At 60.9% G+C, this 174,946-nt stretch carries 167 protein-coding genes and 1 other RNA gene (1 of these 168 running past the window's edge); 105 read left to right on the forward strand and 63 right to left on the reverse strand.

Annotated features, from left to right (window positions below):
- The 6 genes from dadA to J1G35_RS05680 form a co-directional block, all read left to right on the forward strand.
- Positions 1-372 carry the 3' end of a D-amino acid dehydrogenase gene (gene dadA / locus J1G35_RS05655; RefSeq protein ID WP_053127678.1) on the forward strand. 930 nt of this gene lie to the left of the window's left edge, so only the last 372 of its 1,302 coding nucleotides appear in the window; its start codon lies beyond the left edge, outside the window; it ends in the stop codon at positions 370-372.
- The gene (locus J1G35_RS05660; protein WP_223014006.1) at positions 344-697 is read left to right on the forward strand and encodes a RidA family protein; all 354 of its coding nucleotides are present in this window, start codon (positions 344-346) and stop codon (positions 695-697) included. Before dadA ends, J1G35_RS05660 begins: the two co-directional genes overlap by 29 nt.
- Before the next feature lie 80 nt (positions 698-777).
- A complete protein-coding gene (gene alr / locus J1G35_RS05665) occupies positions 778-1,851 on the forward strand; it encodes an alanine racemase (protein ID WP_223014008.1) in 1,074 nt (357 codons plus the stop codon).
- A 116-nt stretch (positions 1,852-1,967) separates the two neighbouring features.
- Positions 1,968-2,516, forward strand: coding sequence for a cupin domain-containing protein (locus J1G35_RS05670; protein WP_003176893.1), 549 nt, complete (start codon positions 1,968-1,970; stop codon positions 2,514-2,516).
- A gap of 181 nt (positions 2,517-2,697) precedes the next feature.
- Positions 2,698-3,111, forward strand: coding sequence for a c-type cytochrome (locus J1G35_RS05675; protein WP_347709451.1), 414 nt, complete (start codon positions 2,698-2,700; stop codon positions 3,109-3,111).
- 136 nt (positions 3,112-3,247) lie between these two features.
- Positions 3,248-5,170: an acetyl-CoA hydrolase/transferase C-terminal domain-containing protein gene (locus J1G35_RS05680; RefSeq protein WP_223014010.1), complete on the forward strand. Its 1,923-nt coding sequence runs from the start codon at positions 3,248-3,250 to the stop codon at positions 5,168-5,170.
- Positions 5,171-5,240: 70 nt separating this feature from the next.
- Here the strand turns inward: J1G35_RS05680 and J1G35_RS05685 are convergent, their stop codons facing one another.
- Together J1G35_RS05685 and rep are read right to left on the reverse strand one after the other, a co-directional pair.
- A complete protein-coding gene (locus J1G35_RS05685) occupies positions 5,241-5,813 on the reverse strand; it encodes a xanthine phosphoribosyltransferase (RefSeq protein WP_003195447.1) in 573 nt (190 codons plus the stop codon).
- A gap of 58 nt (positions 5,814-5,871) precedes the next feature.
- Entirely contained in the window at positions 5,872-7,881 is a 2,010-nt protein-coding gene (gene rep, locus J1G35_RS05690) for a DNA helicase Rep (protein ID WP_027608306.1), read from the reverse strand.
- Positions 7,882-8,148: 267 nt separating this feature from the next.
- Between rep and J1G35_RS05695 the strand changes: the two genes are divergently transcribed.
- Positions 8,149-9,822 carry a bifunctional diguanylate cyclase/phosphodiesterase gene (locus J1G35_RS05695; RefSeq protein WP_053127689.1) on the forward strand — a complete coding sequence of 558 codons (1,674 nt, stop codon included), beginning with the start codon at positions 8,149-8,151 and terminating at the stop codon, positions 9,820-9,822.
- Here the strand turns inward: J1G35_RS05695 and J1G35_RS05700 are convergent.
- Complete coding sequence (locus tag J1G35_RS05700) at positions 9,819-11,231, reverse strand: NorM family multidrug efflux MATE transporter (protein WP_053127691.1); 1,413 nt, start codon at positions 11,229-11,231, stop codon at positions 9,819-9,821. The two genes, J1G35_RS05695 and J1G35_RS05700, sit on opposite strands and share 4 nt — an antisense overlap.
- Before the next feature lie 152 nt (positions 11,232-11,383).
- Here J1G35_RS05700 and J1G35_RS05705 point away from each other — a divergent pair, with 152 nt between their 5' ends.
- Together J1G35_RS05705 and J1G35_RS05710 are read left to right on the forward strand one after the other, a co-directional pair.
- Positions 11,384-12,304, forward strand: a complete 921-nt coding sequence (locus J1G35_RS05705) for a LysR substrate-binding domain-containing protein (RefSeq protein ID WP_223014012.1) — start codon at positions 11,384-11,386, stop codon at positions 12,302-12,304.
- 177 nt (positions 12,305-12,481) lie between these two features.
- Complete coding sequence (locus tag J1G35_RS05710; RefSeq protein ID WP_053127695.1) at positions 12,482-14,458, forward strand: methyl-accepting chemotaxis protein; 1,977 nt, start codon at positions 12,482-12,484, stop codon at positions 14,456-14,458.
- 63 nt (positions 14,459-14,521) lie between these two features.
- Here J1G35_RS05710 and J1G35_RS05715 read toward each other — a convergent pair whose 3' ends face one another.
- Together J1G35_RS05715 and J1G35_RS05720 are read right to left on the reverse strand one after the other, a co-directional pair.
- Positions 14,522-16,018, reverse strand: coding sequence for a YifB family Mg chelatase-like AAA ATPase (locus tag J1G35_RS05715; RefSeq protein WP_053127697.1), 1,497 nt, complete (start codon positions 16,016-16,018; stop codon positions 14,522-14,524).
- A gap of 154 nt (positions 16,019-16,172) precedes the next feature.
- Positions 16,173-16,433: an accessory factor UbiK family protein gene (locus J1G35_RS05720; RefSeq protein WP_027608312.1), complete on the reverse strand. Its 261-nt coding sequence runs from the start codon at positions 16,431-16,433 to the stop codon at positions 16,173-16,175.
- A 422-nt stretch (positions 16,434-16,855) separates the two neighbouring features.
- Between J1G35_RS05720 and glnK the strand changes: the two genes are divergently transcribed.
- The 4 genes from glnK (at position 16,856) to sutA (ending at position 19,641) form a co-directional block, all read left to right on the forward strand.
- On the forward strand, positions 16,856-17,194 hold the full coding sequence (glnK, locus tag J1G35_RS05725) for a P-II family nitrogen regulator (protein ID WP_002555808.1): 339 nt from the start codon (positions 16,856-16,858) through the stop codon (positions 17,192-17,194).
- 34 nt (positions 17,195-17,228) lie between these two features.
- A complete protein-coding gene (locus J1G35_RS05730; protein WP_223014014.1) occupies positions 17,229-18,566 on the forward strand; it encodes an ammonium transporter in 1,338 nt (445 codons plus the stop codon).
- Between the two features lie 211 nt (positions 18,567-18,777).
- Positions 18,778-19,203: a secondary thiamine-phosphate synthase enzyme YjbQ gene (locus J1G35_RS05735; protein WP_223014016.1), complete on the forward strand. Its 426-nt coding sequence runs from the start codon at positions 18,778-18,780 to the stop codon at positions 19,201-19,203.
- 102 nt (positions 19,204-19,305) lie between these two features.
- Positions 19,306-19,641 carry a transcriptional regulator SutA gene (gene sutA / locus J1G35_RS05740; protein ID WP_053127703.1) on the forward strand — a complete coding sequence of 112 codons (336 nt, stop codon included), beginning with the start codon at positions 19,306-19,308 and terminating at the stop codon, positions 19,639-19,641.
- Positions 19,642-19,758: 117 nt separating this feature from the next.
- On the opposite strand, the gene J1G35_RS05745 is transcribed toward sutA, so the two are convergent.
- From J1G35_RS05745 to J1G35_RS05770, 6 genes are read right to left on the reverse strand one after another with little or no spacing between them, the layout of a single operon-like run.
- Positions 19,759-20,454: an HAD family hydrolase gene (locus tag J1G35_RS05745; RefSeq protein ID WP_223014018.1), complete on the reverse strand. Its 696-nt coding sequence runs from the start codon at positions 20,452-20,454 to the stop codon at positions 19,759-19,761.
- Positions 20,451-21,350 (reverse strand): tyrosine recombinase XerC, encoded by a 900-nt coding sequence (gene xerC / locus J1G35_RS05750; RefSeq protein ID WP_053127707.1) that lies wholly within the window; start codon positions 21,348-21,350, stop codon positions 20,451-20,453. The genes J1G35_RS05745 and xerC overlap by 4 nt, the downstream gene beginning before the upstream one ends.
- Positions 21,351-21,352: 2 nt before the next feature.
- A complete protein-coding gene (locus tag J1G35_RS05755; protein WP_053127709.1) occupies positions 21,353-22,069 on the reverse strand; it encodes a DUF484 family protein in 717 nt (238 codons plus the stop codon).
- 13 nt (positions 22,070-22,082) lie between these two features.
- Positions 22,083-22,913 carry a diaminopimelate epimerase gene (gene dapF / locus J1G35_RS05760; protein ID WP_223014020.1) on the reverse strand — a complete coding sequence of 277 codons (831 nt, stop codon included), beginning with the start codon at positions 22,911-22,913 and terminating at the stop codon, positions 22,083-22,085.
- A gap of 3 nt (positions 22,914-22,916) precedes the next feature.
- On the reverse strand, positions 22,917-24,164 hold the full coding sequence (gene lysA, locus J1G35_RS05765) for a diaminopimelate decarboxylase (RefSeq protein ID WP_053127711.1): 1,248 nt from the start codon (positions 24,162-24,164) through the stop codon (positions 22,917-22,919).
- A gap of 9 nt (positions 24,165-24,173) precedes the next feature.
- A complete protein-coding gene (locus tag J1G35_RS05770) occupies positions 24,174-24,344 on the reverse strand; it encodes a lipoprotein (protein WP_010207449.1) in 171 nt (56 codons plus the stop codon).
- Between the two features lie 238 nt (positions 24,345-24,582).
- On the opposite strand from J1G35_RS05770, the gene cyaY reads away from it, so the two are divergent.
- The 3 genes from cyaY to rnk all read left to right on the forward strand — a co-directional run bounded on the left by cyaY (position 24,583) and on the right by rnk (position 25,678).
- The gene (gene cyaY / locus J1G35_RS05775) at positions 24,583-24,915 is read left to right on the forward strand and encodes an iron donor protein CyaY (RefSeq protein WP_223014022.1); all 333 of its coding nucleotides are present in this window, start codon (positions 24,583-24,585) and stop codon (positions 24,913-24,915) included.
- 2 nt (positions 24,916-24,917) lie between these two features.
- A complete protein-coding gene (locus J1G35_RS05780) occupies positions 24,918-25,136 on the forward strand; it encodes a DUF1289 domain-containing protein (protein WP_223014024.1) in 219 nt (72 codons plus the stop codon).
- Between the two features lie 131 nt (positions 25,137-25,267).
- A complete protein-coding gene (gene rnk / locus J1G35_RS05785; RefSeq protein WP_053127715.1) occupies positions 25,268-25,678 on the forward strand; it encodes a nucleoside diphosphate kinase regulator in 411 nt (136 codons plus the stop codon).
- On the opposite strand, the gene J1G35_RS05790 is transcribed toward rnk, so the two are convergent.
- From J1G35_RS05790 to J1G35_RS05800, 3 genes are all read right to left on the reverse strand, one after another.
- Positions 25,675-28,515, reverse strand: coding sequence for a class I adenylate cyclase (locus J1G35_RS05790; protein WP_223014027.1), 2,841 nt, complete (start codon positions 28,513-28,515; stop codon positions 25,675-25,677). The genes rnk and J1G35_RS05790 overlap by 4 nt on opposite strands.
- Positions 28,516-28,683: 168 nt before the next feature.
- On the reverse strand, positions 28,684-28,938 hold the full coding sequence (locus J1G35_RS05795) for a TIGR02647 family protein (protein ID WP_053127719.1): 255 nt from the start codon (positions 28,936-28,938) through the stop codon (positions 28,684-28,686).
- Positions 28,939-29,033: 95 nt separating this feature from the next.
- The gene (locus J1G35_RS05800) at positions 29,034-29,318 is read right to left on the reverse strand and encodes a hypothetical protein (RefSeq protein ID WP_053127722.1); all 285 of its coding nucleotides are present in this window, start codon (positions 29,316-29,318) and stop codon (positions 29,034-29,036) included.
- A gap of 125 nt (positions 29,319-29,443) precedes the next feature.
- Between J1G35_RS05800 and J1G35_RS05805 the strand changes: the two genes are divergently transcribed.
- A complete protein-coding gene (locus J1G35_RS05805; protein WP_223014029.1) occupies positions 29,444-30,103 on the forward strand; it encodes a glutathione S-transferase in 660 nt (219 codons plus the stop codon).
- Between the two features lie 63 nt (positions 30,104-30,166).
- On the opposite strand, the gene argH is transcribed toward J1G35_RS05805, so the two are convergent.
- A complete protein-coding gene (argH, locus tag J1G35_RS05810; protein WP_053127726.1) occupies positions 30,167-31,561 on the reverse strand; it encodes an argininosuccinate lyase in 1,395 nt (464 codons plus the stop codon).
- Between the two features lie 502 nt (positions 31,562-32,063).
- Here argH and J1G35_RS05815 point away from each other — a divergent pair.
- From J1G35_RS05815 to rsd, 7 genes are all read left to right on the forward strand, one after another.
- Complete coding sequence (locus J1G35_RS05815) at positions 32,064-32,810, forward strand: LytTR family DNA-binding domain-containing protein (protein WP_053127728.1); 747 nt, start codon at positions 32,064-32,066, stop codon at positions 32,808-32,810.
- Between the two features lie 137 nt (positions 32,811-32,947).
- Positions 32,948-33,889 (forward strand): hydroxymethylbilane synthase, encoded by a 942-nt coding sequence (gene hemC, locus J1G35_RS05820; RefSeq protein WP_223014030.1) that lies wholly within the window; start codon positions 32,948-32,950, stop codon positions 33,887-33,889.
- Positions 33,886-34,635: a uroporphyrinogen-III synthase gene (locus J1G35_RS05825; protein ID WP_223014031.1), complete on the forward strand. Its 750-nt coding sequence runs from the start codon at positions 33,886-33,888 to the stop codon at positions 34,633-34,635. Before hemC ends, J1G35_RS05825 begins: the two co-directional genes overlap by 4 nt.
- A gap of 41 nt (positions 34,636-34,676) precedes the next feature.
- On the forward strand, positions 34,677-35,789 hold the full coding sequence (locus tag J1G35_RS05830) for a uroporphyrinogen-III C-methyltransferase (protein WP_223014032.1): 1,113 nt from the start codon (positions 34,677-34,679) through the stop codon (positions 35,787-35,789).
- Positions 35,790-35,794: 5 nt separating this feature from the next.
- Positions 35,795-37,036, forward strand: a complete 1,242-nt coding sequence (locus J1G35_RS05835) for a heme biosynthesis protein HemY (protein WP_053127736.1) — start codon at positions 35,795-35,797, stop codon at positions 37,034-37,036.
- A gap of 237 nt (positions 37,037-37,273) precedes the next feature.
- A complete protein-coding gene (locus J1G35_RS05840; RefSeq protein WP_053127738.1) occupies positions 37,274-37,825 on the forward strand; it encodes a disulfide bond formation protein B in 552 nt (183 codons plus the stop codon).
- Positions 37,826-38,003: 178 nt separating this feature from the next.
- A complete protein-coding gene (gene rsd / locus J1G35_RS05845; RefSeq protein WP_223014033.1) occupies positions 38,004-38,462 on the forward strand; it encodes a sigma D regulator in 459 nt (152 codons plus the stop codon).
- A gap of 52 nt (positions 38,463-38,514) precedes the next feature.
- Here rsd and J1G35_RS05850 read toward each other — a convergent pair whose 3' ends face one another.
- Positions 38,515-39,192: an FKBP-type peptidyl-prolyl cis-trans isomerase gene (locus J1G35_RS05850; protein WP_223014034.1), complete on the reverse strand. Its 678-nt coding sequence runs from the start codon at positions 39,190-39,192 to the stop codon at positions 38,515-38,517.
- 192 nt (positions 39,193-39,384) lie between these two features.
- Between J1G35_RS05850 and J1G35_RS05855 the strand changes: the two genes are divergently transcribed.
- Entirely contained in the window at positions 39,385-40,518 is a 1,134-nt protein-coding gene (locus tag J1G35_RS05855; RefSeq protein WP_223014035.1) for an AlgP family protein, read from the forward strand.
- Here the strand turns inward: J1G35_RS05855 and J1G35_RS05860 are convergent.
- On the reverse strand, positions 40,515-40,979 hold the full coding sequence (locus J1G35_RS05860; RefSeq protein ID WP_223014036.1) for a TIGR02444 family protein: 465 nt from the start codon (positions 40,977-40,979) through the stop codon (positions 40,515-40,517). The genes J1G35_RS05855 and J1G35_RS05860 overlap by 4 nt on opposite strands.
- A 50-nt stretch (positions 40,980-41,029) precedes the next feature.
- On the opposite strand from J1G35_RS05860, the gene J1G35_RS05865 reads away from it, so the two are divergent.
- The 3 genes from J1G35_RS05865 (at position 41,030) to J1G35_RS05875 (ending at position 44,236) form a co-directional block, all read left to right on the forward strand.
- On the forward strand, positions 41,030-42,940 hold the full coding sequence (locus J1G35_RS05865; RefSeq protein ID WP_032884341.1) for an ATP-binding cassette domain-containing protein: 1,911 nt from the start codon (positions 41,030-41,032) through the stop codon (positions 42,938-42,940).
- Positions 42,940-43,512 carry a mechanosensitive ion channel family protein gene (locus J1G35_RS05870; protein ID WP_027608339.1) on the forward strand — a complete coding sequence of 191 codons (573 nt, stop codon included), beginning with the start codon at positions 42,940-42,942 and terminating at the stop codon, positions 43,510-43,512. Before J1G35_RS05865 ends, J1G35_RS05870 begins: the two co-directional genes overlap by 1 nt.
- A gap of 91 nt (positions 43,513-43,603) precedes the next feature.
- Positions 43,604-44,236 carry a LysE family transporter gene (locus J1G35_RS05875; RefSeq protein WP_053127748.1) on the forward strand — a complete coding sequence of 211 codons (633 nt, stop codon included), beginning with the start codon at positions 43,604-43,606 and terminating at the stop codon, positions 44,234-44,236.
- 151 nt (positions 44,237-44,387) lie between these two features.
- Here J1G35_RS05875 and J1G35_RS05880 read toward each other — a convergent pair whose 3' ends face one another.
- From J1G35_RS05880 to J1G35_RS05895, 4 genes are read right to left on the reverse strand one after another with little or no spacing between them, the layout of a single operon-like run.
- A complete protein-coding gene (locus J1G35_RS05880; protein WP_223014039.1) occupies positions 44,388-45,128 on the reverse strand; it encodes a penicillin-binding protein activator LpoB in 741 nt (246 codons plus the stop codon).
- Positions 45,129-45,131: 3 nt separating this feature from the next.
- Positions 45,132-45,719, reverse strand: coding sequence for a penicillin-binding protein activator LpoB (lpoB, locus tag J1G35_RS05885; protein WP_053127752.1), 588 nt, complete (start codon positions 45,717-45,719; stop codon positions 45,132-45,134).
- Positions 45,720-45,754: 35 nt separating this feature from the next.
- On the reverse strand, positions 45,755-46,126 hold the full coding sequence (locus J1G35_RS05890) for a YcfL family protein (RefSeq protein ID WP_008439304.1): 372 nt from the start codon (positions 46,124-46,126) through the stop codon (positions 45,755-45,757).
- A 10-nt stretch (positions 46,127-46,136) separates the two neighbouring features.
- A complete protein-coding gene (locus J1G35_RS05895; protein WP_223014041.1) occupies positions 46,137-47,534 on the reverse strand; it encodes a hypothetical protein in 1,398 nt (465 codons plus the stop codon).
- Between the two features lie 268 nt (positions 47,535-47,802).
- On the opposite strand from J1G35_RS05895, the gene J1G35_RS05900 reads away from it, so the two are divergent.
- Together J1G35_RS05900 and J1G35_RS05905 are read left to right on the forward strand one after the other, a co-directional pair.
- Positions 47,803-49,698 carry a cytochrome c/FTR1 family iron permease gene (locus J1G35_RS05900; protein ID WP_053127756.1) on the forward strand — a complete coding sequence of 632 codons (1,896 nt, stop codon included), beginning with the start codon at positions 47,803-47,805 and terminating at the stop codon, positions 49,696-49,698.
- 2 nt (positions 49,699-49,700) lie between these two features.
- A complete protein-coding gene (locus J1G35_RS05905) occupies positions 49,701-50,156 on the forward strand; it encodes a YaiI/YqxD family protein (protein ID WP_223014042.1) in 456 nt (151 codons plus the stop codon).
- A gap of 9 nt (positions 50,157-50,165) precedes the next feature.
- On the opposite strand, the gene elbB is transcribed toward J1G35_RS05905, so the two are convergent.
- The gene (gene elbB / locus J1G35_RS05910) at positions 50,166-50,831 is read right to left on the reverse strand and encodes an isoprenoid biosynthesis glyoxalase ElbB (RefSeq protein ID WP_053127760.1); all 666 of its coding nucleotides are present in this window, start codon (positions 50,829-50,831) and stop codon (positions 50,166-50,168) included.
- A gap of 116 nt (positions 50,832-50,947) precedes the next feature.
- Between elbB and J1G35_RS05915 the strand changes: the two genes are divergently transcribed.
- Complete coding sequence (locus J1G35_RS05915) at positions 50,948-52,183, forward strand: sterol desaturase family protein (RefSeq protein ID WP_223014045.1); 1,236 nt, start codon at positions 50,948-50,950, stop codon at positions 52,181-52,183.
- On the opposite strand, the gene J1G35_RS05920 is transcribed toward J1G35_RS05915, so the two are convergent.
- Positions 52,164-52,802 (reverse strand): DedA family protein, encoded by a 639-nt coding sequence (locus J1G35_RS05920; protein WP_223014046.1) that lies wholly within the window; start codon positions 52,800-52,802, stop codon positions 52,164-52,166. The two genes, J1G35_RS05915 and J1G35_RS05920, sit on opposite strands and share 20 nt — an antisense overlap.
- Positions 52,803-53,009: 207 nt before the next feature.
- On the opposite strand from J1G35_RS05920, the gene hemB reads away from it, so the two are divergent.
- Complete coding sequence (hemB, locus tag J1G35_RS05925; RefSeq protein WP_053127766.1) at positions 53,010-54,023, forward strand: porphobilinogen synthase; 1,014 nt, start codon at positions 53,010-53,012, stop codon at positions 54,021-54,023.
- Positions 54,024-54,041: 18 nt separating this feature from the next.
- Entirely contained in the window at positions 54,042-56,267 is a 2,226-nt protein-coding gene (gene ppk1, locus J1G35_RS05930) for a polyphosphate kinase 1 (RefSeq protein ID WP_053127768.1), read from the forward strand.
- A gap of 137 nt (positions 56,268-56,404) precedes the next feature.
- Here the strand turns inward: ppk1 and ppx are convergent, their stop codons facing one another.
- Positions 56,405-57,907, reverse strand: a complete 1,503-nt coding sequence (gene ppx, locus J1G35_RS05935; RefSeq protein ID WP_223014047.1) for an exopolyphosphatase — start codon at positions 57,905-57,907, stop codon at positions 56,405-56,407.
- 499 nt (positions 57,908-58,406) lie between these two features.
- On the opposite strand from ppx, the gene J1G35_RS05940 reads away from it, so the two are divergent.
- The 5 genes from J1G35_RS05940 (at position 58,407) to J1G35_RS05960 (ending at position 63,710) form a co-directional block, all read left to right on the forward strand.
- Positions 58,407-59,057, forward strand: a complete 651-nt coding sequence (locus J1G35_RS05940) for a DUF1120 domain-containing protein (RefSeq protein ID WP_082340885.1) — start codon at positions 58,407-58,409, stop codon at positions 59,055-59,057.
- Positions 59,058-59,204: 147 nt separating this feature from the next.
- Positions 59,205-59,855 carry a DUF1120 domain-containing protein gene (locus tag J1G35_RS05945; RefSeq protein ID WP_223014049.1) on the forward strand — a complete coding sequence of 217 codons (651 nt, stop codon included), beginning with the start codon at positions 59,205-59,207 and terminating at the stop codon, positions 59,853-59,855.
- Positions 59,856-59,953: 98 nt separating this feature from the next.
- Complete coding sequence (locus J1G35_RS05950; protein ID WP_223014050.1) at positions 59,954-60,670, forward strand: fimbria/pilus chaperone family protein; 717 nt, start codon at positions 59,954-59,956, stop codon at positions 60,668-60,670.
- 6 nt (positions 60,671-60,676) lie between these two features.
- Complete coding sequence (locus J1G35_RS05955) at positions 60,677-63,181, forward strand: fimbria/pilus outer membrane usher protein (protein ID WP_223014052.1); 2,505 nt, start codon at positions 60,677-60,679, stop codon at positions 63,179-63,181.
- 166 nt (positions 63,182-63,347) lie between these two features.
- Entirely contained in the window at positions 63,348-63,710 is a 363-nt protein-coding gene (locus J1G35_RS05960; protein WP_156338055.1) for a hypothetical protein, read from the forward strand.
- A 4-nt stretch (positions 63,711-63,714) separates the two neighbouring features.
- Here the strand turns inward: J1G35_RS05960 and J1G35_RS05965 are convergent, their stop codons facing one another.
- From J1G35_RS05965 to J1G35_RS05980, 4 genes are read right to left on the reverse strand one after another with little or no spacing between them, the layout of a single operon-like run.
- Positions 63,715-64,452, reverse strand: coding sequence for an amino acid ABC transporter ATP-binding protein (locus J1G35_RS05965; RefSeq protein WP_027608358.1), 738 nt, complete (start codon positions 64,450-64,452; stop codon positions 63,715-63,717).
- Positions 64,439-65,089 (reverse strand): amino acid ABC transporter permease, encoded by a 651-nt coding sequence (locus J1G35_RS05970; protein WP_223014055.1) that lies wholly within the window; start codon positions 65,087-65,089, stop codon positions 64,439-64,441. The genes J1G35_RS05965 and J1G35_RS05970 overlap by 14 nt, the downstream gene beginning before the upstream one ends.
- Positions 65,086-65,754: an amino acid ABC transporter permease gene (locus tag J1G35_RS05975; protein ID WP_053127786.1), complete on the reverse strand. Its 669-nt coding sequence runs from the start codon at positions 65,752-65,754 to the stop codon at positions 65,086-65,088. The genes J1G35_RS05970 and J1G35_RS05975 overlap by 4 nt, the downstream gene beginning before the upstream one ends.
- Positions 65,755-65,771: 17 nt before the next feature.
- Entirely contained in the window at positions 65,772-66,557 is a 786-nt protein-coding gene (locus J1G35_RS05980) for a transporter substrate-binding domain-containing protein (RefSeq protein WP_223014057.1), read from the reverse strand.
- Between the two features lie 255 nt (positions 66,558-66,812).
- On the opposite strand from J1G35_RS05980, the gene J1G35_RS05985 reads away from it, so the two are divergent.
- The 5 genes from J1G35_RS05985 (at position 66,813) to J1G35_RS06005 (ending at position 72,044) form a co-directional block, all read left to right on the forward strand.
- Positions 66,813-67,508: an FCD domain-containing protein gene (locus J1G35_RS05985; protein ID WP_223014058.1), complete on the forward strand. Its 696-nt coding sequence runs from the start codon at positions 66,813-66,815 to the stop codon at positions 67,506-67,508.
- Positions 67,509-67,629: 121 nt separating this feature from the next.
- On the forward strand, positions 67,630-67,959 hold the full coding sequence (trxA, locus tag J1G35_RS05990; RefSeq protein ID WP_053127790.1) for a thioredoxin TrxA: 330 nt from the start codon (positions 67,630-67,632) through the stop codon (positions 67,957-67,959).
- Positions 67,960-68,193: 234 nt separating this feature from the next.
- Complete coding sequence (gene rho, locus J1G35_RS05995) at positions 68,194-69,453, forward strand: transcription termination factor Rho (protein ID WP_003176825.1); 1,260 nt, start codon at positions 68,194-68,196, stop codon at positions 69,451-69,453.
- Between the two features lie 156 nt (positions 69,454-69,609).
- The gene (gene ubiD / locus J1G35_RS06000; RefSeq protein WP_053127792.1) at positions 69,610-71,076 is read left to right on the forward strand and encodes a 4-hydroxy-3-polyprenylbenzoate decarboxylase; all 1,467 of its coding nucleotides are present in this window, start codon (positions 69,610-69,612) and stop codon (positions 71,074-71,076) included.
- Positions 71,076-72,044, forward strand: coding sequence for a CDP-6-deoxy-delta-3,4-glucoseen reductase (locus J1G35_RS06005; RefSeq protein WP_223014060.1), 969 nt, complete (start codon positions 71,076-71,078; stop codon positions 72,042-72,044). Before ubiD ends, J1G35_RS06005 begins: the two co-directional genes overlap by 1 nt.
- A gap of 37 nt (positions 72,045-72,081) precedes the next feature.
- On the opposite strand, the gene J1G35_RS06010 is transcribed toward J1G35_RS06005, so the two are convergent.
- A complete protein-coding gene (locus tag J1G35_RS06010; protein WP_223014063.1) occupies positions 72,082-72,564 on the reverse strand; it encodes a sn-glycerol-3-phosphate transporter in 483 nt (160 codons plus the stop codon).
- A 330-nt stretch (positions 72,565-72,894) separates the two neighbouring features.
- Between J1G35_RS06010 and J1G35_RS06015 the strand changes: the two genes are divergently transcribed.
- Both J1G35_RS06015 and J1G35_RS06020 read left to right on the forward strand, forming a co-directional pair.
- Positions 72,895-75,282 carry a TonB-dependent receptor gene (locus J1G35_RS06015; RefSeq protein ID WP_223014065.1) on the forward strand — a complete coding sequence of 796 codons (2,388 nt, stop codon included), beginning with the start codon at positions 72,895-72,897 and terminating at the stop codon, positions 75,280-75,282.
- A gap of 27 nt (positions 75,283-75,309) precedes the next feature.
- Entirely contained in the window at positions 75,310-75,963 is a 654-nt protein-coding gene (locus tag J1G35_RS06020; protein WP_053127800.1) for a gamma-glutamylcyclotransferase, read from the forward strand.
- On the opposite strand, the gene glpT is transcribed toward J1G35_RS06020, so the two are convergent.
- Both glpT and J1G35_RS06030 read right to left on the reverse strand, forming a co-directional pair.
- Positions 75,960-77,297, reverse strand: coding sequence for a glycerol-3-phosphate transporter (glpT, locus tag J1G35_RS06025; RefSeq protein ID WP_223014067.1), 1,338 nt, complete (start codon positions 77,295-77,297; stop codon positions 75,960-75,962). The two genes, J1G35_RS06020 and glpT, sit on opposite strands and share 4 nt — an antisense overlap.
- Positions 77,298-77,527: 230 nt before the next feature.
- Positions 77,528-78,505 carry an NADPH:quinone oxidoreductase family protein gene (locus J1G35_RS06030; protein ID WP_053127804.1) on the reverse strand — a complete coding sequence of 326 codons (978 nt, stop codon included), beginning with the start codon at positions 78,503-78,505 and terminating at the stop codon, positions 77,528-77,530.
- 150 nt (positions 78,506-78,655) lie between these two features.
- On the opposite strand from J1G35_RS06030, the gene J1G35_RS06035 reads away from it, so the two are divergent.
- Complete coding sequence (locus J1G35_RS06035) at positions 78,656-79,063, forward strand: flagellar basal body-associated protein FliL (protein WP_053127806.1); 408 nt, start codon at positions 78,656-78,658, stop codon at positions 79,061-79,063.
- A gap of 90 nt (positions 79,064-79,153) precedes the next feature.
- Here J1G35_RS06035 and J1G35_RS06040 read toward each other — a convergent pair whose 3' ends face one another.
- The 4 genes from J1G35_RS06040 to J1G35_RS06055 all read right to left on the reverse strand — a co-directional run bounded on the left by J1G35_RS06040 (position 79,154) and on the right by J1G35_RS06055 (position 84,538).
- Positions 79,154-80,272, reverse strand: coding sequence for an ABC transporter permease (locus J1G35_RS06040; protein WP_223014069.1), 1,119 nt, complete (start codon positions 80,270-80,272; stop codon positions 79,154-79,156).
- Positions 80,272-82,989 (reverse strand): ribosome-associated ATPase/putative transporter RbbA, encoded by a 2,718-nt coding sequence (gene rbbA / locus J1G35_RS06045; RefSeq protein ID WP_223014071.1) that lies wholly within the window; start codon positions 82,987-82,989, stop codon positions 80,272-80,274. The genes J1G35_RS06040 and rbbA overlap by 1 nt, the downstream gene beginning before the upstream one ends.
- On the reverse strand, positions 82,986-83,951 hold the full coding sequence (locus tag J1G35_RS06050; protein WP_053127813.1) for a biotin/lipoyl-binding protein: 966 nt from the start codon (positions 83,949-83,951) through the stop codon (positions 82,986-82,988). Before J1G35_RS06050 ends, rbbA begins: the two co-directional genes overlap by 4 nt.
- A gap of 137 nt (positions 83,952-84,088) precedes the next feature.
- The gene (locus J1G35_RS06055; RefSeq protein WP_223014073.1) at positions 84,089-84,538 is read right to left on the reverse strand and encodes an EVE domain-containing protein; all 450 of its coding nucleotides are present in this window, start codon (positions 84,536-84,538) and stop codon (positions 84,089-84,091) included.
- 194 nt (positions 84,539-84,732) lie between these two features.
- Here J1G35_RS06055 and J1G35_RS06060 point away from each other — a divergent pair, with 194 nt between their 5' ends.
- On the forward strand, positions 84,733-84,882 hold the full coding sequence (locus tag J1G35_RS06060; protein WP_010207387.1) for a hypothetical protein: 150 nt from the start codon (positions 84,733-84,735) through the stop codon (positions 84,880-84,882).
- Positions 84,883-84,888: 6 nt separating this feature from the next.
- Here J1G35_RS06060 and J1G35_RS06065 read toward each other — a convergent pair whose 3' ends face one another.
- The 4 genes from J1G35_RS06065 to J1G35_RS06080 all read right to left on the reverse strand — a co-directional run bounded on the left by J1G35_RS06065 (position 84,889) and on the right by J1G35_RS06080 (position 86,308).
- A complete protein-coding gene (locus J1G35_RS06065) occupies positions 84,889-85,518 on the reverse strand; it encodes a 5-formyltetrahydrofolate cyclo-ligase (RefSeq protein ID WP_065926647.1) in 630 nt (209 codons plus the stop codon).
- Positions 85,519-85,575: 57 nt separating this feature from the next.
- Positions 85,576-85,754, reverse strand: a non-coding RNA gene (gene ssrS, locus J1G35_RS06070) — 6S RNA.
- Positions 85,755-85,784: 30 nt separating this feature from the next.
- Positions 85,785-86,102 (reverse strand): cell division protein ZapA, encoded by a 318-nt coding sequence (locus J1G35_RS06075; RefSeq protein ID WP_003176812.1) that lies wholly within the window; start codon positions 86,100-86,102, stop codon positions 85,785-85,787.
- Complete coding sequence (locus J1G35_RS06080; protein WP_007982902.1) at positions 86,099-86,308, reverse strand: TIGR02449 family protein; 210 nt, start codon at positions 86,306-86,308, stop codon at positions 86,099-86,101. The genes J1G35_RS06075 and J1G35_RS06080 overlap by 4 nt, the downstream gene beginning before the upstream one ends.
- A gap of 139 nt (positions 86,309-86,447) precedes the next feature.
- Here J1G35_RS06080 and J1G35_RS06085 point away from each other — a divergent pair, with 139 nt between their 5' ends.
- From J1G35_RS06085 to gcvH, 9 genes are all read left to right on the forward strand, one after another.
- Positions 86,448-87,005 carry a YecA family protein gene (locus J1G35_RS06085; RefSeq protein ID WP_053127821.1) on the forward strand — a complete coding sequence of 186 codons (558 nt, stop codon included), beginning with the start codon at positions 86,448-86,450 and terminating at the stop codon, positions 87,003-87,005.
- Positions 87,006-87,029: 24 nt separating this feature from the next.
- Positions 87,030-88,352 carry a Xaa-Pro aminopeptidase gene (pepP, locus tag J1G35_RS06090; protein WP_223014075.1) on the forward strand — a complete coding sequence of 441 codons (1,323 nt, stop codon included), beginning with the start codon at positions 87,030-87,032 and terminating at the stop codon, positions 88,350-88,352.
- Entirely contained in the window at positions 88,349-89,536 is a 1,188-nt protein-coding gene (ubiH, locus tag J1G35_RS06095) for a 2-octaprenyl-6-methoxyphenyl hydroxylase (RefSeq protein WP_131697574.1), read from the forward strand. Before pepP ends, ubiH begins: the two co-directional genes overlap by 4 nt.
- Positions 89,529-90,014 (forward strand): DUF4442 domain-containing protein, encoded by a 486-nt coding sequence (locus J1G35_RS06100; RefSeq protein ID WP_223014080.1) that lies wholly within the window; start codon positions 89,529-89,531, stop codon positions 90,012-90,014. The genes ubiH and J1G35_RS06100 overlap by 8 nt, the downstream gene beginning before the upstream one ends.
- A 9-nt stretch (positions 90,015-90,023) precedes the next feature.
- The gene (locus J1G35_RS06105) at positions 90,024-91,241 is read left to right on the forward strand and encodes a 2-octaprenyl-3-methyl-6-methoxy-1,4-benzoquinol hydroxylase (RefSeq protein WP_223014151.1); all 1,218 of its coding nucleotides are present in this window, start codon (positions 90,024-90,026) and stop codon (positions 91,239-91,241) included.
- Between the two features lie 95 nt (positions 91,242-91,336).
- On the forward strand, positions 91,337-92,341 hold the full coding sequence (locus tag J1G35_RS06110) for an extracellular solute-binding protein (protein WP_053127831.1): 1,005 nt from the start codon (positions 91,337-91,339) through the stop codon (positions 92,339-92,341).
- 269 nt (positions 92,342-92,610) lie between these two features.
- A complete protein-coding gene (locus tag J1G35_RS06115; protein ID WP_223014081.1) occupies positions 92,611-94,227 on the forward strand; it encodes an iron ABC transporter permease in 1,617 nt (538 codons plus the stop codon).
- Positions 94,228-94,383: 156 nt separating this feature from the next.
- Complete coding sequence (gene gcvT / locus J1G35_RS06120) at positions 94,384-95,466, forward strand: glycine cleavage system aminomethyltransferase GcvT (protein WP_223014084.1); 1,083 nt, start codon at positions 94,384-94,386, stop codon at positions 95,464-95,466.
- 52 nt (positions 95,467-95,518) lie between these two features.
- Positions 95,519-95,902, forward strand: coding sequence for a glycine cleavage system protein GcvH (gene gcvH, locus J1G35_RS06125; RefSeq protein ID WP_223014086.1), 384 nt, complete (start codon positions 95,519-95,521; stop codon positions 95,900-95,902).
- A 65-nt stretch (positions 95,903-95,967) separates the two neighbouring features.
- Here gcvH and J1G35_RS06130 read toward each other — a convergent pair whose 3' ends face one another.
- From J1G35_RS06130 to J1G35_RS06155, 6 genes are all read right to left on the reverse strand, one after another.
- Positions 95,968-97,110, reverse strand: coding sequence for a DegT/DnrJ/EryC1/StrS aminotransferase family protein (locus J1G35_RS06130; RefSeq protein ID WP_223014088.1), 1,143 nt, complete (start codon positions 97,108-97,110; stop codon positions 95,968-95,970).
- A gap of 163 nt (positions 97,111-97,273) precedes the next feature.
- Positions 97,274-97,588 carry a DUF2388 domain-containing protein gene (locus J1G35_RS06135; protein WP_003176799.1) on the reverse strand — a complete coding sequence of 105 codons (315 nt, stop codon included), beginning with the start codon at positions 97,586-97,588 and terminating at the stop codon, positions 97,274-97,276.
- Between the two features lie 69 nt (positions 97,589-97,657).
- Positions 97,658-98,104, reverse strand: coding sequence for an NfeD family protein (locus J1G35_RS06140; RefSeq protein WP_053127841.1), 447 nt, complete (start codon positions 98,102-98,104; stop codon positions 97,658-97,660).
- 10 nt (positions 98,105-98,114) lie between these two features.
- Complete coding sequence (locus J1G35_RS06145; protein ID WP_053127843.1) at positions 98,115-99,035, reverse strand: SPFH domain-containing protein; 921 nt, start codon at positions 99,033-99,035, stop codon at positions 98,115-98,117.
- 78 nt (positions 99,036-99,113) lie between these two features.
- The gene (locus J1G35_RS06150; protein ID WP_223014090.1) at positions 99,114-100,793 is read right to left on the reverse strand and encodes a GspE/PulE family protein; all 1,680 of its coding nucleotides are present in this window, start codon (positions 100,791-100,793) and stop codon (positions 99,114-99,116) included.
- An 83-nt stretch (positions 100,794-100,876) separates the two neighbouring features.
- Positions 100,877-101,215 (reverse strand): hypothetical protein, encoded by a 339-nt coding sequence (locus J1G35_RS06155; RefSeq protein WP_053127847.1) that lies wholly within the window; start codon positions 101,213-101,215, stop codon positions 100,877-100,879.
- Positions 101,216-101,342: 127 nt separating this feature from the next.
- Between J1G35_RS06155 and J1G35_RS06160 the strand changes: the two genes are divergently transcribed.
- The gene (locus tag J1G35_RS06160; protein ID WP_003195279.1) at positions 101,343-101,813 is read left to right on the forward strand and encodes an Lrp/AsnC family transcriptional regulator; all 471 of its coding nucleotides are present in this window, start codon (positions 101,343-101,345) and stop codon (positions 101,811-101,813) included.
- Positions 101,814-101,866: 53 nt separating this feature from the next.
- Here the strand turns inward: J1G35_RS06160 and J1G35_RS06165 are convergent, their stop codons facing one another.
- The gene (locus J1G35_RS06165) at positions 101,867-103,234 is read right to left on the reverse strand and encodes a CYTH domain-containing protein (protein ID WP_223014091.1); all 1,368 of its coding nucleotides are present in this window, start codon (positions 103,232-103,234) and stop codon (positions 101,867-101,869) included.
- 158 nt (positions 103,235-103,392) lie between these two features.
- Between J1G35_RS06165 and argE the strand changes: the two genes are divergently transcribed.
- The 10 genes from argE (at position 103,393) to J1G35_RS06215 (ending at position 113,765) form a co-directional block, all read left to right on the forward strand.
- On the forward strand, positions 103,393-104,541 hold the full coding sequence (argE, locus tag J1G35_RS06170) for an acetylornithine deacetylase (protein ID WP_223014093.1): 1,149 nt from the start codon (positions 103,393-103,395) through the stop codon (positions 104,539-104,541).
- 133 nt (positions 104,542-104,674) lie between these two features.
- Complete coding sequence (argA, locus tag J1G35_RS06175; RefSeq protein ID WP_053127853.1) at positions 104,675-105,976, forward strand: amino-acid N-acetyltransferase; 1,302 nt, start codon at positions 104,675-104,677, stop codon at positions 105,974-105,976.
- Positions 105,977-106,600: 624 nt separating this feature from the next.
- Positions 106,601-107,971 (forward strand): OprD family porin, encoded by a 1,371-nt coding sequence (locus J1G35_RS06180; RefSeq protein ID WP_053127855.1) that lies wholly within the window; start codon positions 106,601-106,603, stop codon positions 107,969-107,971.
- Positions 107,972-108,244: 273 nt separating this feature from the next.
- A complete protein-coding gene (locus tag J1G35_RS06185; protein WP_053127857.1) occupies positions 108,245-108,883 on the forward strand; it encodes a peroxiredoxin in 639 nt (212 codons plus the stop codon).
- A gap of 201 nt (positions 108,884-109,084) precedes the next feature.
- Positions 109,085-109,678, forward strand: a complete 594-nt coding sequence (ssuE, locus tag J1G35_RS06190) for an NADPH-dependent FMN reductase (RefSeq protein WP_053127859.1) — start codon at positions 109,085-109,087, stop codon at positions 109,676-109,678.
- Between the two features lie 99 nt (positions 109,679-109,777).
- Positions 109,778-110,746, forward strand: coding sequence for a sulfonate ABC transporter substrate-binding protein (locus J1G35_RS06195; protein ID WP_053127861.1), 969 nt, complete (start codon positions 109,778-109,780; stop codon positions 110,744-110,746).
- A 25-nt stretch (positions 110,747-110,771) separates the two neighbouring features.
- The gene (ssuD, locus tag J1G35_RS06200; protein ID WP_025857377.1) at positions 110,772-111,920 is read left to right on the forward strand and encodes an FMNH2-dependent alkanesulfonate monooxygenase; all 1,149 of its coding nucleotides are present in this window, start codon (positions 110,772-110,774) and stop codon (positions 111,918-111,920) included.
- Between the two features lie 9 nt (positions 111,921-111,929).
- On the forward strand, positions 111,930-112,718 hold the full coding sequence (ssuC, locus tag J1G35_RS06205; protein WP_223014095.1) for an aliphatic sulfonate ABC transporter permease SsuC: 789 nt from the start codon (positions 111,930-111,932) through the stop codon (positions 112,716-112,718).
- Entirely contained in the window at positions 112,715-113,521 is an 807-nt protein-coding gene (ssuB, locus tag J1G35_RS06210; RefSeq protein ID WP_053127864.1) for an aliphatic sulfonates ABC transporter ATP-binding protein, read from the forward strand. Before ssuC ends, ssuB begins: the two co-directional genes overlap by 4 nt.
- Positions 113,522-113,549: 28 nt before the next feature.
- Positions 113,550-113,765, forward strand: a complete 216-nt coding sequence (locus tag J1G35_RS06215; RefSeq protein ID WP_003176783.1) for a TOBE domain-containing protein — start codon at positions 113,550-113,552, stop codon at positions 113,763-113,765.
- Positions 113,766-113,833: 68 nt separating this feature from the next.
- Here J1G35_RS06215 and J1G35_RS06220 read toward each other — a convergent pair whose 3' ends face one another.
- On the reverse strand, positions 113,834-114,463 hold the full coding sequence (locus tag J1G35_RS06220; RefSeq protein WP_223014097.1) for a TetR/AcrR family transcriptional regulator: 630 nt from the start codon (positions 114,461-114,463) through the stop codon (positions 113,834-113,836).
- Between the two features lie 203 nt (positions 114,464-114,666).
- A complete protein-coding gene (locus tag J1G35_RS06225) occupies positions 114,667-116,043 on the reverse strand; it encodes a glutamine synthetase family protein (RefSeq protein WP_003213894.1) in 1,377 nt (458 codons plus the stop codon).
- A 597-nt stretch (positions 116,044-116,640) separates the two neighbouring features.
- Between J1G35_RS06225 and J1G35_RS06230 the strand changes: the two genes are divergently transcribed.
- The 7 genes from J1G35_RS06230 (at position 116,641) to J1G35_RS06260 (ending at position 124,956) form a co-directional block, all read left to right on the forward strand.
- Positions 116,641-117,999: a glutamine synthetase family protein gene (locus J1G35_RS06230; RefSeq protein ID WP_015886417.1), complete on the forward strand. Its 1,359-nt coding sequence runs from the start codon at positions 116,641-116,643 to the stop codon at positions 117,997-117,999.
- Positions 118,000-118,057: 58 nt separating this feature from the next.
- Positions 118,058-119,422, forward strand: a complete 1,365-nt coding sequence (locus J1G35_RS06235) for an aspartate aminotransferase family protein (RefSeq protein WP_053127867.1) — start codon at positions 118,058-118,060, stop codon at positions 119,420-119,422.
- Positions 119,423-119,605: 183 nt separating this feature from the next.
- Positions 119,606-120,700 (forward strand): polyamine ABC transporter substrate-binding protein, encoded by a 1,095-nt coding sequence (locus J1G35_RS06240; protein WP_053128159.1) that lies wholly within the window; start codon positions 119,606-119,608, stop codon positions 120,698-120,700.
- A gap of 155 nt (positions 120,701-120,855) precedes the next feature.
- Positions 120,856-121,950, forward strand: coding sequence for a polyamine ABC transporter substrate-binding protein (locus J1G35_RS06245; RefSeq protein ID WP_053127869.1), 1,095 nt, complete (start codon positions 120,856-120,858; stop codon positions 121,948-121,950).
- A gap of 65 nt (positions 121,951-122,015) precedes the next feature.
- Positions 122,016-123,158: a polyamine ABC transporter ATP-binding protein gene (gene potA / locus J1G35_RS06250; protein WP_027608405.1), complete on the forward strand. Its 1,143-nt coding sequence runs from the start codon at positions 122,016-122,018 to the stop codon at positions 123,156-123,158.
- Positions 123,155-124,075, forward strand: a complete 921-nt coding sequence (locus J1G35_RS06255; protein WP_053127871.1) for an ABC transporter permease subunit — start codon at positions 123,155-123,157, stop codon at positions 124,073-124,075. Before potA ends, J1G35_RS06255 begins: the two co-directional genes overlap by 4 nt.
- Positions 124,072-124,956 (forward strand): ABC transporter permease subunit, encoded by an 885-nt coding sequence (locus J1G35_RS06260; protein ID WP_053127873.1) that lies wholly within the window; start codon positions 124,072-124,074, stop codon positions 124,954-124,956. The genes J1G35_RS06255 and J1G35_RS06260 overlap by 4 nt, the downstream gene beginning before the upstream one ends.
- Positions 124,957-125,068: 112 nt before the next feature.
- Here J1G35_RS06260 and J1G35_RS06265 read toward each other — a convergent pair whose 3' ends face one another.
- The gene (locus J1G35_RS06265) at positions 125,069-125,710 is read right to left on the reverse strand and encodes an HD domain-containing protein (protein WP_053127875.1); all 642 of its coding nucleotides are present in this window, start codon (positions 125,708-125,710) and stop codon (positions 125,069-125,071) included.
- 290 nt (positions 125,711-126,000) lie between these two features.
- On the opposite strand from J1G35_RS06265, the gene J1G35_RS06270 reads away from it, so the two are divergent.
- Positions 126,001-126,990 carry a GlxA family transcriptional regulator gene (locus J1G35_RS06270; RefSeq protein ID WP_223014101.1) on the forward strand — a complete coding sequence of 330 codons (990 nt, stop codon included), beginning with the start codon at positions 126,001-126,003 and terminating at the stop codon, positions 126,988-126,990.
- Positions 126,991-127,092: 102 nt separating this feature from the next.
- Here J1G35_RS06270 and J1G35_RS06275 read toward each other — a convergent pair whose 3' ends face one another.
- The gene (locus J1G35_RS06275) at positions 127,093-129,456 is read right to left on the reverse strand and encodes a penicillin acylase family protein (protein WP_223014103.1); all 2,364 of its coding nucleotides are present in this window, start codon (positions 129,454-129,456) and stop codon (positions 127,093-127,095) included.
- A gap of 29 nt (positions 129,457-129,485) precedes the next feature.
- Positions 129,486-130,061: a DUF6436 domain-containing protein gene (locus J1G35_RS06280; protein WP_223014106.1), complete on the reverse strand. Its 576-nt coding sequence runs from the start codon at positions 130,059-130,061 to the stop codon at positions 129,486-129,488.
- A 99-nt stretch (positions 130,062-130,160) separates the two neighbouring features.
- On the opposite strand from J1G35_RS06280, the gene J1G35_RS06285 reads away from it, so the two are divergent.
- Complete coding sequence (locus J1G35_RS06285; RefSeq protein WP_223014108.1) at positions 130,161-131,102, forward strand: alpha/beta hydrolase; 942 nt, start codon at positions 130,161-130,163, stop codon at positions 131,100-131,102.
- A gap of 43 nt (positions 131,103-131,145) precedes the next feature.
- Here J1G35_RS06285 and J1G35_RS06290 read toward each other — a convergent pair whose 3' ends face one another.
- The gene (locus tag J1G35_RS06290) at positions 131,146-131,898 is read right to left on the reverse strand and encodes a DUF2059 domain-containing protein (protein WP_053127884.1); all 753 of its coding nucleotides are present in this window, start codon (positions 131,896-131,898) and stop codon (positions 131,146-131,148) included.
- Between the two features lie 131 nt (positions 131,899-132,029).
- Here J1G35_RS06290 and J1G35_RS06295 point away from each other — a divergent pair, with 131 nt between their 5' ends.
- Positions 132,030-132,662, forward strand: coding sequence for a 2OG-Fe(II) oxygenase (locus J1G35_RS06295; RefSeq protein WP_223014153.1), 633 nt, complete (start codon positions 132,030-132,032; stop codon positions 132,660-132,662).
- Positions 132,663-132,664: 2 nt separating this feature from the next.
- Positions 132,665-133,147 (forward strand): DUF523 domain-containing protein, encoded by a 483-nt coding sequence (locus tag J1G35_RS06300; protein ID WP_223014110.1) that lies wholly within the window; start codon positions 132,665-132,667, stop codon positions 133,145-133,147.
- Here J1G35_RS06300 and J1G35_RS06305 read toward each other — a convergent pair.
- Positions 133,098-133,622: a transporter substrate-binding domain-containing protein gene (locus J1G35_RS06305; RefSeq protein ID WP_053127890.1), complete on the reverse strand. Its 525-nt coding sequence runs from the start codon at positions 133,620-133,622 to the stop codon at positions 133,098-133,100. The two genes, J1G35_RS06300 and J1G35_RS06305, sit on opposite strands and share 50 nt — an antisense overlap.
- Before the next feature lie 134 nt (positions 133,623-133,756).
- Here J1G35_RS06305 and J1G35_RS06310 point away from each other — a divergent pair, with 134 nt between their 5' ends.
- A complete protein-coding gene (locus tag J1G35_RS06310) occupies positions 133,757-134,197 on the forward strand; it encodes a DUF4399 domain-containing protein (protein WP_053127892.1) in 441 nt (146 codons plus the stop codon).
- Positions 134,198-134,264: 67 nt separating this feature from the next.
- On the opposite strand, the gene serA is transcribed toward J1G35_RS06310, so the two are convergent.
- Positions 134,265-135,494, reverse strand: coding sequence for a phosphoglycerate dehydrogenase (serA, locus tag J1G35_RS06315; RefSeq protein ID WP_003176761.1), 1,230 nt, complete (start codon positions 135,492-135,494; stop codon positions 134,265-134,267).
- Positions 135,495-135,699: 205 nt separating this feature from the next.
- On the opposite strand from serA, the gene J1G35_RS06320 reads away from it, so the two are divergent.
- The 4 genes from J1G35_RS06320 to J1G35_RS06335 all read left to right on the forward strand — a co-directional run bounded on the left by J1G35_RS06320 (position 135,700) and on the right by J1G35_RS06335 (position 139,915).
- Positions 135,700-137,094: an FAD-binding oxidoreductase gene (locus J1G35_RS06320; RefSeq protein ID WP_053127893.1), complete on the forward strand. Its 1,395-nt coding sequence runs from the start codon at positions 135,700-135,702 to the stop codon at positions 137,092-137,094.
- A gap of 22 nt (positions 137,095-137,116) precedes the next feature.
- Complete coding sequence (locus J1G35_RS06325; RefSeq protein ID WP_053127896.1) at positions 137,117-137,782, forward strand: fumarylacetoacetate hydrolase family protein; 666 nt, start codon at positions 137,117-137,119, stop codon at positions 137,780-137,782.
- Positions 137,783-137,953: 171 nt separating this feature from the next.
- Positions 137,954-138,880, forward strand: a complete 927-nt coding sequence (locus tag J1G35_RS06330; RefSeq protein ID WP_223014111.1) for an SdiA-regulated domain-containing protein — start codon at positions 137,954-137,956, stop codon at positions 138,878-138,880.
- Positions 138,881-139,000: 120 nt separating this feature from the next.
- Entirely contained in the window at positions 139,001-139,915 is a 915-nt protein-coding gene (locus J1G35_RS06335) for an SdiA-regulated domain-containing protein (protein ID WP_053127900.1), read from the forward strand.
- Positions 139,916-139,945: 30 nt separating this feature from the next.
- On the opposite strand, the gene rpiA is transcribed toward J1G35_RS06335, so the two are convergent.
- Entirely contained in the window at positions 139,946-140,617 is a 672-nt protein-coding gene (rpiA, locus tag J1G35_RS06340; RefSeq protein WP_053127902.1) for a ribose-5-phosphate isomerase RpiA, read from the reverse strand.
- 136 nt (positions 140,618-140,753) lie between these two features.
- Here rpiA and ilvA point away from each other — a divergent pair, with 136 nt between their 5' ends.
- Positions 140,754-142,268, forward strand: a complete 1,515-nt coding sequence (ilvA, locus tag J1G35_RS06345; RefSeq protein WP_223014113.1) for a threonine ammonia-lyase, biosynthetic — start codon at positions 140,754-140,756, stop codon at positions 142,266-142,268.
- Positions 142,269-142,309: 41 nt separating this feature from the next.
- Positions 142,310-142,723 carry a DUF2269 family protein gene (locus tag J1G35_RS06350; protein ID WP_223014115.1) on the forward strand — a complete coding sequence of 138 codons (414 nt, stop codon included), beginning with the start codon at positions 142,310-142,312 and terminating at the stop codon, positions 142,721-142,723.
- Between the two features lie 102 nt (positions 142,724-142,825).
- Here J1G35_RS06350 and J1G35_RS06355 read toward each other — a convergent pair whose 3' ends face one another.
- Positions 142,826-143,482, reverse strand: coding sequence for an HAD family hydrolase (locus J1G35_RS06355; RefSeq protein WP_053127908.1), 657 nt, complete (start codon positions 143,480-143,482; stop codon positions 142,826-142,828).
- 143 nt (positions 143,483-143,625) lie between these two features.
- On the opposite strand from J1G35_RS06355, the gene J1G35_RS06360 reads away from it, so the two are divergent.
- Entirely contained in the window at positions 143,626-144,105 is a 480-nt protein-coding gene (locus tag J1G35_RS06360; protein WP_053128161.1) for an RNA pyrophosphohydrolase, read from the forward strand.
- A gap of 22 nt (positions 144,106-144,127) precedes the next feature.
- Positions 144,128-146,407, forward strand: coding sequence for a phosphoenolpyruvate--protein phosphotransferase (gene ptsP / locus J1G35_RS06365; protein ID WP_053127910.1), 2,280 nt, complete (start codon positions 144,128-144,130; stop codon positions 146,405-146,407).
- A 104-nt stretch (positions 146,408-146,511) separates the two neighbouring features.
- Here ptsP and J1G35_RS06370 read toward each other — a convergent pair whose 3' ends face one another.
- Positions 146,512-147,258, reverse strand: a complete 747-nt coding sequence (locus tag J1G35_RS06370; protein WP_053127911.1) for an NRDE family protein — start codon at positions 147,256-147,258, stop codon at positions 146,512-146,514.
- A gap of 121 nt (positions 147,259-147,379) precedes the next feature.
- Between J1G35_RS06370 and J1G35_RS06375 the strand changes: the two genes are divergently transcribed.
- The 3 genes from J1G35_RS06375 to J1G35_RS06385 all read left to right on the forward strand — a co-directional run bounded on the left by J1G35_RS06375 (position 147,380) and on the right by J1G35_RS06385 (position 149,926).
- Complete coding sequence (locus tag J1G35_RS06375; protein WP_053127913.1) at positions 147,380-148,162, forward strand: sulfite exporter TauE/SafE family protein; 783 nt, start codon at positions 147,380-147,382, stop codon at positions 148,160-148,162.
- A 65-nt stretch (positions 148,163-148,227) separates the two neighbouring features.
- On the forward strand, positions 148,228-149,040 hold the full coding sequence (lgt, locus tag J1G35_RS06380) for a prolipoprotein diacylglyceryl transferase (RefSeq protein ID WP_223014117.1): 813 nt from the start codon (positions 148,228-148,230) through the stop codon (positions 149,038-149,040).
- 52 nt (positions 149,041-149,092) lie between these two features.
- Entirely contained in the window at positions 149,093-149,926 is an 834-nt protein-coding gene (locus J1G35_RS06385; RefSeq protein WP_223014119.1) for a thymidylate synthase, read from the forward strand.
- A 51-nt stretch (positions 149,927-149,977) separates the two neighbouring features.
- On the opposite strand, the gene cadR is transcribed toward J1G35_RS06385, so the two are convergent.
- The gene (cadR, locus tag J1G35_RS06390) at positions 149,978-150,418 is read right to left on the reverse strand and encodes a Cd(II)/Pb(II)-responsive transcriptional regulator (protein ID WP_053127918.1); all 441 of its coding nucleotides are present in this window, start codon (positions 150,416-150,418) and stop codon (positions 149,978-149,980) included.
- 84 nt (positions 150,419-150,502) lie between these two features.
- Between cadR and J1G35_RS06395 the strand changes: the two genes are divergently transcribed.
- From J1G35_RS06395 to J1G35_RS06425, 7 genes are all read left to right on the forward strand, one after another.
- A complete protein-coding gene (locus J1G35_RS06395) occupies positions 150,503-152,755 on the forward strand; it encodes a heavy metal translocating P-type ATPase (RefSeq protein ID WP_223014121.1) in 2,253 nt (750 codons plus the stop codon).
- A gap of 16 nt (positions 152,756-152,771) precedes the next feature.
- Entirely contained in the window at positions 152,772-153,635 is an 864-nt protein-coding gene (locus tag J1G35_RS06400) for a LysR family transcriptional regulator (RefSeq protein WP_065938087.1), read from the forward strand.
- A gap of 246 nt (positions 153,636-153,881) precedes the next feature.
- The gene (locus J1G35_RS06405) at positions 153,882-154,946 is read left to right on the forward strand and encodes a putative 2-aminoethylphosphonate ABC transporter ATP-binding protein (RefSeq protein ID WP_053127924.1); all 1,065 of its coding nucleotides are present in this window, start codon (positions 153,882-153,884) and stop codon (positions 154,944-154,946) included.
- A gap of 1 nt (position 154,947) precedes the next feature.
- Positions 154,948-156,654 (forward strand): putative 2-aminoethylphosphonate ABC transporter permease subunit, encoded by a 1,707-nt coding sequence (locus J1G35_RS06410; protein WP_223014123.1) that lies wholly within the window; start codon positions 154,948-154,950, stop codon positions 156,652-156,654.
- A 22-nt stretch (positions 156,655-156,676) separates the two neighbouring features.
- Positions 156,677-157,690 carry a putative 2-aminoethylphosphonate ABC transporter substrate-binding protein gene (locus J1G35_RS06415; protein ID WP_223014125.1) on the forward strand — a complete coding sequence of 338 codons (1,014 nt, stop codon included), beginning with the start codon at positions 156,677-156,679 and terminating at the stop codon, positions 157,688-157,690.
- A gap of 130 nt (positions 157,691-157,820) precedes the next feature.
- Positions 157,821-158,945: a TIGR03364 family FAD-dependent oxidoreductase gene (locus J1G35_RS06420; RefSeq protein WP_223014127.1), complete on the forward strand. Its 1,125-nt coding sequence runs from the start codon at positions 157,821-157,823 to the stop codon at positions 158,943-158,945.
- Positions 158,945-159,499 (forward strand): phosphonate degradation HD-domain oxygenase, encoded by a 555-nt coding sequence (locus J1G35_RS06425; RefSeq protein WP_053127932.1) that lies wholly within the window; start codon positions 158,945-158,947, stop codon positions 159,497-159,499. The genes J1G35_RS06420 and J1G35_RS06425 overlap by 1 nt, the downstream gene beginning before the upstream one ends.
- Here the strand turns inward: J1G35_RS06425 and J1G35_RS06430 are convergent.
- Both J1G35_RS06430 and J1G35_RS06435 read right to left on the reverse strand, forming a co-directional pair.
- The gene (locus J1G35_RS06430; protein ID WP_223014129.1) at positions 159,496-160,863 is read right to left on the reverse strand and encodes a DUF3482 domain-containing protein; all 1,368 of its coding nucleotides are present in this window, start codon (positions 160,861-160,863) and stop codon (positions 159,496-159,498) included. The genes J1G35_RS06425 and J1G35_RS06430 overlap by 4 nt on opposite strands.
- On the reverse strand, positions 160,856-162,235 hold the full coding sequence (locus J1G35_RS06435) for a DUF2868 domain-containing protein (protein ID WP_223014131.1): 1,380 nt from the start codon (positions 162,233-162,235) through the stop codon (positions 160,856-160,858). Before J1G35_RS06435 ends, J1G35_RS06430 begins: the two co-directional genes overlap by 8 nt.
- A 69-nt stretch (positions 162,236-162,304) precedes the next feature.
- Here J1G35_RS06435 and J1G35_RS06440 point away from each other — a divergent pair, with 69 nt between their 5' ends.
- From J1G35_RS06440 to J1G35_RS06450, 3 genes are all read left to right on the forward strand, one after another.
- Entirely contained in the window at positions 162,305-162,817 is a 513-nt protein-coding gene (locus tag J1G35_RS06440; protein WP_223014133.1) for a dihydrofolate reductase, read from the forward strand.
- A gap of 83 nt (positions 162,818-162,900) precedes the next feature.
- Positions 162,901-163,140, forward strand: a complete 240-nt coding sequence (locus J1G35_RS06445; protein ID WP_065938253.1) for a type II toxin-antitoxin system RelB/DinJ family antitoxin — start codon at positions 162,901-162,903, stop codon at positions 163,138-163,140.
- Positions 163,130-163,417, forward strand: coding sequence for a type II toxin-antitoxin system RelE/ParE family toxin (locus J1G35_RS06450; protein WP_223014135.1), 288 nt, complete (start codon positions 163,130-163,132; stop codon positions 163,415-163,417). Before J1G35_RS06445 ends, J1G35_RS06450 begins: the two co-directional genes overlap by 11 nt.
- 31 nt (positions 163,418-163,448) lie before the next feature.
- Here the strand turns inward: J1G35_RS06450 and J1G35_RS06455 are convergent, their stop codons facing one another.
- Entirely contained in the window at positions 163,449-164,840 is a 1,392-nt protein-coding gene (locus J1G35_RS06455; protein WP_223014137.1) for an L-cystine transporter, read from the reverse strand.
- A 242-nt stretch (positions 164,841-165,082) separates the two neighbouring features.
- Between J1G35_RS06455 and J1G35_RS06460 the strand changes: the two genes are divergently transcribed.
- The 4 genes from J1G35_RS06460 to J1G35_RS06475 all read left to right on the forward strand — a co-directional run bounded on the left by J1G35_RS06460 (position 165,083) and on the right by J1G35_RS06475 (position 170,402).
- Positions 165,083-166,141: a hypothetical protein gene (locus tag J1G35_RS06460; RefSeq protein ID WP_053127943.1), complete on the forward strand. Its 1,059-nt coding sequence runs from the start codon at positions 165,083-165,085 to the stop codon at positions 166,139-166,141.
- A gap of 204 nt (positions 166,142-166,345) precedes the next feature.
- Positions 166,346-166,879: an RNA polymerase sigma factor gene (locus tag J1G35_RS06465; RefSeq protein WP_223014139.1), complete on the forward strand. Its 534-nt coding sequence runs from the start codon at positions 166,346-166,348 to the stop codon at positions 166,877-166,879.
- Positions 166,876-167,823 carry a FecR family protein gene (locus J1G35_RS06470; protein ID WP_223014141.1) on the forward strand — a complete coding sequence of 316 codons (948 nt, stop codon included), beginning with the start codon at positions 166,876-166,878 and terminating at the stop codon, positions 167,821-167,823. Before J1G35_RS06465 ends, J1G35_RS06470 begins: the two co-directional genes overlap by 4 nt.
- Before the next feature lie 131 nt (positions 167,824-167,954).
- Positions 167,955-170,402 (forward strand): TonB-dependent receptor, encoded by a 2,448-nt coding sequence (locus J1G35_RS06475; RefSeq protein WP_223014143.1) that lies wholly within the window; start codon positions 167,955-167,957, stop codon positions 170,400-170,402.
- Between the two features lie 92 nt (positions 170,403-170,494).
- Here the strand turns inward: J1G35_RS06475 and J1G35_RS06480 are convergent, their stop codons facing one another.
- Positions 170,495-171,931 (reverse strand): hypothetical protein, encoded by a 1,437-nt coding sequence (locus J1G35_RS06480; protein ID WP_223014145.1) that lies wholly within the window; start codon positions 171,929-171,931, stop codon positions 170,495-170,497.
- A gap of 124 nt (positions 171,932-172,055) precedes the next feature.
- A complete protein-coding gene (ilvD, locus tag J1G35_RS06485) occupies positions 172,056-173,897 on the reverse strand; it encodes a dihydroxy-acid dehydratase (RefSeq protein WP_053127945.1) in 1,842 nt (613 codons plus the stop codon).
- Between the two features lie 414 nt (positions 173,898-174,311).
- On the opposite strand from ilvD, the gene J1G35_RS06490 reads away from it, so the two are divergent.
- The gene (locus J1G35_RS06490) at positions 174,312-174,770 is read left to right on the forward strand and encodes a transposase (protein ID WP_053127946.1); all 459 of its coding nucleotides are present in this window, start codon (positions 174,312-174,314) and stop codon (positions 174,768-174,770) included.
- The last annotated feature ends 176 nt before the right edge of the window (positions 174,771-174,946 follow it).

Raw genomic sequence — 174,946 nt, forward strand, 5'->3', positions numbered from 1 at the left:
GTCGGCGGCATGGCTGAAATAGCCGGTTTTGACCTGTCGCTTAACCCGCGTCGGCGTGAAACCCTGGAGATGATCGTCAACGACCTTTATCCTCAGGGCGGCGATCTGGCCGAAGCCACGTTCTGGACCGGCCTGCGTCCGACCACACCCGACGGCACGCCGATTGTCGGTGCCACGCCATTCAAGAACCTGTTCCTGAACACCGGCCATGGCACCCTCGGTTGGACCATGGCGTGCGGCTCCGGGCGCTTGCTGGCTGATCTGATGGCGAAGAAAACGCCGCAGATCAGCGCCGAAGGCCTCGATATTTCCCGTTATGGCAACCACCAGGAGTCTGCAAAACATGTCAATCCAGCGCCAGCTCACCAATGAGCGCATGAGCCAGATCGTTGTTCACAGCGGTACCGTGTATCTGGCCGGGCAAGTCGGTGACGACATGAACGCCGGGATCGAACAGCAGACCCGTGAAACCCTGGTCAATATCGAGCGTTTGCTGGACTTGGCCGGCACCGACAAAACCAAGCTGCTGTCGGTGACGATCTACCTGAAAGACATCGACGCCGACTTCGCCGGCATGAACGCGGTGTGGGACAAGTGGCTGCCCAAAGGCGTCGCCCCGGCCCGTGCCACGGTTGAAGCCAAGCTGTGCGAACCGCAAATCCTGGTAGAGCTGTCCGTCGTGGCTGCATTGCCTTAAACAACGATCCCTCTCCCGGTGCCGAAGCTGTTAGGCGGTGCCGGTTTTTTCATCATTTTGCCGCCTAGAAGCCTGCCGCCATGCGTCCTGCCCGTGCCCTGATCGACCTCCAAGCCCTGCGCCACAACTACCAATTGGCCCGTGAAGTCACGGGCGCCAAGGCCCTCGCGGTGGTCAAGGCCGACGCCTACGGCCATGGTGCCGTGCGCGTCGCCCAGGCGCTCGAAGCCGAGGCCGACGGGTTTGCCGTGGCGTGCATCGAAGAAGCGTTGGAGCTGCGCGCCGCCGGTATTCGCGCGCCAGTGCTGCTGCTGGAAGGCTTTTTCGAGGCCGATGAGCTGCCGTTGATCGTCGAGCATGACTTCTGGTGCGTGGTGCATTCGCTGTGGCAACTGGAGGCCATCGAACAGGCCAGCCTGCTCAAGCCGCTGACTATCTGGCTCAAGCTCGATTCGGGCATGCACCGCGTTGGCCTGCACCCCAAGGATTACCACGAGGCTTACCAGCGCCTGCTGGCCAGCGGTAAAGTCGCGAAGATTGTGTTGATGAGCCATTTTGCCCGCGCCGATGAACTCGATTGCGTCAGCAGCACCGAGCAAGTGGCGGTATTTGAGGCCGCGCGCCAAGGTCTGGTGGCTGAAGTCAGCCTGCGCAATTCGCCGTCGGTGCTGGGCTGGCCGAGCGTGTCCAGCGACTGGGTGCGTCCGGGCATCATGCTTTACGGTGCCACACCGTTTGGTGAGGACCAGGCCTTGGCTGCGCGCTTGCAGCCGGTGATGACCCTGGAATCGAAAGTGATCTGCGTGCGTGAACTGCCAGCCGGCGAGCCGGTGGGCTACGGCGCCCGGTTCATCACACCTAAACCGATGCGTATCGGCGTGGTTGCCATGGGTTATGCCGACGGCTACCCGCGCCATGCGCCCACCGGCACGCCGGTGCTGGTGGCGGGGCAGCGCAGCCAATTGCTGGGGCGCGTGTCCATGGACATGCTGTGCATCGATCTGACGGACGTGCCAGAGGCGGGTCTTGGCTCCACGGTAGAGCTGTGGGGCAAAAACATCCTCGCCAGTGACGTCGCCGTCGCCGCCGAGACCATTCCGTACCAGATCTTTTGCAACCTGCGTCGTGTGCCAAGGCTCTATTCCGGCGCTTGACCGTCAGGTACGAACACCGCTCCCTGGGATTTAGGCCCAAGTGTTGTAAATACTGAACGCTGTCGCCATGATAACGCTCAATTACAACAAAGCCTGAATCCTAGGAGGCACCTGCATTGGACGTCGGCGAACGACTGCAATCCATCCGTAAACTGAAGGGTCTTTCCCAGCGTGAGCTCGCCAAGCGCGCGGGTGTCACCAACAGCACCATTTCGATGATCGAAAAAAACAGTGTCAGCCCTTCCATCAGTTCCTTGCGCAAGGTGCTGGGCGGCATTCCCATGTCGATGGTCGAGTTCTTTTCCGAAGAGATCCTCCAGGAAATACCGACGCAGATCGTCTATAAAGCCAATGAGCTGATCGACATCTCTGACGGCGCCGTCACCATGAAACTGGTGGGCCGGGCGCACCCGAGCCGGGCAATTGCATTTCTCAACGAGATCTACCCGCCTGGCGCCGACACCGGCGAAGAAATGCTCACCCACGAGGGCGAAGAAACCGGGATTCTGGTGGAAGGCCGTTTGGAATTGGTGGTCGGTCTTGAAACTTTTGTGCTCGAAGCCGGCGATAGCTACTACTTTGAAAGCACCAAGCCTCATCGTTTCCGTAATCCGTTCGATGTGCCGGCGCGACTAATCAGCGCAGCCACACCCGCGAACTTTTAACAAAAGAGGCGTCCTGCCAGCGTTGCAGAGACACCCGAGCAGCATTCCGCGAGACTGAATCTCCCTTTGTTTAATAGGGTTGTTTCGGCCGGACGGGCTAACCGTTATACTTTCGCCGCCTGCGAAACCGTGGCCGCAGGCGTGAATAGCCACCATTGAGGGTGAACGCGTGAACCTAATTATGAAAATGCTGGCTGCACCAGCAACCGTACTGGCCCTATGGGCTGTCAGCGCTCAAGCTGCGACCAATGATGACATTGCCAAGCGCCTGGAGCCTGTGGGCCAGGTGTGCGTCCAGGGGCAAGAGTGCAAGGGGATGGAAGTGGCTGTGGCAGCGGGCGGCGGCGGTGGAGCGAAAACACCAGATGACGTGATTGCCAAACACTGCAACGCGTGCCACGGCACCGGTTTGCTGGGCGCGCCGAAAATCGGCGACACCGCTGCCTGGAAAGAACGCGCTGATCACCAAGGCGGTCTCGACGGCATCCTGGCCAAGGCGATCACCGGTATCAACGCCATGCCGCCAAAAGGCACCTGTGCTGATTGCTCGGATGATGAGCTTAAAGGTGCGATCAAGAAGATGTCCGGCCTGTAACCGTCGATCTTCGCCAAAAACGCCGCTTACGAGCGGCTTTTTTGTGCCCGCAATTTGTGTTTCGAAGCTGTTCTTTGCAGCAAAGACCCGCCACTCTCTGTCCAACCCCTAATCACGGAATGTTCAGGAGGGTCGGATGGTGCAGTTGTGTTCAATCGAGCAAGCAGTTGACGACGTACTGGCGCGGTTACCGGCGCATATCCACATGGGCATGCCCCTGGGCCTGGGTAAGCCGAACCTGTTCGCCAATGCACTGTACCGGCGTATCGCCAAGTTGCCGGATCGCGCGCTGACGATTTACACCGCGTTGAGCCTGGGTCGCCCGACCTTGGGCGATGGCTTGCAGAAGCGCTTTCTCGAACCCTTTATCGAGCGGGTGTTTGGCGACTATCCCGAGCTGGATTTCCTCGCTGACCTGCACAAGGACAGCCTGCCGAAGAATATCCATGTGCAGCAGTTCTTCATGCAGCCCGGCAGTCTGCTCCACAGCACGTCGGCCCAGCAGGACTACGTGAGCAGCAACTACAGCCATGCCGCCCGCGACATCAACGCCGCCGGCCTGAACCTGGTGGCGCAGTTGGTCGCGAGCAGCGCCGAACACCCGGATCGCCTGAGCCTGAGCTGCAACCCCGACATCACCCTCGACTTGCTGCCCATGATCGCCAAGCGACGTGAAGCGGGCGAAACCGTTTTGATCGTTGGCCAGGTTCACACTGACTTGCCCTACATGCCGGGCGACTCCGAGTTGGGCATGGACGCGTTCGACTACCTGATCGATGCAAAGGACAGCAGCACGTTGTTCTCCACGCCGAACATGCCGGTGGGGTTCCAGGACCATTTCATCGGCTTGCACGCCAGCACCCTGGTGCGCGATGGGGGCACCTTGCAGATAGGTATCGGTTCCATGGGCGACGCACTGACCGCCGCTTTGCTGGCGCGCCAGGCCGATAACGAAGCTTATCGCCTGCTACTGACTGACCTGGATGTGTACCAATGGGCCCCGCTGATCAGCCGTGAAGGCGGTGTCGATCCCTTCGCCCGTGGCCTCTACGGTTGCAGTGAAATGTTCGTCAACGGCCTGCTGGCGCTGGCGGATGCGGGGATTATCCGGCGCAAGGTCTACCCGGATGTGGCCACTCAGGAACAAGCCAACGCCGGTTTGCTGGACGATGCGGCGCAGCCCGATGGCGTTTCGATCCACGGCGGTTTCTTCCTGGGGCCGCGCAGTTTTTACCAGCGCTTGCAGGAGATGACCCACGCCAAGCGTCTGGAATTCAACATGACCCGTATCAGCTACATCAACGAGCTGTACGGCCAGGAAGAGCTCAAGCGCCTGCAGCGCCAGGATGCACGGTTTATCAACAGCGCGATCACGGTGACGTTGCTGGGCGCAGGCGTGGCCGACCAGTTGGAGGACGGCCGCGTGCTCAGCGGTGTGGGCGGGCAATACAACTTTGTGGCCCAGGGGCATGCGCTGGAGGGTGCGCGTTCGATCCTGATCCTGCGCAGCTGGCGCGAGTCGGCGGGTGAGGTCAGTTCCAATATCGTCTGGGAGTATGGGCATTGCACCATCCCCCGGCACCTGCGGGATATTGTCATCACCGAGTATGGAATTGCCGACTTGCGTGGTCAGACGGATGCCAAGGTGATCGAGGCGTTGCTCAACATTACCGACTCACGCTTCCAGGCCGACTTGATCGAGCAGGCGCAAAAAGCCGGCAAGTTATCCAAGGATTTCCAGCTGGATCCGCGCTTTGGCGACAACACGCCGGAGCGGCTCCAAGGTATCCAGGCGCGGCATCGGCGGCTGTTCCCGGAATATCCGCTGGGCAGCGACTTCACGGATGAAGAGCGGGACCTGTTGCGTGCATTGAACTGGCTCAAGAGCAAATTCAAGCTCACGGAGATTCTGGAGTTGGGCAAGGCGGCGTTGGATGCACCGGAGCCGCAGGCGTTTCCAGCGCATTTGAGGCGGATGCGGTTGGATAAACCGGAGGGGCTGAAAGAGGATCTTTATCAGCGCCTATTGCTCGCTGGCTTACAAGCAACCGCACACTAAAAACCAACACAAAGCCAAATGTGGGAGGGGGCTTGCCTCTCCCACATGTTTAACCGCGTGCAGGCAACGATTACTCGATGAAGGTGACGACGCCACCGGCCAGAGACTTCACCCGCGCCAGCGACTCAACCCGATAACCCTGCGCGTCCAACTCCGCACGGCCACCCTGGAACGACTTCTCGATCACAATCCCCAAACCGGCAACGGTCGCACCGGCCTGCTTGATGATCGAAATCAGCGCCTGGGACGCCTTGCCGTTGGCCAGGAAGTCATCGATCACCAGTACGCGGTCGCTGCTGGTCAGGTGACGCGGCGAGATCGCTACGGTGCTTTCGGTTTTCTTGGTGAAGGAATACACCGTTGCCGACAGCAGGTTTTCGGTCAGGGTCAGGGATTGTTGCTTGCGAGCGAAGATCACCGGCACGCCGAGGTTCAGGCCGGTCATGATCGCCGGCGCGATGCCCGAGGCTTCGATGGTGACGATCTTGGTGATGCCCGAATCCTTGAACAGCGCGGCGAATTCGTCGCCGATCAGTTTCATCAGCGCCGGGTCGATCTGGTGGTTCAGAAAGGCGTCGACCTTGAGTACCTGATCGGAAAGCACGATGCCTTCTTCGCGAATTTTCTTGTGCAGTGCTTCCACGGAAAGCTTCCTCTAATGGCGCGTTGTGCGCCGAAAGTAGATTAAAAAGTAGTCGATTCTAGCGCTTTAACATCGCGCGTATATCCGCCAGGGCGGTGTTGCCGCGAACGGCCTTCACTTCGGTCGGTGTGTCGTCATTGCCTTCCCAGGCCAGGTCATCCGGCGGCAATTCGTCCAGGAACCGGCTGGGGGCGCAATCGATGATTTCGCCGTATTGCTTGCGCTTGGCGGCAAAGGTGAAGGCCAGTGTCTGACGCGCGCGGGTAATACCCACGTAGGCCAGGCGCCGTTCTTCCTCAATGGTGTCGGCTTCGATGCTGGAGCGGTGCGGGAGGATTTCCTCTTCCATGCCCATGATGAACACGTAGGGAAATTCCAGGCCCTTGGACGCATGCAAGGTCATCATCTGTACACCTTCGGCGCCATCTTCCTCTTCCTGCTGGCGCTCGAGCATGTCGCGCAGCACCAGCTTGCCGATGGCGTCTTCGACGGTCATTTCGCCGTCTTCGTCTTTTTCCAGGGTGTTCTTCAGCGCTTCGATCAGGAACCAGACGTTGCCCATGCGGTAATCCGCGGCCTTGTCGCTGGAACTGTTGGTGCGCAGCCAGTTTTCATAGTCGATGTCCATGACCATGCTGCGCAGGGCGCTGATCGGGTCTTCGCCGGCGCACTGCTCACGTACCTTGTCCATAAAGCGCTTGAAACGTGACAGGCGATCGGTGAAGCGCGTGTCCAAGTGTTCGCCCAAGCCGATTTCGTCGGTGGCGGCATACATCGAGATCTTGCGTTCGGTGGCGTAGTTGCCGAGCTTTTCCAGGGTGGTGGAACCGATCTCGCGGCGCGGCACGTTGATCACGCGCAGGAAGGCGTTGTCGTCGTCCGGGTTCACGATCAGGCGGAAGTAGGCCATCAGGTCCTTCACTTCCTGGCGTCCGAAAAAGCTGTTGCCGCCCGACAGGCGATACGGCACCTGGTGGTGCTGCAACTTCAGTTCGATCAGCTTGGCCTGGTAGTTGCCGCGATAGAGGATTGCGAAGTCGCTGTAAGGGCGGTCGGTGCGCAGGTGCAGGCTGAGGATTTCGACGGCAACACGCTCAGCCTCGGCGTCTTCGTTACGGCAGCGGATCACGCGGATCTCATCGCCGTGGCCCATCTCGCTCCACAGTTGTTTTTCAAACTCGTGGGGGTTGTTCGAGATCAGCACGTTGGCGCAACGCAGGATGCGGCTGGTGGAGCGGTAGTTCTGCTCCAGCATCACCACTTTCAGGGACGGGTAGTCGTCCTTGAGCAGCATCAGGTTTTCCGGGCGGGCGCCGCGCCAGGCGTAGATCGACTGGTCGTCGTCGCCCACCACGGTGAACTGGTTGCGCGTACCGATCAGCAACTTTACCAGCAGGTATTGGCTGGCGTTGGTGTCCTGGTATTCGTCCACCAGCAGGTAGCGCACCTTGTTCTGCCACTTTTCGAGGATGTCGGCGTGTTCCTGGAACAGCTTCACCGGTAGCAGGATCAGGTCGTCGAAGTCCACCGCATTGAACGCCTTGAGCGTGCGCTGGTAGTGGGTGTAGACGATGGCGGCGGTCTGTTCCTTGGGGTTGCGCGCGTTTTCCAGGGCTTCGGGCGGCAGGATCAGGTCGTTTTTCCAGGCGCCGATCATGTTCTTGATCTCGTCGACGCCGTCATCGCCCGCGTATTCCTTCTGCATGATGTCGGTCATCAGGGCCTTGACGTCGGTCTCGTCGAAGATCGAGAAGCCCGGCTTGTAGCCCAGCCGCACATGCTCCTTGCGGATGATGTTCAGCCCCAGGTTGTGGAAGGTACACACCGTGAGGCCACGGCCTTCGCCACCCTTGAGCAGGGTGCCGACACGCTCTTTCATCTCGCGCGCGGCCTTGTTGGTAAAGGTCATGGCGACGATGTACTGGGCGCGGATGCCACAGTTCTGGATCAGGTGCGCGATCTTGCGGGTGATCACGCTGGTCTTGCCGGAGCCAGCACCGGCGAGCACCAATAGAGGGCCGCCGACGTAGTTCACGGCTTCTTGCTGCCGGGGATTGAGTCGGGACATACGGAATTCAGGGAGTCGTTGTTCAAAAGGGCGGGCATTTTAACAGGCTGGCAAGATTCTGCTGCGCTGGATCGACGGTGTGACGTACCACTCGATCTAAATTTGCCGGTTTTGTTACTTTGCCGCAGGATGTCGGGGCTTCTTGTGGTTAAAGCAGCGACAATTGCTTACACCTGCGTATTTGATAACCCCTATCATTGGTGATTATCAGGCCGCACGTCATAATGCCCTCCGCCAACGAAACTTTGCAGAGTCTAGGGAGCTAGCTTGTCTACGCCTGTCGAACCCTTGCGTTTGCTGCTACTGGCCGATGCGCCTGAGTGGGCAGCGTTGTTGCGCGAGTGCCTGGCGCCGATGGGCGATGGGGCTGTGCTGATCAGCGCCCCCAACTGGGACTCGGTGAGTCGTCTGTTCGATGACGACGACAGCGCCGTGCTGCTGACCACGCCCAGCCTGCAACCCGGCCCTGGCCGTTGCAGTTTGCCGTGCGTGTTGTTGCTGGAGCAGGAGCCGCTGGTTTCGCCGCTGGGCGTCAGTGACTGGCTGATCCGCGATGTTCTGGACGCCGACACATTGCGTCGCTGCCTGCGCCATGTGCGCGAGCGTGGTGTGTTGGAAACCACCCTGCAACGCCTGGCCGAGCAAGACCCGCTCACCGGCATCGCCAACCGCCAGGGCTTCCAGACCCTGCTGGCCGCGCGGCTGGCCGAGAATGAAGGTCGCGGCCTGGCCCTCGGTCACCTGGACCTCGATAACTTTCGCCATGCCAACGATGCCCTCGGTCACCAGGCCGGCGACCGCCTGATCCTGCAGGTGGTGTCGCGCCTCAAGAGCCAACTCGAAGCCGGCGATCAACTGGCGCGGCTGGGCAGCGACGAATTTGCCCTGCTGATCGATACCCGCCGCGCGCCGCAGCGTGCAGAGTGGATGGCCGAGCGCATCACCGAAGCGATGGCCGAGCCTTACTGGGTGGATGGCGAAAGCCTGCTGATCGGTTGCAGCCTGGGCGTGGCCCATGCCCGCGCCCGTGCCGGCGCCGACCCACTGATGTGGCACGCCCATATCGCCATGCAGCAAGCCAAGAGCACCCAGGGCTGCACCTTTCATATCTTCAACGAACGCATCAACCGCAACGCGCGCAGCCTGGCCGACCTGGAAAGCGAGCTGCGCCGTGCCTTGCGCCGCGATGAACTGGAACTGCATTACCAGCCGCGCCTGGACCTGGACGACGGGCATATCGTCGGCCTGGAAGCCCTCGTTCGCTGGCGTCACGGCGAGCGCGGCCTGTTGCCGCCGAGCGAATTCGTGCCCCTGGCCGAACAGAGTGGCCTGATTGTGCCCCTGGGTTACTGGGTGATTTCCCGGGCCCTGCGTGACATGCAAGACCTGCGCGAACGCGGCCTGCCGCCGCTGCATATGGCGGTCAACCTGTCGTTCCGTCAGTTCCAGGACAGCCAATTGCTGTCCACCCTCAGTCGGCTGATTGCCGAGCGTGGGGTAGAAGCCCAATGGTTGGAATTCGAACTGACCGAAACCGCCGTGATGCGCCGCAGTGACTTGGTCAAGCAGACCATGGACGCCCTTGGCCGCCTGGGTGTGCGGTTTTCCCTGGATGACTTCGGCACCGGTTTCTCGTCCTTCGTGCACCTCAACAGCCTGCCGATTGCGTTGCTGAAGATCGACAAGAGCTTTGTCGGCGGCATGGAAGAGCGCGAGGAAAACCGCAAGCTGGTGCACGCCATGATCAACCTGGCGCACAACCTCAATCTGGAAGTGGTGGCCGAAGGTGTTGAAACCCCCGAGCAACTGGCACTGTTGCGGCTGTTCGGCTGCGACCAGGCCCAGGGTTACCTGATCAGCAAGCCGCTGCCCTTGCCGGAGCTGGTGGAGTACCTGACCTTCGGCAACGGCCAGCACACCCGCGTGGGGGAGGGGCTCTAGTCGGTCTGTGCCGCCTGAAACCCGGTGTCGGCTTCGGGCTCTGAGCCTTCCCGCCGAATCATCCGCTTCATCTTTGCTTCAAACGCCCAGGTCAGGCTTATCGCCGCGCAGGCCAGGCCGAGTGCCAGGCCCCACCACACGCCGGTCGGCCCCCAGCCCAGGGTGAAAGCCATCAACCAGGCCGACGGAGCGCCAATCAACCAGTAGCAGCCCGCACCGATCAAGAAGGTGGTCTTGGCGTCTTTGAGCCCGCGAATGCAACCCATGGCGATGGTTTGCACGCCGTCGAACAGCTCGAACCAGGCGGCGACGGCGAGCAGGCTCACGGCCAGGACGATCACGTCGTGGAACGCCGGGTTGTTGTGGTCGATAAGCAGTCCTATGAGCGGATCGGAAAACAGCCACAACACCGCGGCAAATCCCAACATGATTGCCGCGCCAAAGCCTATGCCAACGCGCCCGGCCATGCGTGCCTGCAGCAATTGTCCGGCGCCGTAATGCTGGCCGATGCGCATGGTCACCGCGTAGGACATCCCCGCCGGCACCATAAAGGCTACCGACACGATTTGCAGGGCGACCTGATGTGCCGCCAATTGCGTGCTGCCCATGGTGCCCATGCACAGTGCCGCAAAGGCAAACAGCCCGACCTCCACCGCGTAGGTGCCACCAATCGGCAGGCCCAGGCGCCACAACTCACGCAGATAGTGGGTGTTGAGGCGCAGCAGCCCGGCGCTCAGCGGGTAGGCTGCATAGGCCCGGTTGCTGCGGATGTACCACATCAACGCCAGCGCCATGCTGTTGGCGACAATCGCCGTGACTAAACCAATGCCCATCAAGCCGAGTTTGGGCAGGCCGAACATGCCTTCGATCAGCGCGTGGTTGAGCAGATAGTTGACCACCGTGCCACCGACGCTGATCACCATCACCGGAGTGGCTTTGCCGATGGCGCTGGTAAAACCGCGCAGCGCCATGAAGCTCAGGTAGCCGGGCAGGGCGAACGGCAGCAGCGTCAGAAATTGCCCTGCCGAGTGCACGTTGGTGTCGGTCTGGCCGAACATCAGCAACACCGGCTTGAGGTTCCACAGCAGCAGGGCCGCCGCCAAGGCCATCAGCCAGGCCAGCCACAGCCCTGCCTGGGTCAGGCGGGTGGCGCCTTCGATATCGCCCGCGCCATGGCGGATGGCAACCAGGGTGCCCACGGCGGCAATCACGCCGATGCAGAAAATCGCGACGAACGAATAACTCGCCGCGCCCAGGCCGCCACCGGCCAGGGCTTCGGGGCTCAGGCGCGCCATCATCAGGGTGTCGGTCAACACCATCAGCATGTGCGCCAACTGCGAGGCAATCAACGGCCCTGACAGCCGCAGAATGGCCCAGAGCTCGGTACGTGCCGGATGCTGCATGATCATCACGCTCAAAAAGTCAGAGGGTTGGGGAGGGGTTGATTCTCGGCGCTCTCAGCCGATTGCACAAAGGGATAAATGCGATCGCTTGCATGATTAAAACTCATGCCTGATTGATTCTGGTAGGGTTTCGGTATTGCGCTGTCGGAGCTTTCCTCATGCATCGTCGTCTTCCTCCCCTTTATGCCTTGCGCGCATTTGAAGCGGCCTCCCGGCACAGCTCCTTCACCCGGGCAGCCGAGGAGTTGTCGATCACCCAAAGTGCGGTGAGCCGGCATATCCGCACACTTGAAGAGCACTTCGCCTGCCGCCTGTTCCAGCGCAGTGGCCGTACCCTGCAGCTCACTGAATCGGCGCGCCTGTTGTTGCCCGGCGTGCGCGAAGGGTTTGCGGCGCTGGAGCGGGCCTGTCACACCTTGAATGCTGAAGATGACATCCTGCGCATGAAGGCCCCCTCCACATTGACCATGCGCTGGCTGCTCGCGCGGCTCAGCCGCTTCCGGGCACTGCAGCCCGGCAATGAGGTGCAACTGACCAGCGCCTGGATGAACGTGGATGAGGTGGACTTCAATCAGGAGCCTTTCGACTGTGCGGTGCTGTTGAGCTACGGGCATTTTCCAGTGGACTGGGAGGCCAGCTACCTGTTCCCCGAACTGTTGATCCCCGTCGGTGCGCCGAACCTGTTGGAGGATGGGCCCTGGGATGCCTCGCGCCTGGCCACCACCGAGCTGCTGCATCCCACCCCCGACCGCAGGGACTGGCGCAAATGGCTGGAGCGCATGGGGCTGTCATCCCAGGTATCACTCAAGGGCGGGCAGGTGTTCGATACCCTGGAGCTGGGCATGATCGCCGCAGCGCGGGGGTATGGCGTGTCCATGGGCGACTTGTTGATGGTGGCCGAGGACGTGGCGCAGGGACGGCTGAGCCTGCCGTGGCCAACCGCAGTCGCCAGTGGGGAGAATTACTATCTGGTGTGGCCGAAAACCCGCCCCGGCGGTGAGCGTTTGCGGCGCCTGGCGGACTTCCTCCAGAGCGAAGTGCAGGCCATGGTTCTGCCCGGCGTCGAACGCCTCTATTGAGTGGTTCAGGCCTCAACGCGCAACCGTTTGCCTGGTACCCCTGCGATTCGCTCAAGTATTGTCGCCTGCCGCCGAAGTAGGTGTGTTGGAACCATCGTGCACCAACGTTTCCCACCAGATAATTTGCCGAGCAGCGCTATGAGATCAGGATGATCCTGGCCTCGGCCAGGAGCTGTCATGTCTCAACCTCGCGCCCGGATTGCCTCACAGTTAGGCCTCGCATTAGCCGTGATACTGGCTGTCGCTATTGGCGGCAGTACGGTGTTTGCCTTGCGCTCCCTCGACTCTGCCAACCTCGATACCCGCGAGGAACACCTGGCCAGCGAGGCGCGCCTGCTCGCCGACCAGCTCAACACTTTCCACAGCACCTTGCGCGAGAGCACTCAGCGCCTGACGGGGTTGTTCGAGAAGCGCTTCAGCGCCGGGTTGACGGTGCAGTCGGATCAGATGATCACTGTCGCCGGGGTTCAGACACCGAGTCTGCTGTTGGGCAGCGAAGTGCTCAACAACAACTTCAGCGAAGTTGACGAGTTCAAGCAGATGTCCGGCGGCGTGGCTACGGTATTCGTGCGCAGCGGTGACGACTTCATCCGCGTCAGCACCTCCCTGACCAAACAGGACGGCAGCCGTGCGATCGGCACCGTGCTTGATCGCCAGGGCCCGGCTTACCAGCGTGTACTGGGTGGCCAGGCCTATATCGGGCGCGCGGTATTGTTCGATCGGTCCTACATGACCCAGTACAGCCCCGTACGGGACTCCAGCGGCAAGGTAATTGCCGTGCTGTTCATCGGTTTTGACTACACCGATGCGCAAGCCGCGCAGTTCGAAAACCTCAAGCGCTTCCGCATTGGCCAAACGGGTTCCCTGGCGTTGCTGGATGAGCAGAAGCGTTGGCTGGTGCCGCCGGCGGGCGTGCAGGCGTTGGATCAGTCGGTTCCTGTGATGCTGGACCTGGCCAAGAGCCCAGGCAAAGGCCGCTTCTGGAGCGACAAGAACGAAGACTTCTACAGCGTTTCGGTGCCCTTCGAGGGTGGTCCTTGGGCCGTGGTCGCGAGCATGCCGAAAGCTGAAATCCGCGCAGTCACCTGGGCGGTGGGTACTCGCCTGGTGATCGGCAGCGTGCTAGCGATGTTGCTGGCGGTGGGCGCCACGGTCTGGCTGCTGCGCAGCAAGCTGCAACCCCTGAGTGACCTTGTGCGTCAGGCCGAAGCCTTGGGCGCGGGTGACTTGAGTGCACGCCTCAACGTGTCCAGCCATGACGAAATCGGCCAGTTGGCGCGTAGTTTCAACCAGATGGGCGAAGCGCTGTCGACCATGGTTTCGCATATCCGCAAGGCGGCCGAAGACGTCAACAGCCGCGCCCAGGCGTTGTCCGGCCTGTCCGGCGGTGCCTATGACGGCATGGAGCAACAGTCCGGTGAGATCACCAGCATGGCTGGCGCGGTCGAAGAATTCAGCGCCACTTCGCTGAACATCGCCGACAACATGGGCGCCACCGAGCGCCTCGCCCAGGAAAACGCCCAGCAAACCCGCATTGGCCGCAACTCGATGCAGGAAGCCTCGTCGTCTCTGGAACATATCGCCACGGCGCTGAACAGCACTGCCACCGTGATCAACACCTTGGGCCAGCGCTCCCAGGAAATCGGCGGGATCGTCGGCGTGATCACCTCGATCGCCGAACAGACCAACCTGCTGGCGCTCAACGCTGCCATCGAAGCCGCCCGCGCCGGTGAGCAGGGCCGTGGGTTTGCCGTGGTCGCCGATGAGGTACGTAACCTGGCGTCGCGTACACGCGAAGCCACCGATGAAATTTCCGGGATGATCCAGAGCATCCAGAAGGAAACCGGCAACGCCATCAGCACCATGGAGCACGGTAATGCGCTGATGCAGGAAGGCCTGTCGCGCAACGCCGACGTGGCCTCGGCCCTGGCGCGCATCGACGAGCAAAGCCGCTCGGCCGGTCAGCAGTTCGCCGCGATCACCACCGCCACCCAGGAGCAGAGCAGCACCGCGACCTTGCTCAGCAGCAACCTGCAGAGCATCGCGCTGGCCAACAGCGAGCAGCGTGAAGTGGTGTCCAACCTGGCAATTACCGCCAAGGAGCTGGAGACGCTGGCGGCGAGTTTGCGCCATGAGGTGGATCGCTTTCGCTGAGCCACCGCTGTACAAAATGTGGGAGGGACCCAGCCCTCTCCCACATTTGGATCTGCGCCACGCTTAAGTGATCGCCGCCGGGCGGTATTGCAGGGCCTCTTTCAGATGATCACGGGTGATGGCATCCACCTGATCCAGGTCCGCCAGGGTACGTGCCACTTTGAGCAGTCGATGGGCTGCGCGCAGCGATAGCGTCAGTCGTTCACAGGCCGTTTCCAGCCAGCCTTCATCCACCTTCGCGAGCTTGCAGTGCTCGCGCAGCCCTGGCAGATCAAGAAAGGCATTCGCACAACCCTGGCGCTTTTGTTGATGCTCGCGGGCCTGGGCGACCCGTGCTGATGCATGGGCGGTATCCTCGCCAGCCTGTTGGATCGGGTTCAGCGCAGTCGTTTCCCTTGCCACTGTCAGGTGCAGGTCGATTCGGTCCAGCAGCGGCCCGGAGAGCTTGTTGCGATACCGCTGAATCTGTTCCGGCGTACAGCGACAGCGCCCGCTGGGTTCTCCCATGTAGCCGCAGGGGCAGGGATTCATCGCGGCCACCAGCTGAAAGCGCGCGGGGAAGCTTACCCGGTCGCGGGCGCGGGAAATCACGATATGCCCCGATTCCAGCGGCTCGCGCAGCACCTCAAGCACCTTGCGATCAAACTCCGGCAGCTCATCGAGAAACAGCACCCCATGGTGAGCCAGGGTGATTTCTCCCGGCTGTGGTTTCGAGCCGCCGCCCACCAGTGCCGGGCCTGATGCCGAATGATGCGGTTGGCGGAACGGTCGATGGGGCCAATGGCTCAGCGGTGCCAGACTTACAACCGATTGAATCGCGGCAACTTCCAGCGCCTCCTGTTCGCTCAACGGGGGCAATAAACCTGGCAGGCGGCTGGCGAGCAAGGTCTTGCCGGTGCCGGGCGGTCCGCTGAACAGCAGGTTATGCGCGCCGGCCGCCGCAATCAGCAGCGCCCGCTTGGCCGCCAATTGGCCCTGCACTTCACTCAAGTCGGGGTAAGGCTTGTTCAAGTACATCAAGCCATCGGACTTGTAAGGCTCGATCGGCACGTGCCCATTCAGGTGCGCCACCACTTGCAGCAGGTGGTCCACTGCTATCACCTTCAACCCGGAAGCCAGGCACGCTTCCTCGGCATTCGCCCGTGGCACTATCACGGTGCGCCCGGCTTTGCGTGCCGCCAGGGCCGCCGGCAACACGCCTTTTACCGCACGCACCTCGCCAGACAGCGCCAACTCCCCCAGGCATTCCACGTCATCGAGCATCAACGCCGGCACCTGCACACTGGCTGCCAGGATCCCCAGGGCAATCGCCAGATCAAAACGCCCGCCGTCCTTGGGCAGGTCGGCGGGCGCGAGGTTGAGGGTGATGCGGCGGGCGGGATATTGCAGCGCGGAGTTGAGGATGGCGCTGCGTACGCGGTCCTTGCTTTCCTTGACCGCCGTTTCGGGCAAACCCACCAGTGTCAGGGACGGCAGACCATTGGCCATATGCACTTCGACGGTGACGGCAGGGGCTTCGACGCCGATCTGGGCGCGGCTGTGGACGATGGCGAGGGACATGCTCGTTCCTTGAAAGGGGGAGGCCGCTTTCTGCGGTTTTTCAAGGGTAGACGAGGTAGGGAAGAGCGAGGCGGGGAGGTTTTACAGAACGTATCCAGAGCAAAAGGTTGAGCAAATGTAGGAGGGGACTTGTTCCCTCCCACACTGATCGCATTTATTCAGCAGGAGGGGTCAACCGCGCTTCCAGCTCTGCAACTTTCGCCTCCAGGCTCTCCAATCGCGCACGGGTGCGGGCCAAAACCACCATCTGACTATCAAACTCTTCCCGGCTCACCAGGTCGAGCTTGCTGAAGCCGCTTTGCAGCAAGGCCTTGAACTGGCTTTCGATTTCATTGCGGGGCAGCGGGGTGTCGCCGCTGAACAGGCGAGAGGCGTGGCCGCTCAGGGCATCGAGGAGGTCTTTGGGCGCGAGCATGGGGAATATTCCGGAAAACTGTTGGCGGGCAGTGTATCACGCAGCGTCTATAGTCTTTTTCACGACCTCGGGCGCACGGTTTTCGCGCAGAGGGACGGGCGGAGGCGCACTGTTTTTGTGCGCATTGCCCTCGACGCAAAGCCCGGCAATTGGGCGTACGTGGCCAAAGGACTGATTTCAGTGATTTTTACGGAGCTAGCAAGGTTTCTGCTTAGACGATCATGACCCATGCACTGATGCAGTCGCTGTGACGAATGCAGTGCGCCGACGGATCAGGGGTACAGGTTTCGTCACCAGTGGTTCGCTGGCGTCGCAATGGCAACTGCCCTTGCGACGATGCGTTACAAAGCCAGGCACTGCGCTTAGACTTGAGACGGGTTTGTTTTCCTGGGGCAAGTCCACCAATTCGGGAGAGAGTTTTCATGAAGCTAGTCACTGCCATCATCAAGCCGTTCAAGTTGGACGATGTACGCGAGTCGTTGTCCGAGATCGGCGTGCAGGGCATTACCGTTACTGAGGTCAAGGGCTTCGGTCGGCAGAAGGGTCACACCGAGCTGTATCGCGGCGCGGAATACGTAGTCGATTTCCTGCCGAAGGTGAAGATTGATGTCGCCATTGACGACAAGGATCTTGACCGGGTTATCGAAGCGATAACCAAGGCCGCCAACACCGGCAAGATCGGTGACGGCAAGATCTTCGTGGTCAATCTGGAACAGGCTATTCGCATCCGTACCGGCGAAACCGATACCGACGCAATCTAAGCCGCCAAACCCCAACGCCCCAGGAGAAAACAATATGACTCTGCGTAAATTCGCAGGGCTCGGAGCCCTGTTGTCCATCGTAATGCCAAGCCTGGCCATGGCGGCAGACGAAGTGGCTGCTCCAGTCCTCAACTCCGGCGACACCGCCTGGATGCTGACCGCCACCGCACTGGTGCTGTTCATGACCATCCCCGGCCTGGCGCTGTTCTACGGCGGCATGGTCCGCTCCAAAAATATTCTGTCGGTGATGATGCAGTGCTTCGCCATCACTGGCCTTATCAGCATCCTGTGGGTCGTCTACGGCTATAGCATCGCGTTCGATACCACAGGTATGGAACAGGGTGTGGTCAACTTCAACTCCTTCTTCGGCGGCATGGGCAAGGCGTTCCTGGCGGGTGTGACCCCGGCCAGCATCACCGGGCCTGCGGCGCTGTTCCCTGAAGCAGTGTTCATCACCTTCCAGATGACTTTCGCGATCATCACCCCGGCGCTGATCGTCGGTGCTTTCGCCGAGCGCATGAAGTTTTCCGCGATGCTGATCTTCATGGCTATCTGGTTCACCCTGGTCTATGCACCCATCGCCCACATGGTGTGGAGCGGCAACGGTGGCCTGCTGTGGGACTGGGGCGTGCTGGACTTCGCTGGCGGCACCGTGGTGCATATCAACGCCGGTGTGGCTGGCCTGGTGGCGTGCATCGTGCTCGGCAAGCGCAAAGGCTTCCCGACTACCCCAATGGCACCGCATAACCTGGGTTACACCTTGGTAGGTGCGGCGATGCTGTGGATCGGCTGGTTCGGTTTCAACGCCGGTTCCGCTGCTGCGGCCAACGGCACTGCCGGCATGGCGATGCTGGTGACTCAGATTGCTACCGCTGCTGCAGCGCTGGGCTGGATGTTCGCCGAGTGGATCACTCACGGTAAGCCAAGCGCACTGGGCATCGCCTCGGGTGTAGTGGCCGGCCTGGTAGCCGTTACGCCGGCCGCCGGCACCGTTGGCCCGATGGGCGCCCTGGTGATCGGCCTGGTAGCGGGTGTGATCTGCTTCTTCTGCGCGACCAGCCTCAAGCGCAAGCTGGGCTATGACGACTCCCTGGACGCATTCGGCGTGCACGGTATCGGCGGTATCGTCGGCGCGATTCTCACGGGTGTGTTTGCAGCCCCTGCATTGGGCGGCTTCGGCACCGTGACAGATATCGCGGCTCAAGTCTGGATCCAGTGCAAAGGTGTCGGTTTCACCGTGATCTACACGGCCATCGTTACCTACGTCATCCTCAAGGTGCTGGACATGGTCATGGGCCTGCGCGTCACCGAGGAGGAAGAGGCTGTCGGCCTTGATCTGGCGCAACACAACGAACGCGGCTACAACCTGTAAGTACGCAAAAAAAAGATGCCCGGCTTGCCGGGCATTTTTTTGTCTGGTGTTTGTCAGTCTTAACAAGCTGTGTCGGTTTTTGCGTCGAGTTTGTGATGGTACGCATGCGGCACTTTCCTGCGTGCAAATGTCTTACAGGCATGTAGGCGTATTCGGCACTTTGTTTTTTCCCAGAGCGCGCTAGAATGCGCGCCGATGGGCGGAGAACTGTATGTGGCAACAGACCCTGATTACCCTGCGGGCCAAGCCTCGAGGCTTTCACCTGGTGACCGACGAGTTGCTTGCCGGCTTGCCTGAGTTGAAGGCCTGTCGCGTGGGCCTGTTGCATCTGTGGTTGCAGCACACCTCGGCCTCGTTGACCGTCAACGAGAATGCCGATCCGGCGGTTCGCCGTGACTTCGAACGGTTTTTCAACTCGCTGGTGCCGCAAGGCCGTGCCGGGTTTGAACATAACGACGAAGGTCCGGATGATCTGCCGGCGCACTTCAAGGCCAGTCTCCTGGGCTGCCAGCTGAGTTTGCCGGTCAAGGCCGGCCGCTTGGCGATGGGAACCTGGCAAGGTGTTTATCTGGGCGAGCACCGTGATCATGGCGGTGCTCGTAAAGTCCTCGCCACCTTGCACGGTGATGAGGCATAAGCCACTGGTTATCCGGTGGATGTTGATTTTTTCCCGGCGGCCTCGACAGAGGATGAAGCTGGGCTATAACTAATCTGCTTTTCGCAAGTCATGAGGTAGAACATGAGCGACGATGATCTGGAAAACGACGACCTTGAAGTAGGTGACGACGACGAGGCCGAAGATAATCTTGACGCGGCAGCAGTTGACGACGTTGCTGACGAGGCCGATGACGCTGGTGGCGATGACGCGGCTCCCAAAGCCAAGGGCAAAGCCAAGGCTGCGGTTTCGGTAGACGAATTGCCGAGCGTTGAAGCCAAGAACAAAGAGCGCGATGCGCTGGCCCGTGCGATGGAAGAGTTTCTTGCCAAAGGCGGCAAAGTGGTCGAAGTCGAGCCCAATGTGGTTGCAGACCCGCCCAAGAAGCCGGATAACAAGTACGGCAGCCGACCTATCTAAGGTCAGCCACCTGCTTGTAAGAAAAAACCCGCCGTCGCTGCGGGTTTTTTCATGCCTGATGATTTGTTTGAGCCTTGTGGTGATCCAAATGTGGGAGGAGGGCTTGGATCTCTGGTGCTACTGCCAACTGCGTAGCAACTCCGGTAGCTCAGTCAGGCTACGAATCTCCGCGTCGGGGTGCTTATCGGCTTCCCACACCTTGGCGGTGGGGTTGAACCACACCGCCCTCAGCCCCGCCTGCTGCGCCCCAGCAATGTCATCCCCAGGATGGTCGCCAACATGCACCGCCGCGCTGGCATCCACTCCGCCGCGTTGCAGCGCTTCCTGGAACAGTCGTGCGTCCGGCTTGGCGATGCCGATATCTTCAGCGCGCAAGGCAAAGTGAAAGTAGTCCGCCAGGCCCACACGCTGCACATCGGCATTGCCATTGGTGATCACACCCAGCAGGAAGTGCTGGCGCAGCGCTCGCAACATCGGCTCGGCCTCAGGGAATGGCGTGAGCTGATGGCGGGCGTGAATGAACGCTTCGAAACACACATCGGCCATTTCGGAGGCCTCAGGCTGTGGATAACCGGCCTCTTCAAACGCGTGCATCAACACCCGGTGGCGCAGGATACTGATGCGGTGCTTGAGTTCGGGATGGCGTTGCAGCACCTGCTGGCGAAGATTGGCGAAATGCTCCAGGGGCAGGTCGCCGACTTTGGCAGCGTGGGTGGCCAGCCATTCGCGCATCGACGCTTCGGCGCTGATGATGACGGGTACGTTGTCCCAGAGCGTGTCGTCCAGGTCGAAGGTGATCAGCTTGATACTCATGAGTCGCCGCCCTTGATGCGTTTGGCCCGTGGATGGGCACTGTCGTACACCGTTGCCAGGTGTTGGAAGTCCAGATGGGTATAGATCTGTGTGGTCTTGATGTCGGAGTGGCCGAGCAGTTCCTGCACCGCGCGCAGGTCCTGGGACGATTCCAGCATATGGCTGGCAAAGGAGTGGCGCAGCATATGCGGGTGCAGGTTCTGCCCCAGCTCGCGCTCGCCGGCGGCCTTGACCCGTATCTGGATGGCCCGTGGGCCCAGGCGCCGGCCTTGCTGGCTGATAAACACCGCGTCGTCCACCGGGTTGGCCAGGGCGCGCAGCGGCAGCCAGGTTTGCAGGGCTTCGCGGGCTTTCCTGCCGACCGGCAGCACTCGGGTCTTGCTGCCTTTGCCGAGCACTTGCACCAGGCCGTCCGCCAGGTCCAGTTGATCGAGGTTCAGGCCGGTCAGCTCCGACAGGCGCAGGCCTGATGAGTAAAACAGTTCGAGGATCGCCTGGTCGCGGTGGGCGAGGAAATCGTCCTCCACTGCACCATCGAGCAATTGCAGGGCACGGTCGGTATCCAGGGTCTTGGGCAGGCGTCGCTCGCCTTTCGGCGGGGACAGGCCATTGGCCGGGTCGTGGTCGCAGAGGCCTTCGCGATTGAGGTAGTGATAGAGACCGCGCACCGCCGACAGCAGCCGCGACAGGCTGCGCGAAGACTGGCCCGCCTGGTGCAGCCGCGCGATCAGGCTGCGCAGGTTCTGGATATCCAGGGTCTTCCAGCTGCTGATCTGCTGTTTTTCGCAGTAGGCCAGGACCTTGTTCAAGTCCCGCCGATAGGCTTCCAGCGTATGGGGTGACACCTGGCGCTCATTGCGCAGGTGAGCGCAATAAGCGTCCAGTTGTCGTTCCATGGTTAGCGCACCGCGCGCAGGGCGGTGGTGAAGCGTGGCAGGACGCGGCCCAGCACTTCGGCGATATAGGTCAGGAACAGCGTGCCCACCGAGCTCTTGTAGTGCGCGGGATCACGGCTGGCAATGGCCAGCACGCCATGCAGGCCTTGATGGCTGAGGGCGACTACGGCCGTAGAGCCGATCTGCTTGCGCTGTTCGGCGCCGAACAGGAAGTCCAGTTCATGCTCGCGTAGCGTGCCGCTGATGGTCTTGCCTTCGGAAAGCAGGCCGCCAATGGCCGTCTGTGCTTCGCTGCCGCTGACCCAGCGACCCACCGGCATCGGGTTGTCGCTGAACAGGATCAGGCTGACAAACGGCACCTGGAAGTCCTGGCGCAGGCTGTCTTCCACGGCGATCACGGTTTCTTCCAGACTGGTGGCGTCCATCAGCGTCAGAATCAGGCGGCGGGTCTTGTCGAACAGGCGATCGTTGTCGCGCGCGACGTCCATCAACTGCGAGAGTCGATGGCGCATTTCGATATTGCGCTCGCGCAGGATCTTCATCTGTCGCTCCACCAGCGACACGGTATCGCCGCGCTGGTGGGGGATGCGCAGGGCCGGCAGCAGTTCTTCGTGTTCGACGAAGAAGTCCGGATTAGCCTCAAGGTACGCCGCGACAGCAGCGGCCTCCAGACTATCGCTCGGGGTTGCGTGTGCGGGTACTTGAGGCTTATCGGTCATTCGCTTGGCTCACTCATAGACGGACCTGTCCTTCGTATACGCGCGAGGCCGGCCCGGTCATCATCACCGGGTGGCCAGGGCCTGCCCATTCGATGGACAAGCGTCCACCGGGCAGGTCGATCAGCAGTGGCGAATCCATCCACCCCTGGCTGATCGCGGCCACGGCAGCGGCGCAAGCACCGGTACCGCAGGCCTGGGTTTCGCCGGCGCCGCGTTCCCACACACGCAATTGCGCGCGGGAACGGTCGATCACCTGCAGGAAACCCACATTGACCCGCGCCGGAAAGCGCGGGTGGTGTTCGATTTTCGGCCCCAGTTCATGCACGGGGGCATTGTTGATGTCGTTGACCCGTAGCACCGCATGGGGGTTGCCCATGGACACGGCAGCGATGTCGACGGTCTGGCCGTCAACGTCCAGCGCGTAGCTGGCGGCCTGCTCGGTCGCCAGGAACGGAATATCCGCCGGGACCAGGCGTGGCGCACCCATGTTGACGCTGATCTGGCCGTCGCTGCGGATATCCAGCTCGATCACGCCGCTCTTGGTCTCGACGCGGATCTGCCGCTTGGCGGTCAGGCGCTTGTCCAGCACAAAGCGTGCAAAGCAGCGCGCGCCATTGCCGCACTGTTCCACTTCGGAGCCATCGGAGTTGAAGATCCGATAACGGAAATCCACCTCCGGGTTGCTTGGCGCCTCGACGATCAGTAACTGGTCGAAACCAATCCCGGTATGACGGTCGCCCCACTGTTTAGCGTGCTTGGGCAGGATGTGTGCGTGCTGGCTGACCAGGTCGAGGACCATGAAATCATTGCCCAGCCCGTGCATCTTGGTAAAACGCAGCAGCATGGCTTACTCCGGCAGCAGGCTTTCGCCAGCATACAACTCGGCTACCGTCTCGCGGCGACGCACTTCAAACGCTTGATCACCGTCCACCAGCACCTCGGCGGTACGCCCGCGGGTGTTGTAGTTGGAACTCATGACAAACCCGTAGGCACCGGCCGAATGCACGGCCAGCAGGTCGCCTTCTTCCAGGGCCAGTTGACGATCCTTGGCCAGGAAGTCACCGGTCTCACAGATCGGGCCGACAATGTCGTACGCGCGGGCTTGGGTGTCACGAGGCGTCACGGCGGTGACGTTCATCCAGGCCTGGTACAGCGCCGGGCGGATCAGGTCGTTCATCGCCGCATCGACGATGGCGAAATCCTTGTGCTCGGTGTGCTTGAGGTACTCGACCTGGGTCAGCAACACGCCAGCGTTGGCGACGATATAGCGGCCCGGCTCGAACATCAGCGTCAGGTCGCGGCCTTCGATGCGCTCGCGCACCGCCTGGATATAGTCGGCGATCGCCGGTGGCTCTTCATCGCGATAACGCACGCCCACGCCACCACCGAGGTCGATGTGGTGCAGGTAGATGCCGCATTCGCCCAAGCGGTCGATCAAAGCCAGCAGGCGGTCGAGGGCGTCCAGGAACGGCGGCAGTGTGGTCAGTTGCGAGCCGATATGACAGTCGACACCCAGCACTTCCAGGTTCGGCAGTTGGGCGGCGCGGATGTACACGTCTTCGGCGTCGGCAATGGCGATGCCGAACTTGTTCTCTTTGAGACCGGTGGAAATGTACGGGTGGGTGCCGGCATCGACGTCCGGGTTGACGCGCAGGGAGATCGGCGCACGAACGCCCATTTCGGCGGCAACGACTTGCAGGCGTTCCAGCTCGTCGGTGGATTCGACGTTGAAGCAATGCACGCCGACTTCCAGGGCGCGGCGCATGTCTTCGCGGCTCTTGCCGACGCCGGAGAAAACGATCTTGTCAGCCTGGCCGCCAGCGGCCAGTACCCGTTCTAGCTCGCCACGGGAGACGATGTCGAAACCGGCGCCCAGACGCGCCAGGACATTCAATACGCCCAGGTTGGAGTTGGCCTTGACCGCGTAGCACACCAGGTGCGGTACGCCATCGAGCGGGTCGGTGAACGAGCGGTACTGAGCCTCGATATGCGCACGGGAGTACACGTAGGTCGGGGTACCAAAGCGCTGGGCAATCGCGGACAACGCCACGCCCTCCGCGAACAGCTCGCCGTCCCGGTAGTTAAAAGCGTCCATGGAGCTCCCTTATTCGTAGGTGTCGTGCTTATGCGCTTTGGATGGCTTTTGCGACGATTGTGCCTGTTCGTTCGGGTCTTTGCTGTCATCGGGCAGGTACAGCGGGCCTTTTTGACCACAGGCACTAACGAGGCAAGCGACCGCGACGAGCGCAGCAAGGGAAGAGATCAGGCGCTTCATGGCGAAATCCTTGAATATGCATTAATTGCGCCCGAGTATACCGACCACCCGCCAGCTTGCCTATGCGCTGAAATACCCGTCCGGCGGGGGTTTGCCGAGATGCTCTGGAGGCGGACTACGCTGGTTGAGGATATTTCCCGCCGTCAATCGCGTTGAAATCGGTATCCTTTGCAATCGGCGAGGCTCGCCCGTATCGTGCGGCGCTTGAGCAAAACCAGACACTTTTGAGGTTGCCACAATGAGTTTGACCGAAGCCCGTTTTCACGACCTGGTGGATGCGACCCAGCAGGCACTGGAAGATATTTTCGACGACAGCGGCCTGGACGTGGACCTGGAAAACTCGGCCGGCGTGCTGACCGTCAAGTTCGAGAACGGCACCCAGTTGATCTTCAGTCGCCAGGAGCCATTGCGTCAGCTGTGGCTGGCTGCACGTTCCGGTGGTTTTCACTTCGACTACGACGAAGAAGAAAATCGTTGGGCACACGACACCACTGAGGAACTGCTGAGCGAAATGCTGGCTCGTCTCACGAAGGAACAGTCCGGCGCTGACCTGGACTTCGACGAGATTTGATCGTGACGCAACCTGCACCCGCACGCCCACCCAAGCCGCTGTTCAGTAATGTCAGCCCGGCGGTGCCGTCACCTTGTATCAGTTTGTGTCGCCTGGACGAGCAAAAAGTCTGCCTCGGCTGCTTCCGCCATGTGGAAGACATCCGTGAATGGCGCTCCGCCGATGATCAGCGGCGGCGAGTGATCGTGGCCCAGGCCGAGCAACGCAAAGCCACGCCTTGAGCCCATCTTGTTTATTTGCGGTGCTGTGGTAGTGTCCGGATACGCCTCAACTCATCGAGGCCCGTGAGAACCCCGCCTTTTCCTGGCGGGGTTTTGCTTTTTTGTGCAGAAAAAAGGAGTCTGCCTGAATCATGACCGCACCTTCCATCATCCTCACCCGTCTTGATGTGCAGCGTCTTGAGCAATTGATCGACCGTATGGACGAGACGCAGCCGGGCGTTATTGCATTGCAAGCCGAACTCGACCGCGCCGAAGAAGTGGTTGGCCACGATGAAGTGCCTGCAACGGTCGTGACCATGAATTCCAGCGTGCATTGCCGTGAGCAAGGCAGCGGTAAGGACTACCACCTGACCCTGGTCTATCCGAAGGATGCTAATGCCGATGAAGGCAAGATCTCGGTCCTGGCCCCGGTGGGCAGTGCCTTGCTTGGCTTGCAGGTAGGGCAGCACATCGATTGGCCGGCACCGGGTGGCAAGACCCTCAAGCTTGAGCTGCTCAGTGTTGACGGTCAGCCCAAGGACGGCGGTGCCTTCCCACTCTAAACCTGATTCAACGCTGCATTGAGTGACTGTTCCAGCTCGGCTTTGTAGCGCAGGTACAGGTTGCTCGGGCTTTGCACATCACCGAGCAGCCCCGACAGGTCGAGGTCGGTGATGTAGCAGCGGTAGCGCTCGGTTTCCCGGCGTTGCCCGACGATTTCCTGGGCGACCACCGCAAACAGTTGGTCGCCAAACTCCAGTTCGGAAAACTCCCGCTGATTGCAGTACAGGGTAATGCCCACCTGGCCTGGCGCTGCCTTGCCGATAATCGCCTGCACGTCGTAAAACGGTTTGTTCGCGGGGTTCTGCGGGGCCGGCCGAGGTTCGATACCGCGCGCGCGGCCGTTGCCTGTCGGCAATAGCTGGTAATACAAGGTCTGCACTGCGCCCAACGGTTCCTGCGGATCCAGCGGCGATAACGCATCCCGGCGATAAATGATCGATTGCAGGAAGCGCTGCAGCGGTGCCAACAGGCTCTGCTCATCGTGAAACGGCAAGCTCTGCTGCCAGAGCGCGTTGAACTCATCCAGCACATACAGCTCGGCGAAGCCTTCATTGACCCGGTAGAACACTTGCACGCAATCGGCCATACCCATGGGCAAAAGCAGCGCCAGGTCGTGGTCTTCCAGGGCCATCGCGTCCAGGTGCAGCGGGCTGTAGCTGGCCAGTTCTTCGCTGAGGTAGGCGATCAGCGCATCCTGGGTTGCCAGTGATACGTGGGTGGCCTGGCCCGGCATCAACTCCATCACGTGGTAGTGCTGCTGCACCTGGAGCAGGTAGCGGTGATTGCCTTGACTCAGTAGCAGGTTCTGCGCGGTGTCGAAGATTTCTTCTACGCGTTGGGCAATGAACTGCGCACGGTTATGGCAAAAGCAGCGCACCCGCAGGCGCGGCAAGTGATCCGAGGGCAGTTGATTGAGGTAGTCGCGCAGGCAATCGAGCAGGGCGTGCGGGCCGTCGTAGCGGCTGACCATCACCTCGTTCCAGCTGTTGAGCGTGACCTGGTCCAGGGTCAGTACCAGATTGTCGCGGACCCCTGCATAGCTCAGGGAGTCGGTGCGCTCGGTGGTCATCAGGATGTTCAGGTCGCGGTGATGCTTGAGCGGGTCGACGCCGACGTTGATCAGCAGCAACACCTCCTCGGGTACCGCCGAGCGCAACAGGCGCGTCTCATCGACGCTGGCCAAGGGCAGCGCGACAGTCTGTTGCAGGCTGCCCAGCAGGTTGAACAGCTCGAATTCGGTCATGTCGCTGGTGCCAGGGTGCAGAGCCAGGCGCGTGCTGCTGTCGATCACGCCGTTGCGATGGCACCAGGTGAGCATTTCCAGCAGGTCGCGGCTGCGCTTGATCGGCGCGAAATGCTCCCATTCCAGGGCCGTGAGGTTGCCGTTGTACAGGCCCCAGTGGTGCTGGCCGGGCTCCTTGCGGTTAGGCGATTGCACCAGTGTCAGGGTGTCTTCGGCCAGGTCGGGGGCGATCCCGGGGTTGATGAATTCGACTTTGCCGGCCTTGCGTTCAAAGGCGGCATACAGGCGCCGTCCCAGCACATTGAGGTCGCGCTTGTTGATCAGGCTGACGGTCTGTTCGGTCCGGGCGAACTGGGTCAGGAAGCGATAGCTGTAGTTCAGCTCGCTGACCAGGGCGCGGCGCTCGGAGGCCACCTGGCGGACTTTCCACTGGCTGCGGCTGTCCAGCAGCGCCAGTTGGCGTTGGTCCCAGCCCCACTCGTGGGCCAGGCGCTCCAGCAATAAGCGTTGCCAACTGCTGCTGCGCTGGCCGGCACTGAGCTTGCGGTTGACCTTCAGGTACAGCGCACGGCGCACCAGTTCCAGGCGCTCCGGCTCGTTGCGTGCCTGGAGGTATTCCTCGATGCGGCGGTACACCACGATGTACGGGTCCAGCTCATCCAAGTCCATCTGGTTGGCGAACACCGCACGCTTGAAGCGCAGGCTCAGGCAATGCACGTTCGGGTGCTCGCTGGCATAAACCTCGGTCAGCAGCAGCTTGAGTACCGACTTGTAGGGCGACTCGATGCCTTTGAACAGTTGCCACAGCCCGGCACCGATAAATTCGCCCGGGGGGATGTGCGCCAGGTGACCCAAATCGAGGGTTTCATCGGCACGGATAAACCGCTTGGAAATCAGCGCGTGGGTGAATTCTGCATAGCGGGTCTCTTCATACACCGGCACCAGCCACCAGATCGGCGTGCGCCCGGCCAGCCAGATGGCGGTGCGGTAGAACTCGTCCAGCAGCAGGTAATGCTGGGTGGTGCCGCAGTCGTCGGAGCTCAGTTGCGTGTCGCGCTCACCGAGCACGAAGCGCGTCGGCTCGATCAGGAAGAAGTGCGCCTCGGCGCCCATGGTCAGGGCCCAGGCTTCCAGCAGTTGGCATTTTTTGCGCAGTTCGACGAGCTCGTTGTCACCCAGGTCGGGGGCGTGGCATACCCACACATCCATGTCGCTCTGGTCGGCCTGGGCCAGGGTGCCGAGGCTGCCCATCAGGAACAGGCCGTGGATCGGTTTGGGTTGATTGACTGGACGCGGCTTGTAAGAGAACGAGCGGGTCAAGCGCTGGGCTTCGGTCAGGGCCTGGGCGTCGGGCTCGAAGTTCGATAGCCCGGCCGGCGTGCTGCCCGATACGTAGCCTGGCAACAGCGGATGATTAACGTGAAAAAACAGTGGCAGCAAGGTCAGCACGCTTTGCTGGCGCGGCGTCAGCCCTTCGATGGCACGAGCCATGCGACCTTCATTGAGGGCCATGAAGCGCGCACGCAATTGGGCCAGCACCTTGCGGTCGATGCCTTCGTCCAGGTCAGGGCGGATTTCATGGGTGCGGGTCATGTCGAACTCGGTGGCTCGCAGGGCCCGACGTGGGCGGCCGTGTAGGAGTTTACAGCCAGTCGCGTAGGAGGTTTAGAGGGAAATGATTGTTGACGTCAAAAATTGAGCCGTTGCGCAGCAATGCCCTCGGAGTCCGCAAGAGGCGGACTCCATGGGCGTTGTACGGTTTCAGGCTGCTTCTTTGGTGTTGGCGGTGGTCAAGATGGTCAGCAGGGTTTGTGCCTGCTCTGCAGCGTCCCGGCCAAGGCTGGTCAGGTAGCCCCCGTCCGCTTGGTCGATAAGTCCTTTCGCATGGAGGCGCTTGGCAGCGGCGATGGCAGTGGGAGCGGCGGTCTGATGGACTTTCAGACCTTCCTTGGTGCTGTCCAAGGGGAAGAGTACAAGGATTTCCAGTTCGGCAACCAACTCAGGGGTATACGACATAAGGACTCCAGACTTTCTAAAATTTATTAGAGGCTAGCAGGCCATAAGGTGAACGCACTTTGCCGAACTGTCCAGCGTGTTGCGGTGTGCCGGGATTATTCCTTTTCGGGCGGCAGCTCAGGCAGTGCCCGCAACGCGGTTTCATACCACTCGGTATTGAATGCGCGGTCTTCGTCCAGCATCGCGTCGATTTCGAAAGCGAGCACGTGAGCCATGAGATTCAGGATTTCGTCACGCTCATAGCCCACCAGCGTCAGCTTGTTGAAAGTGGCCTTTGCAGCAGGCGGGTTGTCACTTTCGATCTGGTTTTCGATCGCTTCGATCAAGGTGTTCTCGGTGAACTCTTCTTCGTCGTTGTCGATATCGGTCGGCTCGCTCATGGCAGGCTCCTCAAGGAAAGGGCGCCAGTCTACCCCCATTCAGGCAGGTGATGCTGCTGGTCAGGCCGGGCCCAGGGATCTATAACTCTTGCAGCCAACCCCGCACACGGCCTGGAGGCTTTGCGATGCTCAAGCTTTACGGATTTTCGGTCAGCAACTACTACAACATGGTGAAACTGGCATTGTTGGAGAAGGGTCTGCCCTTTGAGGAGGTGCCTTTTTATGCCGGGCAAACCCCCGAGGCCTTGGCGATCAGTCCGCGCGGCAAGGTCCCCGTTCTGCGCGTGAAGCAGGGATTTATCAATGAAACCAGCGTGATCCTCGAATACATAGAACAGACCCAGGAAGGCCGTTCGCTGCTGCCGGCCGATCCTTTCCAGCGGGCTCAGGTGCTGGCGCTGTGCAGGGAGATCGAGCTGTACATCGAATTGCCCGCCCGTGCGTGCTTTGCCGAGGCTTTTTTCGGCATGCCGGTACCGGAGGCGATCAAGGAGAAAACCAGGGCCGAGTTGTCGCTTGGGATCGCGTCTTTAGGGCGGCACGGGCGGTTCGCGCCGTATGTGGCGGGGGAGAGCTTCACGATTGCGGATCTGTATTTCATGTACAGCGTGAACCTCGCCTGTGCGGTGGGCGAGAAGCTGTTTGGGCTGGACCTGTTGGCTGAACTGCCGGCGGCCAAAGCGTTGCTGGAGCGACTGCATGCCATGCCTAATGCGCAGAAGGTGGCGGCGGACAGGGAGGCCGCGATGCCGGCGTTCATGGCGATGATTGCGGCCAAAAAGTGATCAAGTGTGAGAGGGGGCAAGCCCCTCCCACATTTTTGACCGAGTTGTCTGAGATAACTCGGATCAGCGACTGGCGAGCAGGGCCTGGCCGCGCACGACCGCAGCCTTCACCTGTGCCGGCGCGGTACCGCCGACGTGGTTGCGGGCATTCACCGAGCCTTCCAGCGTCAGCACGGCAAACACGTCCTGTTCGATCTGGTCACTGAACTGACGCAGTTCTTCCAGGCTCATTTCTGCCAGGTCCTTGCCGGTGTCGACGCCGTATTTCACCGCATGCCCGACGATCTCGTGGCAATCGCGGAACGGCAGGCCACGGCGCACCAGGTAGTCCGCCAGGTCTGTCGCCGTGGAGAAACCGCGCAAAGCCGCTTCCCGCATGATCGCGTGCTTGGGTTTGATCGCCGGGATCATGTCGGCAAACGCGCGCAGCGAGTCACGCAGGGTGTCGGCGGCGTCGAACAGCGGTTCCTTGTCTTCCTGGTTGTCCTTGTTGTAGGCCAGAGGCTGGCCTTTCATCAGGGTCAGCAGGCCCATCAGCGCGCCGAATACGCGACCGCTCTTGCCGCGCACCAACTCTGGCACGTCGGGGTTTTTCTTTTGCGGCATGATCGAGCTGCCGGTGCAGAAGCGATCAGGCAGGTCGATGAACTGGAATTGCGCGCTGGTCCACAGCACCAGCTCTTCGGAGAAGCGCGACAGGTGCATCATCGCGATGCTGGCGGCGGCGCAGAATTCGATGGCGAAGTCGCGGTCCGACACGCCGTCCAGGGAGTTGCCGCCGACGGCGTCGAAACCCAGCAGTTGTGCGGTGTACTCGCGGTCGATCGGGTAGGTGGTGCCGGCCAGGGCAGCGCTGCCGAGCGGCATGCGGTTGGCGCGCTTGCGGCAATCCACCAGGCGCTCGTAGTCGCGGCTGAGCATCTCGAACCAGGCCAGCAGGTGGTGGCCGAAGGTGACCGGCTGTGCGGTTTGCAGGTGTGTGAAGCCGGGCATGATGGTGCCCGATTCGCGCTCGGCCTGCTCCAGCAAACCTTTCTGCAAGCGGGTGATTTCGGCCAGGATCAGGTCGATTTCGTCACGCAGCCACAGGCGGATATCGGTAGCTACCTGGTCGTTACGGCTACGACCGGTGTGCAGCTTCTTGCCGGTCACACCGATACGGTCGGTGAGACGGGCCTCGATATTCATGTGCACGTCTTCCAGGTCGACACGCCAGTCGAACGTACCGGCTTCGATTTCACCGCGAATGGTGGTCAGGCCTTCGATGATGCTGTCGCGCTCGGCGTCGGTCAGCACGCCGACTTTGGCCAGCATCGTGGCGTGGGCAATCGAGCCCATGATGTCGTGGCGGTACAGGCGCTGGTCGAAGGTGACGGAGGCGGTGAAGCGGGCGACGAAGGCGTCGACGGGTTCACTGAAGCGGCCGCCCCAGGACTGGTTGGTCTTGTCGGTGCTCATGGATTCGCTCGTGGTCTGCTTATTAAGAGGCATGAAAGTGTGCCGGCGATAATAACAGGGTTGCCCGTGGAGGCGGTGCTGCGGGTCGTCGGCATTTTTATTTGTGCAAAGGATGGCTAAGTGCCTTGCTCCCGCTCGCGTCCGGGAAGAGACTGGAGACAGGTGCTTATTGATACGATATTTGACGATTGAGCAATATCGTCTCGGCGAGCGTCTACAGTTGGACTGAGAGTGTGTGAATGCACCAAAGTCGGGTAACGCGGTCAGAACCTGACTATCCATTTAAAAGGGGGATATTCGGATTGTGTATCAGCAAACCCTACGACGATGCCCGAAGGCAGCAGGTCTTGGGCGCTATTGAACAGGTCCGGGTAAATTTGGGTGCCGCTGCCGGGGCACTTTTTGCCGCTCGCGCTAGTCTTAGCGTGGATCGCTGTGACGCAAGTCACCGCACCTGTCTACGCTATCCTTGTGCGAGACTCACGCAGGAATCCAGCGCAATATGAATGTCCTGATCGTTGATGACGAACCCCAAGCCCGCGAGCGACTGAGCCGTTTGGTCAGTGAACTCGAGGGTTATACAGTCCTTGAGCCGAGCGCCACCAGCGGAGAGGAGGCGTTGACGTTGATCGACAGCCTCAAGCCGGACGTGGTGTTGCTCGATATCCGCATGCCGGGCCTTGATGGCCTGCAAGTTGCCGCCCGCCTGAGTGAGCGTGAATCGCCACCCGCCGTGGTGTTATTTGCTGCGCAGGAAGAGTTTGCCGCGCAGACACTCGAAGCCAGTGGTGTCAGCTTCGTGATCAAGCCAGTGACTGCCGAGGCCTTGCTCAGGGCCCTGAAGAAAGCTGAACGCCCCAATCGCACCCAGCTGGCAGCCTTGACCCAGCCGGCCGCCCAAAGTGGTAACGGGCCGCGCAGCCATATCAGCGCCCGCACACGCAAAGGGATCGAGCTGATTCCTTTGAACCAGGTGGTCTACTTCATTGCTGATCATAAATACGTGACCCTGCGGCATGAGGCTGGTGAAGTGTTGCTCGATGAGCCGCTCAAGGCCCTTGAGGATGAATTCGGTGACCGCTTCGTGCGTATCCACCGTAACGCGCTGGTGGCCCGCGAGCGAATCGAGCGCTTGCAGCGCACGCCTCTTGGACACTTTCAGTTATTTCTTAAAGGGCTCAACGGTGATGCGTTGATCGTCAGCCGGCGCCACGTCGCTGGCGTGCGCAAGATGATGCAGCAGCTTTAGACCGAGGTTTTTCGCGAGCCTGCATTCATTATCCCGGTGCGACGTGGCCAGGGAGGCCCCGCACTTGCTGATTCAAATCAAAGCGTATTTACCTGAGCTGTTATTATCTGCCGTATCTATTCAGTACGGATTGATCCATGTCCTCTCGCGAAATCCGCATCGCTACCCGTAAAAGCGCCCTGGCCTTGTGGCAGGCCGAATACGTCAAAGCACGCCTTGAACAGGCCCACCCCGGCCTCAAGGTGACCCTGGTGCCCATGGTCAGTCGCGGCGACAAGCTGCTCGACTCGCCGTTGTCGAAAATCGGCGGCAAGGGTTTGTTCGTCAAGGAACTGGAAACCGCGCTGCTGGAAAACGAAGCCGATATCGCCGTGCATTCGATGAAAGATGTGCCCATGGACTTCCCCGAAGGCCTGGGCCTGTTTTGCATCTGCGAGCGTGAAGACCCGCGCGACGCCTTCGTTTCCAACACGTATGCGTCCTTGGACGACCTGCCCCTGGGCAGCATTGTCGGCACCTCCAGTTTGCGTCGCCAGGCACAGTTGTTGACCCGTCGTCCGGACCTGCAGATTCGCTTCCTGCGCGGTAACGTCAACACCCGCCTGGCCAAGCTGGATGCCGGTGAGTATGACGCGATCATCCTTGCCGCCGCTGGCTTGATCCGCCTGGGCTTTGAAGACCGCATCACCTCCGCGATCAGCGTTGAAGACAGCTTGCCTGCCGGGGGGCAGGGCGCCGTGGGCATTGAATGCCGCACCGCTGACAGTGAAATCCACGCGCTGCTCAAACCCCTCGATCACCACGACACCGAAGTGCGTGTCACGGCCGAACGGGCCCTCAACAAGCACCTCAACGGTGGCTGCCAGGTACCGATCGCCTGCTACGCCGTGCTCGAAGGTGAAAACCTATGGCTGCGCGGCCTTGTCGGGGACCCGGAAGGGGGCACTCTGCTGACTGCCGAAATCCGTGGCCCGCAGCGTGACGCTACGGCCCTGGGTATCCAGGTGGCGGAAGCGCTGCTGGACAAGGGCGCCGGCGCCATCCTGCAGAAAGTCTACGGCGAGGCCGGCCCGCAGTGACCGACTGGCGAGTGCTGCTGACACGGCCTGCCGAGGAATCGGCGGCCCTGGCGGCGGCGTTGTCCGACGCCGGTATCTTCAGCAGCAGCTTGCCTTTGCTGGACATCGAGCCGTTACCGGTGACTGCCGAACAACAGGTCATCCTTGGCGATCTTGGCCGCTATTGCGCGGTGATCGTGGTGAGTAAGCCCGCCGCACGGCTTGCCCTGCATCGATTGAATCAAACCTGGTTGCAACTGCCGTGGTTCAGCGTCGGCGCGGCCACCGCGCAGGTGCTGGCTGATCACGGTCTCCAGGTTCACTTCCCCCAGACTGGCGACGACAGCGAGGCCTTGCTTCAATTGCCTGCGTTGCGCGAGGCTATTGCACGGCCCGGCGCGCGGGTGTTGATCCTGCGCGGCGAAGGTGGTCGCGAGCTGCTGGCTGAGCGTTTGCGCGAGCAAGGTGCTAGTGTCGACTACTTGGAGTTGTATCGCCGTTTCCTTCCGGCTTATGACCCCGGAGTGCTGAGCCAACGCATCCAGTTGGAACGCTTGAACGGCCTGGTGGTCAGCAGTGGGCAGGGTTTTTTGCACCTGCAAGCCTTGGCCGGAGCTGATTGGCCACAGGTGGCACAGCTGCCGTTGTTCGTGCCCAGCCCGCGAGTCGCCGAGATGGCGCGAGCCGCTGGCGCAGAAAAAGTTGTGGATTGTCGCGGCGCGAGTGCTGCGGCTTTGTTAGTGGCGTTACGCAGCTCTGCCCTATGAGGCACGCCGTAGCCACTCTCTGATACGCAAAGGACGAATACGTGAGCGAAACAGCCTTGCCTAAAGATGAAACCCAACCCGCACTTGATGCGCCGGTTGAGTCACCGGTCACCGCGCCGCGCCGTGGCAATGGCCTGGCAGTTGTCGCCCTGCTGCTTGGTGCCGCCGGGGTTGCCGCCGGTGGGTGGGGGATCTGGCAGGTCCGTGCCCTGCAAGCCAGCAGTCAGCAGCAGTTGGGCCAGGTACAGACCCTCGATGACCAATCCCAGTCCCTCAAGCAGAGTCAGCAGCAGTTGGCGGCGCGCTTGGCGCAGTTGCCGGGCGCGGATGAGCTGGAGGAGCGCCGTCGTCTGGTAGCCCAGTTGCAGGGTGATCAGCAGCATTTGAGCCAGCGTCTGGAAACCGTGCTGGGTGCCAGCCGCCAGGACTGGCGACTGGCCGAGGCTGAGCACTTGATCCGCCTCGCAAGCCTGCGGCTGTCAGCCCTGCAGGATATCAACAGTGCCCAGGCCCTGGTCCAGGGCGCCGATGAGATTCTTCGCGAGCAGAGCGACCCAGGTTCCTACGCCGCCCGTGAACAATTGGCCAAGAGCCTGGCCGCGCTGCGCAGTACCGAGCAGCCGGACCGGACTGGGCTGTACCTGCAATTGGCAGCCTTGCGCGACCAGGTTGTGCAGTTGGCGGCGATTGCTCCCGAGTATCAACTCACCGATCCCGCATCCGCGGGGCGCCCAAGCACCGATACGGATAGCCGCTGGAACCAGTGGTGGGAACAGATCTCCCGCTATTTCCGCATCGATTTCAACCCTGATGACAATATCCGGCCGTTGCTTGCCGGGCAGGGCTTGAACCAAGTACGCCTGGCCCTGAGCCTGGCCCTGGAGCAGGCTCAATGGGCGGCGCTCAATGGGGAGTCGGCGGTATACAGCCGTTCGTTGGGTGAAGCGCGCAGCGTGTTGCAGGATAACTTCAACCAGGACAACCCGCAGAGCAAGGCGATGCTGGCGCGTATCGCCGAGCTTGAGCCCAAGGCTGTCTCGGTGGTGACACCGGACCTGGCGGCGAGCCTGGCTGCGGTGCAGGCGTACCTTGAACGTCGTCACCTGTCTGCCGACGAAGCCAAGGCGGCGTCCACGCCAGCGAAGCAGGAGTAGAGCCGATGAAGCGTTTCTATGTGATCCTGGTGCTGGCGATTGCGATCGCCCTGGCACTGGCCGTGGGCATTTCGAAACACACCGGCTACGTGCTGATTACCTACCCTCATGTGCTGCATTACGAATCAAGCCTGTGGGCAACCGTGGTGGCAGTGTTTGTCTTCTGCCTGGCAATCTACTTGATCCGTGTATTGCTGAGCCTGGTCACTACCTCGGGCGGCGTGGTCAACCCGTGGTCGCGGCGTAACCGTAGTCGTCGCGTGCAGATCGCCATCGAACAGGGCCAGATGGACCTCGCCGAAGGCCGCTGGGCCAGTGCCGAACGTCACTTGCACCGTGCCGCCGAGGCCGAGCGCCAGCCATTGCTGTACTACCTGGGCGCGGCCCGGGCAGCGAATGAGCAGGGTCGTTATGAAGAGTCGGACGGTCTGCTCGAGCGCGCCTTGGAGCGTCAGCCCCAAGCCGAGCTGGCGGTTGCCTTGAGCCATGCGCAGTTGCAATTGGACCGTGGCGATACTGACGGCGCGCTTACCACCTTGCAGGCCATGCATGAGCGCCATCCCCATAACGCCCAGGTGCTGCGCCAATTGCAGCGCCTGCATCAGCAGCGAGGTGACTGGTCGTCAGTGATCCGTCTGCTGCCGGAGTTGCGCAAGGACAAGGTGCTGCCCGCCAGCGAATTGTCCGAGCTGGAGCGCCGCGCCTGGGGCGAAAACTTGAGCCTGGCAGCCCAGCGCGAAGAGCAGGGCGAAGCCGGCCTGCAATCTCTTGAGCGGGCCTGGCAACAACTCACTTCCGCCCAGCGCCAGGAGCCGCAACTGGTCTTGGCCTATGCCGAACAACTGCGCCAGTTGGGTGCCGATGCCAAGGCAGAGGAGGCGTTGCGCGGTGCTATCAAGCGCGGCTACGACAGCCACCTGATTCGTCTCTATGGCCTGCTGCGCGGTAGCGATCCGGGCAAGCAATTGAAGTTTGCCGAAGGTTGGCTCAAGGACCATCCAGGTGATGCCAGCCTGTTGCTGACGTTGGGTCGTCTGTGCCTGCAAAACAGCTTGTGGGGCAAGGCGCGGGATTACCTCGAAAGCAGCCTGCAGGTGCAGCGTAATCCCGAGGCCTGTGCCGAACTGGCGCGGCTGTTGGCCCAGTTGGGCGACACCGAGCGCAGCAACCAGCTGTTCCAGGAAGGCCTGGGACTCTTGGATAACCGCTTGCTGGCGTCTCCGCTGCCAGTTCCTGCCCGAGCTTGATGTAGGAACAAGGGTGAGGGTTGGCTCAGATCGGTCTGACAGCCAACCCTTCAATGCTACGCATATGACGGCCCTGAGGCGCTTTGACGCAAACTCCTACGCTCGTGCGTTTCAAGTCCTCCATGTTCTGACGGGATGTCCCTACGTTCTCACGGAATCGTCTGCTCCGGTGCGTATTGAAAGGGGTCAGGCCTTTCCTCTACCGTAACGACCTATCTCTCGCGATGCGGATAAAGCATGTCTTTGGCCCCTTCACGCTCCTTGTTTTTCCTTGCGTTCATGGCGGGTGCTCTGACGTTGGGTGCATCCTTCTATCTTGAGTTCGGTGCATCGTTACGGCCGTGTTTCCTGTGCCAGATGCAACGGGCCTTCCTGGCTGCATTTACACTGATCAACCTGGCCGCCGCTCTCCACAACCCTCGGCGTTCCACGTTTTACCTGTATGGGGTTGCGAGCATGGTCTGTGCGTTGCTGGGGGCCATCACAGCGGTGCGCCAGGTGCTGCTGCAAAATGCCGCAGCGGATCTGGCCACCGATTGTTGGCCCAGCCTGAGCCACATGCTCGAAAACCTGTCGCTGTGGCAGGCACTGCAATTGACGGTGAAAGGCACTGTCGACTGCGTGGACATACGCTGGACGCTGTTTGACTTAAGCCTTCCCGAATGGAGCCTGTTGTTCTTCCTGGGCATGTTGATCCTCGGTGCCATGCAGTTTTCACGGCTGTTTTTGAGCCGGCCATGTGCTCCGGGAGGCGCTGAACGAAGGTCGCAGTTTGTAGGAATGGATTAAACACTTGTATGAACTTTCTCTCCTGCGTACCTTGAAGGCATAGTCATGGGGGCATAATCTGGCCCGCACGCGTTATTGAAACCGTTTGTTCAGACGCGGCCTTGTCCCGCTGCTGTTTATCCTTGAAGTGTTGCGCGGGCATCAGGCGGCAGCGCCCCTATAGGGAAGAGAGATCATCATGCTGGAAAGTTGTCAGAATGCTCAGGAACGCTGGGGTGGGGTGCACAAGCTGATCGACAGCTGGTTGAAGGCACGTCACGAACTGGTTCGGGCCTTTGATGCTCTCGGCGCCAAGCCCGAGGCCCTGGCTGAGAATCGCAAGCCGTTGCAGGAATTCTGCGAAGTGTTGGTGGACTACGTGTCGGCTGGCCATTTTGGTGTCTATGAGCAACTGACCAAAGAAGCGGAAGCTTTCGATGATAAGCGGGGGCTGGAACTGGCCGAGACCCTCTATCCACGTATCGATGTCATCACTGAGAAACTGCTCGCGTTCACCGATCTGTGTGATGCCGGCCAATGCGTTGCTGAGAAATTCAAGGAGCTGGGTGGCCTGCTCCATGAGCGTTTCGAACTGGAAGATTGCCTGATCGAAGTGCTCCACAACGCCCATAAGGAAGAAGCCGCCACTCAGGCCTGACCTTTGCTGGCGAGATAAAAACGGTGCGCATGGCGCGCCGTTTTTTATTGGGTCAATGACGGGTGTCGAGCAATTCGATCTCGAATACCAGTGGCGTATAGGGCGGGATCAACTCTCCCGCACCGTCGGCACCATAGGCCTGGGCCGAAGGGATCACCAGACGCCATTTGGCCCCCACCGGCATCTGCTGCAACGCGCTGCTCCAGCCGCTGATTACACTGTCCAGGCGAAACCACTGGGGCTGTGTGCTCTGATCGAAGACCGTGCCATCGGGCAATCGTCCAACGTATTTCACTTGAACCTGATCATTCGCACCTGGCTTGGTATCGCTGCCGGGTGCCAGTTCCGTGAGCAGGATTCCATCGGGTAACTCGCGGACCCCTTTCGCGGCTTTTTCTTTGGCTAAAAACTGCTGTTCGACGGCGAGCGCCTTTTCACTTTTTGGGGCTTGGATGTCGGCCTCGGCCTGCGCTTCATGCTGGGCGAGAATCTGTTCGATGCGTGCGTTATCCAACGCCAGCGGCTTGCCTTGATAAGCCTGCTTGAGGCCGTCGATCAAGGCCTGGATCTGCAGGTCCGGGACTTCCTGGCGCAGACGCTCACCAAGGCTGGCGCCCAGGCTGTACGCGAGGTCGTGCTGGTCTTGGGGCGTGGTTTTTGACGGTGATTGCTCGCTCGCATTGGCCGCGGAAATCGCCAGGCCCAGCACAAGAAAAAGGTAACGCGACATGGGCATTCTCCTGCCGAAAGTGCGACGGATTATGCCAGTGCGTGAGTGCAAAAAGTGCCGCGTATTTTCGTTATATCGATAAGAATTTTCGCACGGTGCAACGCAACGCAAACGATACTGTCAACATGCCCTAGCGGCGGTAAGAGCAGAGGGCTAGTATGAGCCGCACCCACGTCAGCCAGGAGGTAAACCATGTCGGCCAAACAGAAGCCTGTAAATACCCCGTTGCATTTACTCCAACAACTTTCGGGCAGCTTGCTCGAACATCTGGAAAGCGCATGTTCCCAAGCGTTGGCCGATGCAGAAAAACTGCTCGCCAAGCTGGAAAAACAACGCGGTAAAGCGCAAGAAAAACTGCACAAATCCCGCACCAAACTGCAAGATGCCGCCACTGCTGGCAAGGCCAAGGCTCAAGCCAAAGCCAAAGACGCTGTCAAAGAACTTGAGGACCTGCTGGACGCCCTCAAGGATCGCCAAGCTGAAACCCGCACCTACATTTCCCAACTGAAAAAAGACGCCCAAGAAAGCCTGAAATTGGCCCAGGGTGTTGGTCGTGTTAAGGAAGCTGTAGCGAAAGTGCTGGGTGCTCGTGCACCTGCTAAAGCACCGGCCAAGCCAGCTGCCAAAACCGCTGCTGTAAAACCAGCCGCCAAGCCAGTTGCTAAAACCGCTGCTGCAAAACCAGCCGCCAAGCCAGCTGCCAAAACTGCTGCTGCAAAACCAGCCGCCAAGCCAGCTGCCAAAACTGCTGCTGCAAAACCAGCCGCCAAGCCAGTTGCTAAAACTGCTGCTGCAAAACCAGCCGCCAAGCCAGCTGCCAAAACTGCTGCTGCAAAACCAGCCGCCAAGCCAGCTGCTAAAACCGCTGCTGCAAAACCGGCCGCCAAGCCAGTTGCCAAAACTGCTGCTGCAAAACCAGCCGCGAAGCCAGTTGCTAAAACCGCTGCTGCAAAACCAGCCGCCAAGCCAGCTGCCAAAACTGCTGCTGCAAAACCAGCCGCGAAGCCAGTTGCTAAAACCGCTGCTGCAAAACCAGCCGCCAAGCCAGCTGCTAAAACTGCTGCTGCAAAACCAGCCGCGAAGCCAGTTGCTAAACCTGCTGCTGCAAAACCAGCCGCGAAGCAAGCCGCTAAAACTGCTGCCGCAAAACCAGCCGTAAAGCCTGCCGCTGCAAAGCCAGTCGTCAAGCCTGCTGCTGCAAAACCAGCACCGGCCAAGCCAGCAGCACCTGCTGCTACTCCGGCAGCGTCCACCGCTCCAACCGCATCGGCCAGCAGCACCCCTGCACCGGTAGCGCCAAGCACCACCCCAACCAGCGCTTCCTAAGTGCCGGTGACCATGACGCGCAGCTGCTGCAGCGCGTCATGGTCAAGGTTGGCGGCATCCTCAGCCGCCAGACCTTCCAGCCACGGCTGTTGAGTCAGTTCCCCTGTCGGCCATGCCCGCGTTAATGCTTCCAGGCGCGCCAGCAATTGCCGTTCGGCATCCAGTTCCAGGGTTTTGACCCGTTCGCGTAACGCCTTCAATTGCTCATCCTGCTGTGCCATTGCACGCCACTGCACACGCACTTGCCGCAATGGTTCGATCACCTGCGCCTGCCAAGGGCGCGCCAATTGTTGCAATGCATGCACGCGCTCGGGCACACACGCCACGCCCCGCTGTTCCAGCCACGCGCCGCAGAGCAGCAGGCACACATCCGCCCCTTGCTCCTGCAAGCGCAGGCAGGCGGCCTCGACGCCCGGGCGGGCGTAAGTCGAGAGGGCAAAGCTCCACAGGTCAGCGCACATATTCACACCCAAGCCAGCGGCCAACGAAGCTGGTAGACTCCGCCGCCATTATGATCCGACTTCAAAGCCTAACATTACAGCGTGGCCCGCAACGTCTTCTCGAAGACGCCGAGCTGACCCTGCACGCCGGTCACAAAGCCGGCCTGATCGGTGCCAACGGCGCCGGCAAATCCACGTTGTTCGCCCTGTTGCTGGGTGAGCTGACCCCGGATTCCGGGGACTGCTTGCTGCCGGCCGACTGGCGTATCGCCCATATGCGCCAGGAGATCGACACCCTGGACCGCATCGCGATCGACTACGTGCTCGATGGCGACCTGCGTCTGCGCCAGGTGCAACACGACCTGGCCGAGGCCGAGAAAGCCCAGGACGGCGCCGCCCAGGCCCGTCTGCACGCGGAACTCGACAGCGCCGACGGCTACACCGCCGACGCCCGCGCCCGCAAGATGCTAGCCGGCCTTGGCTTCACCAACGAACAGATGGACCGTCCGGTCGCGGACTTTTCCGGTGGCTGGCGCATGCGCCTGAATTTGGCCCAGGCGCTGATGTGCCCCTCGGACCTGCTGCTGCTCGACGAACCCACCAACCACTTGGACCTCGATGCGATCCTGTGGCTGGAAGACTTCCTCAAGAGCTATCAGGGCACTTTGCTGCTGATTTCCCACGACCGGGACTTCCTCGACGCCGTGGTCGACAACATCGCCCACGTCGAACAGAAGAAAATCACCCTCTACCGTGGCGGCTACACCGCGTTCGAACGTGCGCGTGCCGAGCGCCTGGCCCAGCAGCAGCAGGCGTTCGAGAAGCAGCAGGCGCAGCGTGCGCACATGGAAAGCTACATCGCCCGGTTCAAGGCCCAGGCCACCAAGGCCCGCCAGGCCCAGAGCCGGATCAAGGCCCTGGAGCGCATGGAAGAACTGTCGGCGGCCCACGTCGATTCACCGTTCGACTTTGTGTTCCGCGAGTCGGTGAAGATCTCCAGCCCGTTGCTGGATCTTTCGGATGCCCGCCTGGGTTATGGCGAGAAAACCATCCTGGAGAAGGTCAAGCTGCAACTCACTCCGGGTGCACGCATCGGTTTGCTCGGCCCTAACGGTGCGGGTAAGTCGACGCTGATCAAGAACCTGTCGGGCGAGCTGCAACCCCTGGCCGGTCGCCTGACCCGTGGTGAGAACCTGGTGGTGGGCTACTTTGCCCAGCATCAGTTGGACTCCCTCGACTCCAAGGCCAGTCCGTTGCTGCACCTGCAACGCCTGGCGCCGACCGAGCGCGAGCAGACCCTGCGCGACTTCCTCGGTGGCTTTGACTTCCGTGGCGCGCGCATCGATGAGCCGGTGCTGAATTTCTCCGGCGGCGAAAAAGCCCGCCTGGCCCTGGCGTTGATCGCCTGGGACCGCCCGAACCTGCTGCTGCTCGACGAACCGACCAACCACCTCGACCTGGAAATGCGCCTGGCGCTGACCATGGCCTTGCAGGAGTTCAGCGGTGCAGTATTGGTGGTGTCTCACGATCGCCACTTGCTCAAGAGCACCACCGACAACTTCCTGTTGGTGGCGGATGGCAAAGTCGAAGAGTTCGACGGTGACCTGGACGACTACGCCCGCTGGCTGACGGATTATCGTCTGCGCAACGCACCGGTCAGCAACACCCCGGTCAACCCGGACAAGACCGACAAGAAAGCCCAGCGCCAGGCCGCTGCCGCACTGCGCCAGCAGTTGGCGCCGCACAAGCGCGAAGCCGACAAGCTTGAGGCGGAGTTGGGCAAGGTGCACGAGCGTCTGGCCAAGATCGAAGCCAGCCTGGGCGACAGTGCCGTGTACGAGGCCGCACGCAAGGATGAGTTGCGCGACCTGCTGGCTGAACAGGCCAAGCTCAAGGTGCGCGAAGGGCAATTGGAGGAAACCTGGATGGAGGCCCTCGAACTGCTGGAAACCCTGCAAGCGGAGCTGGAGGCGCTGTCCTGATGGAAGCGTTGCAATTGCCGCTGCCGGCGCAATGGATCGAGCCTGTGTGGATCGGCGTGCAAATCCTGCTGATCCTGTTGGCCGGTTACGTTGCCCAGCGATTCGTCGCCAAAGGCCTGACCCGCCTGGGTGAGCGCTACCCGTTCCCGCCGCAACTGCTGATGCCGCTGCGCGGTGGTCTGCGCTGGTTGATCATGGGCAGTGCGCTGATCTTTGTGCTGGAACGCCTGGGCGTGTCCGCTACGGTGCTGTGGACGGCACTGTCGGGGTTTGTCGCGGTGGCGGCAGTGGCGTTCTTCGCCATGTGGTCGGTGTTGTCCAACCTGCTGTGCGCGATCCTGATCTTCACGGTGGGGCCGTTTCGCCTCGGTGACATCGTCGAGTTGGTCGATACCGTCGACAAGCCAGGCGTGAAGGGCAGGGTGGTGGCGATCAACTTGCTCTACACCACGCTGATCGAAGTGGAAGCAGCAGGCACCGACAGCGCCATCGTGCAGGTGCCTAACAGCCTGTTCTTCCAGCGCTCGGTACGGCGTTGGCCCGGCACCCATGTGTTCCCTGGCGACCGCTAGCGATTACATCCTGTAAAAACCTATAGCCAGCCTCTGGCCAGCGGAGTTAGCTTAAGGCACAACAACCGCTGACTCTTTACCGAGGTGTGCAATGGCACTCGACACTTGGCTGGCCTTTTTCCTGGCCAGTTGGATCATCTCCCTTTCCCCTGGTGCCGGCGCCATCGCGTCGATGTCCAGCGGCCTGCAATATGGTTTTGTACGTGGCTACTGGAACGCTATCGGCCTGCAACTGGGCCTGGCGATGCAGATTGCCGTGGTCGCGGGCGGCTTGGGCGCCATTCTGGCGGCATCGTCGACCGCGTTCTATGCGATCAAATGGTTTGGCGTGGCGTACCTGGTGTACCTGGCCATCAAGCAATGGCGCGCCTTGCCCATGGACCTGGCCGATGACGCGGCGATACGCCCGATCGGCAAGCCGCTGGCGATGATGTTCCGGGGTTTCCTGGTCAACGCCAGCAACCCCAAGGCCCTGGTGTTCATGCTCGCGGTGCTGCCGCAGTTCGTGAATCCGCAGGCGCCGTTGCTGGTCCAGTACCTGATCATCGGTGCGACGATGATCAGCGTCGATATGATCGTGATGGCGGGGTACACGGGGTTGGCGTCGAAAGTCTTGCGCCTGTTGCGCACGCCTAAGCAGCAGAAGCGTGTGAACCGCACGTTTGCCGGCTTGTTCGTGGGGGCTGCGGGTTTCCTGGCCAGCTTGCATCGCGCAACGGCGTAAACCTCGGTACCTCTGAAGAAACCGAGTTAAAAGTGTGGGAGGGGGCTTGCTCCCGATGGCGGTGTCTCAGTTACAGCTAAGCTGACTGACACCCTGCTATCGGGAGCAAGCCCCCTCCCACATAGGTTGTGTGTTTCCAAAGGATTACCCTTCAGCGCAGGATCTTCGGCGCTTCATCCCTTGGCAGGTTATTGCGCAACACCGGCTGGCCAGGCTCTTGATAGCCGCCGCCCAACTGTTCTGCCAGTTGCCGTGCCACGTCCTCACCCAGTGCCTTCGACACTTCCTTCACCACGCGCGGCCGGTTCAGGCTCACGCGCATGTCGCGGCTGTTCACCAGCTTGGTGTCCTGGCCTTCGCCCATGGCGGTGAACGCCGAGGTGATTTCGTAGGTGCGCGTATTGATCAGGCTGAAATCCGCCACCAGCGTCAGGCCCAGCACTGCCGAGTAGCTGTTGGTGTGGTCCAGGGCGTTGATGTCCTGGGTGAAGTCGATGTCTGACAGCGTGCCGAACAGCACGTAGTCCGCACCCTTGAAGTCACCGGCCTTGATGCGCTTGATCACGTCATAGACGTCACCCTTGGCATCGGCGGTGTAGGGCGTGCCCTGCACCAGTTGGAACTGGCGGGACTTGAGAATCTCCCCCTTGATATCACCGCTGAATTTGCGCAGCTCGATCTGCTCGATGTAGCTGCTACGGCTCTCGTACTCGCTGTAGTTCGATGCACCGCTGGCGTTATAAGCGCTGGCCTGGAAGTTGTTGCTGGCCGAAACCAGGTGGATGTACTCCTCGACCCGCGCCTGGTAGGCAAGGTCGGTCACCGCGATCTTCGGCGCGGCCGAGGCGCCAAAGGCGCACAGCAGGCCGATCAAACCAATCCATGCACGCATTGCTTAGCGCTCCGTGGTCTTGCGGATTTCTTTTTCGTCCATCCATTCAGCCAGGCCGCTCTCGACGTCGATCAGCTGCAGGCTGAACTTGTAGAACACGTCCTTGTAGTCCGAGCTGCGCTTGACGATGGAGCTGATGGAGCCTTCCAGGCGGTACTTGGCCGCGACCATGTTGCCGGTCTTGCTGACGGTGGACTTCTTGTACAAGCCGCTCTGGTTTTGCAGCTTGAGCTGGTCGACCTGGCTCTGCATGTCGGTGTTGTCGCTGGCGAAGCGGGCGGTGCCAGTCTTCATCAGCTGGGTCTTGATCGACGTGGTGATCTCGCGGGTGTCGATGTACTCGCTGGTCTTGTTCTTCACGTCATACACCTGCACCACCGGGCGGCCTTGCAGGATGCCGGACTGGGCCAGGGAGCGGGTCATGCTTTCGGCGATCATCTGCAGGTCGGTGGAGCCGAACTCGTTGGTCACCAACTCCACGGCCTTGGTGTCGCCGTAGCTGATGTTTTTACCGCCCAGTACCGGGGAGGTGTTCGCGCAACCGCTGGCCAGGACGGCCACCACGGCGAGAATCGAGAAGCGTGCAAGCATGGGGAAATCTCTCAGCAGCAAAAAGGATGAACGGCTCAAGGGGTTTTGACTTCAAGGCGGAAGTCCGCAGCCTGGGGCAAGTTGGCAATCGCCGGCAGGAAAGTCGCCTGGTTGGCGTACAGGTTCAGCACTTTCCAGGTCTCTTCATCGCCCACCGGGAATCCGTCGGCGCCCAGCCAGGCGAAGCGGTAATACATCATCTGGTTACTGCTGGTGATGTTGCTCAGTTGCACCTTGGCGGTGAGGAAGCCGTTCTCGCGGGCCACACGAATGGCACCCACGGCGATGCCCTTGAACTTGCCCATCACCACGATCTTGCTCGCGGCGCTGCCAGGCTCCGGCGGCGGTGGGGTGGCGCAGCCGGCGAGCAGGACCAGCGCCAGGGCGCCGAGGATGAAGTGACGCATAGCGTGCTCCTTAAGGTTGTTTGAGGGTGGCAATGGCCTGGGGCGGATAGCTCTGCACCACATGGGCGGCCAGACCGCCGGCGAACACCTGGTTGCCGACCACGCGCAGGGTGATCACCTGGTAGCGTTGATCGGCCTTGACCGTCACCAGCGTGCCGCCCAAGGCGTTGGGCAGGCTGACCTGGTGGTCGCCGTGCTTGAGGCGCAGGCGCGTGACCTGGGTCATGTCCGGCAGGGTGCGCCAGGTGCGGGTGTCGGCGCCTTCAGTCACGGCCGAGGCGATCCCCAGTACCAGGCCTGCCATGGGGTTGGTCTTGTTCAGGTTGTTCTGCGCCACACCACGGCTTACCGCGCGCACGGTGGTGCGCAGGATGATTCCTGGCATGTCGTCACGCAGGGCGCGGCGGGACATGGCCGTGGTGCTGTTGAGCGCAGTGAGGTTCTGTTGCTGGCCGTCGACACCGATCTGGGCGAAGGTCGCCGTGGAGGTGTCGGCCTTGATCACCGGGAACGACAGCGGGGTGATCACCAGGTTGCCATTGATCGGGATCGGCAGTGGCAGGCGGATCGAGTCGCGGGCGGGCGCAAGGCCACTCTGCACCACGATCAGCACGTCGGTTTCATCGGCGCCGACCTTGGATTTTTCCAGGTCGAGCAGCGCTTTTTCCAGCAATGGCGTGTTAGGACGCAGCTCAATGGCCTTGCGATAACCGGGGGCGGCCAGGTCTTTTTCGCCCAGGGCTTCGTAGACGAAGCCCGCCAGGTAATGGCTGAACGCACTCTGGTAGCTGTTTTTCAGGCCGACCACTTCCGGCGCGTCGAGGGCTTGCACCGGGTAGCCTTGCAGGTCCTTGATCTGGGTGGTCACGCCTTGGCGCTCGGCTTCGTCTTCGCGCTTGAGGTATTCCTTGTCGCGCAGGTCGGCGATCACCGCTTCGCGTTCGTGGGTCTTCTTGATTTCGGTACGGGCGCCGTCGAAGTCATTCAGGGCCAGCAGGTTCAGGGCCATCTGTGTGGTCAGCATGACTTTTTCGTAGTCATACCCTTCGTAGCGACGCACCTTGTCGTTGGCCAGGAAGCTGCCGAATTGGGACAGGTACTTTGCGCTGTCGAACTTGACCGACTCTTCCCACTTGTAGACTTGCAGGTCGGCGCTGCGCCAGGCGGTCTGGCTGCCGGTCAGGTCGCCCTTGGCCCGCAACAACTCACCCTTTTCGAAGAAATACAGCAGGTCTTTGTCTTCGCCGGTGTTGTTCTTTTCCAGCAGGGTCAAGGCGGCGTCGACATTGCCGCTGGCCAGCTGCTGGTTGGTGGCTTGCAGCTCGGTGTCGTAGCTGCGGAACATCGAGCAGCCGGACAGTAAGGTGACCGCCGTGAGCGCAAGCGGAGTTAAGGCGCGAAAAGCCATGTAACTTCTTCCCTGAAAGTGGTCGATCGACGTGGTAATTCCTCATAAAAACGAGAAACTAAATTCCCTTTCGCACTAACAGGGCGCGGCATTATAAGCACCGTTACTGGCAAAACAATGGCTTTTTGCTTTGATTGAGTTGACGTGGATGCCACTACTGCGCCGCTGAAATTTCCCGCCCTCGCAAACGACAAATCACTAACGCCTTGAGTCAAACCCTTTAAGGCTTAACAATGTGTTACTTCGTATTTCCACTTGAGATTCATTCATGATTGCCCCTTTCCGTTTTCTCGCCTGGCTGCTGTTGCCGGCATTGATGTCGTGCAGCGTCAATCTGTTGGCCGCGACTGCCGAGGGCGCCCCACAAGCCCTGCATTTGCTGGACTACATTGGCGCTGACTACCCACCGACGGTGGCGGCGGGCAAGGTTGTGGATGATGGGGAATACCGCGAGCAGGTGGAGTTTCTCGGGGTGTTGCAGGGGTTGGTGGCTGATTTACCGCAAAAGCCCGAGCGTGCGGAGCTGGTGAAGGGCGTCGACGAGCTGCTGGCGGCGGTTACCGCTCACGCAGACGGCGCCGGCGTTGCTCGCCAGGCCCGGCAACTGGGTGCCAAGCTGGCGGTCGCGTATGAAGTCAGCCAAGCCCCGGCCATCACGCCCGACCCAACGCGCGGCGCACCGCTGTACGCCCAGCATTGCTCGGTGTGCCACGGCACTGTCGGTGCCGGCGATGGCCCGGCCGGCGTGGGGATGACCCCGCCGCCGGCCAACTTGACGGATGCTGCGCGCCTGGATCGCCTGAGCCTCTACGCGATCTACAACACCCTGGGCCTGGGCGTCGAAGGCACCGATATGCCGTCCTTTGCCGACCAACTGGATGACCGCCAGCGCTGGGACCTGGCCACCTACATCGCCGGCTTCACCGCCGACCCGGCTGCGGCCAAGAGTGAACAGCCTTTCAACCTCGCCGACCTGGCCCGCCAGACGCCCAATGAAGTACTGGCCGCAAACGGCCCGGCAGCTGCCGCAACCTTCCGCGCCCAGCGTGCGCAACCGCCGCAGGTCAAGCGTGGCCCGGCGCAGCTGCTCGATTACACCGCGACCACCCTGGACAAAAGCCTCGCGGCGTTCCGTAACGGAGACCACGAACAAGCCTATGACTTGTCGGTAGCGGCCTACCTGGAAGGCTTCGAGCTGGTGGAAAGCTCACTGGATAACGTCGACGCCAACGTGCGCAAGGACACCGAGAAGGCGTTGATGGCTTATCGGCAGTCATTGCAGGACGGCCTGCCGATCGAGCAGGTGCAGCAACGCTTGGACGTGGCCAAGGGCAAGCTCACCGAATCCGCAGGCTTGCTGGGCAGCGATGGCCTGAGCTGGTCGTTGAGCTACATCTCCGGCCTGCTGATCCTGCTGCGCGAAGGCCTGGAAGCGATCCTGGTGCTGGCAGCGATCCTCGCGTTCCTGCGCAACACCGGCCAGCAATCGGCGGTGCGCAGCGTCAACGTCGGCTGGGGCCTGGCGCTATTGGCCGGCTTGGCCACCTGGGCGTTGGCGGCGTATGTGATTGACGTCAGCGGCGCCCAGCGCGAACTGCTCGAAGGCTGCACGGCGCTGTTCGCCAGCGTAATGGTGCTGTGGCTGGGTGTGTGGATGCACGACCGTCGCCATGCCGCGGCGTGGCAGGATTACATCAAGAGCAGCCTGGTGGGCGGCGGTGGGCGTTTCGGTTTTGCGATATTGGCGTTCTTCTCGGTCTACCGCGAGCTGTTCGAAGTGATCCTGTTCTACGAAACCCTGTGGCTGCAAGCCGGCCCGGCCGGGCACAACGCGGTGCTGGCGGGTGGTGCCACGGCGTTGGTGCTGCTGGTGGGCCTGGCCTGGGTGATCCTGCGCGGTTCGGCGAAACTGCCGCTGGCGCTGTTTTTCGGCATCAATGCGGCGCTGCTGTGTGCGCTGTCGGTGGTGTTTGCTGGTCATGGCGTCAAGGCGTTGCAGGAAGCCGGTATCTTCGGCACGCGGCCGGTGGCGTTCTTTGACTTCGACTGGCTGGGCATCCATGCCGATGCGTATTCGTTGAGTGCACAGGCCGTGGCGATCCTGGCGATTGTGGTGCTGTATGGCCGCAGTCGTCTGGCCGAAAAACGCCGTGTGGCGGCCTGACCATGCGGGTATGGATCGACGCCGACGCCTGCCCTCGGGCCGCCAAGGATCAGGTGGTGAAGTTTGCCCTCAAGCGCCAGTTTGAGGTCTTGCTGGTGGCCGGGCAGAGCCAGATCAAGCCGAGCTTCTCGTGTGTGAAGTTGATCGTGGTGCCCAGCGGCCCGGACGCAGCGGATGACTACCTGGTGGAACATGCAGTGCCCGGTGAATTGGTGATCTGCAGCGATGTGCCCCTGGCCGACCGGCTGGTGAAGAAGGGTGTCACTGCCCTCGACCCGCGTGGCAAGGAATTCAGCCCCGCGAACATGAGCGAGCGATTGGCGGTGCGTAACCTCTTCACCGATCTGCGTGAGCAAGGCCAGATGGGCGGTGGTCCACCGCCCCATGGGGAAAAGGACAAGCAGGCGTTTGCCAATGCGTTGGACCGGATCCTCACCCGTTTGATGAAGCCCGTGTAGGCGCGGGCTTCAGTCGTTCTCGTGAGTCAGTTCCAGCACCCGATCCACCAGCTTGTTGATACCGGAAGCCACCTCGCTGATGCTTTTACCGAGCATATAGGCCGGGGTGCTTACCAGTTTGCGGGCCTTGTCTTCTACGATGTCTTCAACCGTGCATTCCTGGTGGGTGGCGCCCATCTTGTCGAGGGCGGCGGCGGTATCGGTGTCGTTGCCGATGGTGCAGGTCACGCCCGGGCCGTAGATCTTCGCGGCCAGAGCCGGCGAAATGCAGATCAGGCCCACCGGCTTGCCAGCTTCGGCAAAGGCTTCAGCCAACGCCAGTACCTGCGGATTGACGCTGCAAGCAGCGCCCTCCAGCGCAAAGTCCGATAGGTTCTTCGCCGCACCAAACCCGCCGGGCACGATCAACGCATCGAAGTCTTCTGCATTCGCCTCGGCAATGTCCTGCACGGCGCCTCGGGCAATCCGCGCCGACTCCACCAGTACATTGCGCGACTCGGGCATTTCCTCGCCGGTGAGGTGGTTGATCACGTGCAACTGCGCAATGTTCGGTGCAAAGCATTGGACCTGAGCGCCGCGCTGATCCAGGCGCAGCAGGGTGATCACGCTTTCGTGGACTTCTGCGCCGTCGTACACGCCACAGCCGGAAAGGATCACTGCAATTTTTTTGCTCATGGGCATTTCTCCTGGGGTCTTGGCGTTAAATGTCTACTAATTTGTAACCTGTTGCCAATGGGATCTCACGCCGCTGCACCTAATCTTGATGTAACAAAAATAGACCGGACCAGACCATGGACTTCGTGCCTTACGCGGTACCGTTTTTCATTGCCTTGATTGTGGTGGAGCTGCTCGCGGACCGCTGGCGTGGTCAGCGCAACTACCGCGTGGCAGATGCCATCAACAGCCTCAGCACCGGCGTGCTGTCCACCACCACTGGCTTGTTGACCAAGGGCGTGGGGCTTTTGACCTATGCGTTCGCCCTCAAGCACCTGGCGTTGATCGAGCTGCCTGCCCAGAGTGTCTGGACCTGGGTGTTCGCATTTGTGTTCTACGACTTCTGTTATTACTGGCTCCACCGGATGGGGCACGAGCGCAACATCCTCTGGGCCGCGCATTCGGTGCATCACCAGAGCGAGGACTACAACCTCAGCACCGCCCTGCGCCAGACCAGCACCGGCTTCCTGCTGAGCTGGATTTTCTACCTGCCCCTGGCCGTGCTTGGCGTGCCGCTGGTGGTGTTTATCAGCGTGGCGTCCCTCAACCTGCTGTATCAATTCTGGGTGCATACCCGGCACGTGCCCAAGCTTGGCTGGTTCGAGTGGTTTTTCGTCACGCCATCCAATCATCGGGCCCACCATGCACAGAATGCTCTCTACATGGATCGCAACTACGGCGGGGTGTTCATTCTTTGGGACCGGCTGTTCGGTACCTTCCAGGAAGAAGACGACAACGAACCGGTGATTTTCGGCGTGACCACACCCTTGGCCAGCTGGAACCCGCTGTGGGCCAACCTGCAGTTTTATGCACAGCTTTGGAGTGATGCACGGCGTACCGAGAGTCGGTGGGACAAGCTGCGCATCTGGTTTATGCGCACCGGTTGGCGCCCGGCGGACGTGAAGGCCAAGTATCCATTGGCCAAGCCCGACTTGAGCCAGTTCCGCAAATTCGAAGTGCCGCTGGACACGCGCCAACAGGTCTATATCGCCCTGCAGTTCGCGGCGTATGTGGGGTTTGGCAGCTACTTGATGAATTTCGGCGAGGGGCTGCCCAGTGCAGCGCTGATTGTCGGCTGGAGTGCGATGGCGCTTGGGTTGTTTACCCTCGGCGTGGCCCTGGAGAATCGCCCATGGGCCTTAAAGGCCGAGCTGATGTGCCTGGCGCTGAATGTGCCGTTGGTGTGGCTGGCGCCGCTGGTCGGGCTGTGGCCGGCCAGCAACCTGGCCTGGCTGGGGCTGGCGAGCTACAGCCTGCTCAGCGGGATTGGCCTCTACTGCTGCAGAGGCCGGCTTACTCGACTGGTGTCTTAGGGGGTTCTGCCGGGGCCGGCTCGGCGGCTGCGAGCCGTGCCTTGGCATCGGCACAGGCCTGGCGGGCGATGCGTGCGTTCTTGAAGCGGCGGCGCAGCCACAGGCCAAAGCCCAGCAACAGCAAGGCGCCCAGTACCCACAGCTCGTATTTCTTGACGCTGCCAAGCATGCCTTCCAGCACCGCGCCAAAGTGATAAGCCGCAGCCCCCAACGCGGCAGCCCAGATCGCGGCGCCGATACCGTTGAGGATCAGGTAGCGCATCGGTGGGTAACCGGAAAGACCAATGGCCACCGGCATCACCGTGCGCAATCCGTAGACGAAGCGGAAGCTCAGCACCCAGATATCCGGGTGCTTGCGGATGTGCTCCAGGGCCTTGTCGCCCATCAATTGCCAGCGCGGCTTGCGCGCCAACAGTTTGCGGCCGTGCTTGCGCCCCATGTAGTACCAAAGCTGGTCGCCGGCGTAGCTGCCAAAGAAGGCAACGACCACCACCAGGTTGATATCCATGTATCCACGGAACGCCAGGAAGCCTGCGAGAACCAGGATGGTTTCGCCTTCGAAGAACGTGCCTAGGAAGAGGGCAAAGTAGCCGAAGTCATGCAGAAATTGTTGAAGCATGGTCTGGGTGCTGGCGAAATGAACGCGCAGCCTACGCCTTCATGAACATTCGTGAAAGTATCGAGATGTGTCACGAAGTGAACAATTCCTACATAAACGACGAATGCGGCTACAGGTCGCGTCGATAAGCACAACTGTCATACCTTCGTCATAATGCCCGCTTATAACTGCAACGCTCGCCCGTAAACCCGGGCTCAGGAGTCTGTCGTGAGCTTTACCCCTGCCAATCGCCTGTTCCCTGCTACTCGCCTGCGCCGTAATCGCCGTGATGATTTTTCTCGCCGCCTGGTTCGTGAAAACGTACTGACGACGAATGATCTGATCCTGCCGGTGTTTGTGCTCGACGGCGAAAATCGTCGGGAAGCGGTGGCATCTATGCCAGGTGTAGAGCGCTTGACCGTTGATCTGCTGCTTGAAGAAGCCGCTGGTTGGGTCGAGTTGGGGATTCCGGCGTTGGCGTTGTTTCCGGTCACGCCGTCTGAACTCAAGTCCCTTGACGCTGCCGAAGCCTGGAACCCGAATGGGATCGCCCAGCGCGCCACCCGCGCCCTGCGCGAGCGTTTCCCGGAGCTGGGGGTGATCACCGATGTGGCGCTGGACCCGTTCACCACCCACGGTCAGGATGGCATTCTGGACGAAGACGGCTATGTTCAGAACGACATTACCGTCGATGCGTTGGTCAAACAGGCTTTGTCCCACGCGGCGGCAGGCGCCCAGGTGGTTGCGCCGTCGGACATGATGGATGGCCGTATCCAGGCGATTCGCGAAGCCCTGGAGCTGGCAGGCCACGTCAATGTGCGGATCATGGCCTACTCGGCCAAGTACGCCAGCGCCTACTACGGGCCGTTCCGCGATGCGGTGGGCTCGGCGCTGAACCTGGGCAAGGCCAACAAGGCTTCGTACCAGATGGACCCGGCCAACAGCCATGAAGCGCTGCACGAAGTGGCCGCCGACCTGGCCGAAGGCGCCGACATGGTGATGGTCAAGCCCGGGATGCCGTACCTGGACATCCTTTACCGGGTCAAAGAGGAATTCAAAGTGCCGACCTTTGTGTATCAGGTCAGTGGCGAATACGCCATGCACATGGCTGCAATACAAAATGGCTGGTTGAGTGAAGGGGTGATCCTTGAATCCTTGACGGCCTTTAAACGTGCCGGGGCTGATGGCATCCTGACCTATTTCGCCGCCCGCGCCGCCCAATTGCTTAGAGAGCAACAATAGCCCTCACAGGAACACTCGATGAATACCGAAGGACTCTCCGAAGTTGCCGTAAAAGACGCTCACCCGGTGGTGGAACAAGTCACCGAGACGCCCCCGGAACATGAGCCGGCCCCGCCTGCCGTGGTAGCCGAAGCGCCAACCCCGGCCCCGGTGGCCGCGGTGGTGACCAACCTGGATGACAGCAGCCTGTACATCCACCGTGAGCTGTCACAACTGCAATTCAACATCCGCGTGCTTGAACAGGCGCTGGATGAGTCCTACCCGTTGCTGGAACGCCTGAAATTCCTGCTGATTTTCTCCAGCAACCTGGACGAGTTCTTCGAGATCCGTGTCGCCGGCCTCAAGAAACAGATCACCTTCGCCCGTGAACAAGCCGGCGCCGACGGCCTGCAGCCGCACCAGGCCCTGGCGCGCATCAGCGAGCTGGTGCATGGTCATGTGGACCGCCAATACGCGATCCTCAACGACATCCTGCTGCCGGAACTGGAAAAACATCAGGTCCGCTTCATTCGTCGCCGCCACTGGACCACCAAGATCAAAACCTGGGTGCGCCGGTACTTCCGTGACGAGATTTCACCGATCATCACCCCCATCGGCCTCGACCCGACGCACCCGTTCCCATTGCTGGTGAACAAGAGCCTCAACTTTATCGTCGAGCTGGAAGGCATCGATGCCTTCGGCCGCGATTCGGGCCTGGCGATCATCCCGGCACCGCGTCTGCTGCCACGGATCATCAAGGTACCGGAAGAGGTGGGGGGCGCTGGCGACAACTATGTATTCCTGTCGTCAATGATCCACGCTCACGCCGATGACCTGTTCCAAGGCATGAAGGTCAAGGGCTGCTACCAGTTCCGCCTGACCCGTAACGCCGACCTGGCGCTGGACTCCGAAGACGTCGAAGACTTGGCCCGTGCCCTGCGCGGCGAGCTGTTCTCGCGGCGCTACGGCGATGCGGTGCGCCTGGAAGTGGCCGATACCTGCCCGAAACATCTGTCGGACTACCTGCTCAAGCAGTTCAACCTGGCCGAATCCGAGCTGTACCAGGTCAACGGCCCGGTGAACCTCACACGCCTGTTCAGCATCACTGGCCTGGACAGTCATCCGGAACTGCAATACACGCCGTTCACCCCGCAGATCCCGAAACTGCTGCAAAACAGCGAGAACATCTTCAGCGTGGTGAGCAAGCAGGACATCCTCCTGCTGCACCCGTTCGAGTCCTTCACTCCGGTGGTCGACCTGCTGCGCCAGGCCGCCAAGGACCCGCATGTATTGGCCGTACGCCAGACCCTGTACCGCAGCGGCGCCAACTCGGAAATCGTCGATGCCCTGGTAGACGCCGCGCGTAACGGCAAGGAAGTCACGGCGGTGATTGAGTTGCGGGCGCGCTTTGACGAAGAGTCGAACCTGCAACTGGCCAGCCGTCTGCAAGCGGCCGGTGCGGTCGTGATCTACGGCGTGGTCGGCTTCAAGACCCACGCCAAGATGATGCTGATCCTGCGCCGCGAAGCCGGTGAAATCGTGCGCTACGCCCACCTCGGTACTGGCAACTACCACGCCGGCAACGCCAAGCTCTACACCGACTACAGCCTGCTGACCTCCGACGATGCCTTGTGCGAAGACGTCGGCAAGTTGTTCAGCCAGTTGATCGGCATGGGCAAGACCTTGCGCATGAAGAAGCTGCTGCACGCGCCGTTCACCCTCAAGAAGGGCATGCTCGACATGATTGCCCGCGAGACCCAGTTCGCCCTCGACGGCAAGCCGGCGCACATCATCGCCAAGTTCAACTCGCTGACCGATCCGAAGATCATCCGCGCGCTGTACAAGGCCAGCCAGTCCGGTGTGCGCATCGACCTGGTGGTGCGTGGCATGTGCTGCCTGCGTCCGGGCATTGTCGGTGTGTCGCATAACATCCATGTGCGCTCGATCATCGGCCGCTTCCTGGAGCACACCCGGGTGTTCTACTTCCTCAATGGGGGCGAAGAGCAGATGTTCCTCTCCAGCGCCGACTGGATGGAGCGCAACCTCGATAAGCGCGTGGAGACCTGCTTCCCGGTGGAAGGCAAGAAGCTGATCATGCGGGTCAAGAAGGAGCTGGAAAGCTACCTCACCGACAACACCCACAGCTGGAGCCTGCAGTCGGATGGCCGCTACGTGCGTAACACGCCGACCGGCAACCAGAACCCGCGCAGCGCCCAGGCGACGTTGCTGGAGAAGTTGGGTAGCCCGATTCTGTCGGTGAACTAACAGACAACACGCTCTGAAAATGTGGGAGGGGGCTTGCTCCCGATGGCGGTGGTTCAGTCAAAGTATTCGCGACTGACACACCGTAATCGGGGGCAAGCCCCCTCCCACATTTGTTTTGCAGTGTTCTTTAGATCGGGTCAGCGCAGGTTCAGGCTGAACCCCACCCGTGTCAGCCACTCCGCTTCCTGGGCGAAGTCCGCCTGGGTCAGTTGGTTCTCATCCAGCCAGCCTTTCGGGAACACCACATCCAGGCTGTCGCCGTTGGCGCGCAGTGTCACCTGGGGCATTTCCTGGGTGCCACGGATATGGTGGAACAGGATCGCAAAGCGCAGCAGCACGCACAGGCGGATCAGCTTGATGCCTTCATCGCCGAACTCGGCAAACTTGTCCTTGGGGATATTGCGACGATGGCCGCGCACCAGCAGCGCGAGCATCTGCTGGTCTTCCCGGGAGAAGCCGGCCAGGTCGGAGTGCTCGATCAGGTAGGCGCCGTGCTTGTGATAATGGTAGTGGGCGATATCCAGGCCCACTTCATGCACCTTGGCGGCCCAGCCCAGCAGTTCGCGCCATACGCCATCTTCCAGGTCCCAGTCCTCGGCCACCTGATCGAAGGCATGCAGGGCTTTGCGCTCCACACGGGCGGCCTGCTCAAGGTCGACGTGATAACGCTCCATCAGCGAGCTGAGCGTGCGCTCACGCACGTCCTCGTGGTGATGGCGACCGAGCAGGTCATACAGCACGCCTTCGCGCAGGGCGCCGTCACAGTGGTCCATGCGTTGCAGTTCGAGGGCGTCGAAGATCGCCTCAAGAATCGCCAGGCCGGCCGGGAAGATGGTGCGGCGGTCGGGCTTGATGCCGTCGAAGTCGATCTTTTCGGCATCCCCCAGCTTGAACAGCTTGCGTTTGAGCCACGCCAGGCCTTCGGCGTTGACCTCACCGGTGCCATGGCCGCCGGCTTTCAACGCCAGGCCGATGGCACGGATGGTGCCGGACGAGCCGATGGCTTCATCCCAGGTCAGGCGGTGCAGGGCGTGCTCGATACTCATGATCTCCAGCCGCGCTGCGGTGTAGGCCTGGGCATAGCGCGCCGTAGTGATCTTGCCGTCCTTGAAATAGCGTTGGGTATAGCTGACACAGCCCATCTGCAGGCTTTCACGCAGCAGCGGCTCAAAGCGCTGGCCGATGATGAACTCGGTACTGCCGCCACCGATATCCGCCACCAGGCGCTTGCCGGGGGTATCGGCCAGGGTGTGGGACACGCCGAGATAGATCAGGCGTGCTTCTTCACGGCCGGAGATGACTTCTACAGGGTGTCCGAGGATCTCTTCGGCGCGGCGGATGAATTCGCCACGGTTGCGGGCTTCGCGCAAGGCGTTGGTGCCGACGATTCGCACGGCGCCCAGGGGCATGCCGTTGATCAGTTGGGCAAAACGCTTGAGGCAATCGAGCCCGCGCTGCATGGATTCTTCATTGAGCTGGCGCTCATCGTCGATCCCGGCAGCCAGTTGCACTTTCTCTCCGAGCCGCTCAAGGATGCGGATTTCGCCGTTCTGGGCCTTGGCCACGACCATGTGAAAGCTGTTGGAGCCCAGGTCGATGGCGGCGATCAGGGACAGATTCTTGGCTTGGAATTGCGGCATGGTTAGGGGGTCTCGGTCGATAACCTTGCCATCGTGCCACGATCGACCGCTGACGCCAACGCGTAGCGCCAGAGGATTTCCAATCAGCGCCTCGCGGGTAATCGTCGAGGCGGGTTGTAGGAAATGTTTGTGACAGTTGTATTACAAGAGCGACCCATGCGTAGTCTTTGTTTTTAGAAACCTCTGTTTGCCGGAGGAGTAACTAATTCCTACGCGGTTTTTTATTAGTCCTCCTGATTGTTATTTCAATTCGTACAGTAATTGTGCCGGTGTGGGAGGGCGGCTGCCGATTGCTCTTACGATGATTGAGATTTCTCCTGTTTTACTGAAGGGGCGAAATGTTAATACTTTGGCTCGGCAATTGTGCCGTGGTGGTATTTGTTTATAGGTCGGGATCTCGGGTGGCGCTATGTTTTGAACGCCCGGAGTCTGTTTTTGCGGTTTTTGAAAGTTTAGCTGCGCACCTGTAAATGATTTCTGAGAGTGAGGTGATTGACAGATGATAAATAAAAGTACTCTGTTGGTGGGGATGATTCTTGCAGTTTCTGGCCTGAGTGCCCAAGCTGCGGATTTACGTGTCAAGGGCTCTATTGCCCCGGCCAGTTGTAGTTTTTCCATCACTCATTCGACCATTGATTATGGGCGAATCAATCCTGGTTCGTTGAGCGATACAAACTACACCAAGTTGGAAAAAAAAGGCACACCGTTTACTGTCAATTGCTCAGCGCCGATGATGGTTGGCATCAAGACGCTGGACAATCGTGCTTCCAGCAAAGTGCCTGGCATGATGCAGACCATGTATAACAAGACCTATCACGATGGGTTCAATTACGGGCTGGGTACTACGGCTAAAGGTGAAAACATCGGCGGTTATGTTGTTTTCATGGAAAATAACGTTGCCGATGGAAAAGCAGTTCTTCTTGCGCGATCCTTCAATAATGGCGGGGCGTGGCACTACACAGATCAAGTCCTGGGGCAACCGCCGGAGTTGGGCAGTTGGCGTTCAGGGTCCGCGTATACGCCTATAAGGTTGAAAGTTGTCTCGGGCAACCTGAGGGTGCAGCCAGTTATTAACAAGACCTCTGCGTTGACGATGAACAGCGAAATACGCCTGGATGGTCATACTACGCTGGAATTGGTCTATCTCTAAGAAACCTATCTGCGGTGTTCGCTGCAGTGAATCGACGCCATTGACGGCCTTGGGCATGTTTCCCTTGTGGCTGCGTTTTGAAAATCAATCGATCAAGGAAGATAAGTTGTTGGGCGTCATTGATGACGTTGAATGAGGGCTCGGTGGGTGATTAAAAAGAAAGTTTTTTTATTAATGGGGCTGTTTTTTGGCGTTGCTGGTATGAACGCCCACGCAGCTGATGTACGCGTTAAAGGCACTATTGCTCCTGCAAGTTGCAGCTTTACGATAACCAATTCGGTGTTTGACTACGGCATGATTCGGCCGAGCTCGCTGAGCGCCACCCATTACACCAGGCTGGATAAGAAAAGTACGCCTTTCATAGTCAGGTGTGACGCACCTACCTTGGTAAGCATCAGGACTCAGGACAATCGAGCAAGCAGTAAAGTGCCTGGGATGATGCAGAGTGCATTTAACGCAACCTATGTCGACGCCTTCAACTATGGCCTGGGTACTTCGTCCAAAGGTGAGAAGGTGGGCGGTTACGTCATGTTCATGGCGAATACCATTGCTGACGGCAAGTCTGTCAGGGTTAATGGGTCTAACAATAACGGTGCTACCTGGAGTTTCGGCGACGGAGCCCTGGCACAACCCCCGCATTTGACAAGTTGGGCCTCTGGCACCGCCACGCCGATTAGGTTGTCCGTTGTTTCTGGAAACCTGCAAGTTCAAGGCGTCATCAATAAGACCTCCGCTTTCTCCATCGGTGAAGGCCTCAGTCTGGATGGGCATGCCACATTAGAGTTGCGCTACTTGTAAACAAGGCTGGGTCGGCGAGCGCAGGTTGAAACTTCGACTGTTTGAAGTTTTAACCTGTGTTGGCTGTTTTGCTGTGCTCGAAGTAAAGGACAGAACGAATGGGTATCTTCTCGAAGTCAACGTTTTTTTCTGCGTTATGCGTGTGCTTTAGCTTTCTTTTATGCGGTGCAGCGCACGCCGATGGCATGGAGCCTGAAACCACTGTCATCGTGCTGAATGAAGCGGATGGTGAGGTCAGCATTAACGTCAAAAACACTGACGCCAAGCCTGCGCTGCTCCATGCGGCAATTGAAGATGTGCCTGAAGATCTTGAGCCGCTGGTGATTGTTACTCCGCCTGTTTCTCGGGTGGATGCTGGCGAATTACAAATGGTGAGGTTTCTGGCGGTCGGCAAGGAACCGCTCAAGACCCAGCGTTTGAAACGTGTGACCTTCGAGGGTATTCCACAAACCCAACCTGGGTCGGGGGCGACGATCGGTATCAGCCTGCGACAAAACCTGCCATTGATTCTCCACCCCAAAGGCCTGCCCCAGCACAATGCGCCTTGGGAGTTGCTGACCTGGAGTCTCCAGGGCAAAACCTTGAGCGTGCGTAACGACAGTCCCTATGTCGTTCGTCTGGCGGCTGAGGTGCAACTGAACCCGCAAAAAGCCAAAGCCTATCTTTCACGCACCTATGTCCTGCCGGGGGAGGTGCTGAGCACCGAGTTTTCGAGCCCCAGCCCTGATGCCACATCAGTCACCATCGCGCCTGCCACGGTCTATGGATTTACCGTAGATAACTACGATGCCCTGCTCGTAGCCAACACGCCGTGACTGCGTATGAGAAAAATAAACGAGGTCAACGGCGCAGTTCGTAACAACCGACGTAACGCGAAAAAGACCGAAGCGTCCTTTACGTTCCACCGAGTCAGTTTCTCTGTCTGCGTCGCAGTGTTCTCGGGCGTCGCTGGGCCTGTGTATGCCGGGCCTGGGGCGTCTACCCTGGGGTTCGATCTGGCGATCTTGGCGCATCGCGGGCTTGATCCATCGGTTGCCCGCTATTTTCAGAATGCACCCCGCTTCAGTGAAGGCGTTCGGGTCGTCGATCTGAGCGTTAATGGCGAGCGTATTGGATTGACCGATGCGCGGTTCAACCATGAGGGGGAGCTGTGCTTTACCCGTGGGTTGTTGGACCAAGCAGGCCTGCGTGTACCCGCCTCGGTGATAGACAAACAGGTTGCCGCTGATCAGGCCTGCCATGACTTTCTTGCCGAGTTTCCCAGCACGGTATTGAACCTGCGTCCAGGCAGCGAAGAAGTGTCGCTCGTGGTTCCAACCCAAGCGATGCGTGAGCCGCAACGAGGTACTGGGCATTTCGCCCGAGGAGGCACGGCCGGCCTGCTCAACTATGACTTGCAAGGGATCAACAGCCATTCGCGAGAGGCCAGGGGCCGTTTTCTGTCGGCGTCGACGGAGGTCGGATTCAACCTCGGCGATTGGATTGCCCGCAGCCGTCAGCTCTATATCTCTACCGATGGTCGCTCACAGACAGAGCATTTGTACGCTTATGCGCAACGAGACATTGCGTCGTTGGCGTCTACGTTTCAGGTGGGTCAGATATCGGGTAGCAGTTCGGTATTTGGTGGTGTGCAACTGACCGGTTTTCAGCTGTCTCCGGACGGTGTCGAAGGCGGTGGCGGCAGCAATGGCGTGGTGGTCGAAGGTCAGGCCCTGAGCCAATCGCGCGTAGAGGTGCGTCAGTCGGGGGCACTGATCTACACCACCGTCGTGCCGGAAGGGCCATTTGCGCTGAGCAACCTGCCGCTGCTCAACGGCACGAGCGACCTTGAAGTCCGGGTTATCGAAACCCGTGGCGGGCAGCGTAGCTTCGTCGTGCCAGCCGCTTCTTTTCGCGGTGCGGTGCCGGTGAAATCAGGGTATACCGCAGCCGTCGGCAAGGTTCGGGATGTGGACCGCAGCGGTGCCGATGAACCGCTGCTGGCCATGGGTACCGGGACCTGGGCCCTCACTGCCGATACCGCCCTCAGTTCGGGTGTTCAGCTGACCGATCATTACCATTCGGTGGGGTTGGCACTGGACAGTCATTTCGCCCAGCGATTCTCTGTTGGCCTGCGTAACAACGTTTCGCAGGACAGCAAGAACAACGTGCGGGGTGTGGGTAACAGCGTCTCCTTGGGCAGCGCCTTGCCGGGTGACGTGCACTTGACGTTGAGCGCTACGACCCAGACACCCGGTTATCGCGATGTGCTCGATACCTTGCGCAATGAGAGGGGCGACGGAACGGACTCGCGTTTCAAGCACCAATACACGGCGGGGTTGAACTGGGCGAACCCACAGTTTGGCGGATTCGCGGTCGGATACACCCGTGCTGCACATTTCAACAATCGCACCTCCCAGCATGTCCACGCCTCCTGGAACAAGCCTTTCAAGTACGCCAATGTCGGTGTGAGCGTGGATTCGCAGCTGGGCGCTTCCGGCGAAAACAAGGATGACAACGATGGGGTCGGCATTCGATTGCAGGTCAGTGCTCCGTTGGGGAGCGATCGCTCGCTGACTTCCACCGCCAGGCGCCAGGGAAGTCGATCGAGTATCGGTACAGCTTTCAGTGAGCGCGTCGACGACACGCTCAATTATGAACTGCGTGCCGACAGCGACCTGGGCGCGGCCGCCCGGCATGCGCTGGGCGGTACGCTCAACACGACGTCCCGTTATGCCCAACTGGGCCTGGGCGTTAACCGGGACTCGAGCAACACCAGCTATAGCGGGCAGTTGCAGGGCGCGATTGTGGCTCATGAGCGTGGGCTGACGCTCTCACCGTACAGGGTCGAGGACACGTTTGGGGTCGTGTCGGTTGGCGATGTTTCAGGCGCGCGCATCACCACGCCCCAGGGGCCTGTATGGACTGATCGCTGGGGCATGGCGGTGATCCCCGGTTTGCCTGCCTATCAGGCCAGTCTGGTCGAGGTGGAAGGCAAATCCCTGCCACGCCAGATCGATATCAAGAACGGCATCAAAAGCCTGGAGGCTGGGCGAGGCTCGTTCAGCACGGTCGACTTTGACGTGGTGAAGGTCCGACGGGTGCTGTTGCGTGCCGTTGACCCTGGTGGCCAACCGTTGGCCAAAGGCGCTTCGGTGCTGGCCGCAGACAATACCTTCCTGACCACAGTCGTCGGAGACGGCCTGATTTTCCTCAACAGCATCGATGCGCCACAAGCCCTGACCGTGTCATCGCCGAACGCGACGTCCTGCAAACTGCAACTCGACCTGTCGGAACAAAACGATGAGGGCCAACTTTATGAAAGCACAGTGGCGATCTGCAGCTAGCGGTGCCCTGGCGCCGGGAGCGCTTGGGGTTCTGGTAAGCCTGTTGGCGGTTTTTGAGGCCTCGGCCTCCGAGTGCCGCCTCTCAGTGAGCCAGCCACACATTGATTACGGGCTTCTGCGCCCCGCTACAACGCCCGAGCCGCGCGGGATTTTCCTGGGTAAACGCATGGTGCGTCTGAACGTGGTGTGCTCAGAGGCTACGGTGATTGCCGTGCGTTTTCTGGGACTGCCGGCCGACGCCCAGGGTTTCAGGTTCGGCCGGGAGGGGCGGTTTGACCTGACGCTGCAGCAGCCACTGCTGGATGGCCAGGCGATAGAGTTGGCACCGCTGCACAACCGCGCCGAGCGCAGTGGTCAGCTGCGGCCGGACCAGGCGCTGGTGGCGCTGAAGGCTGGACAGCCTGTCAGGGGGCGGGTTTTTTCTGCACAGGTGCAGGTTGACACCTTTCTATCGAACCCCGCGCCCTCAGTACGCGATAAAACGTTGCTGGAGGGTAGCGGGCGTTTTGAATGGGTGCCGGGTGGTTGAGCGATCAGGCGTGGGCTTCGGTCGTGCCGATGAAGTTCGCCAGTTCGGCGGTCTGCGGGTTGGCAAACAGTACCTTTGGATCACCGACTTCATGCACCTTGCCCTGGTGCATGAACACCAGCTTGTCGCCGACTTCCCGGGCAAAGCGCATTTCGTGGGTGACCATGATCAAGGTCATGCCGTCCTTGGCCAATTGGCGGACCACGCTGAGCACTTCATTGACCAGCTCCGGGTCCAGGGCCGAAGTGATTTCATCGCACAGCAGTACCTTGGGTGACATCGCCAGCGCACGGGCAATGGCAACGCGTTGCTGCTGGCCACCTGAGAGGCGATCGGGAAAGGCGTCGAACTTCTCGCCCAGGCCAACACGCTCCAGCATCTGCCGCGCCAATTGCGCCGCCTTGGCCTTAGGCACTTTTTGCACGACCTGCGGTGCGAGCATGACGTTTTCGCCGACGGTCAGGTGCGGGAACAGGTTGAATTGCTGGAACACCATGCCGACCTTCTGCCGCAGGCTGCGCAGGTCGGCGCGGGCGGCATCGAGGTATTCGCCATCGACCTCGATCACGCCGTCGTTGATGGATTCCAGGCCATTGAGGGTCCGCAGCAAGGTGGACTTGCCCGAGCCGCTGCGGCCGATGATTGCCACCACCTGGCCTTCTTCAACGGTCAGGTCGATGCCCTTGAGGACGTGGTGATCGCCGTAATACTTATGCAGGGCGGAAATTCTAAGCAGAGGCATGCAGTCTCCTTTCCAGGTAGCGCGCACTGAGGGACAAGGGGTAGCAGAGCAGGAAGTAACCGAGGGCCACCAGGCCGTAGACCATAAAGGGCTCGAAGGTGGCGTTGGCGAGCATGCCGCCGGTCTTGGTCAGTTCGGTGAAGCCGATGATCGAGGTCACGGCGGTGCCTTTGACCACCTGCACCGAGAAACCCACGGTGGGTGCCACGGCGATGCGCAGGGCTTGGGGCAGGATCACGTAGCGCAGTTGTTCAAGGGGGTTCAACGCCAGGCTGGCCGACGCTTCCCACTGCCCGTGGGCAATGGAGTCGACACAACCGCGCCAGATTTCGGCGAGGTAGGCGCTGGTAAACAACGTCAAGGCAATCGCCGCTGCCAGCCAGGGTGAAATATCCACCCCCAGCAGGGCGATGCCGAAGAACACCAGGAACAGCTGCATCAGCAGCGGCGTGCCCTGGAACAGCTCGATATAGGTACGCGCAAGATTGCGCGCGAATGCCTTGCTGCTGATGCGCAGGGTCATCACCAGCAAGCCGATCAGGCCGCCGCCGACAAACGCCACCAGCGACAGCAACAGCGTCCACTGCAGGCCCGTGAGCAGGTTGCGCACGATGTCCCAGAAGGAAAAATCACTCATCGGCTGTTCCTCATCACAAAGCGGCGGCCGATCCAGTTGAGCAACTGGCGAATCATCAACGCCATGCACAGGTACACCAGGGTGGTCAGGGCATAGGTTTCAAACGCACGGAAATTGCGCGACTGGATAAAGTTGGCGGCGAAGCTCAGTTCCTCGGTGGCGATCTGTGAACACACCGCCGAACCGAGCATCACGATGATGATCTGGCTGCTCAGGGCCGGCCACACCTTGCCCAGTGCCGGCAGCAGCACCACATGGCGGAACGCTTCGAAACGCGTCATCGCCAACGCGGCGGCGGCCTCCAGTTGTCCGCGTGGGATGGCCTGGATGCCGGCGCGGATGATCTCCGTGGAGTAGGCCCCCAGATTGATCACCATCGCCAGGATCGCCGCCTGCCACTCAGTGATTTTCAATCCCAGTGACGGCAGGCCGAAAAAAATGAAGAACAACTGCACGAGGAACGGCGTGTTGCGGATCAACTCGACATAGACGCCGAAGAACCAGGCAAATGGCTGGATTTTCCACGCCCGCACCACCGCGCCGACGGTGCCCAGGGCCACCCCCAGGATCGCACCGATGGCCGTCAGCTCAAGGGTGAACAACGCGCCGCGCAACAGCAGATCGGTATTGGCCAGCACCGGCACAAAGTCAAATTGATACGCCATGAGTCAGCTCCGTCGTCTCAAAGATCGGCGGGCAGCGGCTCTTTCAGCCATTGCATCGCGTTCTTTTCCAGGCTGCCGTCAGCTTTGGCCGCGACCAGGATCTGGTTGACCTTCTCCAGCAGCGCCGGCTCGTTCTTGTTCACGCCCACGTAGACCGGCGAGTCCTTGAGTTTCACTTTCAGTGCCGGCACGCGTTTCGGGTTGCGTTCGCTGATCGCCACCATCACCACGTTGCCGCTGGCGATCAGGTCGACCTGGCCGGCCAGGTAGGCAGCGATGGTGGAGTTGTTGTCTTCGAAGCGCTTGATGGTGGCTTCCTTGGGCGCTACGGCGGTCAGCTCGATGTCCTCGATGGCGCCACGGGTCACGCTGATGGTCTTGCCCTTGAGGTCGTCGGTGCTGCTGATGGCGGCGTCAGGCGGGCCGAATACGGCCAGGTAGAACGGTGCGTAGGCCTTGGAGAAATCGATGACCTTTTCGCGCTCGGGGTTCTTGCCCAGGCTGGAGATCACCAGGTCGACCTTGCCGGTGGTGAGGAAGGGGATGCGGTTGGTGCTGTTGACCGGGGTCAGCTCCAGCTTGACCTTGAGCTGGTCGGCCAGCAGCTTGGCGGTGTCGATGTCCAGGCCGCGGGGCTTCATGTCGGGGCCGACCGAGCCAAACGGCGGGAAGTCCTGGGGCACAGCGACCTTGAGGGTGCCACGGGCGACGATATCGTCCAGACCGTTGGCCTGGGCGGGTGCCTGGCTCAGCATCAGGCTGGCAAACACGGCAGTGAGCAGGGCGCTGTAGCGCTTGGTCATGGCAACTCTCCGAAAAGGGCGAAGGAATTTTCTGGATTTGCTCAGTGCATAGCCCATGCCAGTACGGCTTGGATGGTCTGCGGGGCCGGAGTTTGTTGAGCTGTAGTGGTCTTACTGGTCTGAACAGTGCTGGGAGTTTTCGCACCCTTTTCGAGCGTCGGTAAAACCCCGCGAGCCCCTTTGGGGCGTGGCTTGCCGTGGGCCACGAATAGCTTTACAACTGGCCGCTCTGTTGACGAGAACCTCGAGTTTTTTATGAATTCCATCGCCCAAGCCGTACCGGAAGCGGCCCTGCAGGCCATCCGCAAACTGATCAAGGAGCAGGGCTTTGGGCCAGGCGATGCACTGCCCTCCCAGCGCGACTTGGCGCTGCAGTTGGGCGTGAGCCGGGCGTCGTTGCGTGAGGCGCTGTCGTCCTTGAGCGCTTTGGGTGTGGTCAGTGTGCAGCCGGGCAAAGGCGTGTTCGTGCAGGCGGCGGATGACGCGCCGGGCTTTGCCTGGCCTTTCGCAGCCCAGGCCACGCCGCTGGATATCTTCCAGTTGCGCTATGCGCTGGAGGGATTTGCGGCGGGGTTGGCGGCGGTCACGCTGACGATCGATGAGCTGGACAGCCTGGAAGACAACGTCGAAGCGATGCGCAAGGTGCTCAAGGCCGGCGACTTCGAAGCGGCCGCACGGCTGGACTTCGAATTTCACCAGCGCATCCTGCTGGCCAGCGGCAACCAGGCGATGGTGAGCATCCTGAGTGCCAGTGCCGAGGTGTTTCTGGAAAGCCAGAAACTACCGTTCATCCGGCCGGAGCGGGCCATGGAAACCTGGCAGGAACATCGCAAGATCCTGCGCGCCCTCGCCCGGCGTGCCAGTGCGTCGGCGCAGAAAACCATGCAGGAGCATGTACGCAATGCGGCATTGCGCACGGGAATCGCCTTTGTGACTCCCGTTACGCCGTGAGTTGGGTTATACCCAAACTCATGCGCCATCATAGGAAGACTCAATCAGAGGCGGCTTCCTGAACGGGGGAAGGGCGGCTATGATGGGCAACGTTTTTTTTGCTTACAATCCGGAGACATCCATGAGCAACGATCTTATCAAGCACGTCACCGACGCGACCTTTGAGGCCGAAGTACTCAAGGCTGCTGGCCCGGTGCTGGTTGACTACTGGGCTGAATGGTGTGGCCCTTGCAAAATGATCGCTCCGGTCCTGGACGACATTGCAACCGCCTACGAAGGCAAACTGACCATTGCCAAGCTGAACATCGACGACAACCAGGAAACCCCGGCCAAGCATGGCGTGCGCGGTATTCCTACGTTGATGCTGTTCAAGAACGGCAACGTCGAAGCCACTAAGGTGGGCGCGCTGTCGAAGTCTCAGCTGCAAGCTTTCCTCGACGCGAACATCTAATCGTCGTCAAAAAGGCCCCGCAAATTGCGGGGCTTTTTCGTGAAACAGGGCTAGACGCTCCGAAACTCAGGTGGTACATTCGGCCCCGCACTGGTTTCTCCACTGCCCCCTGCAAGCCGTCGCCGACGCATTCCTTTTCGATTAGTACGCGATCCTGTCGCCTTCTCTGCGGCGCGGCCTCATTAAGCCAAAAGCTTAATTTCCCCCCTCCATAAATGATTACGTCATTCCTATATGAATCTGACTGAACTCAAGCAAAAGCCGATTACCGACCTGCTCCAACTGGCCGAAGAAATGGGCATAGAAAATATGGCCCGTTCGCGCAAGCAGGACGTGATTTTCTCCCTGCTGAAAAAGCACGCGAAAAGCGGCGAGGAAATCTCCGGTGATGGCGTGCTGGAGATTCTCCAGGACGGCTTCGGCTTCCTCCGCTCTGCAGACGCCTCCTATCTCGCCGGCCCAGACGATATCTATGTCTCGCCGAGCCAGATCCGTCGCTTCAACTTGCGCACCGGTGACACCATCGTTGGCAAGATCCGCCCACCGAAGGAAGGCGAGCGTTACTTCGCCCTGCTCAAGGTCGACACGATCAACTTCGATCGTCCCGAGAACGCGAAAAACAAGATTCTCTTCGAGAACCTGACGCCGCTGTTCCCGACCGTGCGCATGAAGATGGAAGCCGGTAACGGTTCCACCGAAGACCTGACCGGTCGCGTGATCGACCTGTGCGCCCCGATCGGCAAAGGCCAGCGTGGCCTGATCGTCGCCCCGCCGAAAGCCGGTAAGACCATCATGCTGCAGAACATTGCAGCGAACATCGCACGTAACAATCCTGAAGTTCACCTGATCGTATTGCTGATCGATGAGCGTCCGGAAGAAGTAACCGAAATGCAGCGCACTGTGCGCGGCGAAGTGGTTGCCTCGACGTTCGATGAGCCGCCGACCCGCCACGTGCAGGTTGCCGAAATGGTGATCGAGAAGGCCAAGCGCCTGGTCGAACACAAGAAGGACGTGGTGATCCTGCTCGACTCCATCACCCGTCTGGCCCGCGCCTACAACACCGTGATCCCGAGCTCCGGCAAGGTCCTCACCGGTGGTGTCGATGCCCACGCCCTGGAGAAACCGAAGCGTTTCTTCGGCGCCGCGCGGAACATCGAAGAAGGCGGCTCGCTGACCATTATCGCCACCGCACTGGTTGAAACCGGTTCGAAGATGGACGAAGTGATCTACGAAGAGTTCAAGGGTACCGGCAACATGGAACTGCCCCTGGACCGTCGCATCGCGGAAAAACGCGTGTTCCCGGCGATCAACATCAACCGCTCCGGCACCCGCCGCGAAGAGTTGCTGACCGCCGACGACGAACTGCAGCGCATGTGGATCCTGCGCAAGCTGCTGCACCCGATGGACGAAGTTGCGGCCATCGAGTTCCTGATCGACAAGTTGAAAACCACCAAGACCAACGACGAGTTCTTCCTGTCGATGAAACGTAAGTAATACGACGTTTCAGGTCCGAAAGAATGGCGCCTCCAGGGGCGCCATTTTTTTTTGCGCTTTTTTTAAGCCTGTTCCTGACCCAAATGCGCCGCGATAAGCTGCCAGCCGCCCTCAGAGCAGGTAGGATGTACGCCTATTTTACGGGTGGCATGGTTAATGAAATTCAAGGATCTTCGGGATTTCGTGCAGCAACTTGAGCAGCGCGGAGAGTTGAAACGTATCCAGATGCCGATCTCCCCGGTACTGGAAATGACTGAGATTTGCGACCGCACCTTGCGCAACAAGGGCCCGGCGCTGCTGTTCGAGAACCCGACCGGCTATGACATTCCGGTACTCGGCAACCTGTTCGGCACCCCCGAGCGCGTGGCCTTTGGCATGGGCGCCGAGGCGGTCAGCGAATTGCGCGAGATCGGCAAGCTGCTGGCGTTCCTCAAGGAGCCCGAGCCGCCCAAGGGCCTGAAGGATGCCTGGTCGAAGCTGCCGATCTTCCGCAAGATCATTGCCATGGCACCCAAGGTGGTCAAGGACGCGGTATGCCAGGAAGTGGTCATCGAAGGCGATGATGTCGATCTGGCCATGCTGCCGGTGCAGACCTGCTGGCCCGGCGATGTTGGTCCGCTGATCACCTGGGGCCTGACCGTCACCAAAGGCCCGAACAAAGACCGCCAGAACCTCGGTATCTACCGCCAGCAAGTGATCGGCCGCAACAAGGTGATCATGCGTTGGTTGAGCCACCGTGGCGGCGCCCTGGACTTCCGTGAATGGTGCGAGAAGCACCCCGGCAAGCCGTTCCCGGTGTCTGTGGCCCTGGGCGCCGACCCTGCGACCATCCTCGGCGCCGTTACCCCGGTGCCCGACAGCCTGTCCGAATACGCCTTCGCCGGCCTGTTGCGTGGCAACCGCACCGAACTGGTGAAGTGCCGTGGCAATGACCTGCAAGTGCCGGCCACCGCTGAAATCATCCTCGAAGGCGTGATTCACCCCGGCGAGATGGCCGATGAAGGCCCGTACGGCGACCACACCGGCTATTACAACGAAGTCGACAGCTTCCCGGTGTTCACCGTCGAGCGCATCACCCATCGGATCAAGCCGATCTACCACAGCACCTACACCGGCCGTCCGCCAGATGAGCCGGCGATTCTGGGTGTGGCGCTGAACGAAGTGTTCGTGCCGATCCTGCAAAAGCAATTCCCGGAAATCACCGACTTCTACCTGCCGCCGGAAGGCTGCTCGTATCGCATGGCTATCGTGACCATGAAGAAGTCGTACCCGGGCCATGCCAAGCGGGTCATGCTGGGTGTGTGGTCGTTTTTGCGACAGTTCATGTACACCAAGTTCGTTATCGTTACCGACGACGACATCAATGCCCGGGACTGGAACGACGTGATCTGGGCCATCACCACGCGTATGGACCCCAAGCGCGACACGGTGATGATCGACAACACGCCGATCGACTACCTCGACTTCGCGTCGCCGGTGTCGGGCCTGGGCTCGAAGATGGGCCTGGATGCCACCCACAAATGGCCGGGTGAAACGACCCGCGAGTGGGGCCGGGTGATCGTCAAGGATGAGGCCGTCACGGCACGTGTCGATGCGATCTGGAAAGAATTGGGAATAGATTGATGCGTGTAACCCTGCAACCTTCCGGCGCCGTGCTGGAGCTGGAACCCGGCGAGCGAATCCTCGAAGGCGCGCGCCGCCTGGGCTACGAGTGCCCCCAGGCGTGCCGCAATGGCGTGTGCCACGTGTGCGCCGCACTGCTGGTGGAAGGCCGGGTGCAGCAAGCCGGTGAAGTGCGCGATCACGGTGAGTTCTACACCTGCATCGCCGAGCCGCTGGAAGATTGCATCGTGTTGTGGGATGGCGTGCTGGCGCCGGGAGAGTTGCCGTTGCGCAAGTTGTCGTGCCAATTGAGTGAGTGCGTGGAAGTGGGCGGCGATGTGTGGCGCGTGCGCCTGCGGGCCCCGGCCGGCAAGGCGGTGCGTTACCACGCCGGGCAATACCTGATGATCGAGCGGGAGAATGGCGAGAAATCGGCGTTTTCCCTGGCCTCTGCGCCCCACGCCGGTCGCGAGTTGGAACTGCATGTACTGGCCCGCGAGGACAGCGCGCGCAACTTGCTCGAGCAATTGCAGCGCAACCAGATGGCGCGCATCGAGCTGCCATTTGGCGACACCCACCTGGCCGAGCTGCCGGACGGGCCATTGGTGCTGATCGCTGCCGGCACCGGCATGGCGCAGATGCACAGCCTGATCGAGCATTGCCGCGCTTCCGGCTTCAAGCACCCGGTGCACCTGTACTGGGGTGTGCGGCGCCCGGAAGATTTCTACGAGATCGAGCACTGGGACCAATGGCGGCAACTGCCCAACCTGTTCCTGCACAAGGTGGTCAGTGACCTGTGCGGCTGGGAAGGACGCTGCGGCCTGCTGCATGAAGCGGTGTGCGAAGACATTGCCGACCTCAAGGCGGTGCATGTCTACGCCAGCGGTTCACCGGCGATGATCTACGGCACGCTGGATGCGTTGGTCGACGCCGGCATGGACGCGCACCAGATGCGCGCCGACGTATTCGCCTACGCCCCGCGGCCCTAAAGCGATCAACGTGTGGGAGGGAGCTTGCTGCCCCTGCTCAGAATCGTACTCCGGTCGTCACCATCGCCGCATTGAACCCCAGCAGCACCAACTCCGCTGCAACCGGCCCGTAATGGGTGCCTACCGACGGAATGATCACCGGCGCCACGCCGAAACGGTTCAGGGGGATCTTGTCGCGGTATTTGCCGCGATAGCCCTGGATCGCGCCGCCTGTGACTTTCAGGTACACCGCAGAATCGTTCAGGTCATAGCGCTTGCCTGCATAGGCGTAGTACGAGCGCTGACGGAACGAGTTGCGAAATGTCGCTCCGCCATACACCAATCCTGACGCCTCATTGCGCTCCAGGCCGATCAGGTCCTGGTTGTTGTTGTGATCTTTATCCGGCGCGAAGTGCCGGGTATAGACGCTGGTCTGCGCGTACCAGAAGCCTTTTTCGTCATCGGCAGTTGGGGGCTCGCCAGCCAGTGCGGTGGTGGCCTGTGCCAGGAATAGCAGGCCCGGCAGTCGAAATTTCTTCATGGGTGCGACCTCGATAGTCGGTTTGATGGGCGGCTAGGTGGGTCGTGAATGTGCGCGCTATTTTGACGGCATGGCGTGCTCCCAGGCTGAACCGGGGCTGAAAGTAGCCGGATTGCCGTGTGCAATTCTGACGAAAGGGGTATCGGGCTTATGCATTCGCTTATGCTTTAAAGGTATTTAATTTGTTACGTAAATATCTTTAGGCTATATCTCAACGGACTACCGATTTTCTTCCAATAACCATTAACTGACCGCCACCGCCCGCCAGCCGGATCGATCTTACGCACTCAGAACACTGACGTTCTGATGTTTGATTCAAAGGGGAGCGGTATGGGGAGCTACACGCAACACGCGCTGTACACAGCGATTTTGTCGGCCAATTTGCTCGCCGCTGTGGGATTCAATCCAGTCTTTGCGGACGAAACGTCTGCCACCGATGCACCCAAACTCGACACCGTGATCGTCACCGGCACCCGCGCCCAGGAGCGTACCGCCAGTGCTTCACTGTCACCGATCGATGTGATTTCCGGCGAGAGCCTGCGCAGCACGGGCTCCGATGAGTTGGGGGCGGTGCTGGCGCGCCTGATTCCGTCGATCAACTTCCCGCGCCCAAGCCTGGTGGATGGCGCCGAGCTGGTGCGCCCTGCGCAGTTGCGCGGCCTGTCACCCGATCAGGTGCTGGTGCTGGTCAACGGCAAGCGCCGTCACACCAGTGCCTTCGTCAACCTGGGCGGCGCGGTGGGCCGTGGGTCGGCACCGGCGGACCTGAATGCGATCCCGCTGTCGGCGGTGGACCATATCGAAGTGCTGCGTGACGGTGCTTCCGCGCGCTACGGCTCGGATGCGATTGCCGGGGTGATCAACGTGATCCTCAAGCACGCCGACCATGGCGGATCGATCTCCACCAAGTTCGGCGAATACAAGAAAGGCGACGGTATCCAGCGCAACGTCAGCGGCAACACCGGCCTGGCATTGGGCGACAACGGCTTTATCAACCTGTCGGCCGAAGGAGCGGACAACGACTACACCAACCGCGCCGGGGATGACTACCGCACGGGCAGCATCGGCTCTACCACCTATGGCCAGCGCGTGTTCCGCCAGGGTGAGCCGGCCACCAATGAAGGCAAATTCCAATTCAACTCCGAATATGCCTTCAACGATGCGGCCGAGTTCTACACCTTCGGCGGCTACAGCAAGCGGCGCGGCGAGACGGCGGCGTTCTACCGGGCGAGCAATGCGTCCAACAACATCCCGGCGCTCAACCCCAACGGTTACCTGCCGCTGATCAAGGGCAACCTTGAAGATACGTCGTTGGTGGTGGGCCTGCGTGGTTTGCTCGCGTACGACTGGCATTACGACCTGTCGGCCAACTACGGCAAGAACCAGTACGCACTCAGCACCGAAACCATCAACACCTCCCTGGGCCTGGCCACGCCGCGCAAGTTCGACAACGGCACCCTGAGCAACGACCAGAAGCAAGTCAGCCTGGACCTGTCCCGCGAGTTCGATGTGGGTTGGCTGCCTTACCCGGTGTCCGTGGCGTTTGGCGGTGAATACCTGCACCAGGGGTATGAAATCGAGGCGGGCGAGCCGGCCTCCTACTTTCAGACCGGCAGTTCCGGACTGGGTGGTTTCCGTGATGCGGATGCTGGCACCAGCACACGGCACAACTGGGCCCAGTACCTGGACCTGGAAACCAACTTCACCGAAAAACTCAGTGCCTCGGCCGCCGTGCGCCATGAGGACTACAGCGATTTCGGCTCCAATGTCAGCGGCTCGCTGTCGGCCCGTTATGACTTCACCCCGCAGGTGGCCTTGCGCGGCAGCGTTTCCAACGGTTTCCGCGCACCGTCCCTGGCCCAGCAGAACTTCGCCTACACCTCATCGCAACTGATCGGCAGCACCATCCAGGAAGCTGGCACCTTCCCGGCCAACAGCCAGGTCGCGCGTTTGCTCGGTGCCGAAGACCTCAAGGCCGAAAAATCGCGCAATTACAGCCTTGGCCTGGTGCTGGAGCCGGCCGATGACCTGACAGTGACGGTGGACGTGTACCGCATCGACATCCGGGACCGTATCAGCCTGTCGTCCAACCTCGGCATAAACGCGGCGACGCGCGCCTATTTGCAGGCCAACGGGGTTGGCAATATCGACTACACCACCGCCCGCTACTTCACCAATGCCACCGATACCAGCACCGACGGCGTCGACCTGGTCGCCAACTATCGCTATCAGTTCGATAACGGCATCCGCTGGAACAGCACCGTGGGCTACAACTACAACCACACCAAGGTGACGGACGTGAAGGCCAACCCGGCCATCCTCGACAGCCTGGGCGCGAACCTGGTGCGCGTGGACCGCCGCGAGCGCATCGGTTTGCTGGGCGATACCACGCCGGAGCACAAGCTGAGCCTGGGTAACGACTTCACCTACGGCCATTGGGCGCTGCACAGCAACCTGGTGCGCTATGGTGAATTCACCAGTTACCAGGCGGACAAGGTCAATGACCAGACCTTCAAGGCCGCCTGGGTGCTGGACCTGTCGGCGGATTACAAGCTGAAGAACTGGACCTTCACCCTGGGCGGCGACAACGTCACCGATAAATACCCGGAGAAGGTCAACGCCTTCGCCAGCAGTGGTGGCAATTTGGCCTATAGCACTTTTTCGCCGTACGGTTACAGCGGCGCGTTTTATTACGGTAAAGTTGCTTACAACTGGTAACACACAGGAGGCGCACCGCTTTTCGCCATGACCGCCATTGAAACCGATCTTTTGCAATTGGCTTACCCTCCGCGGCTCGATCTTGGGCCGCAACTCACTCACGAACAGTTAATGAGCTCGATGCAGGCCACCATGGGCCGGCACAAGGGTGGGCCGGTCTGGCTATTTGCATATGGTTCGCTGATCTGGCGGCCGGAATGCTCGTCGACCGAACGGATGCGGGCACGGGTGCACGGTTATCACCGGGGCCTGTACCTGTGGTCCCACGAGCATCGGGGTACGCCGGAATTGCCGGGGCTGGTCTTTGGCCTGGATCGCGGAGGTTCGTGCAGCGGGTTCGCCTACCGCTTGCCGGAAGATCAACTGGAGGCCTCGCTTTACGCCTTGTGGCAGCGCGAGATGCCTTACCCGTCCTACCGGCCGCACTGGCTCAGTTGCCGTCTTGAAGATGGCAGTCAGGTACAGGCGTTGGGGTTTGTGTTGGAGCGGCACTTGCCCAGCTACGCCGGCAACTTGCCCGATATCGTGCTGAACCATGTGCTGCAAAGCGCTTGCGGGCGTTACGGCACTACTCGCGATTACGTCGAGCAGACCGTCAACGCCCTGCGTAGCCACGCCATGCCAGACAAGAATCTGGAGGCGCGGCTCAAGCGTTGTGCCAAGGATTGCTCAGGCGATTAACGCGCCGAGCTGACACTGTTGGTGTGCCACAGCGTTGGGATCAGGAACGCGATGGCCAGCAGGCACGCGCCGATCAGCAGCACGAAACCACCGTCCCAGCCGAAATGGTCCACGGTGTAGCCCATGGCCGCACTGGCTGCCACCGAACCGCCCAAATAGCCGAACAGGCCGGTGAAGCCCGCAGCCGTACCGGCGGCTTTCTTCGGTGCCAGTTCCAGCGCCTGCAGGCCGATCAGCATCACCGGGCCGTAGATCAAAAAGCCGATCGAGACTAGCGCGATCATGTCGACCACCGGGTTGCCCGGCGGGTTGAGCCAGTACACCAGGGTCGCCACGGTCACCAGCGCCATGAACACGATGCCGGTCAGGCCACGGTTGCCACGGAAGATCTTGTCTGACATCCAGCCGCACAGCAGCGTGCCCGGAATGCCTGCCCACTCGTAGAAGAAGTACGCCCAGGACGATTTATCGACCGTGAAGTGCTTGGCTTCCTTGAGGTAGGTCGGCGCCCAGTCCAGTACGCCGTAGCGCAGCAGGTAGACGAACACGTTGGCAAAGGCGATGTACCAGAGCATTTTGTTGCGCAGCACGTACTTGACGAAGATTTCCTTGGCGCTGAATTCGTCTTCGTGGCTGGCGTCGTAGCCTTCCGGGTAGTCGTTCTTGTATTTCTCAATCGGTGGCAGGCCGACCGATTGCGGGGTGTCGCGCATGGTAATGAAGGCAAATGCCGCCACGGCCAAGGCCACGGTGGCCGGTACGTAGAACGCCGCATGCCAGTCGTTGAACCAAGCCATACCCAGCAGGAACAGCGGGCCGATCAGGCCGCCGCCGACGTTGTGCGCCACGTTCCACACTGACACCACGCCGCCGCGTTCTTTCTGCGACCACCAGTGCACCATGGTCCGGCCACTTGGCGGCCAGCCCATGCCCTGGGCCCAGCCGTTGATGAACAGCAAAATGAACATCATGGTCACACTGGACGTTGCCCAAGGTGCGAAACCGAAAATGAACATCACCCCCGCTGAAACCAGCAGGCCGAAGGGCAGGAAGTAGCGCGGGTTGGAACGGTCGGACACCAGGCCCATGAGGAACTTGGACAGGCCGTAGGCGATCGCGATCGCCGACATCGCCAGGCCCAGCTCACCGCGGGTGTAACCCTCGTCGATCAGGTAGGGCATGGCCAGGGAGAAGTTTTTGCGCAGCAGGTAGTACCCGGCATAACCGAAGAAAATACCGGCGAAGATCTGCCAGCGCAGCCGTCGATAGGTACTGTCGATTTTTTCTTCAGGCAGGGGCGCCTGGTGTGCGGCAGGACGAAAGAAAGCAAACATTCAAGAGCTCCAGATTTCTTGTTTTGACTGCGGATGCGAATGTTACAGTTTCGTTACCGAAAATAGCATTGCCTCTTATGCGCAAACACAGGAAATGAGAGCAATTGCATGTTCTCTTATGAACATGTCGTAAATGGATAAGTGTGGGTCGTTATCGATTTTAAGACCGCAGGAGATCAAAGGTGGGAGGGGACAAGCCCCCTCCCACATTTGATTGCATTTCAGGTCGGTTAGCGGGTCTGGACGACGACCTTGCCTACCGCCCGGCGCTGGCCGAGGTCGTTGATCGCCTGGGCGGCCTGTTCGAGCGGATACACCTGCGACACCAATGGTTTGAGCTTGCCCTCACCGTACCAAGTGAACAGCTGCTGGAAGTTCGCTGCATTATCCTGCGGCTGGCGCTGGGCGAACGAGCCCCAGAACACCCCGACCACTGCCGCACCCTTGAGCAGCGCCAGGTTCACCGGCAGTTCCGGGATGCGCCCGCTGGCGAAGCCCACCACCAGCAGGCGGCCGTTCCAGGCGATGGCGCGGATGGCCTGGTCAAACAGATCGCCGCCCACCGGATCGTAGATCACATCGGCACCGTTGCCGTCGGTCAGGCGCTTGATCTCGTCCTTGAGGTTGGCTTCGCTGTAGTTGATCAACTCATCGGCGCCGGCGGCCTTGGCCACGGCGAGTTTGTCGGCGCTGCTCGCGGCGGCGATCACACGCGCGCCCATGGCCTTGCCGATTTCCACCGCAGCCAGGCCCACGCCACCGGACGCGCCGAGCACCAGCAGGGTTTCGCCGGGTTGCAGGTTGGCCCGTTGTTTCAGCGCGTGCATGGAGGTGCCGTAGGTCATGCTGAAGGCGGCGGCGGTGTTGAAGTCCATGCTTGGCGGGATCGGCAGCACGTTGTAGCCCGGCACCGCGACCTGCTCGGCAAAGCTGCCCCAGCCGGTGAGCGCCATGACCCGGTCGCCGACTTTCAAGTGGCTGACCTTTTCCCCGACTTCGCTGACCACGCCCGATGCCTCGCCACCCGGCGAGAACGGGAAGGGCGGCTTGAACTGGTATTTGCCCTCGATGATCAGGGTGTCGGGGAAGTTGACCCCGGCGGCGTGCACGTCCAGCAGGATTTCGTTCTTCTTGATCGCCGGGCTGGCGATTTCTTCCAGCACCAGGGTTTCGGCGGGGCCGAAGGCTTTGCACAGCACAGCTTTCATCGGGCTATTCCTTTTGGTGTCGTGGCCGATAAGTGTAGGAGGGTAGGCCTGTGGGTCAACGAGCATGCTCGGCCCTGATAAGTCGCCATAAGCTTGTGCTCTGCCTTGCTAGCGTTATGCTACCCGGCAACCGAATGTGAGGAATGAACTGTGAAAGCGTGGATCCTGTTGATGCTGGCCCTGACCTTGCCGATGGCAGCCCAGGCCGAAGAAGCCAAAGAAGGTGCGGCGCCGAAGGTCAGCTATATCAGCCTGAGCCCGCCGTTCGTGGGTAACTACGGCCTGGATGGCACGGCCAAGCTCAAAGTGTTCAAGGCCGATATCGCCCTGCGCGTGACCGGCGAAGAAGCAGCTAAAGCGGTCAAGGCCAACGACGCATTGATCCGTAACCAGTTGGTCGCGCTATTCACCCAGCAGACCAACGAGACCATGAGCACTGTCGACGGCAAGGAAAAGCTGCGTCAGGAAGCCCTGAAGCAAACCCAGCAAGTGATGAACGACGAGACTGGCAAGCCCATGGTGGAAGACCTGCTGTTCAATAACCTGATCATCCAGTAACGGTGGCGAGCGGCGTGTTGTGGCGAGCGGACTTGCCCCGCGTTGGGCTGCGCAGCAGCCCCCCCGCCACAACCAGCGGGCTCATCACGCTCAAGACGCCAAGCTCTTCCTGAACCGCGCCAACGCCACCGCAAAAAACAACAGCCCAATCCCCGCCAGCGCCAGCACGTCCGGCCACACCACGCTCAGCCCCGCATCACGAAACAGAATCGCCGCGCTCAAGCTCACAAAGTGCGTCGACGGCGAGCCCTGCATCACCCACTGCAACCACTCGGGCATGCTGTCCAGCGGCGTGCTGCCGCCTGACAGCAGCAGCATCGGGATAATCACCGGGATCGCCAGCAAGCCGAACTGCGGCGTCGAGCGGGCGAGGGTGGCGAGGAAGATCCCCAGTGCCGTACTGGCAAACAGGTACAGCGCGGTCACAAACAGGAACAGGCTCAGCGACCCGGCCAGCGGCACGCCGAGTAGCCCTTTGACCACCACCTCCAGCGATAGCCAGGTGCACAGCACCACCACCAGCATGTTGCTCCAGATTTTCGCCAGCATGATTTCCAGCGCCGTCAGCGGCAGCACCAGCAGATGGTCGAGGGTGCCGTGTTCGCGCTCGCGCAACAGCGCGGTGCCGGTGAGGATGATGGCCAGGATGGTGATGTTGTTGACGATCTGGATTACGGCCAGGAACCAGCCGCCCTCCAGGTTGGTGTTGAACAGTGCTCGGGTCGTGAGCCGTGCGGGCGCCTGGGTGGCGGCATCGGTTTGCCCGCTGTAGTTGAGCAACTCGCGCTGGAAGATCCGTCCGATGTAGCCCGCGCCCATGAACGCCTGGCTCATCGCCGTGGCATCGACGTTCACCTGCACGCCAGGCTGGCGACCGGCCAACAGGTCGGCCTGGAAGTTGGCTGGCACGTTGATCACGAAGGTGTACTGGCCGCTGTCCATCACCTTGTCCAACTGGTCATAGGCCAACGGCGCCGGTGGTTGAAACTCGGGCGGTTGCAGCGCCTCGGCCATCTGCCGTGAGAGCGCGCTGTGGTCTTCATCGACAAACGCCACGCTGGCGTTGTGCACACCGATCACCGAACCGGCGGCGGGCATGTAGATGGCGACGGTGAAGGCGTAGAACAGAAACAGCAGCAATACGCTGTCGTGACGCAGGCTGGTGAGTTCCTTGATGCCCAGCCGGAAGATGTGTGCGAGCTTGTGCATCACGCCTCCTGCTTCTTGAGCATGACCAGGCTCAACCCGGTGAACCCGATAAAGAAGCCGAACAGCGCCAGGCATTGTGGCCACAACTGGCGCAGGTCCAGGGCCTTGGTGAAGGTGCCCACGGCGATATCCAAAAAGTGCCCGGCCGGAAACAGTGCGCCCATCAAGGCGGCCGCGCCTTCCAGGGACGAGCGCGGCACGATCAGTCCGGACAACTGAATGGTTGGCAGGCTGGTGATGATCATGGTGCCGAGGATCGCCGCGATCTGGGTGCGGGTGAACGCGGAAATCAGCAGGCCCATGCTGGTCGTGGCCAGCACATACAGCAGCCCGCCAAACGCCAACGTCAGGCCGCTGCCCTTGAACGGCACACCGAACAGCCAGCGGTTCATCGCCACCAGAACCGCCAGGTTGACCAGGCTTACGGCCAGGTAGGGAGCCTGCTTGCCCAACAGGAACTCCAGGCGCGTCAGCGGTGTGGCGTAGAAGTTGGTGATCGAGCCCAATTCTTTCTCGCGCACGATGCCCAGGGCGGTGAGCATCGCCGGGATAAACGCGAGGATCAGTGCCATCACGCCCGGGCCGATGGCGTTCACGCTGACCACGTCTTGGTTGTAGCGGAAACGGGTTTCCAGTTTGGCGGCCGCCTGGGGGCTGCGGGGCAGGCTGCTCAGATCGGCCAGTTGTTGCAGGTTGCCTTGGTGCACCGCCTCCACATAGTTGCGGCTGGTTTCCGCACGAAACGGCATGCCGCCATCGAGCCACGCGGCCACGGTGGGTTGGCGACCGGCATAGAGATCGCGACCAAAGCCGGGTGGGATCTCCAGGGCCAGCTTGATTTCCGAGCGTTGCAGGCGCCGGTGCAATTCATTGGCATCCTGGATCGGCGCCTGTTCGGCGAAGTAGCGCGAGCTGCGGAAGGCTTCCAGATAGGCGCGGCTTTGTGGCGTCTGGTCCTGGTCGTAGACGGCGAAGGCGAGGTTTTCCACATCCAGGGAAATGCCGTAGCCGAAGATCACCATCATGAACATCGCGCCGAGCAGGGCGAAGGCCATGCGCACTTTGTCGCGCAGCAACTCCTTGCCTTCGCGGCTGGCCACGGCCAGCAGGCGAGACAGGCTGAAACCACGCTTGCTGGTGGGCGGTGCCTGGGTTTCGCTGACGGTTTTGGCGGACGTGGCGGGTTCGGCATCGCCTTGGGCGTGCTCCAGGCAGGTGACGAACGCGGCTTCCAGGGTGTCGCCGCTGAACTGCCGTTGCAGTGCGTCCGGCGTGTCGCAGGCGAGTACCTTGCCGGCATGCATCAGGGAGATGCGGTCGCAGCGCTGGGCTTCATTCATGAAGTGGGTAGACAGGAAGATCGTCACCCCTTGTTCGCGGGACAACTCGATCAACAGCCGCCAGAAATCATCCCGCGCCGCTGGGTCGACGCCCGAGGTGGGCTCATCGAGGATCAACACTTCCGGGCGATGCAGCACCGCCACGGCCAATGACAAGCGTTGGCGCAGGCCGAGGGGCAGCTCCCCGGACGGCTGCTCGGCCACTTCACCGAGGTCGAAACGCTGGATCAGCTCATCGATGCGCGGGCCGCTGTCGGCCTTGGGCAAATCGAACAGTTGTGCATGCAGCACCAGGTTCTGGCGCACGCTCAGTTCGCCATACAGCGAGAAGCTTTGCGACATGAAGCCCACGCGCTTGCGGGTGGCCAGGTCCTTGGCGTTCACCGGGTTGCCCAGCAACGTGGCGCTGCCTTCGGTGGCCGGCATCAGCCCGGTGAGGACTTTCATGGTGGTGGTCTTGCCGCAGCCGTTGGAGCCGAGGAAGCCGAAGATTTCGCCACGGCCGATGGCAAAGCTGACCTTGTTCACTGCCGTGAAGTCCCCGAAGCGCAGGGTCAGGTCGTGGGCTTCGATGGCGATATCGGTGTTGGCGTTTTCCCTGGGCGGGATCACCAGCGGTTGGTTGTCATGGGCGCTGTCGCCCTGGAAGTGGGTGAAGGCCTCATCCAGTTTGCCGCTGGGGGTCGCTGCCGCCAGTTCGCTGCTGAGCCCGTCGGCGATCAGCTTGCCACGGTCGAGCATCAGGCAATGTTCGAATTGCTCGGCCTCCTCCATATAGGCCGTGGCCACCAGCAGCGTCAGTTGCGGGCGCTCGCTGCGCACGGTCTCGACCAGTTCCCAGAAGCGGCGCCGCGACAGCGGGTCGACGCCGGTGGTGGGTTCGTCGAGGATCAACAAGTCCGGGTCGTGGATCAGCGCGCAGCACAGGCCGAGCTTCTGCTTCATGCCGCCGGAGAGCTTGCCGGCCGGGCGCTCGGCAAAGCGTGCAAGGTCGGTGGCCAACAGCAGGTTGTGCATGCGCTGGTCGCAGTCGGCTTTGGACAGGCCGAACAGCGTGGCAAAGAAGCGGATGTTTTCGCTGATGGACAGTTCGGGGTAGAGGTTGCCGCCCAGGCCCTGGGGCATGAAGGCGATGCGTGGGTACAGGCTGTTGCGGTGACGACGGTCGGCGATGGAGCCGCCGAGCACCTCCAGTTGGCCGTCCTGGAGCTTTTTAACCCCGGCGATCAATCCCAACAGGCTCGACTTGCCGGCCCCATCCGGGCCGATCAGACCGCAGCGCGTGCCGGTGGGCAGGCTGAAGGCAATGTCGATCAAGGCCTGCTGCTTGCCGTAACGGTGGTTGATGCCGGTGGCGTGCAGCGCCAGGCCGGTCATTGCAGGTTGGCCGGCCAGTCGATGTCAGCCATGCGCACGTAGCCGGCGCCGGGCATCCCCGGTTTGGCCTGGGGCACGGCGCTGGGTTGGGTCAGGCGCAGCTTGACGCGAAACACCAGTTTTTGGCGTTCGTCGCGGGTTTCGACTTCCTTGGGGGTAAACTGCGATTTGGCCGCGACAAAGCTGATCTTGGCCGGCAACGGTTGCTGGGGCAGGGCATCGAGCAGGATGCGTGCGTCGCTGCCAACCGTCAGGCGCCCGGTGACGGAGGCGGGCAGGTAGAGGTTCATGTACTGATCCTCGGGATCGATCAGCAACAGCACGCGTCCGCCGGCACCGAGGACCTCGCCGGGCTCGGCCAGGCGCAGCTGGATAATGCCGTCGATGGGCGCGCGCAGGCTGCTGTCGTCGATTTCGCTGGTCAACTGGGCGACCTGGGCCTGGGCGGCACCAATGGCGGCCTTTACCGAATTGACCTGGGCTTGCGCGGCGATCACGGCGGCGTTGCCGGTGTTCTGGCGGGCCTGCTGTTGGTCGATCAACTGGCTGCTGGCAAAGCCGCGCTTGTACAGCTCCTGGGTGCGCTTGAGCTCCTGGTTGGCCAGCAGTTGCTCGCTTTGGCGCAGTTGCACGTTGGCCTCGGCGGCAGCGAAGTTTTCCCTGGCGCGCAGCACTTCGGCTTCGGCCTGGGCGCGTTGGGCTTCCAGGGTGCGGGTGTCCATGCGCGCCAGCAGTTGGCCCTTGAGCACCTTGTCGCCTTCATCCACCCGCACCTCGGCCAGGCGTCCTGGGGTCTTGGCAGCGATCTGCACTTCGGTGGACTCCAGGCGGCCGTTGCCCATGCCCAAGCCTTCTGGCAGGCGGTCCTGGGTGGACTTCCAGTAACCGAAGCCGCCGGCGGCGAGCAGCAAGGCAATCAACAAAACGGCAAACAGGTGGGAGGAGCGGGGCGTGATCGACATGGGGGCATCCTGCAGCGTTAGCTTCCTAGTTTGACCGAGGCAGCCCGAGGGGGCGTTGATGCCGGTCAAATGAAGCGCAAGCCTAACCCTGTTCAGGTGCAGATGCATGCGCCGGGAGCGTGACCGCAGGGTTCTCGTCAGTGCAGTGCCAGCACCGCCGCCCATTGTTCTGCGGTGACCGGCATCACGGACAAGCGACTGCCTTTTTGTACCAGGGGCAATTCGGCGAGGGCGGTTTGCTGTTTCAGGTAGCCCAGGCCCAGCACCTTGGGAAAGGTCTGGACGTGCGCGACATTGATCGCGCTCCACGGGTTTTTCTCCGGGGTGGCCTTGGCGTCGAAGTAGTGGCTGTCCGGCTCCAGCGCGGTAGGGTCGGGGTAGGCGGCCTCGATGATTTTGCCGATGCCGGCAATCCCTGGCTCGGGGCAACTGGAGTGGTAGAAGAAAAATTGGTCACCCACCGCCATCGCCCGCAGGAAGTTGCGCGCCTGGTAGTTGCGCACCCCGTCCCAGCGCGCTTCGCCAAGCTTTTCCAGGCCGTTGATGGAGAGTTCGTCGGGCTCGGATTTCATCAGCCAGTAGGCCATTTTTGCGCTCCTGAAAAAGGCATTGGGCAAGTTGTCAGGCAATTTGATGACAAACCGACAGTCGGTTGGCGCCAAGGTTTGCGTGTTGGTTCACGTTACCGCAAAATGCCGGCCTTTAAGCTTGACGCAGCTGCAACGGACTACTTTGGAACGTTGTTGTCATCGTGTACGAGGTGCCTGAAGGGGGGCAATCGATGCAACGTAAACCGGATTTACTATGGATATTGGTGATTTTGTTTGGTCTGGGCGTCGTGACCACCGGGTATGCGCAAAGCTTGTGGTCGAACAAGACCGATGCGCCTGTTGAACTGGCTCAGCAGCAGCCGCAACCGTTCAAACGCTAACCCTCTTCAAGGCGCCGCTGCTTCCAGCGGCGTTTCTGCGACATACCACTGCTTATCGGTGACGGTGCCAGCCAATGGCACATCCCAACTGGCCTGCGCCAATCGCTCCACCTTCTGACATTCATGGGCCAGGCCCAGCAGTCTAGGCTTGCGCCAGTCTTGGCGGCGCGCCAGGTAGGCGAGGCTGCGGTCATAGAAACCGCCGCCCATGCCCAGGCGGCCACCGGCATCATCGAAGCCTACCAACGGCAGCAACACCAGATCGAGCGTCCACACCTTGCGCTGGCGTTTGGCATTGACCCGCGGCTCCAGAATGCGAAAGCGGTTGGGCAGCAGCTTTTCCCCAGGCCTCACGCGCTGGAACACCATCTTGGTTCGTGGCCAGGCGCTGAGCACCGGCAGGTAGGTGGCCTTGCCCCGTCGCTGGGCGGCGCGCAGCAGCAGACGCGGATCGATTTCACCGTCCGTCGGTAGATATAAAGAAACATGCTTGGCCCGGCGAAACAGCGGGTGCTGTGCCAGTTGCCGATACAGGCCATGGGCGGCCTGGCGCTGCTCGCTCGGCGTGAGGGCGCGGCGGGCTTTGCGCAACATGCGTCGAAGGTGCGGACGGGAAAGCGGCGCAGGTTCGGTCATGGTTTTCGGCTCATAAAACAATGCCAGTCCGGGGACTGGCATTGAGTTTGGGAATTCAGGCTCCCCGACAGAGCCGCTGTCGACTTAGCCCTTGAACCCGAAAGTTCAAGGTGGAAGATGCAGTAGGCTTTAAGGCTTTCCGTCTAGCGGACATGCACACCAGCCCAACGTGCAACTTCCAGGGTAGTGCGAATCGGCTCAGGGACATCGCCGACTGGCAAACACGCCAGGGAGTGGGGCGAGTATACCTTAAACAGTCGCGGCAATCAGCCCTTGGGTGCGTCCGAGTCGCTGGAAAGCACCAGATCAACGCGTTCGAGCAGGTCGCGTACCTGCTCGCGCGTCGAGCCGCTGGCCTGTACGTCAGGGCGTTCCTGCTTATGCAGCAGGTCGTGGGTAATGTTCAGCGCGGCCATCACGGCAATGCGGTCTGCACCGATCACTTTGCCGCTGCTGCGGATTTCACGCATCTTGCCATCCAGGTAGCGGGCGGCGCTCACCAGGTTGTTGCGCTCTTCCTGTGGACAGATGATCGAATATTCTTTGTCGAGGATCTGCACGGTGACGCTATTGCTTGAACTCATGAGTCTTGCTCCAGGGCCTTCAGGCGCGAAATCATCGATTCGACCTTACGCCGGGCGATTTCGTTTTTTTCAATGAGGTGAGCGCGTTCCTCGCGCCAGGTCTTTTCCTGAGCTAATAGGAGTCCGTTTTGACTCTTAAGTTGCTCGACCCGAGTAATTAGCAATTCGAGTCTGGCCATCAGCGCTTGCAGGTCGGTGTCTTCCATTGGGTTCCACTGGATTTTGTCTGATGAATGGCAACTGCAGGATAAACGATCTGACGCCCTCGATAGTCTTGGTACGTCTGCCGGTGCTAGGATACAGCGCTCCATTCTAGACATTGCGCCGTCTGGCGCCTAGCTCACCATGCCCATTCAGAACTCCCCGTACGATGCTTTTTCCAAACTGCTGAGCACCAGCGGTCATCCTTGCTCGCCTGCCGAACTGCACGGCGTGCTGCTCGGCCGCAGCTGCACCGGCGTTGGCTTTGATGCCGACAACTGGCTGGCCGATGTGGCCGAGCTGCTGGAAACCGAACCGACCGAAAACGTGCGTAACGCGCTGATCGGCCTGCAAGAGATGGTCAAGGGCGAGCTGACCGGTGATGACGTCACCGTGGTCCTGCTGCTGCCGACCGACGATGCACCGCTCACCGAGCGCGCCGCCGCACTCGGCCAATGGTGCCAGGGCTTCCTCCACGGTTTCGGCGTGAACGCCAGCGGCCTGGAACTGAGCACCGACGCCAAGGAAGTGCTGCAGGACCTGGCGGCCATCTCCCAGGTGCAAGACGCCCTGGAAGAGTCCGAAGACGGCGAAGGCGACTACATGGAAGTCATGGAATACCTGCGCGTCGCGCCGTTGCTGCTGTTCACCGAGACCAAGAAGTCCGCTGAGCCTGCTGCACCCAAGCCTTCGCTGCATTAAAAGAGAAAGGAAGCCAATCTGCCCATGATCCATATCCCCAAAGCGGAATACACCCGGCGCCGCAAGGCGCTCATGGCGCAGATGGAACCCAACAGCATCGCGATCCTGCCGGCCGCCGCCGTGGCGATCCGCAATCGCGATGTGGAGCATGTCTACCGCCAGGACAGCGACTTCCAGTACCTGAGCGGTTTCCCTGAACCGGAAGCTGTGATCGTGCTGATGCCCGGCCGCCAGCATGGCGAGTACGTGCTGTTCTGCCGCGAACGCAACGCCGAGCGCGAATTGTGGGACGGCCTGCGTGCGGGCACCGAAGGCGCAATCCGTGACTTTGGCGCCGATGATGCCTTCCCCATCACCGATATCGACGACATCCTGCCCGGCCTGATCGAAGGCCGCGACCGGGTGTATTCGGCCATGGGCAGCAACGCTGAATTCGATCGGCACCTGATGGAGTGGATCAACGTCATCCGCTCTAAAGCGCACCTTGGCGCCCAGCCACCGAACGAATTTGTTGCCCTGGATCATCTGCTCCACGACATGCGCCTGTATAAATCGGCGGCGGAAGTGAAGGTGATGCGCGAGGCTGCGCGCATTTCCTGCGCGGCCCACGTAAAGGCGATGCAGGCCAGTCGCGCAGGTTTGCACGAGTTCAGCCTGGAAGCCGAACTGGACTACGAATTCCGTAAGGGGGGCGCAAAGATGCCGGCCTATGGCTCCATCGTCGCCACCGGGCGCAACAGCTGCATCCTGCATTACCAGCAGAATGACGCCGTGCTCAAGGACGGCGACCTGGTGCTGATTGATGCCGGTTGCGAAATCGACTGCTACGCCAGCGACATCACGCGCACCTGGCCGGTCAACGGCAAGTTTTCAGCGGAACAGAAAGCGATCTATGAAATCGTGCTGGCCTCCCAGGAAGCCGCCTTTGCCCAGATCGCGCCGAACAAACATTGGAACCAGGCCCACGAGGCGACGGTGCAGGTCATCACTGCCGGACTGGTTAAACTGGGGTTGCTCAAGGGTGACGTCGATGAACTGATCACCAGTGAAGCCTACAAACCCTTCTATATGCACCGCGCCGGCCATTGGCTGGGGATGGATGTGCACGATGTGGGCGAGTACAAGGTGGGCGGCGAATGGCGTGTGCTGGAAGTCGGCATGGCGTTGACCGTGGAGCCGGGTATCTACATCTCGCCGGATAACCAGGCCGTAGCGAAAAAGTGGCGTGGCATTGGCGTACGTATCGAGGACGACGTGGTGGTGACCAAGCAAGGCTGTGAAATTCTGACCAGCGGCGTGCCCAAGGCTGTCGCCGAGATTGAGGCGCTGATGGCGGCGGCGCGATGAGCCGGGTCAACCTGGCGATTATCGGCGGCGGCCTGGTGGGCGCGAGCCTGGCCTTGGCATTGCAGGCGGGGGCCAAGGCGCGTGGCTGGAAGATCGTGCTGATCGAACCCTTCGCGCCCGGCGACAGCTACCAGCCGAGCTACGATGCGCGGTCTTCGGCGCTGTCCTACGGCGCCCGGCAGATTTACCAGCGCCTGGGCCTGTGGCAGCAGATCTCGCGCCGCGCCGAACCGATCAAGCAGATCCATGTGTCGGACCGTGGGCGCTTCTCCACCGCGCGCCTGTCCGCCATGGAGGAGGGCGTGCCGGCCCTCGGTTATGTGGTGGAAAACGCCTGGCTCGGCCAATGCCTGTGGCAAGGCCTGGACAAGGACGTGGTGAGCTGGCGCTGCCCGGCGGAAGTCACCCGCATGGAGCCGCTGCCCGATGGCTACCGCCTGACCCTCAACGACGAAACCGTGCTGGAGTGCGACCTCGCGGTGCTGGCCGACGGCGGTCGCTCCGGCCTGCGCGAGCAACTGGGCATTGGCGTGAAAACCCGCCCGTACAACCAGAGCGCGCTGATCGCCAACATTACCCCGAGCGAAGCCCACAACGGCGAAGCGTTCGAGCGTTTCACCGATGAAGGACCGATGGCCCTGCTGCCGCTGCCGGACAACCGTTGCGCCCTGGTGTGGACCCGTATCGGCATGGACGCACAGCGCCTGGCCAATCTCGATGAGCGCAGCTTCCTGAGTGAATTGCAGGGTGTGTTCGGCTACCGCCTGGGCACCCTCAAGCAAGTGGGCGCCCGGCACCTGTATCCGTTGACCCTGGTGGAAGCCGAAGAACAGGTACGCTCGCACCTGGCGATCCTCGGCAATGCCGCCCACAGCCTGCACCCGATTGCCGGGCAGGGGTTCAACCTGTCCCTGCGTGATGCGCACGCCTTGGCTGAGGCCTTGCTGGCCGGGCCGGCGGTACCGGGTGACCTGGCGACGTTGCAGGCTTATCGCGAGCGCCAGCGCATGGATCAGAAGTTGACCGTGGGTTTCTCTGACCAGGTCACGCGGCTGTTTGGCAGTGCACAACCGCTGGTCGCACTGGGCCGCAATATGGGCCTGCTGGGCCTGGACCTGTTGCCGCCGGCCAAGCGTTGGTTCGCCCGTCAGGCCATGGGCCTGGGTACCCGTCCCGATGCGTAAGTGGCTGGTTGAACGGTTGGGCAAGGCGCGGTTGTTGCGTTGGGTCATGACCCTGTACCCGCCGTACCTGGGCGCTGGCGTCAGCGTGCAGCACATGAGCGCCGATTTTCGTCACGTCAAAGTGCGTATGGGCCTGGGCTGGTACAACCGCAACTACGTCGGCACGCAATTCGGCGGCAGCCTGTATTCGATGGTCGACCCGTTCTACATGCTGATGTTGATGGAGAACCTGGGCCGCGATTACATCGTGTGGGACAAGGCCGCGAGCATCGACTTCATTTCGCCGGGCAAGGGCCCGGTGTATGCCGAATTTTCCATCGACGAGGCCTTGCTGGATGAGGTGCGTCGACAGACCGGAGGTGGCGAGAAGTACTTGCCCCACCTCAAGGTGCAGATTCATGACGGCTCCGGCACTCTGGTGGCGCGGGTCGACAAAACCCTTTACGTGCGGCGCAAGCCGCCAGCGAGGCAGGCTTAAAGCATGGACATGCGCGCAGATGTGCTGATTGTCGGGGCCGGAATGGTCGGAAGCGCCCTGGCGCTGGCGTTGCAGGGCAGTGGCCTGCAAGTGTTGCTGCTCGACGGCAGCCCGCTGAGCGTCAAGCCGTTCGACCGCGCGGCGGCCTTCGAACCGCGTGTAAGCGCTTTGTCGGCTGCCAGCCAACGCATTCTCGAGCGCCTCGGTGTGTGGGATGGCATCGTTGAACGACGCGCCAGCCCCTACGGCGAGATGCAGGTGTGGGACGGCAGCGGCACCGGGCAGATCCACTTTTCGGCCGCCAGCGTGCATGCCGAAGTGCTCGGGCATATCGTCGAGAACCGGGTGGTCCAGGATGCCTTGCTTGACCGTCTGCACGACTGCGACCTGGGCCTGCTGGCGAATGCGCGCCTGGAGCAGATGCGTCGCTCCGGCGATGACTGGCTGCTGACCCTGGCCGATGGACGCAAATTGCGCGCACCGCTGGTGGTGGCCGCCGACGGCGCCAATTCCGCCGTGCGCCGCCTGACCGGTACCCCCACACGTGAGTGGGACTACCTGCATAACGCCATCGTTACCAGCGTGCGCAGCAGTCAGTCGCACCGGCGCACGGCCTGGCAACGCTTCACCGACACCGGCCCGCTGGCGTTTTTGCCGCTGGAGCGGGACGGGCAGGAGGACTGGTGCTCAATCGTCTGGTCGACTACGCCGGCCGAATCCGAACGCCTGATGGCGTTGGATGATGAAGGCTTCTGCCGTGAGCTGGAGCGCGCCTTTGAAGGGCGCCTTGGCCGCGTGGTCAGCGCCGATCCGCGTGTGTGCGTGCCTTTGCGCCAACGTCACGCCAAACGCTATGTGGCCGAGGGCCTGGCGTTGATCGGCGACGCGGCCCATGTCATCCACCCATTGGCCGGGCAGGGCGTCAACCTGGGGTTCCTCGATGCGGCGGTGCTGGCCGAAGTGTTGTTGTCGGCCACCGAACGCGGTGAACGTCTGGCCGATGTGAAGGTGCTCAGCCGTTACGAGCGCCGACGCATGCCGCATAACCTGGCCCTGATGGCGGCGATGGAGGGTTTTGAGCGCTTGTTCCAGGCCGATCAACTGCCGCTGCGCTGGCTGCGCAATGCTGGCTTGAAGATGGTCGACCAGATGCCCGAAGCCAAGGCCGTGTTTGTGCGCCAGGCCCTCGGGTTGACCGGCGATCTGCCGGACCTCGCCAAGCCCTGATACGGCCATGCAACATTTGGTAACGGCTGCGCCGAGCGTTACCAAATGTGAGTCCCTATCATTTGCGCCTATTTTGCAAATGAGAGACCGCACCCATGTTGGCACCCAAGCGCCTCCTGACTGCCCTGGCACTCACCCTGATCGGCAGCACCACCGTGCAGGCAGCCGACGAGGTGGTGGTCTACTCCTCGCGTATCGACGAGCTGATCAAGCCGGTGTTCGACGCCTACACCCAAAAGACCGGTGTACAGGTGAAGTTCATCACCGACAAGGAAGCCCCGCTGATGCAGCGCATCAAGGCCGAGGGCGAAAACGCCACCGCCGACCTGCTGCTCACCGTTGATGCCGGCAACCTCTGGCAGGCCGAGCAGATGGGCATCCTGCAACCGTTCACTTCCCCGGTGATCGACAAGAACATTCCTCTGCAATATCGCTCTTCGGCTCACGCCTGGACTGGTTTGAGCCTGCGCGCGCGGACCATCGCCTATTCCACCGACCGGGTGAAACCGGGTGACCTGACCACGTACGAAGCCTTGGCCGACAAGCAGTGGGAAGGCCGCCTGTGCCTGCGCACGGCGAAAAAGGTTTACAACCAGTCGCTGACTGCCACCCTGATCGAAACCCACGGCGCGGCCAAGACCGAAGAAATCGTCAAGGGCTGGGTGAATAACCTGTCCACCGACGTGTTCTCGGATGACATTGCCGTGCTGGAGGCGATCAACGCCGGGCAGTGCGACGTCGGGATCGTCAACACCTACTACTATGGCCGCTTGCACAAGCAGAAGCCGGACCTGGCGGTGAAGCTGTTCTGGCCGAATCAGGGCGACCGTGGCGTGCACGTGAACCTTTCGGGCATCGGCTTGACCAAGCACGCGCCACACCCGGAAGCCGCCAAGGCGCTGGTGGAGTGGATGACCACGCCTGAGGCGCAGAAGATCTTTGCCGATGTGAACCAGGAATTCCCGGCCAACCCGGCGGTACCGCCGTCGGCTGAAGTGGCGACCTGGGGCAAGTTCGTGGCGGATACATTGCCGGTGGAAGTGGCGGGCAAACGCCAGGCTGAAGCCATTCGCCTGATGGATCGGGCGGGCTGGAACTAAGTACAATTTGTAGGGCGCTGCAGATCCGAAGGTGGGAGGGGGCAAGCCCAAATGCCAGTCAGTCAAGCGTACATCGCCTCCTGTAGGAGCGAGCTTGCTCGCGAAAGACGTCAACGATAACGCGTGCTTCCTGAATGAACGCGGCGCCTGTGAGTTTTTCGCGAGCAAGCTCGCTCCTACAAAAAGCCTTAACTGACTGGCATTAGGGCTTGCCCCCTCCCACATTGAATTGTGGTGATTTGAAGATATTCATTATTGAGAACCCACCCTTGGCCCACCCCGCTCAACGCCGCTGGTACCTGCCGGTCTTCACCGTCGCTGCCCTGGTGCTGCTGCCGCTGAGCGTGCTGTTGCTGTCCTGGCAAAGCATCGACGCGCAAATCTGGTCCCACCTCTGGGAAACCCAGATGCCACGCCTGTTGGGTAACACCCTGACCCTGGTGCTGGGTGTCGGCGTTGGGGTAACGCTGTTGGGCGTAAGCCTGGCCTGGCTCACCAGCCTCTGCGAATTCCCTGGTCGGCGCTGGCTCGACTGGGCGTTGATGCTGCCCTTTGCCATTCCCGCCTATGTGCTGGCCTTCGTGTTTGTCGGCCTGCTGGATTTCTCCGGTCCCGTGCAGACTCTGCTGCGCGAATGGTTCGGCAGTGGCTTGCGTCTGCCACGGGTGCGCTCCACCAGTGGGGTGATCATCGTGTTGGTGCTGGTGTTCTATCCCTATGTGTACCTGCTGGCGCGCAGCGCATTCCTCGCCCAGGGCAAGGGCTTGATGGAAGCCGCGCGCGTGTTGGGACAATCGCCCTGGCAAGCGTTCTGGCGCGTCGCGCTGCCCATGGCGCGACCGGCGATTGGCGCTGGCGTGGCCCTGGCATTGATGGAGACCCTGGCGGATTTCGGTGCGGTCTCGGTGTTCAACTTCGATACCTTCACCACCGCCATCTACAAGACCTGGTACGGCTTTTTCAGCCTGTCCAGCGCGGCCCAACTGGCCAGCCTGTTGCTGCTGGTGGTGATGCTGGTGCTGTACGGCGAGCGTCGTGCCCGGGGCGCCAGTCGGCCCAGCAACGAGCGACCCCGGGGTAAGGCGTTGTACCACTTGAAGGGGCTCAAGGCGGTAGCGGCCAGTGGGTGGTGTGGCCTGGTGTTCGCCTGTGCCTTTGTCATCCCGGTGCTGCAACTGGTTGCCTGGTTCTGGCAGCGTGGCCGGTTCGATCTGGATGAACGCTATTCGGGCCTGATCGTCCACACCCTTTACCTGGGCGGCATTGCGGCGCTGATCACGGTCAGCGTGGCGCTGGTGCTGGCGTTCGCCAACCGCCTGGCGCCGACCCGGGCGATTCGCTCCGGTATCAGCCTGGCCAATGTCGGCTATGCCTTGCCGGGCTCGGTGCTGGCGGTGTCGATCATGCTGGCGTTCAGTTACCTGGATCGTGAACTGGTGGTGCCGCTGTCCGGCTGGCTCGGAGGGGCGGGCAAGCCACTGTTGCTGGGCAGTCTGTCGGCGCTGGTGCTGGCGTATCTGGTGCGCTTTCTGGCCGTGGCCTACGGGCCGCTGGAAAACAGCCTGGCGCGCATCCGGCCTTCTTTGCCGGAAGCTGCGCGTAGTTTGGGCGTGAGTGGCCCGCGACTGTTTTGCAAAGTGTATCTGCCGCTATTGCTGCCTGGCACCCTGAGTGCCGCACTGCTGGTGTTTGTGGATGTGCTCAAGGAAATGCCCGCGACCCTGCTGATGCGCCCGTTCGGCTGGGACACGCTGGCGGTGCGGATCTTTGAAATGACCAGCGAAGGTGAGTGGGCGCGGGCCTCTCTGCCTGCGTTGACGCTGGTGTTGGTGGGGCTGCTGCCGGTCATTGGGCTGATCCGACGTTCCGCTCGACCAATCGGTTAGGTGCCAGTCCTACGGCTTGCGGCTACAATGCGCGGCATTCGGTGCGGTCTGTCCTTCGGGGCGAGTCGCTGTGCGTGGCTGCAGGCCTTGTAATTCAAGGCGTCCAGTGCGAGCAACGACACTGCGCACCTTCGCCAAGCCCGGAAGGAGAAACCCATGGGACAGCGCACGCCTCTGTACGACCTGCATCTCGCCCTCGGCGCGAAAATGGTCGATTTTGGCGGTTGGGATATGCCTTTGCATTACGGCTCGCAAGTTGAGGAGCACCATCAGGTGCGGCGCGACTGCGGGGTGTTCGATGTATCTCACATGACCGTGATCGATGTCACCGGCCCCCAGGCCAAGGAATGGCTGCAGCACTTGCTGGCCAATGATGTCGAGCGTTTGCACGGCTGTGGCCGTGCGTTGTACAGCGCCATGCTCAACGAGCAGGGTGGCGTGGTGGATGACATGATCGTCTACCGCACCGAGGCCGGATACCGGCTGGTGGTCAACGCCGCCACCCGTGACCAGGACTTGGCCTGGATGCAGGCGCAACTTGGCAGCTATCAAGTGCAACTGCATGAGCGGCCTGAGTTGGCCATGCTCGCCATCCAAGGTCCCCATGCCCGGCAGAAGATTGCCGAGTTGGTCACTCAGTCTCGCGGCACCCTGATCCACCAGCTCAAGCCCTTTGAAGGCCAGGCTGACGGTGATTGGTTTATCGCGCGCACGGGTTACACCGGCGAAGACGGCTTGGAAATTGTCCTGCCGGCCGATCAGGCGCCGGGTTTTTTCAACGATCTGGTGGGTGCGGGTATTTCACCCATAGGCCTTGGCGCGCGGGACACCCTGCGGCTGGAAGCCGGCATGAACCTGTACGGCCAGGATATCCATCAGGACGTTTCGCCCCTGGCGGCCAACATGGCCTGGAGCATCGCTTGGGAGCCTGCTGAGCGAAATTTCATCGGGCGTGCGGCGCTGGAAGCCGAGTTGGCGGCCGGCGTGCAGTTCAAACTGGTCGGGCTGGTACTGGAAGAACGTGGGGTTTTACGCGCTCACCAGGTGGTTCGCATCGCCAATGTTGGCGAAGGAGAGATCACCAGTGGTAGTTTCTCTCCTACGCTGAGCAAATCCATTGCCCTGGCGCGCGTACCGACGGCGACTGCCGATCGGGCCGAAGTGGAAATCCGCGGCAAGTGGTACCCAGTTCGAGTGGTCAAACCGACCTTCGTGCGCCATGGCAAAACGTTGATCTAACCCTTTCCGGCAGGCCAATGGCTGCTGACATTTCTTCTTGAGGACACAGACTATGAGCGATATCCCTGCCGACCTGCGTTTTGCCAGCAGTCACGAATGGGCCCGTCTGGAAGCTGACGGTACCGTCACCGTCGGGATCTCCGACCATGCCCAGGAAGCTTTGGGTGATGTGGTGTTTGTTGAGTTGGCCGAAGTTGGCGCCAAGTTTGACGCTGAGGGCCAGGCGGGTGTGGTTGAGTCGGTGAAGGCTGCTTCGGATATCTACGCCCCGGTTGCCGGCGAAGTGATGGCCGTCAACGAGGAGCTGAGCGGTAGCCCTGAGCTGCTGAACTCCGACCCATACGGCGCTTGGATCTTCAAGCTCAAGCCAAGCAACCCGGCTGATCTGGAAAAACTGCTGGATGCTGCTGGCTACAAAGCCGCCATCGGCGAGTAACCGAAACACCCATGTGGGAGGGAGCAAGCTCCCTCCCACATTCAATCGTCGTGAGCCGTGAGTGTTCAGTTCGCCTTCAGGACTGCCTTTACTGCCGCCACCGACCGCTCGACATCTGCCTCTGTCATCGCCGTAAACATCGGCAACGACACGATCAAACGTCCAACCTTTTCCGCTACCGGGAACATCCCTTCCTTGAACCCCTGTGCCCGATACAGGCTCAGCAGGTGAATCGGCGGGTAGTGATAGCCAATGCCAACACCTTGTGCCTGCATTTTCTCCATGAAGGTCGCGCGGGCGGGCAGGCCGTCCTGGCGCTCCGGCAGCACCAACTGGAACAGGTGCCAGTTGCTGTTTTCGAAGTCAGCCGGCGGCAGTTGCGCGCCGTACTTTTCTTCGAAATCACTGCCGAAACATTCGAAGTAGTGTTGTGCCAGGTGCTGGCGATGGGCGGTGATCTTCTCGATGTGGGCGAACTGCCCCAGCCCGATGGCTGCAGCGATGTCGGTCATATTGAACTTGCCGCCCAGCACATCCACGTCCAGGCCGTCGAAGCCGGTACGCGTAACGCCCTGCAGGCGGTATTTTTCCGCCAGGCGGGCTTCTTCGGCATTGTTCAACACCAGGCAACCGCCCTCGGAAGAGGTGATGTTCTTGTTAGCCTGGAAGCTGAACGACACAAAATCGCCGGTGGCACCGATGCGTTCGCCGTCCCAGCTGGAGCCCAGGGCCTGGGCGGCATCTTCGACGATGCGCAGGTTGTACTTGTTGGCCAGCGCGTACAGCATCGGCATGTCCAGGGGCAGGCCGGCCAGGTACACCGGGATGATCGCCTTGGTGCGCGGGGTAATTGCGGCCTCCACCTGGGCCAGGTCGATATTGCGGGTGACCGGGTCGATATCGGCAAACACCGGTGTGGCCCCCACCTCCAAAATCACGTTGGCCGTGGCCACCCAGGAGATCGGTGTGGTAATCACTTCATCCCCAGGCCCGATACCGGCGATACGCAGGGCGATTTCCATGGTGCAGGTGCCGGAGTTGAATGTGCGCACCGGTCGGCCGCCAAAGTATTCCGATAGCTGCGCCTCAAACGCCTGCACTTTGGGTCCGCTGGTGATCCAGCCCGAGCGCAGTACATCGCCGACCGCCGAGATGGTGGCTTCATCGATGGTAGGTTTGGAGAACGGCAGAAAGGGCTGTTGGCTCATAACGACGAAGGCATCCGTTTCAGATTGACGATGAGTAAGCGAGGGCTCAGTACCGGCATGGTGGCACGGCCAGACTGAATATAGCCTGTCACCTGTGAATGAATCGTCACCGTACGGACAAAAAAATGCCGCTTTAAAAGCGGCATTTTTCAGAGTGAGGGAATCACTCGGTGACAGCATTCTTCGCGAGAATGGCGTTGGCCAGCTCCATATCCGTGGCCTGCAGGCCAGGGTTATCGGCGCGGACTTTCTGCATCGCAGCTTCCAGGTACGGGCCACGGATGCCGCCGTCACTGGCAACAAAGCTGCCGGCGTCGTCTTGTGCGGCGACCACCAGCTTGTGGTCCTTGAAGGTCAGGTACGTCGAGCCGGTAGTGGCGCCCGACGAGATGACATTGCGCCAGAAGCTGTCGGCCATTGCTGAACCGACAGGAAGGGAAAGCACGGCAAGCGTTGCGACAGCATATTTGAGACGCATGATGGGTGACTCCGGGTGGGTTATCTGTACATTATGATTGTAGTTAGCCCGGTCGAGTTCCCTCGGCGACTAAACAGTTTCCACCTTCAAAATCACACCTTCCTGACCAATCACCCGTACTTGGGCGCCTACAGGGCTGTCCGGGCCGGTGACCATCCACACGCCATCGCCGACTTTTACCTTGCCTCGGCCATCCACAATTGCCTGGTGCACCACGAAGGTGCGACCGATCAGTTCCGAACCGCGTTCGTTCAGCCCCGGCTGGTCGCTGGCTTTGGCACTGCTGCGCTGACGTTTCCACCAGTACACCGCCGTTAATATCGACAACACAGCGAACAGCAACAGTTGCCATTCCAAGCCGAGCGGCGGCACTAAAAACTTGATCACGCCCACCGCTGCCGCTGCGATACCCATCCACAGCAGGTAACCACCTGCGCCGAATACTTCCAGAATCAATAGCACCGTACCCAGCGCCAGCCAATCCCAGAACGAAAGATGTTGCAGGAAATCCCACATGGCGATGGCCTCAACCTTTCTTGCTGTCGAACGTTGCCTTGACGATCTCGCCGATACCGCCGACCGCACCGATCACCTGGCTCGCTTCCAGCGGCATCAGGATCACTTTGCTGTTATTGGCCGATGCCAGCTTGCCGAGGGCATCGATGTATTTCTGTGCGACGAAGTAGTTGATGGCCTGCACGTTGCCGGTGGCGATCGCTTCGGAAACGACCTGGGTCGCACGGGCTTCTGCCTCTGCCTGGCGCTCGCGGGCTTCAGACTCCAGGAACGCGGCCTGCCGGCCACCTTCGGCTTCCAGGATCTGCGCCTGCTTCTTGCCCTCGGCAGTCAGGATCGCCGACGCCCGCAGGCCCTCGGCCTCAAGGATCTGTGCACGCTTGATCCGCTCGGCTTTCATCTGCCCAGACATGGCGGCCATCAGGTCGGCGGGTGGGCTGATGTCCTTGATCTCGATCCGGGTGATCTTGATACCCCATGGCGCCGTGGCTTCATCGACGGTGCGCAGCAGCTTTTCGTTGATACCGTCGCGCTGGCTGAGCATGGCATCCAACTCCATGGAGCCGAGCACCGTGCGGATATTGGTTTGCAGCAGGTTGCGGATGGCATGTTCGAGGTTGTTGACCTCGTAGGCGGCCTGGGCGGTATTGACCACCTGGAAGAAGCACACGGCGTCGATCTGCACGGTGGCGTTATCGGCGGTGATCACTTCCTGTGGCGGAATATCCAGCACGCTTTCCATCACGTTGATCTTGCGACCGATGCGGTCCATGACCGGGATGATGATGTTCAGGCCTGGCTTGAGGGTGTTGGTGTAGCGGCCGAAACGCTCGACGGTCCACTGGTAGCCCTGAGGCACCACCTTGAAGCCCATGAACAGGATGGCGGCGGCCAAGCCCACGAAAAGAAGCAGGACGGTTCCGATCTGCATAATGATTCCCTATCTGATGGTGTCAGTTAAACGAACGTTCGGCTGAGTGTAACGGTCTTGTCACCGATAAGAACGGTTTCAGCACGTGGTACTCAACGGATTTGTTACCGAATCCCCAGGCGTCGCGCGCAGCACTTCGACCATCGTGGTCAGTCCTGCCTGTACTTTCCCGATGCCGGCCATGCGCAGGCTGCACATGCCTTGCGTAACCGCCGCCCGACGTAGGGACTGCACGTCGGTCCCGGGCACGATCAGGGCCTTGAGCGATTCATCCAGCACCATGATCTCGTAGACCCCAGCGCGCCCGCGAAACCCGCTGTTTCGACATTCCGCACACCCAACCGCCTCGTGGGCATCGCCCGCCGCCCGCTTGCAATGGGGGCATAACAGCCGCACCAAGCGCTGTGCCATCACCCCCAACAATGTGGCCTTGATCAAATAATGAGCAATGCCCAGTTCCTGTAAGCGGCTGATGGCGCTGGGCGCATCGTTGGTGTGCAGCGTCGAGAGCACCAAGTGCCCGGTCAGTGCGGCCTGGATCGCCATTTCGGCGGTTTCCTGGCCGCGGATCTCGCCGATCATGATGATGTCCGGATCCTGGCGCAGCAGGGCTCGGATGCCGCTGGCGAAGGTCAGGTCGATATTGTGTTGCACCTGCATTTGGTTGAACGCCGGCTCGACCATTTCGATTGGGTCTTCCACGGTGCAGAGGTTGATCTCCCGGTTCGCCAGTTGCTTGAGCGTGGTGTAGAGGGTGCTGGTCTTGCCCGAGCCGGTAGGGCCCGTGACGAGGATGATGCCGTTGGTCTGGCGGGTCATGGCATGCCATCGCTGTTGGTCCTCGGCGGACAAACCGAGCTGGTCAAAGTCCTTGAGCAGCACCTGCGGATCGAAAATCCGCATCACCAGTTTTTCCCCAAAGGCGGTGGGCAGGGTCGACAGACGCAACTCGACTTCTGCGCCCGCGGGACTTTTGGTCTTGACCCGACCATCCTGGGGTTTGCGTTTTTCCGCCACGTTCATGCGGCCCAGGCTTTTCAGGCGGCTTACCACCGCCATCGTCACCTGGGGCGGAAATTGATAAACGTCGTGCAGCAGCCCATCGATGCGAAAGCGCATGCGGCCTTGTTCACGGCCCGGCTCGATATGAATATCGCTGGCCCGCTGGGCAAAGGCGTACTGCAACAGCCAGTCGACGATATTGACGATATGCGCGTCGTTGGCGTCCGGTTCCTGCTCGCCGGCGCCGAGGTTGAGCAACTCGAAATTGCCAGGCGCTGCGACCTTTTGATCGGCACTGCTGACGGACTTCGCCAACCGGTAAAATTCGTTGATACAACGCTGAATGTCCTGGGGGTTGGCAACCACGCGCTTGATCGAGCGCTTGAGCACCTGTGCCAGTCCTGACTCCCAACGGGTGACGTGGGGCTGGGCGCTGGCAACGGTGACGGTTTGCGCGTCCACGGCCACTGCAAGGATGCTGTGGCGCTGGGCAAACGCGTGGGACATCAGCGGCACCACCGCTGCGACATCGATCTTCAGCGGGTCGATACGCCAATAGGGTTGCCCGACATGCCGAGCCAGCCATTGGGTCAGGGTTTCCAGGGAAGGCCCATGGGCAGCGATGCATTCCAGCGGATGCTGGGCGTTGCCGGCTGGCAGCGCGGATAAGCGCTGAGCGATGTCGGCAGTGATCAACCCTGCCTCGACCAAGGCCGGAAGCAATTGATGCAGTTCCAATCGGTGCTCAACAGACATGAAGGTCTTCCTGGGTAGCCTCGAACGAAATTTCAGGCTAGCCGCACCTCGGATATCCTCCTCCCAGGGTATGTTGCAGGCCTTTACTGAGCGGCCACCGCCACTGCTTCAGGCCCCACGCAATCAGCTGGCCACACTTGCAGCGTGCACACGCTGATCAGGTTTCGAATCTTTTCCCCGATGACTTGGGCCCGGTGCCAGCTCAGGCCATCCATCACGATATCGATACTCAGCAGGTCTTCTTTGCGGTCAACGGTGACCTGGCTCGGCGTCAAGAACTGCAACGCAAAATAGTTGAGTACGCGGCACAGCACATCAGGCTCCGCCTCGGCGATGATCTGGTAACGCGCCTGGCAATGGGTGCTGGTGACACACCACGCATCGACGCGGCTCAGGGTGTGGGTGGTTTCGACGGCATGCATGCTGACTCTCCAGATTCGACTGGAGAAATTTTTACATTCGCTTCGGGAGATTTCTTATCTAAAATGAGCCAGATTTGCCAGTAATCGAATAGATCAATTCAAGAAAGCACCATTAAAAGGTATTTCTATGCATAGCGAGTTGGACGCCTACGATCGCCGCATCCTGGCCCTGCTGCAAGAGGACGCCTCGCTGTCGAGCGCACAGATCGCCGAACAGGTCGGCCTGTCCCAGTCGCCGTGCTGGCGGCGCATCCAGCGGCTCAAGGAGGAAGGGGTAATTCGCGGCCAGGTCACCCTGCTGGATCGCAAGAAGATCGGCCTCAATACGCAGATTTTTGCCGAGGTCAAACTCAACGCCCACGGTCGATCCAACTTCACCGAGTTCACCGAAGCGATTCGTGGGTTCCCTGAAGTATTGGAGTGCTATGTGCTGATGGGGGCGGTGGATTTTCTGCTGCGCATCGTGACGTCGGACATTGAGGCGTACGAGCGGTTTTTCTTTGAGAAGCTGTCGATGGTGCCGGGCATTCAGGAGGTCAACTCGATTGTGGCCTTGTCTGAGATCAAGTCGACCACCAGCTTGCCAGTATTGCGCTGACCAGACCGGCGTCATTGGGGGCAAGCCGATTCGACTTGCCCCCGCTGGCGATATTACAGGCGCAGGAGGGTCTTCCAGGCACGGTTCTGATACACCGCAATCGCCTGATGCATGCGCGCATCCAGCGACTCGTCGGTGATCGGCTGGTTGGCCAGTTGCACCAACTTGTTCAGCTCGCCGTACAAGCGGTCCAGCTCCGCAATGTCCACCACGTTACGCGCGTGGTGCAGCCAGGCCTGGATGCGCTCGATGCGTGGCAGTTGCTCGGCCAGGTCTTCCGGTTGCTGCTGGTAGCGCGGCAGTTGCAGGGCGACGGCATCGTCGGCCAGCAGGCGCGGCAGCCAGTTGGTGATTTGCGCGGCGCCCTGGCGGTTGCCGCGCACATTGCGGTCGGCGGTCCAGGAGCGGGCCAGCAGCCAGCGGGAGGTGTTCAGTGAGAACAGGCCCCAGCGTACGTCTTCCAGTTCTTCGGCGAACTGTTCTGGAGCGGCTTTACGGATATCTTCGTCGTCGTCACCGGCCTGGACCAGCGGGCGCCAGTCTTCCAGCAAGGCATCCAGGGCGCTGCGCAGTTCGCTGGTGGATTGACGCGGTGCGGCCTGGCCGAGGCTGCCAATCAGGGCGCGCAGTTCGCCGAGGTTGTCGACCCAGTTCTGCAGCAGGCGCCAGTGACCATTGAAACGGTATTGCTCGGCCAGGCGCTGGCTGCTGCCCAGCAGGTGCCACATGATTGCGGCGAAGGCATCGTCCAGCGGCATTTCGGCGTGGATCTGCGGCGCCGGCAGGCTCAAGGAGTAGCTGCTGGCGTCATACAGGCGGTAGCCGCGCTCGGCCTTGCTGATGTCACACGGCATCAGGGCCAGGGTCGCGGCCAGCTCGGCGGCCAGTTCCAGCAGGGCCGCCGGTTCGCCTTCGCGCAGTTCCAGTTCCAGCTCGCAGATTTCTTCTTTCTGCTTGCCGACCACCACATGGCCCAGGTCCAGGGCGGCTTCGATCACCACCTTGGCCTTGCCACGGCCCCAGGCGATTTCGGCGCGTTCGCGTACAAAGTCGGTGGTGAAGATCGGCTTGAGGGTCTTTTTGTCCAGCTCGGCCAGTTGCTCGGGCCAGCACTCGCCGTCGAGCTTCTTCACGTCGAGCTTGGCTTTGGGCAGGTCCCAGTTGTACTCATTGCGTTCCGACAAGCCGGCGACGCTTTGGCCACGGGTCTTGAGGGTCTGGATAATGTCGTCACCGTCCTTGCGCAGGCGCAGGGCGACTTTGGCCTGGGCCAGGTCACGTTCAGGGGTGTCGAAGTACTGGTTCATCAACTCACGGCGTTCCCAGCCACTTTTGTTGCGTTTTTTCAGTAGCGGGTGCTCACGCAGCGCAGCGAGTGTTTCGCGGCTGACGCGGAGCTTGATTTCGGTTTCTTTCTGCATGGCCGGAAAATCCAGGATCGGGAGCGCAGCCGGGAAAAAGAGTGGCTGCCAAGGTCGTGCAGTGTACAGGACTGAGCCCGGCAACGTGCCGCAACGGTTTATTGTGTCGTGCAGATGCCTCTATAGTGGGGCTCATCCGGGAAGTTGGGAGACCGCGTATGCCGTTACCGTCCATGAAAGAGCAGTTCGCCGCGTTGATTGCCGCGCCTTCGGTGAGTTGTACCCAAGCGTCTCTCGACCAGACCAATCGTCCGGTGATCGATTTGCTCGCCAGTTGGTTGGGCGATCTGGGTTTCTCCATCGACATCCAGCCCGTGAGCCCCGGCAAATTCAACCTGCTGGCCAGTTTCGGCACTGGCCCCGGCGGCCTGGTGTTGGCCGGCCATAGCGATACCGTTCCTTATGACGCTGCGCTGTGGAAGACCGATCCGCTCAAGCTGACGGAAGTCGACGGCCGCTGGGTAGGATTGGGCAGTTGCGACATGAAGGGTTTTTTCGCGCTGGCGATTGAAGCGGTGTTGCCGTTGCTGGATCAACCGTTCAAGCAACCGCTGCTGATCCTCGCCACCTGCGATGAAGAAAGCTCCATGTCCGGTGCTAGGGCATTGGCCGAAGCCGGTCGTCCATTGGGCCGCGCCGCGGTGATCGGCGAACCCACCGGCCTCAAGCCGATCCGCCTCCACAAAGGCGTGATGATGGAGCGCATCGACATTCTCGGCCAAAGTGGCCATTCGTCGGATCCAAGCCTGGGCCACAGCGCCCTGGAAGCCATGCATGACGCCATCGGCGAGCTGCGCGGCCTGCGCCTGGCCTGGCAGCGCGAGTACCGCAACGCGCAATTCAGCGTGCCGCAACCGACCATGAACTTCGGCTGTATCCATGGTGGCGACAACCCCAACCGTATCTGCGGCCAGTGCTCCCTGGAATTCGACCTGCGACCTTTGCCGGGCATGGACCCCGAAGTGCTGCGTGCGGCGATCCGGCAAAAGCTCGAACCGCTGGCCGAGCGCCATAAAGTCAAGATCGACTACGCGCCGTTATTCCCTGCAGTGCCGCCGTTCGAACAGGCTGAAGACGCCGAGCTGGTGCGGGTCGCGGAACGATTGACCGGGCATCGTGCCGAAGCAGTAGCGTTCGGCACCGAAGCGCCTTATCTTCAGCGCCTTGGTTGTGAAACCCTGGTGCTGGGCCCTGGCGATATTGCGTGTGCCCACCAACCCGGCGAGTACCTCGAAATGTCACGCTTGACGCCTACAGTGCGTCTATTGCGGGAACTGATCGAACATTACTGCCTGAAACCTGCGTAAATTAACCCCTGTCCATTCGTACATAAGGAGAGCGAGCGTGTCGCCAAGCCTGTTCCGACGATAACCATCAGCCCGCTGTGCGTTTTCACGACTCATCCTTTTTCGGCTGCTTCTTATTACAGGCCCAGGTTCCATGCCCGACTACGTTAATTGGCTTCGTCACGCTTCGCCCTACATCAATGCCCACCGCGACTGCACCTTTGTCGTCATGCTGCCGGGCGATGGTGTGGATCATCCGAACTTCGGCAATATCGTCCACGACCTGGTGCTGCTCCACAGCCTGGGCGTGCGCCTGGTGCTGGTGCACGGATCGCGCCCGCAGATCGAAGCGCGCCTTGAAGCGCGCGGCCTGATCCCGGCGTATCACGAAGGTATGCGCATCACCGATGCGGCGACGCTGGAGTGCGTCATCGACGCGGTCGGCCACCTGCGTATCGCCATCGAAGCGCGCTTGTCGATGGACATGGCCTCGTCGCCGATGCAGGGCTCGCGCCTGCGGGTGGCCAGCGGCAACCTGGTGACGGCACGTCCTATCGGCGTGCTGGAAGGCGTGGACTATCACCACACCGGCGAAGTGCGCCGGGTCGACCGCAAAGGCATCAATCGCCTGCTGGACGAGCGCTCGATTGTGCTGCTGTCGCCCCTGGGCTATTCGCCTACGGGTGAGATCTTCAACTTGGCCTGCGAAGACGTCGCCACCCGCGCCGCCATTGACCTGGGGGCCGATAAGTTGCTGCTGTTCGGTGCCGATCTCGGCCTGATCGATGAAAATGGCCGCCTGGTGCGTGAGTTGCGTCCGCAGCAAGTACCAGCGCACCTGCAACGCCTGGGCAGCAGTAACTACCAGTCCGAATTGCTCGATGCGGCGGCCGAGGCTTGCCGGGGCGGGGTAGGGCGCAGCCATATCGTCAGCTACGCCGAAGACGGCGCGTTGCTCACCGAGCTGTTTACCCGCGATGGCGGCGGTACGCTGGTGGCCCAGGAGCAATTCGAACTGGTGCGCGAGGCGGCGATTGAAGACGTCGGCGGCCTGCTCGACCTGATCAGCCCCTTGGAAGAGCAGGGCATCCTGGTACGCCGCTCGCGGGAAGTGCTGGAGCGTGAGATCGAGCAGTTCAGCGTGGTGGAGCGCGAAGGCATGATCATCGCCTGTGCGGCGTTGTATCAGATCGCCGATTCGGACGCGGGTGAACTGGCGTGCCTGGCGGTGAACCCGGAGTATCGCCATGGCGGGCGCGGTGATGAGCTGCTTGAGCGCATCGAGACGCGTGCCCGTGCCCAGGGGTTGAAGACCTTGTTCGTGCTTACCACACGCACTGCCCACTGGTTCCGTGAGCGCGGTTTTGTGCCGAGCAGCGTAGACCGTCTGCCATCCGCGCGGGCGTCGCTCTACAACTACCAGCGTAACTCGAAGATTTTCGAGAAGGCCTTGTAAAGCCCTACCCCCCCAAGTCACTGGGCAGGCTCGTGTAAGAGCCTGCCCGCGTCGCAGGCCAATCTGGCGTGCCGTCACGCACGACTAAAGTTTAAGAATTCTTGATCTGACGCCGATAACAGGATGGCGGATACGGATAGATTGTGGGAGCCCACAAACACTTGAATCGTCGAATGGGCGGCTTTGACACCAAAAGAAACTATTAGTGACACAAAAACTGTAACAAATTGACGGGAGGATGTGCCTTTGGCCATCATGGCGTCGCCTTTTTGATCGTGGGTGACGTATGCGGCAGACCGGCCACGCTAATCGATCTAAAAAAGCGCTAATAAATACCCTTTAGGAATTAGCTTGTTGAGCGGATGGTCTATGCTGGCCTGTTCGCATCACGGAAAGGCTTATTCCTGAATCGTATGAAAAAGAATGAAATAATTCTTTTTGGGTGTATGAAAAACTCATTACCCTGCAGGGACCAAATCAACGGTGGTTAGACGAAGGTAGTAGACACACAAGGTTACGATTGACTTGTCAGTCACTATCCGGTGCTAATCGCGCATCTGTGGATCGAGGGCGTCAGACCCGAGACCAAAGAAATACAAAAATTAGAAATGAGAGGAGCGGTACATGAAGAAGTCCACCTTGGCGCTGTCTGTAGCTTTGGGCGTAATCGCTCAGCAAGCAGGCGCTGCCGGTTTCATCGATGACAGTAAAGTAACTCTGGGTCTGCGTAACTTTTACATCAATACCGACAACCGTGACTCGGCTGCCGGCACTGCAGCCAACAAGCGCGCTGGTGTTCAGAGCAAGCAAGAAGAATGGGGCCAAGGCTTCGACCTGCGCTTCATCTCCGGTTACACCCAAGGCACCGTAGGCTTCGGTCTTGACGCTATCGGCCTGCTGGGTGTTCGCCTGGATTCCGGCGGCGGCACCAACGGCGCTACTGCCTCGTCCTACGGCGGCACTGTGTTCCCGAGCAAGTCCAATGGCGAAGCTGTTGATAACTACTCGAGCCTGGGCCTGACTGCCAAAGCCAAGATCTCCCAGACCGAACTGAAGCTGGGTACCCTGCAGCCTAAGCTGCCGGTTATCGTGACCAACGACGGTCGTCTGCTGCCGCAGACTTTCCAAGGTGGCCAGATCACTACCAACGACATCAAAGACTTGACGCTGGTTGCCGGTCAGATCGAAAAAGCCAAGGGTCGTAACTCCAGCAACGTCGACAACCTGTCGATCTCGGGTGCCAACTCCCGTGGCGCCAACTGGCGTGACAGCAACAAGTTCTACTACGCCGGTGGTGACTACAAGATCACCAAGGACCTGACTGCCCAGTACTACTACGGCAACCTGGAAGACTTCTACAAGCAGCACTTCCTGGGTCTGACCCACAACTGGGCCATCGGTCCTGGCGTATTGAAGTCTGACCTGCGTTATTTCCACAGCTCCGATGACGGTAAGAACGGCAACGAGTCGGCTTACTTCTCCTCGGGCAACTACAGCGGCGTCAACTCCGGTCGCGGCAAGGTGGATAACAACCTGTACAGCGGCCTGTTCCTGTACACCTTGGGCGGCCACACCTTCGGTGGTGGTTACCAGGTCAGCAACGGTAGCAGCGACTTCCCTTGGTTGAACCAGGGCGACGGTTCGTCGGCTTACCTGACCACTGACATGCAGATCGCTAAGTTCGCCCGTGCCGGCGAACGTACCTGGCAAGCTCGCTACGCTTATGACTTCGCCAAGGTTGGCGTGCCTGGCTTGACCGCTGGTGTTGTGTACCTCAAGGGTACTGACATCGACACCGTCAACGGTAGCCGTGCCGAGTTCACCGGCCAGTCCGAGTGGGAGCGCGATATCACTGTTGCCTACGTAGTGCCAGAAGGCCTGTTCAAAAACGTCGGCGTCGCCTGGAAAAACGCTATGTGGCGCAACGATGTCGCTGCCGCGCGCGATCAAGACGAAAACCGTGTAATCGTCAGCTACACCTACGCATTCAAGTAACTGCGTAAAACCTTGCCTGGCGCACTGCCGGGCAAGGTGTCTTGCATTTCAAGTCGGGCTAAACCCCCGCAAGCCCTTCCTGAACCCCTCTTTGTACAGCGTCTCAAGGCCTTCTCGAACCTTGGAACCGATGTTGCGCCTCCCCATTTCCCACGTCCAATGAACACATTTTTAATATTCCTTTATCGTCTAGATAAATCGATATTTATTCTTTTTAAATAATCCGTAATCCATGCACAGTGGACTCCATAAGCACTCACCAGGAGCCACACCATGAGCCTAAGACTGGGCGACATCGCCCCCGACTTCGAACAGGATTCCAGCGCCGGCAAGATTCGTTTCCACGAATGGCTGGGCGACAGCTGGGGTGTGTTGTTTTCCCACCCGGCGGACTTTACCCCGGTGTGCACCACGGAGCTGGGCTTTACCGCCAAGCTCAAGGACGAATTCGCCAAGCGCGGCGTCAAGGCCATTGCCCTGTCGGTAGACCCGGTGGACTCGCACCACAAGTGGATCGAAGACATCAACGAAACCCAGGATACCGTCGTCAATTTCCCGATCCTGGCCGACGCCGACCGCAAGGTTTCGGACCTCTACGACCTGATCCACCCGAACGCCAGTGACACCCTCACCGTGCGTTCCTTGTTCGTGATCGACCCGAACAAGAAGGTCCGCCTGACCATCACCTACCCGGCCAGCACCGGCCGTAACTTCCACGAAATCCTGCGGGTCATCGACTCGCTGCAACTGACCGACAACTACAAAGTCGCCACCCCCGCCAACTGGCAGGACGGTGATGAAGTGGTGATCGTGCCGTCGCTCAAGGACGAGGAAGAGATCAAGAAGCGCTTTCCGAAGGGCTATCGGGCGGTGAAGCCGTATTTGCGGCTTACTCCACAGCCCAATCGTTGACGCTGAATCACAACAGGGGTTTTCAGGCCGTTTTTACGGCCTTTTTTTTCGCCTGGCGACTTATAAATCTCATATGCATTTATAGAATAAACAAATGAAAAAATAAGATTTATAGATATATAAATCTGCTGATAAGGTCTGTTCCATCTTGGCGCCATCGCCACACAGCGAACCGCCGGCACTTGCTCAAGGAAATCCTGCATGTTGGTCGTAACACTTGGAGGCAGTCCCAGCCAGCGTTCCCGCTCCGGGGTCTTGCTGGAAAAAACCCGTCAGTGGTTGCAAGACAAGGGCGTGGAAGTGGTGAGTTACCAGATACGGGACTTCCCGGCTGAAGACTTGCTGCATGCACGCTTCGACAGCCCCAAGGTCATTGACCTGCTGCAACAGGTGGCTAACGCGGATGGCCTGGTGATCGCCACGCCGGTGTACAAGGCGTCGTTCTCCGGCGCGTTGAAAACCGTGCTCGACCTGCTGCCCGAACGCGCCCTGGCCCACAAGGTTGTGCTGCCGATGGCGACCGGCGGCAGCATCGCCCACATGCTGGCGGTGGACTACGCGTTGAAGCCAGTGTTGTCGGCCCTCAAAGCCCAGGAATTGCTCCACGGGATTTTCGCCGAAGACAGCCAGATCGCCTATGGCGAAGGCAGTGTCCAGGCGCAACTGGTGCCGGTCCTCGAACACCGTTTGCACGAGGCCCTGGAGACGCTTTACGGCGCCATGGCCCGTCGTCCGAAACCGTTGGACCCGCATGTGTTGAATGAACGTTTGTTGAGTGCTCGCTGGAGCATTTAAGTCAGCCTCACCGCTATATAGATGTACTCACCTTACTCAGCCGCCAACGGCCAAGCAGGTGCAGCCAACCCCCTTATCGCACTATTTGGAGAGAGCGCCATGCGCACTGTCATCTTGCGTCGTGGTCTGGTCGCACTGTTTGCTGCGGCTGTGTCCTTCGGCGCCATTGTTCAAGCTCAAGCTGCCGAGACCCTGCGGATCGGTTACCAGAAATACGGCACGCTGGTGCTGCTCAAGGCCAAGGGCACCCTGGAAAAACGCCTGGCGGCCCAAGGCGTCAATGTCCAATGGACCGAGTTTCCCGGCGGCCCGCAATTGCTCGAAGGCCTGAACGTCGGCTCCATCGACTTCGGTGTCACCGGGGAAACCCCGCCGGTCTTCGCCCAGGCCGCCGGTGCCGACCTGCTCTACGTGGCCTACGAACCGCCAGCGCCAACCAGTGAAGCGATCCTGGTGCCGAAAGACTCGACGATCAAATCGGTGGCCGAGCTCAAGGGCAAGAAAGTCGTGCTCAACAAAGGCTCCAACGTGCACTACCTGCTGGTGCGCGCCCTGGAAGACGCCGGCCTGAAATACACCGACGTGCAGACCGTCTTCCTGCCGCCCGCCGATGCCCGTGCCGCCTTCGAGCGTGGCAGTGTGGATGCGTGGGTGATCTGGGACCCGTACCAGGCCGCCGCCGAGAAACAACTGCAAGCGCGCACCCTGCGTGACGGCACCGGCATTGCCGACAACCACCAGTTCTACCTGGCCACCAAGCCTTACGCCGAAAAGCACCCTGAAGTGGTCAAGGCGCTGATCGAAGAAGTGCGCGCCGTGGGCGAATGGTCCAAGGCCAACCCTCAGGAAGTGACCGAGCAAGTCGCGCCGCTGCTGGGCCTGCCGGCAGACATCACCCTGACCTCGGTGAAACGCCAGGGCTACGGCGCGTTGTTCCTGACCCCGGAAGTGGTGGCGGCCCAGCAGAAAATCGCCGACAGCTTCTACCAACTCAAATTGATCCCCAAGCCCTTGAGCATCAAGGACGTGATCTGGACGCCACCTGCCGCCGTGGCTAAAGCACCGTAATCCGATTTCTTCAGGAGACAACTCCATGAGCCTCAATATTTTCTGGTTCCTGCCTACCCACGGCGACGGCCATTACCTTGGCACCGCCGAAGGCGCTCGCGCCGTTGATCACGGTTATCTGCAGCAAGTGGCCCAGGCCGCCGACCGCCTGGGATTCGGCGGGGTGCTGATCCCCACCGGTCGCTCCTGCGAAGACTCGTGGTTGGTGGCCGCCTCGCTGATCCCGGTGACCCAGCGGTTGAAATTCCTTGTCGCACTGCGCCCTGGGATCATTTCCCCGACGGTAGCCGCGCGTCAGGCCGCGACCCTGGACCGCCTGTCCGGCGGCCGTGCGTTGTTCAACCTGGTGACCGGTGGCGACCCGGAAGAATTGGCCGGCGATGGCTTGTTCCTCAGTCATGAAGAGCGCTATCAGGCCTCGGTGGAATTCACCCGCATCTGGCGGCGCGTGCTGGAAGGCGAAACCGTGGATTACGACGGCGAGCACATCAGCGTCAAAGGCGCCAAGTTGCTTTACCCGCCGATCCAGCAACCACGCCCGCCGCTGTACTTCGGCGGTTCCTCCGAAGCGGCCCAGGACCTGGCCGCCGAACAAGTGGAGATGGTGCTGACCTGGGGCGAGCCACCGGCCGCAGTCGCCGAGAAGATCGAACAGGTGCGGGCCAAGGCAGCGAAACTCGGGCGCACCGTGCGCTTCGGTATTCGTCTGCATGTGATCGTGCGCGAAACCAACGAGGAGGCCTGGAAAGCCGCCGACAAACTGATCTCCCATCTGGACGACGACACCATCGCCCGTGCCCAGGCTTCCCTGGCGCGCTTCGATTCCGTCGGCCAGCAGCGCATGGCGGCCTTGCATGGGGGCAACCGCGACAACCTGGAAGTCAGCCCCAACCTGTGGGCCGGTGTCGGCCTGGTACGTGGCGGTGCGGGCACCGCGCTGGTGGGCGATGGCCCGACCGTAGCCGAGCGCGTCAAGGAGTACGCAGCGCTGGGCATCGACACCTTTATCTTCTCCGGTTATCCACACCTGGAAGAGTCCTATCGGGTCGCCGAGCTGCTGTTCCCACACCTGGACATCGAACGTCCCGAGCTGCCAAAAAGCGCCGGTTACGTAAGCCCGTTCGGCGAAATGGTCGCCAACGACATCCTTCCCAAAGCTGCGTCACAGAGCTGAGGCGGCGCCATGAATTTTGAAAAATTGAGCCATCGCGTGGCGCCCTGGGTGCTGCCGATTCTATTGCTGGCGGTGTGGCAGTTGTCAGTGTCGGCGGGTTGGTTGTCGACACGCATCCTGCCGGCGCCCAGCGCGGTGATTGAGGCCGGGGTCAACCTGGTGCGCAGCGGCGAAATCTGGACGCACCTGGCTATCAGTGGCTGGCGGGCCGGCCTGGGCTTTGTGATCGGTGGCAGCATCGGTCTGGCGCTGGGGTTTATCACTGGCCTGTCGACGTGGGGTGAACGCCTGCTGGATAGCTCGGTGCAGATGATCCGCAACGTGCCGCACCTGGCGCTGATTCCGCTGGTGATCCTGTGGTTCGGCATCGACGAGACCGCAAAGATTTTCCTGGTGGCCCTCGGCACGCTGTTCCCGATCTACCTGAACACTTACCACGGCATCCGCAACGTCGACCCGGCGCTGGTGGAAATGTCGCGCAGCTATGGCTTGTCCGGTTTCAGCCTGTTCTGGCAAGTGATCCTGCCGGGCGCGCTGCCGTCGATCCTGGTGGGCGTGCGCTTTGCCCTGGGCTTTATGTGGCTGACGCTGATCGTGGCGGAAACCATCTCTGCCAGCTCCGGGATTGGCTACCTGGCGATGAACGCCCGCGAATTCCTGCAAACCGACGTGGTGGTGTTGGCCATCGTGATGTACGCCATCCTCGGCAAGCTGGCCGACCTGGCCGCGCGCGGTCTGGAACGTGTTTGGCTGCGCTGGCACCCGGCGTATCAAGTCCATAAAGGAGGTGCGGCATGACCGCTCAACAACCTCCGCGCCTGCTGAAGGGGATTCCCCTGGCGGTGCGCAAATTGCGCAAGGCCTTCGGCGCGCGGGAAGTGCTCAAGGAAATCGACCTGCACATTCCAGCGGGCCAGTTCGTGGCCGTGGTCGGTCGCAGTGGCTGCGGTAAAAGTACCTTGCTGCGCCTGCTGGCCGGCCTCGACAAAGCCAGCGGCGGTGAGCTGCTGGCCGGTTCGGCGCCGCTGAGCGAGGCGATTGAAGACACGCGGTTGATGTTCCAGGAAGCGCGCCTGCTGCCGTGGAAAAAGATCATCGACAACGTCGGCCTGGGCCTTAAAGGCAACTGGCGCCCTAAAGCCTTGGAAGCCCTGGAAGCGGTCGGCCTGGCCGAGCGTGCCAATGAGTGGCCGGCGGCCTTGTCCGGTGGCCAGAAGCAGCGTGTGGCCTTGGCTCGCGCCTTGATCCACCAGCCGCGTCTGCTGTTGCTCGACGAACCGCTGGGCGCACTGGATGCCCTGACCCGTATCGAGATGCAGCAACTGATCGAAAACCTCTGGCAAAAACACGGCTTCACCGTGTTGCTGGTGACCCATGACGTCAGCGAAGCCGTGGCCATTGCCGACCGTGTGATCCTGATCGAAGACGGCGAAATCGGCCTCGACCTGATCGTCGATCTGCCGCGCCCACGGGCCCGTGGCTCACATCGCCTGGCCGCGCTGGAAGCGCAAGTACTCAACCGCGTGCTGTCGTTGCCCGGCTCGCCGCCCGACCCCGAACCTGTTTCACCGCTGCCTACGCAATTGCGTTGGGCTCAATAACTCACTTGTCCCACGAAGGAAGTCCACCATGACTATTAAAGCCATCAACGTGCGTAACCAGTTCAAAGGCACCATCAAGGAAATCGTCGTCGGCGACGTGCTGTCGGAAATCGACGTGCAGACCGCGTCCGGTATCGTCACTTCCGTGATCACCACCCGCTCGGTCAAAGAGCTGGAGCTGGTGATTGGCAGTGAAGTGATTGCCTTTGTGAAGTCGACTGAGGTGTCGATCGCCAAGTTGTGATTTGCGTCGCTCTTGAGGCCGTCATCGGGGGCTTGCCCCCGATGAGGCCGGCCCAGCCAACCCAGGATTCAGCGCTTAGGCAGATACGCCGGCAAATACAGCCCCACATACGCATCAAACACCCGCATCCCTTCCTCCGCCATACGCGGCGTAATCAGCCCATGCTGATGCACCGAGCGTGCATACACGCGATCACTCAATTCCAACGCCAGCGCAAACACATCCACATCGGTTGGCAAGCTCGGCACTTCGAAATGACGGCTGAACACCTCCAGCATCAAATCCCCCAACTCCAGATCATGCTGGCGGTCCGCCTGGGTCACTTCGGTCAGTCCGTGCTGGGCCAGGATCAGCTGGCGCGCGGCCGCGTCGTTGCTGTAGATGGTCAGCATGCGTTGCTCGACGATGTAGGACAGGTCGCGCCAATGCTTGAGTGAATCGTGGTCGATGGGCGCCTGGATGGCACAGCGGAAGGCCGCATGTACATCGGCGGTCAGTGCCTCCAGCAGTGCCGGCACACTGGCGAAAAAGTGATACACCGACGACGGCGGAATCTGCGCGCGCTCGGCCACGCTGTAGATCGACAAACTCGCCACGCCTTCGGCGGCCAGCAAGGTGCGGGCGGCGTCGAGAATCGCGTCGATCCGCGCCTGGCTGCGGGCACGGGGTTTGCGAAGGGTGGCGGGGCGGGTGGTCATGGAAGTCTCCTACAAGGCAGCGGGCATTGTATGAGCAGGAAGGTGTGTTGTCTTCCAGACCCCTCCCAGACTTTGATCTGTGAATACATTCAAATGTGGGAGGGGGCTTGCCCCCGATGAGGCCAACTCGATCTACCGGAAGAAACCCATAAAAAAACGCCACAGACCAAGGGCCCGCAGCGTTTTTTCAATGCAGCAACCGCTTACACGGTATGCAGGTACCAGTTGTACTCAAGGTCGGAGATGGAGTGTTCGAACTCTTCCAGCTCACTTTCCTTACAGGCGACGAAGATATCGATGTATTTAGGATCGATGTACTTGGCCATCACCTCGCTGTCGTCCAACTCGCGCAGGGCATCGCGCAGGTTGTTCGGCAGGCTCTGTTCGTTCTGCTCATAGCTGTTGCCTTCCACCGGTGCGCCCGGTTCGATCTTGTTGGTCAGACCGTGGTGCACGCCTGCCAGGACCGAAGCCATCAGCAGGTAAGGGTTGGCGTCAGCGCCGGCTACACGGTGTTCGATACGTACGGCGTCGGATGAACCGGTCGGTACGCGAATCGCCACGGTGCGGTTATCCAGGCCCCAGCACGGCGAGTTCGGCACGTAGAACTGTGCGCCGAAACGACGGTAGGAGTTGACGTTAGGGCACAGGAACGCCATTTGGGCGGGCAGGGTCTCCAGCACACCGCCGATCGCGTGACGCAATGCGGCGTTCTGCTCGGGATCCTCGCTGGCAAAGATATTCTTGCCGTCTTTGTCCAGGATCGAAATGTGTACGTGCAACCCGTTGCCTGCCTGGCCTGGGTAAGGCTTGGCCATGAAGGTGGTGTCCATCTCATGGTCGTAGGCGATGTTCTTGATCAGACGCTTGAGCAGTACCGCGTAGTCGCACGCCTTGATCGGGTCGGCCACGTGGTGCAGGTTCACTTCGAACTGCGCCGGGGCACTTTCCTTGACGATGGCGTCGGCCGGAATGCCTTGCTCTTTGGCACCTTCCAGAATGTCCTGGAGGCAGTCGACGTATTCGTCGAGGTCGTCGATCAGGTAGACCTGTGTCGAGTGCGGGCGTTTGCCGGAAATTGGCGAGCGGGGCGGTTGTGGGCGGCCGTTCACGTTCTCCTGGTCGATCAGGTAGAACTCAAGTTCGAAGGCGGCGCAGATGGTCAGACCGAGGTCGTCAAATTTGCTTACAACTTGGCGGAGCACTTCGCGCGGATCGGCGAAGAAAGGTTCACCTTCAAGTTCGTGCATGGTCATCAGCAGTTGCGCGGTAGGGCGCTTTTGCCAGGGCTCATTGCACAGTGTGTCAGGGATTGGATAACAGATTCGGTCAGCATCACCGATGTCCAGGCCCAGGCCGGTGCTTTCCACCGTTGAGCCGTTGATATCCAGGGCAAATAAAGAGGCAGGCAGGTTAATGCCCTTCTCGTAAACCTTGTGGAGGCTGGTGCGTTCGATGCGCTTACCGCGCACCACACCATTCATATCCGCAATTAGAAGGTCTACGTACAGAACCTCAGGATGATCCTTAAGGAACGCGTTCGCTTCGTTAAGCTGAACGGCACGCGGGGGTACCGACATGATGCAACACCTTTGTTGTTAAAAATATCAATCATTGATCTTTTCTGGTTTCAGTCAACCCGAACGGCATGCCGAAGTCAAGCGAGGCCTTTTTTGCCCTAAAAAAGCGCCGTGAAGGCATTTTTGGGGCTTTTTGGGGCGGTTTTTTCGGTTTGACGGGCTTGGGACTCGCAGGCTTGAGCGGGCCGTGTTGTATTTTTTACGGGGGTGTTGTGTAAAAAAATGAACAAGGCTAAGCTCGATTCAAACCCATAACAGCAATAATACCGGGGTGCTTCATGTCTCGCCTGCCGCCACTCGGCGTCTCAGCCTGCTTCAGCCAGGCTTTGTCCGCAGTCCGTTCGTCCCGCGTGAATGCCCACGCACCGGCCAATATTCTTGACGGCCAGTCCGCTCTCATCTTTGCCACGTCGATTGCCACTGACCGGCTCCCATCCGCGCGGCCGCTCATGATTCTGCACGACTTTGGCGTGAGGAATGCAACGCTGCAGCAAATGGCAGGTAAGCTCCTACCCTGAATGAAAAAACGACGCGGATGCTGCGTCAACCAACGCCTGGCCTTTAATGGATGCCAGGAAACCCAGCCCAGAGGCATTTATGAGTAACAACCTCGACCAGCTCACCGATTGGTTGAAAGACCACAAGATCACAGAAGTCGAATGCATGATTGGCGACCTGACCGGTATCACCCGGGGCAAGATCTCGCCGACCAACAAGTTCATCGCCGAAAAAGGCATGCGCCTGCCCGAGAGCGTTCTGTTGCAGACCGTGACCGGCGACTATGTCGAAGACGACATTTACTACGAATTGCTCGACCCGGCCGACATCGACATGATCTGCCGCCCCGACCAGAACGCGGTGTTCCTGGTGCCTTGGGCCATCGAGCCCACCGCCCAGGTGATCCACGACACCTACGACAAGCAAGGCAACCCGATCGAGCTGTCGCCGCGCAACGTGCTCAAGAAAGTCCTCAAGCTCTACGCCGACAAAGGCTGGCAGCCCATCGTGGCGCCGGAGATGGAGTTCTACCTGACCAAACGCTGTGAAGACCCGGACTTCCCGCTGCAACCGCCGATTGGCCGTTCCGGGCGCCCCGAGACCGGTCGCCAGTCCTTCTCTATAGAAGCGGCCAACGAATTCGACCCGTTGTTCGAAGACGTCTACGACTGGTGCGAGCTGCAGGAGCTGGACCTCGACACCCTGATCCACGAAGACGGCACGGCGCAGATGGAAATCAACTTCCGTCACGGCGATGCCCTGTCCCTGGCCGACCAGATCCTGGTGTTCAAGCGCACCATGCGCGAGGCCGCGCTCAAGCACAATGTGGCCGCCACCTTTATGGCCAAGCCAATGACCGGCGAGCCCGGCAGCGCGATGCACTTGCACCAGAGCATCATCGACATCGCCACCGGCAAGAACGTCTTCTCCAATGAAGACGGGAGCATGAGCGAGCTGTTCCTCAACCATATTGGCGGCCTGCAGAAATTCATCCCTGAATTGCTGCCGCTGTTTGCCCCCAACGTGAACTCGTTCCGTCGCTTCCTGCCGGACACCTCGGCGCCGGTGAACGTGGAATGGGGCGAAGAAAACCGCACCGTCGGCCTGCGCGTACCGGATGCCGGCCCGCAGAACCGTCGCGTGGAAAACCGCCTGCCGGGCGCCGACGCCAACCCGTACCTGGCGATTGCCGCCAGCCTGCTGTGTGGCTACATCGGCATGGTCGAAGGCCATAACCCGAGCGCCCCAGTGGTGGGGCGTGGTTACGAGCGACGCAACCTGCGTCTGCCGTTGACCATTGAAGACGCCCTGGAACGCATGGAAAACAGCAAGACCATCGAAAAATACCTGGGTCAGAAATTCATCACAGGGTATGTCGCGGTCAAGCGGGCCGAGCATGAAAACTTCAAGCGCGTGATCAGTTCGTGGGAGCGGGAATTCCTGCTCTTCGCCGTCTGATGCGCCGGGCGCGCCCGTCACACGGCGCGCCCCTCACTGAAAAGTCTAGGAGATTGGTATGTCCAGCAACAACCCGCAAACCCGCGAATGGCAAGCCCTGAGTAGTGATCACCACCTGGCGCCGTTCAGCGACTTCAAGCAATTGAAAGAGAAAGGCCCACGGATCATCACCAAAGCCCACGGCGTGTACCTGTGGGACAGCGAAGGCAACAAGATTCTCGACGGCATGGCCGGCCTGTGGTGCGTGGCGATCGGTTACGGTCGCGATGAACTGGCCGACGCCGCCGCCAAGCAGATGAAAGAACTGCCGTACTACAACCTGTTCTTCCAGACCGCTCACCCGCCAGTGCTTGAGCTGGCCAAGGCGATTTCCGACATCGCACCTGCCGGCATGAACCACGTGTTCTTCACCGGCTCCGGCTCCGAAGGCAACGACACCATGTTGCGCATGGTCCGCCACTACTGGGCGATCAAAGGCCAGCCGAACAAGAAAACCATCATCAGCCGCAAGAATGGCTACCACGGCTCCACCGTGGCTGGCGCGAGCCTGGGCGGCATGACCTATATGCACGAACAGGGTGACTTGCCGATCCCTGGCATCACCCATATCGCCCAGCCGTACTGGTTCGGCGAAGGCGGCGACATGAGCCCCGAAGAGTTCGGGATCTGGGCCGCCAACCAACTGGAAGAGAAGATCCTCGAACTGGGCGTGGACAACGTCGGTGCCTTTATTGCCGAGCCGATCCAGGGCGCCGGTGGCGTGATCGTACCGCCAGCCACTTACTGGCCGCGCATCAAGGAAATACTCGCCAAATACGACATCCTGTTTGTTGCCGACGAAGTGATTTGCGGTTTCGGCCGTACCGGTGAGTGGTTCGGTAGCGACTTCTACGACCTCAAGCCCCACATGATGACCATCGCCAAGGGCCTGACTTCCGGCTACATCCCCATGGGCGGCCTGATCGTGCGCGACGACGTGGTGGCCGTGCTTAATGAAGGCGGTGATTTCAATCACGGTTTCACCTACTCCGGCCACCCGGTGGCAGCGGCAGTGGCCCTGGAAAACATCCGCATCATGCGCGATGAAAAAATCATCGAGCAGGTCAACAGCGAAACGGCACCCTATTTGCAGCGTCGTCTGCGCGAGCTCAATGATCACCCGTTGGTGGGCGAAGTTCGTGGTGTGGGTCTGTTGGGCGCGATTGAACTGGTGCAGGACAAGGCCACGCGCAAGCGTTATGAAGGCAAAGGCGTGGGCATGATTTGCCGCAACTTTTGCTTCAACAATGGCCTGATCATGCGCGCCGTGGGCGACACCATGATCATTTCGCCGCCGCTGGTGATCAGCAAGTCCGAAATCGACGAGTTGGTGACCAAGGCGCGTAAGTGCCTGGACCTGACTTTGGCGGCATTGCAGGGCTAAGTGCTAGGCTCAGTGCGCAGCGCACTGGGCAGTTATAAATGTGGGGGCTTTGGTTGAAAGCCGGCCCCTGAACTTGCCAGACTGTCGCCCTGTTTTGTTGCCCTCTGCAAGGGCCGCGAAACGAAAAAAGAACGTGGCCCAAAAAAGAAAAAATTGGAGCATCACCAAATGAAGGCATTAGGTTTGAAGAACGCTGGCAAGACCCTCCTTGCCTTGTCCCTGATGGGCGCAATGGCGGGCGCGGTCCAGGCAGACGATAAAGTGCTGCACGTCTACAACTGGTCCGACTACATTGCACCGGACACCATCGCCAACTTTGAAAAAGAGTCGGGCATCAAGGTGGTGTACGACGTTTTTGACAGCAACGAGACACTTGAAGCCAAGCTGCTGGCAGGCAAGTCCGGCTACGACATCGTCGTGCCGTCGAACAACTTCCTCGCCAAGCAGATCAAGGCCGGTGTCTACCAGGAGTTGGACAAGTCCAAACTGTCCAACTACGGCAACCTGAACACCTCCCTGCTTAAAGCCGTGTCGGTCAGCGACCCGGACAACAAGCACGCTTTCCCGTACATGTGGGGCTCGATCGGCATCGGCTACAACCCGGAGAAGGTCAAGGCCGCGCTGGGCGTGGACAAGATCGATTCGTGGGACGTGCTGCTCAAGCCTGAAAACATCGCCAAACTCAAAAGCTGCGGCGTGAGCTTCCTCGATTCGCCGACCGAAATGCTGCCGGTCGCGCTGCATTACCTGGGCCTGCCAACCGACAGCCAGAAGAAGGCTGACCTCAAGCAAGCCGAAGACCTGTTCCTGAAGATCCGTCCTTCGATTGGCTACTTCCACTCGTCCAAGTACATCTCCGACCTGGCCAACGGCAACATCTGCGTCGCCGTGGGTTACTCGGGTGACATCCAGCAGGCCAAGTCCCGCGCGGCTGAAGCCGGTGGCAAGGTGAAAGTTGCCTACGACATTCCGAAAGAAGGCGCCGGTAGCTTCTTCGACATGGTCGCCATCCCTAAAGATGCCGAAAACGTCGACGCCGCTTACAAGTTCATGAACTACCTGCTCAAGCCGGAAGTCATGGCTTCGATCACCAACAGCGTGCGTTTCCCGAACGGTAACGAGAAGGCCACCGCACTGGTTGATAAAGACATCACCAGCGACCCGGGCATCTACCCGCCAGCCGATGTGCAAGCCAAGCTCTACGCCATTGCGGACTTGCCGGCTGCCACCCAGCGTGAAATGACGCGCAGCTGGACCAAGATCAAGTCCGGTAAATAAACCGGTCTTTGTTAACCACCGCGCAGCCCGCGGTGGTTAATGAAACAAATAAATGACAGAAAGTTTTGCCGGATCGGTTTATCGAGGGTAAGTTGCGCGCCGGTTTTGTTGCCGGGCAACAACTTTAGGGCCCAACTATTTAAGAGGACCTCCACTTGCCAATTTCTTTATTTCGCCAAGCCTTGCTGGTAGGCGCGGGTCTCACGCTGGCTGTCAGCGTGCAGGCCGCGCAGACTGTGCATATTTATAACTGGTCGGACTACATCGGTACCGACACCCTGGCCAACTTCGAAAAGGCCACCGGCATCAAACCCGTGTATGACGTGTTTGATTCCAACGAAACCCTGGAAGGCAAGTTGCTCGCCGGGCGTACCGGCTACGACGTGGTCGTGCCGTCCAACCACTTCCTCGGCAAGCAGATCAAGGCCGGGGCGTTCCAGAAGCTCGACAAGTCGCTGCTGACTCACTACGCCAACCTGGACCCTGTGCTGCTCAAGCGCCTGGAGAAGAACGACCCGGGCAATCAGTACGCCGTGCCCTACCTGTGGGGTACCAATGGCATCGGTTACAACGTCGCTAAAGTGAAGGAAGTGCTGGGTGTCGACAAGATCGATTCCTGGGCCGTGCTGTTCGAGCCGGAAAACATGAAGAAGCTGGCCACCTGCGGTGTGTCCTTCATGGACTCGGCGGATGAAATGCTGCCGGCGGTGCTCAACTACATGGGCCTGGATCCCAACAGTACCAACCCTGAAGACTACAAGAAGGCCGAAGAAAAGCTGCTCAAAGTGCGGCCCTACGTGACCTATTTCCATTCTTCCAAATACATCTCCGACCTGGCCAACGGCAATATCTGCGTGGCCGCCGGGTTCTCCGGCGATGTGTTCCAGGCCAAGGCCCGTGCGGCCGAGGCTGGCAAAGGCGTGAACATCGCCTACGCGATTCCGAAAGAAGGCGGCAACCTGTGGTTTGACGTGCTGGCGATCCCCAAGGATGCCACCAACGTCAAGGAAGCCCACGCCTACATCAACTATTTGCTGCAACCTGAGGTGATCGCCCAGGTCAGTGATTACGTCGGCTACGCCAACCCTAACCCAGGGGCGGACAAACTGATGAAGCAATCGATACGCACCGACGAAGCGGTTTACCCACCGCAGGCGGTTCTCGACAGGACATTCGTCAACTTCGAGCTACCCCCGAAAGTGCAGCGTTTAATGACCCGTAGTTGGACCAAGGTCAAGACGGGCAAGTAAGGCTCAAACTATCCAGGGTTCGTCCGCCTCGGGCGAACTGCACCGTTTTTTTGGGAGTTTCGTAAATGGCAGTTGCCTCCGGCGCCTATAAGAAAGCCCTCGAGGGCGACCAGACACCGAAAAAGGTGCTGGTCAAAATCGACCGGGTCACGAAGAAGTTCGACGAGACGATTGCCGTGGACGATGTGTCCCTGGAAATCAAGAAAGGCGAGATCTTCGCCTTGCTCGGCGGTTCGGGTTCGGGCAAGTCCACCTTGCTGCGCATGCTCGCAGGCTTCGAGCGCCCGACCGAAGGGCGTATCTACCTCGACGGTGTGGACATCACCGACATGCCGCCCTACGAGCGGCCGATCAACATGATGTTCCAGTCCTACGCCTTGTTCCCACACATGACCGTGGCGCAGAACATCGCGTTCGGCCTGCAACAGGACAAGATTCCCAAGGCCGAGGTCGATGCCCGCGTGGCCGAAATGCTCAAGCTGGTACAGATGAGCCAGTACGCCAAGCGCAAGCCGCACCAGTTGTCCGGTGGCCAGCGTCAGCGTGTGGCGTTGGCGCGCTCCCTGGCCAAGCGTCCGAAACTGCTGCTGCTCGATGAGCCCATGGGCGCCCTCGACAAGAAGCTGCGTTCGCAGATGCAACTGGAACTGGTGGAGATCATCGAGCGCGTCGGCGTGACCTGCGTGATGGTGACGCACGACCAGGAAGAGGCCATGACTATGGCCGAGCGCATCGCGATCATGCACCTGGGCTGGATCGCCCAGATCGGCAGCCCGATCGACATCTACGAGACGCCGACCAGCCGCCTGGTGTGCGAATTCATCGGTAACGTCAACATCTTCGACACCCAGGTGGTGGATGACGCTGAAGGTCACGCGGTGCTCAAGTGCCCGGACCTGGACCGCGACATCTACGTGGGCTACGGCATCGCCACCTCGGTGGAAGACAAGTCGGTGACCTACGCCATCCGCCCGGAAAAACTGCTGGTCACCACCGAAATGCCGACCTGCGAGCACAACTGGTCCAGCGGCAAGGTGCACGACATCGCCTACCTGGGCGGCCACTCGGTGTTCTACGTCGAGCTGCCAAGCGGCAAGCTGGTGCAGTCCTTCGTGGCCAACGCCGAGCGCCGTGGCCAGCGCCCAACCTGGGGTGACCAGGTGTACGTGTGGTGGGAAGACGACAGTGGCGTGGTACTGCGCACATGAACATAAAGAAGCTCAAGCGGCGCTTGCACCGCATCGTCCCCAGTGGCAAGCAGGTGGTCATCGGGATTCCGTTCCTGTGGCTGTTCCTGTTTTTCGCCCTGCCGTTTTTCATCGTCCTGAAAATCAGCTTTGCCGAAGCCGACGTAGCGATTCCGCCGTACACCGAGATCTACACCTACGTTGAGCAAAAGCTGCAGGTGGTGCTGAACCTGGCCAACTACAGTTTGCTGGCAGGTGATGAGCTGTACATCGCGGCGTACCTGGGCTCGCTGAAAATGGCGTTCTTCAGCACGCTGCTGTGCCTGCTGATCGGCTACCCGATGGCCTACGCCATTGCCACCGCGCGCAAAGAGATGCAGACCGTGCTGGTGCTGCTGATCATGATGCCGACCTGGACCGCGATCCTGATCCGCGTGTATGCGTGGATGGGCATCCTCAGCAACAACGGGCTGCTCAATGGCTTCCTGATGTCCATGGGGTTGATCAACGAACCGCTGCAGATCCTCAACACCAACATCGCGGTGTATATCGGCGTGGTCTACTCGTACCTGCCGTTCATGATCCTGCCGCTGTACGCCAACCTGGTGAAGCATGACCAGAGCCTGCTGGAAGCCGCATCGGACCTGGGTTCGAGCACCTTCAACAGCTTCTGGAAAATCACCGTGCCGCTGTCCAAGAACGGCATCATCGCCGGCTGCATGCTGGTGTTTATCCCGGTGGTGGGCGAGTTCGTGATCCCGGAACTGCTCGGCGGCCCGGAAACCCTGATGATCGGTAAAGTGTTGTGGCAAGAGTTCTTCAACAACCGTGACTGGCCGGTGGCGTCTGCCCTGGCGGTAGTGATGCTGGCGATCCTGATCGTGCCGATCATTCTGTTTAACCGCAGCCAAGCCAAAGAGATGGAGGGCAAGATATGAGGCGCGTCAGTTTCTCAAGCTTCATGCTGGTGGCGGGGTTGTTATTCATCTACCTGCCGATGCTGATCCTGGTGATCTACTCGTTCAACGAATCCAAGCTGGTAACGGTGTGGGGCGGTTGGTCGATCAAGTGGTACGTGGGCCTGCTGGACAACACCCAGTTGATGGGCTCGGTGGCACGTTCCCTGGAAATCGCCTGCTACACGGCGGTGGCCGCTGTTGCGCTGGGCACGTTGGCGGCGTTTGTGCTGACGCGCATCAGCCAGTTCAAGGGCCGCACGCTGTTCGGCGGCCTGGTGACCGCGCCGTTGGTGATGCCGGAAGTGATCACCGGCCTGTCGCTGTTGCTGCTGTTTGTGGCCATGGCGCAGATGATCGGCTGGCCCCAGGAGCGTGGCATCGTCACCATCTGGATCGCCCACACCACGTTCTGTGCGGCGTATGTGGCGGTAGTGGTATCGGCGCGCTTGCGTGAGCTGGACCTGTCGATCGAAGAAGCAGCGATGGACCTGGGTGCGCGACCGTGGAAGGTGTTCTTCCTGATCACCATCCCGATGATCGCGCCATCGTTGGCGGCGGGCGGCATGATGTCGTTCGCACTGTCCCTGGATGACCTGGTACTGGCCAGCTTCGTGTCGGGCCCGGGCTCGACGACGTTGCCGATGGAAGTGTTCTCGGCCGTGCGCCTTGGGGTTAAACCCGAGATCAACGCCGTGGCCAGCCTGATTCTGCTGGCGGTGTCGCTGGTGACCTTCCTGGTGTGGTTCTTCAGTCGACGTGCCGAAGAGAATCGCAAGAAGGCTATCCAGCAAGCCATCGAAGAAGCCGCTGCCGATGGCTGGAAACAGCCGGACGTGCGTCGGGCGCAGGCGCCGGTCTAAAGGTGGGAGGGGGCTTGCTCCCGATGGCGGTGGGTCAGTCAATAGATGCAGTGACTGACACTCAGCAATCGCGGGCAAGCCCCCTCCCACATTTGATCGCATTTCAACTCAGCTACGCCAACCACGGCGACTTGCGAATCACCTCGACAAAATTCATCGGCTTGAACCCCGGCTCCTGATCCACCAGCACATCCGTCTTCACGTTGCCAAACGTGGTCTGCGGGCGATGGCGCAAGCCGTCGGCAAAGGCGCAGATGATGCACTCCTTGAACCCTTCACCGCGTGGATGCGCATGCACCACGGCTTCGCGCTGTACGCTGCTGAAGGCGGCGTAGTCCATGCCCAGCACGTCCATTTCCACCCCTGCGGTCACCAGTGCCACAGTGGGGCGCAGGTGTTGCGGCACGCCCGGCGTGGTGTGCAGGGCGATGGACAACCACACCTGTTCGATATCGTCATCGCTCAGCCCGTAAGGCTTGAGGAAGGCCGCGGCGGCGTTGGCGCCGTCCACTTCGAAACGCTCGTCATCACTGCGATGGCCTTCCACCAGGCCCAGGTCATGGAACATGGCGCCGACGTAGAGCAGCTCCGGGTTGTAGGCCAACTGCTTGCGCTCACCGCTCAAGGCGCCGAACAAAAACACCCGGCGCGAGTGGTGGTAGAGCAGGTCGGATTCGATGTCACGGATGTATTCGGTGGTGGCCTTGGCCAGGGCGCTGTCCGGGATCTTAATGCCGGCGATGGTGGTGGTCATGGTGGTTCTCCTCTGGAAAGCACCCAGTTTGGTCGCGCACACGTGAAGCGGCCATGGTGACGAGGGTGCGATCCCGGCCAATTTGCCGCCACATCGTGCCAAGGGGAAATCGGCTAGGGTGTAGCGGGCGATATCACTCTCGAAGCCTGCAAAAATCCCAATGTGGGAGGGGCTTGCTCCCGATTGCTGAGTACCAGGCACTGCATCTGCTGACTGATACAGCGCCATCGGGAGCAAGCCCCCTCCCACAGTGCTTGCATTTTATTCCGCTAGAAAAGGTGTCTGAGAGCATGCACAAGACCGTCGCCATCCTGATCTTCCCCGGTGTCCAGTCACTGGATGTGACCGGCCCCATGGATGTGTTCTGCGAAGCCAACCGCTTTCTGCCGCCCCAGGATCACTACCAGATAGAGGTCATCGGGCTGGGCCACGGCACCATGGCCGCCTCCAATGGTTTGGCATTGCAGGCCCATCGGCATTACAGCGAGGCCCTGCAAGCCTATGACTTGTTGTTGGTCGCCGGTGGCCCGCAGCTGCCATTCGAGGATTTCGGCGCGCCGTTCGATGATTGGCTCCGGGGTGCAACCGCCAGGGCGCAACGTTTCGGTTCGGTCTGCAACGGCGCCTTCATGCTGGCGCGCGCTGGATTGCTGGATGGCAAAACCGTCACTACCCACTGGAACGATGCTGCCGACCTGGCGCGTCTGTGCCCCTCGACCCAGGTCGAGGTTGACCGCCTCTACGTGCAGGACGGCAACCTCTACACCTCGGCAGGCGTCACGGCGGGCATCGACTTGTCGCTGTACCTGTTGGCCCAGGACCACGGCCCGGAAGTGGCGTTGAGCGTGGCCAAGCGCCTGGTGGTGTTCACCCAGCGTTCGGGCGGGCAGTCGCAGTTCAGCCCGTTCCTCACGCCCCACGCCGAAACCACCTCGGCGGTGGCGCTGGTGCAGTTGTATGTGCTGGCGAACCTGACCGGCGACCTGACCATCGCCGACCTGGCCAAGGCCGCCAATATGAGCGCGCGCAACTTCTCCTGGGTGTTTGCCCGTGAAGCGCGGATTACGCCGGCGGAGTTTGTCGAACGGGCACGGGTGGATGCGGCGCGGGTGATGCTCGAAAGCACGCATGCGCCGCTGAAGACCGTGGCCTACCAATGCGGGTTTCGCGATGCCCAGCACATGCGCAGCGTGTTCAATCGCCGGCTGGGCGTGACGCCGCAACAGTTCCGGCTCAACTTTGCGGTGCCGGTGCAGGCTCGTGCAACGAGCCCAGTGTAGGAGCGAGCTTGCTCGCGAGAAACCCATGGGCACCGCGTTCATTCTGGCTTTACGCGTTATCGTTAACGACCTTCGCGAGCAAGCTCGCTCCTACAGAAAGGGTTAGCGCAGCGTGCGTGCTGGCAACAACTTCAGCGTGCCACGGGTGTTCGCGGTCACTTCCTCATCGGTGAAATGCGCCTGCTCATAACCCCCTTCGATATAGGTCTCGGCCTGGTCGCCATAGTGCTTGTCGAACGGCACGCCGCTTTGCCCCACCGGGTTGATGGTCAGGGCGTGTGCCACGTCAGCGAAGTCGATCAGGCGGCGGGTGGAGGGGCCGTAGGTCACCGGCCATGGTGCCGGGCCGATATTGGCGGATTGGTTATTCGGCACTTCGTGAGTGCCGGGCGCCGGGAACGGGCCGACGTTGACGATCAGGTCCAAGGGTTTCTGCGAGCCCAGCGGATGGCCGTGGGTCAGCGTATGCGCCTTGCCCCATTGCCATTGCGTCGGGTCATCGCCGAAGGTGGCTTTGAGGTGCGCGAGGCTGTTGTCCCAGGCCCGCTTGACGGTGTCGGCGCGCTTGCCGTCCCACCAGGGCGAAGCCGGGTCGGCAGCCAGGCGGGGCAGGGCGGCGTCGATCACGCGGGTCGTGAGCAGGGTCTTGAACATGCCGTCGCCCAGTTTCGGGTGGAAAGCCGCGTCGGCGAGGTTGAACAGGAACTGGTTGAACAGCGTGGCGCTGGTGGAACCCAGCGGGTAGTCACCCTTCCAGCTTGCCAACTGCTCCACCAGCTTCAACTGTGCCGGGTCCGTGACCACCTCGCGCAGTACCGGCAACAGCGGCGCCAGCAGGCGCGGGCCGAAGGCGGTGGTGGTGCCCAGTTGCAGAGCCTGGCTGTTGTTCACATCCCACTTCACGCTCTTGTCGCTCAACTGCGCGTTCAACTGCTGGCCACGGTCGGCGAGGTTGTAATAACCGGGGATTTCCATGCCGGAGGGCGACACCGGCTGGGCATTGGCCGAGACCACATAGCCGCGCGCCGGGTTTTCTTCCTGGGGGTTGGCGCTGAATGGGTAGAAGCCCAGCTTGTCGGCCTGGGCGGTGCTGCCGTCGAGGATAAAGCCTGGGTGGGTGCCGGCCGGGCGAATCGGCAACTGCGCCGCCGCCCACCAGCCGATATCGCCCTTGGCGTTGGCCCAGACGATATTCAGCCCCGGCGCCGACACCTTGGCCGCCGCAGCGCGCGCCTTGGCCAGGGTGTCGGCGCGGTTGAGTTGGTAGAACCCTTCGAGGATCGGGTTCTGGGTGTCGAGGAACGCCCACCACATGGCAATCGGCGTCTTGCCGCCGTTCTCGCCGAGCACGTCATTGACGATCGGGCCGTGGGGCGATTGGCGCAGGGTGAGGCTGACCGGTGCCTGGCCTTTGACGGCAATCTGTTGCTCGCTGCTGGTCATGTCGACCCACTGGCCGTGGTACCAGACCTGGTTGGCGTTGTCCGGGTTGACCTTCTCGGCGATCAGGTCGAGGTCGTCGTTCTGGAACATGGTCAGGCTCCAGCCGAAATCCAGGTTGTGCCCCAGGAACGCCACGGGGACCAGCGCGTTGTGGTAGCCATACAGCTCAAACCCCGGCGCTGACAGCTGCGCTTCGTACCACACCGACGGCACCGAGAAACGGATATGCGGGTCACCGGCCAGCAGCGGTTTGCCGCTCTTGGTGCGACTGCCGCTGATGGCCCAGGCGTTGCTGCCCTCGAACTGCGGCAAGCCGTTGTCGGCCAGGACCTGTTCGCTCAGGGCGGCGAGGGCACCGAGGGTGTTCCAGTCACTGCCGGCGAGGTTGAGGGCGCCCTTGGGTTGCCAGTCGAGGTCGAAGACTTTCAGGTAGTCGCTGCCCAGTTGGTCGCGTACGTAAGTCAGCAAGGGCTCGGTACGAAACGCAGCGGCAAAGCTGTAGGCCATGTACCCGGCGACGCTGATGGTGTCCTCGGCGGTAAACGGGCGCCTGGGGATGCCCAGCACGTCGAACTCCATCGGGCGGGCGTGGCTGTCCTGATACTGGTTGACCCCGTCCAGATAGGCTTGCAGGGCCTTCCAGTGTGGTGACTCCGGGTCCAGCTGCGCCACATAGCTGGCCGCGCGGTCGCGAATGCGCAGGCTGCGGAACAGCTTGTCGGTCTCCAGCAGCTTCGACCCGAGCACCTCGGCCAACTCGCCACGGGCCAGGCGCCGCATGATCTCCATCTGGAACAGGCGGTCCTGGGCATGCACGTAGCCCAGGGCGCGATACAGGTCGGTCTCGTTCTCGGCGCGAATATGCGGCACGCCACGGTCGTCGTAGCGCACGGTGACCGAGCCTTGGAGGTTGGCCAGTTCAACCGTGCCCTGGCGGGTGGGTTGCTTGCTGTAGACGTACCAGCCCGCACCGAGGGCGATCAGCACCAGCAGAACCGCGAGAACCCGCAAGACGCGCTTCATGGACATTCCTTACCGAGAGTGGGGACGAGCTACAGATCTTTCGACCACGAACAATAGCAGCCCACCGCCAGGGTGTGCGTGGCATTCACCGCTCGGCCGGCTTCAAGGGCTTTCAGGATCGGCTCGATAAAACTGTTATTGGAATTGCACGTCAGCCCTTCGCTGTAGGGCCCGAAATACGCGAGCTTGCCGGTGCGGTCCCAGATGCCCACGGCCGGGCTGGCCGGCACCTGATCGGCGCCAGGCAGGGCGGTGAGGGTTTTCATCTGGCGCAGGTTGTCGGGCAACTGGCCGTGGCTGCCGGCTTTTTGCAGAGCATAGAACTCGACGCCCTGGGGCGCGTACTGCTCGATCAACTCGCCCAGGTGCTGCTGGTTGCCGACGTTGCAGGGGCAAGCCGGATCCCAGAAGTGCACCAGGCGGATCGGCCCGGGGCCGCTGAGTTCAGCGGGCAGTTGCAGGGCATCGCCGGAAAACACTGCCGTGTGTTCACTGAAAGCGCGCAGGTAGCGGCCCTGGAACCAGTCATACGCCGCCCACAGCACGCCGGCGCAGATGATCAGGATCAGGCTGGCGAACAGGGCGTTACGGTAAGGCTGTCGCATTCGGATCTATCCTCGCAGGTCGCGTAGCTTGCCATGCTTGTCCTGACAGATGAATATCGCAGCTCGATATTCATCTTCGCTGCAAGTCTGGAACCCTTTATGCCTGTGACCTTTGACCCTGATCACCTTCGTGAAAGCCTGCGGCCCCTGGTGGATGCGCAACCGCTTTCAGCTGAAGCGCGGGTCTACCAGCGTTTCTACGGACTGGACCTGAGTGCGCGCAAAGTCCCGGCTGTGAGTCAGCTGGGGCGTTTCGAGGTGGAGGGATTTGAGGTGGTTGCCCAGGTGTGGCGGCCGCCTGTGCCGGTGGCCACGATGTTTATGTTTCACGGCTTCTACGACCATATGGGCCTGTATCGCCATGTGGTCGACTGGGCATTGGACCAGGGCTTCGTGGTGATCGCCTGCGACTTGCCGGGCCACGGCTTATCCAGTGGCGAGCGTGCCAGCATTGATGATTTTGCGGTGTATCAGGCGGTGGTGCGGGCGCTGTTTGCCCAGGCCCAGGCGCTGCAATTGCCACAGCCCTGGCACTTGTTCGGGCAAAGCACCGGCGGCGCGGTGGTGGTGGACCACTTGCTCAACCATGGCGCTGACAGCCCGGCCCAAGGCAAGACTTTCCTGTTGTCACCGCTGGTGCGACCGCGTGCGTGGGGATGGTCGCAGCTCAGCTATTACCTGTTGCGCCCGTTCGTCAAAGGCATCGCGCGGCGTTTCAGCGAGAACACCCACGACCCGGCGTTCAAACCGTTCCTGGAAGCCGACCCGCTTCAGCCGCGCCAACTGCCAACCGCCTGGGTGGGCGCGCTGGCGCGCTGGATCAAACGCATCGAAGCCGCCCCGCGCAGCCCACGGCGGCCGGTGATTGTGCAGGGTGAGGAAGACATGACGGTGGACTGGCAGCACAACTTGCAGGTGCTGCGGGGCAAGTTCGACCAGCCCGAAGTATTGATGCTGCCGCGTGGCCGGCATCACCTGGCGAATGAGATTCCGGAGATTCGTGAAGAGTACTTCAGGTACCTCACCGATCATCTGAACTAACGCGATCCAAATGTGGGAGGGGGCTTGCCCCCTCTCACATTTTCTACTGCGCCAGGCTTGAGGTGCTCTGGCCGACCGCAAGACCTGCGCGAATCGCCGCCAACGCCGCCTGGTAATACGCCTTACCCTGCGGCGACTCTGCAAACGTCGCGAACTCTTCCAGCTCCGGGTCGGACAGATCCCGATAGACGTACAGCAGGGTGTTGTTCAGATCATTCCCAATCTGTTGCATCAGCCGCTCACGCTGCCCATTCAACATGCCCTGGGCCTGACCCCCACCCAGCAGGCCGGGGATCATCTGGCTCAAACTGTCAGCCGCTACACCGGCAATCGCCAGGCTCACTTCGGCGCCGGCTTCACGGGCGGGCAGGGCCTGGGCCAGGTGGCCGATGATCAGGCTGCGGGTGGCGTCGGCTTCGATCTTGGGCAGGCCCTGGGCATTTTTTGCCAGTTGGTCGCGGCGCGTGGCCAGCAATTCGGCGGCGACGATCTTGCGGCCCAGCGGCGACTGGAAGAACGCCAGGGCGGGCGCTGGGTCTGCCAGGTTCTTGCGCAATTGCGCCTCGGCACGCTGGTCCATGGCCTGGGCGGCAAAGCGCTTATTGCTGTTGTCCACCAGCGCCTGGTACACCGCCGGCGGCAGGCTATTGCGGTAGCGTTGCTGGGCGGCACTGAGGGCGTCATTGAAATGTGCACGTTGTTCGGCCCAGCCAGCGACCTTGTACAACTGGTCATGACCGTCTGCCCAGGCGGGCAAAACGCAGAACATCAGCAAGGAAAAAAACAAACGACGCATATGGACTCCTGTCAGTCGGCCACTATTGTCCGTGTCGGGCGTAGGATTTGTCGAGAAGTCCTATCGGTCACCTGACTAAAGTGTATTCAGACGCTCGGCGGCTCTGTCGGATTCACAGGCGTATGGATACTATGCGCGCCATGCAAATACCCCTCGATCACCCCCTGCTGCAACGCATCGTTGATGACCTGGCCGAAAAAGGCTGGTCGCAGCAGAACGGCTTCCTGCCCCAGGCTCTGACCCTGGAACTGGCGGCTGAGTGCCGTAAACGTGCGGCCGAGGGCGAGTTGGCCCCCGCGGCGGTGGGGCGTGGACCGGCCCAGGAGATTCGCGAGGGCATTCGCGGCGACCATATCCAGTGGCTGGAGGAGGGCGACGCGGCGGTCTGCGACAGCTATATGGCGGTGATGGACAGCCTGCGCCTGGCGATGAACCGTGGTTTGTTCCTCGGCCTTGAGGATTTCGAAAGCCACTTCGCGATGTATCCGCCTGGCGCGTTTTACCTGCGGCACGTGGACCGTTTTCGCGACGATGACCGGCGCATGGTGTCGGCGGTGATCTACTTGAACGACGCCTGGCTGCCCGAGCACGGCGGCCAGTTGCGCATGTACCTCAAGGACGGTGTCGAATACGATGTGGTCCCCACTGGCGGATGCCTGGTGGTGTTTCTGTCGGGCGAGGTGCCCCACGAAGTCATGCCCGCCACGCGCGAACGCCTGTCCCTCACCGGCTGGTTTCGCCGGCGCGGCAACGAGCCGTTTTAACCATGCAAAAGATTTTGATCAGCCGCTGCCTGCTCGGCCACAAGGTGCGCTACGACGGCGGGGCCAGCGGGCCGTTCGATCAACTGGCGGCGTGGCAGGCTGAAGGCCGTGTGATTGCGATCTGCCCGGAAGTGTCGGGCGGTTTGCCGACGCCCAGGCCCTCTGCCGAGATTCCGGGCGGGCAGGGCATTGATGTGTGGGAAGGGCGTGCCCAGGTGCTCACCGCCGGCGGTGAAGACTTCAGCGCCGCCTTCCTCGACGGCGCCCGCCAGGCCTTGGCGCTGGTGCAGCGCCACCACATCCGCATTGCCGTGCTCAAGGCCAATAGCCCGTCCTGCGGCAACCTGCTGACCTATGACGGAACCTTTACCGGTGTAAAGGTCAGCGGCGAGGGCGTAACGGCGGCGCTGCTCAAGCGCCACGGCGTGCAGGTGTTCAGTGAGCTGGAGTTGCCTGAGGCGGCACAGGCGTTGGCGCGTCTGTAGGGGCGTCGCCTTCGAACCACTTGTGCGACAGCGCCTTTAATCGGCCATCGTCCTTCACCCGCTTCAAGGCGCCGTCCAAACTCGTCTTGAAGGCCGGGTTGCCCTTCTGGAACGGGATCGCCAACTCAGGCTGCTCGTGATAAGCCTCGCTGAAATCGAACCGATCCTTAAGCTCGGCAGTCATAGCGATATGGTTGATGGCCACATCGTATTTGCCGGTTGAGACCCCAGGCAGCAGGTCGGCGTCATCGGTGGTGATAAATGAGGGGCGCACGTCCATTTCTTTTGCCAGCAGTTCACCCAGCTCGACTTCAAAACCGGTGAGTTTGTCGCCTTCCTTGAAGTTGTACGGTGGGGTATTGGCTTCAAGGGCGATGCGTAGCTCGCCGCGATCGTTTACATCGTCGATCAGTTCGGCATGGGCCAAGGGGCTCAGAAGGGGTAGCAAAAGTAACAGGCCAGGCGAAAAGCGCATGGTCACTCCTAGAGAATTCGAATGTGCGAGGCGCCGATCAGCATCGCTTTGCTATGGTGGTGAGTGCCTTTGACAGCAATTTGTCGCGAAGTTGTCAGAACCCTACAGATTTCACAGAAAAACTGGAGAAGCGAATGAAAGCCCTATTGTCCCGTGCAACGATTGCCAGCCTGTTGCTGGGTGCCTCGATGTTGGCGAATGCCGCCGACGTTCCGCGTACCCCCGCGCCCAAAGGGGCTGAGGTGTTTATCGTCTCGCCCAAAGATGGCGCGACCGTCGACAAAACCTTCACCGTGAAGTTTGGCGTCAAGGGCCTGGACCTGGAGCCGATCGACAAACAAGTCCCCAACGCCGGTCACCATCACCTGCTGGTAGACCAGGATGTGCAGTCGCTCAAGGCCGATGAAGCCATTCCTGCCACCGCCACGTCGATTCACTTCGGTAAGGCGCAGACTGAAACCGAGCTGACCCTGACGCCAGGCAAGCACACCCTGCAACTGGTGGCTGGCGACAATGTGCATCGCCAGTTCGACCCGACTGTAGCCTCGAAAGTCATCACGGTTAACGTCAAGTAAGATTTGTTCAGACAAAAAATGGGAGACCCCTGCGGGTCTCCCATTTTTTTGTGCAGCGTTTGCAGCGTTAGAACAATACGCGGCTACGGATAGTACCGTTGATGTGCTGCAGCTTTTCTTGCGCCAGGTCCGAGTACTCGGCGTCGACGTCGATCACCACGTAGCCGACCTTCTCGTTGGTCTGCAGGAACTGACCGGAGATGTTGATGCCGTTTTCCGCGAACACCTTGTTGATCTCCATCATCACGCCAGGGATGTTCTGGTGGATGTGCAGCAGGCGGTGCTTGCCAGGGTGAGCCGGCAGGGCCACTTCCGGGAAGTTGACCGACGATACCGAGGTACCGTTGTCGCTGTACTTGACCAGTTTCTCCGACACTTCCAGGCCGATGTTGGCTTGGGCTTCGGCAGTGGAACCGCCGATGTGCGGGGTCAGGATCACGTTGTCCAGGCCACGCAGCGGGCTTTCGAAGATGTCGTCGTTGGAGCGTGGCTCCACCGGGAACACGTCGATTGCCGCGCCGATCAGGTGCTTGTCCTTGATCGCGTCGGCCAGGGCGTCCAGCTCGACCACGGTGCCGCGTGCCGCGTTGATCAGGATGCCGCCTTTCTTGATGGCGCGGATTTCCTTCTCGCCGATCATCCACTGGGTCTCAGCGGTTTCCGGAACGTGCAGGGTGACGATGTCGGACATGCCCAGCAGTTCGGTCAGGCTCGACACCTGGGTAGCGTTGCCCAATGGCAGCTTGGTCAGGGTGTCGTAGAAGAACACCTGCATGCCCAGGCCTTCGGCCAGTACCGACAGTTGCGTGCCGATCGAACCGTAACCGACGATACCCAGCTTCTTGCCACGGATTTCGAAGGAGTTGGCCGCGCTCTTGATCCAGCCGCCACGGTGGCAGGAAGCGTTCTTCTCAGGGATACCGCGCAACAGCAGGATGGCCTCGGCCAGCACCAGCTCCGCGACGGAACGGGTGTTGGAGTACGGGGCATTGAACACTGCGATGCCGCGCTCGCGCGCTGCATTGAGGTCGACCTGGTTGGTGCCGATGCAGAAACAGCCAACTGCCACGAGCTTCTTGGCGTGATCGAAGATCTCTTCGGTCAGTTGAGTGCGGGAGCGAATGCCGATGAAGTGTGCATCGGCGATCTTTTCCTTGAGCTGGGCTTCCGGCAGAGAACTGGTGATGTACTCAATGCTGGTGTACCCGGCAGCTTTCAGAACGTCGACAGCCGATGGGTGGACGCCTTCCAAAAGAAGGAACTTGATCTTGCTCTTATCGAGAGAAGTCTTGCTCATCTGCGTAAACCTGTATCCCGGAGAAAAATGGCAGGGAATCGAGCAGCGCAAGCTGACCCGGACGGCAGGAAAGCCGTCACCGCAGAAACGCCCTTGGGCTCTGTCCTGCGGGGGCGGTATGCTAGCATACGCGCCCCGCTAAACACTCATTCCTGCGACGTGAAGCGTTCTCAGGATGACCATGAATTGTTCGAGAGTTCTGTCGATGACCCATCCTGCCCTGATTGATGAGCTAAAGACCCTGGTTGAGCCCGGCAAAGTGCTGACCGACGCCGACTCCCTGGAGGCTTACGGCAAGGATTGGACCAAGCACTTCGCGCCCGCGCCCACCGCCATCGTGTTCCCCAAGACCACCGAGCAGGTGCAGGCCATTGTCCGTTGGGCCAATGAGCACAAGGTGGCGCTGGTGCCATCCGGTGGTCGTACCGGCCTGTCGGCTGCTGCCGTGGCGGCCAACGGCGAAGTGGTCGTCTCGTTCGACTATATGAACCAGATCCTCGACGTGAACCTCACCGACCGCACCGCCGTGTGCCAGCCGGGCGTGGTCACCAAGCAATTGCAGAACGTCGCCGAAGAAAAAGGCTTGTACTACCCGGTGGACTTCGCATCGTCCGGTTCCAGCCAGATTGGCGGCAATATCGGCACCAATGCCGGCGGGATCAAGGTCATTCGCTACGGTATGACCCGCAATTGGGTGGCCGGCATGAAAGTCGTCACCGGCAAGGGCGATGTGCTGGAGCTGAACCGCGACCTGATCAAGAACGCCACCGGCTACGACATGCGCCAACTGTTTATCGGCGCCGAAGGCACCCTGGGCTTTGTGGTCGAAGCCACCATGCGCCTGGACCGTGCGCCGAAAAATCTCACGGCGATGGTGCTCGGCACCACCGATTTCGACTCGATCATGCCGGTGCTGCACGCCTTCCAGAGCAAGCTGGACCTGACCGCCTTCGAATTCTTCTCCGACAAGGCCCTGGCCAAAGTCCTCGGCCGTGGCGATGTGCCGGCGCCGTTCGAAACCGAGTGCCCGTTCTACGCGCTGCTGGAATTCGAAGCCACCACCGAAGAAGTCGCCAACCACGCCCTGGAAACCTTCGAACACTGCGTCGAGCAGGGCTGGGTGTTGGACGGCGTGATGAGCCAGAGCGAAACCCAGCTGCATAACTTGTGGAAGCTACGCGAGTACATCTCCGAAACCATTTCCCACTGGACGCCGTACAAGAACGATATTTCGGTCACTGTCTCCAAAGTGCCGGCGTTCTTGAAGGAAATTGATGCGATCGTCGGTGAACACTACCCAGACTTCGAAATTGTCTGGTTCGGCCATATCGGCGACGGCAACCTGCACCTGAACATCCTCAAGCCGGAAAACCTGAGCAAGGATGAGTTCTTCGCCAAGTGCGCCACCGTGAACAAGTGGGTGTTTGAAACCGTGCAGAAGTACAACGGTTCGATCTCCGCCGAGCACGGCGTGGGCATGACCAAGCGCGATTACCTGACCTACAGCCGCTCGCCGGTTGAGATCGAATACATGAAAGCAGTGAAGGCAGTGTTCGACCCGAACGGGATCATGAACCCTGGCAAGATCTTCGCTGTTTAACCGCCCCCGAAGGAGTCGTTTCATGAGCTACCAGCACAAGTACGTCGACGGCACCAACATCCACTTTCCTGTGGGTAAAGTGGTGTGCATTGGGCGTAACTACGCCGAACATGCCAAGGAGCTGGACAACCCGGTGCCGACCGAGCCGTTGCTGTTCATCAAGCCGGGCAGTTGCGTCGTGCCGCTGGAAGGCGGTTTCAGCATTCCGACCGAGCGCGGTTCGGTGCATTACGAGGCGGAAATCGCGGTATTGATCGGCAAGCCGCTGTCGAACAAGCCGAGCCGCGAAGAAGTGCTGGACGCCATCTCCGGTTTCGCCCCGGCCCTGGACTTGACCCTGCGCGACAAGCAAGCCGAGCTGAAAGCCAAGGGCCTGCCGTGGGAAATCGCCAAGTCCTTCGACGGTGCGGCGGTGATTGCGCCGTTCGTGGTCGGCAGCACGTTCCCGGATGTCACCGATATTGGCATTCGCCTGACCATCAATGGCGAAGTGCGCCAGGACGGCAACAGCGCGATCATGCTTAACCCGATCGTGCCGATGATCCAGTACATGGCCGGCTGCTTCTCGCTGCAGGCCGGCGACGTGATCCTCACCGGCACCCCGGCCGGCGTGGGGCCGTTGAATGTGGGTGATGAGCTGGTGCTGGAACTGAGCGGCGTGAATCGCTTCGAAAGCAGCGTTCGATAAGCACCTGATGTGGGAGGGGACTTGCTCCCTCCCACAGTGGGTCCGAGTCCATCTCGTGCATCGGCTTTTGCATTTTTTTCACACGCCATCCGGATAATCCTCAGCCTCCAGCGCGCGGGCCCGTTGATCCTGTGCTATCACCTACCGCTGACTTTCCGGAAAAAGCACCCAATGGCCGTGTCCCTGCCCTCCGCAACACCTAAGCCGCGTTCTCGCTTTGCCTTGCGCTGGTATTCCTGGTTATTTCTGGCGGGCGCCATCGTGTATGGCATTTCCTGGGCCATGCACTGGGACGACCGCGGCCTGCTGTGGGTGCTGGAGCGCTTCGAAACCTCGGCCGAGCGCCAGGAGAGCGTGTGGTTGCCGGACTACCATGCCGTGATCGATGGCAAGCTGCTGCCGGGCATGGAGAAGGATGAAGCATCGGACGTCTCCTACAACCCGCAGACCAAAACCCTGTTTTCCGTGATGGGCAAGAATCCCTTCCTCGTCGAACTGAGCCTGCAGGGCGATGTGCTGCGCAAGATGCCGCTCAATGGCTGGGACAATCCGGAAGGCGTGACCGTGATGGAAAATGGCCTGATAGCTGTGGTCGACGAACGCCAGCACACCCTGACCATCGTTAAGGTCGACGCCACCACCCAGCAATTGAACAAGGCCGACTTCCCGAGCTATGACCTGGGTCCGTCCAAGGACCAGAACAAAGCGTTCGAAGGACTCACCTGGGACAAGCGCAATCAGCAATTTGTGCTGGGTGAAGAGCGCCCGCCGGCGTTGTTCACCTGGAAAAGCGACGGCAGCCAGACCCTGGTCGGCGATAAACAGAAACTGGCCAGCAAAGAGCTGGATATGCGCAACCTCTCGGCCCTGGCCATCGACCCGCGCACCGGCCATCTGCTGGTGTTATCGGCCGACTCCCACTTGCTGCTGGAGTTGGACGAGAAGGGCGAACAAGTCAGCTTCATGACCCTGCTCGGTGGTTTCAATGGCCTCAAGAACACCATCCCCCGGGCAGAAGGGGTGACCATGGATGAGGACGGCACGCTCTACATTGTCAGTGAGCCAAACTTGTTCTATCGGTTCGAAAAGCAGAAGTAACGGACGGATTACGTCGGATATCTCTCTATTAGCGGCATTCGCCAGACACCAGGGCGCGTTTAAGTTTAAATTCAGACAGGCGTGATATTCATTCGCCACTTTTGACTTTGAGCCCGCCCGATGCGTCGATTTGCCCGCCCCACACCCATTCTCTTCATGCTTGCGCTGATCGCCGTAGTCAGCGCCGGGGCGGTTGCGCAGCACTATCGCCTGTTCGAACGTGCCTGGTTCAACTGGCAGGCCTGGCGCCAGCCGGCAGACGAGCGCTCCATCGGCTTGGCGGATTACCGGGTGACCCTGGAGGCCCAGGTTATCGAAGGGCTCGACGACGATGTCTCGGCCCTCACCTACGATCCGGTGCGCAAAAGCCTGTTTACCGTCACCAATCAAAACGCCGAACTGATCGAGCTGTCCCTTGAGGGCAAGATCCTGCGGCGTATTCCTTTGGTGGGGTTCGGTGATGCCGAGGCGGTGGAATTTATCAGCGACAACATCTACGTCATCACCGACGAACGCCAGCAGCGGCTGATCAAGGTGCATGTGGACGACGACACCCAATTCCTCGACGCCGCCGATGCGGAGCAGATGACCCTGGGCCTGCATGTCGGGGGCAACAAGGGGTTTGAGGGATTGGCCTATGACTCAGTCGGCAAGCGCCTGTTCGTGGCCAAGGAACGCGACCCGATGCTGATCTATGAGGTCCACGGGTTTCCTCATTTCAAACCGGAAAAAACCTACTCGGTGCACGTCATCAACAACCCCAAACGCGATGCCGGGCTGTTTGTGCGCGACCTGTCGAGCCTGCAATACGATGAGCGCAGCGGCCATCTGCTGGCGCTGTCGGATGAGTCGTTTCTGGTGTTGGAGTTGGATATCGACGGTCGCCCACTGAGCAGTCTGTCTCTGCTCAATGGGCGCCACGGCCTGAAAAAGCGCGTGCCGCAGGCCGAAGGGATCGCCATGGATGACGAGGGCACGTTGTACCTGGTCAGCGAGCCGAACCTGTTCTATGTGTTCAAGAAGTCCACTCCCTGAGACACCGCCCCTCCCACAGTTGGTTTTGCATCAGGCTTTAAGGGTTTTTACGCCTTCGGAAGTGCCCAACAGCAGTACATCCGCCGGACGCGCAGCGAACAGGCCGTTGGTGACCACGCCGACGATGGCGTTGATTTGAGTCTCAAGCTCCACCGGGTTGGTGATCTGCATGTTGAACACGTCGAGGATGATGTTGCCGTTGTCGGTCAACACGCCTTCGCGGTACACCGGATCGCCACCCAGCTTCACCAGCTCGCGGGCTACGTGGCTGCGGGCCATCGGGATGACTTCCACCGGCAGCGGGAACGCGCCAAGTACCGGCACCAGTTTGCTGGCGTCGGCGATGCAGATAAAGGTCTTGGCCACCGCTGCGACGATCTTCTCGCGGGTCAGGGCGGCACCGCCGCCCTTGATCAGGTTCAGGTGTTCGTCGCTTTCATCGGCGCCGTCGACGTAGAACTCCAGGTCGCTCACGGTGTTGAGCTCGTAGACCGGAATGCCATGGCCCTTGAGGCGTGCGGCGGTGGCTTCGGAGCTGGCCACGGCGCCGTCGAATGCGCCCTTGTGCTGGGCCAGCGCGTCGATAAAGCAGTTGGCGGTGGAGCCGGTGCCGACACCGACGATGCTCTTGTCGTCGAGTTTAGGAAGGATTAAATCGACGGCGGCCTGGGCCACTGCCTGTTTGAGTTGATCCTGGGTCATGCGGGCTCCGGAACGGGCGGGGAGTAAAGAGGGGCGCGAGTATAACCCAACAAAACCTCTGGATTCGTGTGGTCGCCCGGCCAAACGCTGGGTTAGACTCCTTGGCCCTGCCCAACCCGCCCAGTGACTTCCGCCGATGCTTGAACAGTACGTCAAAAAGATCCTCACCTCGCGCGTCTATGACGTTGCCGTAGAAACCCCGCTGCAGACCGCTCGCCAGCTCTCCGAGCGGCTGGGCAACAAGGTCTGGCTCAAGCGTGAAGACTTGCAGCCGGTGTTCTCGTTCAAGATTCGCGGCGCGTACAACAAGCTGACTCAGTTGACGGCTGAAGAGCGTGCGCGCGGCGTCGTCACGGCCTCGGCGGGCAATCATGCGCAGGGCCTGGCCCTGGCGGCCAAGGTGCTGGGGGTCAAGGCCACCATCGTGATGCCCAAGACCACCCCGGAGATCAAGGTCGAAGGCGTGCGCTCCCGTGGCGGCAAAGTGGTGCTGCACGGCGATTCCTTCCCGGAAGCCCTGGCCTACTCGCTCAAGCTGGTCGACGAAAAAGGCTACGTCTACATTCACCCCTACGATGATCCGCACACCATTGCCGGGCAGGGAACCGTGGCGATGGAAATCCTGCGCCAGCACCCAGGGCCGCTGGACGCGATTTTCGTACCGGTGGGCGGCGGCGGGCTGATCGCCGGCATCGCCGCGTACGTGAAATACCTGCGTCCGGAGATCAAGATCATCGGCGTCGAACCGGACGACTCCAACTGCCTGCAAGCCGCCATGGCCGCCGGCGAGCGTGTGGTGTTGCCCAGTGTGGGTATCTTTGCCGACGGTGTGGCGGTGGCGCAGATCGGCCAGCACACCTTCGACATCTGCAAACACTACGTGGATGAAGTGATCACCGTCAGCACCGATGAAATCTGCGCGGCGATCAAGGACATCTACGACGACACCCGCTCCATCACCGAGCCGGCCGGCGCGCTGGGTGTGGCGGGGATCAAGAAATACGTGGAGACCCGTGGCATCACCGGGCAAACCCTGGTGGCCATCGACTCCGGCGCCAACGTCAACTTCGACCGCCTGCGCCATGTGGCCGAGCGCGCCGAGCTGGGTGAAGGCCGCGAAGCCATCATCGCCGTGACCATCCCCGAGAAACCGGGCAGCTTCAAGGCGTTCTGCGAGGCCGTGGGCAAGCGCCAGATCACCGAATTCAATTACCGCTATCACTCCGGCAGCGAAGCGCACATTTTTGTCGGTGTGCAGACCCACCCGGAAAACGACCCGCGCAGTGCGCTGATCACCAGCCTCACCAGCAAGGGTTTCCCGGTGCTGGACCTGACCGAGAACGAATTGGCCAAGTTGCACATTCGCCATATGGTCGGCGGGCATGCGGCCAAGGTCAGTGATGAAGTGGTGTTTCGCTTCGAATTCCCCGAACGTCCGGGGGCCTTGTTCAACTTTCTTAATAAATTGGGCGGGCGCTGGAACATCTCGATGTTCCACTACCGCAACCACGGCGCCGCTGACGGCCGTGTGGTCGCGGGCCTGCAAGTGCCGGCGAGCGAGCGTCACCTGGTCCCGGCAGCCCTGGAAGCCATTGGCTACCCGTATTGGGATGAAAGCGATAACCCGGCCTACAAACTGTTTCTCGGTTGAGCGACTACGCTGATTGGGGCGGCCTTTAAGGAAGACGACACATGGACACCCTTACCACCCTCAAAGTTATCCACATAGCCGCCACGGTGGTGTTGCTGCTCAGTGGCCTCGGCCTGGCGCTGCTGGCCTGGCGCAAGCGCAGCGCCGGCCCGGCCGTGACTGTGCAGCGCCCGTGGGCGTTCGTGTGGTTGCTGATGGGCGTTTGCATGCTCAGCATGCCGTTTACCGGCTGGTGGCTGGCGCACCTGATCGGCTGGCCGCTGGGGCAGACCTGGATTCTGGGCTCCAGCATCCTCTATACCGTGGCGGCGCTGGCCTGGTTCTGGCTGGTGGCACGGCTTAACCGCCTGCGCAAAGGCGAGGGCGGTAGCTTGAATTTCACCCTGGTGCTGGCGGTGGTGAGCCTGGTGGGCTTTGTGGCGATTGCAGGGTTGATGGGCGCCAAGCCGATTTAGGGTTTTAGACCGCGTCGACTGCATCGGGGGCAAGCCCCCTCCCACATTTAACCGAGTACATCCTTTGGAATCCGGTCGAGTGTGGGGGGGCCGATAAGGCCATCAGCTACGCAGCGTAATCACCGGCCAACCACGCTTCTCGGCTTCAGCGCGCAGATTCGGATCCGGGTCCACCGCTACCGGATGCGTCACCTGCTCCAGCAGTGGCAGGTCATTCATCGAGTCGCTATAGAAGTAGCTGTCTTCCAGGCTGTACCCAGTCTCTTCCAGCCAACGATTCAAGCGCGTCACCTTGCCCTCGCGAAAGCACGGTACGTCGGTGCTGCGTCCGGTGTAGCGGCCGTTTTCCATCTCGCATTCGGTGGCGATCAGGGTTTCGACGCCCAGGCGTGCGGCAATTGGCGCGGTGACGAAACGATTGGTGGCGGTGATGATCACCAGCTTGTCGCCAGCGGCGCGGTGCTTGGCCAGCAGTTCTGAGGCCAACGGCAGCATGATCGGCTCGATGCAGTCGCGCATATAGTCATTGTGCCATTCGTCCAGCTGAGTCATCTCGGTGCGGCCGAGGATTTCCAGGCAGAAGTTCAGGTAGGCGGCGTTGTCCAGCTTGCCGGCCAGGTAGTCCTGGTAGAACTCGTCGTTGCGAGCCTTGTAGGCCACCGGGTCGAGAATCCCCCGTGCGCAGAGGTAATCGCCCCAGGCGTGGTCGCTGTCACCGCCGAGAAGGGTGTTGTCCAAGTCGAATAAAGCCAGGCGCATTGCAGTTACTCGCTGAAAAGTCTGTAAAAAGGCGTCCAGAATACGGTCTTTTCACAAGAGTGCACATAAGGTAAGAAGCCTCGTTGCCGCTGGAACAACCTTTGTGGAACAATGCGGCGACATGCGTTTGCGAGGTTGTTGCCGTGATCGACCCCGATGGTTTCCGTCCTAATGTCGGGATTATTCTTACGAATGATGCCGGACAGGTGCTATGGGCTCGCCGAATCAACCAAGATGCCTGGCAGTTTCCTCAAGGCGGAATCAACCCCGATGAAACCCCTGAAGACGCCCTGTACCGTGAGTTGAATGAAGAAGTCGGCCTTGAGCGCGAAGATGTGCAAATTCTGGCCTGTACCCGGGGCTGGTTGCGCTATCGTTTGCCGCAACGCCTGGTGCGTACCCACAGCCAACCGCTGTGCATCGGCCAGAAGCAGAAATGGTTTCTCCTGCGCCTGATCTCCAACGAGCAGCGGGTGCGGATGGATTTGACCGGTAAACCGGAGTTCGATGGCTGGCGCTGGGTCAGCTATTGGTACCCGTTGGGCCAGGTGGTGACATTCAAGCGCGAGGTTTATCGTCGCGCTCTCAAAGAGCTTGCCCCGCGCCTTTTATCGCGCGACTGACGACGGAGTTCGACCCCGAGCCATGCTCAATACGCTGCGCAAGATCGTCCAGGAAGTTAACTCCGCCAAGGATCTCAAGGCGGCGTTGGGGATTATTGTGTTGCGCGTCAAGGAAGCCATGGGCAGCCAGGTCTGCTCGGTTTACCTGCTGGACCCAGAGACCAACCGTTTTGTGCTGATGGCCACCGAGGGCTTGAACAAGCGCTCCATCGGCAAGGTCAGCATGGCGCCCAATGAAGGTCTCGTGGGCTTGGTGGGGACGCGTGAAGAACCCCTGAACCTTGAAAACGCGGCCGATCACCCGCGTTATCGCTACTTTGCCGAAACCGGCGAAGAGCGCTACGCCTCGTTCCTCGGCGCACCGATCATTCACCACCGCCGCGTCGTCGGCGTGTTGGTCATCCAGCAGAAAGAGCGTCGCCAGTTCGACGAAGGTGAAGAAGCCTTCCTCGTGACCATGAGCGCGCAGCTCGCCGGGGTTATTGCCCACGCCGAAGCTACCGGCTCGATTCGCGGCTTGGGGCGCCAGGGCAAGGGTATCCAGGAAGCCAAGTTCGTCGGCGTACCGGGTTCGCCGGGGGCGGCGGTCGGTACTGCCGTGGTCATGCTGCCGCCGGCCGACCTCGATGTGGTGCCGGACAAGCACGTCGACGACATCGACGCTGAAATCAAACTGTTCAAGACGGCCCTGGAAGGCGTGCGCGCCGACATGCGCAACCTGTCGACCAAGCTGGCCACCCAGTTGCGCCCCGAAGAGCGCGCGCTGTTCGACGTGTACCAGATGATGCTCGACGACGCGTCCCTCGGGAACGAAGTCAAGACCGTGATCAAGACCGGCCAATGGGCCCAGGGCGCACTGCGTCAGGTGGTCACCGATCACGTCAACCGTTTCGAATTGATGGACGACGCCTACCTGCGCGAGCGGGCCTCCGATGTGCGCGACCTTGGCCGCCGTCTGCTGGCCTACCTGCAGGAGGACCGCACCACCAACCTGGTCTACCCCGACAACACCATCCTGATCAGTGAAGAACTGACCGCCACCATGCTCGGCGAAGTGCCCGAAGGCAAACTGGTGGGCCTGGTCTCGGTACTTGGTTCGGGCAACTCCCACGTCGCGATCCTGGCCCGGGCCATGGGCATTCCGACGGTGATGGGCCTGGTGGACCTGCCGTACTCCAAGGTCGATGGCATCGACATGATCGTCGACGGCCATCGTGGTGAAGTCTTTACCAACCCCAGCGATTTGCTGCGCAAGCAATACGCCGAGGTGGTGGAAGAAGAAAAGCAACTGGCGCTGGGTCTCGACTCGTTGCGCGAGCTGCCCTGCGTGACCCTCGACGGCCACCGTGTGCCGCTGCTGGTCAACACCGGCCTGCTGGCCGATGTGGCCCGCGCGCAACAGCGTGGCGCCGAAGGGGTGGGGCTATACCGCACCGAAGTGCCGTTCATGATCAACCAGCGTTTTCCGAGTGAGAAGGAGCAGCTGGCGATTTATCGCGAGCAACTGTCCGCCTTCCACCCGTTGCCGGTGACCATGCGCAGCCTGGATATCGGCGGCGACAAGTCACTGTCGTATTTCCCTATCAAGGAAGACAACCCCTTTCTCGGCTGGCGCGGTATTCGCGTGACCCTCGACCACCCGGAAATCTTTCTGGTGCAGACCCGCGCCATGCTCAAGGCCAGCGAAGGCCTGAACAACCTGCGCATCCTGCTGCCGATGATCTCCGGCACCCATGAGCTGGAAGAAGCCCTGCACCTGATCCACCGCGCCTGGGGCGAAGTGCGCGACGAAGGCGCCGACGTGCCGATGCCGCCGATTGGCGTGATGATCGAAATCCCGGCGGCGGTGTACCAGGCCAAGGAGCTGGCACGGCAGGTGGACTTCCTGTCGGTGGGCTCCAACGACCTGACCCAGTACCTGCTGGCCGTGGACCGTAACAACCCGCGGGTAGCCGACCTCTATGACTACCTGCACCCGGCGGTGCTGCAAGCCCTGCAAAACGTGGTGCGCGACGCCCATGCCGAAGGCAAGCCGGTGAGTATCTGCGGTGAAATGGCCGGCGACCCGGCAGCAGCGGTGCTGTTGATGGCGATGGGTTTTGACAGCCTGTCGATGAACGCCACCAACTTGCCGAAGGTGAAGTGGATGCTGCGCCAGGTTGAACTGAGCATGGCCAAGGATCTGCTGGCCGAGTTGATGACCATCGACAACCCGCAGGTTATCCACAGCTCGCTGCAATTGGCGCTGAAGAACCTGGGGCTGACACGGATGATCAACCCGGCTTCCGCCAAAACCTTGTAGGCGCGAGCGTGCTCGCGAAGAACCTCAACGATAACGCGGGGAGCCTGATTCCCTGCGGCGTTCTCAGGTTTTTCGCGAGCAAGAACTAGGCGTCCCCCTCGCTCCTACAGGTTGATGTCTACCTCGCCCAACCGCCCACCCTGCGGCCCGAAGCTGCGCTCCACCATCCGCCGCGTACCATCGGCATTCACAATCAGCGCCGTGCTCGCCCGCGTCCCATAACTCGGGCTGGCGATAAACACACTCGACAGCAGACTCTCCGTCGCCAACCCCACGCCGGTATCGGGCAAGTCAGCAAACGATGCCGTCTGCGGGTCGCTCAGGATCTCCAGTAGCGCTTCGGGCTGCGGATCGGTCAGCAATTCGCGCAGCGCGGCTTTGGCCTTCACCAGCTTCGGCCACGGGGTATCCAGCCCCGCGTTGGACAACCCATAGACCCCTGGCTTCAGTTGCGTCGGCTCGGTGTCATTGGCGTTGTAATGCCACAACTCTTCCCGCGTCCCCACCAGCAGGTTAAACCCGGCATATTCAATCGATCGGCCGTTAACGTCGGCCAAATACTGGTCAATCGGTAGCGAACCACTGAGAAACCGCGCCACCAGTTCCCCGCGTGACTTGCGTGCGGGCGGCTGGTGCGGGTCGCGGATGTTGGTCAGGGCAGCAAACCGCCCATCGGCATTCACTCCCAACCAGGTGCCACCTGCTTCCTGATCGCGGCCGGCAAAGACCTCGGGCGCATCCGGCCATTGGGCCAGCGGCAGGCTGGGGCGGGCGTAGAACTCATCGCGGTTGGCCGCGACGATCAGCGGTTGGGCATGGCCCGGCCGCCAGGCGAAAACAATCAGGCACATCAGGCGGTTCCCTTTTGTGTTTTTAGCCACTCTACCCACACCGGCAGCAGCGTTCCATCGTATCCAGTTGGGTCGCATGCCTTCCATCCGTTAACATGCCGGACTTGGTTGGGGGGCTCCCATGGAATTTCTGCTGTATTTGCTGCTGGGCGCCTGCGCGGGCGTGCTCGCCGGGCTGTTTGGCGTGGGCGGCGGGATCATCATCGTGCCTGTGCTGGTGTTCAGCTTCACCTTGCAGGGCTTCGACCCGCAGGTGCTGACGCACCTGGCCGTGGGCACGTCCCTGGCAACGATCATCTTTACCTCGGTCAATGCCGTGCGTGAGCACCACCGACGTGGCGCGGTGCGTTGGCCGATCTTTGTATGGATGACCGTGGGTATCCTGCTCGGCGCCGGTTTTGGTGCGCTGACCGCCGAAGCGATTTCCGGCCCCCACTTGCAGAAGATCATCGGCGTATTCGCCCTGATCATCGCCGTGCAACTGGCCCTGGAGGTCAAGCCCAAGGCCAGCCGCACCGTGCCGGGCAAGCTCGGCCTGACCCTGGCCGGTACCGTGATTGGCTGGGCTTCGGCGATTTTCGGCATTGGCGGCGGCTCGCTGACCGTACCGTTTTTGACCTGGCGCAGCGTGCCGATGCAACAGGCGGTGGCCACCTCATCCGCCTGTGGTCTGCCGATTGCCCTGGCCAGTGCATTAAGTTTCATGATTCTGGGCTGGCATGACCCGCTGTTGCCCGCTCATAGTCTAGGGTTCGTGTATTTGCCGGCGCTGCTGGGCATTGCCCTGACCAGCATGGTGTTTGCCCGCTTCGGCGCACGCCTGGCGCACCGGTTGTCGCCGCGCTTGTTGAAGCGGCTGTTCGCCGCACTGCTGTTTTGCGTCGGTTTGAATTTTTTGCTGTAACGCAGGCTTAATCGCGCCCGGGCATGGTCCGGTCGCCATAACGAATGATTTAACGAGGAGTCGCAATGCTGCCTTACCCGCAGATCGACCCGGTGGCCCTGGCCATCGGTCCGCTGAAAATCCACTGGTATGGGTTGATGTACCTGATCGGCATCGGCGGCGCCTGGCTGCTGGCGTCCCGGCGCCTGAACCGTTTCGACCCGACCTGGACCAAGGAGAAGCTCTCCGACATGGTGTTCTGGTTGTCGATGGGGGTAATCGTCGGCGGACGCCTGGGGTATGTGCTGTTCTACGACTTGTCCGCGTATATCGCCAACCCGATGCTGATCTTCGAAGTGTGGAAAGGCGGCATGGCGTTCCACGGTGGCTTTATCGGCGTGATGATCGCGGCCTGGTGGTTCGGCCGGCGCAACGGCAAGTCGTTCTTTCAACTGATGGACTTTGTCGCGCCGTTGGTGCCGATCGGCCTGGGTGCCGGACGTATCGGTAACTTCATCAACGCCGAGCTGTGGGGCAAGCCGACCGACGTGCCGTGGGCCATGGTGTTCCCGCCGTTCAGCGACCCGGCGCAATTGCCGCGCCATCCGTCGCAGCTGTACCAGTTCGCGTTGGAAGGCGTGGCACTGTTCCTTATCCTGTACCTCTTCTCGCGCAAACCGCGCCCCACCATGGCTGTTTCCGGCATGTTTGCGCTGTTCTACGGGATCTTCCGTTTCATCGTCGAATTCGTGCGCGTGCCGGATGCACAGCTGGGCTATCTGGCCTGGGGCTGGCTGACCATGGGGCAAGTGCTCAGCATTCCGATGATCCTGGTCGGCCTGGGCCTGCTGTGGTGGGCGTACAATCGCCCGCAACCGCTGAAGGACACCGCGCTTTAAATTCGAATGCCGAGGCCTGCGAGGTCTCGGCTTCAACGATACGGGTAATGACATGAAGCAATATCTCGAACTACTGAACGACGTCGTGACCAATGGCCTGACCAAAGGCGACCGTACCGGCACCGGCACCAAGGCCGTGTTCGCCCGTCAGTATCGGCATAACTTGGCCGACGGCTTCCCGCTGCTGACCACCAAGAAGCTTCACTTCAAAAGCATCGCCAACGAGCTGATCTGGATGTTGAGCGGCAACACCAACATCAAGTGGCTGAACGAAAACGGCGTGAAAATCTGGGACGAGTGGGCCACCGAAGAAGGTGACCTGGGCCCGGTGTACGGCGAGCAGTGGACCGCCTGGCCGACCAAGGACGGCGGCACGATCAACCAGATCGACTACATGGTGCACACGCTCAAGACCAACCCCAACAGCCGTCGCATCCTGTTCCACGGCTGGAACGTCGAGTACCTGCCGGACGAAACCAAGAGCCCGCAGGAAAACGCGCGCAACGGCAAACAAGCCCTGCCACCGTGCCACCTGCTGTACCAGGCGTTCGTGCATGACGGCCATCTGTCGATGCAGTTGTACATCCGCAGCTCCGACGTGTTCCTCGGCCTGCCTTACAACACTGCCGCCCTGGCGCTGCTGACCCACATGCTGGCCCAGCAATGCGACCTGATCCCCCACGAGATCATCGTCACCACCGGCGACACCCACGCCTACAGCAACCACATGGAACAGATCCAGACCCAGCTGGCGCGCACGCCGAAGAAGTTGCCGGAACTGTTGATCAAGCGTAAGCCGGCGTCGATCTACGACTACACGTTCGAAGACTTTGAAATCGTGGGCTATGACGCTTATCCAAGCATCAAGGCCGACGTGGCTATCTAGAGTCTGTGTCCACTGTGGGAGGGGGCTTGCCCCCTCCCACATTTGGCCCGTTCAATGGCCGTGGCTTCTGCCCACATGTGAGGGCTCGGCCTCGCTGGCGGCAACACCGCCGCTGACCTCCAGCTGCTGCAAAATCCCACAGTGATCCCCGCCGCCACAGCGTTGGCGCAGGTCCAGCAATTGCTCCTGCAACGCCAACAGCCCATCAATCCGCGCTTTCACATGGTGGATATGCTCATCAATCAAGGCATTCACGTTTTCGCACTGGTCCTGGGGGCTGTCCCGTAGCCCGAGCAAACTGCGGATTTCTTCCAGCGTCATGTCGAGGCTGCGGCAGTTGCGGATAAAGATCAGCCGCTCGGTGTGCGCCTGGGTGTAGACGCGGTAGTTGGCGTCGGTGCGTGCCGGGGGGGGCAGCAGGCCTTCTTTCTCGTAATAACGGATGGTTTCCACCGGGCAGTCGGTCAGTTTGGCCAGTTCGCCGATCTTCATTGCAGCAATCTCCAAATGGGTGCTTGACCCTATAGTGGCTACAGGGTCTTTACTTGGCAACAGGCACCTTACGGACGCGACCTGATGAGCGATTCCATTCACACCCCGCATAAGCACGACCACGACCACGATCATGGCCCGAAGAAACTCACGCCTGTGCATGACCACGGCCATGGCGGTTCCTGCTGTTCCGGTACCCCGGCACCCGCGCTGGTGCAATTGAGCGAAGCCCCGACTGCCGGTTCGCGCCTGAGCACCTTCCGCATCGAAGCCATGGACTGCCCCACCGAACAGACGCTGATCCAGAACAAACTCGGCAAGCTGGCGGGTGTGCAGCAACTGGAGTTCAACCTGATCAACCGCATCCTCGGCGTCACCCATGACCTGCCGAGCACCGCGCCGATCATTGACGCGATCAAATCCCTGGGTATGCAGGCCGATCCGATCGAGGAGGGCAGCCCGCCCGCCGAGCCGCCTGCCAAGAAACATTGGTGGCCGTTGGCGTTGTCCGGCGTGGGCGCATTGGGCGCCGAAGTGCTGCACTTCACCAATGCCGCGCCCACTTGGGTGATTGCGCTGGTCGCACTGGTGTCGATCTTCAGTGGCGGCCTTACCACCTATAAAAAGGGCTGGATCGCCCTGAAAAACCTCAACCTGAACATCAACGCGCTGATGAGCATCGCGGTCACCGGTGCGATCCTGATTGGCCAGTGGCCGGAAGCGGCCATGGTGATGTTCCTGTTTACCGTGGCCGAGCTGATCGAAGCCAAATCCCTGGACCGTGCGCGCAATGCCATCAGCGGTTTGATGCAGATGACACCGGAGCAGGCCACGGTGCAGCAGGCTGATGGCAGCTGGGTTGAACAGGAGGTCAAAAGCATTGAGCTGGGCGCCATCGTGCGGGTAAAACCTGGCGAGCGCATCGGCCTCGACGGTGAAGTCACTGCCGGCCAATCCACCATCGACCAGGCGCCGATCACCGGTGAAAGCCTGCCGATTGAAAAGACCGTGGGCGATAAAGTCTTCGCCGGCACCATCAACCAGGCCGGGTCCCTGGAGTACAAGGTCACCGCAGCGGCCAACAACTCCACCCTGGCGCGCATCATCCATGCGGTGGAGCAGGCCCAGGGCGCACGGGCACCGACCCAGCGGTTTGTCGACAGTTTCTCGAAAATCTACACCCCGGCAGTGTTTCTGTTTGCCTTGGGTGTGGCGCTGATCCCGCCGCTGTTCATGGCCGGTGCCTGGTTCGACTGGATCTACCGCGCCCTCGTGCTGTTGGTGGTGGCTTGCCCTTGTGCGTTGGTGATCTCCACCCCGGTCACCATCGTCAGCGGCCTGGCGGCTGCGGCGCGCAAAGGCATCCTGATCAAGGGCGGCGTGTACCTGGAAGGCGGTTACAAGCTGGACTACCTGGCCCTCGACAAGACCGGCACCATCACCCACGGCAAGCCGGTGCAAACCGATTACCTGGCGCTGTTCCCCCATGTCGAAGACAGCGCCCCGGCCCTGGCTGCCAGCTTGGCCGGGCGTTCCGACCACCCGGTCTCGCTGGCGATTGCCAACGCGGCTGTGGATAAAAACCTGCCCGTGCACGTTGTGGATAACTTCGAAGCCCTGGCCGGTCGTGGCGTGCGCGGCGATATTAATGGCCAGACCTACCACTTGGGTAACCACCGCCTGGTGGAGGACCTTGGCCTGTGTTCGCCGGCGTTGGAAGAAAAGCTGTTCGCCCTGGAGAAACAGGGCAAGTCCGTGGTGCTGTTGCTCGACAAGTCCGGCCCGCTGGCACTGTTCGCCGTGGCCGACACGGTCAAGGACAGCAGCCGCGAAGCCATCCAGCAATTGCATGAACTGGGCATCAAGACCCTGATGCTCACCGGCGACAACACCCACACCGCCCAGGCGATTGCCGCCCAGGTCGGCATCGATCAGGCCCAGGGCGACCTGTTGCCCACCGACAAACTGCACGCCATCGAAACCCTCTACGGCCAAGGCCACCGGGTCGGCATGGTCGGCGACGGCATCAACGACGCCCCGGCCCTGGCCCGCGCCGAGATTGGCTTTGCGATGGCCGCAGCAGGTACCGACACCGCTATCGAGACCGCCGACGTGGCCTTGATGGACGATGATTTGCGCAAGATTCCGGCATTCATTCGTTTGTCGCGGCAAACGTCGAGTATCCTCAAGCAGAACATCGCCCTGGCCCTGGTGATCAAGGCGATCTTCCTGGTGGTCACCTTCCTGGGCCTGGCCACTATGTGGATGGCGGTGTTCGCCGACATGGGCGTGGCCCTGCTGGTGGTGTTCAATGGCCTGCGCCTGTTGCGCAAATAGAGGATGAGAGGGTGGTGTGCTGAGTGCCGAGTTGAAGGCGTTTTTTATGGTCGCCCGCCTGGGCAGCATTACCCAGGCGGCGAAAAAACTCGGCCTGAGCCAGCCCACGGTCACCACCCAGATTCGCAACCTGGAAAGCCAGTACGGCGTTGAGCTGTTCTACCGTGGCGGGCGCCGCCTCACCGTCAGCGACGAAGGCGCGCGCCTGCTGCCGATGGTCAAGACGTTGCTGCAGCAGGAAGCAGACATCGAGTTTTTCCTGCGTAACAGCGGCCAGGTCCAAGGGGCGCTGAGAATTGCCGCGACGGCGCCGTACTACATCCTCGACCTGGTCAAAGCCTTTCGTGAACGCCTGCCGCAAGTGGAAGTGTCGGTGGAAATCGGCAACTCCCAGCAGGTGCTCGAAGCGCTGGACGATTACCGCGTCGATGTCGCGGCCTCCTCGCAGTTGCTTGAAGACCCGCGCCTGATCCGCCGCGTACTCGGCACCGACCCGCTGGTGCTGGCGGTGCACCGCAATCACCCACTGGCCAAGCTCGACCATGTGCCGCTCAGCGCGTTGGCCGGGCATACGCTGTTGATGCGTGAAGCGGGCTCCACCACGCGGCGGCTCACGGAAGAGATGCTGCAAGGTGCCGGCGTGAGTTACGGGCCGCTGCTGGAAATCGGCAGCCGTGAATCGATCCGCGAAGCGGTGCTGCGCAATATCGGCATCAGCATCATCGCCCGCCAGGAAGTGCCCCACGACCCGCAGTTGCGGGTGCTGACCATCGAGAATGCGCCGCAGATTCCGGAGTATCTGTACTGCCTCAAAGAACGAAAAGGCGCTCGCCTACCGGCGGCGTTTTTGGGGTTGGCGCAGGAAATGTCGCCGATCTAAAGCCTTGTAGTGGCTTTGGGGACCAATCGGGAGCAAGCCCCCTCCCACAGGTGGCCGCATTTCCATGTTGGAACTCGGTCAAATGTGGGAGGGGGCTTGCCCCCGATGGCGATGTACCCGGCAACTCAGCTCTTAGAGTCCTACACAAATCTGCGAATACCACTATCGCCGCGTTTTGCCTTTCTGCCACAAGAGGGACGCATTGCCTGCCTAGCATGGCCTTCATCAGTTTGATGAGGTGCCACCATGAACACAGTCCTGACCCAACCCGGCGCGCCGATGAAAGTGCGCGCTATCCAGAAACGCTTCGGCGCCTTTACTGCGCTCGACAACGTGTCCCTGGACGTGGCTGCCGGCGAGCTGGTGTGCCTGCTGGGCCCTTCCGGCTGCGGCAAGACCACGTTGCTGCGCTGCATCGCCGGCCTGGAACGCCAGGACAGCGGCGAACTTTACCTGGGTGACCGCGATGTTTCCCTGCTGCCGCCCCAGGCTAGGGACTACGGCATTCTGTTCCAGTCCTACGCGCTGTTTCCTAATCTCACCGTCGAAGCGAACATCGGCTACGGCCTCACCGGCAGCGGTCGCGATGAAGTGCGCCAGCGTGTCGGCCAGATGCTGGAGCTGGTGGGGCTACTCGGCAGTGAAAAGAAATACCCCGGCCAGCTCTCCGGCGGCCAGCAGCAGCGCGTCGCCCTGGCCCGTGCGCTGGCGCCGGCCCCGTCGTTGCTGTTGCTGGATGAGCCGATGTCGGCCCTAGACGCCCGTGTGCGCGAACACCTGTGCACCGAGCTGCGCCAGCTGCAACGGCGCCTCGGTATCACCACCTTGATGGTCACCCACAACCAGGACGAAGCCATGTTGATGGCCGACCGCATCGCCGTAATGAACAACGGCAAGGTCGAACAATACGCCACGCCCCAGGAGATTTACGACCGTCCGGCCACGCCGTTTGTGGCGGAGTTTGTCGGCCAGGGCAATTGGCTGCCGTTCAGCCGCAACAGTGCCAGCCATGCCCAGGTCGGCGGGATGAATATGCGACTGGCCGAGGATGCTGGCGTGGCCAAGTCCGGCCGACTGTTTTGCCGCCCGGAAGCGATCAACGTCAACCCGCCGGTGCATGAAGAAAACCTGTTCCCGGCCAAGGTTCGCGAGATCACCTTCCTCGGCAACCGCTGCCGCATGAGTTTCGAGCTGGAGCAACTGCCCGGCCATCCGCTGCTGGCCGAACTGGCCCCGGAAGCCATGCCGCGCCTGGGCGCCCAGGACATCTGGGTTGCCTTGCCGCCGCGCAGTCTGCAGGTGTTTGCCTGAGATGGCCGCTGTCATGACGCTGCCGCGCCAGGTGTCCCGCGCCGAAACCGGCGACCGTATTTTCGTGGTCGGCGGCAAACTGCTCTGGCTGTTGCTGCTGGGCATCGCCGTATTGCTGCCATTGCTGGCGATCTTCTGGCGCGGCTTCAGCAGTGAAGCCGGGCAGGGCGGTGGCCTGGTCGCCGCGCGGGAGTTGGTCACCAGCGCCAACTTCCATTGGCTGCTGGGCAATAGCCTGAAAGTCTCCCTCAGCGTGGCGGCCATTGTCGTACCGCTGGCCTACCTGTTTGCCTACGCCCTGCAACGCACGTTGATTCCCGGCAAGGCCATCTGGCGCGGCCTGTCGCTGCTGCCGCTGATGGCACCGTCGATGCTGCCAGGGATTGCACTGGTCTATCTGTTCGGTAACCAGGGCCTGTTGCGCGGGCTGCTCTCGGACAACATCTACGGCTTCTGGGGCATTGTGCTCGGTGAAGTGATCTACACCTTCCCCCATGCCCTGATGATTTTGCTGTCGGCGCTGTCCCTGGCCGATGCGCGTTTATTCGACGCGGCCTCGAGCATGGGCGCCAGCCCTGCGCGGGCGTTCCGCAGCATCACCTGGCCGGCCACGCGCCAGGCGGTGTTTGCCGCGTCCTGCCTGGTGTTCACCCTGACCATCACGGATTTCGGCGTGCCCGTGGTGGTCGGTGGGGATTACCAAGTGCTGGCGCTGGAAGCCTACAAGGCGGTGGTCGGCCAGCAACAGTTTGGTCGGGGGGCGTTGATCGGCATGGTGTTGCTGCTGCCGGCGCTGTTCAGCTTTGGCGTTGATGCCTGGTTGCGTCGCCGCCAAGGTGACGGCATGAGTGGCCGCGCCCAAGTCTTCCAGCCAGTGCCGTCGCGTTTACGGGATGGCTGCTACCTGCTCATCGTGCTGCTGATCTGTGCCGTGTTGCTGCTGGTGTTCGGCATGGCGGTGTACTCCTCGCTGGTGAAGTTCTGGCCGTACAACCTGTCACTGTCGCTCAGCCACTACCAGTTCGAAGACACGGCCGGCGGCGGTTGGCTGGCCTATCGCAACAGCTTGACCCTGGCGTTGTGCACGGCGTTGATCGGCAGCGTGTTGATCTTCACCGGCGCCTACCTGATGGAAAAGACCAAGGGCCAGAAGGGCCTGAACCTGGCGCTGCGCATGCTCAGCTTTGTGCCGATGGCCGTGCCTGGGTTGGTGTTGGGCCTGGGCTACGTGTTCTTTTTCAACCTGAGTGGCAACCCGCTGCATGTGTTCTACGGCACCATGACCCTGCTGGTGGTGTGCACCATTGCTCACTATCTGACCACCGCACAGATGACCGCCACCACCGCGCTGCGCCAACTGGACGCCGAGTTCGAAGCGGCAGCGCTGTCGCTCAAGGCGCCGCTGTATCGCCATTACTTGAAAGTCACGGTGCCGATCTGCCTGCCGGCGCTGCTGGACATCGTGCGCTACCTGTTTGTGTCGGCGATGACCACCGTGTCCGCCGCGATCTTCCTCTACAGCCCCGACACCATCCTCGCCGCCGTCGCCGTGCTGAACATGGACGACGCCGGCAACGTGGGCGGCGCGGCGGCCATGTCGACCCTGATCCTGTTCACCTCGGCCGGCGTTTCGCTGCTGCTGGCGTGGGCTTCACGTGGCGCCTTGCGCCGCTCCCAAGCCTGGCGCCAGACCGCGCCCGGCCAATAAACATCCCTGAAGGAGGTGCTCCATGTTCAAGCCCCTGGCGCTGGTCGCTGCCGTACTCACTGCATTCAGCCTGAATGCCTTCGCCAAGACCGAGTTGACCGTGTACACGGCCCTTGAAGCCGAGCAGTTGAAGACCTACAAAAAAGCCTTCGAACAGGCCAACCCGGACGTCGAGATCAAATGGGTGCGCGACTCTACCGGCATCATTACCGCCAAGCTGCTGGCCGAAAAAGACCGCCCGCAAGCCGACGTGGTCTGGGGCCTGGCTGCATCGAGCCTGGCGATCCTCGATCAGCAAGGCATGCTGGACAACTACGCCCCCAAGGACCTGGACAAGATCGGCAAGAATTACCGTGACGCCGCCAACCCACCGGCCTGGGTCGGTATGGATGTGTGGGCCGCGACCATTTGCTTCAACACGGTCGAAGCCGAGAAACAGGGCCTGACCAAACCGGTCAGTTGGCAAGACCTGACCAAGCCCGAGTACAAGGGCAAGATCGTGATGCCCAACCCGGCATCGTCCGGCACCGGCTTCCTGGATGTGAGCGCCTGGCTGCAGACCTTCGGCGAGAAGCAGGGCTGGCAGTACATGGATGACTTGCACCAGAACATCGGCCAGTACGTACATTCGGGCTCCAAACCCTGCAAGCTGGCGGCTTCGGGTGAGTTCCCGATTGGTATTTCCTTCGAATACCCGGCCGTGCAGTTGAAACGCCAGGGCGCACCGCTGGACATCATCCTGCCGAAGGAAGGCCTGGGCTGGGACATCGAAGCCACCGCCGTGATCAAGGGCACCGCCCATGCGGACGCGGCGAAAAAACTCGCGGATTTCTCCGCTAGTACAGCGGCAATGGACCTGTACAAGGACAACTTTGCCGTGCTCGCCCAGCCGGGTATCGCCAAGCCGCAGACCGAATTGCCGGCCGACTACGAGCAGCGTTTGATCAAGAACGACTTTGCCTGGGCGTCGAAGAATCGCGACAGCATTTTGACCGAATGGCGTAAGCGCTATGACGGCAAGTCGGAAAAACAATAATTTTCACCTCTACCTGTAGGAGCGAGCTTGCTCGCGAAGAACGAATAGACGGCGCGGATAACCTGAAGCGCTGCCTTATCGTTGACGTTCTTCGCGAGCAAGCTCGCTCCTACAGAGGGTTGCATATTCCATGACAGATTTACTGATCATCGGTGCCGGCATCCTCGGCCTGTCCCACGCCTACGCCGCCGCCAGGCGCGGGCTCAAGGTCAAGGTGTTCGAGCGCAGCGCCACGCCGCTGGGCGCCTCGGTACGCAACTTCGGCCAGGCCCTGGTCACCGGGCAGCCGCCGGGGCCGATGTTCGACCTGGCACGACAAAGCCGTGAAATCTGGGGGCATTGGGCACATGAGGCGGGCCTTCAATTGAAGCGCAACGGCTCGTATCTATTCGCTCGCACCGAAGCCGAAGAGCATCTGCTGGAAGCCTTCTGCGCCGGCCGCGCGCGCGAGCACGGCTACAACGTCGACTTGTTGCAAGGCGCGGCGTTGAAAGATCTTTATGGCGGCCAGTTCCGTCATCACCGCGCCGCGCTGCATGGCAAGGACGACCAGCAACTGTATTCGCGCGAGGCGATACCGGCGCTGATCCACTACCTGAGCCAGCAACTGGGTGTGGAATTTTACTTCTCCACCCTGGTGCGCGATGTCGAATCGGGCCAGGTGCACAGCACGGCGGGCAGCTTTCGTGGCGAGCAGGTCATCGTCTGTTCCGGTCACGATTATCAAACCCTGTTGGCCGAGGCCATCGCCGAACTCAACCCGCAGATCTGCCGCCTGCAAATGCTGCGCGCCCGGCCTGCGCTTAACCTCAACCTGCAACACGCGTTGCTCACCGGCCTCAGTTGCGTGCATTACGGCGCCTTTGCCGACCTGCCTGAAGCCGCGCCGGTGCAGGCGCAGATCCTGCGCGATGCGCCGCACCTGCATGCACACGGGATTCACCTGTTGATCAGCCCCACGCCCCATGGCGAACTGATCATCGGCGACTCCCACGACTACGGCAGCGATGCCTCGCCGTTCAATGCCGAGCAGGTAGATGACTGGATGATCGAGTTGGCCGAGCAGACCTTGGGTTGCAAGATCCAGGTAGTGGAACGCTGGCAGGGCGTCTACGGTGCCAGGGGCCCGGCGCCGTTTTCATTTGTGCAGGCCGCACCTGGCGTGAGCGTTGCCTTGATGCACACCGGCGTGGGCATGAGCGTGGGGCCGGCGATGGCCGAGCGCAATATCACAACACTGTGGGGGCAAGCGTGATGAACCCGGAACAGGCGATTGCCGCAGTCTTCGGTTTATACGAGCAGCACGGCACGGCGGATTACATCGGCGAGCCGGTGTCGCAGATCGAGCACATGTCCCAGGCCGCGCAGTTGGCCATGGCCGAGGGCTTCGATGATGAGGTGGTATTGGCGGCGTTCTTCCACGACATCGGCCATCTCTGCGGCCAGGATGGCGAGAACATGGGCGGTTACGGCGTGGTCAGCCATGAGCGTTTGGGCGCGGATTATTTGCGCCGTGCAGGCTTCAGTGAGCGCCTGGCCAGGCTGGTGGAGTACCACGTCCAGGCCAAGCGCTACCTGACGTTCAGCCAGCCGGACTACTACGCACGCTTGAGCGAGGCCAGCCGCCGCACCCTGGGTTACCAGGGCGGCGTGATGACGGCCGAGGAGGCTCGGGCGTTTGAGCAAGACCCGCTGTGTCAGGTCAGCCTGCGCATGCGCTACTGGGATGAACAGGCCAAGCAAATGCACGTACCGGTGCTCGACCTGCAAGTGCTCAAGGCCAAGGCCCGGCAGCTGCTGGCGGCTTAAGTCTCGTCGAGGCGCTGGGCCAGGGCTTCGACCTGTTCCTGGCGCTCGGCCTGGCTCAGTTTGGCGTGGGGGTTGAGGGATGACCACTGCGGGTGGGCGCGGGCTTTGTGCAACGCGTCGGGCAATTTGCCTTCGCGCCAGGTCTTGTCCTGGGGCGTATCGACCTTGATGCTGTGCATCGCCGCATGGCCGCGCAGGTTCAGGGCCTTGAGCAACTGGCGCTGGCGCAGGGCGAGCAGGCGCAGCACGCTGTCGTCCACCGTCAGCTCGCGCTGGCCCTTGATCTTGCCCAGCAGGCGGCTGCCGTAGCTGCGTGCGGTTTGCAACGCGCCACCGGCGATGGCGCCTGCGAGGGCGGCGGCGCCGAGGGTCAGCCCGCCGACCAGCAGGTCCACCCCGGCCCCGGCCGCTGCGCCTGCGGCGATGCCACCGCCGACGCGCACGCCGAGTTGCTTGAGGGTTTCCGGGTTGAACAGGTCATCCCCCCAGCGCCCGTCCAGCAACGGTAAATCGCTGGCGGCGGCGTCCTGGGGGCGAAAGCCGAACAGCTTGAGCAAGGCCTCCACGCATTTTTGTTCGCGCTGACGCACCGCCTTGCGCAAATCGCTGATGGCTTGTTGCTCATCTTCAGTCACCACGCTGCGTCGGCACGCGGCGCAGTCGATCAGCAGTTCGGCAATCAACCGCGCGGCGCTCTGTTGACGGGCCTGGCGTTGGGCTTCCTGGTCAAGAATCAGTCTTTCTAACTGCGGACGGGCGTTTTCCAGCAGCAGGGCGAGGCTTTCATACAGGCGGCGTTCGCCGTCTTCCGGCGGCGCGACGCTGTCGAAACGCACCAGCGCATGCAGGCCCAGGCGCGCCAGGGCTTCACGCCAGTCCGGCTCGCGGTGGTCGCTGCTGCTGACGAAGTTGAGCACCGGCAGCAACGGTTTGCCGCAACTGGCCAGCACTTGCAGTTCGTCACGGTACTTGGCCAGCACCGGTTCGCGAGCGTCGATCACATACAGGCCGGCGTCCGAGGCCAGCAGTTGGCGCAGCACCTTGGCTTCCTGTTCGAAACGCTGGCGGGCTTCGCTGCCTTCCAGGAACCGCGCCAGGCGGGCTGGGCCGTCCAAGCGTTCGCCGGGGCGATCCAGGCGTTCCAGGTAGTCGAGCAGGGCGATGGCATCTTCCAGGCCGGGTGTGTCGTACAGCTCCAGCAAGGCTTCGCCGTCGACCGACAAGCGCGCACCTTCGACATGCCGCGTGGTGCTGGGGCGATGGGAGACTTCACCGAAACCGACGTCACGGATAAGGGTGCGCAGCAGCGAGGTCTTGCCGACGTTGGTGTGGCCGACCACGGCGAGTTTCAGCGGTTTAGTCATGACCGGTCTCCAGCCAGTTCAACGGCGCGCAGTCGGCGAACGGCAGCTCCAGTTGTTGCAGCGCGGTGTGCCAATCGCCCAGGCGTTCGGCATCCAATGCCTGGCCCGCTGGGGCTTGCAGCAGCCACACACGAGTGGCGGTGGCGCTGCGCGCGAGTTCGGCGATCAGCGCCAGGCTGCCACGGTCCGGCGAGCGGCGCGGGTCGCAGGCGATGACCAGGCGCGCGGGCGGGAAGCGGCTGAGTTGCTCCAGGAGCTTGCTGCGCGATTCGCGGCTGTCGAGGATTCCCGCGTTCTTTACATTCGCCGGCAGCTTGGGGGGCCAGGGGTGCTGATCGTCCAGTTCGATGGCGACGAGTAAGGCGCCGTCGCTGTCCAGCTCACTGACGCCTCCGGTGACGTGGTGCAGTTGTTCCGGCGCGGCGTCGTTGACCCCAAGGCGCTCGCTGCTGGGCATCAGGCGTTCGCGCAGTGGGCTGTAGCCGGGCAGGTTGAGGTCCAGGCGCAAGGCGGCGCGCCCGCGTTTCCAGCGCCACAGGCACAGCAGGGCGAGGATCAACCTTGGCAGCAGGCCGTAGACCAGCAATACGCCGACCAACCAGGCGGCCCACGCCTGGCGGGCGCTTTCGATATTCAGTGCGGAGTCGCCGCTGGCGCGGATCATCTCGACGGTCGGCACATTGAAGCCCAGCAGGGCGGGCAGGGTGCCGAGGGCCTGGGTCACGGCGACAAAGGTGTCGGCGCCGAGGATGGTGGTTTCCCAGACAAAACCGTAACGGCGGGTGGTGAGCAGCGTCAGCAGAATCACCAGCGCGCTGAGCAGCGCCAGCAACCACAGGCTGTTGACCAGCACACCGACCGCCCAGCGATTGAGTTTCTGCCGTTGCAGCAACAGCAGCAACGCCGGGGCCAACTGGGCGGCCTTGGCATCGCGCGCAAGCTTTTCACTGAGCCACAGCCACAGCCGCCCGAGACTGGCGCCGTGCTCGCCGGCAAACAGCAGCCCCAACGCCCAGCTCAACAGCAGGATCAGGTTCAAGCCGAGCAGGCTGCCCAGGGCCCAAAACACATTCACCGGGGTCAAGCCGTTGCCCAGCGCAGCAAAGGCCAGGCCCGCGCCGCTGATGACAGCCACCACCGCCAGCAGCACCAGGGCCAGGCGTGCGCCTTGCAGCCAGCGCGTGAGGGCGGCGGTCAGGCCATCGCGCTCGGCCAGGTGCAGGGCGCGCTGCTGGATGCGCGTCGGCAGGTCGCCGCCCGCCGTGCGGGCGAGGCGATTGGCTTCCTGGTCTTCCAGGGGGCCGGCGTGTTCTTCACGCAGGCGCACGGTTTCCGTCAGCCAGAGTTTTTGCAGGGGGTTCAGTGCGGTCACGCGTCTTCCTGTCGTGCAAGTGAGCTTGGAGCATAACCGCTGGTTCGTGGCTCTGGTATTCTCGTCGCCATGAAAAAAACTCTCCCTTTAAGCCTGATCGCAGCCCTCGGTGAAAACCGCGTGATCGGCGTCGACAACAGCATGCCCTGGCATTTGCCGGGGGATTTCAAATACTTCAAGGCCACCACGCTCGGCAAGCCGATCATCATGGGGCGCAAGACCTGGGACTCCCTGGGCCGACCGCTGCCGGGGCGCTTGAACCTGGTGGTCAGTCGTCAGACCGATCTGGTGCTTGAAGGTGCGGAAGTTTTTCCGTCACTCGATGCCGCCGTCGCGCGGGCTGAAGCCTGGGCGCTGGAGCAGGGCGTGGATGAGCTGATGCTCATCGGCGGCGCGCAGTTATATGCGCAGGGGCTGGAACAGGCGGATCGCCTGTACCTGACGCGCGTGGCGCTGAGTCCGGAAGGGGATGCGTGGTTTCCGGCGTTTGATGCGAGCCAGTGGAAGTTAGTGTCGAACGTCGAGAATCCGCCGGAAGGGGACAAGCCGGCGTACAGCTTTGAGGTTTGGGAAAAGGCCTGACTGGCACCAGATTAGTCAGACTTGCAAAAGAAGCCTCGATGCATCACTGTAATGACCAATGTCTTTACAGTGAGGGCTGCCCCATGGCCTCTATCAACGTACGTATCGACGACGACCTTAAGGCTCGTGCTTATCACGAGTTGGAAAAGCTCGGCGTCACCCCATCGGAATTAATGCGGCAAGCCTTGCAGTACGTGGCAGACCGCGGCCAGTTACCTTTCAAGCCTGTCCTCATGACTGAAGATGATGAGGCCTTGTTGGCAACAGTTCGGGAGCGGCTGGCTGCGCCTCAGCGGGTGAAGGTCTCACTGGATGACCTATGAGCTGGATTTCGATGCACGGGCTTTGAAGGAATGGCACAAACTGGGCGATACCGTTCGTCAACAGTTTAAAAAGAAGCTGGTCGAGATCCTGAACAATCCACGTATTGAAGCCAGCCGTCTGCATGGCTTGCCCGATTGCTACAAAATCAAGCTTCGCAGCAGCGGTTATCGGTTGGTGTATCAAGTCATTGATCAGGAGATCACGGTGTTTGTCGTGGCTGTCGATAAGCGTGAGCGTGATGAGGTCTACCGAAAGGCTGCTGATCGTCTGAGCTAGCAAGGAGTGAGGTCCCTACTAGCTTATTACGTTAGGCCTGCGCCAACTCCCCATGCTCATCCGCATCCAACAACGCTTTATCCGTCTGCCCCATGATCTGGCTGGTAATCGCACCCGCCGTCATCGAACCATTCACGTTCAGCGCCGTACGGCCCATGTCGATCAGCGGCTCCACGGAAATCAGCAGCGCCACCAGTGACACCGGTAAGCCCATGGCCGGGAGCACGATCAGCGCGGCGAAGGTCGCGCCGCCGCCCACGCCCGCCACACCGGCCGAACTCAGGGTCACAATCGCTACCAGGGTCGCGATCCACAGCGGGTCCAGCGGGTTGATGCCCACGGTCGGCGCCACCATCACCGCCAACATGGCAGGGTAGAGACCGGCGCAGCCGTTCTGGCCGATGGTCGCGCCAAACGAGGCGGCGAAGCCGGCGATGGATTGCGGGATGCCCAGGCGGCGGGTCTGCGCTTCAATGCTCAGCGGGATGGCCGCCGCGCTGGAGCGGCTGGTGAAGGCAAAGGTCAGCACTGGCCAGACCTTGCGGAAGAAGCGCAGTGGGTTGATCCCGGCCAGGGACAGCAGCAGGCCGTGCACCACGAACATCAGGCCCAGGGCCAGGTACGACACCACGACAAAACTGCCGAGCTTGATGATGTCCTGCAGGTTGGAACCAGCGACCACTTTGGTCATCAGCGCCAGTACACCGTACGGGGTCAGCTTCATCACCAGGCGCACCAGGCGCATCACCCAGGCTTGCAGGGTGTCGATGGCGTTGATGACTTTCTGGCCTTTTTCCACGTCATCCTTGAGCAGTTGCAGTGCGGCCACCCCGAGGAATGCCGCGAAAATCACCACGCTGATGATCGACGTCGGCTTGGCCCGCGCCAGGTCGGCGAACGGGTTGGCGGGCACGAACGAGAGCAGCAACTGCGGGATATTCAGGTCGGCAACCTTGCCCGCGTAATCGTTCTGGATCACTTGCAGGCGCGCCATTTCCTGGGTGCCAGCCACCAGGCCTTCAGCGGTGAGGCCGAACAGGTTGGTCAGGCCGATACCTATCAGCGCTGCGATGGCGGTGGTGAACAGCAGCGTACCGATAGTCAGGAAGCTGATCTTGCCCAGGGACGAGGCGTTATGCAGGCGCGCCACGGCACTGAGGATCGAGGCGAATACCAGCGGGATCACGATCATTTGCAGCAATTGCACGTAGCCGTTGCCGACCAGGTCGAACCAGCCGATGGACGCCTTGAGGACCGGGTTACCGTCGCCATAAATAGCGTGCAACGCCGCACCAAACACCACGCCAAGCACCAGCGCGAACAGGACCTTCTTGGCGAGGCTCCAGTTTGTGCGGCGGGTTTGTGCCAGGCCCAGCAACAGGGCCACGAACACCAGTAAGTTGAGGATCAGGGGCAGATTCATTGAAGCTCCGTTGAGAGGGCAGCCAATCGCGTGAGCCTGCGATTGCGAACCGGAAATCCTAACAGCTTGAAATATATTGATTTAATACCAATATGGAATGGTGACTGTCGTTTTTGGAATAAGCGTTTGACGCTCAGGCATACGCCCGTGACGGAATCAGGACGCGCACCGTCGTGCTTGCGTTGGGAACTGTCACAGGGATTTGTTAGCGTTCATGTCTTTCACTCAGGGAGACAACGCCTATGAAGCTCGCGCCGAAACTACTAGTCGCCGCATTCTGCCTCGGACTCGCCAGCCAGGCGTTCGCCGCCACCGAGTTGAAACACTGGCCGGCACCTGCCGCCAAACAACTGAACGAGATGATCGCCGCGAACGCCAACAAGGGTAATTTCGCGGTGTTCGACATGGACAACACCAGCTACCGCTACGACCTCGAAGAGTCCCTGCTGCCCTACATGGAAAACAAGGGCCTGATCACCCGCGACAGCCTCGATCCGTCGCTCAAGCTTATGCCGTTCAAAGACACCGCCGACCATAAGGAAAGTCTGTTCAGTTACTACTACCGCCTCTGCGAAGTCGACGACATGGTCTGCTACCCGTGGGTCGCGCAGGTGTTTGCAGGCTTCACCCTCAAGGAACTCAAGGTCCAGGTGGATGAGTTGATGGCCTCCGGCAAGCCGGTGCCGGTCAGCTACTTCGAAGGCGACGTGGTGAAGACATCCGAGGTACAGCCGCCGAAAGTCTTCACCGGCCAGGCCGAGCTTTACAACAAGCTGATGGAAAACGGCATTGAGGTCTACGTGATGACCGCCGCATCAGAGGAACTGGTGCGCATGGTCGCGGCTGATCCGAAATACGGTTACAACGTCAAACCCGAGAATGTCATCGGCGTGACGACCTTGCTCAAGGACCGCAAGACCGGCGAACTGACCACCGCACGCAAACAGATCGCCGCCGGCAAATACGACGAAAAAGCCAACCTCGGCCTGGAGCTGACCCCCTACCTGTGGACCCCGGCGACCTGGATGGCCGGCAAGCACGCGGCAATCCTGACCTACATCGATGAATGGAAAAAACCGGTGATCGTCGGTGGCGATACGCCGACCAGCGACGGCTACATGCTGTTCCACGATGTGGACGTGGCCAAGGGCGGCATCCACCTGTGGATCAACCGCAAGGACAAATACATGACCCAACTCAACGGCATGATCGCCAAGCATGCGGCGGCCCAGGCCAAGGAAGGGTTGCCGGTGACGGCGGACAAGAACTGGGTGATCGTCAAGCCGGACGAGATTCAGTAACACCGAGTCGCCTGCGTCCCAGGCAAGCCAGCTCCCACATTTTTAAGGTGTTCACACATCAAATGGTGGGAGGGGGCTTGCCCCCGATGGCTGTCTGAATAGCACTACAAAACCCAGCCTAAAATAGATATCAATTGCGAACAAATCTCATCCTCTGCTAGCGTGCGCACTTCCTGAACATCCCGTTCTTCTCAAGGTAGTGCTGTGCTCTCCTGGAATTCGCAGATCGCGCGCCTGTTCGCGGAGCAGAAGAAGGCCCTCGAAGCCTTCGTCACCCGCCGCACCGGCAGTGCCCAGGTGGCCGCCGACCTGACCCAGGAATCGTTCCTGCGCCTGGCCCGGCTGGACTCCGGAGAGAAGATCGACAACCTCCCGGCCTTCCTCTTCACCATCGCCAGCAACCTGGTGCGCGACCACCAGCGTCAGGCCATCCGCCGCGACCGCCTGGATGCCGGCGAACCCAGCGAAGAACTGCCCTGCAGCAACCCAAGCGCCGACGAGCAATTGGCTGCCTATCAACAGGAGCAACTGATGCAGGACGCGATCCTGGCGCTGCCCAACGCGACTCGGCAGATCTTCCTGCTTTATCATGTCGACGAACTTTCCTACCGCGAGATTGGCGAACGCCTGTCGATCACCCCGCGCAGTGTGGAATACCAATTGCGTCGGGCCTTGATCGAATGCCGTGCCTTTATCAAGGCGCGACTGGCCTGTGATGAACAAGGACGCCGGTCATGAGCGCCGCACCCTCTGCCGACGAGTTGTTTGCCGAAGCGTCCGGCTGGTATTTCCGTCTTCAGGCTGAAGACGTCACGGCGGCTGAAATCGAGGCGTTTTCCGCGTGGCTCGGGCGGGGTGCCGCCCAGGATGATGCGTGGCAGGAAGTTCAGGCGATGCTGGGTGGCCTGCGCGAGCCAGCGCGGGTGATTCGTCGGGCCGAGCAAGCGGCCTGGCGCAAGCCGGCGCGTCGTTGGGCCTGTGCTGCCGCTGTGTTGCTGGCCGTCAGCCTGACGCTGCAGAACACGCCATGGCTGGATCGCCTGCGGGCTGATTACGCCACCGGCACCGGCGAGTCGCGCACCGTCGAACTGGCGGACGGCTCGCAGCTGCAACTCAACACCGACAGCGCTGTGCAGATCCGCATGAGCGCCGGTGAGCGCCAGGTTCGCCTGTTGAGGGGCGAGGGATTTTTCAGTGTGACCAAGGATCCATCGCGGCCTTTCGTGGTGCAGTCCGGCGACGGTTGGGTGAAGGTGGTGGGTACGCAGTTCAGCGTTGCTCGCCGCGATGCGCAGACTCAGGTGCAGGTCGCCCAGGGCAAGGTTCAGGTCAGCTCCGGCGTGGGTGAGCCGGTGTACCTGGAGCCGGGGCGAGCGGTGGAGTATCAGGATCAACGCTTGGCCGCAGTCCACGCGTTCGACCCTGCCAGCGGGTTTGCCTGGCGCCAGCGGCAACTGGTGTTTCGCCAGCAGCCGCTGTCTGAAGTGGTGGCCGAACTGAATCGCTACTGGCCGGGCAAGACGCTGGTGTTTGGCGATGCATTGCGCGATCGCGTGGTGTCCGGCGTATTCGAGATCGATAAACCTGACGCGGTCATCAAGGCACTGGAATACACCCTCAACCTGCGTGCCGAGCATTACACCCCGTATTTGCTGGTGTTGCGCGAAGGCAAAGCGTCCTAGGCGAATCTTTTTCAAAAATCTTTCAGGGTTTCTCCCCAAGCCATCGTCCTTGATCACTGAGGCGTAAATAGTAAGCACTCTCAAGTAGTGCCGCGCCCGTTCACTGACTTTTGCACCGGGGAGCACCACCCATGGCACACCGATTCGCCGCACGGCCCTTGCTGGCGCTGGCCATTTCCTTGGCTTGCGGCACTGCGCCGTTGTCTCTGCAGGCCGCCGAGACCACTCAGGCCCAGACCTACCGCTTCGATATTCCGGGACAAAGCCTGGACGGCGCATTGGCGGCGTTTTCGGCGGTGACGCGGATTCAGGTGTTGGTGCCCAGTGAGTTGACGCAAGGTGTGGCATCGACCGGTGTCAGTGGCAGTCTGGGGCAGCGGGACGCTCTGGCGCGGTTGCTCGCGGGAACGGGGTTGAGTGCGGCCTTTATCAACGCCGATACCGTGACCCTGGAAAAGCGTGTGTCATCAGGCACAGCTCTTGAAGTGGGCGCAACCACCATCAGCGCCGAGCACCTTGGGACGACAACCGAAGGCACCGGCTCCTACACCACCGGCGCAGTGACCATCGGCAAGGGTGAGCAGAAACTCAAGGATATCCCGCAATCGGTCAGCGTCATGACCCGCAAGCAGATGGATGACCAGAACACCACCAAGCTCTCCGAAGTGGTCAAGCGCACCCCGGGCCTGACGGCGACCAAATCACCCGGCCCCGGCATGTTCATCTTTTCCCGTGGCTTCGAAGTGGGCACCCTGCAATACGACGGTGTTGGCATCCCGCGTAACACCTACGCGCTGGGCAGCTACCTCACTGAAAACATGGCGATCTACGACCGTGTGGAAACTCTGCGCGGCCCGGCCGCCTTGCTGCAAGGAGCGAACAGCCCCGGTGGCACCATGAACCTGGTGCGCAAGCGTGGCCAGGAGGTGCCGACAGTCACCATCACCGCCAAGGCAGGCTCCTGGGACCACTATGGCACCCAGGTCGACGCCGGCGGCCCGCTGAACGCCGAGGGCACTTTGCGCGGCCGCTTTGTGGCGGATTACGACACCACCAACTCGTTTGTCGACTACGCCGGCAGCTGGAACCAGACGGTGTATGCCGCCGTGGACTACGACTTCACCCCTGACACCACCGTCGGCGTGGGCATCAGCAACCAGAAAGGTCACTCTCGCCCGAACTTCATGTCTTTGCCGCGTTATGCCAATGGCAGCGACATCGGCCTTGCGCGCTCGACCTTTGTCGGTGCCAGCTGGAACCGTAGCGTCAACAACCAGAACCAAGTGTTCGCCGACCTGGAGCATCGCTTCAACGACGACTGGAAATTGAAAGCCGCCGTGGTGGCCATGGATGAACACAACGATGCCACTTATCAGGCGACGTGGGACGAGATCCCCAATCCGGGCAGTACCGGCAATGTGCGTTATGTGGATTGGGTCACTGACTTCAACAACAAGAGCCGTGGGGTGGACGTCTACGTCAACGGCAAGTTCGAGACCCTGGGGGTGCGCCACGAACTCGTGCTGGGCGCCAATTACTCGAAGCTTACGACCCACGACCTGTACGCCCGGGATGCCACCGACGGTGCGGATATCTTCAACATCGACCACAACCGTGTGCAGCGCGACAAATATCAATTATTCCAGGACGGCTCCGGGTCAAAGAACTGGTATGACATTCGCCAGAAAGGCATCTACGGCACTTGGCGCGTCCAGTTGCTGGACCCGCTGACCCTGATCGTTGGCGCCCGTACCAGTTGGTATGATTTTTCCTACATCGACGAAAGCGGTTTCCAGGGTGTGTACGACGCCCCTACTCAAAGCACCACCCAGACCACTGGCCGGGTCACGCCGTACGCAGGCCTGGTGTATGCCCTCAATGACCAATGGTCGGCCTACGCCAGCTATGCCGATGCATTCGAACCCCAGACCAACCTGACTACATCCGGCAGCATGCTCAAGCCTATCGAGGGCAAAAATTACGAACTGGGCCTCAAAGGTGAATTGGCCGATGGTCGTCTCAATACCTCGTTTGCGATCTTCCGCTACGACCAGGAAAACCGTGGCGTGCAGGACCTGCAAGGGCCGATGAACTGTGGTGGCTGGTACTGCTCGGTCGCGTCGGGCAAGGTCCGCAGCCAGGGCTTTGAAGCCACCTTGAGCGGTGAGGTGCTGCCTGGCCTGCAACTGGCATCCAGTTACACCTACAACACCACCAAGTTCCTCAAGGACAATACTTACGAAGGCAAGATCTTCAGCACCTGGACCCCGAAGCACCTGCTCAAGGTGTGGGGTGATTACCAGTTGTCGGGTGACTGGGAGAAAGTCAGCGTCGGCGCCGGTGTCACCGCGCAAAGCAGCACTGAATCCTATGACCGCAACTTCAATGTGCCGGGCAACGCCCTCTGGGATTCGCGGGTGGCCTACAAAATCAATCAGGAATTCACCGTGGCGGCGAACCTGAACAACATGTTCGACAAGAAGTACTACATCCCGGCGTACAACGCGACCTGGGGCAGCAACTACTATGGCGATCCGCGTAATGTGATGTTTACGATGACCTACACACCGCAGTTCTAAAGCGCTACACCGGTCCCTGTGGGAGCGGGCAAACCTGCCCCCACATTGGATACTCAGTGCTTCCAGGATTGTGGGTATTTAACCCCTCGCAATCATTGCGCCGATTTCAGATCCCAGTTCCACACGCCAAGCATTGTGTTCTCCTGCACCTGAGCGAACAGCCCATAGTCGGCCAGGTACCATGATTTAAAGGTCCAGTCCTGTTTGGGCATTTTCATTGTGATGCACTCCAGCATTCTGGCCGAACCGTGTAAGGCTGGATTCAAGCTGCTTGCGGGTTGCTCACGGACAACGCGGCAGGTCACCGTCCTTGGCTCGCTGGTTTCGAGCGAAGGGCTGCCGTCCGGGTTGACGGATTTTGACCAGGTTCGTGTGTAACTGACGTGGCTGTCGAGGGGCAAGTTGCGCCAGTCGCCTTGAAAGCTCAACGCCACCAAGGCACGTGATTCTGTCTTTTTCTCAGCGGTTTTGCGGTCGATCTTGTGGCTTGCCAATTCAAACAGGCCTCTGAACGTCAGATCTAGAGAAAACCCAAGTGCGGAGTCCTCGGTTTGCACGAGGGTCTGAGCGGACGCGGCATCAGTGCTGATGAGTGTCTGTTTTGTCTGATCACCGATGCGCGCGCCGTTGAAGAGCACGGCCTCATAGTCGTAGTCCAATCGGCCCAGGGCGCTTGGAGGCACCGGCAGTTCCAGGGCTCGGATGGCCGCTAACACTGCCGGATTGGCAACCGGTGTGCTGATGGCCGGCGCCAGTGGCTGGCGCGGCTTGGCCTCAGGTAGCCGGCCCAGCGCTGCGGGTGATTGGCAAGCAGCCTTGAATACCTCTTGGTGGTCGGCAGAAGCCTGCTTCAGCGGCGTTGGATCGAGCTGGACCTGGACACTGCCGTTGGCGACCTGCCGAGCGTCGTCGAGATTGAATTGGCTCAGGCGTGTGATCGTTTGCTTTGTGCAATCAAGGGCCAGTCGCTCTTGGTTTTGCGCCACCAACAACGAGTTCTTGATGATCTGGTAGTGCTGATAACGGTGCGCGGCCCATACGTACAAGAGCCCACCGTTTTGTTCCAGGCTATTGCGGTCCAGAAGCAACCAATCCTGATCAACCGCTGCCGTCAACGCTCGCCAATCGGGTGCGGGCCGTGCTTTGCAGACGTTCTGCAGTTGCGCGCTGTGCTGCAATTGCTGAGCTTGCGGGGCAGGTAAATCGGTGCCCGTTCCATCCAAGTTGGCAAATGGTCTGAAACTGGTCCGAGTCGGGTAGGACATTCTTCCTGGACCTTGGGTGCACGATGCGTCGAACCGAACAATTGCCGGGTTTTGTTTCAGCTCGACCATGTAGGTGATCCGATCACCTTCGCGCACGATGGAGTGGTCCATCGCCGGTAGTGTCAGTGCCTCATTAAACAGTGCCAAGGCTGGATGTACTTGAGGCGCTTGAGAGCTCGGAGGGGTACTGCAACCGGTCAGGATGAGGGTCAGTAAAGAAGCACACCCTGCGGTCGGGTATAGAAAGGTCAAACGTGCGTCCATGTGGGAACCATCCATGAGAATTCTGGCGCGCACTTTATCGCGCCCAGGGTAAAAGGCAAAAACCGGTTGAACGGCCAGGCAAAAAAATGCCCCGCACCAGGCGGGGCTTTTTTATGCGCGAGGCTTACAGGCCGTCGAGCATTGCCTTGTTACGCACAGCACCTTTGTCGGCACTGGTCGCCAACAGGGCATAGGCCTTCAACGCGGTCGTGACTTTGCGCGGACGCTTCTCTACCGGCTTCCAGCCTTTCTTGTCCTGCTCAACCCGGCGTGCCGCCAGTTCTTCATCGCTGATCAACAGGTTGATCGAACGGTTCGGAATGTCGATCAGTACCTTGTCGCCATCCTGCACCAGACCAATCGCGCCGCCGGCAGCAGCTTCAGGCGAAGCGTGGCCGATGGACAGGCCCGAGGTGCCGCCGGAGAAGCGGCCGTCGGTCAGCAAGGCGCAGGCTTTGCCCAGGCCTTTGGATTTCAGGTACGACGTCGGGTAGAGCATCTCTTGCATACCCGGGCCGCCTTTCGGGCCTTCGTAACGGATGATGACGATGTCGCCTTCCTTCACTTCGTCGGCAAGGATGCCGCGAACCGAGCTGTCCTGGCTTTCGTAGATCTTGGCGCGACCTTCAAAGACGTGGATGGATTCATCCACACCGGCGGTTTTCACCACGCAGCCGTCGAGGGCGATGTTGCCGTACAGCACGGCCAGGCCGCCTTCTTTGGAGTAGGCGTGTTCGACACTGCGGATGCAGCCGTTTTCACGGTCGTCGTCGAGGGTGTCCCAACGGGTCGACTGGCTGAACGCGGTCTGGGTCGGGATACCGGCCGGGCCAGCCTTGAAGAAGGTGTGCACGGCTTCGTCGTCAGTCAGGGTGATGTCCCACTTGGCGATGCCTTCGGCCAGGGATTTGCTGTGCACGGTCGGCAGGTCGGTGTGCAGCAAGCCGCCACGGGCCAGGGAGCCTAGGATCGAGAAGATCCCGCCGGCACGGTGCACGTCTTCCATGTGGTACTTCTGGATGTTCGGCGCGACTTTGCACAGTTGCGGCACATGGCGGGACAGACGGTCGATGTCGCGCAGGTCGAAATCGATCTCGGCTTCCTGGGCAGCGGCCAGCAGGTGCAGGATGGTGTTGGTGGAACCGCCCATGGCGATGTCCAGGGTCATGGCGTTTTCGAACGCCTTGAAGTTGGCGATGTTGCGCGGCAACACCGACTCATCGTTCTCGCCGTAGTAGCGCTTGCACAGCTCGACGATGGTACGGCCGGCCTGCAGGAACAATTGCTCGCGGTCGCTGTGGGTGGCCAGGGTCGAACCGTTGCCCGGCAACGCCAGGCCGAGGGCTTCGACCAGGCAGTTCATCGAGTTGGCGGTGAACATGCCGGAGCACGAACCGCAGGTCGGGCAGGCGCTGCGCTCGTATTCCGCGACCTTCTCGTCAGAAGCGCTGGAATCGGCGGCGATGACCATGGCGTCGACCAGGTCCAGGCCATGGGAGGCAAGCTTGGTCTTGCCGGCTTCCATCGGGCCGCCGGAGACGAAGATCACCGGGATGTTCAGGCGCAGGGCGGCCATCAGCATGCCGGGGGTGATCTTGTCGCAGTTGGAGATGCAGACGATGGCGTCGGCGCAGTGGGCGTTGACCATGTACTCCACGGAGTCGGCGATGATCTCGCGGCTCGGCAACGAGTACAGCATGCCGTCGTGGCCCATGGCGATGCCGTCGTCCACGGCGATGGTGTTGAATTCTTTTGCCACGCCGCCAGCGCGTTCGATCTCGCGGGCGACCAGTTGGCCCAGGTCCTTGAGGTGGACGTGGCCCGGTACGAACTGGGTGAACGAGTTGGCAATCGCGATGATCGGCTTCTTGAAGTCGTCATCTTTCATCCCCGTGGCACGCCACAATGCGCGGGCGCCGGCCATGTTGCGGCCGTGGGTGGATGTTTTCGAGCGGTAATCGGGCATTTGAGCACTCCGGGCGGCTAATCAGGTATCAAAGGGGAGTGAGCTTCTATTGACGTCTGGAACACCCGAAAAATGGCACTGGTGTCCGGAAGTTGCCGCAAACGTGACGGGATCGCCGTGCGCATTGGCTTTGAGCTCATAAACCCGCCGGGGGATGACTGGCGATGAATAGGCCCGATTCTACACCGTCTTCCTGTAGGAGCGAGGGGGACGCCTAGTTCTTGCTCGCGAAAAACTCATCGGCGACACGAACTACCTGACAGCGCTGCGTTATCGTTTACGTTTTTCGCGAGCAAGAACTAGGCGTCCCCCTCGCTCCTACACAGGCAAGACATATTCAGAACCACTGTTTAAAGGCCTTTGGATGTTGTGCCTCCTACCGTTTCTCTTCCAATCACAGAAGAGGACGACGGAATGTCCACGCAACAAAATGCCTATCGGCTACGCACCGGGCGTTATTCAGAATCTGGCCGCGTGTACCTGATCACGGCTGTTACCTACCAACGGCAATCAGTTTTTCAGGACTGGCGCATGGGTCGCCTGCTCGTCAGCGAATTCAGGAAAGCTCAGGAAGACGGTGAGGCGACCTCGCTGGCCTGGGTCGTGATGCCTGACCATTTTCATTGGCTGGTCGAACTCCACAATGGCGACTTGCCAAGGTTGATGCGAATAACCAAGTCGCGAAGTGCCCGCGCGATAAATAGTGCGAGGGGTTCCTACGGGACGCTTTGGCAAAAAGGCTATTTCGATCGGGCATTGCGTCGTGAGGAGGACTTGAAAGCAATGGCTCGCTATATCGTCGCGAATCCTTTGCGTGCTGGTTTGGTCGAGCACATTGGTCTGTACCCACTATGGGATGCCATCTGGCTATGACGCACCTTCACTTGTAGGAGCGAGCTTGCTCGCGAAAAACGTAAACGATAACGCAGCGCTATCAGGTAGCCCGCGTCGTGTATGAGTTTTTCGCGAGCAAGCTCGCTCCTACAGTGGCAGGCGTTAGCGCCCGACTCGTAAATTCGTCAACCAGCCCCAGAGGCTGAGCACGATGA

Origin of the sequence: Pseudomonas sp. SH10-3B, from assembly GCF_019891415.1 — a bacterium.
In the GTDB taxonomy this organism is placed as follows: Bacteria; Pseudomonadota; Gammaproteobacteria; order Pseudomonadales; family Pseudomonadaceae; genus Aquipseudomonas.

What these genes read in the sequence shown, in the direction of transcription:
- J1G35_RS05660 (WP_223014006.1), top strand. Translation starts at nt 344, where the DNA reads ATGTCAATCCAGCGCCAGCTCACCAATGAGCGCATGAGCCAGATCGTT.
- alr (WP_223014008.1), top strand. Translation starts at nt 778, where the DNA reads ATGCGTCCTGCCCGTGCCCTGATCGACCTCCAAGCCCTGCGCCACAAC.
- J1G35_RS05675 (WP_347709451.1), top strand. Translation starts at nt 2,698, where the DNA reads ATGAAAATGCTGGCTGCACCAGCAACCGTACTGGCCCTATGGGCTGTC.
- J1G35_RS05680 (WP_223014010.1), top strand. Translation starts at nt 3,248, where the DNA reads ATGGTGCAGTTGTGTTCAATCGAGCAAGCAGTTGACGACGTACTGGCG.
- rep (WP_027608306.1), bottom strand. Translation starts at nt 7,881, where the DNA reads ATGTCCCGACTCAATCCCCGGCAGCAAGAAGCCGTGAACTACGTCGGC.
- J1G35_RS05700 (WP_053127691.1), bottom strand. Translation starts at nt 11,231, where the DNA reads ATGATCATGCAGCATCCGGCACGTACCGAGCTCTGGGCCATTCTGCGG.
- J1G35_RS05705 (WP_223014012.1), top strand. Translation starts at nt 11,384, where the DNA reads ATGCATCGTCGTCTTCCTCCCCTTTATGCCTTGCGCGCATTTGAAGCG.
- J1G35_RS05710 (WP_053127695.1), top strand. Translation starts at nt 12,482, where the DNA reads ATGTCTCAACCTCGCGCCCGGATTGCCTCACAGTTAGGCCTCGCATTA.
- J1G35_RS05715 (WP_053127697.1), bottom strand. Translation starts at nt 16,018, where the DNA reads ATGTCCCTCGCCATCGTCCACAGCCGCGCCCAGATCGGCGTCGAAGCC.
- J1G35_RS05720 (WP_027608312.1), bottom strand. Translation starts at nt 16,433, where the DNA reads ATGCTCGCGCCCAAAGACCTCCTCGATGCCCTGAGCGGCCACGCCTCT.
- glnK (WP_002555808.1), top strand. Translation starts at nt 16,856, where the DNA reads ATGAAGCTAGTCACTGCCATCATCAAGCCGTTCAAGTTGGACGATGTA.
- J1G35_RS05730 (WP_223014014.1), top strand. Translation starts at nt 17,229, where the DNA reads ATGACTCTGCGTAAATTCGCAGGGCTCGGAGCCCTGTTGTCCATCGTA.
- J1G35_RS05735 (WP_223014016.1), top strand. Translation starts at nt 18,778, where the DNA reads ATGTGGCAACAGACCCTGATTACCCTGCGGGCCAAGCCTCGAGGCTTT.
- sutA (WP_053127703.1), top strand. Translation starts at nt 19,306, where the DNA reads ATGAGCGACGATGATCTGGAAAACGACGACCTTGAAGTAGGTGACGAC.
- J1G35_RS05745 (WP_223014018.1), bottom strand. Translation starts at nt 20,454, where the DNA reads ATGAGTATCAAGCTGATCACCTTCGACCTGGACGACACGCTCTGGGAC.
- xerC (WP_053127707.1), bottom strand. Translation starts at nt 21,350, where the DNA reads ATGGAACGACAACTGGACGCTTATTGCGCTCACCTGCGCAATGAGCGC.
- J1G35_RS05755 (WP_053127709.1), bottom strand. Translation starts at nt 22,069, where the DNA reads ATGACCGATAAGCCTCAAGTACCCGCACACGCAACCCCGAGCGATAGT.
- dapF (WP_223014020.1), bottom strand. Translation starts at nt 22,913, where the DNA reads ATGCTGCTGCGTTTTACCAAGATGCACGGGCTGGGCAATGATTTCATG.
- lysA (WP_053127711.1), bottom strand. Translation starts at nt 24,164, where the DNA reads ATGGACGCTTTTAACTACCGGGACGGCGAGCTGTTCGCGGAGGGCGTG.
- J1G35_RS05770 (WP_010207449.1), bottom strand. Translation starts at nt 24,344, where the DNA reads ATGAAGCGCCTGATCTCTTCCCTTGCTGCGCTCGTCGCGGTCGCTTGC.
- cyaY (WP_223014022.1), top strand. Translation starts at nt 24,583, where the DNA reads ATGAGTTTGACCGAAGCCCGTTTTCACGACCTGGTGGATGCGACCCAG.
- rnk (WP_053127715.1), top strand. Translation starts at nt 25,268, where the DNA reads ATGACCGCACCTTCCATCATCCTCACCCGTCTTGATGTGCAGCGTCTT.
- J1G35_RS05790 (WP_223014027.1), bottom strand. Translation starts at nt 28,515, where the DNA reads ATGACCCGCACCCATGAAATCCGCCCTGACCTGGACGAAGGCATCGAC.
- J1G35_RS05795 (WP_053127719.1), bottom strand. Translation starts at nt 28,938, where the DNA reads ATGTCGTATACCCCTGAGTTGGTTGCCGAACTGGAAATCCTTGTACTC.
- J1G35_RS05800 (WP_053127722.1), bottom strand. Translation starts at nt 29,318, where the DNA reads ATGAGCGAGCCGACCGATATCGACAACGACGAAGAAGAGTTCACCGAG.
- J1G35_RS05805 (WP_223014029.1), top strand. Translation starts at nt 29,444, where the DNA reads ATGCTCAAGCTTTACGGATTTTCGGTCAGCAACTACTACAACATGGTG.
- argH (WP_053127726.1), bottom strand. Translation starts at nt 31,561, where the DNA reads ATGAGCACCGACAAGACCAACCAGTCCTGGGGCGGCCGCTTCAGTGAA.
- J1G35_RS05815 (WP_053127728.1), top strand. Translation starts at nt 32,064, where the DNA reads ATGAATGTCCTGATCGTTGATGACGAACCCCAAGCCCGCGAGCGACTG.
- hemC (WP_223014030.1), top strand. Translation starts at nt 32,948, where the DNA reads ATGTCCTCTCGCGAAATCCGCATCGCTACCCGTAAAAGCGCCCTGGCC.
- J1G35_RS05835 (WP_053127736.1), top strand. Translation starts at nt 35,795, where the DNA reads ATGAAGCGTTTCTATGTGATCCTGGTGCTGGCGATTGCGATCGCCCTG.
- J1G35_RS05840 (WP_053127738.1), top strand. Translation starts at nt 37,274, where the DNA reads ATGTCTTTGGCCCCTTCACGCTCCTTGTTTTTCCTTGCGTTCATGGCG.
- rsd (WP_223014033.1), top strand. Translation starts at nt 38,004, where the DNA reads ATGCTGGAAAGTTGTCAGAATGCTCAGGAACGCTGGGGTGGGGTGCAC.
- J1G35_RS05850 (WP_223014034.1), bottom strand. Translation starts at nt 39,192, where the DNA reads ATGTCGCGTTACCTTTTTCTTGTGCTGGGCCTGGCGATTTCCGCGGCC.
- J1G35_RS05855 (WP_223014035.1), top strand. Translation starts at nt 39,385, where the DNA reads ATGTCGGCCAAACAGAAGCCTGTAAATACCCCGTTGCATTTACTCCAA.
- J1G35_RS05860 (WP_223014036.1), bottom strand. Translation starts at nt 40,979, where the DNA reads ATGTGCGCTGACCTGTGGAGCTTTGCCCTCTCGACTTACGCCCGCCCG.
- J1G35_RS05865 (WP_032884341.1), top strand. Translation starts at nt 41,030, where the DNA reads ATGATCCGACTTCAAAGCCTAACATTACAGCGTGGCCCGCAACGTCTT.
- J1G35_RS05870 (WP_027608339.1), top strand. Translation starts at nt 42,940, where the DNA reads ATGGAAGCGTTGCAATTGCCGCTGCCGGCGCAATGGATCGAGCCTGTG.
- J1G35_RS05875 (WP_053127748.1), top strand. Translation starts at nt 43,604, where the DNA reads ATGGCACTCGACACTTGGCTGGCCTTTTTCCTGGCCAGTTGGATCATC.
- J1G35_RS05880 (WP_223014039.1), bottom strand. Translation starts at nt 45,128, where the DNA reads ATGCGTGCATGGATTGGTTTGATCGGCCTGCTGTGCGCCTTTGGCGCC.
- lpoB (WP_053127752.1), bottom strand. Translation starts at nt 45,719, where the DNA reads ATGCTTGCACGCTTCTCGATTCTCGCCGTGGTGGCCGTCCTGGCCAGC.
- J1G35_RS05890 (WP_008439304.1), bottom strand. Translation starts at nt 46,126, where the DNA reads ATGCGTCACTTCATCCTCGGCGCCCTGGCGCTGGTCCTGCTCGCCGGC.
- J1G35_RS05895 (WP_223014041.1), bottom strand. Translation starts at nt 47,534, where the DNA reads ATGGCTTTTCGCGCCTTAACTCCGCTTGCGCTCACGGCGGTCACCTTA.
- J1G35_RS05900 (WP_053127756.1), top strand. Translation starts at nt 47,803, where the DNA reads ATGATTGCCCCTTTCCGTTTTCTCGCCTGGCTGCTGTTGCCGGCATTG.
- J1G35_RS05905 (WP_223014042.1), top strand. Translation starts at nt 49,701, where the DNA reads ATGCGGGTATGGATCGACGCCGACGCCTGCCCTCGGGCCGCCAAGGAT.
- elbB (WP_053127760.1), bottom strand. Translation starts at nt 50,831, where the DNA reads ATGAGCAAAAAAATTGCAGTGATCCTTTCCGGCTGTGGCGTGTACGAC.
- J1G35_RS05915 (WP_223014045.1), top strand. Translation starts at nt 50,948, where the DNA reads ATGGACTTCGTGCCTTACGCGGTACCGTTTTTCATTGCCTTGATTGTG.
- J1G35_RS05920 (WP_223014046.1), bottom strand. Translation starts at nt 52,802, where the DNA reads ATGCTTCAACAATTTCTGCATGACTTCGGCTACTTTGCCCTCTTCCTA.
- ppk1 (WP_053127768.1), top strand. Translation starts at nt 54,042, where the DNA reads ATGAATACCGAAGGACTCTCCGAAGTTGCCGTAAAAGACGCTCACCCG.
- ppx (WP_223014047.1), bottom strand. Translation starts at nt 57,907, where the DNA reads ATGCCGCAATTCCAAGCCAAGAATCTGTCCCTGATCGCCGCCATCGAC.
- J1G35_RS05940 (WP_082340885.1), top strand. Translation starts at nt 58,407, where the DNA reads ATGATAAATAAAAGTACTCTGTTGGTGGGGATGATTCTTGCAGTTTCT.
- J1G35_RS05950 (WP_223014050.1), top strand. Translation starts at nt 59,954, where the DNA reads ATGGGTATCTTCTCGAAGTCAACGTTTTTTTCTGCGTTATGCGTGTGC.
- J1G35_RS05955 (WP_223014052.1), top strand. Translation starts at nt 60,677, where the DNA reads ATGAGAAAAATAAACGAGGTCAACGGCGCAGTTCGTAACAACCGACGT.
- J1G35_RS05960 (WP_156338055.1), top strand. Translation starts at nt 63,348, where the DNA reads ATGGTGCGTCTGAACGTGGTGTGCTCAGAGGCTACGGTGATTGCCGTG.
- J1G35_RS05965 (WP_027608358.1), bottom strand. Translation starts at nt 64,452, where the DNA reads ATGCCTCTGCTTAGAATTTCCGCCCTGCATAAGTATTACGGCGATCAC.
- J1G35_RS05970 (WP_223014055.1), bottom strand. Translation starts at nt 65,089, where the DNA reads ATGAGTGATTTTTCCTTCTGGGACATCGTGCGCAACCTGCTCACGGGC.
- J1G35_RS05975 (WP_053127786.1), bottom strand. Translation starts at nt 65,754, where the DNA reads ATGGCGTATCAATTTGACTTTGTGCCGGTGCTGGCCAATACCGATCTG.
- J1G35_RS05980 (WP_223014057.1), bottom strand. Translation starts at nt 66,557, where the DNA reads ATGACCAAGCGCTACAGCGCCCTGCTCACTGCCGTGTTTGCCAGCCTG.
- J1G35_RS05985 (WP_223014058.1), top strand. Translation starts at nt 66,813, where the DNA reads ATGAATTCCATCGCCCAAGCCGTACCGGAAGCGGCCCTGCAGGCCATC.
- trxA (WP_053127790.1), top strand. Translation starts at nt 67,630, where the DNA reads ATGAGCAACGATCTTATCAAGCACGTCACCGACGCGACCTTTGAGGCC.
- rho (WP_003176825.1), top strand. Translation starts at nt 68,194, where the DNA reads ATGAATCTGACTGAACTCAAGCAAAAGCCGATTACCGACCTGCTCCAA.
- ubiD (WP_053127792.1), top strand. Translation starts at nt 69,610, where the DNA reads ATGAAATTCAAGGATCTTCGGGATTTCGTGCAGCAACTTGAGCAGCGC.
- J1G35_RS06005 (WP_223014060.1), top strand. Translation starts at nt 71,076, where the DNA reads ATGCGTGTAACCCTGCAACCTTCCGGCGCCGTGCTGGAGCTGGAACCC.
- J1G35_RS06010 (WP_223014063.1), bottom strand. Translation starts at nt 72,564, where the DNA reads ATGAAGAAATTTCGACTGCCGGGCCTGCTATTCCTGGCACAGGCCACC.
- J1G35_RS06015 (WP_223014065.1), top strand. Translation starts at nt 72,895, where the DNA reads ATGGGGAGCTACACGCAACACGCGCTGTACACAGCGATTTTGTCGGCC.
- J1G35_RS06020 (WP_053127800.1), top strand. Translation starts at nt 75,310, where the DNA reads ATGACCGCCATTGAAACCGATCTTTTGCAATTGGCTTACCCTCCGCGG.
- glpT (WP_223014067.1), bottom strand. Translation starts at nt 77,297, where the DNA reads ATGTTTGCTTTCTTTCGTCCTGCCGCACACCAGGCGCCCCTGCCTGAA.
- J1G35_RS06030 (WP_053127804.1), bottom strand. Translation starts at nt 78,505, where the DNA reads ATGAAAGCTGTGCTGTGCAAAGCCTTCGGCCCCGCCGAAACCCTGGTG.
- J1G35_RS06040 (WP_223014069.1), bottom strand. Translation starts at nt 80,272, where the DNA reads ATGCACAAGCTCGCACACATCTTCCGGCTGGGCATCAAGGAACTCACC.
- rbbA (WP_223014071.1), bottom strand. Translation starts at nt 82,989, where the DNA reads ATGACCGGCCTGGCGCTGCACGCCACCGGCATCAACCACCGTTACGGC.
- J1G35_RS06050 (WP_053127813.1), bottom strand. Translation starts at nt 83,951, where the DNA reads ATGTCGATCACGCCCCGCTCCTCCCACCTGTTTGCCGTTTTGTTGATT.
- J1G35_RS06055 (WP_223014073.1), bottom strand. Translation starts at nt 84,538, where the DNA reads ATGGCCTACTGGCTGATGAAATCCGAGCCCGACGAACTCTCCATCAAC.
- J1G35_RS06060 (WP_010207387.1), top strand. Translation starts at nt 84,733, where the DNA reads ATGCAACGTAAACCGGATTTACTATGGATATTGGTGATTTTGTTTGGT.
- J1G35_RS06065 (WP_065926647.1), bottom strand. Translation starts at nt 85,518, where the DNA reads ATGACCGAACCTGCGCCGCTTTCCCGTCCGCACCTTCGACGCATGTTG.
- J1G35_RS06075 (WP_003176812.1), bottom strand. Translation starts at nt 86,102, where the DNA reads ATGAGTTCAAGCAATAGCGTCACCGTGCAGATCCTCGACAAAGAATAT.
- J1G35_RS06080 (WP_007982902.1), bottom strand. Translation starts at nt 86,308, where the DNA reads ATGGAAGACACCGACCTGCAAGCGCTGATGGCCAGACTCGAATTGCTA.
- J1G35_RS06085 (WP_053127821.1), top strand. Translation starts at nt 86,448, where the DNA reads ATGCCCATTCAGAACTCCCCGTACGATGCTTTTTCCAAACTGCTGAGC.
- pepP (WP_223014075.1), top strand. Translation starts at nt 87,030, where the DNA reads ATGATCCATATCCCCAAAGCGGAATACACCCGGCGCCGCAAGGCGCTC.
- ubiH (WP_131697574.1), top strand. Translation starts at nt 88,349, where the DNA reads ATGAGCCGGGTCAACCTGGCGATTATCGGCGGCGGCCTGGTGGGCGCG.
- J1G35_RS06100 (WP_223014080.1), top strand. Translation starts at nt 89,529, where the DNA reads ATGCGTAAGTGGCTGGTTGAACGGTTGGGCAAGGCGCGGTTGTTGCGT.
- J1G35_RS06105 (WP_223014151.1), top strand. Translation starts at nt 90,024, where the DNA reads ATGCGCGCAGATGTGCTGATTGTCGGGGCCGGAATGGTCGGAAGCGCC.
- J1G35_RS06110 (WP_053127831.1), top strand. Translation starts at nt 91,337, where the DNA reads ATGTTGGCACCCAAGCGCCTCCTGACTGCCCTGGCACTCACCCTGATC.
- gcvT (WP_223014084.1), top strand. Translation starts at nt 94,384, where the DNA reads ATGGGACAGCGCACGCCTCTGTACGACCTGCATCTCGCCCTCGGCGCG.
- gcvH (WP_223014086.1), top strand. Translation starts at nt 95,519, where the DNA reads ATGAGCGATATCCCTGCCGACCTGCGTTTTGCCAGCAGTCACGAATGG.
- J1G35_RS06130 (WP_223014088.1), bottom strand. Translation starts at nt 97,110, where the DNA reads ATGAGCCAACAGCCCTTTCTGCCGTTCTCCAAACCTACCATCGATGAA.
- J1G35_RS06135 (WP_003176799.1), bottom strand. Translation starts at nt 97,588, where the DNA reads ATGCGTCTCAAATATGCTGTCGCAACGCTTGCCGTGCTTTCCCTTCCT.
- J1G35_RS06140 (WP_053127841.1), bottom strand. Translation starts at nt 98,104, where the DNA reads ATGTGGGATTTCCTGCAACATCTTTCGTTCTGGGATTGGCTGGCGCTG.
- J1G35_RS06145 (WP_053127843.1), bottom strand. Translation starts at nt 99,035, where the DNA reads ATGCAGATCGGAACCGTCCTGCTTCTTTTCGTGGGCTTGGCCGCCGCC.
- J1G35_RS06150 (WP_223014090.1), bottom strand. Translation starts at nt 100,793, where the DNA reads ATGTCTGTTGAGCACCGATTGGAACTGCATCAATTGCTTCCGGCCTTG.
- J1G35_RS06155 (WP_053127847.1), bottom strand. Translation starts at nt 101,215, where the DNA reads ATGCATGCCGTCGAAACCACCCACACCCTGAGCCGCGTCGATGCGTGG.
- J1G35_RS06160 (WP_003195279.1), top strand. Translation starts at nt 101,343, where the DNA reads ATGCATAGCGAGTTGGACGCCTACGATCGCCGCATCCTGGCCCTGCTG.
- J1G35_RS06165 (WP_223014091.1), bottom strand. Translation starts at nt 103,234, where the DNA reads ATGCAGAAAGAAACCGAAATCAAGCTCCGCGTCAGCCGCGAAACACTC.
- argE (WP_223014093.1), top strand. Translation starts at nt 103,393, where the DNA reads ATGCCGTTACCGTCCATGAAAGAGCAGTTCGCCGCGTTGATTGCCGCG.
- argA (WP_053127853.1), top strand. Translation starts at nt 104,675, where the DNA reads ATGCCCGACTACGTTAATTGGCTTCGTCACGCTTCGCCCTACATCAAT.
- J1G35_RS06180 (WP_053127855.1), top strand. Translation starts at nt 106,601, where the DNA reads ATGAAGAAGTCCACCTTGGCGCTGTCTGTAGCTTTGGGCGTAATCGCT.
- J1G35_RS06185 (WP_053127857.1), top strand. Translation starts at nt 108,245, where the DNA reads ATGAGCCTAAGACTGGGCGACATCGCCCCCGACTTCGAACAGGATTCC.
- ssuE (WP_053127859.1), top strand. Translation starts at nt 109,085, where the DNA reads ATGTTGGTCGTAACACTTGGAGGCAGTCCCAGCCAGCGTTCCCGCTCC.
- J1G35_RS06195 (WP_053127861.1), top strand. Translation starts at nt 109,778, where the DNA reads ATGCGCACTGTCATCTTGCGTCGTGGTCTGGTCGCACTGTTTGCTGCG.
- ssuD (WP_025857377.1), top strand. Translation starts at nt 110,772, where the DNA reads ATGAGCCTCAATATTTTCTGGTTCCTGCCTACCCACGGCGACGGCCAT.
- ssuC (WP_223014095.1), top strand. Translation starts at nt 111,930, where the DNA reads ATGAATTTTGAAAAATTGAGCCATCGCGTGGCGCCCTGGGTGCTGCCG.
- ssuB (WP_053127864.1), top strand. Translation starts at nt 112,715, where the DNA reads ATGACCGCTCAACAACCTCCGCGCCTGCTGAAGGGGATTCCCCTGGCG.
- J1G35_RS06215 (WP_003176783.1), top strand. Translation starts at nt 113,550, where the DNA reads ATGACTATTAAAGCCATCAACGTGCGTAACCAGTTCAAAGGCACCATC.
- J1G35_RS06220 (WP_223014097.1), bottom strand. Translation starts at nt 114,463, where the DNA reads ATGACCACCCGCCCCGCCACCCTTCGCAAACCCCGTGCCCGCAGCCAG.
- J1G35_RS06225 (WP_003213894.1), bottom strand. Translation starts at nt 116,043, where the DNA reads ATGTCGGTACCCCCGCGTGCCGTTCAGCTTAACGAAGCGAACGCGTTC.
- J1G35_RS06230 (WP_015886417.1), top strand. Translation starts at nt 116,641, where the DNA reads ATGAGTAACAACCTCGACCAGCTCACCGATTGGTTGAAAGACCACAAG.
- J1G35_RS06235 (WP_053127867.1), top strand. Translation starts at nt 118,058, where the DNA reads ATGTCCAGCAACAACCCGCAAACCCGCGAATGGCAAGCCCTGAGTAGT.
- potA (WP_027608405.1), top strand. Translation starts at nt 122,016, where the DNA reads ATGGCAGTTGCCTCCGGCGCCTATAAGAAAGCCCTCGAGGGCGACCAG.
- J1G35_RS06255 (WP_053127871.1), top strand. Translation starts at nt 123,155, where the DNA reads ATGAACATAAAGAAGCTCAAGCGGCGCTTGCACCGCATCGTCCCCAGT.
- J1G35_RS06260 (WP_053127873.1), top strand. Translation starts at nt 124,072, where the DNA reads ATGAGGCGCGTCAGTTTCTCAAGCTTCATGCTGGTGGCGGGGTTGTTA.
- J1G35_RS06265 (WP_053127875.1), bottom strand. Translation starts at nt 125,710, where the DNA reads ATGACCACCACCATCGCCGGCATTAAGATCCCGGACAGCGCCCTGGCC.
- J1G35_RS06270 (WP_223014101.1), top strand. Translation starts at nt 126,001, where the DNA reads ATGCACAAGACCGTCGCCATCCTGATCTTCCCCGGTGTCCAGTCACTG.
- J1G35_RS06275 (WP_223014103.1), bottom strand. Translation starts at nt 129,456, where the DNA reads ATGAAGCGCGTCTTGCGGGTTCTCGCGGTTCTGCTGGTGCTGATCGCC.
- J1G35_RS06280 (WP_223014106.1), bottom strand. Translation starts at nt 130,061, where the DNA reads ATGCGACAGCCTTACCGTAACGCCCTGTTCGCCAGCCTGATCCTGATC.
- J1G35_RS06285 (WP_223014108.1), top strand. Translation starts at nt 130,161, where the DNA reads ATGCCTGTGACCTTTGACCCTGATCACCTTCGTGAAAGCCTGCGGCCC.
- J1G35_RS06290 (WP_053127884.1), bottom strand. Translation starts at nt 131,898, where the DNA reads ATGCGTCGTTTGTTTTTTTCCTTGCTGATGTTCTGCGTTTTGCCCGCC.
- J1G35_RS06295 (WP_223014153.1), top strand. Translation starts at nt 132,030, where the DNA reads ATGCGCGCCATGCAAATACCCCTCGATCACCCCCTGCTGCAACGCATC.
- J1G35_RS06300 (WP_223014110.1), top strand. Translation starts at nt 132,665, where the DNA reads ATGCAAAAGATTTTGATCAGCCGCTGCCTGCTCGGCCACAAGGTGCGC.
- J1G35_RS06305 (WP_053127890.1), bottom strand. Translation starts at nt 133,622, where the DNA reads ATGCGCTTTTCGCCTGGCCTGTTACTTTTGCTACCCCTTCTGAGCCCC.
- J1G35_RS06310 (WP_053127892.1), top strand. Translation starts at nt 133,757, where the DNA reads ATGAAAGCCCTATTGTCCCGTGCAACGATTGCCAGCCTGTTGCTGGGT.
- serA (WP_003176761.1), bottom strand. Translation starts at nt 135,494, where the DNA reads ATGAGCAAGACTTCTCTCGATAAGAGCAAGATCAAGTTCCTTCTTTTG.
- J1G35_RS06320 (WP_053127893.1), top strand. Translation starts at nt 135,700, where the DNA reads ATGACCCATCCTGCCCTGATTGATGAGCTAAAGACCCTGGTTGAGCCC.
- J1G35_RS06325 (WP_053127896.1), top strand. Translation starts at nt 137,117, where the DNA reads ATGAGCTACCAGCACAAGTACGTCGACGGCACCAACATCCACTTTCCT.
- J1G35_RS06330 (WP_223014111.1), top strand. Translation starts at nt 137,954, where the DNA reads ATGGCCGTGTCCCTGCCCTCCGCAACACCTAAGCCGCGTTCTCGCTTT.
- J1G35_RS06335 (WP_053127900.1), top strand. Translation starts at nt 139,001, where the DNA reads ATGCGTCGATTTGCCCGCCCCACACCCATTCTCTTCATGCTTGCGCTG.
- rpiA (WP_053127902.1), bottom strand. Translation starts at nt 140,617, where the DNA reads ATGACCCAGGATCAACTCAAACAGGCAGTGGCCCAGGCCGCCGTCGAT.
- ilvA (WP_223014113.1), top strand. Translation starts at nt 140,754, where the DNA reads ATGCTTGAACAGTACGTCAAAAAGATCCTCACCTCGCGCGTCTATGAC.
- J1G35_RS06350 (WP_223014115.1), top strand. Translation starts at nt 142,310, where the DNA reads ATGGACACCCTTACCACCCTCAAAGTTATCCACATAGCCGCCACGGTG.
- J1G35_RS06355 (WP_053127908.1), bottom strand. Translation starts at nt 143,482, where the DNA reads ATGCGCCTGGCTTTATTCGACTTGGACAACACCCTTCTCGGCGGTGAC.
- ptsP (WP_053127910.1), top strand. Translation starts at nt 144,128, where the DNA reads ATGCTCAATACGCTGCGCAAGATCGTCCAGGAAGTTAACTCCGCCAAG.
- J1G35_RS06370 (WP_053127911.1), bottom strand. Translation starts at nt 147,258, where the DNA reads ATGTGCCTGATTGTTTTCGCCTGGCGGCCGGGCCATGCCCAACCGCTG.
- J1G35_RS06375 (WP_053127913.1), top strand. Translation starts at nt 147,380, where the DNA reads ATGGAATTTCTGCTGTATTTGCTGCTGGGCGCCTGCGCGGGCGTGCTC.
- lgt (WP_223014117.1), top strand. Translation starts at nt 148,228, where the DNA reads ATGCTGCCTTACCCGCAGATCGACCCGGTGGCCCTGGCCATCGGTCCG.
- J1G35_RS06385 (WP_223014119.1), top strand. Translation starts at nt 149,093, where the DNA reads ATGAAGCAATATCTCGAACTACTGAACGACGTCGTGACCAATGGCCTG.
- cadR (WP_053127918.1), bottom strand. Translation starts at nt 150,418, where the DNA reads ATGAAGATCGGCGAACTGGCCAAACTGACCGACTGCCCGGTGGAAACC.
- J1G35_RS06395 (WP_223014121.1), top strand. Translation starts at nt 150,503, where the DNA reads ATGAGCGATTCCATTCACACCCCGCATAAGCACGACCACGACCACGAT.
- J1G35_RS06405 (WP_053127924.1), top strand. Translation starts at nt 153,882, where the DNA reads ATGAACACAGTCCTGACCCAACCCGGCGCGCCGATGAAAGTGCGCGCT.
- J1G35_RS06410 (WP_223014123.1), top strand. Translation starts at nt 154,948, where the DNA reads ATGGCCGCTGTCATGACGCTGCCGCGCCAGGTGTCCCGCGCCGAAACC.
- J1G35_RS06415 (WP_223014125.1), top strand. Translation starts at nt 156,677, where the DNA reads ATGTTCAAGCCCCTGGCGCTGGTCGCTGCCGTACTCACTGCATTCAGC.
- J1G35_RS06420 (WP_223014127.1), top strand. Translation starts at nt 157,821, where the DNA reads ATGACAGATTTACTGATCATCGGTGCCGGCATCCTCGGCCTGTCCCAC.
- J1G35_RS06425 (WP_053127932.1), top strand. Translation starts at nt 158,945, where the DNA reads ATGAACCCGGAACAGGCGATTGCCGCAGTCTTCGGTTTATACGAGCAG.
- J1G35_RS06430 (WP_223014129.1), bottom strand. Translation starts at nt 160,863, where the DNA reads ATGACTAAACCGCTGAAACTCGCCGTGGTCGGCCACACCAACGTCGGC.
- J1G35_RS06440 (WP_223014133.1), top strand. Translation starts at nt 162,305, where the DNA reads ATGAAAAAAACTCTCCCTTTAAGCCTGATCGCAGCCCTCGGTGAAAAC.
- J1G35_RS06445 (WP_065938253.1), top strand. Translation starts at nt 162,901, where the DNA reads ATGGCCTCTATCAACGTACGTATCGACGACGACCTTAAGGCTCGTGCT.
- J1G35_RS06450 (WP_223014135.1), top strand. Translation starts at nt 163,130, where the DNA reads ATGACCTATGAGCTGGATTTCGATGCACGGGCTTTGAAGGAATGGCAC.
- J1G35_RS06455 (WP_223014137.1), bottom strand. Translation starts at nt 164,840, where the DNA reads ATGAATCTGCCCCTGATCCTCAACTTACTGGTGTTCGTGGCCCTGTTG.
- J1G35_RS06460 (WP_053127943.1), top strand. Translation starts at nt 165,083, where the DNA reads ATGAAGCTCGCGCCGAAACTACTAGTCGCCGCATTCTGCCTCGGACTC.
- J1G35_RS06470 (WP_223014141.1), top strand. Translation starts at nt 166,876, where the DNA reads ATGAGCGCCGCACCCTCTGCCGACGAGTTGTTTGCCGAAGCGTCCGGC.
- J1G35_RS06475 (WP_223014143.1), top strand. Translation starts at nt 167,955, where the DNA reads ATGGCACACCGATTCGCCGCACGGCCCTTGCTGGCGCTGGCCATTTCC.
- J1G35_RS06480 (WP_223014145.1), bottom strand. Translation starts at nt 171,931, where the DNA reads ATGGACGCACGTTTGACCTTTCTATACCCGACCGCAGGGTGTGCTTCT.
- ilvD (WP_053127945.1), bottom strand. Translation starts at nt 173,897, where the DNA reads ATGCCCGATTACCGCTCGAAAACATCCACCCACGGCCGCAACATGGCC.
- J1G35_RS06490 (WP_053127946.1), top strand. Translation starts at nt 174,312, where the DNA reads ATGTCCACGCAACAAAATGCCTATCGGCTACGCACCGGGCGTTATTCA.